This is a genomic window from Streptomyces coerulescens (assembly GCF_042657965.1).
Classification (GTDB): Bacteria; Actinomycetota; Actinomycetes; order Streptomycetales; family Streptomycetaceae; genus Streptomyces; species Streptomyces coerulescens.
In genome coordinates, this window is record NZ_JBHSKM010000044.1 from 1 (window position 1) to 230686 (window position 230686).

Consider the following 230686-nt stretch of genomic DNA (forward strand, 5'->3'; position numbering starts at 1 on the left):
CCCCGCCCAACCCAGCCGCACACCAGCACCACCGCCACAACCCACCACGACACGCAACGGCACCGCCCAGTCCCCCGGGCCCGGCCCCGGCCCCGGCCCCGGCAGTGAACCAAAACCTCCGACGGCCCCGGGGAAAACCCCGACCGCGACCACCGGCACCACAGCGACGCCCGGCCACCGCGCCGGCCGCCGTCCCCGATGCGCGTCAGACGCAGCCGCAGTACCCCGTGCCGCCGCCGGCAGGCACGGCGCCTGTCCTCGCAGGTCCGGCAGGTCCGGCAGGTCCGATCAGCTCGTGTCCCTCCACAGTTGCTCGGGCTCGTCGCTGTCACAGGCGGCCACAAAGACGAGTTCCCCCATGAATGCCTGCAAGGAGACCGCCAGGCAGCCGCCGACCGCGGTGTTCTGCCGGCTCTGGCCCGCCGCGGTGGCAGCCTCAAAGCGCCAGCGGTCGCTGCCGACACCGCAGGACGAGAGAAATGCCGGGTAGTCGTTGTCCGAGGCCGTCATGCAGAACCCGCTTGCACAATTGACCAGCTGGAAAGCGCCGGGCCCGACCGACCGCACGGTCCAGGCGTGACTGTGGCCGACGCTGCACGGACCGAAACCGGGACCGGTGCCATCACCGCAGACCCACCGGCGGGCGGAGACGTCCTGCAGCCGTGAGGACGGGCCCCGGCAAGAGCACGGTGGACTCGGACGTCACAGGCAACTCCGGCCCGGACACGCTCACCGTGGCGGCCGCTGACCGCGGAGGCCTCACCGGCGAGGCGCCGGCAGGACGAGCGACCGCGTCCGATGCCGCTCGCGAAGGCGACACTGACGCCGACGGCGCTCACGGGGCCCCGAGGCCGACGGTGCCAGCGCATGCCCTCCCTGGAGGGCCTTGGCAAGGCCAGCGACCAGATCACCGCGCAGAGCGTGCCTCCGGTCGAGAGCCCTACTCGCCGAGCTGAACGCGGCCTCGCGTTCAGGACTGGTCCCGCTGAGTCGTCGACCTCCCGCACCCGCTCCGTCATTCAAGCTGTCTCCGGTCTCCTTCAGCCGTGACCGGTGTCGATGACACAGAAGCGGTTGCCCTCGGGGTCGGCGAGCACGACAAAGTCGGCGTTATCCGGATAAAGGTCCCAGTCGACGCGCTGGGCCCCCAGGGACACCAGCCGCTCGACTTCGGCAGCTTGGTCGGCCGCATCCCCGGCATACAGGTCCAGATGGATCCGCGGATGTTCCTGGACCGGTGTCTCGCTGAGACCGAGAGCCAGTTGCACCCCCGTCCGTTCCGCCGGCACCAGAACCACCCAGTCGTCTTCCATCTCCTCGCGCGGAACGTATCCCAGGGCCTCCATCCAGAATGCGGCCGCACGCGGCACATCCGAGACACCCAGCACCACAGAACCAACTCTCAGCATGCGCCGATTCTGACGGACAACAGCGAGCCGTCGACACCGGCCATGTCCCCAACGCGAGGCGGACGTTGCCTGATACGACACGTCGCCGTCCTGGACGACGCGGACGCAGCCACACTCCTGCCACCCAGAGCACTTCCTGCCTCGTCGAGAGCGCAACAGACCTGCCGATCTCGGCATCGCCAGAAATCCCGATGCGGCCGCGTGATGCCGGCGCGGCAAGTTCAGGGAAGGCAGGTTCGCCAAATCGGCTGAACACATCGATCCATGTGCCGACGAGGTGAAGTCCGGGCCGCTGCTGCGGGTGGTCGGCACCCTGGTCACCAACCAGTTCAGTACCGCGGTTTTTCCGAACGGACTCGGCAAGTCCGACGTGTTGAACTGCGGCTTACGTCGTGAGTATGTGTGTCACGTAGGCGCTTCAAGGTTCCTGCACGAGGCCGAAAGTATGGATGGCATCCTACGGGCACTGATCGTTCCCTGATGCGAGGTGCGTCCACGACCACGGCAGCGCATGTTCCAAGCCTGCAGCTGAGCGTTGATCGGTTCGCGTGTTCGCTCGGTGTTCCGTCGCAGCTGCTGCAGCTTCATCCGAGGAAGAGAGGTAACCCGGGCAACTGTGCACCATCCCGTGAGTTTCCCTGAGCCCTACTGAGTCCCCAACCTCGTGGCCGGGTCTTTCTCCTTCGGGCTCTCTGCAGCTTTGTGACGTGACGTCGGGATGTTTGAAGCGTTCGAGCTTCCTACGACCGATCCGCAGTCGGCCCGAAGGCCAGGAGGCTCGGGTTGGCGGCCCTGGCGGTCGTACGGGATCTACGTGAGCGCCGGGCGTCGCCGGCCAATGTCGACTGAGGAGTTGGAGCAGCTAGACCCTGGCCATCTGATTGGTCTTATCAAGCTCTTACTGCTTGCCGACACGCGCGCCTCCTGGTGCGCCGTCATTGCCCCCGTGCGGGACCGGTGTGGCTTTGCCTCTCGCAGTGATGGTCACGTATTGGACAGGAAGTATCTCTGAAAGCAGCGACAACGGTTGGAAAGAGGCGCGGCCTATGTTCATGGCAGGCCACCATGTAGAGCGGGTCGAGGGCTGGGGCGGCGGCTTCGAGCGGCAAACGCCGGTCACCGTGGCAGAGCTGACGCAAGCCGGCGTCACTGGCCTCGCGGCAGGCAGGAACCATGTCCTGGCCGTGTTGGCGAACGGCACCGTCAAAGCCTTGGGAAACAACGAGCTCGGCCAACTCGGCGACGGCACCGACATTGGCCATGCCACCCCAGGTACAGTACGGACTTTGACAGGCGCAACGGCGGTCGCCGGCGGCTGTGAGTTCAGCCTCGCGCTGCTTTCCGACGGCACTGTCAAAGCCTGGGGCGCCAACTTCTTCGGTGAGCTCGGCGACGGCACGAATAACCAGAGCAGCACCCCGGTGACCGTCACCGGTCTCACCGGCGTCCGCGCCATCGCAGCAGGCTGCAATCACAGCCTCGCGCTGCTGTCTGACGGAACTGTCAAAGCCTGGGGCAACAACGTCTACGGTTCGCTCGGCGACGGCACCAACAACAACAGCAGCACCCCGGTCACGGTCACCGGTCTCACCGGTGTCCGCGCCATCGCAGCAGGCGGCAGTCACAGCCTTGCCGTGCTCTTTGACGGCACCGTCACAGCCTGGGGCAGCAATTTCTTCGGCGAGCTGGGCGACGGCACTGCCAACCACAGCAACACCCCGGTCACGGTCACCGGTCTCACCGGCGTCCGGGCTGTCGCAGGCGGTGGCGAGTACAGCCTCGCGCTGCTGTCCGGCGGCACCGTCAAAGCCTGGGGCAACAACGGGGACGGCCAGCTCGGTGACGGCACCAACAACCAAAGCGGTATTCCGGTCCCCGTCACCGGACTTACCGGCGTCCGCGCCATCACCGCAGGCTTCAGTCTCAGCCTCGCCGTAAGTGGCGGCTCTCTCAATGCCTGGGGAGCTGACCACGGCAACGTTCCCATCAATGTGGTCACCGGCCTCAGCAACATCACCATCATCGCCGCCCACAGCGGCTCCAATCTCAGCCTCGCGGCGGCCTGAGTACCTCACCGGCACCGGTCCTGGAAGGGCGTGCGCCGTTCTGATGCGCCGTGATTGCACCTGTGCGGGACCAGTGTGCGGTTACCCCCAGTAGTGGTCGCCTAAATGGATAGCACCGTCAGTCAAGAAGTAGCGGCAACAGTCGGAAGGAGGAGTGGCCTATGCCCATCACAGGCCCCCAGACACAGCGTGTCGAGGCATGGGGCGGCGGATTCGGACGGCAAACTCCGGTTACCGTGGCAGAGCTGACGCAAGCCCGCGTCACCGGCCTCGCCTCAGGCGTCGACCACATCCTGGCCCTGCTCGGGAACGGCACCGTCAAAGCCCTGGGTAACAACGAGCTCGGCCAACTCGGCGACGGCACCAACGTCGGCCATATCACAGCAGGTACGGTACGAACCCTGACAGACGTAGCGGGCGTCGCCGGTGGCGCCGGGTACAGCCTCGCGCTGCTGTCCGACGGCACCGTCAAAACCTGGGGCAGCAACTTCGCCGGCCAGCTCGGCGATGGCACCAACAACAACAGCAGCACCCCGGTGACCGTCACCGGTCTCGCCGGCGTCCGCGCCATCGCAGGCGGCGGCGAATTCAGTCTCGCGCTCCTGTCCGACGGCACCGTCAAAGCCTGGGGGTTCAACAACGCCGGACAGCTTGGGGATGGCACGAATAACCAGAGCAGCACCCCGGTCAGCGTCACCGGTCTCACCGGCGTCCGAGCCGTCGCAGGCGGCGGCGAGCACAGCCTCGCGCTCCTGTCCGACGGCACCGTCAAAACCTGGGGCAACAACTTCGCCGGCCAGCTCGGCGACGGCACCAACAACAACAGCAGCACCCCGGTCAGCGTCACCGGTCTCACCGGCGTCCGCGCCATCGCAGCAGGCTTCAGTCACAACCTTGCCGTGAGCGGGGGCTCCCTTGATGCCTGGGGCGACAACGGATTCGGCCAGCTCGGCGACGGCAGTACGAACAACAGCAGCCTTCCCATCACCGTGGTCACCGGCCTCAGCAACATCACCATCATCGCCGCCCACAGCACGGGAAATCTCAGCCTCGCGGCGGCTTGAGTACCGCACTGACACGACCTACCGGGAGAGGGCGGTCGGCTGGCACAGGACCGGGAGCCAGGGACTGTCTGACGCATCAATCCGGCGACCGACCCATCGGACATGCCCTAGGCCGTGTTCGAGATATTGATCAAAGTCGCGAAGCGATCATGGAATGCCTCGGGGTGATCTGACGAGCAGCCAATGGCACTGGCTGGACCCGCTGTTGCCGTCACGTTGCCGTCACGTTGCCGTCAAGGGCGCCTTCCCTGCGCCTCTCAGGTCGGGGGGAGCACTGACGCGCCAGCCTTGGCGACGATCTCCTGCAGAGCCGCGACGTGCTGGTCGAAGGCTGCCCGGCCGACGCTGGTGAGCCTCGCCGACGTGCGCGGCCGCTTTCCGACGAAACCCTTACGGATCTCGATGTAGCCGGCGCCCTCAAGCGTCGTGAGCTGTTTCGACAGGGCGGAGTCCGACAGGCCGGCGGTGTCGCGCAGGAACTGGAAGTCCGCCCACTCGGTGGCCGCGAGCAGGGAGACGAGCGAGAGCCGGGTGGGTGCGTGGATCAGCTCGTCGAACTTGGGCGTGATCACCGTCGGCTCCCGGACCGGTTCGCGAGCATGAGGCCCTGACGGTACCGCGTGAACATCGGTCCACCGACCACAAGGATCACGGCGGTGATCGAGGCACCAATGATCGCGGCGTACGAAACACCGGACGCCTTCAGGATGAGCGTGGCCGCCAGCGATACGCCGACGATGACCGCCGCGAAGGCCAGGTCCGCGGCCACGATACGGGGGCCGAACAGATTGTTGCGCGGCTGGGCGCTACGGACCGAGCGGAACGCCACCAACCCGACGGTGGTAAGCACACCGGCCACGAACAAGGCGGTGGCCATCCCCTGGACGAGACCACCTCGGGTGGTGTCGACGACCGCTGCGAACGCGACCATCAGGAAGGCGATGGCCCCCCAGAACCAGCGGGGAAGGCCGGCCATCCGGATGATCTGCTCCTGCCGCTGGTCGATCTCGGTGAGCGCGCGTGCGGCCTCCGCCGGCCGTACCTGGTCAGCCATTTGCCCTCCTCGCAGCACTTTCCTGCAAGGAAAGTAGCAGGGGGTTTCCCAAGCGGCAAGTACTTTCCCGACAGCGCATCGCTGCCCTCAGGTCGAGCACGAACACGCGTCCCACCCGGTATGGCACTACGATCACTCCATCGTCGGCCGCGAACAACATGCCCCCGGCCGCCGGCTCAGCGGCGTCATAGCCGATGACCTCACCGAGATCCACCCATCGCTCCCCGCCGAGCGCAGCGAGAACGGCGTCACAGAACGCGGCGCAGGCGGCTACACACTCTGAGCCCGGCCGTGTGAGGTGGGCTCACAACGCCTTGCCTGTCAGAGTGAGTTGGACGGTGGCCTCGCAGCGGACGGCCAGCTCATCGAACCGCGTCGCGACGCCGCAGGCGTGTTTCAGCAGGCCGATCCGGCACTCGATTTTGTGCCTGCGCCTGTACAACTACGTCCGCCGGGCCGTCGGCAGCTACCACCATCAGGTCGGCACCTGCCGGATGGGACAGGACTCGCTGTCCGTCGTCGACCCCGAGCTGCGGGTGTACGGGGTACAGGGGCTGCGCGTCGCGGACGCCTCCATCATGCCGTCGGTACCCTCCGGCAACACCAACGCCCCTTCGATCATGATCGGCGAGAAGGCCTGCGACCTCATCCTCGCCGCTACCTGACACCGGCACCCGCACAAGCACCGGGTCAGCCGGGCGCAGCGCTTGCCCACCTCCACACCTCCGGGGAGGTCAGCAACCCCAGCAGCCTCCCCCGCCGGCCGGTCAGCCAAGCCGTCGTCCCGGCAGCGGGCGCCGGCACACAATGTCGACCCCGCTCTGAATCTCGCCCCTAACCCTGTGAGCGGGTCCGCGTTGGTCTGATCGCGCAGGTGATCTCCGCTGAACGTCGTGAGCTGGTCGAGGTGTTCACTGGGCTTCGCCCCCGCCAGTTCCAGCGGCGCGTCCGTCCGGTTCGCAGGGTGGATGGACAGTCATGGGATACGGCCCGGCCTGGGCGTCCATGGTCGTTGCCTCTCCGGGACCGAATTGCTGTCGGTGGCGATGTGCTGCCACATCGACCTGTCCATGCGGCAGCCCGCGCCGTCGTTCGCGGTTACTGAATGACACCGCTGGATGACACGCGTGCCCGGCGGAACCCCAGAAGCGCCGCGCGGAAGTCCGCCGTCGCTCGCGGATCGGACAGCGAGCGGCCGGTGAGTTCCTCGATGCGGCGCATCCGGTAGCGGACGGTGTTGGGGTGGACGAACAGGCTCCGCGCCGCGTCGGTGGCGGAGCCGGCGGCGGCGTACCAGTGCTCCAGGGTTTCCAGGAGACGGGCACGTTCCGCGGCCGGGAGGCCGAGCAGGGGCTGGAGAACCACCTCCACCAGGTGCGCCGCCTCGGCAGGGGCCGCGGCGACGACCATCGCCAGCGGGTCGTCGTCGAACCGCGCGACACCGGGGCCGGCGCCCTGCAGTCCTGCCAGAGCCAGACGGGCGAAGCGCAGAGCCTGGGGTGTGTCACGCAGCGAGTGAAAGCACGGGCTGATGCCTACGCGGGCGCCCGCCCGGCGCAGGATGCGCAGACAACTGCTCTCCACCGCCGCCGTGGGCACGGCGGCCAGGCCGATCTGCTGGTCGGGCAGCAGCCGCCAGGCGAAGTGGACCTGGGCCTGACGCAGGGCCGCCTCCGACCCGGCCAGCGGCTCCTCGCCCGGAGCGTCGGCCACCGCAGCGGCGACGACGTAGGGGCCGCGGTCGGGCAGGCCCAGCTCTCGGGCGGCCTCCCACAGCGTGCGGTCGGCGATGACGCCGGTGAACAGCGCTTCCACCAGTGCCGAGCGGCGTGCCTGGCGCCGCGAGGTCAGCTCGGACGTCGTCTCCCGATAGGCCGCCGCCACCGCCTCCGCGTAACTGCCGAAGAGGGCCCAGATCTCCGCGGACTGGGACACCAGCTGGGCGTCGGAGACCTCGGGATGGGTGCGTGCCTCGGCGAGGATCTCCGTCCACACGAGTTCGAATCCGATCCGGTACGCGTGCAGGGTGTCCGCCAGCGGCACGCCCTGCTCGGCGCGCAGGCGCCCGGTCTCCCGGGCCGGGCTCGGGTCCCGCACACCCACGCGGCCGAGCTGGTTCAGGAGCAGGTCCGCGTTGGCGGTGCACGAGCTGCGTAGTGAGTCGAACGGGATCAGCGACTCGCTCTGGTAGGCGTCGACGTCCGAGCGGATGCGGTGCGCCATCCGCTCGCCCAGTTCCGGCAGCCTCGCATGCAGCGCCGAGACCACCCCTGAGAGGTCCATTCCCGCAGCGTAACGCCCTTGCCTTGTTCCCGGGAACAATCCGGGACGGCAGACGCTGTCATACCGCACATAGGCCGTCGCCACGGACATCTGCACGATGTCGTCAACGTGAACAGCGGATTTCGACGGCGACTTTCGTGGAGGCGGTCATGGCCAATCTGGCGGAATTCCTGGTGGAGACGGCACGGCGGCAGCCGGAACGCCCCGCGCTGCGGCTTGGGAGCCAGGTCACCAGTTACGCCGAGCTCGACGAGCGCAGTGCCCGTGCCGCCGCGCTGCTGCGGGCCGAGGGCGTACGACCGGGAGACCGGGTCGCTCTGATGCTGCCCAACGTTCCCGAGTTCGTCGTCCTGTACTACGGCGTGCTGCGTGCCGGAGCGGTCGTCGTGCCGGTGAACCCGCTGCTGAAGACCCGGGAGACCGAGTACCACCTGCGCGACTCCGGCGCTTTGATGCTCTTCGAGTGGCACCAGGCGCCGGGCGAGGGCGCGCAGGGCGCGGCCGCCGCCGGAGTGCGGCACATGGCCGTCGAAACCGCCGCCTTCGCGGGACTGCTGGCCGCTCATGAGCCGCTGCCCGAGGTGAGTGAGCCGGACGGCGAGGACGTGGCCGTGCTGCTGTACACCTCCGGCACGACAGGCCGCCCGAAGGGTGCCACGCTCACCCACACCGGGCTGCGGCACAACACCGAGGTCAACGCGGTTCATGTGCAGCAGATGACGGCGGACGACGTGGTCGTGGGCTGTCTGCCGCTGTTCCACATCTTCGGCCAGATCTGCACGATGAGCGTGACCGTCCGCGCAGGCGCTTCGCTCACGCTGATCCCCCGCTTCGACCCACAGAGCGTGTTGGATGCCATCGCCCGCGACCGGGCGACGATCTTCGAGGGCGTACCCACCATGTACGCGGCCCTCCTCCAGCACCCGTCGGAGGCCGATGTGTCGACGCTGCGGATGTGCGTCTCCGGCGGAGCCTCGCTGCCGGTGGAGGTCCTGCACGGCTTCGAGCGTCGCTTCGGCTGCGTGGTGCTGGAGGGCTTCGGCATGTCCGAGACCAGTCCGGTGGTCACCTTCAACCACCCCGACCGGCCGCGCAAGGCAGGGTCCATCGGCACCCCGATCAAGGACGTTCAGGTGCGGCTCCTCGACGACAAGGGCCAGGATGTGGCTCCCGGGGAGATCGGCGAGCTGGCCGTCCGCGGGCCGAACGTGATGAAGGGCTACTGGAATCGCCCTGAGGAGACGGCGGCCACCATCCCGGACGGCTGGCTGCGCAGCGGTGACCTCGCGCGCCAGGACGAGGACGGCTACCTGTACATCGTCGACCGCAAGAAGGACATGATCATCCGCGGTGGCTACAACGTGTACCCGCGCGAGATCGAGGAGGTGCTCCACGAGCACCCGGCCGTCGCCCTGGCCGCGGTGGTGGGCGTGGCCGACACTCACCTGGGCGAGGAGATCGCGGCCGCCGTCGTGCTGCGCCCCGGCGCCGCGGCCACGCCCGACGAGCTCCGGCAGTTCGTCAAGGAGCGCGTGGCAGCGTACAAGTACCCGCGCGAGGTGTGGCTCGTGGACACCCTGCCGACCGGCCCCAGCGGCAAGATCCTCAAAAGGGAGATCAGCGCGCCGGCGGGGTGAGGTCGTCGTGCGGCGTCAGCGCCGCGCAGAACGCCGCCTGAGACCAACAAGGCCTGAAACCAACGAGATCGGCCGCTACGAAGCGGTTGCGGCGTCGTCTGTGAAGCACGCGTACCGGGACCTCACTTCCTTCCGGCTGCGCTCACCTTGACGCCCACACCGGTCAGGCGTTCCGTCATCTCCTTGGACACTTGGGCGGCCGTGCCCCGGAAGTCGATCCGAGGTGTCTGCTCACACCGGCCTCGTCCTCCTGATGCGCCATGGTGTCCAGTTGGGAATGCGCGCCGTCGACTCCCAGCATCACCACTTCCAGGACGATTTCGTTGAGGATTCCCGCGGTCAACGGTCCAACTGGCGCGGCAGCCGAACGTCGGGCAGGTGCCGGCACGGGCAGGGGAGCTCGGGCGCCGAGGCACGACGTGCTGCGGGGCAGCAGGAACTCGTGAGGGATCCCACAAGCGGGTCGATTTGTGGCGCCCGGACACCAAGAGCGCTATCTTCGAAGGCAGAACGACCGGTCTTCCTACTTCTTGGGAGACGGTCTATCGGACCTGCCTGCTGAGCTGCCTCCCGGTGGAGACAGACCAGTACGCCGCCGGTGCACCTCGAAGAGAGATCAAGAGTTCCGTGAAACCAAAGAGTCCCCCGGCCCGGCCGGGGCGCCGTACAGAGTCGCTGTTTACTGCCGCTCGAGGGGGTCAGCCTCCCGACCGGATCAGCCGGACAGCCTCCAGCAGGGTCTTGTGGGCGGCCGTCGAGTCGTCCAGATAGCCAGCGGCCATCGCGCCGTCGTACAGCATCAGCAGCGCGCCGGCGGCCGACTCCGGGTCGGCGTGGCCGAGCCGGGTGAGCAGGTCCTGGAAGAGGGAGCGGGTCCAGTCCCGGTGAGTTGTCACCAGGCCCCGGACCGGATGGTCGGCGTCGGGGTACTCAGCGGCGGCGTTCATGAACGGCGATCCGCGGAAGCCGCGCTCGCGGGCGTGCTCGGCGATCGCCTCGAAGATCAGGTCGATCGCCTCCGCGGGCGGGTGCCCGGCGGCCAGCGGTTCGGCCACCCCCTTGTAGTAGGCGTCCTTGGTCAGCAGATAGGCCACGACCAGGTCGTCCTTGGAGGCGAAGTGCCGGTAGAAGGTCGCCTTCGTCACGCCTGCTTCGGCGATCAGCCGTTCCACGCCGATCGCGCGCACACCCTCGTAATAGAACAGCCGCGACGCCGCCCGGACCAGACGTTCTCGAGGGGGCAGGTCTGCCTCGATCGTGCTCTCCTGGCGCTCGGCGTTGGTCGTCTTCCGCCCAGTAGTACTCACTTCCCCATTCTGCCCTTGGCCCGGCCCTGAGTGGCCACCACCCCCACAAGGCCCGCCAGGGCTGACACCTCCCCGCAATCCATTTGCGGCCCGCAGCGACGTGGCCGTTCACCGAAAGGCCCTAAGCATGACTCGTCGTCTCGAAGGAACCGTCGCCCTGGTCACCGGGGCTTCCAGCGGCATCGGCCATGCCACCGCCCTGGAGCTCGCCGGCGAGGGCGCCTCCGTGGCCTTGGTCGGCAGGCGAGAGGACCGGCTCACCAGCCTCGCCACGGAAATCACGGGCGCCGGCGGAAAGGCCCTGGTCGTACCCGCCGACATCACCACCGAACAAACCGCCGCGGAGGCGGTCGAGCGGACCGTCGAGGGCATGGGCCGATTGGACGTCCTGGTCAACAACGCCGGTCTCATGCTGCTCGGGCCCACCCCCGGCGCGGACCTCAACGACTGGCGGCGCATGATCGACATCAACCTCATGGGACTTATGTACACCGCCCACGCCGCCGTCCCTCACCTGGTGAAGGCCGCCGCCGAAGAGCCGCGTCAGGTCGCCGACCTCGTCAACATCAGCTCCCTCAGCGGCCGTACCGCCTACCCCATGATGGCCGTATACAGCGCCAGCAAGTTCGGCGTGAATGCGTTCAGCGAGTCGCTGCGCCAGGAACTGGCGCGCCAGCACGTCCGTGTGTCCGTCATCGAGCCGGGCAGCGTCGACACCGAACTGCGCACACACAACCCGGAAGTCGTCCAGCAGGCAATCACCGCCGGCCTGGGTGACATCGAGCGCCTCCAGAGCCAGGACATCGCCGACACCGTCGGCTACATCGTCACCCGCCCCCGGCACGTGGCCGTCGGTGAACTGCTCGTACGCCCCACCGAGCAGGTCTGACCACCAGTCCTGAGAACAACTCCGGTATACACAAGGAGTCGTGATGGCGGTACGCGTTTCTGTCGCAGCGGCCAACACCATCGTCCGTGTCTGCCTGCTGCTCGCCACCGCCATCGCGCTCGGAGACGGCCTGCAACTACTGGCGCAGGGAGGCCCGGCGGACGCGGACAACGTGCACCGCTTCCTGGCAGGCGTCTATCTCGGCTGGGCTCCCCTGTTCTTCTGGACTGCGGCGACCATCCGCCGGCAGGGAGTGCTCGTCCACTTCCTGGCGGTCCCGATCTTCCTCGGGGGCATAGGCCGGCTGATCTCCTTCGCCCAGAACGGCATCCCCAACCCGGCGGGAGTCTTCCTCGCCTCCGCCCTCCTGGAATTCAGCCTCTCGATCGTCATCGTCCGGGCGCATGCCACGGCACTCAGATCCAGACGTGTGGCGGCGGCTGCCTGAGGCACCAGTCGTGGGCGGGCAGGCCGTTATCGCACATCACGTCGAGGGGGCCGCGTTGCCGGGCCAGCTCACAGGACACCCGAGGCCCTCGGAGGCGGACTCCGGCCGATCCCCATGGCAAGCAGTTCGCCAGGTCAGTCAAGGAACTCGCAGACGACGAGGCCGAGTTGTCGGCGTCCCTGCCCAGCGCTGATGCCTCTACGGACCGGCGACTTCGTCGAGTCCGCCTTCACCACCGTCCATCTGCGGGCGAAGATCGCTCGCCCTCGCGGGCATCCCCGGCCGGCGCAGCAGACAGTGCTCGACAGTTCGGCGGAGCGGCACCCGCGCTGCGCGGATCAGTGTGGGAAGACGACGGTCAGCAGGCGGAAGAGTTCGGCGCGTTCCTCGTCGGACAGCTGGTCCAGGCCCGTCTGCGTCTGCTCCATCCGCTCGCGGATGGTGTCGATCGCCTTCTGTCCCGTCTCGGTGAGGGCGACGTTCTTCACGCGGCGGTCGGTGGCGCTGACCTCGCGGTGGACCAGGTCACGCTTCTCGAGCCGGTCGATGATCCCGGTCATGTTCGACGCATCACAGGCGAGGGTCTGCGCGAGCGACCGCATGGAGGCGGGCGCACGGCGCAGCACCGTGAGGGTCTTCGCCTGACTGGAGGTGAGGCCCATGTCGGCGGCGGCTGTCGTGAAGTCGGCGTAGTGCGTACTGACCGAATGGGCGAGGAGCTCCATGAGCTGCGGCTTGGACGGGATGGCGGACATGCGTCGAGGGTACCGCGAAAAGCTTGAACCTCCCAACCTTTGACATCCACCAGCTCTTATTGTTTGATGGCCATTGTTTGATGACCTCAAGCATCGAGTACCTCAATGGTTTGACTCATCGACCATCGATGCATCCCTCCTTCGGGCACCCTTCCACCGGAAAGAAGACCGTGAAGTCCTCCCTCGCCACCGCGCCGGATCGCCGCACCGGCAGCCTCGGCCTCGTCCTGGTCCTGGGCCTCGCCGCCATGGTCGTGTCGATGATGCAGACCCTCGTCGTCCCGATCCTCGGCATCATCCAGAACGACCTCGGCGCCACCACCGCCCAGGTCAGCTGGGTCACGACCGCCACGCTGCTGTCGGCCGCGGTCTTTACCCCGCTGCTGGGCCGCCTCGGTGACCAGCACGGCACGAAGCCGACCCTGCTCGGCGTACTGGTGGTGATGGTCGCCGGATCCGTGCTCGCCGCGACCACGAGTTCGATGCTGTGGCTCATCGTGGCCCGCGTGATGCAGGGCGCCGCCACCGCGATCTTCCCGCTCGCGCTGTCCGTGCTGCGCCAAGAGCTCGCACCCGCGCGGCTGCCCGGCGCCATGGCCCTGGTCAGCGGAACGCTCGGGTTCGGAAGCGGCCTCGCCCTGGTGAGCGCCGGACTCCTCTCGCAGGGTGCCAACCCCGACTACCACCAGGTCTTCTGGCTCGCCGCGGCACTGGCCACCGCCGCCCTGATCGCAGTCGCCCTCGTCGTCCCCGCGCCCCGTACGCGGACGGGCGGACGCACCGACTGGCTCGGCGCCGCCGGCCTCGCCCTGCTGCTCGTGCTGCTCCTGCTGCCCATCTCGCAGGGCCACACCTGGGGCTGGACCTCGGCCCGCACACTCGGCCTCTTCGCGGCCGCGGTCGTCATGACCGTCATCTGGGTTCTCGTGGAGCGCAGGGTCCGCGACCCGCTGGTCGACATGAAGATGTTCGTCCACCGGCCGGTGCTGTTCACCAACCTCGCCGGACTGCTCGTCGGGTTCGCCATGTTCGCGCAGTTCATCGGCGTCTCCTATCTCGTCCAGACACCCGCTGAGATCGCCGGCTACGGCTTCGGCGCCTCCGTCCTGCGTGCCTCCGTTCTCTACCTGCTGCCCTCCGCCCTCGTCTCGCTGGTCGCCGCCCAGCTGGGAGGCGTGCTGGTACGACGCATCGGCGCCCGTCTCACCCTCGCCGCCGGCGCCGCCTTCGGCGTCATCGGCTTCGCCTGGCTGACCCTCGCCCACGACACCACCGCGTCGGTCATCCTGGCCGGCATGGTCGTCGGTGTCGCGATCAGCTTCGGCTACGCCGCAATGCCCGCACTGATCGTGACAAGCGTCCCGCACCACCAGACCGGCATCGCCAACGGCATCAACTCCATCTCCCGCTCCACCGGCAGCGCGATCGGCAGCGCGGTCGTCACCTCGCTGCTCGCCTCCAAGACGCTCGACAACCTGCCCGCAGGCGTCCCCGCCCTGCCCGCCGAGAGCCAGTACACCCTGAGCTTCGCTCTGGCCGGTATGGCGTTCCTGCTGGTCATCGGTGTGGCCATGGTCGGCCTGGCGGTCCGCCGCAGGTCCCCCTCGTCGGCCACCGGCACGCTCGCCGCGTCCAGCGATGACGGGGCCACTCCCTCCGCGTCGAGCGACGCCGAGACCATGCCCGACCGTACGGCCGTCACCGCCTGACCGCGCCACCTCCACGGGCCGCGACCCTCCTTCCCCCGAACCGCGAGGCCTTCCGTGCCGACCGGCTTCCCCCGCACCGCCCCACCGCCGCACCCAACGGGACCCGACTGTGACTGACACCAAGGCAGCCTTCACCCTCGACGACACCTTCACCGCCACCGAAGCCACCGCGCTGGTGAACCGGCTGCGCGCCACCTTCCGCACCGGCCGCACCAAGCCCCTGGCCTGGCGCCGACACCAGCTGACCCGCCTGCGCGACCTCCTCACCGACAACCGTGCGGCGATAGCCGACGCCCTCTACGCGGACCTGCGCAAGAACCGTGCCGAGGCCGACGCCATGGAGATCAACACCACGATCGTCGAGATCGACGACTACCTGGAGCACCTGGAGGAGTGGACCGCCCCGCGGCCCGCCCCCGTGACGGTGCCCGGAGTCCCTGGCAGCACCGCCCGCACCGTCTTCGACCCCCTGGGTGTCGTCCTGGTCATCTCGGCGTGGAACTACCCGGTCAATCTGCTGCTCGTGCCCGTCGCGGGCGCGCTCGCCGCCGGGAACGCGGTCGTCATCAAGCCGGCCGACTACGCCGCCCGCACCTCGGCACTGCTGGCCGAGCTGCTGCCCGCGTACCTCGACACCGACGCCACCGCGGTCGTCGAGGGCGGCGCGCCGGAGACCACCGTGCTCCTTGAGCAGCACTTCGACCACATCTTCTACACCGGCAACGGCACGGTGGGCCGCATCGTGATGACCGCCGCCGCGAAGACCCTCACCCCCGTCGTCCTCGAACTCGGCGGCAAGTCGCCCGTGTTCGTGGACCGGGACGCCGACATCGCCACGGTCGCGCAGCGCCTGGCGGCCACGAAGTTCGCCAACGCCGGACAGACCTGCGTCGCCCCCGACTACGTCCTGACCGACCCGGACACCGCGACCGAGCTGCAGGCCGCCCTGGTCGTCGCGCTCAAGGGGCTGTTCGGTGCGGACCCTCAGACCTCCGATGCCTACGGACGGATCATCAACGAGCGGCACTTCGACCGGCTGTCCGCACTGCTGGACTCCGGCCGTACGGTCACCGGCGGGCAGACCGACCGCGCGGACACGTACATCGCCCCCACCGTGCTGGCCGACGTCCGGCCCGACGAGCCCGTGATGCAGGAGGAGATCTTCGGCCCCATCCTGCCGATCCTTCCCGTCGCGGACCTGGACGAGGCCATCGCCTTCATCAACGACCGCGACAAGCCCCTCGCCCTGTACGCCTTCACCGAGAACAACTCCACCAAGCGCCGCCTCGCCGCCGAGACCTCCTCGGGCGGCCTCAACTTCGGCCTGCCCATGCACCACCTCGCCGTACCGACCCTGCCCTTCGGCGGCGTCGGCGAAAGCGGCATGGGTCGCTACCACGGCCGCTATTCCATGGAGACATTCAGCCACCACAAGGCCGTCCTCGACGTCCCGCTGAGCTGAACCGTCCCCGCACCCGGCGGGCGGTACTCATCCCACCCCGCAACGTCACGGGCGCCCCGCTGTCCGCCCCCGTACTCCAAAGAAAGCACCCCCATGCGCGAACCGGCCTCGAAGTACGCCGCCCACATACCCGACGACTTCGAACACAAGGGCAAGGAGCACAAACGCATCACGGACGACACGCTGGCGCGGCTCGGCGCCGGCAAGTACATGCTCATCACCAGCTACCGCAAGAACGGCACCCCGGTCGCCACCCCGGTGTGGGTGGTCCGCGACGGCGACACGCTGGGCGTGCGGACGCCCGCCGACTCCTGGAAGGTCAAGCGGATCCGGGCACGCGGCGACATCCTCGTCGGCCCCTGCGACCTGCGTGGCAACCCGACGGGCGAACAGGTACCGGCCACCGCCGAAATCACCGACGAGACAACCGGCGCCCGCTACCGCAAACTCATCGGCCGCAAGTACGGCATCCTCGGCCGCCTCATGATCCTCCAGAGCCGGCTCCAGGGAAGGGACAGCACGCTGGGCATCCGCGTGCGGCTCACCGCATAACAGGAAGACGCACCGTCAGCTCCCGCATCAGGGGCCACTTGTCGGATGGCCTTCCTGAATGCCATCAGGCGGCCACGGCACACAACAGCGAGCGATCAAAGGGGGGGGTCGGATCATGGAGACAGCACAGAGTCAGCAGCAGGCGGCATCCGACACCTTCACCGCCTTCGCCCGTTTCGTACTCTTCGGCGGCGGAGTCGGGCTCGCCTCCAGCTTCGCCGTGGCGGCTCTCGCCTCCTGGATCCACTGGGGCCTGGCCAATGCTCTGATCACCGCGGTTTCGACGCTTCTCGCCACCGAGTTGCATGCCCGCTTCACTTTCGTCGCAGGCAGGCGCGCGACCTGGCGCCAGCATGTGCAATCGGCCGGGTCGGCGGCGGCCGCGTACGCGGTGACCTCCGTGGCGATGCTTGTCCTGCGGCAGTTGGCGTCGGCACCGGGATTGGTGCTCGAGCAGGTCGTCTACCTGTCCGCCTCCGCACTCGCCGGTGTCGCGCGCTTCGCGGTGCTGCGCCTCATTGTCTTCGCGCGGAGCCGCTCGCAGGTCGCGGCCGCTGTCCGCGCCACCCGTCCCGTGTACGCGACCGCGGAACCCGTCGGCCCCGTGGCGCTGGGCCACGCCGCCTGACCCGTCCGTCGGGGGCCCGCCGCGCGCAACGGGCAGCCTCGCCGTGCACCGGCGTCCACATCACGCGCCCAGCGGCGGAGCCGTCAGATCAAGGCAACCCTGGCCCAGCCCATGGACGACAGGTCACCTCGTCCCGTCACTGCTGGACTTCGCCGCCGACACCCCCGCCTTCGCCGGGTAACTCGCAGCCGACCAACGCGAGGCGGTGCGACAACTTCCTCACCTGAGCGCCCGCCTGTCCTGGCGCTTTCCGGAGCGGACTGTCTGCCCGTCTGTTCACCGGCACCCATCACCACGACCATCTTCGCTTCGAAGGCCACGTCCCCTTCGCTGAACCACCACCCCATACGGCACCGGCCCGGGGCTGGCAGCCAGGACCGGCTCCCGCGACCGGCCGCGACCCCGGGCCCAAGGAGTTGGCCGCCGCCTACCGCCAACCGCACAAGGCCGCCAGAACTGGTGAGCTCCCCACCGGGCAGGCCCGCTCCCTCAGGGCTTCGGCGTAGCCGGGTGGCGTCCGATTTGCACCGAGCGAGGTCCACCTCGACCAGATCAAGACCGTTCATGCGGACGCTATGCCGTGGCAAGGGGCTGAGTCGTGCCGCCACCGTGCGCAACCGCCGCCAGCCCTCCGTTCCAGCCCTTGCCTAACCTATCGAATTTCGATAGGTTCCCATCGCAACTCAATTGAAGGATGGGACATGGGAAAGCTGACAGTGCGTGCGCTGCGCGCCGTGCTCGTGGTGGTGCTCGCCGGCACCCTGTTCGTACAGGCCGGGATGATGTGGGCGTTGGTCAGCGGGAACGACCCGGAGGACGGCTCGCTCCCGCTGACCCCGCTGCGCGTGATCACGATCCTGGGCATGGTGTCGGTCCAGGTCGCCCTGGTCTGCGTATGGCGGCTGGTGGCGATGGTGCGACGCGGAACCGTGTTCTCCCACGCCGCCTTCCGGTACGTGGACGCCGTGATCGGCGCGATCGTGGCGGCTGCTCTCCTGTGGTTCGCGGTCACGGGCATCAATGCGCCGGGCCAGCGCGAAGACCCCGGCGTGACCGTCATCATGGGCGGGGTCGGCGTGGCCATCCTGGGGGTCGCCCTCATCGTGCTCGTGCTGCGGATGCTGCTCGCGCAGGCCGTCGCGCGCGACGTCGAAGCTTCCCAGATGCAGGCCGAGCTGGACGAGGTGATCTGATGCCGATCGCCGTCGACATCGACGTGATGCTCGCCAGGCGGAAGATGTCCGTGGGCGAGCTCGCGGACCGGGTAGGGATCACACCCGCCAACCTCGCGGTACTCAAGAACGGCCGCGCCAAGGCCGTACGGTTCACGACCCTCGCCGCGCTCTGCGAGGTACTCAAGTGCCAGCCGGGAGACCTCCTGCGCTGGGAGGCCGAGGACGCCGCAGGCGGATGACATGCCCTCGGGCAGGCGTGAAGCCTCACAGAGGATGTCAAAGCGTTTGGTACACCCGAACGATCACAGGCGGGTGCTCGTGGGATTCCGGGCAGCGGTAGATCTGCAACTGTTCGTCTCCCAGGTCGATCCTGGTCGGGTCCCCCACTGGTGGGTAGCATCGCCGGTCATCAGCATCGGCGTCCTCGACCGGGCGCCAACCGCCTTCGTTGTCCCCGTTCCATTCACTGAGCCCAACAGTGAACAGGGGCTCGGTCAGCGCGCCGCACTCGCAGCGCGGCGGGTCGGCACGGTCGCGGTCATCCGATGAGACAACGCCCCAGCCGCCGATCTTCCAGCCCGGAGCCACCGCGAACTCGGTGTAGTGGTGGCCCGTTTCCTCCTGCCATGCGTGGACGCGGGCGCCCACGGCAGGGGGCAGCTGGTTGAGGTCCGGATACTCGGTCACCTGTTCCGGATGCAGGACGCAGGGGGCGGGCCAATAGTCCTCCAGCTCGATCACGGTCGGCTCCGGCGCCGACGAAAGTCTCACGGTCACTTCGTCAGCACGGCGCCAGCGCACGTGAATGGCCGGGATGTCGCCCTCGTGGTCGATGAACGGGCACCACAAGATCTGCAGCAGGTCCGCGCCATCGGGGGCAGGCAGGCCGGGGACGTCCCGGGCGTAGAGCTGTGCCACAGGCAAGAGCGGCACTGGATCCGTATAAGGGCTGTCGATCTTCTTCGGATTGGACCGGTCATGGATCGCCTGTTCCTCGGGCGTGCTCGGTTCGTCCTCCGGCCGTGACCATCGGGCGACCGTGGCGTGATGTGCGGCACGCACCGCCTCCAGTTCCACCACCTCGTACACCTCGTGCGATCGCGTGCAGGTCGGCCACGGCTCGTCCCGCGGCCACAGCAGCGGGCCACCCACCGAACTGTCCTCGACCTCGGGTGAACCCGACCGTGGATGCAGCCGAGTGACGTTCCTTGACATCGTGGCCAACTCCGGGAACACCGCGGTCAGATCCAAAGGGCGCGGCGGCGTCGTACGCGTCATCCGTTCTCCTCTCACATGCCCTGTGCGGACCATGGAAGCACTCGGCACTGACAGACCACTCCCTGGCCGGGGAGAGGAGCCTGCTCCGCGCGAGGTGGTGTCACCTGAATTCCCCGCGTATGAGCCGTCCTGGACGGCTCGCCAGTGCTTGACCGGGAGGGTTCGCCGGGTCGGCGGTCGTGGCGGTTGGTCGTTCCGGAGACGTCCCTCCGACTGTGTGTGCGAGCTACTGGCCGCGGCGGCTCCGCGTTCGATATGCGCGTACGGCTGCTGCAGCGGTCGTTGCCGTGACGGCAGCAACCCCGGCTGTCGTCGCCCATCGGGCGGCGCGCGAGGGCTCGACCGGCCGCCGGGCCAGGCGTTCGGGCTGGTGGGCGGGGAGGGCTCCGTCGAGGCCGAGCGCGAGTGCTTCGGCCAGGTGCAGGGCTCGGCGTCCCGTGTCGCCGTGTTCGATCTGGGTACGGCAGCTGAAGCCGTCGGCGAGGACCACGTTGCCGGGAGCGGCCTCCCGGACGGCGGGCAGGACGCCCAGTTCCCCCACGGTCATGGAGACCTCGTGATGGCCGCGTTCGAACCCGAAGTTGCCTGCGAGACCGCAGCAGCCCTCGTCGAGGATGTCGGCATCGAGATGGGCGCGGCGCATCAGTTCACGGTCGGCCTCGTCCTTCATGATGGCGTGCTGGTGGCAGTGGGTCTGCACGGTGGCGCGACGCGACAGCGCAGGCGGTTGCCAGCCGTCAGGGGCATGGTGGACCAAGTGCTCGGCGAGGGTGCGGAACTGCCCGGCGAGGCGTTGCACGTCCTGGTCGGCGGGCATCAGTTCCGGTGCGTCGGCGCGGAACACCGCCGTACAGGACGGTTCGAGGCCGATGACCGGGGTGCCCGCCTCCAGGTAGTGGCGCAGGACATCGAGTGTGCGGCGCAGGACCTTTCTCGCGACGGTGAGCTGGCCGGTGGAGATCCATGTCAGGCCGCAGCACACCGGCTCGGTCGGCACTGCGACCCGGAAGCCGGCGTCTTCGAGGACACGGACGGCGGAGGTCGCGACGGACGGGTGGAAGTACGTACTGAAGGTGTCGGGCCACAGCACGACGGTCCGCTCGTCGGCCGGATCCGCTGCGTCGGAGCCGCGGGCCTGCCACCACTGGAGGAAGGACTCTTCGGCCAACACCGGTGCCTGGCGGGCGCCGTCCACGCCGGCCAGCCACTTGCCGGCCCGGGCCAGGCCCGGGGCCCGCAGCGCGTTGTTGACGAGCGCCGGGGCGAAGCGCGACAGCCTCGCCCACAGGGGCAGCCATCCCATGGAGTAGTGGGCAGCAGGCCGTGGCCGGCCGGCGTAGTGGTGGGCGAGGAACTCCGCCTTGTAGGTCGCCATGTCGACACCCGTGGGGCAGTCCGACTTGCACCCCTTGCACGCCAGACACAGATCGAGCGCGTCCCGCACCTCGGTCGAGCGCCATCCGCCCGTGACCGGCGAGTCGCCGTGGCCGCCGAGCATCTCGAACAGCAGCCGGGCACGCCCACGCGTGGAGTGCTCCTCCTCCCGCGTGGCACGGTACGACGGGCACATCACGCCGCCCTCGTGGCTGCGGCAGTTGCCGATCCCCACGCAGCGCAGCACGGCACGGGTGAAGGAATGGTCGTCCTGCGGATATCCGAAGTGCGTGTCGGAGTCGCCTGGGCGCCAAGCGGCTCCCAGGCGCAGTTGCCCGTCGACCGGGTTCGGGGCCACGACCTTGCCGGGATTCATCCGATCACCGGGATCGAACAGCGCTTTCACCTCACCGAACGCAGCCATGAGCCGATCACCGAACATGCGGGTCAGCAACTCGCCGCGTGACTGGCCGTCCCCGTGCTCGCCCGAGAGGGATCCCCCGTACGAGGCCACCAGGTCGGCGGCCCTCTCCACGAAGCGGCGGAAGTCGGCCACGCCTTCGGCGCTCTTCAGGTCGAACGGGATCCGGGTGTGCACACATCCCTGCCCGAAGTGCCCGTACAGCGAGGGATGGTCGTAGTCGAACTCCGCGAACAGGTTCTTCAGGTCGCGCAGGTAGTCACCCAGGCGCTCGGGCGGGACGGCGGAGTCCTCCCAGCCCTCCCAGGTCTCCCGGTCGTCGGGCGGGCGCGCGGTGACACCGAGTCCGGCCTCGCGCGCCTTGAGCATCTTCTCCTCACGCTCGGGGTCGTCGGAGAAGGAAACCGTGGTGTCCTTCTCGCTGCGCCCCACCGAGCGCAGCAGTGCATGGGCCTGCTCGTCGACGTCCTCCTGGCTGTCGCCGGCGAACTGCACCATCAGCCAGCTGTCGCCCTCCGGGAGCATGTTGAGAGAGTCGAGATAGGCACCCTCCTCGCGCATCAGCTGCGCCATCCGACCGTCGATGGCCTCCAGTTGGCTGGGCGAGCAGTGTTCGAGCAGGCGCGGAACGTCGTCGGCCGCACGGCAGATGTCGTCGTAACCGAGAGCCAGGAGGGACAGGCGGGGCGGCACGGGCACGAGGTCGAGCTCGGCGTGCAGCACCGTCACCAGCGTGCCCTCACTGCCCACGAGGGCGCGGGCCACGTCGAAGCCGTTCTCCGGCAACAGTGAGTCCAGGTTGTAGCCGGAGACCCTGCGCGGGATCTTCGGATAGCCGCGCCGCACGTCCGCCAGATATTCGGTGATGACGCGGTCCAGCCCGGCGTAGATCTCGGCGCGCCGGCCGCCCTCCGCGACGATCCGGGCAGCCTCGTCCTTCGACGTCGGACCCACCCACATCCGGGTCCCGTCGTAGGTGAGGACCTCGAGGCGGCGCACGTTGTCGACGGTCTTGCCGTACGCCTGTGCGGAGGCCCCGCACGAGTTGTTGCCGATCATGCCGCCCAGCGCGCAGTGACTGTGGGTGGACGGCTTCGGACCGAACTGCAGCCGGGAAGGAGCGAGCTGCCGGTTGAGCTCGTCCAGCACGATCCCCGGCTCCACGACACAGGTCCGCGCCTCCGCGTCCACGGACAGCAGCGCGTGGCAGTACTTGGTCCAGTCGATCACGACGGCGGCATTGGTTGCCTGGCCCGCCAGGCTCGTGCCCCCGCCCCGGGACACCACGGGCGCGTCGAAGCGAGCGCACACCCGAACCGTGTCCACGCCTGCCTCCACGCTGCGCGGGACGACGACACCGATGGGCACCTGCCGGTAATTGGAGCCGTCCGTGGAGTACGCCCCCCGGCTGCCCGCATCGAAGCGGACCTCACCATCGACGGCATCGCGCAGCGCGGCTTCCAGGGCCACCACATCGACGGCCGTCGTCCGTCCCTCGGGCGAGTCGGAAGCGGCGTGTCGTGATGACGGAATCATGGGCAGAGCGTTTCAGCAGGTAGCTGCGGACAGGCAACAGCATCAGAAGCAGTCGCATTCAGAATGCACACTTCGATCAATCCCCAGTCGTGACGGCAGACCCTCGGCGAGCGGAGCGTCTCCACGCGTACCCACATCACGGCGGTCGATCCAGCCCTCGCCACCTCGCGCCGACCACCGCCACGGCCACAGGCGCGCGGACGAGGTCAGAGCGCCTCCGTCCCGGCACCTGCTCGCCGGTCCCCATGGGCGCGCTTCCCGTCAGTTACCTCAGGTAACGCCTGCCCGCGCCCACCCCGCACGTACCGGGCCGTGCTGGGTACCCGGAAGCGGAACGGCCCCGCAGGGTTGCAGCCCAAAGGAGAAGACGTGATGGGCCATAACCGGAGGGGGCCGACCGACCAACGTGGTCAAGCGCTGTCAAGCACTTCAAGTTCATGATCACCCATGGTCCGGGAGTGAGCCATGCCGGAGTTGCCCGATGTCGAGGGTTTCCGTGAGGTGCTGAACGGATGCGGCAGTGGCCGGTGCGTCCAGCGGGTCGAGGTGCGCGACACGGGCGTACTACGCGGAGTCAGTGCCCAGCGCCTGCGCCGGGAGGTGGAGGGGCGGCGGCTCGGCCGGCCGTGGCGTCACGGGAAGTTGCTGATCGTCCCGGTGGCTGACGGTCCCGTCCTCATCTGGCACTTCGGCATGACGGGCGAACTGGTCTGCGCACGCGCGGACGAACCGCCGGTCGCCCATGACCGTGTCGTCCTGACCCTCGATGACGAACGCCAGCTGCGTTACCGCGACCAGCGTAAGCTCCAGGGCATACGGCTGGCCGCAGATCAAGACGCACTGGCGCGGCTGCTGGACCGGCTCGGTCCTGACGCCCTGGAGATGACCCGCGAGGACTTCCTGGACCTGCTCGCCGAGCGGCGGGGCGCGGTCAAGGGCGTGCTGATGGATCAGTCCCTCATCGCCGGCCTCGGCAATCTGCTCAGCGACGAGATCCTCTGGCGGGCCCGAGTCGCGCCCCGGCGACCGGCGAGGGCCCTTGAGGCCGCAGAGGCGCGGCATGTCTTCACGGCGATGCGCGGCGTGCTCGCCACGTCCACCCGCGCCGGATGCGTACCGCCGAGGCGAACCTGGCTCACTGGTCATCGCGACGACCGCGAACCGGCTTGCCCGCGCTGCGACCGAGAGTTGCGGGCACGCCGCGTCGCCGGTCGGCGCACGGTCTGGTGCGAGCACTGCCAGCACTGATCGCATGGAGAAGTCGCTGGTGACCGTCCGTTCGGTCGATCGGATCGGCCCCGAGCCCGCGGGCCGTCAGACTCCTCAAAGAGTCTTTGGCCGGGGGGCGCGTTTCATTCAGCCGGGTGAGGGAGGACCGGGGCGCGCCAGCCGCCAGTACGTCACCTTCGCCGACTTCGCCGTCGACGTCCCGGAGAACTGGCAGTCGGAGTACCTGCAGCTCTTCCTGTACGTGGGCGTGACCGTCCGGCTGCTGCAACGAGGCTTCCTGGAGTCCGAAGAACTGCACAAGGCAGGCACGGAATCCGACGAAGAGCACCTGGTCGGCGAGTACGCCAAGGAGGACTCACCCAAGTGGGCCAAGGTCGGCGGCTGGCGACTGGCGATCTATTCGCACTCCCTCCTCATGGGCATGGGCACGGTCTTCCTGCTGTCCTGGCTGGTCCAGTCGATCACGGGAGTCGCCGCCTACAACGAACAGCGGCTGCGGCAGCTTCAGGCCCCACTGAACTGAGGCGACTACTCGGTGCGGCAGACGTCTGGAACCCCACCCTGCAGAACTGGCAGTCCGAGCTGTTGACCGTCGCCTCGATGCCCGTGCTGTCGGTCTACCTGCCCCAACGAGGCTCCCCGGAGTCCAAGCCCGTGGGATCAGCCCACGGCGCCACGGGCGTGGAGGGCTGAGCAACCTCAGCGATCCGCCAACAAGCAATCCTGCGGCTGAAATCCACCGAGGCCGGCATGCGAACAGGCCAGGGAGGCGAGCCTGGCCTCGCCGCGCAGGCGCCGACGACGCGGTGATCCGCGACGCTTCCCGCCCCCATCCGCAGGCCGGCGTCATCGAATGGACTCCCGCATCCCGGAGTACGGTTCACGCCATGAATCCTGGCGATCTTGCGTCAACACTCGTTGTCTTCTTGGAAGACCGGCACGGAAAGGCGCTGGTGAGGCTTCCGAACGGATCCAAGACCAGCCTGCCCCACGAGTGCCTTGACCTCGTTGAAGTCGCGGAGAATCTGCCCGATCACGTCTCTCGTGACGATCTCGCCTCAGGGCCGGTTCGCGAGCGACACCGGCGGCCCGCTTCCTCCCTCAGTGATCCGCTGCTCAGCACTCTGGCGGCGGCCATGGCGCATCTTGTGGCAGCAGTGGACACCAGCACGGACGAGGAAGCCTCACCGGACGCGGCGTCCAGATGGTTCGAGTACCCGGCATCCCTCTTTCACCGTCTCGGTGCGCAGGATCGGCATCGCCTCGCAGACCTCTTTCGCGACGCGGCCCGGAAGGAACCCGAGGGAACCTGGCGCGACGCCCTGCTGGAGCTCCCGGAGGCGTTCGGCCTCGACGAGGACGAGAGCTGAGCACCAAGGATCCGACTCGCACACGAGCGCATTACGGCACCCAAGGCACGGCTCACAGCATTCAGGCCATTTCGCACCCCGGGCACCTCGGCCACACCCGCGCCCGACGGATAGCACGAAAGACCCCTCACCTCCACGGCCTTGGAGGCCGGTCAATCAATCAAGCCAGTAATTCAACGAGCAATTTGGTCCGAATTGAAGCGATGAGGGTTGTTCATTCTTGTCCGCCCTGAAACGGAGGCATTAGGACGGGTACTTCGAAGCCTTCAGCACCGCAAGGAGAAGGGAGACACACCATGCGACCGATGGCACGCTGGGCAATGTCAGGAGCTTTGCTCACCGCAGCCGTGGCGGGACCCCTGAGTACGCCCGCCCACAGCGCCCCGGCATCGCTGTACGCCCCCTCGGCCCTGGTCTTCACCACGGGCCACGGCGAGAAGGCCGTCACCACGACGCCGGAGCGCGCGGTGACACTGAACTGTGCCTACACCACCTCGGGAACTCACCCCGACCCGCGGCAAGCCTGTGCGGAACTGGACCGCGTGAACGGGGACCTCGGACGCCTGGCCACCCTCCGCGGAAATGATTCGGGGCGGCCCTGCACGAAGGAGTACCGGCCCGTGGTCGTCACCATCCAAGGCGTATGGCGAGGCACGCGCGTGAACTACGAGCACACATTCGCCAATTCCTGCATCAAGGAAACCCAAGGAGCATCGGCGTTCGCCTTCTGAACCATCACGGCTCAGTAGGCCTCTGGCCGGTGGGACCTGGTGGTCGCGCGCACATCGCCAGGCCTGATCTCGACTCAGGTCACGGAACGGACCACAAGGTCCCCCGCTCCAGGCCCAACAGCGGGCGCCTCGGATTCAATTCAGAGGCGCCCCGTTGACGTGGGAGTTCACCGGCCGGATCAACCGCGCCATCATGCAAGCGCACCTGTGGACGCCCTCGCCTTCTCCGCATCGTGCGGCGAAGCACCTTCGGCAGTCGTCCGCCAGTACATCGAGCCGCAAAAAACGTCCGCTCGAGAATGCACGTCAGAGCAGTCTTGAGATGCGTTCATCCCCGGCGAGAACGCCGGGGCCTTCTGCAAGGAACCCGGTAAATGACGCAGCGAACAGGCATCCTGAGCAGTCCCCAGCCTTCACAGCCGGCATTATGCGGGAGGCGAAGGCTCGCTCATGCCCAGCCAGGACGACGGTGCCGCGGCACGGCCGACTTGCATTGCCGCTCGTTGAGCGAGTCCATGCACGGCACTAGGGCGGTATCGCGTCGTGATCAATTTGCGGGATGTGCCTTCGTGGCACGGTCCGGTCCGATAGGCGGTCTTACGTGACGCGAGTGCAACTGACCGATCCGGATTGGGAGTTCATCGAGCCGTACCTGCCGATCGGCGAGTACGGCTTGTACCCCGAGCGACTGCGACAGCAGTTCGAGGGCGTGATCTGGCGGTTCAAGACGGGCGGGCAGTGGCGGGAGATGCCAACGGTGTTCGGCGCCTGGTCGACCGTCCACAACCGCTTCCGGCAGTGGCGTGACGCCGGAGTCTTCGAGGCCCTGCTGGAGGGCCTGATCACGGAAGCCGCGAAGCGGGGTGAGGCGGACCTGTCCCTGGTCAGCATCGACTCCACCACCGCCCGAGCCCACCACGACGCGGCCGGGATGCACCTCGACGAGGACGTCGTCACCGCCCTGGAGAAGGTACGGGTACGCGGGCCCGTCGGCCGAACCCGCGTCCGGCCGGGCGCGGTCGCCGGGGACAAGGCGTACTCGTCCCGCGGAAACCACGCCCACCTGCGCAAACGCCGTATCAAGGCGGTCATCCCGGAGAAGAAGGACCAGGCCGCCAACCGGAAGAAGAAGGGCTCCAGAGGTGGCCGACCCGTCAGCCACGACGCCGATCTCTACAAGGAGCGGAACACCGTCGAACTCCTGATCAACAAGCTCAGAGCATGGCGAGGCATCGCCACCCGATACGACAAGACTCCCGACAGCTACCTCGCCGGTCTCCACCTGCGTGCCTCGATGATCTGGATCAAGGACCTCACCAGGCCCACTCGCTGATCACGACTCGGTATGCCCCTGGGTGACTCGCTGAGGTGCCGGACGCGCCAAGGGCGGGCAGGAGTTGGTCAACGGTCAACCAGCCGTGGACGCGGGGCTTCACCCGTGGATTCCGCGTCGGTGTCGTCGGTGCCGACCGGGCCGCGGGGAAGCAGCCGGTCCAGCCACTTCGGCAGCCACCAGTTGGTCCGGTCGAGGAGTGTCATGGTCGCCGGTACCAGCACCATGCGTACGACCGTGGCGTCGATGAAGATCGCGGTGGCCAGGCCGAGCCCGAACATCTTGGTGGAGGGGTCGTCGGCGACGGCGAAGGACAGGAAGACCGCCACCATGATGAGGGCGGCCGAGGTGATGATCCGGGCGGTGCGCGAGACGCCCTCGACGATCGCCGTGCCGTTGTCGCCGGTGCGCAGGTACTCCTCGCGTACGCGGGAGAGGAGGAGCACCTCGTAGTCCATCGACAGGCCGAACAGGATGGCGAAGAGGAACATCGGGATGAACGAGACGATCGGAACCGTCGCTTCCAGCCCGATGAGTGCGCCTCCCCAGCCCCACTGGAAGACCGCGACCATGATGCCGTAGGCCGCGCCGATGCTCAGCAGATTCAGCAGTACCGCCTTGAGCGGTACGAGTATCGAGCGGAAGACCAGCATCAGCAGCAGGAACGACATCGCCAGCACGGCGGCGACGAACACCGGCAGGCGTTGGCTGGTGCGTTGGCCCACATCGGACAGGCTCGCGGCGGCGCCGCCGACGTGGGCCCTGGCCGGGCCGTGCCCGATCGCCGTGGGCAGCACGTCCGTGCGAAGCCGGGCGATGGTGTCGGCCGTGGCCTTGTCCTGAGGGCTGGTGGTCGGGAACACCACGAGGGTCGCGACGCCGGTGGCCCGGTCGATGTGCGTCGGCGCCACGGATGCGACGCCCGGATCCGCCGCGACCGCCCCGACGAGTCGGTCCACCACTCCCGGATCACCGGAGGGGTCCGCGGCGATGACGAGGGGACCGTTGATGCCCGGGCCGAACCCCTCGGCGACGAGGTCGTAGGCCCGGCGCTCGGTACGGCTCTGCGGCAGTGAGCCGTCGTCGGGCAGGCCGACGCGCAGGCCGAGCACGGGCAGCGTCGCCATCAGCAGCAGCCCCGCCGCGCCGACCGCGTAGGGCACCGGGTGCCGGCTGACGTGCCCGATCCAGCGCCGCCACCCGGCGGCGTGGGCGGCGCCTGCCGCCGGGTCCCGCCGCCGTGCGAGTCGGCCCGGCTTCCTGGTCTGCAGAGCCCGGCCGATCCGGCCGGCCCGGGCCAGGCGCGGGCCCGCCGCGCCGAGGAAGGCCGGCAGCAGCGTCACCGACGCGAGCACCATGATCAGGACGACGATCGAGACGGCAACCCCGCCGACCGTCATGAACGGCACGTTCGCGACCGCCAGGCCGAGGATCGACACGACGACGGTGCCGCCGGCGAAGACCACCGGCCGCCCCGCCGTTGCCACCGCTCGTCCGGCCGCCTCGTGCGGATCGAGCCCGCGCGCAAGGTACTCCCGGTGCCTGGCGAGCACGAACAGCGCGTAGTCGATGCCCACTCCGAGCCCGACCATGCTGCCCAGGACCGGTGCGAAGGTGGGGACCTCTGTCACCCCCGCCAGTAGCGTCATCGTGGCGACCCCGACGGTCAGCCCGAAGACCGCCATGCCGATCGGCAGCGCGGCGGCGACGAGCGAACCGAACGCCAGGAACAGGATCGCGGCCGCGGCGAGGAGGCCGATCAGCTCACTCACGCCGCCGTCGGCGTCGGAGAAGGCGTAGAAAAGGTTCCCGCCCATCTCGATGCGCAGCGGCAGTTCGGCGCGCAGCCGGTCGCCGAGATCGACGAGGGCGTCGAGGTCCTCGGCCGACAGTCGGCTCTGGTCGGGGTACTGCACCCGGACGACCGCGATCCGTCCGTCGGCCGAGACAAGTCCGCCGCGCACGGCGGTGTCCCGGCCTGCGTCGAGTGCCAGCGCCGGGTCGCTCGTGCCGAGCACGTGCGGCAGCCGCTTCACCTCGGTCTGCAACCGCGTGAGAGCGGTGCGCGCGCTGTCGTCGAAGAACGTCGCACCGTCGTCGAGGGGGGTGACGACCACTTGGGCGGTCATCCCCTCCTGGCCGGTGCCTGCTCGCTCGATCAGTTCCGCGGCCCGTCGGGAGTCCAGTCCGGGAGCGGTCATCGAGTCCGCGGTACGACCGCCGAAGGCTACGGCGGCGAGGACGACGAGCGTGGCGGCGATCAGCCATGCCGCGATCACCCGCCAAGGATGGCGGGCGGCGCTTGCGCCCAGGCGCAACAGGGCTTTCGAGAGCATCGGGTCCTCCAACCACCTCGTCGGCCGTCCTTGTACGGCCGCCGATGCGCAAGGCTCGTCGCCACGGCGCTCCGTGGCATCGGCCCGCGGGCCGCGGATCCGTCGGCCCCGGGGTGGAGTGACGACCCATCCTTTCGGCCGATGCGCGACACGCCGCGGTCCTTAGGCTGAGAACCGTGCTCCGAGACGACCTGCGAACCCTGTGGACCGAACCCGGGCCGCCCGACGCGCCCGCCCGGGTGCGGCGGGACTGGGCGCTGCTCGCCGCGGGCTTGGCCGGTGTGACGCTGGAGGCCGCCCTGCGGGAGAACGTCGTGTGGCGGCCGGTGGCGGTGGTGTTCGCCGTATGGCTGTGCCTGCTGCTCCTGTGGCGCCGGACCCGCCCGCTGGCGATGGTGACGCTGGCGTTCGGCTCGGTGACCCTGCTTCAGGTGGCCTCGCTCGTCGCCGCACAGCGCGAGTCCGTCGGCCTGTACACCGGCGCGGTCGTGCTCGTGCTGGTGTACGCGCTGCCCCGGTGGGGATCGGGACGCGAGATCGTGCTGGGCGGCGCGGTGATCCTCGCGGTCGGCGTGCTGTGTGTCGTCGCGGACGAGACCCCCGTCGTCGAAAAGGTCGTGGGCCTCGTCTTCCTGCTGCTGCCCGGCGTGGTCGGGGCTGCCGTGCGGTTCTGGGTGACCGCTCGCGAGCGGCAGTTGGAGCAGGTACGCTCCCGCGAGCGCGAGCAGCTCGCCCGGGAACTGCACGACACGGTGGCCCACCACGTGTCGGCCATGGTGATCATCGCCCAGGCGGGCGGGGTGCTCGCGGGCGCCGACCCGTCGGCCGCCGTCAAGGCGCTGGAGGGGGTCGAGGAGGAAGGGGCGCGCACGCTGGAGGAGATGCGCGCCATGGTCGCCGCGCTGCGCGACCGCGGGGTCGGTGCCGAGCTGGCGCCCCCTGCCGGAGTTGCGGATCTGGAGCGCCTGGTGCGCACCCCGGGTGGTCGCCTCAGGGTCGACCTGGGGCTCGAAGGCGAACTGGACGCGCTGCCCCCGGCCGTGGACGCGGCCGTCTACCGGATCGTGCAGGAGTCGGTGACCAACGCGCTGCGCCATGCCGTCGACGCGACCGAGCTCGTCGTTCGGGTCGCCGCGGAACGGCACACGGTACGGGTGAGCGTGCGCGACAACGGCCGGCGCACCGGCCGGGGTCGCGACGGATACGGACTTACCGGACTGCGCGAGCGCGCGACCCTGCTCGGCGGCACACTACGAGTCGGCCCGGGTACTGACCGGGGCTGGCATGTCGAAGCCGAACTGCCGCGAGCGAGGAGCGCGAGCGATGTCCATTCGCGTCCTCGTCGCTGACGACCAGACGATCATCCGCACCGGCTTGCGGATCATGCTGAACGCCCAGCCCGGCATCGAGGTGGTCGGCGAGGCCGCCGACGGACACGAAGCGGTACGTCTGGCCCGCGAACTACGCCCCGACGTCTGCCTGTTCGACATCCGTATGCCCGCACTCGACGGGCTCGAGGCCACCCGGCTGGTCGCCGGCCCGGGCGTCGCCGACCCGCTGGCCGTGGTCGTCATCACCACGTTCGACCTCGACGAGTACGTCTACGGCTCACTGCGTGCCGGCGCCCGCGGATTCCTCCTCAAGGACACGGGACCGGACCTTCTGGCGCAGGCCGTACGGTCGGCGTCCGACGGTGAGGCGCTCATCGCGCCCAGCGTCACCGTCCGTCTGCTCCAGGCATTCGCGGACCTGCCCGCCGGCCGGCCCGTGGCCCAGCCGGTCTCCCCCGTCACCGCCCGCGAGGAGCAGGTGCTCCTCGCCGTCGCTCGCGGGCTGACCAACACCGAGATCGCCGATGCACTGCACATCAGCCTCAGCACGGTGAAGACGCATCTGGCCAGCCTGATGGCCAAACTCGGCGCCCGCAACCGGGTCGAGATCGCGATGTGGGCCTACGAAACGCGCCGCATCCTCCCCGGAACCTGAGTCGGGTGCCGGGCCATGTCCCATGAGTCCCCGCCCGGACATCAGTGCACCGGTCGGCTCACGTCGGCTCCACGTGCCTCACCCGCCCCAGAGCGTGACGTACCAGGAGGCCGGAACCGGGACGGTGAGACACCCGATACGAGAAGACTCCCGACAGCTACCTCGCCAGTCTCCACCTGCGCGCCTCGATGATCTGGATCGAAGACCTCACCAGGACCACCCGTTGAGCACGACTCGATACGCGTCCTAGCGGCACCACCGCGACCACGGCCGCCAGCGACCTGATCAGTGCTGGCGCGGGTCTTTCAGGGCTGGCGCATACGCGGGTTCTACGTGTCGTGGGTCACCTGAGTTCGACGGAGTAGTTGCCTCCGTCGAAGGTCCATCCGTCGGTGCCTTCGCCGATGTCCTGCACGATGACGTCATCGATGAAGTGGTCCTCGAAGTCGACATCGGTGAGGTCGCCGGCCAGCCAGAGTGCCTCGATGGCGCCCCAGTCGCCTTGTCCGCCGTCGATCCGCAGGGGCGCGGCGGCGCGTGTTCCGCGTTCGCGTCGGTCGCTGCCGGTGGTGACCCAGCCGCTGATCTCGAAGTCGCCGTCCTTGAAACGGTCGGGGATCGGGTCGGCGGGGACGATGGCGACGTTCTCGTAGGCGGTGTGGATGAGGTCGCGGTAGCTGCGGCGGATGTTGTATTCGGCATCGGACAGCCAGTTGAGCAGCGTTTTGACGGTCACGTCGAGGCCGGCTTCTTCCAGGGCCTGGTATCCGCGGTGGGTTCCGGTGAGTTGGCTGAGCTGGGCGTGCCAGTGCTTGGCGTGGTACGTCGACAGCCGGTGGCGCGGGGTCACCTGGGTGCGCAGGAGGTCGTTGAGGGCGGCGCCGAGGGATCCTCCGTGGCCGGTGGGCCCGGCCATCAGTCGTCACCCTCGGGAATCATCTCGCCGGGCTGGATGAACTTGGCCTTGACCTCACCGAAGCCGGTCCCGATCCGGTACGTGGCGGGCGGTGTGTCGTCGGGTGTCCAGAAGACGGCCGCGTCGACGTTGCGCAGGGCGATGAGCGTGTGGCCTTCCTGGACCGCCTTGAAGGCCGTGGTCCAGTGACGGACGGAGGCCTCGGCGACCATGCTCATACGCCAGTCCGGCCGCCAGAACGGGGACTTCTGCTCCTCGCGCTTGGGCCACAGCAGGCGCAGCGCGATCGACAGCCGGGTCTTGTAGGCCTTGTAGGGCGCGCCGCCGGCCTGCACGAGTTCGATACGTGCCTGGCGGGCGGCGGCGTAGAAGGGCTTGAACAGGGACTCGTTGGCCTTCCCGGTCCAGGAGTCGTGGATGGCCGGCATCGCGGCGAGGTGGCCGTCGCGGACGAGCCTCTCCAACTGCTTGATGTGCGGGGTGGTGACCCACACGCGGCCGTGTTCGTCGGGCCGGTCGATGATCCGGCCCAGCGGGTGCGGCATGTCCGTGCGGGTCCACTCCGGGATGTCGATGAGGTAGATTCCGGCGCCGGCCTTGTCGAACGCGGCGAGGGGCCCGGTGTGCAGCAGCTTGTTCGGGGCCAGGGGGACGGCCGAACACGCGGACGGGTAGCTGCCGTTGCGGTCGATCAGGCACAGCAGCCCGTCACCGAAGGCGGCGGGGACAGCGAGCTGATCGCGGCGGACCCGCTTTCCGTTCTCCCGGATGTAGGGCACCCGGGTGCTGGTGGCCTCGGGATGGACCCAGCGCGGTTCGCCGTCCATGCGCTCACTGATCAGCGGCCACGGACCGCTCTCCCGGTCCTCGATGCGGATGACCTTGATCGGGTGCATCTTCGAGCGGGCGACCGCGTCCTTGAGGAGCTTCAACGCGGGGAACGGTGCACTGTCCGGCTCGTCCTCCTCATCCCCCGGCTGAATCTCCTGCTCTCGTTCGTCATCGCCCTCGTCGTCCGGGACGTGCGCGCTGTCCGCGGCGGGCGGGACGGCGGCAGGCTGCCCGGGGGCGCCGGCGGACACGGTGGTGTTGTAGGCGTTCAGGGCGGCGGCGAGGCGGCGTCCTTCGGCATCGTCAGGTAGCGGCTGTGGCGCCGCGGCCGTCTGGGTCAGGGACGGCCTGAGGTCGGCCAGGGCTTCCTGGTCCCCGTTGGCCAGGGCGGCGCGCAGCGCGGCCAGCACATGCGTGAGGGAGGCCGGCAGCCCTTGTCGGGCGCCGGATGTGTAGGGAAGCGCGGCTTCGGCCAACTCGCGCTCCATGGCAGTGCCGAGACTCCGGGCGGAACCTTCGCTGCCCGTGGTGCCGACGGGGGCGGATCCGGCGTCGAGGAAGCGGGCGTGCAGCAGATCGGGGCGCAGGTACGCCGTGCCGATCGCGCCGAAGTCCCGCTCCGCGACGGTGACCTGGACCTTGGCAGGGTCGTCGGTCGGGGCGAGCGTCAGTGTGACGTCGGCGTCCAGGAGACCGAGGAAGGTGGGATCGGCGCTGTCCACGACGGCGAGGACCGGTACGTGCAGGGTGCGCGCGAGGGTCGCGAGGACCTGGGAGGCGCCGGGGAGTCGGTCCCCGGACAGCGGCAGGCGGGCGTTGTGGGCGGCCTGGAGCCGGTCGACGACGACGAGGGACAGGTCCTGGACGTGCGGGGCGGTCTCCGCGATGGCTTCGGCAGTCAGGTCACTGCCGTCGTCGATGAGGAGCACGGAGGCCTGCTGGCGGAGCCGCTCGGCGGCCTGCTGCTCGTGCTCGGTGAGGCGGCCCTGCTTCAGGCGGGGGTAGTCGCCGCCGGTCTCGGCGGCGAGGATCCGGCGGAAGATGTCGGCACGGTTCGGGCCCGACGCGGCGTACAGAACCTTCCGGCCGTCGACGAGCGCGGTCTTCCTGGCGGCGGCCAGTCCCAGCAGGCTTCCGCCCCCGGCCGGTGGCGCCGCGACGAGTGTCAGCAGGCCCGGCTGCAGCCCGCCTGTTGCCGCGTCGAGTCCTGGCAGCCCGAACGTGGGGCCGCCGGCCGGGCCGGAGGCGAGCACGGAACCGATGGTGTCGCCCAGCGTGGCGAGCATGCGCGGTGCGCTGCCGCGCCCCTGAGTGCCTTGGCTGTTCACCGCACCTCCTGCGGGCTCCGCACCGGCGGCTGCGGCCGGACCGGACGAATGGGATGCAGAGTGGGCGTCGACGGGCAGCAGCACCGCGACCGGTGTACGGCTCCGGCGCAGCACCTGCGGTTCGCCGTGCGCGGCCCGCGAGATCAGGTCACCGAAGTCCTTCTGCGCCGCACTGAGTGCATGGGAGGGGAAGGCGTCGGCCTGCCGGGCTGCCGGAAACCGGTCCAGTGGTGCCAGCAGTGCGCGATCCTCTCGCTTGTGGATCAGGGTCGTGACCCCGCCCTCCTCGGCGGCCTTCACCAGGGCGAAGAGCTCCTTACGGGCTTCGGTGGCGTTCATCGCGGCCTCGGGCGCCAGCTCCTGACCCTGACCCTGACTCACTCACCCTCCAAGTACGCTCCAACTCTCCATCAAGATAGCAGCGTCCACTCATTCACTTGGGCTAGCTCATACACTTTCCACTGCCAGTTCACTCACTGGCAGATGTCTCCAACACCCTAGAGAGCATGGACGGGATCATTCGGCCGACCGACAGCAATCTCGCGAACAGCACTGTCGCCTGAGGAGCTGGCATCGGCTCTCCCCGGTGGGCTCCGTTCTCCAGCCATGACTACCGGGACGGCATCGCGCCACACACGGACTGGTGACCCGGTGCTCCTCTGAGTGCCGTACGGGCCGATGGTGCCGGCCCGCTGTTGTATCCAGGGTCTTGCGCTGCCGCGCGGGCTGCGCCTCCGTCATGTTGATCACAGGCTCGACACATCAGCGACGACAGGAGATTCAAGCTCACCAAGACGCTGCACATTCCCACCGCGGACGGCCAGTCCGACGCTTTCGCCGCCTTCCCCGACGGTCCCGGGCGCCACCCGGGGGGCTGATGTACGCGGACGGGTTCGGGATCCGACCCGTGCTGCGGGAGATGGCCCTCGAACTGGCCGCGCACGGATACTACGTACTCGTCCCCAACCTCTTCCACCGGCACGGCCCGGCTCCGCTGACCGAGCTTCCCGAGCACATCGGAGTTGAGGTCCGACCCGCGATCTTCGCCAAGCTGATGCCCATGATCGAGGCGCACACACGTGTGGAGGCGGCCGGCCGGTGGCGCGTCCATGCCCCGCACGGTCTGTCGGACGTGTTCAACCTCGTCGTCCGGCCGAACCCAGTGCTCGCTCCACGGGCGGTCTATGAGACCAAGGCAGCACGGTGGCGCGAGCAATGGCCCGAGTTGATTGTTCTGAACTGGCCCTCCACGGGTGCCACGTCGGCCACATCCGTCGATTGATGTCGGCAGCGTAGGCGCCCCAGTCCCCTTGGGCAGTGCCAACTGGCGTAATACGAACCCGCTTTGGCCGCAGATCGATCCTCGACCGCACCGTGGACAGAATCGGCCCCAGCTGCGTCCGGACGTCGTCCCAGGCATCTGTCATCCACCACGCTTTCGCCCTTCATCCACCGGAGGGGCCATGTGGCCGACCCATGTTCACACCGCACGCTGCCACGCTGCATGGGCCCGCCAAGAAATGCATGCCGGGTTCGCGAGCAGTGCCGGTAAGTCCGCCGGTCGAATGGACGGCCCGGCCAACTCCGCTTTCAAAGGCGTCAACGCAAAGGAGATTTCCCATGGGTAAACGAAGGAAAAGCAATCTGATCGGCGGCACGATAGCCGTCGGTGCGCTCATTGGAGCGGTGGTCGTACCCACTGCTGTCATGGGATCCGCATCGGCCGGGACCACGGATGCCGCCGTTCCCTCGGTTTCCGCGTCGGCCTCGTCCTCAGCCATCCCCTCCGCACCACCGTCGGCGCTGCCTTCCGTTTCGGCATCGGCCACAGCCGGTGCCGGTACGCCTTCCTGCACGGGAGTGAGCGGAGGCGTGCAATGCGCCACGCCTGTCGGTTCGGACAATGTGCGCGTGGACCTTACCGAGTTGGTGTCGCGAGCGCACGACATCAACGCTTATGTCTCGCAGTCGACGCCGCTGGTCATCACCGCGTTCGGCGCCGACGGAGGCCAGGGGGCCAAGGGCGAGGGGCAGGCGACGGACGGCGGTAAGGGAGGCAAGGGCGGTACGGCCCAAACGGGCACCACGGTCTCGGCCTACACCTCCGCGCACGGCAGCCCGGATCTGTATTACTTCCTCGGGCGCCAAGGAGCGGCGAACACGGGCGCGGGAGGACTCGGTGGCTCCTCGACCATCGTCTCCTCGCAGAATCTCGACGCGGGTGCCGACGGCAGCGAGGGTCCGAAACCGTGTATCGACGGCTACGGCAACTGCACCTCCACGAACGTCCTCGCGCTGGCCGGTGGCGGTGGAGGCGGAGGCAGCGGCGCGAAGGGGGCCACCTACAACGGTGGGCACGGCGCGAACGGCGGTAAGGCCACGGCCACTGCCTCGAGCGGCGTTGCCGACGCCGGCGGCCATGTCGGGTCGAAGGGCGACGGCGGCGGTGGCGGCAGGGGAGGTGACGAAGGCGTCGGCGGTGACGGCGGAAGGCGCAGCGACGGAACCGACGCCGAGCGAGGCGGGAAAGGCAACGACGGCATCGGCGGGATGGGTGGCCCCGTCGTGTCCGACAGCGGCACCTCGGACCCCGGTTCCTGGGCCAACGCCGGCTCCATCGAATCGATCGGTTCCGGTGGTGAAGGCGGCCAGGGCATGTGGTCCGACATCCGCTACGTCGGTGGGGGCGGCGGAGGCGGCGGTGGCGGCTATGGCGGTGGCGGCGGCGGCGCCAGTGGCGGCACGAGTCATGAGGGTGGGGGTGGCGGCGGCGGGGGTTCCTACGCGGCCCAGGCAACGAGTCCGGCGACGCCGGTTTCAGATCCCGCGTCCACCAGCGGTGACGGGCAGGTCTACTTCACCTTTGTCACTCCCACCTGTGTCGAGGTGAGCGAAGGCGTTCAGTGCAGCATGCCCACCGCCAAAGGAAATGCGGCCGTGAACATCACCGATGCGGTGGCGCAGGCACGGCAGATGAATCCATCCGTCTCGGGGGCGACACCGATGGTCGTCACCGCCTTCGGTGCCGACGGAGGTCGGGGCTCCCAGGGCAGCGGTGACACCACGAAGGGAGGCAAGGGCGGCAACGGCGGTATGGCCCGGACGACCACCACTGTCTCCGAATACGTCTCGGACCACGGAACCCCCGGCCTCTTCTATTACGTCGGACACGAAGGCAAGGGCGGTACGGGCGTGGGCGGCCTCGGAGGTTCCTCCACCATCGTTTCTTCGGAGGCGTTGAAGAAGCCCGACGGCAGCATGGGTCCCAAGCCGTGTATCGAAGGCTATGGCCACTGCACTTCGACGAACGTCCTGGCTCTCGCCGGCGGCGGTGGCGGCGGCGGAGCCAGTGGGACGACCCACGACGGCGCGAACGGCGCGGGAGGCGGCGAGGCCGTGGCAACCTCGGACGCTGTCACCGGCAAGGGTGGCGGCGGCGGTTCGAAGACCAGCGGCGGAGGCGGCGGCAAGGCCGGCGACAAGGGCTTCGGCGGGGACGGTGGTAAGGGCGGCGGCGGAGCCGACTCCAAGCACGGCAAGAAGGGCAACGACGGAATCGGCGGGATGGGCGGCCCCGTACGCGCCAAGAACGGCGCCTCACCGTCCGTTCCGTGGGCCAACGTCGGAACCATCGAGTCGATCGACTCCGGTGGCAAGGGCGGCGAGGGCATGTGGGCCGGCAACGGCTACACCAACGGCGGGGGCGGCGGCGGTGGCGGCGGCTACGGCGGTGGCGGCGGCGGGGGTGGCGGCGGTACGAGCTTCTCCGGCGGCGGCGGAGGTGGCGGCGGTTCCTTCGCGGCCGAGGCGACCACTTCGGCAACGCTCTCCACGACGCTGAAGCCCAGCAGTCAGAACGGACAGGTCTACCTGACCTTCGTCGTCTCCTGACGAGGCGGCACGACACGAGTGCCGGCACAGGATCGCCGACCCGGTGCCGAACTCCGAGGAACCTGCTGTGAGAGTGGTGGCCGACCGCATCAGTGGCCGGCCACCACTTGCTGGATGGGTCAGCGCACACGGAAGACTGAGAGAACTGCGGCGTGGTCACTGGGGTAGAGGTTGTCGCGGTGCTGGGGCGCGGGCTCGGGGTTGCCCGGGGCGAGAGCGTCCGAGGTGAGCGCCGAGAGCCCGCCCTTGAAGTAGACGAAGTCGATCCGGTCCTGCGGTTCGGGTTCGCCGACGTGGTCGTCATAGCCGTAGCCGCCGGTGAACGTCGGATAGATCGGGGACCAGGTGTTGCCGGGCTCGCTGACCGGATCGGGGTTGGCCATCCGGAAGGAGTCCTTCAGCCCCGCTTTCGCGGGCAGGATCGACGTGGGCCAGGCCACCGACGTGGAACCGCAGCGTTTGGTCCTCGCCGTCCAGTCCAGGTGCGAGGGGGCGTTGAAGTCGCCGGTCAGCAGAACCGGGGTTCGCGAGGCGTGTTGGAGGTCGGGCTGCATTGCCGCGAGGACCGTCTTGATCTCCGCGGTGCGTCCCGAGGCGTCCTCACGCGCGATCAACTCCTTCTCGGTCAGGCGCCCGAAGCAGGCGTCGTAGGGACCGTACGGCTCGTAGAACAGATGGGTGCTCCAGACGACGAGGTCCTGCTTGTGGTGCTCGTCCAGACTGATCATGGTGCGCATCGCGAGCGCGCCCACCTCGGAGGGGACCTCCACCGGCCGCTGCGACAGGATCGGGTACCGGCTGAGGACGCCGAGTACCGAATCCTCGTCGCCATCCACGTCCTCGGTCTGCTGGTAGTACCAGCCCAGTGCTTCGGCGAGTTCCTTGGCGGTGTCGGCGTCACCTTCCTGGATGCCCACGACGTCGACGTCGTGGTCGAGAAGGAGTGCCAGCTGCTTGTCACGAGCGCCGTTCACCTCGCTGCCGCCGTAGGCCATGTTCCACGTCATCATCCGCAGATGCGGGACGAGTTGCGCGCCGGGCTTTCCGACATGGACCTCGGCGGTGGCCGTGGAGGTCTCCCCGTCCGCGTTCCGTGCCTCGATGGTGACCTTCTGTGGTGACGGACCGGCGTCGTCCTGGTGCGGGGTTCCGAAGAGCGAACCGTCCTTGCCGACCCTGACCCATCGGGGCCCGGAGACCTTGCGGAAGGCCAGGTCGTCGCCCGCGTGCCGGACCAGGCCGCCGACCGTCGCCCTGTAGGGGGCGAGCGCACGGGCGTTGCGCAGCGGGATGCTCGACGTCAGGAAGCGCAGTGGCTCGTCGGCCGTCACCCGGAACTTGACGGGCTCCGCCAGCAGGACGCTGTTCTCCTTCGCCCTGAAAGAGGCGCTGTAAGTGCCGGGAGCCAGGCCCTCGGTGGAGAGGGTGGCCGTGCCCACCTTGGCGCTCGGGGCCAGGGCACGCCTGACATCGGGGCCGCCGTCGCTTTCCAGGGCGACCCAGTTCTCGGGATCGGGGTGGTAGGTGAAATACGTCAGGGTGATCGGTTCACCGACCTCGACCCGTGACGAGGAGACAGTGAGTGTTCCATCCGGCTCGGGCTCGACCTCCGCCTCGGCGGAGACACCCGCCAGCGAGGTGGCGAGGGCGAGAGCAACACCGGCTCCCAATGCGATGACCGATCTTCGCATTCGTACTCCTTGCGTTCACATCCGGTGGGGGTCCCCGGACGTCAGGGGCTGTGCCGTGCGCACCACCCTGCACCCGGAGAGATCGGCCCACATGAGCAAGCGGTACTCACTTGGTCCATGTCCCGGCCCTGCCGCAGCCCTGGCTCACCGGGCGGACAGCCGGGCCCAGTGCGTGACCTCGCCTCCGGGATGAGGACGCGCACCACGGGAGTTGGCCAGTTCGTCGATGATGGTCAGCCCCCGGCCGTGTTCGCCCAGGCCGCGGCTGACGACTTCCGGGGCACAGCGATTGAGGGGACCGCCGTCGGTGATGCCCACCCACACACGGTGTCCGAAGACCTCCCGATGCAGGTGCAGATAGACGGGTGGCCGGGCGTGCAGGACGGCATTGGTGACGAGTTCGGAGACGACCAGCTGCACCCATCGCGCGGTCTCCCCGCCCATCCTCCACTCCCCCAGCACCATGTGCGTGATCTGCCGTGCCGCACCTGCAGACTCCAACCGGTGCTCCAGCGGCCAGGTTCCGTCGCCGGCCGGCGAACGATCGTGGGTGGTCACGAGCCAGCCCATGCCCTCGTCGAGGAGGCTCGCACGCACATCGGACTCCAGCCATCCCCTCAGATGTGCGCCGGTCCGGTAGAAGAACGAGACGACCCACCGCAGTTGGGCGTCCTTCTCGGGCTGGTAGAGCTCGGCTCCCCCGAAGCCGGGGAACTTCTCCTGTTCCTGAAGGAGCCGTTGCTGCCAGTACAGAAAGTCTTCCGTGCACTCCGGCCGCAGGTGGTGGGAGACGACCATGCTGCCGTGCTCCTGCCAGGGCGTACCGAGCCTGATCTCCAGCGTGGGCGGTTCCGCGAACAGGGACGTGCTCTCCGCCAGCACGGAGCGGCCCGGCCCTGACCTGAGCCAGGTGGTCAGCCGACCGAGGTTCGCGAAACGGTACGCGGTGACCCGCTCGCCGTCCGCCGCGTGCCCTGGGTGAACCTCCGCGCGCTCGGAGCCCTCGAACGTCGTGACGATCCGCCGGGTCCTGCTCCGCCATTGCCGGTACGCCCCTTCCCGTCCCCGGGGGACTCGCTGGGAGATGATCACCGTCGCACTGCCCTGGGCCAGGCCGTAGGCTGCCGAACCGTTCTCCATCATGGTCAACACCGTCTTTCGGTCTTTCTCTCACGCCAGTCCGAACTGCGGCATGAGGTAGGAGAGGAGAAACGCCGCGGAGGCCGCGTAGAGCGCCGGGGACACCTCCCGCCCACGGCCGGAGGCCAGCCGCAGCAGGCAGAAGGTGATGAAGCCGATGCCGATGCCGTTGGTGATCGAGTACGTGAACGGCATGAGCAGCATCGTCAGGAAGGCGGGGACGGCGATCGTACGGTCGTCCCAGTCGATGTCCCGTATGCCGCCGGCCAGGATCAGGGCGCCCACCGCGATCAGTGCCGGGGCTGCGGCCTGTGCGGGAACCATGGCCGCGAGCGGGGTGAGGAACAGGGTGCCCAGCAGAAGCAGGCCGGTGACGATGGAGGCGAGTCCCGTGCGGGCTCCTTCGGTGACGGCGGCGGCGGACTCCACGTAGCAGGTGTTGCCCGAGCAGGACGCGGCGCCACCGAGCGCGGTCGCGACACCGTCGGCCGTGAGTACCTTGTTGACGCCGGGAAGCCTGCCCTTGTCATCCAGGAGCTGGGCCTTCTCACCGATGCTGAGCACCGTGCCCATCGCGTCGAAGAAGCAGCTCAGCAGCACGGTGAAGACGAACAGCGCTCCGGTCAGCACACCGACTTCGCCGAACCCCCCGAACAGACTCATGCTGCCCAGCAGCCCGAAGTCCGGGCTCGCGAGGGGATTGCCCGGCCAGTGCGGAGCGGTCAGCCCCCATGCGGCGGGGCCGACCCCGGCGACGGTGTCGATCACGACCGCCAGGACGGTCGTCGCGAGCATGCTGATCAGTACGGCGCCGGGCACCTTGCGGATAATCAGGGTGAAGGTGAGCAGGGCCCCTGTGATGAACACCAGCGTCGGCCAGCCGGTCAGGTGACCGTCCGCCCCGAGCTGGAGCGGCACGATGGTGTGCGCGGCGTCCGGCACCCGGCTGACGAAGCCGGCGTCCACGAGCCCGATCAGCGCGATGAACAGGCCGATTCCAATGGCGATCGCCTTGCGCAGGCCGGTCGGCACGGCGTTCATCACCCGCTCACGCAGGCCGGTGGCGACCAGGATCATGATCGCGATGCCGGCGAGGACCACCATGCCCATGGCGTCCGGCCAGCTCATCCTCGGCGCCAGCTGGAGCGTGACGATGCTGGTGGCGCCGGCGCCCGCGCCCAGGGCGATCGGCATGTTGCCGATCACTCCCATCAGGAACGTGGTGAACGCGGCGGTGAGGGCGGTGGCGGTGGCCAGCTGGCCGACGTCGAGGCGGTGACCGTACGCGTCCACACCCGAACTGAGAATGATCGGATTCAGTACGACGACGTACACCATCGCGAAGAAGGTCGCCATGCCGCCGCGTACCTCGAACGAGACGCGGGATCCCCGCTCGGTAATCCGGAAATAGCGGTTGAGCACCCCGATGCCGACATGCGTGACGGTTGCCGATTCCCGAGGTGGTACCGGAATGGCCTTGATGGTTGTCGGGAGGGACATGGCGGGGTCCTTGCATGGGAAAACAGTCACACCAGTCCCGGGCGAACCGTGCCCGGGTCTGTGACGGGTTGACGACCATGCTGTCGCGCGTCGGGACCGGAAACCTGAGCAACCGATACTCAAGAGACATGGCTTCCGGTACCCGGCTCCGCCCCGGGCTGCCCGAGGGGCTACTCGCGGACGCCGTCGAAGACCTCCTCGGCCTCCGCTCCCAGATGTGGGCCGGCGAGCCAGCCGTCGTCGTCCAACGGGCCTATGGAGGTGTTGCTGACCAGCGCGGTCTTGCCGTCCGGTCGCCTGGTCAACCAGCCCCCGCCCGAGGAGCCCGCGGTCATGGTGCAGCCCACCTGGTGCATGGTGGGTGCCGCGGCGTCGAGTGACAGCCGCACCGGATCGTCCGAGCAGTGGTACTGCTCGTAGCCGTAGCCGTCGTAGGGAGCTGCCGCGGGGTAGCCGCGGGCGTCGACGCTGTCGATGTCCGCCGAGGTGGGGGCGTCGAACCAGACCGGCACCGAGGCGCCGATCGTCTCCTCGAGGGACTTCGAGGAGTCCGGGTCGGTGACCTCGACGACCGCGAAGTCATAGGGGTAGGCGGAGCTGGTCTGCGATGTCTCACCACCGCCGTCCATCCACTGCTGCGAGGTGGCCGCCTCGGTCGCCCACCATGTGCCGTAGGGGGCCAGCTGCTCCTCGGTGGCGCTCTGGAGTGCGGAGCCGGTCAGACCTGTGTCGTTGAAGGACGGCACGAAGATCACGTTGCGGTACCAGCCGCCCTCGGCGCCCGCGTGGACGCAGTGGCCGGCCGTCCAGACCAGGTTGCTTCTGCCAGGACGAGCCGGGTCGCTCACCACGGTCCCCGAGCAGACTGCCTGGCCGTCGGGCATGTCGAACAGGAGCTTGCCTGTGGCGGGTGAAGCGTCGTGGTACGGCGTGTCCAGCCTCTGTGCCTCAACCGGTGAGGGTTGCGGGTCGGTCGTGCCGTCGTCGTCCGGCGGGATCTCCGGCTTCTGCTCGTCGTCCGGCGTTCTGTCGGCGTCGCGCAGTCGGTCGGCGTCCCACAGATTGTCGATGAAGGGGTTGATGAAGTCGGCCGCTCCGCGGGGCCAGTGGTCCTCGTCCCAGTCCTTCCAGCCGCCGTTCCGCCACTCCTCCAACTCCTCGTCACTGGTCGGTCCCTGGCGACCACCGTCGCCGGCGCCCGCGGAGGGGCGGTCCTTCGCGTTGGACTCATCGGAGGGGGTGCAGGCCATGGTCAACACCAGGAGCAGTGCCGCGATGGCGGCCGTGACCACTGTCTTCCTCACCGAACACATCAGTTGCTTTCCTCCCGTGTCGTCGGTCCCGGGCGCCGCCAGGTCATGAAAAGTCCCTTGTCACTCAGGTGGATGCCTTGAGGAACAGCGGGGCGTGGTGATCCGTCAATGAGAGATTCGGTGCTTCGAGTACGGAACTCGGACCGAATTGACGCGCGGCGTCGACGGGGCCCGAAGAATGAACCGCAGGGCCGCCGCCTTTGTCAATACCCGGCACCCGAAAGTCTGTCGGGCCGGGACCGCGACAATGCCCTGTAAACGGCTGGGTAATGACACACCGTCAGTCGCCACGCGTTTCCCGGCATCCGTCCTCAGGAGTTGACAGGGCGTACCGGGTTCGTTCATTCTCGACGCCACCTCGCCGATTGCGATGCGGTGGACAGGACGACGGCTGCCCTGAATATGGGGAATTCCCACCGCATTCACAGCGCGGATCTTCAGGCGTACGCTTGAAAGAGGCTTCCTCTGGTAGCTGTGAGACATTCCACGGTGACCATCCGTGACAGCAGGCGTGGAGAGCGCCATGAGACCTCATTCACACGCATGGCGAATGCGTTACCGATGCCGCGTGAGGTGAATCGTGGATGTGACGGCACGGCGCTGGCCCCTGGTCGGACGAGAGAAGGAATTGCGTTCCTTCGCCGGCGTGTGGGCAGAGCCTTCGTACTCGGCCTTCGTCATATGTGGCCCCGCGGGAGTGGGAAAGACGCGCCTGGCGGAGGCGTGTCTGGAGAGCATCGCCCGTGAGGGCACCCGCGTGGGGCGGGCGACGGCCAGCAGAGCGGCGCGCGCTGTGCCGCTGGGCGCCATCGCGCATCTGCTGCCGTCAGGGGTCGACCTGTCGGACCCGGTGCAGGGATTCGCGGCGGTCACCCGCAAGCTCGCCGGCCCCGAGCAGAGGCAATCCGTGGTGCTGGTCGACGACTTGCACCTCCTGGACGAGACGTCCGCCGTGCTGCTGCGTCAGCTCATGGACGCCCGAGTCGTTCGCGTCATCACCACCGTCCGGACCGGTGAGGTGGTCGGCAACGCTGTCGACGCCCTCGTCAAGGGAGGCAACGCCTTCTCCGTGGAGCTCCGGGAGTTCCACAAGGACGAGGTCGAGCAGGTACTGGAAACCGTGCTGGGCAGCCGCGTTGGGCAGCGCACCCTGAACACGCTGTTCACCGCATCGGGAGGGAACGCGCTGTTTCTGCGCGAACTCGTTCACGGGGCCGTCGCGTCGGGGACGCTGGAATCCCATGGAGAGATCTGGGAGTTGACCAGCGAGCGCCTGCCCAGCACCTGGCAGCTGGCCGAACTGGTGAAACAGCGCCTTGCCACCGCGGCTCCGCAGGCCCGCCCCGTACTGGAACTGCTGGCGCTGTGCGGAACGGTGCCACTGGCCGACGCCGAGGCCACCGCCACCCCCGAGGTCGTGGCCGACCTGGAGGAGACCGGCCTGATCCGGGCGCTGAGCGAGGGACGACGGACCACCGTCGCGCTCGCTCATCCGCTGTACGGGGACGTCCTGCGCGACGCGCTTCCCACCATCCGCGGCCGGCTCCTGCTCAGGGCCCAGGCCGAACGGACGGAAACCCGGGGGGCCCGCCGCCGCGACGACGCCCTGCACATCGCCAACCTGCGGCTGGCCACGGGCGGTACGGCCGACCCTGCTCTCTTGTTGCAGGGTGCCACCCTCGCCAGGTACTCGGGCGACTACCAGCAGGCGGTCACCCTCCTGCGGGCCCTGCCCCACCACACGGCCCGCAGCCTGCTGCTGCTCGGCGCGTCGCTCTTCGAGAACGGCGAGCCCGACGACGCCGATGAAGTGCTGCGGCAGGCGGAGGCCCTGGCGCTCACCGACAAGGAAAGGCTGCAAGCGGTCTTCATTCGCAGCATGAACCTCAGCTGGACCTGCGGCGACGCCGTCGGCGCGCTCAGGCTCAACGATGCGGCCCGCGCCCGGCTGACCGGCCCGGACGAACAGCGCATGCTCAGGGTCAACGAAGGGTGTCTGCGCCTGATGTTGGGCGAGCCCACCCGCGGCCTGACGCTCCTCGACGATCTGGACGAGGCCCCCGCGCAGGCACCGAACCTCGGCATCTGGCTGATGGCCTCGCTGTTGCGCCCGCCGGTCCTGGCGGCCGTGGGACACAGCCGGACAGCGGTGAACGAGGCAAGGCGGGCGTACAACGTACGGTGTCGGCTCAACGACCCTGTCCCGCTGGTCCTTTTCCACCACGTGGCCTACCTCATCAGTCTGATCAGCGCGCTCAACCACGACGGCGACATCGCCGAAGCCCGCGAGCTCAGTCGGCGCGCCTGGGACGAGCTCAGCAGCAGCCGGGATCGGCCACTGCCCTGGATCCTGCTGCCGTACCAGCAGGCCGGCACCGAATGGCTGGCCGGGCACATCGGTGACGCCCGCCGCTGGTACGCCGAATCGGCGGCCCAGTGCCGGGCGTTCCAGAATCCACAGATGATGCGCCGGGTGCTGTCCGGTCTCGCCGCCACGGCCTCGATACAGGGGCATGTGAAGATCGCCGAGGACATGCAGCGCGAAGCGCTGTCCTACCCCGAGTCGTTTCCGCCCGGCCGGGAGGAGTACCTGGGTCAGGCGTGGCTCCTGGCCGCGCACGGGCGTCTGGCCGAGGCCAGGCACGTGCTGGCGGACGGCGCCCGTTCCGCCAGGGAGGACGGCTGGGTGTCCATCGAGGCACAGCTCCTCACCGACGTGGCCCGGCTCGGCGGGGCGGCCGAGGTGGTGCACCGCCTGGCGGAGCTCGCCGAACACTGCGAGGGGGCGCTGCCCCCGGTGCGTGCTCGCCTGGCCGCCGCTCTGGCCGACGACAAGCCCGACTACCTCCTTTCCGTCGCGGACGAACTGCGGAATCTCGGCATGGACCTGCTGGCCGCCGAAGCCGCGGTCACCGCGTCCGCGGCCCTGAGCCGGTCCGGTGACGAGCGTCGCGCGGCGGCAGCCGCCGGCCTCGCGTCCACCTTGGCCGCTCGCTGCCAGGGCGCGCGTACGCCGCTGCTGCGGGCCGCGGCGCCCACCGCGGTGCCGCTCACCGAACGGGAACGGGAAGTCGCCCTGCTCGCCGCCGACGGCCTGGCCAGCAAGGACATCGCGGCTGCCCTTCACCTCTCGACCCGTACCGTCAACAACCATCTCCAGCACGTGTACGCGAAGTTGGGCATCTCCTCTCGGCAGGAGCTGGCCGGTCACCTCCACTTCACCCCATGAACCCGAGGCAGGCCCCGGAACCCGCGAGCGACCCGGCCGTGGACCAGGCCCGCATGCCGGAATGGCGGCATGCGGGCCTGGTCCGCTCGGTTCGGTCACTGGCCGATGGCGGGGACCGTGGTCGCGGACGTGTCCGCCGAGTCCTCGCCGGTGTGCAGCTTCTCCCCTTCGATGTCGAGCTCGGGCAGGCGCCGTGCCAGCGGTCCCGGCAGCCACCATGCGGCATGCCCGGCCAGGAACAGCACGGCGGGCACCAGCGTCATGCGGACCAGGAAGGCGTCCAGCGTGACCCCCAGGGCCAGTGAGAAGGCGATCTGCTTGAGGATGATGTCGTCGGTGTAGGTGAAGGCGGCAAAGACCGCGATCATGATGAGGGCGGCGGCGGTGACCACGCGGGCGGCGTGGCGTGCCCCGGCGAACACACAACCGCGCGGATCGCCCGTGCGGACGTAGGTCTCGCGCATCCGGGACACGAGGAAGACCTCGTAGTCCATGGCGAGGCCGAAGAGCACGGCGATGAGAATGATGGGCAGGAAGCTGGCGACCGGTCCGGTGGCGTCCACTCCGAACAGGCCGCCCAGCCACCCCCACTGGAAGACCGCCACGACGACCCCGAAGGTCGCGGCGACGGAGAGCAGGAATCCGCCGGCCGCCTTGAGCGGCACGAGCAGGGAGCGGAAGACCAGGAGCAGCAGGACGAGGGACAGACCCACCACAACGGCGGCGAACGGCAGCAGCGCCGCACGCAGTTGCTCGGAGACGTCGACCTGGACGGCGGTCGTTCCGGTCACCTTGATCTTCGCGCCGGTGTCCTCCTGAAGAACGGAGGCGTTGTCCCGGATCGTGTTCACCAGTTCGGACGTCGCCTCGTCGGACGGCCCGCTGTCGGGAACGACCTGGATCAGCGCGGTCTCGGTCTCGGCGTTGACCTGCGGCGGCGAGACGGCGGCGACGCCGGGGTAGGACGAGACGGCCTTGGCGATCTGCTCGACGGCCTGCTCGGGCTCCTGACTGTCGGCGGTGTCGGTGAAGAGAATCAGGGGCCCGTTGACGCCGTCGCCCAGTGTGTCGCCGACCTGGTCGAACGCCTGGCGCTGTGTGGTCTCGGAGGGGGCAGAGCCGTTGTCGGGGAGCGCGAGGGTGAGGCGTGTGGCGGGGATCGCGGCGAGCCCGAGCACGGCGACCACGGCCAGGACGGTGAGCAGCGGTCTGCGGGCCGCTCGGCGGGCCCAGCGCTCTCCGAAGTTCGGTGCCCGCAGGCTTCTCGCCGTCATGGACCGGTCACGCAGGGCGGCCTTGGAGTCGGGTGCCGGCCGAAGACGCTCACCGGCCACGCCGAACAGTGCGGGCAGCAGGGTGGTCGCCACGGCGACGGCCACCGTCACCGCCCCGGCGGCGGCCAGGCCCATGACGGTGAGGAAGGGGATGTCGACGATGGCGAGGCCCACCAGCGCGATGATCACGGTGAGGCCGGCGAAGACCACCGCGCTGCCCGCGGTGCCGATCGCCCGGCCGACCGACTCGCGTACGGGGACTCCCTGGGCGAGTTGGCTGCGGTGCCGGCTGAGGATGAACAGGGCGTAGTCGATTCCCACGGCCAGGCCGATCATCGTGGCCAGGGTGACGGCGGTCTGCGAGATCGTGGCCGCGCCAGTCAGGGCCAGCATTCCGGTCACCCCCACACTCACCCCGGCGAGCGCGGTGAGCATCGGCATGCCGGCACAGAGCAGCGATCCGAAGGTGACCGCGAGGACCACCAGGGCGACGGTCAGTCCGATGATGTCGCCGGCGACGCTTTCACCACCACCGCCGCCGTTGAAGGCCACGCCTCCGACATGTGTGGTCAAGTCGGCCTTCTCGGCGGGGGCGGTGACTTCCTGGAGCTCCGTCAGCGTGTCGTCCTCGAGCTCGGTCCGGCTGACTGTGTAGAGGACCTGCGTCACCGCGGTGGAGCCGTCCTCAGAGACCAATCCGGATTCGCCGGGCGAGACCACGCCCGCGACCTGGGGTGCCGTCTGCGCCGCGTCGTCGACCTCTTTGATCGCGTCGGTGAAGCTCGCGTCGGTGATGCTCTTGCCGTCCGGGGCGACGTAGACGATCTGCGCGCTGGTGCCCGCGGCTGTGGGGAAGTCGCTCTTCATGGCGTCCAGTGCCTGCTGGGATTCCGAGCCTGGAATGGTGAATTCGTCATTCAGCTTGTCTTGGCCGCCGAATGCCGACATGCAAACGACGAAGACGGCCAAAAGGGCCAGCCAGAACAGGATGACGGTACGGCTGCGCCGATAAGCCAGGCAGCCGAGCCGGTACAAGAAAGTGGCCATCTGAAATCTCTCGTCTCCCTGGTTTGCCTCGTGGGATGTCAGGAAATGCGGGGCTGGTGCGCCTGTTTATCGGGGCCGGTCTCCGGGTGGGCGGATCGTCAGGAGCCGGACCCGAGTCACGATCCGCCAGACGCGCAGAAGTCCCACCATCGATCACTCCTTGGGAAGCCGAATCCGGGAATTCGCGGATTCGTTGGTCAGACGACGGGGGGCGGGACTTGGCGAGCACCGTCCAAGCCGCAAGTCCCGCCCCCTTACCGGCCTGGCACGTCTGTTGGGGGGAAGAGCGTGCCAGGCCGGACCCCGGCCCGTGTCAGGGAGGCCGGGGCGGCTCGGGATTTCTCGGTTGCGCGGACTTCTGCCGGGCCTCGCGTGTGGTTACCAGTGCGCGTTTCGCCGCACGCGGGCCGGCGGGGAGCACATCCCGAGCCGGGCGGTCCGGCATGTCCCTCGGCAGGGACTCCGAGAACCGCAGTCACCATGGTGGGGCGTGTCCGACCCGGCGGCGTGAGCAACCCGTGCTCAACTCAGGTTGCTTCGGGCATCCAAGTGGTGGTGGCACGGCAGCCGTTCCCGTGCCCGGCCGGGCACCCCGGCCTACTCCGCGCCGTCCGGTTCGGCGGACCAGCGCTGGGCGGCACTGTCGTCGACAAGGCCGAAGTACACCGCGTCCACACCCGAGTTGCCGTCCGGGGACGTCACCGCGTAGGCGGGGGCGATCGCGGGTCGGATACGGCGCGAGGAGTCCGTGAAGAACCGCAGCTCGATGCCGGCGTCGGAGGAACCACAGCGACGTATGCCGAGCCCTCGATCGACGCGTGCACGGGAGTCGAGGCAGTAGCCGGGGTCGGCCCGGTTGCGCAGGAGACCACTGGCGTCCAGCCACCATTGCTGGGTGTGGGTGGAGCGGCAGCCGGCGACGACGATGTCGGCACCCTGACGGACGGCCTCGTCCCGTACGTCGAGACAGAGGCCGGTCGCCGAGTTGGTCAGGTGGGTGTACTCGCCGATCGTGGCCGATGCGGACGCTGCCGGTGAACTGGCGCCGTCGACCGGGGACGACGGCGTATCGGTCACCCCGACCAGGAGGACCGCGAGGCAGGAGGCGGCGGCGAGGGTGCCGACCACGGCCACGGCGGCGAGCCTCGCACCGAACAGACGGAGGGCCGGAAACCGAGCCCAGTGCCGTTCGTTGCCGACTTCCGGGGAGACGGCTACCAAGATCACCGGCCCCCGCACGGGATCCGGAGGCGGGCCGGTATCGCTGACGGGTATGTACGCCGCGCCTTCCCAGCCGAGCAGTGCCTCGGCCAGCAGACGTCGCGGCCGCTGCCTCATCTCGACCAGGTCGCTCAGGGCGGCGACGCAAGGAGGGCATCGTGCGAGGTGGCTCTGGAGTTCCTCATTCGGTACAGCGTCCTGCGGCCCGGCGGCGGCAGCCTCCAGGAGAGAGCCGGAACGCCGGCATCCGCGGTCCTTCCGCCGTTCTCCGTGGACTTGCAGATACGACTCACGGTAGGACTCCATCGCCGCAGCTGTCAGGGACGGCACATCAGCGGGACGGCATTGTGCGTATCGCGCGACTCGTTCGTCGGAGTCCTCCTCGACCACGTGATGCCACAGGGCGCTCTGCGTGTCGAGCGGCAGCGCGGAGAAGGCCGTCACCAGGGGATGCGACTCCAGCGGCCAGCGTCGCGGAGGCTGTTCCGGTGGTTCTTCGGCCTCCTGCTGCGGCCATCCCGTGCTGTCGAGGAAGACCGCGTACGCGTCGGCCAGCCGTTCGCGGCGCTCCTGTGTCGCCCATGCCGCGGCCGACCGGTGCACCAGGACGAGGAGTCGAGGCCGCCAAGGTGCGTGCTGGACACCCTGGCGCATCTCCTGCCACGCCAGCGAGAAGGCGCCGGCGGCGAGTTGAGTGGCCGACACCTCGTCACGGGTGCACAGTCGGGCATAGCGCAGCACCGGGGGCAGGTGTCTGCGGCGCAGTTCCTTGAGCGCCAGAGGCGCGGACGGACCCCTGACTCGCAGGTGGTCGGCGAGTTCCGCGTCGGACAGGTGCCCAAACGTGCGGGGTGCCGGGGGCACGGGTGTTTCACCTGGCGCGGCGGCTGTGCCACAAGCCGCCTTCGGAGGGCGAGGAGCAAGGCCCAGCGCACACCGCGTGGGCGTCCACCACCTCCCTGACAAGGGTCAGCCGGTCGCCCGGCAGGCGTTCGACCCGGCCCTTGCCCTGATCGACATGCAGGTAGAGGAATTCGGCGACGGCGACCTCGTCGGCGACGCCGTCCACGAGTTCGTGTCGGACCAGCAGCCGCTTGGGATCCGCCCGGACGAGGTGGGTTCGGGCCGCCAGTTCTTCGCCGAGCAGGGCCTCCTTGTGGAAGTGGATGGTGGCCGCGACCGTATAGAGGGTCGATCCGGTCCGTTCCCGGTATGCGGATCCGAGCCCGAGTGCGTCGAGGAACACTTCCGACGCCTGGGCACACGCGGTCATGTAGCAGACGTCGTTCATGTGCCCGTTGTAGTCGATCCAGCCGGGCGGGACAGTGGTCCGGTACTGAGTGAACGGCACTTGGCGTGGGTCGTTCATGTGAGGTGGTCCGAGTGCGGGACGGTGTGCGGGCCCCACCGCCTTGCGTGCCGGTCCAGGAGCAGGGACAGCTCCACCAGAAAGTCGTCGCGCTCTTCCGTCAGTTGAGCGACGGAGCGTCCGGCGGCGGCCTGCTGCGCCCCGTCCGCCATTCTCTGTCGCAGGTCGTCGGTGAGTTCCGGCGCTTGCAGACGCGTCCACGGTTCGAGCAGGGCGGGGCCGAAGTGGTCGAGCATATGGGCCATCCCGCCGGTGCCGCCTGCCAGGTGGAAGGTCAGGCAGGGCCCCATCAGGGCCCAACGCAGACCGGGGCCCCGCGCGATGGAGATGTCGAGCTGATCCACGGTCGCCTCGCCCGCGGCGACCATGTGGAGAGCTTCGCGCCACAGGGCCTCTTGGAGCCGGTTGCCTATGAAGCCCGGCAGTTCCCGGTCCAGCACCAGCGACACCTTCCCTGCCTGCTGGTAGAAGGCGTCCGCCCAGGCGACAGCGGCCGGGTCGGTGTTCTTGCCTCCGACCACTTCGACCAGAGGGATGAGATATGGCGGGTTGAAGGGATGCCCGACCACGAAGCGTCCCGGTGTGCGGCAGCCGGACTGCATGTCGGACATGGCCAGGCCCGAGGTGCTGGAGGCGACGACGACACCCGGCGGAGCGGCTGTGTCGATCCTGGCGAGGATGTCGACCTTGGCGTCGAGTCGTTCGGGGGTGGACTCCTGAACGAAGCCGGCCTCGCCCACCGCTTCCACCAGTGTGCCGGTGAAGGTGAGCCGGTCGCGGTGCGCTCCGTCGGCGAGACCCAGTCGTTGCAGTGCCGGCCAGGCACGGTCGACCAGCGCCTCCAGCCGCTGCCGGGCGCCGGGGGCCGGATCGTACGCCCGGACGTCGTAGCCCATGCGCAGGAAGTGCGCCGCCCAGCCGCCGCCGATCACACCGGTGCCGACGATCCCGATGGTCGTCACGGCCTCCGGCGCCGGCGGCCGTGACGACGGCGGTGTGGCCCCGGTCATCAGAAGCCCACCTTGTCGAGGCCCTTCAGGCCCAGCAGGGCACGGGTTTCCTCAGCGGTGGCGACCTCGATCGACAGTTCCTGGAGGATACGGCGGACCTTGTGCACCTGGTCGGCGTTGGACGGGGCGAGCTGTCCTTTGCCGAGGTACAGGCCGTCCTCCAGGCCGACGCGGACGTGCCCTCCCATGACGGCGGCCACGGTCACCATGTCGAACTGGTGGCGTCCGGCCCCGAGTACCGACCACTGGTACGTGTTACCCAGCAGCCGGTCCGCGGTCTGCTTCATGTGGACCAGATGCTCCACCTCGGCACCGATCCCGCCCATGACTCCCATGACGGTCTGGAGGAAGACGGGCGGACGCACCAGGCCCCGCTCCAGGTAATGGGCGAGCGTGTGGAGGTGACCGACGTCGTAGGCCTCGTACTCGAATCGGGCACCGGTCTCCGGCCCGACCGTCCGCAGCATGTGCTCGATGTCCGCGTACGTACTGACGAACGGCTCGCGTCGGGTGCTTTCCAGGTACGGCTCCTCCCAGTCGAAGCGCCACGTTCCGCGGTACTTGTCGATCATGGGGAAGCCGCCGTAGTTCATGGTGCCGAGGTTGAGCGTGCACAGCTCGGGCCTGGCCACCTCGATGACGCGCAGCCGGTCCTCGACGGTCATGCCCGTGCCGCCTCCGGTCGTGATGCTCACGACGGCGTCGGTGGCGGCTTTGATGGGCTTGAGGTACTCCAGGAACACGGCGGGGTCGGACGTGGGCCGGCCGTCTCTGGGATCGCGGGCGTGCAGATGGATGACCGAGGCCCCGGCCTCGGCGGCGGTAACCGACTGGTTGACCACGTCCTCGATGGTGAACGGCAGGGAGGGGGACATGGTGGGCGTGTGCCCCGACCCCGTTACGGCGCAGGTGATGATGGCTTTGCGCATCGCCGACATGACGCGGCTCCTATCCGGATTTCATAATGCGAGCATGCGTCGCACAATATGAAAGTGGAGGAGGGGGCACGCCCTGTCAAGGGTCCGCGGGCGGGCAGGGGCCTACAGGTCCGTCAGGGCCTACAGGTCCCTCAGCGCCGCAGCGATGTCCTCGGCCGCGTCATGGGCCAGTGCCCCGAGGTCGGGGAAGCGTTCTTGTGACACCCGGTCCTGCGGTCCCCAGATGCTCATCACGGCGAAGGGCCGGCCGCGCCCGTCGAGGACCGGTGCGGAGACTCCGTAGAGGTTGCGCTCCAACTCCCCCACGCAGACGCTGAATCCGCGGGTGCGGACCTCGGCCAGCTCGCTCTTCAGCCGGGCGCGATCGGTGATGGTGGTGTCGGTGTACGCGACGAGTCGCTCGGCGATCAGCGCTTGCGCCTCCGCTTCGGGCAGCCAGGCGAGCAGGGCCTTGCCGGTGGAGGTGGCGTGCAGCGGCACCTGACGGCCGAGCCACTTGGCGCTGAGGACCACCGGTGGCGTCACTTCGTCGATGTACGTCAGTCCGAGCCGCTGGACGACGGCGAGACTGGCCGTCTCCCCCGTCTGCTCGCTGGCCTTCTCCAGGATGCCGTGAGCCCGGCGCACCAGGCCGTCGAAGCCGGCGGCGGAAGCCATCCGCGCCATCGCGAACCCGATGGAGTAGCGGTTGCTGCGCGGGTCGCGGTCGACAAGGGCATGCGCCTCCAGGGTGAACAACAACCGCCACGCGGTGGCACGGTTCAGACCGCAGCGGTCGGCCAGGACGGTTGCGGACTCACCCGCGGGAGAGCTGTCGGCGACCGCCTGCAGCAGCGCGATCGCCCGTTCCAGAGCCTGCACGCGGCCGGAACCGGCCGGCTGGTCACCCTCGGTCTCGGCGCCTTGCGGGTTTTTGCCGTGCGCCTTGGAGGTGTTCATGTCCCCTGTCTCCCCTGCTCCGGTGCGGAGGTCCTTGCGGCGACCACGGCGCCAGCGGTCCTGAGACCACCGAGGCCGACCCGCCGCGGACCTTGACCCGTGTGACGGTCCTCCCTATCTTCTCACTAACCGAACGGGCATCGCACATAGTGAGCAACCGTCAGCGGGTCGCGACCCGCCTTCCGGCCCCTTGCGGGCCACATGCGAGAAAGACACCCCCTGATGCACAGGATGCCGAACCCTCCCGACCAACCGTCGAAGTCGGGCACGCGTGCCGGCCAGGACGGCCAAGGAGCGGTGGATGCGCCGCTCTGCCTGCACACCACCACCGTGCGGCCGAGCTGGACGGACTACAACGACCACCTCAGTGAATACGCCTACCTGCTGGTGTTCGGGGACAGCTCGGACGTCTTCTTCCGTCGTATGGGCGTGGAGGAGCGCTACCGCGCCCAAGGTCATTCGCTCTACACCGCCGAAACCCATCTGCACCATCGCCGGGAGGCGTACTCCGGCGACCCGCTCCTGCTCACCATCCAGGTCCTGGGCCTGGACGACAAACGCCTGCACCTGTTCCACACCATGCATCACAGCCGCAGTGGCGACATTCTGGCCACCGCCGAGCAGCTGCTGCTTCACGTGGACACGCGTGCCCGCCGGGTGGCGCCTTTCCCCGCACCACTGCTGACGCGACTGACGGCGGTGCGGGACGCCCACGCGCATCTCGATGTGCCCGACGGCGTCGGGCACGTCATGGCGATCCCCTCTCACGACGCCACCGGATGAGAAGAGCCCAGACTGTTATACCGACTGCGAAAGCGCCGGCACGCGGCCGCCCGTCCGAGGCTCCGCACGCCGGCGTTCGCCGGCCGGAGCCGTATTTCCCGAACTCAACCGCCATCCACCGCGCGCCGGAAGGCTGAGCAACACGGCCCCCTCAACGCTGAGCAACCATTGCTCAGCGGGGGTTGACCTCGGCTTCCGTCATGGACGACGGGCTTGACGTCATGGAAGCCGCGGGGTTCCCTGCAACCAGTCGTCCGGCCGGCGACCCGCGCCGAAGCTACCGGCTGCGGGGGAAGTCCGAACGGTCCAGACCCACTTCGCGGGCCGCCGCCACGCGGGCGTGCTCCAGGAACCGGCGAGCGGAGAGCTTGGAGGTATTGAGTGTGTAGCGCACGGCGAGTCCGTCCAGCAGAGCATCCAGCCGCTCCGCCGCGGCGCCCGGATCGTCGCAGGAGAAGAGGCCCTCGGCGACACCCTCCCCGATCAGCCGCTCGATGACCGCGACCCAGGCGCCGTCGAGCTCGCGGATGATGGACCGCAGTGACTGCTCGCGCAGCGCACCGGCCCAGGCGTCCAGCCAGAGCATCCACGTCTGATCCGACCGTGTGCGCGGCACGTAGTGACGCAGAACGCGATCGAGGCGCGCGATCACGGTGCCGGGGCCGTCCGCGATCACCCTCAGCTGCCGAGCCTCCGCCTCCGCGGTCACCCTGAGCATCTCGGTCAGCAGTTCACTGAGATTGTCGAAGTGGTAGTGGACCAGGCCGGGGCTGACATCGGCCTCCTTGGCCACATCAGCAACCCGCGTGCTGGACCAGCCACGCTGGATCACCACTTTGCGCGTCGCTTCCAGCAGTTCGGCCCGGCGCTGAGCCAGCTGTGCCGCGCGTTCCGACGTTCCTGCCCGGCCTGACCGGGCCCCCTCTTCTGTCACGCCACCGGACTTTACCGGAAGGTAACGGCTGACCACACCTGCCTTCGACAAATTGATCGCCCAGTCAGTCGAAGGCACTGGGTTCAGCGTTCTCAGCCACGGACCGGCAGTCCCTCTACCCGCACCTTCTCCCAACCGATGACCAGTGTTGTCATCAAGATTGACTGAATGGCCAGTCAGAATATTCCCTAAACGGCACGCCGCACCTAGACTCCCTCCATGAAGCGCACAGCCTCCAGACCGCCGGACCGCGCCGGAGGCGTGGTCGAACTGATCGGTCTACACAAAGCGTTCGGAGATCGAACCGTCGTCGACGGGATCGACCTGCGCATACCGGGCGGCGAGTTCTTCTCCCTGCTCGGCCCCTCGGGTTGCGGGAAGACCACCACGCTCCGGATGCTCGCCGGCTTCGACGACCCCACCGGCGGGACCATCCTCATCGACCAGCAGGACATGGCCGGCATTCCCGCCCATCGTCGTCCCACCAACACCGTCTTCCAGAGCTACGCGCTCTTCCCGCACCTCACCGTCGCGGAGAACGTCGCCTACGGCCTGCGGTGGCATCGACGGGGTGGCCGGGACGACTCCACCGGCAAGGTCTCGTCGGCCGAGCGCGAGCGGAGGGTGCGCGAAGCGCTGGATCTGGTCGAGCTGGCGCCGTACGCGGCCGGCCGTGTCCAGCAGCTCTCCGGCGGGCAGCAGCAGCGTGTGGCCCTGGCCCGCGCTCTGGTGCTGCGCCCGTCGGTACTGCTGCTCGACGAGCCCTTGGGCGCCCTGGACGCCAGGCTCCGCAAGAACCTGCGGGAAGAGCTGCTGCGCCTGCAGCGCACGGTCGGCACCACCTTCGTCTTCGTCACACACGACCAGGAGGAAGCCCTGGAGATGTCCGACCGCATCGCGGTCATGGACCAGGGCAGGGTCGTCCAGTGCGGGACCCCTCGTGAGGTCTACGAATCCCCGCAGTCCGAGTTCGTCGCCGACTTCCTCGGGGTGGCCAATCTGCTCGACGGTCATCTGCTGGAGCGCAGCCGCGGCAGCCGGGGCCCCTCCGAAGTGCGCATCGGTGATTTCACCGTGCCGGCGACCTGCGCTGCGGACACTGCTCCGGGGCCGGTGCGCGTCGTGGTCCGGCCCGAGCGGATCCGGCTGGAACCGCGGGGCAAGAAGGGCGTCCCGGTCCACACGCTGCCGTGTGTCGTGGACCGGCTGGTCTACGTCGGTGCGACCACACAGGTCATGGCGCGGCTACCGCACGGCCCCGCGCTGCGGGTACTGGTGGTCAACGACAGCGACCGTGATCTTCTGACCCCCGGAACACCCGCCCTGGTCAGCTGTGCGCCCGAGGCGATCCGGATCCTGTCCAAGGACACCTGAACAGCTCCGGTACACCAAGAGCCGTCGCACACGCCGTTCAGGGCGGGCCGCCCCACCGGGGCGGCCCGCCCTGAACGGCCCTGTCGTCTACGGCAGGGTGAGCGCGCGCAGTGACGCGCCGTCCTGCCGGCGCCGCAGTACCAGCCAGGCCAGCAACAGCGCCAGGCTTGACGCGGCGAGCAGCAACGCGGCCAGAGCATTGAGCGCGGGGGTGGGCGAGGTCCGTACTGCGCTGTAGAGCTTGATCGGAACGGTGGTGGAGGAAGCGTCCGAGGACAGGAAGTGGCTGATGACGAAGTCGTCCATGGATGCCGCGAAGACGACCAGGGCGGAGCCGATGACGGCGGGTGTCAGCTGTGGCAGCAGCACCGTGCGCAGGGCCTGAAGTGGCGTGGCGCCCAAGTCGCGGGCCGCGGCCTCCAGGTGACGGCCTGTGGAGGCCAGCCGTCCTCTGACGATCACGAGGACATAGGCGATGGAGAACGTGACATGGCCGAGCAACTGCGCGGTCGGCCCGAGCGGAATGAAGCCATAGAGGTTGCTGAAGACCAGGTAGAGGGCGCTGCCCATGATGATCTCCGGCGTGGCCAGCGGGAGCAGCATGAGGCCGTTGGCCAGACCGCTGCCGCGGCCTTTCCACCGCGTGAGCCCCAGGCCGAGAGCGATGCCGATCGGCGTGGTCACCAGCGTCGTCAGCAGAGCCAGCCGCAGGCTGTTGGTCAGAGCCAGGCGCAAGGAGGCGTCGTGCAGGACCGAGGCGGTCCGGTCGGAGACGTACCAGCGCAGTGAAAAGCCCTGCCAGACACTGCGGGAGCGCCCCGCGTTGAAGGAGAACTGCACGGTGATCAGGACAGGCAGCAACGACCACACGACATAGCCCCAGGTGATCGACGCCAACACCACCGGGCGCCGGCGTCGGACCTTCGCGGCGGGAAGCGGGCGGCCGGCAGGGCGGATGCCGGGATCCGCGTCGCCCGCCACGGATGAACGAGGGGTGGTCACGACGCCTCCTGGGTCTCGCGGCGACTGGTGCGCAGGTAGTAGGCCATGAGGACCATGAGCAGCAGTGACAGCACCAGCACCAGCGCCGCACCGAGATGCTTCTGCGGTCCGCCCAGCAGGTACAGGTCGATCTGATTGCCGATCATGGTGGTCTCCGGCGAGCCGGACACCAGGGTGTTGGTGTAGTAGTCGCCGAGCATGGGCAGCGCGGTGATCACCGATGCGGTGAGCAGGCCGGCACGGCTCAGCGGCAGCGTCACCCGCCAGAAAGTGCGGGCGGTTCCCATCCCCAGATCGCGGGATGCCTCGATGAGCCGCGGGTCGATCTGGTCGAGCGTGGCGAACAGGGGCACGATGTAGAACGGAAGGTAGCCGTAGGCCAGTGCGACGATCACGGTGTACGGATTGCCGGACAGCCACTGCACCGGAGCGCCGATCACTCCGATGGCCTCCAGGGCCCGGTTGACGTATCCCTCGTCCTGGAGCAGGGCGAGCCACGCCATCATCCGGGTGAGGTAGTTGATCCACCACGGGGCGAGGATCAGACCAAGCAGCAGCCCGCGGCGACGGCCGGCGAGGCGGGCGACGTAGTAGGCGACCGGGTAGCCGACCAGCGTGCACAGCGCGAGTGCGGCGCCCACGTAGACCAGTGTGCGGACGAACACCGCCGTCAGATCCCCGCCCATGCTGCGTACGAGCACCTCGTGAAAGGTCGTGAACTGCCAGCGCAGTGGGTTCCAGGACGGTACGGGCTCCCCGAACAGCGGGTCCGTCGCCCCGAAGGCCACACAGACGATCGCGTAGAACGGCACCGCGAAGAAGACGAGGGTCCACGCGATGCCGGGGAAGGCCAAGACGCGCCAGAGCCCGTCCCGGTCCGCCTCGCGCCGCTTGCCGTTCGGGTCGCTGCCCGGGGCATCGGGGGCGGCGGTGGCCGGTTCCACGGTTCCGTGCTCCTCGACGCTGGTCACGCGCCCGCCTTGAACGTCGCCCATGCGTCCTGCCATCGCGACTCACCCGGCGGAGTCAGTACGAGGAGCTGCTGGCCCTTCTCGAAGTCCTCGGCGGTGACGATGGCCGACCTCAGATGCTCCGGTACCAGGCCCTCGGCGACCATGCGTCGCGGAGTGAACGCCTTCTGGGCGGGCTGGTACCCGATCCATTCCATGTTCCGCAACGCCACCTCGGTGTCGAGGAGGTAGTTGAGGAAGTGGTGGGCGAGCACCGGGTGCCGGGCCGACGCGGGTATCGCCATCGTGTCGCTGCCCACCACGCCCTGGGCGCCGCCGGGGTACCAGTAGCCGATGACGTCGGCGGAGACGCCCTTGGGCAGGTAGCTCGGGGAGGCGATCATGTCGCCGTTCCACGCCTGGTGCACGGTCGCCGTGCCGTCGGTGATGAACTGGGACGCTTGGTTGCCCACCTTCACGCGAACGGCGCGGAGCATGTCGCTGAGACCGTCCGCGGCGGCCTGGATGGTGGCCGCGTCGTCGGTGTTGACGTCGGCCTGCCCGTCGCGGAGCATCACCATGCCCAGCGCCTCGCGGTAGTCGTCGATGACGTAGACCTTGCCGCGGTGGGAGCTGTCCCAGAACAGGTCGTAGGGATCGGCGGGAAGTTGGGAGATCCGGTCGGTGCGGTATCCGATCCCGGTGCTGTACACGTTGTAGGGAACGGTGTAGCGCGACCCCTGGTCGTAGAACGGGTCCTGGAGCGCGGGCAGGGCGTTCTTCAGGTTCCCCAGGTAGGAATGGTTCAGTGGCTGCACCAACCGGCCGGCGACGGCTCGGCTGATGATGTCGGGGGTCGGGAAGACCACGTCGTAGTCGGCGCTGCCCGACCGCAGCTTGCTCAGGGCTTCGGTCATGGTGTTGAAGGTCGTGATCTCCACCGTGACCCCGTAGTCCTTGCCGAACCTCCGGACGACCTCGGGTGACACGTAGTCGGCGTAGTTCAGCACCTTGAGGGTGCCGGACTCCGGACGGAGTCCGTCCTTCACCGGCTCCAGGCCGGCGAAAGTCGGCAGGGTGACGGGATGGTCGGGTCTCGCCAGAGAAACGGAAGTGCCGGGGCTGTTCTTGTCCGGGCCACCGCAGGCGGGGATGCCGAACGCACCTAGGGCCAGCAGCCCCGCACCGCGCAACATGGCGCGGCGACCGGTGTCGGCGGTGCGTTCACGAGGGTGGAAAGTCATGGAACCTCCTGCGCTGTGACTCTCGGGCCTTGAGTACGTCGATCCCTCCCCCGGACGGCCCTCGAGTGGTTCAAGTGCTTGCCAGATTGACTGGTCGTCCAGTTAGTCTGTCGACGTAGCTCATTCGCCACAAGGGCTGTACACAAGTTCGCCGGTTCAGGACAGCCCCCGCACCGTGGCCCGCCGATCCGCTGTCGCCGGTGCACTCCCCGGACGACGGCATCCCTCAGCGCCGAGCCATCCGGCTCGGCGGAAATGGATGACCCCTTCATGGACGCCAACCTCCGGATCCCATCTCCCCGCCCAACTCACGACGACGACCTGGCACGACTCGACGAGCTGATCCTCGCCGCGGAAGCGGCCTTCATGGCACGCACTGGCGCCTCTCAGAGGTTGCGCGCACAAGGCGCGGACGTACTGTCCGGCGGCGTCGCCTCCAGCTGGCAGGCAACGATCCCGGGCACGGTGTGGGTCGATCACGGCGCCGGCTCCCGGCTCGTGGACGCCGACGGCACCGAGTACGTCGACCTGCACGGCGGATTCGGTGTCGGGCTGGTCGGACATGCCCACCCGGCGATCGTGGACGCGGTGTCCGCCCGGGTACGCCGGGGTACTCACTTCGGGCAGCCGGTCCAGGACGCGATCAGTGTCGCGCGGGCACTGGCCGAGCGCTTCGGCCTGCCGTTGTGGCGCTTCAACAACTCCGGCACCGAATCGACCATGGACGCAGTTCACTTGCTGCGGGTCGCCACCGGACGGCCCAAGATCATCAAGGTCGAGGGCACGTACCACGGCCATCACGACAGTGTGCAGGTCTCGGTCTACCCCTCCCCCGAGCAGGCCGGCACCCCCCAACGTCCCAGATCCGTGCCGGCCGCGGGGGCGGCCGTACCGCAGGACCTGGTCCGCCTCACGGTCGTCGTCCCCTACGGCGACCTCGGCGCGGTCGAGCGGGCCCTGCATGAGCACCGCGGCGAGATCGCGGGCATGATCATCGAGCCGATCATGATGAACATCGGTCTGATCGCCCCACCTGACGGGTACTTGCGTGGACTCAGCGACCTGCTGCACGCCCACGGGGCCTGGCTCGCGTTCGACGAGGTCAAGACCGGACTTGCCGTGGCGCCCGGCGGCGCAACGCAGCTCTTCGGAGTCACTCCTGACCTGGTATGTCTGGCCAAAGCCCTCGGCGGTGGCCTGCCGTGCGGGGCCATAGGCGGTGTCCCGGAGCTGATGAACCTCATCAGCGACGGCATCTACGAACAGGTCGGCACCTTCAACGGCAACCCCCTGACCATGGCGGCCGCCCGCGCCGTGCTGGAGGACGTGCTCGACGCCGCGGCATACAAACACTTCGCGACGCTGCGCGGCATCATGGTGGCGGGCGTACAGAGGATCCAGCGGCGCTACCAGCTGCCCGGCCAGGTGCGCGGCTACGGGGCCAAGGGCGCCGTCATCTTCACGGATCGGCTCGACAACTACCGTGACTTCGTGGCCTACCCCGACCAGTGGGGTCATGCCCATTGGCTCTACCAGCTCAACAACCAGGTGTTCCTGCCGCCCTGGGGCAAATGCGAGCAGTGGACCGTCTCGGTCCAGCACACCGAACAGGACGTGCTCGGTTTCCTGAGCAACCTCGAGCGGCTCGCCGCCGACCTGCGCCGTGCCGACGCGGGGGTCAACTCGTGACTGCCCGGGCCAACGACCCCCTGATCTCCGTGGACGCCCTGATCGACGGCCAGTTGCGTCCCGGGAACGCGGGCACCCGCACCGCCAACGTCCTGGACGCGGCCCTTGACCCGTCGACCGGGGAACCGATCGCTTCGGTTCCTCGCACCACGCCCGGTTCGCTCGATCTCGCGGTGGCCTCGGCCCAGCGGGCATTCACCGGCTGGCGCGCGGTCACACCCGCCGAACGGGCTGCCGCGCTGCTGAGCCTGGCAGACGCCTTGGAGCAGGACATCGAGACGTTCATCTGGCTGGAGTCCCGAAACGCCGGCAAGCCGATCGCGGCCACTCCCGGCGAGATCGACTACGCCATCGACAACCTGCGGTTCCTCGCGGGCGCCGCCCGTGTCCTGACGGCGCAGGCCGCCGGGGAGTACGTGTCCGAGGCGACCTCCTTTCTGCGCCGCGAACCTGTCGGCGTGGTCGGGGCCGTGGCGCCCTGGAACTACCCGCTGATGATGGCGGTCTGGAAACTGGGCCCCGCCCTGGCCGCCGGCTGCACTGTGGTGCTCAAGCCGTCCGAACTCACACCGCTGTCGACACTGTGGCTGGCCCGGCTCGCCCACGACGTGCTTCCTCCGGGCGTACTCAACGTCGTGACCGGCGACGGCTCGGTGGGAAACACCCTCATCTCCCATCCCGGCGTGGACATGGTGTCGCTGACCGGCTCGGTGGAAACGGGTCGGCGGGTGGCGGCGGCCGCTGCTCCCACTCTGAAGCGACTGCATCTGGAACTGGGCGGCAAGGCGCCGGTGGTGGTCTTCGACGACGCGGACGTGACCGCGCTCGCCGAGAACCTGCGCGTGACGGCGTACGGCAACGCCGGCCAGGACTGCACCGCCGCGTGCCGGGTGATAGCCACGCCCCGGGTACACGATCAGGTGCTGGAGGCTCTCGCCGAGGTGGCGGCGTCCGTGACGACCGGTCCGACCGACGAACCGAGCACCGAACTCGGGCCTCTGATCAGCGCCGCGCACCGGGAACGGGTCGCCCGCCTGGTCGAGCGGGCCAGGCATGTGGGGGCACGGATCGTCACTGGAGGGGGCGCCCCTGATCTTCCCGGCTTCTACTACCTGCCCACTGTCGTGGCGGGTCCGACCCAGTCCTCCGAGATCGTCCAACGGGAGGTCTTCGGTCCGGTGGTGACCGTGCAGCGGGCGAGTTCCGACGAGGAGGCGCTGGCCATGGCGGCGGACACTCCCTACGGACTGGCGGCCAGTGTGTGGACCGCCGATGTCGGCCGGGCGCTGAGTGCCACGGCGAATCTGCGGTTCGGCGCGGTGTGGGTGAACGACCACATCAGCAGCGCCTCGGAGATGCCGCACGGCGGCTTCAAACAGTCCGGTTACGGCAAGGACATGTCGACCGCCAGCCTTGACCACTACACGGAACCACGACACGTCATGATCCGTTGGTGACGCAGGATTCGACCAGGTCTAGCCTCGTTCGGTCGAGGCGATCGGCAAGGTGATGCGGACACAGGTGCCGTGGGGGTGGTTGGGGCCAACGGTGAACGTGCCGTTGGCGCCCTCGATCCGCATGCGCTGGGAGATCAGACCGATATGGCCCTCCGCGGCCCTCCTCTCGAGGTCTGCAGGCTCCATCCCCGCTCCGTCGTCGGCCACGCACAGCTCCACCCTCCTCGGCCCGACCGGCGTCAGGGCCACCCAGGCATGGCGTGCGTGGGCGTGCTTCACCACGTTGGTGAGCAGTTCACGGGCAGCGGAGTAGAGCAGGCGATCGGCGGGGCCGGCACTGTCGAGCCCGCACAGGACCGTCACCTTCAGTCCACTGCGGGAGGCGATCTGTTCGCCGAGCGTGTCGAGACCGCCGGCGAGTCCTGATGACTGCAACACCTCCGAGTGCAGGTCCTTGACCAGACGACGAAGTTGAGCCGTCACCTGGGCCAGCAGTTCGTCGGCGTTGTCCAGCGCCGTGTCCCCGCTCTGGGCCACGGCCTCCTCCATCTCGTGTCGGGCGGCGAGAACGTTCTGAAGGGCGCCGTCGTGCAAGGTCTCCGCGAGTTCGTTGCGCTCCCGCTCCTCTGCGGACATCACCTCGTTCAGGAGCCGGGACCGCTGCTGAAGGAGCGTGCCGATGAGCTGAAGTCTCGACTTCTGGAGAACGGAGATCCGCACGGCTGCGGCCGTCATCACCAGGATGAACACAGAGGTGATCCACGACCTGTCCCAGTAAGGATCAGCGCCCCGGCGCACAACGATGATGCCGGTGAACGCCAGTGCCGAGAGCAGACCGCCGATGGCGGTGGTCCGGGGAGGCAGGAAGGGGGCACCGAAGAGTGGGATGAGCAGAAACAGGTTGCTGGCAAGGGGCGAGGACCAGGTGTCGTCGGCCAAGTCGCCGCAGATGACCAGCAAGACGGTGATCGTGGCCAGGTCGACAGCGAGTGGAAGCCAGGCCACGCGTATCAGCAGTCGTCTACTCAGTGGCGCGACCAGAAGCGCGGCACTCCACGCCGTATAACTCCAGACGATCGCCCTCGCGAGTCCCACATTGGTGGTCGGCGGGTAGACGGTGAGTTCTATGTGCAACGCCAGCGCGACGACAATCCGCAGAAGCGCCTGCACGCGCAGGGCACGGTGCCAGTGCGACGTGGCGGTGGATGCCGAGGCGGTGGACCGGACTTCTACCGGCTGGTCAGGCAAGGGAGTTGAGTACGACTGGCGCAGTCGGCTGTCCGGATCGTCACTGTCACCGATCCCGTAGACACCCATGTGTCGTTTCCTTACGTAAGCGCAGGGCAGTTGTCGACCACCGCTGTGGCCCATGTGTCGCCCGCAATCATGTCCAGCGCCAATTCTGCTCCATCGGAACGATGTACCGCTCGGGATTCATCCCCTCTGTCGGCCAATCAGTGGACACCGATCCGGGTCGCAGACCGTGATCGTGGCAAGAGCAGGGCAGTGCAACGCAGACGATCCGATCGCGCGAAGTCCGCCGACAGGTCATTCCCCGCAAGTTGAGTACAGGCGATCCCTGCAAGAGAGGTGGGTCACATGGCGGATGAGGCATCGAGGGTTTCCGTGATCGTCGTCGAGGACCACCCGGTGTACCGCGAGGGAATCGTGCGCGGCCTGGCTCTCAGTGGCCGGGTGGAGGTGGTTGCGGAAGCATCCACCGGACGCCAGGCACTGCAGGAGATTCGGAAGAGACATCCCCGAGTGGCCCTCATCGACTACCGATTGCCCGACCTCGATGGAATTGCTGTCCTGCACTCCATCGTCAGAGACGCGATCCCCACCCGGGTGATCATCCTGTCGGCCACGGCGGACAGTTCCGTCGTCTTCCGGGCGGTTCAGGAAGGAGCGGCGGGATATGTACCAAAGGATGCTCGCCGACAGGAGATCGTCGACGCCGTACTCAAAGTCGCCGCAGGTCATGTGGTCATCGCGGCGGAACTGACCGGAGCGCTGGCTGACGAGATCCGGATACGCGGCCCACAAGAGTCACCGATACTGACGGCACGCGAACGTCAAGTACTGGAGGCTTTCTCCCGGGGCCTCAGTATCCGGCAGACCGCGTCCGAGTTGTTTCTTGCAGTGAGCACCGTGAAGACACATACGCAGCGGATGTACGAGAAGTTGCAGGTGTCGGACCGGGCTGCCGCAGTGGCCGAGGCCATGCGGCGAGGGCTCCTTGAATAGGAGGCGGTGGGCGCGGGTGCCTCTGCGGCGCCGTCAACTCATCATCTCTGGACCGGGGCACAGTGGGGACAATTTTCATGCAGATTAATTTCCCCGGCTCATCCTCTTTCCTATCCAGGACTGATATCCAGCACAGAACTATGGGAGGTGCCATCATCAACACCCACAGAATACGACGAGCGATCGTTGTAACCGGTTCGATCGCGACATGTTTCTCCCTCGCCGCACTGGCCACACCCGCCATAGCGCTTCAGGGAGTCGGAATGCCCTCGTCTCCAGATTGCGCGGAGGGCTACACCGGCCCCGACCCGGCGGATCCTGCCGGCCCCAAGTACAACCCTGACCAACTACCCCCCGGTTTCACCAGCCTGGACAATCTCATCAAGGACGCCTACCTCTACAAGGGACTCAAACACCGCCGAACCGCCCACAACACGCGCAAGGTCGATGTCGACACCTCAGACATGAAGATCAGTGATCTCAGCTCTTCATGGGACATGGACAAGCTCGAAACGAGCGCGTCCACAGAGGTCATCAGCAACAACCAGCTACACAACGGATCGGACGACACCCAAGTCCTGAGCACATCTGCTTTCAGCAGTACCTACATCGACTCCGAAACCGTGCAGGTGGGTGTCGGCATATCCGACACCGCCACCGTCAATGTGACTGTGGCCCCGGCGAACGTCGGTGTGGGAAGCACGGCGGCCAGAACCATGACCGTCACCAAGTCCCGGAGCTGCACGCAGACGCATCAGACGACGTACACCGCCCCATCGTCGAACATAAGCGTGCCGCCGCACTCGCAGAAGACGGTGCGAGCGACCTTCACGCGAGGCACGTATCAAGGCGTGCTCAACTATCACGCCGCAATCACGGGAACATACGAGATCAGTGGGACATCCAAGAAAACCGGCCCCAGCTGCTCCAACAACTGCTTCACCAAGCAATGGAAGGACAGGGGCGATGTCATAGATCTGCTCCACGGTGCGATGCACGAAGGATTCAAGCTGCCCGACGGATGGACGGTCGAAGAGAACGGACCGCTCACCATCGACGGTTCAGCCACGGTCCAGGGAACCACGCGGACCACCAACTACTCTCTCGAGGTCGGCGCCGACGAGCCCTACACGGGATCGAGCGTCACGGTCACCCACTGAGCCTGGAGAGAGCGGCAGACAGGCCGTGCCGCTCCGAGTCTGGTCGGAGCGACACGGTCCTGTTGATACACCGTCACTGAAGATCTGAACTGGTCCTAGTGGCGCCGCCGTCACCAGGCCGCCGCACGCCGCTGTCACTACAGCCGCCGCACCCGAAGTCACGCACCACCGGGACCAACCGTGCCTTCACCAACCCCGATGACTTGAACACTGCAGTCCGACGCGGCATACGCCAACTCCAGTACCGCCATAACGTCCTCGACGGCTGCCTCACCGGCACTGGACTCATCCCGCTCCACCAGGAGGACACCACGCCTGAAGGCAGCAGTCCGGAGCTACCTGCGGTTACTCAGATGTGCCGCATCCAGATATTGGGCTCTACGTAGGTTCCCTGATCAGCGGAACGGTCGAGCCGTAGCAAGCTCAGCCCTTCAGGGATGACGTAGTCACCCGTTTCGGGGAACACCATGCCGGTCCATCGCTCCCATTCGGCGATCGTGCCGGTCATGGTTTGCGACTCGGGAGCAGCCGCGAGGATACGGGCGCCAAGACGCTGGTGCGTCCGGATCCATGGGTCGAGTGCCAAACCGTCCTCGCGGGCCCACCTCATGAAAGCCTCAATGGACGTCAGTGGGTAGCGGGCCTTCAGCGTCGGGCGGACCGGTGCGATGACACGTGGCCACCCTGCGTCCTCGGCGAGCTGACGTAGTGCTTTGAGCATCTCCCCGGCCAGGCCGCGTCCCTTGAGCGATGGGGTGACGATCGCCCCGCAGATCACCAGGGTGTCGGGGTGGACGCCTTGTTCTCGGCCCTCCACGGCGCAGATGGTGGCCTGGGTGTAACCAGTGGGGAGTGTCTCCGTTCGTCCATCCCAGCGGATCGGTATACCCCAGCCGGTCGCGACAGGCACGCCGCGCTCGTCCACCAGCGTGAGGTTGAGGTCGGCGAACCACTCCCTGATCCTGCCGATGTACTGCTTGGCCAGCCGATCGGCTGTGATGAACTCCGGGAAGCCCTCACCGAAGAGCTCCTGCATCTGCTCATCAGGCCACGTACGTGCGTCTGTTCGCACGACGATCAATGTCACCAGCCCGTTTATAGCGCACGGCCCATAGACCAGGCGAGGAGGTTCTCCCCCGCGACTTTTGTCGAGCCGCGTGACCTCAGACCGTCGGGATCACGAGCCGTCAGTCGTCACGACACCATGCTTTGAAGGTCAGTGGCTGGGGCAGTCACGAGACAATCGATGCCACTTTCGTGGGCTCTGGCTTGTAGTTTGTCGTCATCGCGGGAGGATGGAGCGTGCTGTTTTCGAAGGGTCTGGATCGGCTGCCCCTTCTCAGCTCAGTTGCTCGGCCAGTCCGACGATGATGCCCTCCGGGCCGCGGAGGTAGCAGAGCAGATAGCTGTCCTCGAACCGGGCGATCTCTCCGACGAGTTCGGCGCCGTGAGGGCGGAGGCGCGCAACGGTGTCCTCGAGGTCGTCGACGGCGAACATCACGCGGTGCGTGCCCAGAATGTTGTGCGGCCGGTTGCGCGGCCCGGCGCTGATCGCCGCCGGGCTGCGGTACTTCGCCAACTCGAGCCGGCTGAGACCGTCCGGGGTCCTGACCATCGCGATGTCACATCGGACGCCGTCGAGTCCGGTGCACTGGTCGGCGACGGGGCCCTCGACCTCCGTCCTGCCCTCCAGTTCCATACCTAGCTCCACGAAGAACGCGATGGCGGCATCCATGTCCTCGACGACGATGCCGACGTTGTCCATCCGCTGAATGGCCATGCTGGTTTCTCCCTCGTCCTCGTGCGGCCGGCGGTGGCCGCTGATGTCCCTGGGACGGAGCCGGTGGCACGTTCTCGACATCCGCAGACCGCCGAACGCGGACGTTATGCTCCGCCCATGTCCGAGTCCGTCCCTGATCCTCGTCTGCAGTCTCTGATCGACAAGCTCCGGCCGGGCCCCGTGAGGAAGGTGACGATCGCGGGGTTCGACGGATCAGACGTTCTTGTTCTCCTCGGGGAGTCGGGCGACGAGGGCTGCGAAGTCGGCCGCATTCCCCGCCACGAGGTGTCGATCCGCCGCGCCGACCACCCGTCCGAGGTATTCGAAGTCGGTCAGCAGATCGAAGCCGAGGAGATCGGACGCTGGCGAGGACAGCTCAATCTCTCGGCCCGTGCCTGCGAGAACCCAGAACTACGCGCTTTCCTGCTGGCCATTCAGCCTGGACAGATCGTCTCCGGGGCCGTGTCGGGCGTTCACAACTTCGGAGTCTTCGTCCATCTCGATGGCGAGCCCGACGGGCTCTGCACCGGGTTCATCCGCGTGCCCGACCTGACCTGGTCCTGGATCGATCATCCCTCAGATGTGGTCGAGGTCGGCCAACGGATCACCGGTGAGGTGATCACGTCTGAGACGCGTGATGGCCAGGTCACCATCTCCTTGAAGGCTCTCCTGGAAGACCCCCTAGTACGGTCCGCCGATCAAACGGGTCAGGTCTTCGAGGGGACTGTAACGAAGATCGTCCCGTTCGGCGTGTTCGTGCGGATCGACCCCGGCGTGGTGGGACTCCTGCACGTCTCCGAGATGACGGACTCGCCGGTCGAAAGCCCGAAGCAGTTCTTGACGGAGGGCGACCAGATCACGGTGCGCGTTGCGGAAGTCGACCTTGAGCGACGCCGCGTCAGGCTCTGCGCCCACGGCTCCTGAGTCCGGGCCGCCGGGTTGCAGTAGGGCGAGATCACGGCGGCGGTGGCGGTGGCAGTGACGCTGGTCGCGATCGCGCTGATCGCGCTGACCTTGGCCCGGACCTTGCCCTGCCCTTGCCCTTGATCGCATCCGCCTTTCTGCGCGCCGGACGCATACTCACAGCACCCACCGGGAGAATTTCCCATATCGGGCATATCGACCACAGTCGCGGGCACTCGACGGCGAGGTGCAAGTAAGGGCGGATGCCCACATCCGCACCGCCTCTCGTCGAAGGCAGGTCATCCCATGGCGAAGAAACCAGGCACATCGGAGCCGCCCCACGGTCAGGGCCCGAGCCGTCATCGGGGCACCGGGCAGCACGGCTGGGCCACCGACGTGGACGAGACCCGTCAGCAGGACAACCCGAGCGCCGAGCGCTCGTTCCGCACCGCCGAGTACGGCGGCGGAAAGGGGCCGGGCCGGACGAAATCCAAGGAGGAGACAAAGTCCGTACCGGGCGACACGGCCAAGAGCAGCACCAGGCGGGGCGAGGAGTACGCCGGTGGGGACGAGGAAGGTCGGCGGGACAAGGGACGCCGGGGCCGCTCCCAGCGCCCCAGCGGCACCAAGGACGCCTCCGCGGTGACTGGCGTCGACCCCCAGGACCCACCGTCCCGGCGCCGCCCGGGATAGGCCCCCGAGTCCGGTCGTCGCCGTGAACCCGGCGACGACCGGCAGTGACGGCCAGTGTCGAGACCTGCACTGAGCTGCCCGCTACCGCAGGCAGCTCCGAGTCCCCGAGCCACACCGCCTATCCGTACGAACCGGTTACACGGAATCCAGCCCGCTTCCCTGCTCATGACCGTGCGGAAGCCCAGGTCACCCTCCGTCGACGCAAGCGCTACGAGCAGGGCGTACACCAGCGGCGTCAAGGCCCTGGGCACCGCCCTGGCAACAGAGCGCCACCGTTGGCAAGCGCGTCAGCGATATGCCGAGGCCAGGGGTGCCATTGCCGCGCTCCGATTCCGACCGGCCGTCTGCAGGTGCGGTCCCGACGGCCGGGAGGCACGCTGGGACGCGGGGTCGGGCTGCGCCCCAGGGCGAGTGCAGTACCGGACCTCGGAGGTGGTCTCCGTGGCGCACAGTGATCCCGTCGGACGGGTCGACGAGGCCGCTGCGGCGATGCTGGAGGCGCTGTTCACCCAGTCACCGATCGGGCTCCACCTTTTTGACACGAACCTGCGGGTCTTGCGCGTCAACACCGCCACTCCTTTCATGCGGAATGTATCCCCGCACGAGTTGCGGGGGCGCCGCGTCCGTGACGTCTACCGGCTCGTCGACGAAGACGCGGAAGCTCTCCTGCGAGAAGTGCTCGACACCGGAATCCCCGTTCTGCGACACATGGCACGCGTTCATGTCGAAGAAGGTGAGCCGCAGGAGCGGACCTTCGAGGTCAACGCACTGCGCCTGGAGGATCCGCAGGGGAAGGTGCTCGGGGTGGCGGTCACCGCGGTCGACGTCACCGAACGGGAGCGAGCACACGCCCGCACGAAACTCCTCGAGGCCGTGCGAGGGAACGTAGGACGCACCATGGATCCGGCCGTGACCGGCGAGGAACTCGCCGCGACGCTGGTCCCCGCGTTCGCCGACATCGCGATTGTGGAGGTCGTGGACTCCGTGATCCGCGGCGACGACCCACCACTGGCCCCGCTACCCACGGGCACCCTCGTCATGCGCACCGCTTTCCGCAGTGCCCGCCCACGGCCACCTCAGGCCCACCCGGTGGGAGAGGTCCGCCGCCTTGCCGGCCCGACCCCCTTCACGCAGGCCCTGGCGGATTTGAAGCCCAGAGTGGAACGGCTGCCTACGGCCACTCCCTGGCTCCCCGCCGATCCCGCACTGGCCGAGGCGATCCAGTCGTCGGGAGCCCATTCCCTCCTCGTGGTTCCCCTGACACTGCGCGATGCCGCTCTCGGTATCGTGAGCCTGTATCGAACGGACCACTCGCCGCCGTTCGACGAGAACGACCGCACGCTCGCGGTCGAACTGGCCACGCACACCGCACTGTGCATCGACAACGCGCGGCGCTACACACACGAGCACACGATCGCCGCCACGGTCCAACGCCGACTGCTGCCCCGCCGCCCGGAGGCGCACGCGTGGCTGGAGACCGCATACCTCTCCCTCACCGGCGCCGATCCCGGCGCCTGGTACGACACCACCGCCCTGGCCAGTGCCCGGACAGCCATCGTCATCGGCAAGGTGTCCGGCCGCGGTCTGAACGCGGCCGCGGCCATGGGACAGCTGCGCACCGCCGTACGTTCCTTGTCCGCATTCGAGCTCACACCCGACGAGCTGCTCGCCCGCCTGCACGACACTGCGGACCGGCTTGCCGCCGAACGGGCTCATCTCCCGCTCGGCGATCCGCTGCGCCACGAAGAACTCACAGCCGACTGCGCCTACGCGGTCCACGATCCCCTGACCGGCCTGTGCACCATGGCGACGGCCGGCCACCTGGCCCCCCTCATCGTGCGCCCGGACGGAACTCTCTCCGCCACCGCACCGGCCGGGCCGAGACTGGGGAGTTCGGACGGCGCACCCTTCGCAGCCGTCGAGATCGACGCACCGGCCGGCAGCGTCCTGGTTTTCGCCAGCGATCCGCTCCTCACGTCCTATCTGGCCGAATCCCCCGGTCCGCTGGCTGCGCCGGCCGCCTACGCCGACCGTCCGCTGCAGGACCTCTGCGACGCCCTCGTCTACGCGTTCCCGGCGGGCATGGGCGTACATGATGCCGCGGTGATCGTCGCGCGTGCCCGGCCCTTCCCGTCCGACCGGTTCGCCGCTTGGCCGCTCGACCCGGACCCGGCGGCCGTTGCCGACGCTCGGCGCCGCACCCGAAGACAACTCGCCGCATGGAACGTCGACGACGAGACCGCGTACGACACCCAGCTCATCGTCAGTGAACTCGTGACCAATGCCATCCGATACGGAAACCCACCACTCGAACTCCGCCTCATCCACGACCGCACCCTGACCTGCGAGATGCGGGACGCCGGCTCGGCCGTCCCGCACCTGCGCCACGCCGCCACGGTCGACGAGGGCGGGCGCGGTCTGTTCATCACCGCGCAGCTGGCACAGGCGTGGGGCACTCGCTTCACGGCTCCGGCGAAGACCATCTGGGCCGAGCAGACGCTCTTCGACTGACCACTCGTCATGACGCCGATCAGGCGAATCTCCGCATGGGCGCCGTCGAGTGCCGACATCAGCCCACTACGCTGCGACGAGACGCTCCCCAGCGGTACCGTGCCACTGGCGGCTGGGGTGTGACGGGCAGCGGCTCGAAGACGGTTCACGAGGTCTGACTCCGCCCCAGGTCGGCCGCCATGCAGGTATTGCCAGCTTTCACGGCGTTGCCCTCACACCACATCCCGTGGATTCGCGACGCCTGGAGCCCGCGGGAGTTCGGTGACCACGTGGCACGAAGGGAGCTGGGCGGTGCCTGAGGATCCGCTGCGCAGTCAGCGCCTCCGCTTTGTGAACCACCAGGGCGACGCGCTGCGCCTGGGAATGAACTGGACCGAGGAAGACCTGGGCAAGCCTCAGGTGCTGGTCGAGAGCGCGTATGGCATGGGACATCCCGGCAGGTTCCACTTTCGGCCGCTGATCGAGGAGGTCAGCAACGGCGTCTTCGAAGCCGGCGGCAAACCCGGTGTCTTCACGGTCAGCGACATCTGCGACGGCGTCATCCAAGCCACCGAGGGCATGAGCTATTCGCTCATCTCACGCGACATCATGGCGGCGATGGTGGAAATCCATGCGCTGGGCCACCCCCACGACGCCATGGTCCTTATTTCCGGCAACGACAAGTCGGTCCCCGCGCATCTGGTGGCCATTGCTCGCTGTGGCCTGCCCGCCATTCACCTGCCCGGCGGTACTCAGCTCAATGCGCCCGATTACGTGACGTCGAATCGGATGTGGCCGATGGGTACTGCTGTCGAGCGGGGGGGAGATGCCGCGTGAGGACCTTGAGTCCGCGCAGCGCGGGGCCTGCCCGACGTGCGGGGCCTGCCAGTTCATGGGCAGTGCCAGTACCGGCCAGGTGCTGATGGAAGCACTGGGGCTTGCCCTGCCCGGCTCGGCGCTGGCCCCCGCCCCGCTCACGAAGCTGCTGCGCTATGCCCGGGCGACCGGCAAGCAGATCCTGAGGTTGATCGCTGACGGCATCACCCCCGATCGCATCCTGACGCGCGAGGCGTTCGAGAACGCCATCATCGTGCACGCCGCGATCGGCGGGTCGACCAACGCGCTGCTCCATCTTCCGGCTGCCGCCAGGGAACTGGAGATGGAGGTCACGATCGATGATTTCGACCGCATTCATCGTCAGGTACCGGTGCTGGCCAACGTGAAGACCACCGGACGGTACCCCGTGGAATACCTCTGGTATGCGGGTGGCGTCCCGGCCGTGATGCTGGAACTGCGCGACATGCTTCACCTGGACTGTCTGACCGTCACCGGCAGGACGCTGGGCGAAAACCTGGAGGAACTCGAGAACAGCCGGTACTTCGACGAACGGTACGGATACCTGAAGAACGTCAATGTCGCCAAAGAGGAGATCATCCGACCGCGGCAGGACCCGTTCGCCGCCGACGGCGGGGTCGCCGTGCTGCGAGGCAATTTGGCGCCTGAAGGCGCGATGGTCAAGGCGTTCTCCGTCCCCGAGGAAATGCATGTCCACGTCGGTCCGGCACGGGTCTTCGATTTCGAGCCACCCGCGATCGCCGCCCTCACCAGACGCGAAGTGGCTCCCGGTGAGGTGGTGGTGATCCGCTACGAAGGCCCGCGCGCCAACGGCATGCCGGAGATGTATTTCGCCTCGACGATCATCTCGAACGACCGCACGCTCAACGCCACCACCGCCCTGGTCACCGACGGACGCTACTCAGGTGCCATGGAAGGCCCTTGCATCGGGCATGTGGCACCGGAGGCGATCGAAGGCGGCCCGATCGCCCTCATCGAGGAGGGCGATCTGATCGAAATCAACATCCCCGAGCGCCGGCTGGCCATTGTGGGCGTGAAAGGAGGACGCCTCCCCGAATATCAGGTGGAGGCAGAGCTGGCCGAACGCCGCCGTCACTGGACTCCACAGCCCCCGCGCCACGACAAGGGAATCCTGGCACTGTACGCGAGGGTGGCCCGTGGCTCTTCGGATGGTGCGTCCATCACCTAGGGAGAGACACATGCGGCAGAACCGGAAACGCACGGTGGTCATCACGGACTACGACTTCGACGACATCGAGATCGAGCGGGCGATCACCGAAGGCGCGGGCTTCGAGCTGATCGGGGCGCAATGCAAGTCGGAGGACGATGTCATCGCCGTCGCCCGGGGCGCCGACGCGGTCATCGCGCAGTACGCGCACGTGGGTGCCAGAGCGATCGACGCGTTCGAACACTGCCGGGTCATCGCCCGCTACGGCACAGGGGTCGACATCGTGGACGTGGACGCGGCCAGCCGCCGCGACATCCTGGTGACGAACGTCCCCAACGATCGGTGCGAGAACGAGGTCGCCGACCACGCCATAGCCTTGACGCTGGCCATGGCGCGAAAACCACGCGACTACGACAACGCCACCCGGGCCGGGGTCTGGCACTGGCAGTCCGGTGCGCCGATGCATCGCCTGCGGGATAGCACGCTGGGTCTGCTGTCCTTCGGCGCGATCGCCCGGGCGATCGCGGTCCGGGCCGCCGGATTCGGTATGAGCATCCTTGCGCATGACCCGTATATGCAGGACGCGGACATCGTGGCTCAGGGTGCTACGCCGGTGTCGTTCGACGCACTCATCGAGCAGGCGGACTACGTGGTGATCCAGGCGCCTCTCACGCCACAGACAGAAGACCTGATCGGAGAGGCCGAGTTGCGGAGGATGAAGCCGGGCGCCGTGCTCATCACTACCGCGCGCGGCCCCATCGTCAATGACGCGGCCCTCTACCGGGCGCTGAGCGAAGGGTGGATTGCCGGCGCCGGGCTGGACGACATCGCCGAGGAACCGGCCAAACAGCGCGATTGGAAACCCGTAAATGCCCTGTTCGGCCTGGACAATGTGATCATTACGCCCCATGCGGCGTATTACTCCGAGGAGGCAATGCGCACAGTGCGCGACTTCGCCGCCGGGGAAGTCGTACGCGTGCTGACCGGTAAACCTGCGCGGTCGCCGGTGAACACCGTCGCGTCGGCACGCGGATCGGATTGATCCGGGCGGGAGCCAGGGCGGCGGTGCTCGCCCCTCTCCTGGCTCGGCCTCGCCGGCGCAGGGCTCACCAACCGCGTGTGGCCGCCGACGTCACCGCGCGGCTTGCGTGGAGAGCGGGGTACAAGACCTGCCCAGGCAGGATGAGTAGCGGAGGACGAAGTGGACTGGGGACAGTTCGCGCAGCAGATGGCCTCGATGGCGCGGGATCTTCTGGCGCAGGATTCGGTGGCGGCCACGCTGGAGCGGATCACCGCTTCCGCCACCGAGTTGGTGGAAGGCTGCGACGCGGCCGGCATCCTCGTGCTGCACGACAGCAAGGTGGAAACGCTTGCTCCCACCCACCAGCTGGTCATCGACAGTGACCAGCTGCAACAGCGCCTCGGCGAAGGTCCATGTTTCGATGCAGCCCATACCGCGGAAGGTGAACGCGTCTTCCGCATCGCCGACCTCACCGGCTTGCAGCAGCGCTGGCCCGCCTACGCCCCGCAGGCCCACGCCCTCGGCGTGGGCAGCATGATGGGCTTCCTGCTCTTCACCGACGACGAAGACCTCGGCGCTCTCAACCTCTACTCCCGCGAGCCCGGCGCCTTCACCGAAGCCAGCGAGCTGGCCGGCTGGCTGCTGGCCTCCCACGCGGCGGTCGCCTTCTCCAGCGCCCGCACCCACGCCCAGATGGAACGGGCCGTCGCCACCCGGCACCTCATCGGCGAAGCCATGGGCATCCTCATGGGCAGCCGTCACCTCACTGAGGAGCAGGCCTTCGACGTGCTGCGCCGCTACTCTCAGGAGAACAACATCAAGCTCCGCGAGGTCGCCCGCCTGGTCTGCGAACAAGGCAGCCTCTCGTAGCCCCCGTCGGGCGGCTCCCCCAGCACGTTGGCTGAACCAGAGAAGCCTGAGCCGAGCCAGTCCCCAGGGGAACGCTCCTGCACCCGGCTTGCCCTCCAAGTGCCCCACCCCGCCGCCCTCACACCTGCACGGTCGGACCAATCGCCCGCACTGGTCCTCTGGGAGGCGTGTCAGGGCGTCGGGGCCCCCATCCGTACCCCGCGAGGCCCCGCGGCCCCTGCCGACGGGACCACTGCCCGACTCACCGCACAAGAGCCCGGAAACATGCCGCCGGTGGGTGGTCAGGGTTCGATGAGGCCGACGCGGATGGCGTAGCGGGTGAGTTCCAGGCGGTCCTTGAGGCCGAGTTTCTGGAGCAGGTTGGCGCGGTGGCGTTCGACGGTCTTGGGGCTGATGACGAGGAGTTCGCCGATCTCCTGGGAGGTGTGGGCCTTCGGCGACGAGTTTGAGGATCTCTTCCTCGCGGTCGGTGATGGCCCGTGCGGGTGGCGCGTGTCCGTCCTGGGGGCGGTCGAGGTAGTTGCGGATGAGGGCGTTGACGGCACCGGGGTAGATGAAGGGTTCGTCGCGCATGGTGGCACGACAGGCTTCGACGAGGTCACGGTCGGCGACGGACTTCAGGACGTAGCCGGAGGCGCCGGCGGCCAGGGCCTCGAAGAAGTACTGCTCGTTGTCGTACATCGTCAGGATGAGGATGTGCAGTTCCGGCTGGGTGCGGAAGAGTTCGCGGGCGGCCTGGAGGCCGGTCATGCGGGGCATGGAGATGTCGAGGACGGCGAGGTCGGGCGCGTGTGCGCGGGCGGCTTGGACGGCTTCGGCGCCGTCTCCCGCTTCGGCGACCACGGCGAGGTCGGGTTCGCTGTCGAGGATGAGGCGGACTCCGCGGCGGACCAGGTGGTGGTCGTCGGCCAGCAGGATGCGGGTGGGGGACACCTCGGGCATGGTCAGTGGCTCCGGTGGCGGGTAGGGACGGTCAGGCGGACCTGGGTGCCGCCGTCGGGTGCGGGACCGAGGGTGAGATGGGCGCCGATGAGCAGGGCGCGTTCACGCATGCCACGGATGCCGGCTCCCTCGGTGGAGCCGTCGATGCCGCGGCCGTTGTCGCGTACGCGTAGCTCCACGGCGTCCGGGGTGTGTTCCAGGGTGAGGTCGACGCGGGTCGCGTCGGCGTGGCGGGCGGTGTTGGTCAGGCTTTCCTGCGCGACGCGATAGAGGACGAGCTCGGTGTTGGTCCCCAGGGGTGGCAGGTCGGACGCGACGTGCCGGCGTACGGACAGGGAGGGGCTGGTGAACTCGCTGGAGAGAGATTTGAGGGCGCTGGTCAGGCCGAGTTCTTCGAGGACACCGGGGCGCAGACGGCGGGCAATGCGGCGGATCTCGTCGAGGCTGGCCCGGGTGGTCTCCTGCACTTCGTGCAGATTGATCGGCGGCACGGTGCTGCTGGCCAGCATCGCCGCCGCGCGCACCGCCCACCGCATCGGCCTGCCCAGCCTGTTGCTGTTCCTCGCGGTCGGCGTCCTCGCCGGCGAGGACGAGCTCGGTCTTGAATTCGACGACGCCCAGCTCGCCCAGGCGCTGGGCACCGCCGCGCTGGGGGTCATCCTCGTCGAGGGCGGCCTGACCACTCAGTGGAGCGACATCCGGCGCTTGTTGGCCCCCGCAAGTGTGCTCGCCACCGCGGGTGTGGCCGTCTCGGTCGTGGTGACCGCTGCCGGCGCGCACTGGCTGCAGGGCATGGACTGGCACTTGGCACTGCTGCTCGGCGCCATCGTCTCCTCCACCGACGCCGCCGCTGTCTTCGCCGTCCTGCGCGCACTGCCGCTGCCCCAAAACTGACCGGTCTGGTGGAGGCAGAATCCGGCTTCAACGACGCACCCACCATCATCCTCGTCCTCGCCTTCTCCACCACCCACCTGCCCGGCTCCGCACCGCTCTTGGGCAACCTGCTCTACCAACTCGCCGTCGGTGGGACGCTGGGGGTGCTGATCGGCCGACTGGGCGTCGCCGCCCTACGCCACATCGCGCTGCCCGCCACCGGCCTGTACCCACTGGCCACAGTCGGCTTCGGCATCATTGCCTTCGCCGCCGCAGGAGCCGTCAACGCCAGCGGCATCATCGCCGCCTACCTCGCCGGCCTCGTCCTGGGCAATGCGAAACTGCCCCACCGCGCAGCGACCCGCTCCTTCGCCGAAAACACCGGCTGGCTCGCCCAGATCGGCCTGTTCGTCATGCTCGGCCTGCTCGTCGACCCCAGCGAACTGCCCTCCGCGATTCTCCCGGCCCTCATCGTGGGCCTGGTCCTGCTGCTGGCTGCCCGACCGGTGTCGGTCCTGGCATGCCTACTGCCCTTCCGTATCCCCTGGCGCGAGCAGGCGTTCATCTCCTGGGCCGGGCTGCGCGGCGCGGTACCGATCGTGCTGGCCACCTTTCCCATCGTCGCGGGGGTCACCGGCGCCCGCGACGTACTCAACGTCGTGTTCGTCCTCGTGGTCCTCTTCACCCTCATCCAGGGCCCCACACTGCCCACCGTCGCCCGCCGCCTGGGCCTGACTCGCCCAGGCGCGCTGCGTGAGATCCAGGTCGAGACCGCGCCCCTTGAAGTACTGGATGCCGACCTGCTCACCGTCGCCATCCCACCCGGCTCCCGGCTGCATGGCGTCGCCGTCTTCGAGTTGCGCCTGCCGCCGCCGACCGTCATCACCCTGATCGTCCGCGACGACGCCACCCTCGTCCCCCACCGCGACACCGTGCTGCGCGTTGGCGACGAACTTCTGCTGGTCACCACGCCCCACACCCGCGAAGCCGCGGAGCGGCGGCTGCGCGCGGTCGGCCGCCGCGGCAAACTCGCCCGCTGGCTCGGCGAACGCGGCGCCCCCGGGCCTGAACGAACTACCGCAGCACAGACCGAATGACATCGGCCTCCACGGGACCGTGCCCCGCACCGGGACACCCGCTCCTATCTCACGCCTTCACGCGGGAAACCCCGGAGAAGATACTCAGAGATCTTGTGGTGGTGTGGGGCCGATCGGGCTGAGAAGCCTGCGGCGATCGTTCCGACGGCCTCGATGACGGACATCAACATGTAGAGGCCAAGGGCAGCGGCCGGAGAGCTGTAGCCGTCGGCGGTGCCGTCGAGCCTGAAGTGGGTCGCCACCTCGTCTAGGAACAAGTCCTGGAGCAGCAAGAATGCCATGCCGGTGGCCAATGACCCGCCCACGTACGCGCGGCCACCCAGCCGACGCGGCGGACGAGGCCTACCGACGCCTCTCGGTTCGACGCCATGGACTTCGGTCCCTTCCGTGAATCCACCACTGAAGTCTTTGGCATTGCGGTGGAACAGTTCCGGCATTCGGTGATCTTCGTACCCGGGCTGCTGCAACTCACCGACAGCTGCAACTACTTGGCATAATCACTCCGCGTCAGCCGCGCGGCGGTGATGGGGGCCGCCCCTCGGGGTGGGCGGTGGTGCCTCGGCGAGAATGGCGAGATGGACCATCGCTTCGTTGGCATCCCAGAGTTGAGGGACGTCCCGCTGCCTGGGCCTTCTCTTGTGGCGTCGAGAGGATCGTCCTGGCCGCGTCGGAGGAGGAAGCACTGGCCTTGAAGCGGGGCAGTCTGGGCTGGCTGGCTCTCAAGGACGGTGCTCCGGCGCCAGGCTTCGACGCGGTCAACTCACCCGGTCTGATCAGGTCGTCCGATCTGGCCGGTCGCACGGTGGTGCAGAAGACGACGGCAGGAACGGTGGGGGCGCTAGCCGTGGCGAACGCGCCCCTGGTGCTGTGCGCGAGCTTCGTGGTGGCCGGCGCGACGGCGCGGTTCCTTCAGACCAGGGGTTCAGGTCCGGTGACGTTCGTTGTCACCGGCGAGGACGGCCGGGCCGCTGAGGACCTCGCCTGCGCCGAATACATCGGCCGACATGTCGCGGGCTGCGCTGTGCAGGCGGCCCCGTATCTCAACCGGGCGAGGACTTCCCGGGCAGCCGCCGACTTCACGCGGATACCAGGGAGTGCATCAAGACGATGTCGATCTGTGCCTGGAGGTCGACAGGTTCTCCTTCGCGATGGTGGCTCGCCAGGAAGACTCTTTGACGGTGCTGCGTCCCGTTGCAGTGCCTGACAATTCAGCAGCCCCCTGGTGACCTGCTGGATTGCGGGTCATCCAGCTTTGGCCAGCGCCTGGGCTCGGGCTCGGGCTCGGGTACTGGCGAGGCGGTAGAAGTCCGTGCCTGCCTCGATGATGGTGCCGTTCACCGGGAGCCAGTCGACGATCGCCACGCGGAGCCTGGATCGTTGTACTGGCGGATCTTCCTTCTCAACGCGGCGGTGTTCGTCGCCGCGATTCTGCTGCTCCTGGAGCCGGTCACCGTCTCCACGCCGGTCCTGCTCGGCGAGGCGCTGGTCCTGCTCGCCGGGCTGGTGGTGATGCTGATCGCGAACGCCGTCCTGCTGAGGATCGGACTGGCACCGCTGGCCCGCCTGACCCGGGCCATGGCGACCGCCGATCTCCTCAGACCCGGCAGCCGTGCGACGGTCACCAGCCCCGGCGAGATCACCGAACTGACGAGGACCTTCAACGCCATGCTCGCCCGACTGCAGTCCGAACGGGCCACAAGCTCCGGCAGAGCTCTGTCCACGCAGGAGGCCGAGCGCCACCGCCTCGCGCAGGAGCTGCATGACGAGGTGGGCCAGACCCTCACCGCCGTCCTGCTCCAGCTCAAGCACGCGGCCGACCGCGCACCGCAGGCCGTGCGGGCCGATCTCCACCAGGCGCAGGAGACCACCCGCGCCGGTCTGGACGAGATTCGCCGCATCGCCCGCCGGCTGCGTCCGGGTGTGCTGGAGGAACTGGGTCCGCACAGTGCCCTGCGGGCCCTGACGACCGAGTTCACGACGTCCCGTCTGAGTGCGACGACCCACATCACGCCGGGCCTGCCGCCCCTCGACTCCGCCACCGAGCTCGTGCTCTACCGCATCGCCCAGGAGGGACTCACCAACACCGCACGCCACGACCGCGCCACGCGCGTCGAAGTCCACCGGCGCCCCGTCCCGACGGCGGTGGGAGCCTGCTGGTCCGTGACGATGGCCAGGGCAGCGGGGCAGCGCCCGAAGGCGCCTGCATCAGCGGCATGCGTGAACGTGCCCTCCTCACTGGAGCCGACCTCACCATCGGCCCGGGTCCGCAGGGCGGAACCGACATCCGCCTGCACGCGACGGGCAGCACAGCCGACCCCCGCCCACAGGAGAACGCGCGATGACCGCACCGGCTCGCATCCTGCTCGCCGACGACCACGTCCTCGTCCGTCGTGGTGTTCGCCTCATCCTCGATGCCGAACCGGACCTGATCGTGGTCGCCGAGGCCTCCGGCGGCGCGGAAGCCGTGACCCAAGCCCTCGGCAACGACATCGTTGGCCATCCTCGACATCGCCATGGCCCGCCAGACCGGCCTGCAGGCCGCGCGTGAGCTCTCCTGTGTCCGACCCGAACTGCGTACCTTGATGCTGACGATGTACGACAACGAGCAGTTCTTCTTCGAAGCGCTCAAGGCCGGAGCGTCGGGCTACGTCCCGAAATCCGTCGCCGACCGCGACCTCGTGGAAGCCTGCCGGGCCGCTCTGCGCGACGAACCCTTCATCTACCCGGGCGCCGAGTCCGCCCTGATCCGCACCTACCTCGACCACACCCGCGCCGACGACCGGCTTCCCACCCGGCCCATCACCGAACGGGAAGAGGAAGTCCTCAAACTCAAACTCGTCGCCGAGGGCCACTCCTCCAAGGAAATCGCCCTACTCCTCGTGATCAACGTCAAGACGGTCGAATGACACCGCGCCAACCTGCTCCAGAAACTCGGACTGCGCGACCGCCTGGAGCTCACCCGATACGCCATCCGCGTCGGCCTGATCGAGCCCTAAGGCCTGTCCGGCGGATCATTTGACCGCCTCGCCCTTGGAGCATTGTTCTGGCCATGGGGCGGGGCGATCTGACCAATGACGAGTGGGCGCGACTCGCGCTTCATTTACCCAAGGCTGGCCGCCGGGGCGGTCGCTGGCGGGATCACCGGACCGTGATCAACGGGATACTGTTCCGTGCCCGCACCGGCGTCCCGTGGCGGGATCTTCCAGCCCGCTTCGGAAGCTGGAAGACGGTCTATGAGCGCCACCGCCGCTGGTCGGCCGACGGCACCTGGGACCGGATCCTGCAGGCCATCCATGCCGAGGCCGACGCCGAGAGGCTAATCGACTGGAGCATGGTCAGCGTGGACTCGACCTCGTGCCGAGCTCACCAGCACGCGGCAGGGGCACCACACGAAGCGCCACGGATCCCGAAGGGGCGATCGTCTCCTCGCCAGCACCGACCCGACGAAGGACTTGACCGTTCCCGCGGCGGCCTCACCTGCAAGATCCATCTTGCTGGGGAAGGCGGCTGTCGCCCGCTAGCCTTGCTGATCACTCCAGGCCAGTGGGGTGACAGCCCCCAGTTGATACCCGTCCTGGAACGCATCCGGATCAAGCGCCCTGATGGCGGTCGCCCCGGACACGTCCGGACCACCTCGGCGGCGACAAGGCGTACAGCTCTCGCCGAAATCGGCACTACCTGCGCAGACGTCAGATCAAACACACCATCCCTGAGCCGAGGGACCAGCGTGCCAACCGTCGACGTCGCCGCAGCAACGGCGGTCGTCCCGCCGGGTTCGACAAGCAGTTGTACAAGCGGCGCAATGAAGTCGAGCGCACGATCAACCGGCTTAAGAATTCCCGGGCCGTAGCTACGCGCTACGACAAACGCGCCTACGTCTTCCACGGCACCGTAACCGTGGTTTCGATCCGCCTGTGGCTACGGACGTGATCAGCTGGCATCCACGGGAACGGCCACGGAGGCATCCCGGTCTGCCTGGCAGGCGTGCTCAGCATCGCGACCAAGCTTCCCGGGGCAGGAAGTGGGGGAGGTCATCCAGGGCCTCACGGGGGACGAACACCGGCCGCGTGAGGAGGTGATCGCCTGCGCGCTGCACATCCAGAACGACACCCAGTGAGTCCGACCCGGGGACTCCCGCATCCATGTATGAGAGCTCCGAATACGGCTCGCGGGCTTCGGCGCGGTCGAGCATCCACTGCTCCAGAGTGGAGGGGACCTGGCCGACCAAGGCCACGCCCTCCACGAAGACCTGAGGCCCTCGCAGAGCATCGATCACGACGCCGGCCAGCCGTTCCTCCCGGTAGTAGAGCGTCAGACCGAGCTCTCGGTACTCGCCCTCCTCAACGACCTCGACAGTCTCGTTTACACGACGGCTAAGCCTGTGCCGCTGAGCTTCCGTTGTGACACCGCTCAGTGCCTCCGATACCTCATGGGGCCTCACACCGAACGTCAGCGGCCCCACACTCACAAATGGATCCAGAGTCCATTGCTGCCGTTCGTCATCCGCCAGCACATGCCACCACTTGAACATAGCCAAGGAGGCTACGGCAGCGTCACGCGGTCATCGGCTGCAAGATCCGCCGGACAGGCCTTAGGCCCAGTGCCGGCCGCCCGGCCACATCCCGCAGGAGCACTCCGCGCATGCTGATCCCGCTCGATATGGGTGTCACCACGGATGGACACCAGCGGCGTCCAGCGTCACGCTGTTCCGCAGAGGCACGTCGTCGTCGACGGCAAACCAGCGACACTTGGGGGGCCTTGGAACCCCGCATCTGGTCTCGGAAGATCAGCAACCTGTCCCACGAGGATCGCCGGCGGAGAAGCACTCAGCAATCAAGAGCTACGACCGCAGCGTCTGTCCCAGTCGGCGTCCGCAGAGGTAGCTTTGTGGAGAAAGCCCTTTCGAGGAGGGTGATTCCATGCCGTGGTTCGTCTGGCTGCTTGCCGCCGGAGCGCTGGGTGTCGCGGAGTTCTTCACTTTCACACTGGTCTTCGGATTGCTGGCGGGCGCTGCGTTGGTTGCCGCAGTAGTCGCTGGTTTGGGCATCGGCCTTCTCGGCCAGCTCGTGGCCGTCGGAGTGGCGGCGGCAGCGGGTCTCGTCATCATCCGCCCCATCGCGCTGCGGCATATGACACAGGAACCGATCACACGCGACGGGACCGATGCGCTGATCGGCAAACGAGCCGAAGTCATGCAGGAGGTAACCGCGACCCGCGGCCTGATCAGGCTCTACGGCGAGGAATGGTCCGCCCGCGCTTTCGACGAGAGCCTTGTGATCCCGGTGGGAGCGTCGGTCGATGTGATGGAGATCGAAGGCGCCACGGCCATCGTCTACCCCCGCGAACTCCTTCCGTGAACGGCTGAACACATAGCAACGGAGGCACTGTGGATCCAGTTGTCATCCCCATTCTCGTGGCGGCCATTGTCGTCGTCTTCGTCTTTGCCTCCGCAGTGCGGATCGTGCCGCAGGCTCGCCGCTACAACATCGAGCGGTTCGGCCGATATCGTCGGACGCTGCAGCCCGGCCTGAACCTGGTCGTGCCGGTGGCAGACCGCGTCAACACCAAACTCGACGTGCGCGAGCAGGTCTACTCGTCCGACCCCAGGCCGGTGATTACCGAGGACAACCTCGTGGTGAATATCGACACCGTCCTCTACTACCAGATCACGGACCCGCGGGCGGCGGCCTACGAGGTCGCCGACTACCTGCAGGCGATCGATCAGCTCACCGTGACCACGCTGCGGAACGTCATCGGCAGCATGGACCTGGAGGAGACACTCACCTCGCGAGAGGAGATCAACTCCCGGCTCCGCGCCGTCCTCGACGATGCCACCGGCAAGTGGGGCATCCGGGTCAACCGCGTCGAGATCAAGGCCATCGATCCACCGCACACCATCAAGGAAGCGATGGAGAAGCAGATGCGGGCCGAGCGAGACAAGCGCGCGGCCATCCTGCACGCCGAAGGAGAGAGGCAAGCCAAGATCCTCACCGCGGAAGGCACCAAACAGAAGGACATCCTGGAGGCACAGGGCACGCAACAAGCCATGATCTTGCGGGCTGACGGCGAGGCAAAGGCGGTCGAACTCGTCTTCCAGGCCGTCCATCGCAACAACGCCGACCCGAAAGTCCTGGCCTACAAGTACCTTGAGACGCTCCCGCACCTGGCGAGCAGCGACAACAACACGTTCTGGGTGATCCCAGGGGAGCTGACCGAGGCAGTCCGGACGGTCACCCGTGCATTCGGCGATCAGTCGACGGCGGGCCCTCCCCAACCTGCTCAATCCGAGACAACAGTCTCCGCCGACGCCGACGACTCGCCGCACGAAAGCCCGATTCCGGAGCTCGATGCCGGCTCGACGGTTTCACTCGACGCTGCGACAGCTGCCGACGAGGCCGAGAAGCAGGCCGCAGCCGCGGTGAGCGACGCCAAAGCGGAGGCCGAGGCTGCGATGTCGCCCCAGACGCCGCACCGCGAGCAGACGACCGGCGATTGACCCCACCCTCAACTGTCCCCAGATGTGCCGCTCGAACCGCCGAGTTGACCTCGAAGTACAGCGCACGGGTGACCAACAACCTGGAGCGCCATGGCAAGAAGCAAGCGCGCATCAACGGCGATGGGGTGAAGTCATAAGGGCCACGCTCACGCTTGGCCAGGAGTCAGCCAGCGCACCGGCGTCACCTTGCGCCGAGTCGCAATCTACGGCTGGAGTACTTAGTACTCCAGCAGCGTTCGCTATCTGGCCTGGTCAGAGGCATCGTCGGGAGTGTAGTTGGCTGCTGGCATGTCAGGGGCGGTCTTGCCGGACCGCCCCTCCAACGAATGACATCGTCGTTGGTAGTGACAGTGCCAGGCCACGGCCTGACGCCTTCGCCGCCAGTGTGACCATCTCAGCGCAAGGATGCGAAGTGGCGTGCGGGGCCGGCGTGCGGGGCCAGTTGCCAGGAGCCGGCGGACCTCTGCCACGGTGAGCGGAACCAGGGTGGAACCGTTTCTGCATCCCCCTTTGCAGCCGCCTGTGCCGCCGTGACCGCGAGAAAGGCATGCGCGAGCTTGGCAGGGTGATGTGCCTCATCCAGCCGACGTAGCGGCGGACTTCGTACTGGTCCAGGCCGCACTCGTTCTTCGCGGCCTGGAAGCATCCCTCGATCGCCCACCGGCGCCCGGCAATGCGCACGAGCCGGTCGACGTCGGCGCCCACTGGCGCGTATGCGAGGTAGTAGGCGATCTAATCGGGTCTACTGGTACTGCGCCGGGCCAGCGCCCAGCGGTGATGGGTCGGCCGCTCACCGTCGAAGTCCTCGATCACCGGGAGCTGGACGGCCGCCCAGTCATAGACGCGCGGGCCCTTGGCGCCGTCGCCGCACGAACGTTGCTCCCATGCCTCATCCGGCGCCTGGCTGAAGAGGTGGTCGATGCGTCCGAAGTGGGGCACCGGCTGGGACTTCGGGACGCGAGCACGTAGCCGACCGCGGCTTCTTCCAGCGTCCGGCGAAAGTGCCACTCCTGGCCGTAGGCGGCATCCGCGGTCACCCAGGAGATCGGCCAGCGGGGAGGCGAGTGCGCGCAGCACCATTGCCCTGGCCAGTTCTGGTTTGGTGGCGAAGGCCCGTTCGTCGGGGATCTTGGCGGCGCGGCAGCGTTCGCGGTCGACCGTCCAGGACTTGGGCAGATACAACTCGCGGTCCACCAGGGCGCGTGCGCGGATGGTGGCGTAGGCAGCGAAGACGCCGATATGGCAGTTCTCGGTGCGGCGGGCGGTGCCGGAGTACTGGCGCTGCCCGCCCGCGGAGGTGGCGCCCTTCTTGATGAAGCCGGTGTCGTCGAGGATAAGGACTCCGTCGGCCTCGCCGACCTTGTCGGCGACGTATGTCTGAAGGTCGTCGCGGACGTCGTCGGCGTTCCAGGTGGCCCGGTTGAGTAGCCGTTGCAGGCCGTCGGGGGTGCGGTGGCCTGCGTGTTCGGCCAGTTGCCAGCCGTTATTGCGGCCGACCGGGCCGAGCAGGGCGCGGACGTAGTCACGCAGGCGGCGTCGCAGGTCGGCCCGGCCGAAACGGTGGCCGATACGCAGGAAGAGGTCGTCGAGTTCACGGTCCCAGGTCGCGTCGGCAAGGTCGTCGATCACGCGTGGAGGCTGCCCTCACTACCGCGCAGACAGCTCTCGATGTCATTCGTTGGAGGGGCGGTCCGGCAAGACCGCCCCTGACATGCCAGCAGCCAACTACACTCCCGACGATGCCTCTGACCAGGCCAGATAGCGAAACGTCGAGGCCATCGCGTGGAAGTACCGCACCTGTTCGCCCTGGCGCGATCTGCCCGAAGAGCTCGGCTCTTTCAAGACCGCGCACAAACGGCTGCTGCGGTGGGCGGTCGACGGGACGTGGGAGAAGATCTTCGTCGCCGTCCTGGCAACGGCGGACGCCGACGACGACATCGGCTGGACCGCCTCGGTGGACTCCACCGTCTGCCGGGCCCACCAGCACGCTGCCGGGGCCCGCAAAGGGTGAGTCAGTCCGCGGTGAGCCCGCCGACCACGCGTTGGGCCGTTCCCGAGGCAGCCTGAGCACCAAGGTCCACTTGGCCTGCGACACCCATGCCCGTCCTCTGGCGATCACGGTCACCGCCGGACAGGCAGGTGACGCCCCCTCGTTCACCGCCGTGATGACCGCGCTCCGCGTTCCTCGCACCGGGCGCGGACGCCCTCGCACCAGACCGGACGTAGTGATCGCGGACCGGGCGTACTCTTCCCGAGCGATCCGGTCCCACCTGCGCGAACGGCACATCCGGGCGGTCATCCCGCAGCCCGTGGACCAGGCCCGCAACCGGCGCCAACGAGGCTCACGGGGCGGCCGGCCACCGGGCTTCGACGCTGATGCCTACAAGCAGAGGAACGCCGTCGAGCGGTGCATCAACCGTCTCAAGCAGTGGCGCGGCCTGGCCATGCGTACCGACAAACTCGCCATCGCCTACCAGGCCGCACTCCACCTCGCGGCCATCCTCTTCTGGGCCCGTAGATGACCAAGGAGACAGAACCTAGCCGTGCAGCGGAACACCGAGCGCGCGGCCTCCTGGTCCGAGCCGGTCCGCCGCATCGCGCAGCCCTCCAGGCGCGCGCCCGGCGTCAACTATCACCGGCTCTCGCCCGACGAACACGCATGGATCTTCGACGAGCTGATCGCCCCGTCGTACCTGACCCGCATCGTGTCGGCGCGCACTGGCGAGAGCGTGGCGGGGTGCGGCCGACGATGGCGACGTGCGCTCAGGTTCCAGCGTGGATGAAGAGGTCGGACAATCGCTCGGCGGTGCTGGCCGGCCTGGATACCCTGCGGCGCGGGCCAAGCGGTCCGCACCTGGCGACCGCTCCGATGTTGCGGACGGACACGGTGACCGCCCACGATCGCACAGAAGTACGCCCTTCCGGGGCGGCCCTTCTGAGTCTGAAGGCCTCGTTCACAGCCATGCGTTGATGGCTGCGACGAGGACGGTTGCCTCGTAGCGGACATCAACGGGTCACGCCCCGCTGACCTTGCTGAAAGCGAGGACTACCGAGAGGCAGCCCAGCGGAAACGCCCCGGCTATGAGTACCAGCTTGCCGTTACGGCGGCGGTGTCCGCGCACGGCCAGCCAGACGCCAACAAGGGCTACGGCGGCGATTACTACTCCCGCTAGGCGTGGCAGGGCGAGCGGGAAGAGGCCGACGACGAACATCAGCGCGTTGATCACGGCGACGGTGATCGTGATGTTGAACCGCCTGTGTTCGTCCGTGCGTGCGGCGGTGTCATCGCCCATATCGTTCATCAGCATCGTGACAAACTACCAATGCGGTACCGCCCGACCGATGTCCTTATCGTTCCGGCGCATCGTGATCCGTGCCATCACTTCGGAGAATCCGCACCCAAGGGGCACGGTCCTGCACCCGGCCGGCGACGCACGCTTCATCGTGGCTGAATTCGCCGACGGGAGAGGTCAGGAGAGGGAGGCGCCCAGCAGCACCCCGGCCAGCGCCCCCAGGCCACCACCACGTCCCACCGCGCAGCCCCATCCGCAACCAGCCCGCCCCCCAGGTCCGCGCTTCCCCCAACCGGTGCTCCGACCGCAGTGGGAGCACCTTTTCGCGTCAGGAGCCGACCTCCTGGCGACGGCTGGGCCGTCGGACCTGCCCGATCACATCTGCCCGCGGATTTGGGGGCGAGCAAAGCCAACCCGATGAAACGGAGTTTCGTTTCTCCGGTATGACCTTTCCACCCACGAAAGCGGCGCCCCAAGGAAACCGCTGATCACGCCCGCGGGAGCGGGGCTATCAACGGCACATGGTCAACGCAGTCCTGCGCGGCCTCGCTGCCGCCGGCCACGCCGCGGAGACCCTGCCGCTGTCCGACGCCATCGCCGGCCTCCCCGTGGCCACCCGCCATCTGTAGGAGCCACAGCCGCACCTACATCCTGAAGAGGTATTACCGAGGACCCGCGTTTTACACCCTTCGTTGTGGCACGAGCACGTGGGGCTGGAAGCACATCAAAGTGCGCCATGGCTGGAACACTACGATGGACCGAAAGATCGATGCGGCCATCTGGTCCGGCAACCCCAATGGCCGCGGCGGTTACTCCACATACACAAAGAATCAGTGCCCGCGAGTGGAGAAGTTCCGCGCTATCCTCGGCACCCCGGGCCGGGAACAACGACCTTCTGACGGCGTACACGGTCGATCAGCCGGCCGTCGCCGGCGCTGCCGCCTGCTAGACGCTGTGTTGGGGCACGGGGCAAGGTGAAAGGGTGGTTGATCCCTGTGGAGGAGCGGACGCCAGCCGAGCAGGCCCTGAGCCGCTCGTACGACACCTCTGACGGACTGCGTTTCGACGTCATCGCATTGTCGGTGGAGCACCATCCCGACCGCAGTGCGACGCTGACGTACTGGCTGACTGTGGGCCGTCATGGCCATCCGGATGAACGCTGGACGGTGACCCTGCCCTGGAACGACAAGTCATGGGCGGACGTCCTCACCTCACCTGCTCCCCTTGCTGACCGGCTGCGGCGGCTTGTCCACCTCGTCCATGCCCATCTGGAAGAGTGGTGGCACACGAAGGGACACAATCGGCAGTCGGCGAAGATGGGACGGCGACTTTCCTGACCTCTCGCGGCGTCCTCGGCCCGCCAGCGCCACGATGGCAGCCCCGGCAGTGCCTTTCCCCGCAAAGCCGACGTACGTCCCTGGAGGGCAGTGCGCGGCAGGATCTCCGGCTCCTCAAGCTGCCCCGCCGGACGCAACCGATCGGTTTGTGGGTGGACTACGAGTCCACCAGGTACGTCTTCTCCCCCACCATCAGTGGTGCGTCTGCGGGCCCCTTGATGTACGGGCCGCGCCAGATCACTCGGTGTTCCTGACGGCTGGGATACCACTGCCTCACCTTGTGCATACGCACCGGCCACCGGTGGTGGTACACCCGCTTCACCTCCCGCGCCGGATCCGACGGACGGGGAGTGGGCGCAGCTAGCCGGATGACGCGCACATCGGGATCTGGCAGCATCGAGCCGTCACGACCACCCGCCGTCGGGCGCATACCGGAAGTGCCCCGCGATGGGCTGGCGTCGGTGACGCCCTGGGCGATGAGCCGCCAGAAGGCGAACATGTAGCGGCCGACGAAGTCGTCGTACGGGTCGTCCACGCGGCCGCCACCCCACTCCCCGTCTCGGGGACCGGATCGGAGCGCCACTCGGAGGCACGCATCGCCCCGCATGCCGTACATGCCGTCCGGCATCAGAGGCGGCAGGGGGCTTCCGGAAGCTCGCGCCAGGGAGACCGCCATCCGCCATTCGGCTGGCTGCACCGGCCCATCGCGGTCCATGAACGTCGTCACTTGCACACCGGAGTACTGGGCCGTCGGCAGGATCTGGTGCTGGGTGATGAACTGCCAGCCGAATGCCTTCGTGTCCGACAGGGAGCCGGTGCGGTTGACGATCACGACCGGGTCGGGCAGAACCAGCAGACCGGCGGGTGCGAGGATGTCCCGGTCGCGGTCCAGCGTGCTGAGGTCGGCTAGTTCCAGGGTGGCGGCTGCGGCCATGACCGCGGCATGCGCGGCTGGGGAGATGATGAGGACCTCCGCCTGACGCAGCAGTTTCCGTATCTGCCGTAACTGCCAGGCGGCAGCCTGGGGCCACGGCGGCCGACACCCCTCTTGCCCAGCGTCATCGACAACGCCGCATCCCGCTCCAAGCCCTCCGGCCGTTCGGCCACGTGCGCAAGGTCGCTGTGAAGCAGCACAGCGTGCAGCTCGGCAACGACGAGTTGCCAGTCAGATACCGCTGCACCGCGACCGGTACCTGCTGGCCGTCCGAGGCGAGCATGGTGGAGCCGTTCGGCGGAACGACGACCTCGAGCTCCACCGCCCCCGCGGCGACTGGTGGAGCCGCCGCAAGCTCGATCAGATCCACGGCGCCCTCGTGCGCCAATGTCCCGAGCTGCTCCTCCACCGGGTCGGCGGCTGGGATCTCGATCTCCGGGCTGGGGGTGTTGGGCCGGAACCGCTCGATCGGCCGGGCCATGTCCAAGGCCTGGTGGGGGGCGTTAATGGTTGTAGCTGCCCACCCATTCATCGATGGCTTCCTTGGCGGCCTAAAAGGACGCGAACGGTGCGACGTGGTCGAGGAACTCTCGGCGCAGCGTTTTGTGAAACCGTTCGATCTTCCCGGTGGTGGTCGGAGACCGCGGCTTGGTGAGCCGGGCGGTGATGCCGTTCTGCCGGCAGATCCGTTCGAACATCACCTCCACCGGCAGTGGCTTGGCGAAGCGGCCGGTGAACTGCTTGCCGTGGTCCGTGAGAACCTCGGACGGGACCCCGTAGCGGCGCATCGCGGAGACGAAGGCTTCGCAGACCGCGCGACCGCTGGGAACCGTCACTAGCGTGGAGATCACCACGAACCGGGAGTGGTCGTCGATCCCGGTGACCAACTTGCACTCCCGGCCGTCGGCCAGGAACACGCCACCGACCAGGTCCATCTGCCACAAGTGCATCGGGGCGGCCCGGTGCCAGCATTTGAACTGCCGCTTGTGTTCCTGCTCTTGAGAGGTCATCAGCCCGTTGCGCACCAGGATTCGGTGCACGGTCGCTTGCGAGGGCAGCGGGGTGACACCGCGTCGGTCCATCTCATACCGCAGCCGACGGGCACCCCACCGGGGATGCCGACGACGCAGCTGGCAGACCAGGGCCTCAACATCGGCGGAGGTCCGCCCGGGCTGTGGTGCGGGCGGCGCGAGCGATCCAGAAGCCCGGTCATGCCTCCTGCTCGAACCGCGTCCTCCAGGTGCGCAAGGACTGCCGCGAGGTCCCGTAGCGGGCGGCGACCTCGCCGATCGGCGAGCCCTCCAGAACCTCCGGACTCCTCAGTACCGGTACTCCTGAAGCTCGGCCGGCTCCATGCCACACCCCCGGTCCCACCACCACTCTGTGCCGCAATGTACGAGGTGAGGCGGGCAAGGATGTGCTGAGACCGGAACAGACCGACATCACGAAAACGATCAAGCATCTACCGAACACAAACGGTCAAGGAAGTACTGAGCCGTTACAAGCCACTCTAGGCCGTCGACGAAGGCCTCACCGGACGGGGCGTCCCACCGGGCACCATCCGCGCCGCCCGCACCTACACCGGCACGGGAACTCGAGGTACATCGTGCTCGTGTGGAACGTCAGTCGTACCGCCGGCACGGGCGACCTCCGTTTCAACTGGGAAGAAGACACCGGCTGGTCCTTCGCCCTGCTCGGGATCAGCCCCTCGATCCCCCCACCCAGCCGCTCAAGGCGCTGCACCGGGTCTTCGCGTCCCCGGGCGACGATGCCGAGGTGGCCGACCACCTCGTGCGCCACGGGCGTACGCCCACCGGCGAGTACGTGCGGAATGGGTCCAGGCAGCACACGTGCGGGCCACGAACGACAGGTTCGCGCCACCGTGAACGCGCCGGGCGGCTTCTGGACGAGCGCTGGGTGAACAGCTCGGGGCGCTTGCCATGACAGCGCTCGGGCATCCCGCTCGCCACTTTCCGTGACCGTCGACTGGGCTGATGCCGCTCGCTCAGCCGAAGAAGCCCACGATCCGGGCGATCCGGTTGTCCGCGGTGAACTCTACGAAGTCGAGTCCGGGCAGTTCCCGGCCGTAGTTCACGCCTGCGGCGACGATGGAGTCAGGTGCGGTCATCAGCCAGCTGAACCTGCCGACGCCGTGGTGGGTGTCGAGGCCGCTGGTGGGGCGGAGGGTGAAGCCGGGATAGCGTTCCGCCGTGCCGAGGACGAGCCGGACCATGCCTTCGACGCCCACGATTGTGTCGGTCATCGTGTCGGTGTAGGTGCTGTCCTTGGTCCAGCACCGGGCGAAAGAGGCCCTGATGGTCTCGGCACCATTCCCGCTCCACGCCGCCGCGTAGTCGGCGATCGCCTGCTGTCGCTCCATGTCCACTCCTGACTAGTCATGTCTTGAATAGGCTGGACGCTAGGCTGCCATCGAGACCTAGTCAAGACTGGACTAGGATGATGCTCATGTCAGTCGGCGGTTACCTCGTACTGGGCCTCCTGCTGGACGGTCCCGCTTCGGGCTACGAGCTCGGCACGCGGGCGTCCAGGGCGGTGGCCTACTTCTGGCCGATCACGCGGTCGCACATCTATACCGAGCTGCCCAAACTGGTGGATCGCGGACACGCCACGGTGCAGCACGTCGTCCAGGAGGCGGTGCCCGACAAGCGGGTCTACACCGCAACCGACGCCGGCCTGCACGCCTTCCGAGGCTGGCTGGACGGCTTCAACACGGTCTCCGAACGCGCCCGTCAGCCCTTGCAGATCCAGATGCATTTCGCCCAGCACACAAGCGCCGAGCACCTGCTCGGACAGCTCGATCAGTGGGAAGCGGAACTGCGTAACACCCTCGTGCTGTGCCAGGAACTCCTCGCCGAGTACGCGGACCACACCGGCCGCAGCCTGACAGCACGGTTCGCGATCAACCGCGCCGAGGCCGACCTCGCGTGGATCGATGAGGCCCGCGCGGCACTGACCTGACCCCGTCAAGATTCGGGGCCCCCGGCCTGTGGCGGGCCAGGGCAGGGGCCAGGCCATCAGGACGTGATCGGCGCATACGCTCTGGCCGGACCACCACACGAGTGAAGGCTTGCCGCACAGGACGCCGTGCGTCCACTCCTGCTGGCCGGTGGGTTGGCAACTCGTCTCCCGACTTGCCAGCCAGGTCATCTGCGGGCGGGTTGGGTCAGAGTTCCCGGGCCGGTCTCTGGGCCAGAAACTGCCACCATGCGTCAAGGCAATCGGCTGGTGTGCTTGCGGCAGGTGTCACCGTGCGCGTCTGGCACTGGGGGCACAGTTCATGGTGCCCCTGGTCCGTGATCACGGTGCCCCATCCTCGGCATACGTTGCAGCCGCGGGCCAGGGCCGGGTCGGCACGAGGAACGAGCCTGGGATTGGGTTCTCCTGAGCGGGCCATCGTGGCGTCCTCCTCAGCGAAGCCAGAACGGGATGCGGCTTACCGGTACCTCGTCCGCGTTGTCCTCCCAGGCATCACACCGCCGGCCCGCAGCGCGACCCGAGTGCCCCGCATAGGTCCCCTCACGCGTGAAGCCCTGGTACGCCGCCACTCCCCCGCGCTGCTCATTCGGCGCTGCGCCTTGTCACCGCGGCCGAGATTCATGACGGCTGGAAGGTGATCGCTGTGCCGTGCTGCCGCCAGGTCCTCGTGAGGTCTACGCCCATGCCGTCGGCGTCACCGGCGGGGCAAGGAAGGCGCCGACGCTCCCCTCACTCAGTCGTGGAGGGGGTGGTGCCGTTGCATAGCTGCGACCATCTGCTGGCGGGCGACAAAGAGTGCCATGTCCAGCTGGCGGGTGCCGGTGATCACACAGAGCGTGTAGGTGGCGTCTTCGAGCCGGCGAGCGGTGTCCGCGCTGGGATGGGCAGCCAGGCGGCGGCTGAGCGTTTCGCATCGTTCGATCAGGTCCCGCAGGAGCGAGGGGTGCGCCGTGATCATGGTGCCTCCCTACCTTCAGCCCCGAGTGGACTGTCCTTCGCCCATACGGTCGCAGCCGGCGGATCCCTCCGCATCCTGATCAGGCATGCTCCGCACTCTGAGCTGGGGTTTTACCTTCGGATACCGCGCGCGGGCCCGCCGTGGGGTCGCGCTGGCATGGTCCGACCGGGTTCATCAGGCCCGGGGCATCCCGGGAACAGCCCTCGCCGACGGCAGGCGTGCGGCACGATATACCGTGGCACCCGGGACCGTGTCGGCGGCCGCAGGGTAACCCTGTTCTCGGTGCTGTTGGCCCGGCACACTCACGCCCGCCCCATCGGCGCCGGCCGTCACGTATAGGGGAGGCGCCCGCCGACGTGTTGGCCCATTCCGTGCAGCTGATCATCGATACGAAGACCGGACCACACGGGCAGGCGACCGCAACGGCTGGAGGCGGCTTAAGGGCAGAACCTCTGCATGCCGAGGGTGATTGGGAGGGCCAGTGTGACCGTCCAGCCTCTGTTGCTCACCGGAGCCCGCCTCCCGCTGGGGCGCATGCGGGCCCCGGCCTCCGCCCCTGCGGCGGTGCAATGGCATCGGTAGCGGTGCCCCAAAAGCACCGCCGGGACGAACCCCGCCCGAGGGCATCACACCGGGGGGAGGACGCGTGTCCCCGCGCGGGGATGGCCGTCGTTGAGTATCGGCCCCAGGCGGCGGCCGTTCTCTGAGCCTCCCAGGTGTGCTTCCTGTAGAGGTCCTTGGATCCGGACGACTTCAGTCGGGCTCCATGTGTCTGGCTACTCAGGTTCCGGTGGAGCCTCGGGGAGCTGGGTAAGACTGTTGCGGTCGAGGGCGTCTTCGAGTTCGGCGCGGATCTCGTAGGGAATCTCCCCGGTGCGCCCCCAGAGCACGACCAGTTCGGCGACGTGGCGCAGCTTGATGTTGGTGTGCTGGGAGACCTCCCGCAGCACGGTCCAGCCCTGGTCCGGCGTGACACGGCCCATGGCGACCATCATCCCGATGGCCTGGTCCACCACCGCGTGCGAGACGACGGCCTGCTTGAGCTGCTGTACCTCTTCCTCCAGCTCAAAGACCCGGTCCGCTCCGCGATCGTCTTCTCCGTCCTTGTGCACGTCACCATTCTGCGCGGACGGCATGGACGCACACCAGCGTGGCGCGTGGGAAGACACGCGACGCTCAGACCCCGCCGTCGTGTGTGTGCTCCTGGCCCGCGGGCCAGGAGCACACACCAGGGCTGCGCTTCCGAACCCCGCTCCCGCGAGAGTGGCCGCCGGCGGAAGGGGCCTGCTCTCTGAGAACGACGAAGGACGCAGTGGGCCAGTGCTGCGCCGTTTCGCTCTACGCCTGCCGCAGCCCCTTCAAGCGCGGCCGCGTAAGCGTCCCTGATCAGCCCCCTCGACCAGAGGCTGCCACAAGATCGAAACGGCCTGACTGTCCTCGCGTGGCACGCCTGCGGCACGGTCGTCATCGTCTGTACCTGACTGGCACTCGGGGCACAGTTCATGGTGCCCCTGGTCTGTGATCACGCTTCCCCACCCTCGGCAGACGGTGCAGCCGCGGGCCAGAACCGGGTCCGCGCGAGGAACGGGCCTGGAGGCGAATTTTCCTGAGCAGGCCATCATGGCGGCCCCCTGAGCGAAGAATGGACAGAATGCAGTTGGCCGGTGCCCCGTTTCGCGTCGACCTCCCGGGCGTCACACCGCCGCCCGCAGTGCCACCCGAGTGCCCCGCGTATGCCCGTCTCACGCGCGAAGCCCGTCCGGCCCTGAGGGCACGCTTCGAACACGGAGATCGAGGTTAGGCGGCGCTCTTCTTGCCGCTGCGTCCGGTCCGGGTGAGGGCGTCGACCAGTTCGTCCCGGCTCATCTTGGAGCGGCCCGTGATGTTCTTCTCGCTGGCTCGTCCGTACAGCTCGGACTTGCTCAGCTGCCGCAGCTCGCTCCTGCCACTGCGGCTGTGCTCCGCCTTGGCGGAGGACTTTGTGTTGCCGGCCTGCTTGGCCGGAGCCGTGCGTGGGGGCTTGCTCTGCCACGTCTTCCGTTTCCTGCCGCGGGGACGTGGTCAAGACTGCTCTTCAGCACCAACAGCAGATCGAGGACGTTAGTGGCCTGCGGGGCCTCTTCGGCGAGCGCGACCTCCTAGCCCTCGGCCTTCGCCTTCACCAGGTCCCGGACCCCGTCCTGGTAGGTGTCGCGGTAGCGGCCGGGTCCCAGGGCCCTCACTGATGTCGATGGTCTGGGAGCGTCCCGGGCGATCTCGTCCACTTCGTCGGGCTCGACGACGATGTCCTTGCCCGCGGCTCCGTTGCCGGTGCCTTCGTTGACGCGCCGGTTGCGGATCCGGTCGGCGGTGCCGCGCTGGAGCTGGTGGAAGTGGGCGGTTTGGTCCTCAGTGGCAGTGAACAGGCCGACCGGAACGCTGACCATGCCGAAGGTGATCACGCCGGCCAGGACGCGCGTGCCATGACCGACCACTCCCAAGGTCCAGGAAGCAGCGCAAGGCGCACGCCGGGCTCGCACCGGGTCACGGACAGAGCCACACAGACCAGTGCGGGCAACAGAGCCACACAGACCAGTGCGGGCATGTGCGTGGTCCGGCGAGGGAACCCAGGTCAGTGGTGGAGTAGAGGGAGGAACGTGGGCGGCGCACGAGCGACGAGTGCGCCGCCCACGCCACCCCTCACCTTGATCCTCATCAAGCCTCGCCGCGGACCGTCGCCGGCATCGGGACGACGTAGGCCGCTCCTGCGCAGGCAGCAACCTTCGGTCTGGCGGCTTGCAGCAGGGGTACTCGCGAGGCCATGCCGTTGAGCGTGGCGGATGTGGGCTCGAGTACGGTCCGGCTGGTGGTGGCGGATGCGCAGCGCGGGACGGGGGGCCTCTGCCGGTGCACAAGGTCTTTCCCACGCCGCCCATCTGGAAGACCTCGACGTGCCTGACGCTACCTTCGGCTGCCCTGACCTGAGCACGTTCTGCCGCCTGGATGAGCTCGGACCGGTCGTGGTCGGCCAGCGTCTGGAGCCCGATCGCGCGGTCCCGGCTTGCCGGGTCCTGGAGGCCGATGACGGCACCGACGGCTCATGCCGACGCTATGGGTGTGCAGGAACCTCACCAACTGCATTGCCCGGTCCCTACTCGAGACAGGCGGATTCAGACCCGACTACACCCTGAGGTACCGGCGCGGATCGGCGTCGGCTGCCCGACCAGAGACAGCGATGCGCCGAGGCAGGCGGAGGCCTGACCTTGTGCCAGGATTCGCAGCGGACTTCTTCGCGTACCCGCTCAGATCGGTCCACGACGCACCTGATAGCGCAGATGAAGCACCCGGTTGCCCTGAAGCACCATGTCAGGGTCCTCCAACAGGTGCTGCGCGTGGACCGACCCGAAGTAGCGCTTGCCGGACCCGAACACCACGGGTACGACGTCCATGCGCACCTCGTCGACCAGACCCGCGGCAAGCACCTGGCCACCGACGTCGCCGGCGGCGACCTCGACCACGCGGTCACCGGCAAGCTCCTGCGCCTTGGCCATGGCGGCCTCCACACCGTCGACGAAGTGGAACGGCGCCTCGGGGTCCCAGCCCTCGGGCGCCGGCCGGTGCGTCACGACGACCACATGGTCGATCCCGCTCGGAGGCTTTCCGTCCCAGCCGTCCGTCAGGTCGAAGACGTGGCGGCCGGCGACCGTCACCCCGATCTGGTCCCAGTACGGCCGGGTGTAGTCGTAGGACACTTGCGACACCTTCACCACGCCGCTCTCGTCCAGCGGCACGTCACCGCTGGACAGCCAGTCGAACAGGGGTCCGGGCTGGTCGTTCTCGTCCGCGACGAAGCCGTCCACCGACACCGAGCTGTACATGACCACCTTGCCCACGAGGCTCTCCTCTGCTTCGGGTGCCCCCAAATTAGCCTGTCGTGAGCTGCCGCTCTTGTAAGAAATCAACCGGCCGGCAGCGGCCAGCCGTCCATCACGTGGCCGGGATGTTCGCGCAGGAACCGCCGCCGGAGGTCGACGTACCGGGTCGGCGTCAGCCATGGTGATCACGCAGCCGTCGACGTAGTCGGTCATCTCGATGTCGGTGGCGCCGCGGATGCGGAACGGCGCCCCAAGGTTCACGATGAGCAGCGCCGATCCCGGACGAGCGCCCGGCCGCGGACGATTGCGTGGGTTACGCGTGCCGTGTGAGCGATGGAGGATTCTCGGCCCTCCAGTGTCGCCCAGTCACTGTTCCTGTCGACTGACCGAGAGGCGGGAGTACACCTTCCCTCAGAGCCGGAAGGACATCCCGGGCACTGGCCCTGCATCACTGTGCCTATCTCCGTACCCTGCACGCCCTGACGCATCGTGCGCTCAAGGAATCTCTTCGAGCAGGTGGATCAGCGCGTGGAGTTGTGGGCTCAGCTCGTCCTCATCCAGTCCGTCCGGCATGGGGGGCGCGGTTTCCGCCTTGGTGAAACTGAAGTTCTCGTTGGCGGCCCTCCAGGCGATGGCCGGCGCGCGGACGTCGCCTGCGGCCAAGTCGTCGCGCAGGGGCAGGAGTTCTTCCAGCCACAGGCTCGGGTCGTAGTAGAGGTAGGAGCCCGCTCCGTCCGACTCCTCGCGGTGGAGTTCCAGCACGAGGTCGTCTCCGGCGCTTGTGGTCCTTACGGCCCATCCATGTCTGGCCTGGTAGGGGGCGATTGCGTCGGCGAGTGTGGCCGGCAGGCGCAGCCACAGTGTTCGCGAGCCGTTCTGGTCGAAGTGAAGCCCGGCGTCGAAGTACTGGGCGACGATTTCGTCGGCCCGCGTGCCGATCGGATGCTCGCTGATGTCGGACCACTCGTCGAGGACGAGGCAATCTGAGGTGACGTCCGCCCAGGGCAGTTCGGCGCGCAGCTCAAGCATCTGCCGTTCGGTCAAGTGACGTCCCAGGGTGCGGAACTCGTAGTACCAGTGCAGGTCTCCCTGGCGAAGTTTCTTGTCGCTGGGGACTTCGTTCAGCTGGGGCAGGGGGACCTGGCTGCGCAGGCGGTCGCGGTACCACTGCCAATCCATGATTGTCCGAGCGACGAAGCGGGCGTCCAGGTGGGTGTTGATGCCTTGTTCGATGTCGCATCCCAGGTCCCGTTCCGCCTCGTCGTGGGCGTGTGGGCGATCACCGTAGGCGTGTTTCAGGTACCAGCCGAGGAATGCGGTGCGCCGTGCGGCCTGTTCCTCGCCGTCTGCCCGCCCGATCTGAGCGTGGACCGCCCTCAGCAGCCGGGCGGGGTCGGTGTGCTCGGTCCGCATCCGTGCGAGCTGCACCCGGAAGAGCTGTACGAGGGCGCCGATGTCTCGGTCGACCTCGGCCCGGTCCTGGTAGCTGTCGGTCGGGCTTGCCAGCCGCGCCAGTGCCGCGGACGTCAGCTCGACCATGACCCTGGTGCAGGATGCGGAGCGCAGTGGGATCTCGTGCAACGTCCGCCCGTGGGCCGGCCCGCTGCCGGCCTCGGGGTGTTCCAGGAACAGCACTCTTCCCGCCTGCTCATCCAGCCAGAGCCTATGCCGAAGTCCCCCATGGGCCTCGTGCGCCGCAGCGATCTTGTCGAGTTCGCGTGCGCTGGGATTCTCGTCTCGCACACGCTGCTCAAGGCCGTCAGCGTCGCCGACAGTGCCGGTGGGAGTGGGTGGATGCTGGTGCTGCTGGCTCATGGATGGCGTCACCTCTCACAGATCGTTGCCCGTGTAGGAGAGGTTGAAGCTCTTGTTGGTCAGGGGGAAGTCGGGGACGATCGCGTCGGCCAACGCCACCGGCAGTGCGGGCCAGTTGAAGAAGGACGGGTCGACCGGCTTGACCCGGGCGAGGGTGCTGTCCGGGGTGAGTTCGACGCGGGTGGCGATGGTGCCACGCCATCCCTCGACCAGACCCACACCTGTACCCGGACCGGTGCCGGGCGAGGGTGAGGGTGCCAGGGCGGTGCCCAGCGCGTCGAGTTCACCGGTGTGGTGCTCGATCAGGGCGAACGAGGTCTCGATCTCCTCGGTGCGGACCAGGAAGCGGGCCAGGACATCGCCGCTGTCGTGGATGGGTACGCCGGGGTGCCGGCCGTGTCCTGTGAAGGAGTGCGCGTGCGCGATGCGCGCGTCGTTGGCCAGTCCGCTGGCGCGGGCGACGTAGCCGAGGCAGCCGATCTCCTGGGCGGCGTCGGCTGTCAGGACCGCGGTGCCGGTGAAGCGGTCGCGGACCGTGGAGTGGCCGAGCGGACGGCCGCCGCGAAGGCCGCGGAGGCGTACGCCCGCCGGGCAGGCGCCCAGTTGGCCGTCGACCGCCAGGCCGTCCCATCCGCCGCCCCCTGGTCCCTCGCCCCTGGTCCCTCGCCCCCGCTCACCTACTCACCTACTCACCTGCGAGACGCCCCCGTCGTCGACCGCCTCGCACCGCCGTCATCAAATGGCGCAGCCATCGCGGCCGCCGCGCCGACGGGAATCAGCGTGGTCGCCGCCTTCCTACGCAACGTCTCCTGCGTCGGGGACTGGCTCAACTCCCGCGGCTACGGCATGGCGCGGCGACCCGTCGCGGTGATCGCCGCAGGCGAGCAGTGGCCGGACGGGAGTCTGCGCCTCACTGTGGAAGACCTGCTCGGCGCGGGAGCCGTGATCTCCGAGCTGTGCGCCGAGTGCGCAGCCCCACTCTCCGCGGAGGCGGCCGCTGCGAAGGCCGGCTACGAGGGCACCGCCGACGTCCCCCACGCAATCGCCACCAGCGCATCCGGCCGCCATCCGGCCGAGACGGGATTCGTCGAGGACGTCGTGATTGCCGCCCACGAGGACGTCTGCCCCTTCGTGCCGGTCCGCGACGGCGACAGTGCCTTCATCCCCGGCTGATCACACCGCAGCACGGCCGGCACGATGGTCGCGATCCTCCCGGCCGGCCGTGCCAGCCACCTGGGCCCGGGAGTCGTACACCCTCAACACCCATCAGGACCACCGGAGCCAGTATGCGCGTGAGCGGTCCGCGGAGCTGATCGGCGAGACGATCGCAGCCTTCGACAGCTCCTCGCCGGTCATGGTGACCGACGACTTCAGCTTCGCAGCCCAGCACAACCCGGTCTACGACGCGATACTGGTCGCCGGACTCGTGGACACCTGGGAGGCGGCGAGTTCGCGCAGTCCGCTGTACGCGACCCCCATCAACGGCCTCGGGCCGCCGGAGCCCGACGGCCGGCGCATTGACCGTTGGAGCCAACGCTTGCGAGTGACCAGGCGGCCGCGTGGTCGAACGTGTCGTCGTCGCTGGTCCGCACGCCGACGGGGCGCCGAGACATGCGGGGCGCGGCCCCACCTCGTTCGCGTTGAACTCCGCCGCTTGGACCGCCCGGCGACCGAGCCGGGAACAGGCGGTCGGGCCGACACGGTTGCATCGACCGAGGGACCGGCGCCGCACGGGCGGGGAACACGGGGACCGCGAGGTCGTCCGCCCCACCAGGATTCGGGTCCCCAAGATCGCGGTGCGCCCGCCCGCGCACCCGGACCGAGACGTATTTCTGCAGGAGGACTGTTCCATGACTGACCGGCCCTTGACGCTCATGGCCGTACACGCCCACCCGGACGACGAGGCCACCGGAACCGGAGGGGTCCTCGCGCGGTATGCGGCGGAGGGCATCCGCACGGTTCTCGTGACGTGTACCGACGGCGGTTGCGGTGACGGACCGGGGGGTGTCAAGCCGGGCGATCCCGGCCATGATCCGGCGGCGGTCGCCTTGATGCGCCGTCAGGAACTTGAGGCGAGCTGTGGCGTCCTGAAGGTCACCGATCTGGAGATGCTGGACTATGCCGACTCCGGGATGATGGGCTGGCCGAGCAACGACGCCCCCGGATCCTTCTGGCAGACGCCCGTGCGGGAAGGCGCGGCCCGGCTCGCGGAACTCATGCGGCACTACCGACCTGATGTGGTCGTCACCTACGACGAGAACGGCTTCTACGGTCACCCCGACCACATCCAGGCCCACCGCATCACGATGGCGGCACTGGAGATGACCGCGCTGACACCGAAGGTGTACTGGACCACGATGCCCCGCTCAGGGATGCAGCGGTTCGGCGAGATCATGCGCGAGTTCGGTGAGGACATGCCGGAGCCGGATCCTGCCGAGGCCGCGGCACTGGCCGAGATCGGCCTCCCCGACGATGAGATCACCACATGGGTGGACACCACGGCCTTCAGCGGTCAGAAGTTCGACGCGTTGGCCGCGCACGCCAGTCAGGGCGAGAACATCTTCTTCCTCAAGATGGGCAAGGAGAGGTTCGGCGAGCTGATGGGCATGGAGACCTTCGTACGTGTCCAGGACGCCACCGGCGCGGCCATACCCGAGGACGATCTCTTCGCCGGACTGCGCTGATCCGCCGTCCGACCGGCCGCGAAGGCGCCCCGGCCGCAGGGCGTGATCGAGCGGGTCACACACCGAGGAAGCGACACGAACTCGAGGCTCTGGTGTCGGCGTCCGACATGCCATGAGGCAACGGACGAAGCAGCAGGTCACGAGGGGTCGCCGAAACCTCGGGGCGGCTGTGCACCAGCCGGCCGCGGCTCATCGAGGAGGGGCGAGACCCCTCCGCGACGAGCCGTGGCCTGGGCGACAGGGCCTACTGGCTGATGTCGGCCTGACGGTCCGGCCTCACTTCAGGTGCCGGCCGAAGAACCGGTTCCCGTCCCCTCCACCTCGAACCACGGGTGCCGGCGACCTGCCGGGCTTCCTCACGCTGGGCGCAGGGCACGTAACCCCCCGGCGAAGAAGCCGGCGCCCCTGACGCCTGGCTCGAGCACCGCCAGCCGAATGCCGACGGCGCTCCGCCCCGAGTGCCCGACCGGGCCGCCGAGCTCCAGCAGCGAATGGAGGGCGTACAGAGTGGTCCGAGCGGTCCTTTCCCGGGCCCGGCCATACGAACGGCCTATGCAGACTCGTGCAGAGCCCCGCCTCTGTCGATGATGGATGGGATCCAACCAGCCAGGCGTGAAGGATGACGGGATGCTGCGAGACGATCACGGCCGTGGCCACCGAGCCGTCGTTGCCACACTTGGCTTCGCCCTGTCAGCGGTTGTCCTCACGGGGTGCGGAGACGAGGACACAGGCTCCTCTCCCACGCCGACAACCAGCAGCCCGAACACTGCGTCGTTCTCAGGGTTGCCACCGTCGGCGCTGGCTTCCCGGGCGGCTTCCGCGATTGCTTCCGCTCATGCTTCGGCGTCGGCGGCAGCCTCCTCGGCATCTGCCCGCGCTTCCGAGTTCGAGGCATCCGTCGAAGCCGAGGCTGCCCGTGCCAGTGCGGCCGCTGAAGAGGCGCTCAAGGATGTCCAGGGGCGCGGCAACGCGGTGTCCGAGGTCGGTATGAAGGGTCTGCCCAGGAACGAGACAAGCGGGCTGCTCGCCGTGCTGGTCACGATCACCAACAAGACCAGTGACAAGGCCTCGTATGCCGTGCAGATCGATTTCGAGGATTCGTCCGGCAAGGTCGTCGAGACGAGATTCGTCGGCGCTGAGAACCTCGAACCGGGTGAGCAGGAACAGCCCATCGCCTTCAGCCGGCAGCCTGCGGACGCAACTCTCACGCCCGTTCTCGCCAAGGCCCAGCGCTACTGACGTCACGGCTGGAACCGCGAACTGGGCGTGATGGCCTGGTGGTTGTGGGACCGGACACGTCTCCGTCCAGTCCCGCCGCGGTGGAGACGGCTGCCGGGCAGGCGCCGCGAGGCCGCGCGGGCCTACACCCTTCATCGGCGTACTGGCCGACAACTTCGCGATACCTGTCCCCAACGCCCACTGCCCACTGCCCCGACTTCACGACCCCCGACGGTGAGCTCGACTGGCGCCGCCAGCTGGGCTTCGCCTTCGACCTCATCGACGCCCAGTCCACCGGCAGCGTCGCAGCCCGCCTCGTGGAACCGATCCTCAGCTCCGGCGGCATCATCGAACCGCCTCCCGGGTACTCGCGGCCCTGCAGCGCAAGTGCTGCGAGCGCGGCATGCTCCTGATCCTCGACGAACCCTGAGCGGCCTGCGCCGCACCGGCACCTGGCATCGTTGCACCGACCGCCGAGATCTTCCACAGCCTCTGGAGCTGTCGCCCGCCGCCTCTGTTACTCCTCGTCGGAGGTCGTCGGGCGCGTTCGGCCCGGCTCCGGCAGAGCACCCTGTTGGGCACGGATGTGCAGGATGTCTCCGATGAACAGGTCGTACACCAGCACTCCGATCACCCCACCGACAAAGGGCCCGACGATCGGGATCCACCAGTAGCCGCTGAACGCCCCTGACAAGCTGCCTGGGAACGCCAGGTCCTTCCACCCGGCCATCCAGGTGAGCAGGCGCGGACCGAAGTCGCGAGCCGGGTTGATGGCGTATCCCGCGTTCGCCCCGTAGGACATGCCGATGGCGGCCACCACGAAGCCGATCACCAGAGGACCGAGGTTGGCCTTCACCGCCGTATTGCGCAGGTCGATGACAGCGACGACCAGCATGACCAGGAACGCAGTGCCGACGATCTGGTCGACCAACGGGCCCCAGATGCCGCCTTGGAAATACGGTGCCGGGAAGGTGGCGAAGATCGAGAACGAGGCGAGGGTGTGACCACCCGTCTTGGGCCCTTTCATGGCGTCGTCGAACGCGTTGATGGCGTCGTGGTACACGGCGTAGACCAGTGCCGCTCCGGCGAGAGCCCCTGCTACCTGTGACACCCAGTACGGGAGAACCTTGGGCCAGGGGAATTTACGGCGTACCGCGAACGCGAGGGTGACGGCCGGGTTGATGTGCGCGCCGCTGACCCCGCCGGCCACGTAAATACCGAAGACCACGGCCATCGCCCAGCCCCAGGTGATCAGCAGCCAGTCCCCGGTTCCGAGGAAAAACGTGGTGGGCCCTGCGGTGCGACCCGAGCCGGGCAGCGCCGCGACCGCCATGGCCACTACGCCGCAACCGAAGGAGATCAGGACGAAAGTGCCCAGGAACTCCGCCAGGCATTCGCCCCACAGTCCCCCGCGCCGTCTCAGCCGAGAGGGCTTCACCAGAGGCGAGATCTCCACGGCCATGTGATCCTCCCACGCATTCGTTCAATCGTGTTCATCGTGGCTGCCCGGTCGTGAGGTGGTGCGCCGTAGTGGAAGGCTGTCAAGGCTTCGGCTTAACGAGGGCGCCACGATCGAGCGTCTCCATATGCGTACCGCGTCATCCCGGCTACGGCGAGTCGGGAGCGTCCATTGAGAGATGAATACACACTCCTGAGAAGACACTCATCGCCATGGTTCCTGTGCGGGATCCAATCGCTGCATCAAAATGGCGCAAGCCGAACGGAGCTCATTTCGCACATCGCTGCGGTGCTGTATTCGTGTGAAGCGGGCTCATCTTGATGAGAGAGGCGTGATCCCATGCCTTTAGGCCTCTTGCTCCGTCAACTGTGCGGGGTGCTTCACTCTCGGTATTCTGCTGGGGATCCTTATCGGCCGTGATCTGCCAGCCTCGTATTACGTGCTGCTCGGCGGGACCATCACAAATTTCAGGGTTGTCAGTCTCCAGCTGCTGGAACTGACACGGAGTCGGTTGGCGCGGAATTGTCGTACACCTCATACTCCTGCACGCCTCACAGAGGCATCAGACCCTCGCGCGGTCCGGCAGCCGGGCCGGGCCCGCGTCCAGTTCGATGGTCAGTCCCGTAGTGGTGACGTCGAGTGAGGTGGCCTTCAGTCCCAGGGGGTAGGCCGCGTCGTTACGGTTCGTCAGCCCGTCCTGGAGCCGGTCGACGAGCCGAGTCGGCGCCGGGCTGCCGAGGATCTCGACGTCCGCCACGTGCAGGGTGACCTGTCCGTCCTCGAGGCGCGGTTGGAGAGTGGCCTGCCCGAGTCCGCCCCGGCCCAGGGCGAGCGTGACCGTGTCGGCCTGATCGTCCAGGTGTACGGCTGTGACGGGGAGTCGGCCGTCGGGCGTGGTGGCCACGCCCCGCAGTGAGGCCGCGGGAACCTTGACGTCGGCGTGGGTGCGGGCGACGGTGCCGGAACGGTCGGCGTCCAGTCGTAGGTTCTCCAGGCGGGCACGGACGGAGACGCCGGGAATCCGGCCTAGGGTGGCTTGGTCATTGCTGATCGTCACGGCATCGATGTGCCGGTCGAACAGCGTGAGCAGTGCCGGACCGCCATCGATGTCGACGGTGCTGCCCTTGCCGAGGGCTCTCCCGGCGACGGCGGACAGACGGCTGTGGAGCAGTGTGCGGGCGGCGACTTCGGCGACAGTGGCGGTGAGCAGGACGGCCGTGAGCGCGACGGACGTGACGGCAGCGGTGCGGTGCCTTGTGAAGACGGAGCGGATCATCGGCGCTCCCCCGATGCGGCCTGGACAGGGACCGTATCCACGTCTGGAGATGCGGTGGGCGTCGGCCTCGGCGTCGGGCCTTCGGGATCCAGGTGCGGCAGGAGTCGGTCCAGCCGGCGCGGCAGCCACCAGTTGGCGCGCCCGAGCAGGTACATGGTGGAGGGGACCAGGACGAGCCTGACGACGGTGGCGTCGATGACCACGCTGACGCCGAGGCCCAGGGCGAGCATCTTGATGACCACGTTGGTGGAGAGCAGGAAGGCCAGGAAGACGCTGGTCATGATGAGTGCGGCACAGGTGATGACGCGGGCGGTGCCGGCCAGTCCGGTGGCCACGCTGAGGTGATTGTCCTTCGTGTGCAGCCATGCCTCGCGGATGCGCGAGAGCAGGAAGACCTCGTAGTCCATGGACAGCCCGAAGACGATCGCGAACATCATCATGGGCACGTACGACTCCACCGGGACGGGTTCGTCGACGCCGAACAGGCCGCCTCCCCAGCCCCATTGGAAGACCGCGACGACGACGCCGTACGCCGCGCCTATGGAGAGCAGGTTGAGCAGAGCGGCCTTGAGGGCGACGAGGAGGCTGCGGAAGACGGTGAGCAGGAGCAGGAAGGACGCCGCGACGACGACCGTGACGATGACCGGCAGACGGTCCACGACCACGTCGCGGAAGGCGAGTTGGGCCGCGGTGACACCGGTGACGTAGCCCTCGGCATCCGCAGCGGAGAGTGCGTCGGGGAGGGTGTCCTCCTCCAGGCGGTGCATGAGGTCCGAGGTGGCTTCCTCCTGGGGGCCGGTGTCGGGTGTCACCGTGGCGATGAGCAGGGCGCCGTCGTCGCTGGTGACGGGTGTGGTGACGTGGGCGACTCCCGGGGTCGACGTCAGAGCGTCGTGCAGCGAATCGGAGAGCGCCGAGGGCGCGGTGCGCTTGTCCCCGAGGTGGGCCACGATCGTGAACTGACCGTTGGTGCCGGGTCCGAAGCCGTCGGCGACCAGGTCGTAGGCGCGTCGGTCGGTGTAGTCGGTGGGGTTGGCGCCGCTGTCGACGTGGCCCAGGCGCATGGATGCGGCGGGGATGGCGAGCATCGCCAGGACAAGGCTGCCGGCGGCGAGGAAGAGCCAGGGTCGGCGGCCCACCGTGGCGGCCCAGCGGTGCCAGGTGTCGGCTGTGCCGCTGGGTTCGTCGACCGGGGTTCGCACCCGCCAGTGGTCGATGCGGCGGCCGGTGACGCCCAGGAGGGCCGGGGAGAGGGTGAGGGCGGCGACTGCGGCGACCAGGACGGTCAGGCCCGCGGCGAGACCGAGGGTGCCGATGAAGGTCACGCCGGATGCGTACAGTCCCCCGAGGGCGAGGGCGACGGTGGCTGCCGCGACGATCACCGCGCGGCCGCTGGTGGCCATCGCCCGCCCTGCGGCCTCGACAGGGTCGTCGAGGTCGCGCAGGAGCCGTCGGTGACGGGTGATCAGGAAGAGCGCGTAGTCCACGCCGACACCCAGGCCCATCATGGTGGCCAGCGTGGGCGCGGCGTTGCCGAAGGTGAACGCGGCTGCCAGGAGTCCGAGCAGTGCCATGCCCGACAGAAGTCCGACGACGGCGGTCAGCAGCGGCAGCCCGGCGGCGGCAAGGCTGCCGAAGCCGGCCAGCAGCACCACCACGGCGGTGGCGAGTCCGATCCCCTCGGACAGCCGGTCCTCGGCCTTCGGGCGGGCCAATTGGCCCAGGGGGCCGCTGTATTCGACCTGGACGCCGTCGGCCCGCAGACCGCGCACGGCGTCGTCGATGCCTTGCAGGTAGGAGGTCTCGAAGCGGGACGGGTTCTCGGTGAAGCGGACCGTCATGATGCCGGTGGTGCCGTCGGCGGAGACCGCGCCCGGTGTGCTCAGCGGATCGGCCACCGAGATCACCTCGGGCAGCTCCTTCAGCCCGGCCGCCGCGGTGCCGACGGCGTCCCGGTGCGGGTACAGGGACCCGGTGTCCGCGTGCAGCACGATCTGGGAGGCGATGCCGCGCACGGTGTCGGATCCGTGCGCGTCGAGCAGGTCGGCTCCGGTCTGTACGGCGGTGCCGGGAAGGGCGAAGTCGTCGTCGTAGCTGCCGCCCCAGGCTCGGTCGGCGCCGAGGGCGGTCAGCAGCACCAGCAGCCAGGCGGCGATCACCCACCACGGCCGTCGTGCGCACCAGCGGCCTAGCCGGTGAAGTCGGCCGACATCTGCGGGTGTTTCGCGGTGATCGGGTTGCTGGGACGTTTCCGGGGCGTTGGTCATGCCGTCGTTCCTGATCGGGCCCTCGTCGGGCAGGCGGGGTCGGCGATGCGGTGAGCAGGGTCATGCGTGGGACTCAGTCCCGCTGCCAGAAGTCGGCGCGCCGCTCCGCCCAGCGCTGCACCTGCCGGCCGTACGCGCCGGAGAGCGCCTTGTCGCGGATCTCCGTCCGCTGCTCGGTCCGCTCCTCCCCGCTGAGCCCGCGCAGTTCCTTGATGTCGTCCTGGAGTTGTCCGGGCAGCGCCTGGAAACGCCGCTGGGCCTGCTCGGCCCGGAGCTTCGCCCGGGGGCCGTAGCGCCCGTCCAGTGCGTCCTGCCAGATTTTCGTCGCCGCCTCCTGCCGCTGCGCGGGCTCCAGGGTGCGAAGCCTGCGCAGGTCTGCGCGGAGGTCTTCGGGCAGGCGAACGGGCAGGTGTCGCGGGTCGGTGGCGACGACGCCCACCGTGTCGGCGTCGGCCAGGCTGACCGCCGAGGCGCTCGGTGCCGTCGAGGGTCCGGACGACGATGTCGTCCACACGATTCCGGTGACAGTGGCGGCCGTGACGGCCAGTACTGCGGTCCCGGTCCGGCGGGACACGGCGCTGCGGATGCGGTTCACGGGGTCCTCCCCTTGCTCGATCTCGGACCACAGCCTCGCCGCGGCGTGCGAGCCGGGCGTTCGGCGAATGTTCGGGGCGTGTAAGGGCCGGTCGTCAGGGCGCTCGCGTGGAGCGGAGCTGGCTAGCATCGGGGGTGAGCTGCGAGGAGAGGCACATGGCGGAGAGCAAGGGGCTCGTCCTGGTCGTGGAGGACGAGCGGAACATCGCCGACCTCCAGCGGCGCTATCTGAGCCGGGAGGGATTCGGTGTCCATGTCGAGACCACCGGTGACGCCGCCCTGGCCGCCATCCGTCGCATGCGCCCGGCGGCGGTCGTGCTGGACATCGCGCTGCCCGGTATGGACGGCATGGAGGTCTGCCGTCGGCTGCGCGAGGAGGGCGACTGGACTCCCGTCCTGTTCGTGACGGCGCGGGACGAGGTGACCGACCGGGTTCTGGGGCTGGAACTGGGCGGCGACGACTATCTGACGAAGCCGTTCTCCCCGCAGGAGCTGGTCGCCCGGGTCAAGAGCCTGCTGCGGCGGGCCGCCGGTCCGCTGCACGACCCGGTGCGCAGGACCGGCCGCCTCACGCTGGACACCGGCCGCCGGACCCTGCACGTCGACGACCGGCCGGTGGAGCTGACGACCACCGAGTTCAACCTGCTCGCTTTCCTGATGCACCATCCCGGCCAGGTCTTCACCCGCGAGCAACTGCTCGCCCAGGTCTGGGGGTACGCCGGCTACCGGGACACCCGGGTCATGGACGTGTACGTCTCGCAGCTGCGCGCCAAGCTCGGTGACGCCAGCCCCCTGCGCACCGTCCGCGGGGTCGGCTACAGCGTCTCCGACGCCGGCCGATGAGCGCCGTGGACGGTCGTGGCTCGCTGACCAGGAGCATCGTCCTGCTCACCAGCGCCGTGGCCGCGGTCGCCGTACTGCTGACCGGGCTGTTCGCCTGGCGCACGATCCGCACCAACGCCGAGGCGCAGGAACGTGACCAGCTCGCCCGGCAGGCGGAGATCCTCGCCCGCACCCCTCCCCTGGCCTCCTGGATGCTCGACCGGCAGCAACGCATCGCGGGACCCGACGGCATCGGGCTCGCCCTCGTCCGGCCCTCGGGCGAGATCGACGGTCCGGCGGCCGCCGTCGTCGGCGCCGCAAGCCGTGACGCGCTGCTCTCCGGGGACAAGGTGTCCACAACCGCCCGCCTCGACGGCGGCGAAGTACTGGTCGAGGGAGCGCCGACCCCCACCGGCGGCGGGCTCGTGCTCACCCAGCCGATGAGGGCCGTCGACCAGGCCACCGCCCGTATGCGCGGCAGCCTCGTCCTCCCCCTGATCCTGGGCCTGACCGGCGCCGCCCTCGCGGGTGCGCTGCTGGCCCGGCGCCTGGCGCGTCCACTGGTGAACGCCGCACGAACCGCGCACCGGCTGTCGGAGGGCGCCCGCGGAGTGACGGTTCCCGCCGAAGGCCCGGCCGAGGTGGCGGAACTGGCCGGTGCGCTCAACACCCTGGACACGGCGCTGACCCACAGTGAAAGCCGCCAGCGCGACTCCCTTCTCTCCGTCTCCCACGAGATCCGCACCCCGCTGACCACGGCACGCGGTTACGCCGAGGCTCTCGCCGACGAAGTGATCACCGGCGAGGAAGTGCCCGAGGCCGGCCGTATCCTGCGCACCGAGATCGAGCGCCTCGAACACTTCGTCGGCGATCTGCTCGCCCTGGCGCGTCTGGAGGCCGACGACTTCCGCCTCGACATCGCCGAGGTCGACCTCGACGCTCTGGTGGAGGAGGCCGCGAGAGCCTGGGCCACACGCTGTGCCGGGCACGATGTCGACTTCCGTGTCGAACGTCCGGGGCGCCCGCTGCTGATCTCCACCGACGGCTTTCGCGTTCGTCAACTCATCGACGGCCTCGCCGAGAACGCGCTGCGCGTCACACCGGCGGGCCGGCCCGTCGTCCTGAGCCTGCGAGCGGCCGGTACCGGCGGGCTGCTGGAGGTCCGCGACGGCGGCCCCGGCCTCTCCGACGACGACATCGAAGTCGCCTTCGTACGCGGCGCCCTCGCCGACCGCTACCGAGGCGTCCGTCCCGTCGGCAGCGGCCTCGGGCTGGCCATCGCCCACCGCCTGGCCGGCCGGCTCGGCGGCACCATCACCGCGCGAGGACGCGCGCCCGAAGGCGGCGCCTGGTTCACCGTCCGGCTGCCCTCGCACTCCGCTGCTCTTAACACGCCCCTGACAAACCCCTGACGCAGACGTTGCCGCACCCGGCCAGGCTCCTGCCAGAACCGTGCGGAGGAGGAGCCGGATGAAGGGGAGCCGGATGAAGATGAAGAGGCTGTTAGGGACAAGGTCTCGGCGCCGCGTCGCCGCCGTCAGGGCACGGAGCATGCCCCAGCGTCTGCGCCAGGACCTCGACCAGGCTCTGGCCTTGAGGGACGACGCTGCCCGGCGAGCGGCCGTCGACCGGGTCGTCCAGGGGATCACCGCAGGTACCTACGGGCCGGCCTTCCAACGGCAGACGGAGAGCGTGGCGGCGCGCCATCGCGCCCCGTCCGACCTCGCCCACGGCACGGCCGCTTGCCGACTTCGGATGAACGACATCGGCTTCGAGCATTGAGGTTGCCGCGACACCTGTCGAGGATGCGGCGCCTTGGATGGCGCACCTGCCCGGCGGGTCAGGCGTTCTGGACCTGCTGAGCGCGGGCGGCGGCCGTCGAGGCCAACTGTTCGAACTCCCTGGACCAGCCCGAGTCGTCGGGCACCGGCTGGTATTCCAGCTCGACGAGGACGGTACCCACGCGGAGCAGGGCGACGGCTGTCGTCTCATCGAGATCGATGTGTAGTGAGTGATCGCGGTGCGCTGGTCACCGAGCTCCGGGAGGGAGATCTCCCTCGCCTTGTTGTTGGCGACGCCCGACCGGGTTTCCTCGAAACCCTTCGCGCTCAGCGCCGCACTGGGGCAGGACCACACCGTGAATTCGGCATGGACCCTCCGCGTGCTTCCGTCGTTCCAGTTGTTCGTGCCGAAGCGCGCCTGGGCTCCGGAGCACCCGTTGTCCTCGTCCTTGCCGGCCGCGAGGGACCCGGATCTCTCCCAGCCGGACGGCATGCTCGTCGGGTCCGGAACAACCCGCTTGACCTCGCTGACGTTCAGGGCCCGTACGGCATGCCGAGCGCTGTCGTCCTGCGACGACTCCGGGGAGTCGTCGGTCACGATCAGGTTGATGCCCCCGTACACGACCAGCACGACCAGGGCCAGCAACAGAGCGGCCACCAAGGCGATGACGGCCTGCCCACCCCTGGTGTTGTTGATGGTGAGCGGGCCGAGGGCGATGGAGCCGCGCGATACCGGACTTCCGGTGATCAGCAAACTGCCCGTGGCGTTGGTTCCCGGTGCCGTCAGGTGCAGTTGCAGCTCACGCCGCAGAGCCGGGTCCGCCTCGATCTCCTCCTGGAGCACGGACCGGGCCGAGTCCTGCGCGGCAGGGTCCGCCGGGGCGTGATTCAGTGTGTCAAGGCCGCCCGTCCCCGCTCCGTCGAGGCCAGCCGGGTGCGTAGGACCTCGGCGGCCGCGGTTCCGGCGCTCTGGCCGCCCGCCGCTCCGGTCGCCGTCGCCGTCATGACCGCGACGGCCATCGCCGCCAATTCGGACGTCTCCATGTGCTCCCCGATTCCGATGCACAGCACCCTCCGATGCTCCGCGCCCGGATTTCAGTTTTGCCATGCACGCGACATTCAGCCCTGGCGCCCGGGCAACTTCCAAGGCGTGAACCAGCCACGCCCCACCGCTCACAGCTGCAGCCTGGCCGTACGGAGTTCGACCTCGGGCACCTTCATCGAGCTCCGCCAAAAGCATTGACAACGATGTCAAGACCGTGATCTAGTCCGCTTTCATCCGGCCAGATGCCGCAAGGCCCTCGCACCTGCCGCGGAGCGAACACGGCCCCCGCGCCCGCCACTTGGAGATCACCTCTCACGCCCCCAGCACATGACGGCTGAGGAACAGGAGACAGGAGTCCCATTCCATGCACAGACCCCTGCAACGCATACGTACCCGCGCATCAACCGTGCTCGCCGCACTGCTCGTCGCCGGCGCCGCTCTGAGTCCGGCGCCCGCTGTCGCCCAGGACTCCGCGGCCGGCGGCCAACTCACCTCCCTGGTCAACCCGTTCATCGGCACGCAGAACTTCGGCAACACCTTTCCCGGCGCGAGTGCCCCCTTCGGCATGGTCCAGGTCAGCCCGGACACCGGCGGCCAGGGCGGCTACGACTACCAGCAGGACAAGATCCATGGATTCAGCCAGACCCACCTCTCCGGCGTCGGCTGCTCCGTCATGGGCGAACTGCCGCTCATGCCGACGACCGGAGCCATCGACAGCGTCAACCCGGATGACTACCGCTCGGCCTACTCGCACGACGACGAGGACGCCGAACCCGGCTACTACCGCGTCGGGTTGAAGACGTACGGCATCGACGCCGAGCTGACCGCCACACCGCGTACGGGATGGCAGCGCTACACCTTCCCCTCGACCGACCGCGCCAACGTCCTGTTCAACACGGGCAAGGCCAACCAGAAGGTGTACGGCTCGGAGGTCCATGTCGTCGGCGACCGTACGGTCGAGGGCCGTGTCGAGGCGGGCAACTTCTGCGCGGGCAAGGACCGGCACACCGTCTACTTCACGGCGACCTTCGACCGGCCCTTCGCCTCGCACGGCACCTGGCGGGGCAACACGCCCTCCCCCGGTGAGCGCGACGCGGCCGGCGAGGGCGGCAACGGCGCCTGGGTGACCTTCGACGCCGCCGCCGACCGCGACGTCGTCGTCAAAGTGGGGCTCTCCTACACGGGCGTCGAGGGCGCCCGCAAGAATCTCAAGGCGGAGACGGACGACTCGTACGACTTCGACGCCACCCGCGCCGCACTGCACGCGACCTGGGAGCGGCAGCTCGACGCCGTCCGGATCGGCGGCGGTCCGGAGCAGCGACAGCGCGCTTTCTACACGGCCCTCTACCACGCGCAGTTGCACCCGAACCTCGCCGGGGACGTCGACGGCCGGTACGCGGGCTTCGACGGGAAGACGCATCTGGCGTCGGGGTTCACGCCGTATCAGAACCTGTCGCTGTGGGACACCCACCGGCCGCAGAACCAGCTGCTGCAGATGCTGCAACCGAAGGTCGCCCGTGATGTCGCGTTGTCGGTCGTCGCGATCGGACGGGACGGCGGCTGGCTGCCCCGCTGGTCGCTGGCCAACAGCGAGACCAACATCATGACCGGCGACCCGGTCACTCCCTTCCTGGTGGAGGCGTGGTCCAAGGGCCTGCTCGCGGGCTACGAGAAGGAGGCGTACGCGCTCCTGCGGAAGAACGCACTCAGCACGCCGCCGGACGACTCCCCCTACAACGGCCGTGCGGGGGTGGCCGCGTACCAGGAGCGCGGCTACATCCCCAGCGGGCTGGAGCCGGGGAAGGACTGCGCGGACAAGGGCGGGGACAACGACTGCCGCCATCCCGCCTCGGCGACCCTGGAGTACGCGGCGGCGGACGCGTCCCTTGCACTGATGGCCAAGGCCCTTGGGCACAGCGCTGACGCCCGTGTCTTCGCGGCACGCGGCCAGTGGTACCGCAACCTGTGGGATTCCTCCATCAAGCAGTTCCGGCCGCGCACGACCGACGGCACCTGGCTGACGCCCTACGACCCCGTCGAAGCGGGGCACCAGTTCCATGAGGGCGGCGCCCACCAGTACCAGTGGCTGGTGCCCCAGGACCCGGCCGGGCTCGTCTCCCTGATGGGCGGCAAGCGGGAGACCGAGAGGCGGCTCGACGCGTTCTTCGCCTACGACAAACTCCTCGCGGACCCTGCCAGGACCGCTCGCGAGGACTGGATCTCAGCCCCGTACGACTACTACGGCAAGCCCACCTACAACCCGAACAACGAGCCCGATCTCCACGCCCCGTACCTGTACATGTGGGCCGGCGCACCGGCCAAGGCCGCCACTGTGGTCCGTGCCGCGATGACGCTCTTCACGGACGGGCCCGACGGCATGACCGGCAACGACGACCTGGGCACCATGTCGGCCTGGTACGTCTTCTCCTCCCTGGGCCTGTACCCGACGACGAACGGTGGCGACTTCCTCGCCGTCTCCAGCCCGCAGTTCCCCTCCGCCGTCATCCGCATCGGCGCATACGGCGACCAGCAGGGCGGCACCCTGACCGTCAAGGCACCTGGTACGAGCGACGCCCAACGCTACGTGCGGCAGGCGAAGTTCGGCGGGAAGGATCTGCGGGCCACGTGGCTTGACTGGGACGCGGTCGCCAAGGGGGGAAAGCTCGCCTTCGAGATGGCCGACGAGCCCTCGGCGTGGGGTACGGGCAAGGGCGCCGAGCCGCCGTCGGTGAACCGCGCGGCAGCCGACTCCCGCCGCCACCTGGACGCCTCGCTGCGCACCGGCTCCGACGTTCTGCCGACGGCTGACAGCGCACAGAGTGTCCGTCTGCAGATGGACGTGCTGGGCCAGTCCCCCGGCACGCTGCGGGTGAACATGGCGGCGAAGGCCCCCAGTGGCTGGACCGCGAAAGTCTCGGAACCCTTCACGCTCGCCTCCCACCGGCTCCCCGTCCAGCGGACCGCGGCGGTGGAGGTGAGCGTGCCGGCCGGCACCCCGCCGGGGACGTACTCCGTCCGGATCACGGCGAGCGCGAAGGGGGTGAAGCCCGTGGAGCGCCTCGCGACCATCGAGGTGCGCGCGGCGGCCCACTGCGCGGCTGACGCCGGTGACGAGTGCGCCGTCGACCTGGACAAGGAGGTGAACCGCGACGGAACCGCGACTGTCGCGGCGTCCGGCGAGGGCGACTTCGATGGATCGGGATGGAGCTTCGACGGTGATCTGCTGCCCGCGGCGGGTCCGGTCGTCTGGGACGGCGTGACGTACGACGCCCCCGATCCGTCCGGAACGGCCCTCAACTTCGTCGAGACCCGCGGCCAGGCCATGCTGCTGCCGGCCGGGTCGTACGGCGCGCTGCGCCTGGTCGCCGTGGCCCACCACGGTCCGGTGACCACTGCGCTCACCGTCCGCTACACCGACGGAAGCACCAGCGAGGTTCCGGTGACCGTCGGCGACTGGGCGGGAGCGACACCGCAGGGCAGTTCCGTGGTGCTGGACATGCCGCACCGGATCAAACGCGGGCAGGGCGTGGACGGCCCGCCGGTGCGTCTGTTCAGCGCGTCAGCGAACCTCGACGCGTCCAAGACGGTGCGTTCTGTCGGTCTGCAGAACGATCCTCGGGTGCAGATCTACGCGATCACTCTCCGGTAGGACTCCGCACGTCGCCTGTCCGTCGGCCCCGGCCATCCCGTAGGGCCGGGGCCTGCGCTCCTTGTCGCGATCAGGTCCTGCGTTTATGCGGCTGGGATGAGTTCGGCGCGGCCGAACAGTAGCGAGTAGCCGGAGGGGAGTTGGCGCAGGATGCGGGTGAGGAGGTCGGGGCCGGCCAGGTCTGCGACGGCACCGAGGACGGAGCCGGTGTCCCAGCGGGTGGGGCCCATGGGGGCGCCGGTGCGGGAGGCGAGGTCCTGGACGAAGCCCCAGCCGGTCAGCGGTTGGAGGTCGGGGATCTGAGCGGTGAGGATGCGTGCGGCTTCGACGGGCAGGCGGCCGGCGAGTTCGACGCGTTCGTCGCCCGTCAGCTGGCGTCCGAGTCCCGCGAGGACCAGATGGACGGCTTCCTCGGCTCTCTCCCGGGTGGGGTAGGCACCTTCGTAACGGACCTTCTCCAGCATCTGCTCGTAGGTCATGACGGGCGGGTGCTGGAGCGGTGCACGCCGGTCGGACATCACTGGTGTAGCTGCCTTTCTTCTTCTGTGGTGGTGGCGCCCGCGGGGCGCGCGGACGCCGGGGTGGTCAGGTGGGCTGGGGGCGGCCGAAGAGCAGGTCGTAGCCCGCGGGGAGCTGGAGCAGGATCTGCCCCAGCAGGTCCTCGCCGGCCGCGTCGGCGACCGTGCTGAGGACGGCGCTGACGTCCCAGGCGGCGGTCTGTTCGGTGGCTCCCTCGATCCAGGCCGCCGTCGCCCGCACGAACCGCTCCGGTGACAGCGGTTCGGCGCTTTGCAGAGGGTTGAGCAGGATCAGGGCGAAGCCTTCCGGCAAGCGCGCCGCCAACTGGGCGCGCACCTCGCCGACCAGGTGCGCGCCCAGCAGTGCGAGCACCACGCGGGCCGCGCGTTCCGCTTCCCGCCGACTGCCGTACTCGCCGCGTTCTGTCACCTGGTCGAGGAACGCTTCCCATCGCACCGTCATGTCGGCCGCCACCCTTCGATCAGTCCCGGTGGTGCGGAGGACGGGGTGAGGGGGAGATCAGGTGCCCGTCCTCCGCCGCTGTTGGGCCCGCAGCGCCCGGTTCAGCCGGAGATCTCCTTGCGGTCGGATCCTGCGCCGATGGCGATCTTGCGGGGCTTGGCGCGTTCGGCGATCGGGATGCGCAGGGTGAGCACTCCGGCGTCGTAGTCGGCCTCGATGTGCTCGGTGTCCAGGGTGTCGGCCAGCACGATCTGGCGGGAGAAGACGCCCAGCGGCCGCTCGGAGAGTTCCATCTGCACGTTGTCGGACTTCGCCAGGGGGCGGCGCTCGGCCTTGACGGTCAGCATGTTGCGTTCGACGTCGATGTCGATCGCCTCCGCGCTGACGCCGGGGAGGTCGAAGGCCACGACGTACTCGTCGCCCTCGCGGTAGGCATCCATCGCCATCGCGGCCGGCTTCGACCAGGTGCCCGGCCCCATCAGCTGCTGAGCCAGCCGGTCGAGTTCACGGAAGGGATCGGTGCGCATCAACATCACGAAACACCTCCAGCAGGTTCGGGCAGTTGCTGCCAATGCGCTTCACTGAAACCGTTGTAACATGTCATCCAATGGATGACAAACAGGATGTCGTCGGACGGATGACAGCCGACGACCCGAGGGAGGTGCCCATGACCGCAGCCGACCAGCCCGCCTCTTCCACCGCCTCTTCCCGTGCCGACGCCCACAGCCCGGCCTCGTTCCTCGCCGCCGCGGCGGCCCTGCACGCCATAGACGATGCCCTGCGCACCGCCCGGCACGAGACTCCTGACGCCCCCGCCACGAGCGACGTCGGCCCGGAGCAGGCCCTGGCCTCCCTCCTGCTGCTGCGGCAGGTCCGCGAACAGCTCGCCGACTGGGAAACCGGCCTGATCGAAACGGCCCGTCACGCCGGAGCCAGCTGGGCCGACCTCGCCCACCCCCTCGGTGTGGCCAGCCGCCAGGCAGCCGAACGCCGCTACCTGCGAGGCCGCCCCGGCCCCCCAGGGACCACCGGCGAACAACGCGTCCAGGCCACCCGCGAACGCCGCGCCGCCGACCGCACCATCGCCCTGTGGGCCCGCCGCAACGCCGCCGACCTGCGCCGTATCGCCGGCCAGATCACCGCGCTCACCGACCTCCCCACCGCCGCCGCCCTTCCACTCAGCCGGCTCCACACGGCCCTCGCCCACGACGACCCCGCCGCCCTCATCCACCCGCTGAACGCCGCCCGCCCTCACCTGACCACCCACCACCCCGACCTCGCCGCCCGACTCGACACCCTCACGAACTCCGCCACGACGCCAGTCGCCCTCGACTGACCGACAGCCGGCAAACGGGCGGGCGGGACCGGCTACGCCGGCCAGAGTCAGTTCAGGCTGGGCCGATCGCGCGGGGCTCCGATCCGGCTCGCCCAATCGACCGGGTCCGACCGGCCGGCCATCCCAGTTCATGGCCGTACCGCACGGGATGCCGCTCGCGGTGATTCGCACCGGTAACGCGCACGTTTACCGGAACTGCTGTCGTGGCTGACACGCCGGCGGGGTGTCAAGGCATCAGCTCGGCCCATCGAGTGGCGCCAGTCTCGTGCCCGACGGTGCCGTGGCGGCTCGCCAGGGCGGCAACGATGTGCATGCCGCGACCGTGTTCCTCCATCGGGTCGGTCCGCGGTGGCTGGTGGAGCCGCGGACCGCCGTCCGTGACCTCGATACGGAGAACGGCGCAGGGAGCACAGCGGATCCGAAGGGCTGCCGGCGGGAGGGCATGGGTGACAGCGTTGGTGACGAGTTCGGAGATGACGAGCAGGGCGTCCTCGCGCATCGATGGCGGTACGTGCAGGCGTGCGAGGAAGTCGCACACGGTGTGGCGTATCCGGCTCACGTCTTGGGAACCCGCGCACCTGAGGGCGAGATGGCCGTCTTCTGCGCCATGGGTGCCGGCTCCTGGCCGGCTGCGCTCGGGCCGGCGGGGCTCGATGTCCAGGGCGCCTGGGTCCGCTGCGAGCAGTTGTACCGGCCCGGTGGGTTCGGGGAGTGCCTCAGTAGTCATGGCAACCTCGCGTTGTCCGCGGATGCGCCGAGCGATGCGTCGGCTTCACTGGTAATAACCAGATATGACCAGCTTGACCCTGCGTGCGTGGGGTGTCAATGAAATCCGGCCAGGATCTCTTGTCGTCTGCGCTTGTGGATCAGCGGTCCGTGGGCCGGTTCCTTGCCCGGAAGGACCGGCGATGTTCCTTCTGGATTTGCTGCAGCGGGTCGCCGTCGAGTTCCCAGGGCCAACTGGTCGCGACTGCCGAGATCGCCTCGAAGACCGGCCATGCCTCGCTCGGGCGCGTGGCATGCATCAGCACGTAGGCGAGGAGGTTGAGGTCGGCGAATGCCGCTGCATGCCTGAGGAAACCCGGCTGTGTCCAGGTCTTGAGGGCTTGGTCGACCAGCGCGATCTCCTGCGGCTGGCTCCAGTGCCGGCGCGCGGTCAACGCCGGGATCCCGCCCGCCGTCAGGACCCGGCGGTACCGCTCCAGGGAGGCGGCGAGGCCTAGCGCCGTCACGGGGCACCCCAAAGGCGCGGCGACCGTGACGGAGTCGAGGAATCGCACGGTCAGGGCGTTGGAGCCGCATTCTTCCGGAGAGACGTAGTGCAGCATCTGCCAGTGCGCTTCCCGATTCCAGCGGTCCCGTGCCTTGACCGCTTCCCACACCGGCTGCACAGCCTTCCCTGGTGCTCTCTGCATCCGCTGGCAGCTGAGCAGGGCGACCCAGGGGGCAGGGTCCGCCGGCACGAGCTCCGCCGCGCGTCGACACAGGCTTACGGTGCCCTCGACGTCGAGGGCGGCTCCGCTCGAGCGGGCCCGGTGGATGTCGGCGTACACCTGAAGGAGCAGGGCGTCGGCGTTGGTGTGGTCCCGTTTTCGCCACTGCCCGGCGAGGACGGAGGCTTCGGGCATGGCACTGAGCACGAGCAGTCGGTGCAAGCGCCGGTCCCAGTCGTGGCCGGGGTCACGCAGTGCCTGCTCCATGGGGTAGGTGAGGGCGCCACGGTCGTTGGCTTCGGCGAGGTTGTTGCCCTGGGCGGCGATCTGGGCCGCAAGATGCGTGATGGTGCGGGCCAGTTGGCCGTCGTCCAGTGCCGGGCTCAGCCGACGGGGCGGCCGTGGACGTCGTCTTCGGGGCCACATGGTCACCTGCTCCTCCAGTCCGGTCGGGTGGTGCGGCAGCGGGGCCGGATGGCCGCTGCCGCACGGCGGTACTCCGGCGGGGCATGGGCCGAGGGGAACGCCTCACCACACGGCTCAGCTCCCCCGGGCCGGGGCCGCCCCGATGGCTGTCGCGGCGTACAGTGCCGCTCCGAGCAGCCCGGCGTCCGCACCGAGGGGGGAGATCTCGACGGCGGGCGCGGTCCGCCAGGCCAGTCCGCGTCGCAGGCTCCGGCGGACAGGTGTCGTGAGGCAGGATCCGGCCGCCGTCATTCCGCCTGCCAGGACGATGCGTTGGTGATCGAGCAGGAGGGTCGAGGTGACCAGCGCCCGGCCCAGGGCATCTGTCGCTTCGGCCCAGATACGACCGGCATGGGGATCGGTGTCCAGGCGTGCGCTGATGTCGGCGGCGGTGTCCGCACGGTTGCCGGTCCGGCGGTAGCGGCGCACCACAGCGCCGGCTGCGGCGTATGCCTCGACGCATCCGCGCTGGCCGCAGGCGCACAGTTCACCATCGGCGTGGACAGGGATGTGACCGAACTCCCCGGCAATGCCGCTCCCGCCTCGTATCAGACGGCCGTCACTGACGATGCCTGCGGCCAGGCCGGTTCCGAGCACGACCACGAGGAGGTCGCTCACGTCGGTGCCGAGCCCGAGCTGCCGCTCGGCCACGCAGGCAGCCCTCACGTCGTGCTCGAGCACAACGGGCAGGTGGACGGCGTCAGCCACGGCCGCGGCGAGGGGCGTGTCGCGCAAGCCGAGGTTGGCGGCGTAGCGGATGACTCCGGTCTCGGTGTCGACCAGCCCGGGCGCGCAGAGGCCGACGGCCCGCACGCCGGGACGGATGAGTGCCGTCGCAGCCTGCACGACTGCGGCGACGACGGCGTCCTGTCCTTTCGAGGACGGCGTGGGGAGGCGCAGGGTTTCGGCGGCGATCCCGTGGGCTTCGTAGCGGGCTGCTTTGATCGTGGTGCCGCCGAGGTCGACGGCGACCACGTGTGCGGGGCGTGTCATCAGTACCTTTGGCCGACGGGCTTGTGGCGTGCGATGCAGCGGTAATAGGCCTTCTGTGCCAGCCGTGAAGCCGCCAGTTCGTCCACCACGACGGTGACGTGGGGGTGCAGTTGGAGGACCGAGGCAGGGCAAGCCGCCGTCACCGGGCCTTCCACGGCGGCCGTCACCGCGCCGGCCTTGTGCGGGCCGGTGGCGATCAGTACCAGGTGGGATGCCTGGCCGATCGTGGCGAGCCCTTGCGTGATGACGTGGCGGGGAACATCGGCGATGCCGCCGAAGAAACGTGCGTGCTCACGGCGGGTGTCGTCGGTGAGGGTCTTGAGCCGGGTACGGGAGGCCAGCGAAGAGCCCGGTTCATTGAAGCCGATGTGGCCGTTGACGCCGATGTCCAGCAACTGGAGGCCGACCGGCCCCGCCTCGGTCAGGCGCTGCTCGATGCGGCGGGCTTCGGCCGCGGGGTCGGGTGCCGTGCCCGAGGGCAGGTGGAGCCGTGCGGGGTCGAGGTCGACATGATCGGTCAGCTCGCGCCGAATCTCCTGCGCGAGGGCTTGCGGATCCAAGGCCGGAAGTCCCACGTACTCGTCGAGCAGGAAAGCGTCGACGCCGCTGAAGCTGAGGCCCTCGTGGCGGTGGCGGCGGGCGAGGTCGCGGTAGACCTGAAGGAGCGAGGAGCCGGTGGCCAGTCCAAGCGTGGTCACGCCGTCGGCCAGCGCCTGCTGGACGATGCCGGCGGCCGTGCGGCCGGCCGCATAGGCGTCGGGGCGGATCACCACCTCCATCTCACCGTCCCTCCCGGTCGTGGGCGGCCTTGTGGAATGCGTCGCTCATCTCCCGTGCGGTGGCACGTGCGATGGCAGGTGTGGGGGCGTCGAGTGCGGCGTCCGCCAGGCTGCGGCAGTGCTGGAGTGTGAGCTGGGCCAGCGCGTCGCGGACGGCGGCGACAGCCGGGGCGGCCATGGAAAGGCTGCTCACTCCCAGGCCGACCAGGACGGGGGCCAGCAGCGGGTCCGCGGCCGCTTCTCCGCACACACCCACTGGGCGCTCCAGCGCCGCGCCGGCGCGGCACACGCCGGCGACGAGGGTGAGCAGGGCGTGCTGCCAGGGGTCCAGGAAACGGCCGAGGGTGCGGGAGGTGCGGTCGGCGGCCAGGGTGTACTGGGAGAGGTCGTTGGTGCCGATGCTGGCGAAGTCGACGTGCTGGAGCAGGCGGTCGGCGTCGAGGGCAGCAGAGGGTACTTCGATCATGATCCCGACAGACTGCACGCCGAAGCCGCGGGCGAGGTCGGCAAACTGGGCGGCTTCCTCGGCGGTGGAGACCATCGGTGCCATGACCCTCATCTGCGCGCCGGTACGGCGTTGGGCCGTGACGAGCGCCTGAAGCTGGGTCACCAGGATGTCGGGACAGTGTGCGGCCGTACGCAGTCCCCGGATCCCGAGGGCGGGGTTGTCCTCCGAGGGCAGAGACAGGAACGGCAGGGGTTTGTCGGAGCCCGCGTCCAGAGTGCGCACCGTCACCGGGCGCCCGTCGAAGGCGGCGAACACTTGCGAGTACGCCTGGATCTGTTCCTCGAGCGTGGGAGGTTCACGGCGGTCCAGGAAGAGAAATTCGGTGCGGAACAGTCCCACGCCTTCGTTGTCGGACTGCGCTGCTCGGGCGACGTCCGCGAGGGTGCCGACGTTGGCCGAGAGCGTCACCGCGTGCTGGTCGGCCGTACGGCCGGGTCCCTTGGCCCGCGGTTGCCTGCGCTCGAGCGCGGCCTCGACGGCCCGTTGCCGGCGGTGGGCCGAGGGGTGCGGCTCGACGGTGCCGGCCTCTCCGTCGAGGAGGAGGAGCGTGCCGTTCGGCAGGGTCGCGGCTTGGGGGCATCCGACCACGGCGGGCAGGCCGAGGCTGCGGGCGAGAATGGCGGTGTGGCCGGTCGGGCCGCCCTTTTCGGTGAGCAGACCCATCACATCGCGTCCCGCCAGTTGCGCGGTGTCGGCCGGGGACAGGTCCTCGGCAGCGAGGATGAACGGATGTCCGGGCCGGGGGATGCCAGGCATGGGCACGTCCAGCAGGAGCGCGACGGCCCGGTTGCGGATGTCGCGCAGGTCGGCCGCGCGTTCGGCCATGTAGCCGCCGGTTTCCTCGAGTTGGGCGCAGTAGGCGTCGATCGCGAGGGAGAGGCTGTGAGCAGTGGGCGTGCCCTGACCGATGTGGTCCGCGGCGGCTTGAACGAGAGCGGGGTCGCGGGCCATGGTGGCGCCCGCCTCGAGGATCTCGCCTGCGGTTTTGTCGGTCGCGATGGTGCTCAGCTGTTCTGCCACCTCGGTGAGCGCTTCACGGACGCGCTGTACTTCGCGAGCGGGGTCGGCCCCCGGTTCTTCCCCGGGGTCGGTGACGGCAGGCGGCGTCATGCGGACCATGGGTGCGCATGCCAGTCCGGGGCTGACGCCGTAGCCGGTCATCGTGACGAAAGCAGGGCTCACGCGTCGAGCTCCTTGCCCAGCAGGTCGGCCAATTCGTCCAGGACGGCCTCGGCCTGTTCGCCCTCTGCGGTCAGGGTGACCTGGTCGCCGTGACGGGCGGCGAGCGTCAGGACGCCCAGCACGCTGTCGGCGGGCACCGGAAGCTTGCCCTCGATGGCGATCGTGACCGGCAGGGGCGCCCGGGAGGCGGCCTGGACGAAGGTGGCGGCCGGCCGTGCGTGCAGGCCACTGCGGAAGCCGATGGAGACGACGCGCTGCGCCATGGATATGGGTTCCTTTCGAAGGGGTCGGGTGTGGTCCGCAGCCGGTCAGGCCACGGATTGCGGTCGGAGGTCCTGATCGGTCTCCGGGTTGTCCTGGGTGTCGTCCTCTCGGCCGGGGGTGCGCAGGTTCCAACGGCGGATGACGAAGCGGAACAGCACGTAGTAGAGGACGGCGTAGCCCAGGCCGATGGGGATCAGCAGGAGAGGGTCGGTGGCCTTGCCCCAGTTGAGGGCGTAGTCGATGAGTCCGGAGGAGAAGGTGAACCCGTGGTGGATATCGAGGGCGTTGACCAGGGCGAGCGAGGTTCCCGTCAGCACGGCGTGGGCCAGGTACAAGGGCCAGGCGACGAAGAGGAAGGCGAACTCGATCGGTTCGGTGATGCCGGTGAGGAAGCTGGTGAGTCCGGCGGTGAGCATGATCCCGCCGACGGCCTTGCGGTGCTCGGGGCGGGCCTCGCGCCAGATGGCCAGGGCGGCGGCGGGAAGGGCGAACATCATGATCGGGAAGAACCCGGTCATGAAGATGCCCGCCTCGGGATCGCCGGCGAAGAACCTGTTGAGGTCGCCGTGGGCGCCCTGATAGTCGCCGATGATGAACCACACGACGGAGTTGAGGATGTGGTGCAGGCCGAGCGGGATGAGCAGCTTGTTCGCGGTGCCGTAGATGCCGCCGCCGATGATGCTGTTCTCGTCGACGGCCTCGCCGACCGAGGTGAGGCCGCTGTTGAACAGGGGGTAGATCAGGCTCATCAGGACCCCGACCACCAGTGCGGTGACGGCGGTCAGGATGGGTACGAGTCGACGGCCGCTGAAGAAGCCGAGATAGGGCGGTAGCACGGTGCGGTAGAACCGCTGCCAGAGCATGGCGGCGAGCAGACCGATGACGATTCCGCCGAGGACCCCGAAGTTGACGACGGCCTGCTCGCCCGCCAGGTCCTTCTTGCCCTCCAGGACGACCGGGGACATCGCGGTGAAGACACCGTCGAGGACGAGGTAGCCCACTACCGCCGCCAGTGCTGTGGAGCCGTCCGCCTTCTTGGCGAACCCGATCGCGATGCCGACGGCGAAGATCAGCGGCAGGTGTGTGAACAGGGCTCCGCCGGCGGCGGAGATCACGTGGGCGGTGTCCTTCAGGGCGGAGAACCTGCCCAGGACATCGTCCTGCCCCAGTCGGAGCAGCAGACCCGCGGCGGGCAGTGTGGCGATCGGCAGCATCAGGCTGCGGCCGAGTTTCTGCAGGCCGGCCAGGCCCGGACGGCGGCCTGTGGATGTGGACGTGGATGTGTCGGTGCTCATGGCGGACCTCGAAGGGTGAGCGGAGGCAGGGGCGCGGAGAACCGGGGAATGCAGCAGCGCGGGCTACTGGACCAGCCGATCCCCGCTGGTACTGTCTGGTCATGACCAGTTGCCCCACAGAATGGCCCCGAAGTCAGGGCATGTCAATGCCCCGGAAACAGCAGAAGTCGAGCCCGACACACCGAGGCCATGACCCATCCCCGGCGGGTATGGGCGAACCCGACGTGGATGGCAAGCACCTGCATGCTGCATACTGGTAATAACCAGCCAGGAGGCGTGACCGAGCCTCCTGGGAATCGAGAGTGGGGTCGCAGTGACTGCACAGCGGATCGCCGGCAAGGGCATGCTGCCCAAACACGCGCAGCTGCGCGCGATCCTCGTGGACATGTGCACCAACCAGCTCTCCCCCGGCGACGCACTGCCCAGCGAGCGGAAACTGTGCATCGATCACGGAGTCAGCCGGGTGACGGTGCGCGAAGCCCTGGGCCAGCTCGTGGCGGAGGGCCTGGCCGTGCGGGTGCACGGGCGCGGCACCTTCGTCGCCGAACGGACCCACCGCTCAGAACTGGGCCTGGCCTCCTTCCATGAGGACATGCGCCGGCTCGGCCTGGAGCCGGGCACCGTGGTGCTCTCCATCAACAAGGAGCTCCCGACGCCGGCCGCCGCCACCGCCCTGGGGATGACCGAGGGGCAGCAGGCCTGGCACGTCCGGCGGCTCCGGCTGGCCGACGGGACCCCCATCTCCGTCGAGGACGCCTGGTACGACGCACAGCTCCTGCCCGACATGGACTCGGTCGACTTCACGGCGTCCGTCTACGACACCCTCGACTCCCGATTCGGATATCCCGTCGACCGCGCGGAGCAGACCGTCGGAGCCGGCCCGGCGTCCACAGAGACAGCCGCACTGCTGGGCATCCCCAAGGGCACTGCCGTCATGTACTTCGACCGCATCGCCTACAGCGGCGAGCAGCCCGTCGAGCACGCATACTCCTGGTTCCGCGCCGACCGCTACCAGCTGCACATGACGCTCACCGACCACTGACCCTTCCGCGTGCGCCGATACGGCCCAAGGCCCCCTCACCTGAGCACACGGAACGACAACATCCCCTGACCCCCAGAACTAGCCAGGGCACCCACGGTCGCGTTTGTCGGATACGCCAGCGCCTACCTCGCGACTGGCATCGCCTTCGCCGCAAGGGTGCAGGGCGCATGGTGAGCGGTGAGCCCAGAGAGCAGGTCGGGACCCCCCCCGGCCGGGCCCGCAACCACTCGCCGATCACATAGCCCGTTCAGGGCCACGCAACACCCAAATTATTGACATGTCCATGCCTCATTTGCCACCAGATCCGCCACCCGCTATCTTCTGGTCACTACTGGTCATAACCAGTAGTGAAAATCAAAGGCTCCGGTGTCCTACGAGGCGCCGGTCGGCACGCTCATCCATCGAGAGGCACACATGTCCGCAAAAGCGCGGTTGATCATCGAAGGGCTCGGCGGTGCCGGGAACATCGCCGACATCGAGGCCTGCATCACCAGGCTTCGCACCGAGGTGAACGACACGGACACCGTCGACGTCAGCGCCCTCAAGAAGGCAGGGGCTCTTGGAGTCCTCGTCTCAGCCGGTGTCGTACAGGTGGTCGTGGGCCCGGAGGCGGACTCCCTGGCCGAGGACATCAAGGAGCTGCTGTGAGGCTCGCGGTCCATGCCCCGCTGTCCGGGACCCTCGCAGCGCTCGGCAAGGTCCCGGACCCTGTCTTCGCCGCTCAGATGGTGGGCTCGGGAATGGCCGTGGAGCCCCCCGGCGATGCGGGGCCCATCGATGTCGCAGCCCCTGTCACCGGCCAGGTGGCCACGGTGCGCCCACACGCCTTCGTCATCCGCACCGGCGGCGGCGCGGCCGTCCTGGTACACCTGGGCATCGACACCGTTCGGCTGAACGGGGACGGATTCCGCACCCATGTCACCGAAGGGGAACAGGTCGAGGTCGGCCAGAATGTGATCACGTTCGACCCCGGCGCGGTTCGCGCGCGCGGTCTGTCCGCGATCTGTCCCGTCGTCGTCCTCGACAGCGCGCCCGGTTCCGCGCAGGCGCCGTCGGTCACCGGACCGGTGCGGGCCGGGGCGCTGATGTTCAGCTGGGCGGCGTCGTGATGTCCACCGGCCGCGGCTTTCCGCACCAGCGGGGCGCATACGGTTCGCCCACCCGGGACCGGTGCGAGGCGGTCCTGCTGGACCTGGACGGAACCCTCGTCCTCAGCGAAGAGGTCCACCGCCTCGCCTGGCAGGCGTTCTTCGACACCTGGGGCGTCACAGTGACCGACGCCGACTACGAGCAGCACTACATGGGGCGACGGCCCAGCGACGTCATCACCGGCGTTCCCGGACCCTGGACAGGCACCGACGCCGCAGCCGTGCTGTCCACGATGACCGCCTTCACCCTGGAACACGCCGGCAGCGTCAAGGTCGTGCCCGGCGCGGCGGCGCTCATCCAGCAGATACGCGTGAAATACCCCGTGGCCGTCATCACCAGCGCCGGCGCCCCGTGGGCACAGCACCTCCTCGACAAGGTCCTGGGTATACGGCACCTGGTCGACGTGGTCGTCACTTCCGAGGACACCACCACGGGCAAGCCCTCCCCCGAAGGCTATCTGAAGGCCTGCGCGGCCCTGCGCGCGCGGCCCGAACACTGCCTGGCCTTCGAGGACTCGCCCTCCGGCGTCCGCGCCCTGGTCGCCGCAGGCGTGCGGGACATCGTCGGCGTCACCACCACCACCGACGCGGCGGACCTCACCCGCGCCGGAGCGTGCTGGACCGTTCCCGACCTCACCTCCGCCCGCGTGCGCAGCATCCGTAGTGCCCTCCGAACACGCGGTGCGGCAGGAAGAAGCAACGATGAGGAGAACCGAGCATGAGCAGTCTCGATGTGGCCGTGATCGGTGCCGGGTTCATCGCCCGCACGCACGTGCCGGCCTGGATCGCCCTCGGGGCGCGCATCCGCATCTTCTCCACTGACGGCCAAGCCGCCCTGCTCGCCGAGGAGTTCGGCCTCACCGAGGCAGCTTCCCTCGAGGAGGCCCTTGACGGGGCGGCAGTCGCCGATCTCTGCACCCCCACGACCACCCACCACGACATCGCCCTGGCCGCGTTCGAGGCTGGGGCCCACGTCCTGTGCGAGAAACCGCTCGCCCTGACACCCCAGAACGCCCAGCACATGGCCGACGCCGCCGAGGAAGCAGGACGCCTGCTCTACCCCGGACATGTCGTGCGGTTCTTTCCCGCCTACACGCGCCTCTTTGACGCCGTCACCTCCGGGGCGCTCGGGCGCGTGGCAGTGGCTCGCTTCACCCGCGCCGGCCGCTATCCCACATGGAGCAACTGGTTCGCCGACCCCGCCCTGTCCGGAGGCATCGTCACCGACCAGATGCTCCACGACATCGATATCGCCCGGTGGCTCTTCGGCGACGTCGTCAGCATCCACGCCACCCAGCGCGGCAATCCCACCGCCCCCGACGGGCCCGTGGCCGCCGGAGGCGCCACCCTCACCCACGAATCCGGCGTGATCTCGCAGGTCCTGGGCATATGGGGCCCGCCTGCCACCCCGTTCCGCTACACCTTCCACATCGCCGGCTCCGACGGCACCCTCACCCACGACTCGCTCGCCCACCCCTCGCTGCGCGCGAGTGGCCACCCCGCCGCACAGGGCGACGGTGTACCGACGGGTGACTTCGGTGAAGACCCGTTCGCCACGCAGATACGCGAGTTCGCGGCCGCGTTCCAGGGCGGCCCCCCGCCCCGGGTCAGCGCCCACGACGGCGTCGCAGCCGTCCGTATCGCCGCAGCAGCGCGGCAATCCGCGGCCACCGGCCTCGCCGTCGCGATCGACGACACGTACCCGCACCCGCTCGTGGAGGAAAACCACCGATGAAGGTCGCCGTCCTGTCCCTCGCCCATGTCCACGCAGCGACGTACCTGCGACTGCTGCGCGACCGCTCCGACATCGAACTCATCACCGCAGACCCCGACGCCGACCCCGAAGACCCCTCACGTGGCAAGGCGCTCGCCGACGCGTTGGGCGTCTCCTACCGCTCCAGCTATGAAGCAGCCCTCGCCGAACAGCCTCGTGCCGTCATCATCACCAGTGAGAACACACGCCACCGGCCGCTCGTCGAAATGGCGGCAGCGGCAGGCGCTCACATCCTGTGCGAGAAGCCCCTGGCCACCACGGAGCCCGACGCCCTGGCCATGATCGAAGCCTGCGAAAAGGCCCACGTCAGTCTCATGACCGCCTACCCCGTACGCTTCCACCCGGCCTTCGCCTCCCTGCGGCACAGCCTCACGGACGGCTCACTCGGCCGGCTTCTGAGCGTCCACGGCGTCAACAACTCCTCCCCGCCCGCGCTGGAACGCTCCTGGTTCGCCGACCCCGTACTCTCCGGAGGCGGCGCGGTCATGGACCACACCGTCCACATCGCCGATCTCCTCGACGTCCTCCTCGACGGCGAACAGCCCACACACGTCTACGCGGTCGCCAACGACCACCTCTCCCCCGCCCACGACGAGGCCGTGCAAGGCGTCGAGAGCGCCGGCCTGATCACGATGACCTATCCGGGTGGCCTGGTCGCCACCATCGACTGCAGTTGGAGCCACCCCGCCACCCACCCCACCTGGGGCGGGCTGAGTCTCACTTGCGTCACCGAACGCGCCCAGGTCGAGTTCGACGCCTTCCCACCCCTCCTCACCGGCTACGACACCACCCATTCCACACCCCGTTGGGAACCCACCGCCGTCGATCTCGACGCCGCCATGCTCAACAGCTTCCTCACCGCCGCCCGCACCGGCCAACGCGCCCACCCCGACGGATACGCAGGTCTGCGCACCCTGCGCATCGTCCTCGCCGCCTACGAATCCCTCGTCACCGGGCAACCCTCGGCTATCCCGAAAACAGCCTGATTGGAGAGAGACAGGTGGGCCGGCGAGTTCATCAGCGGCGTTCGGCGTGCGGCCGGCTGGAGCACACCAGAATGCCTGCTGGTGTCTTTGTTGCGTGGTGACGGACAGCTTGCCAGTGTCGATGTGTGGCTACTGCCGAGGTCCCTACCGCTTGCGGCTCGCGACATGTTCGTTGATGGCACCCAAGCGCAACGGGACTTCATTGATAGTGCCTAGGACGGTGGAACCGGGAGCAGGTCCATGGTCTGCCAGCCTTCGCCGGGGACGGTGGCCATGAGTATCTTCGGGGTTTCGACCAGTGCTTGCGGCCACTCCCGCTGGATCTTCGGAATGAGCGGCGAGGTGAGGTGGTCCGCGACTCCGGCCTCCTGGTGGCCTTCCAGCAGGAAGTACACGCAAGGGTCGTCGACGCTGCGTGCCCACCAGAACCAGGCGTTGTGCTCCTCACTCCTGGTGGCCTCGGTGAATTCCTCGACGAGGGCGGGCCAGCGTTCGGTCCACTCCGGCCGGACGTGAAAACGGATGGCGATCGTCAGCATGTTGCTCCTTCGGTCATTCCTCAGACGAACCATGTGCTGAGCCAGTCGGCCAGCAGGGCCGGGTCACCGGCGGCGGCGAGATAGGCGTCGGGCCGGATCAGCAGCAGGCCTGGGCGCGCGGCCAGGTCAGCGGAGATCTGCGCGTCGTGGCCGCGCAACTGGGGCTGGTCGGCGGCGACCTGGATGTGCCGGACGGCGAGGACGCCTTGCCACGGGCGCAGTTGTGCTGGGAGCGTGCGCAGGTCGTTGTCGGGATCGGTGCTGACCAGCGTGAGCCTGCCCAGGTCGAGAAGCTCGTAGAGGCGGGTCACAGTCCCCGACTGATAGGTGCTTACGAGGATCACGTCGGCGTCCGGCACGCGGTCTCCGGCACGCAGCCGGCCGTGCCCCCCGCCGCCGTGGGCGAGGGGGCCACCACGGTAACTGGCGCCGACCTGACTGAGCCGCATGGTCGCCTTGTTCTGTACGCGGTCGGTGCTCAGCGCGGCGGGGGCGACGCGGGTGATCAGGCCGTGGACGAGAGAACTGGTGGAGTTGAATGCCTTGGTGGCGGTCTCGGTTGTCCGGACCAGCTTGCTGATCAGTGGGAGCCGGTCACTCTGGTACGTGTCCAGCAGTGCGTGCCTGGCCTGCCCCGCACGTACCAGTGCCAGCTTCCAGCACAGATTGATCATGTCCTGGATTCCGGTGTTCATGCCCTGTCCGCCTGCGGGGCTGTGCACATGGGCTGCGTCACCCCCGAGGAACACGTTGCCGACACGCAGGGTCGACAGGTGACGGCTGTTGATGAAGAACCGGGAGCTCCAGCTCATGTCGGACACGTGGGCGGGCACGGGCATGACGTGGTCGCAGACGCGTTGCAGGTCGTGCAGGGCGGGTGTGTCGGCGTCGCCGGCCTCGGCGTACGGGTCGGTGGCCATGAGGCGGAAGCGGCTCTTGCCCATGGGGAAGACCGCGAGGAACCCGTCGGTGGCCAGGAAGATCGACATCTCGTCCTCGGGGATGTCGCTGTCGAGGTGCAGGTCGGCCAGCAGGTAGCGCTGGGTCAGTGAGGAACCCTCGAACGGCAGCCCGAGTCTGCGTCGCACACTGCTGTGCGCGCCCTCCGCGCTGATGAGGTACTCCGCGTCGAGGTCCTCTTCCGCTCCTTGAGCGCCCTTCAGCACTGCGCGGACTCCCGCCTTGGGGTCGGAGTCGTCCTGGGTGAAGGAGACGAGCTCGGTCCCCCATTCGACTTCTCCACCTTGCCGACGCAGTCGCTCGGCCAGCAGCCGCTCGGTCTGCGACTGGGGCAGCAGCAGGAGGGAGTTCAGGCGGCCGGGTATGTGCTGGAAACGGACCGTGGCCAGCTTCCTGCCCCGGCCGTAGATCGACGTCCCGCCGGCCAGTTGCCCTGCGCGCACCATCTGCTCGCCCACGCCACGCGGCTCCAGCAGTTCGATCGTGCGGGCCTGCACGGCAAGGGCCTTGGAAGTGTCGGACGGACCGGGAGATCGATCGACGATCCGGACGGGCACGCCGAGCCGGGACAGTTCGACAGCCGCGGTCAGACCGGTGGGGCCCGCCCCGACAACCAGAACGGGACGAACGCTGCTCGCCTGCTTCATCGCTGGCTCCCAACCCATAAGTCAACAATCGGTGACTTCGACGCTAGCGAGGGACCATCGGCAAGTCAACAGGTGGTGACTTAGATGCCAGCGGGCTCTGTCGACAAGTCAACGATCATTGACTTATGCTCGTCGCATGGCTCGACGTCCCCGCAACCCCGATGCCACGCGAGCCGATCTCCTCGCCGCTGCGCGGACCCACTTCGCGACCCACGGCTACGAGCGCACGACGATGCGCGCCGTCGCCGCCGACGTCGGTGTCGACCCGGCTCTGGCCATTCGCTACTTCGGCAGCAAGGAAGGCCTGTTCGCCGCAGCGGCCGAGTTCCACGTGCCCCTGCCCGATCTCACGTCCGTGCCGCCTGATGCGTTGGCCGCGCTGCTGCTGCCGCACTTCTTCGCCGTCTGGGAGCAGGACAAAACCTTCCTGGCGCTCCTGCGTGCCGCCGCCACAAATCCGACCGCCGCGGCCAAGATGCGCGAGGTGTTCGTCACCCAGGTCGCGCCGGCCCTGTCATCGGCCACCCGAGACCACGGCGCCGAACGCGCCGCGCTCTTGGGAGCATTCGTCATCGGCCTCGCGACCAGCCGTTACATCCTGGCCACGCCCGGCATCGCCGACATGAGTCATGAAGACCTCGCCCGCTGGACCGCGCCGGTCATACGGCAGATCCTGGCCGGTCAACCCGACTGAGGCGACTGACTCGACCGAGCAGACCCGACCCACCCGACCGACCCTCGACCGATCCGACCACTGTCACCCGGAATGCCCTCCGGGCTCCTCGGAGTGCTCCAGGAGGCGTTCGGCCTGGCCCGGCGCCGCACTCCAGGGATCCGTGGACCGCGACTGCGCAGGTCCGGACGTCGGGTCGCCATGCCTCCCCGGGCCGGTGTCGGTCTGACGTAGCCGTGCCAGAAGCCTCGGCATGACACGTCGGTAGGCGGCTGGATTGACCGGGTTGATCCAGTGGGAGGCCCGGACGAACCGGCTGATGTTCAGGTCCAGGTCGTCCAGGATCTCGTCGACGTTGTGCATCGAGAACGGGATGATCTTCGTTCCGCGGCAGTGATGCGTGTCGGTCGCGACGTCCATGAACGCGAGTTGATCGACCACTGCCCTGCGACGTGCCTCCGTCGCCGGAAGCGGCAGTTGGCCGGCGAGGTCGGCGGCGATCCAGACGGCGGCCATCTCGGCGTTGAGGGGGCTGAAGAACGACGAGTTGTAGCCGTTGAAGTACAGCCCCGGGACGTCGAGTGGGAGGACCTGGCGGTAGAGCATGAAGTTGCCGCGTTCGTCGAGCAGCCGCTGTTCGATGTCGGGGTCGAGGAACGGCACCGCCTGGGTGAATCCGGTGGCACAGACCACGAGGTCGGCGGGCAGTACGCGGCCGTCCGCGAGTTCCGCCCGGGGGCGGCCGTCCTGGGCGAGGAGCCTGACGATGGTCTGGTCGCGGTGCACGGTGATGGAGCCGTCGGCGACGCCTTCGTAGAATCCCTCCGTGCCCAGGCCGATGGCGCCTTTGACGATGTCCTCCATCCTGCCCCTGGGAACCAGTCCGGCCTGTTCGAGCCCGTACTGCCGGACGGCGACCGACCCAATGGAGTTGATCATGCGGCGTCGCAGCCCGTCGCCGGGGCCGTGCAGGAACTTCTCGACGCCGCGCAGGACCCGGTAACGGAACAGCGCCTCGCCCAGCCGGGTCAGCAGCAGGAGCTTGAAGTTCAGGACTCCGGCGATTCTGCGCGGCACCTTCCACAGCATCTGCCGGGCGATGACGTCCGTGCTGACCGCCACCTGGCTGATCGGTACGGCCACGTCGCAGGCGGACTTGCCGTATCCGACGACCAGTGCGTGCTTGCCACGGGCCTCCTCGGCATCGTGGAACTCCGTGCCCGCGCACAGCCGGCCGCCGGCCGCGGTGAACTCCTCCAGGCCCGGGAAGTGCGGCAGGGCCGGTTCGCAGAACACCCCGTTGGCGACCACCAGTCGGTCGAAGAGCATGGTCCTCTCAGCCGACAGCGACAGCGACAGCGGCGATGGCTCCGGGGACGAGGACGAGGACAAGGACGTGTCACGGACGGTGACCGCCCAACAGCCGTCCGCAGGCCGGGCCTTGACCACTTCAGTGTTCAGCCTCAGATGTTCGTCGAGGCCGAACTCCGTTGCGTAGGCGGCGAAGTAGCGCTGTACCTGCTCCCCGTTGGGCCACTCGGGATAGTCCGCGGGCATCGGGAAGTCAGACAGGGAGTACTGCGCCTTCGGGCTCTGCGTCGAGACACCCGGATAGCGGCGGGTGCGGCTCCATACCCCGCCGACGTCGGGGGTTCTGTCGAAGACGACCACATCGTGGCCCAGCTGCTTGAGCACCTTGGCGGTACTCAGCCCGGCGACTCCGGCGCCGATGATCCCAATCCTCACGCGACTCTCCTCTGTGGCTCAGGGGCTGCTCGCCTGCCGGCACTGCTGCCGTGCCGTGCGGCGGCGCACATCGAAAGGCATGCGCACGACGGCGCGACGTCGACTCGCAGGCTTGCCCGACGGATGCCGAGCGCTCCGGTCGGGCGTATCTCCGCCTGCCACAAACCCGTTCAGACGGGCGGTGGGGCCAGCGCGGGTGAGATGTCCATGTGAACGCGATAGTCGATGATCTTTGGGGCTCCGGCGCCGGAATCGGGCGCGAGCCCGATGACGGTCACGCACGGCATGGCCACCGTGCCGTCCTCAAGCGCCACTTCGATGGTGAAGCGGCAGAAGAGCTGGTCGCCGAACTGGGCGATCTGGTCGATGTGGTGGCGGACCGGCGGAATCGAGGCCACCGCGCCTGCCGTGGCGGCGACGATCGCGGCGCGGCCGTGTACGGGAGCGCTGTTGCCGAAGCGGTAGTAGGCCGTGTCCGTGAAGTAGGAGCCGAAGCGCTCGAATTCGTGGGCGTCGACGGCGGCGCACATGTCGCGCACCATCTTGTCCCTGTCCGCTGCTGCGGCGCCCGTCCGCGTGCCCGTCACGAGGGCCTCTCTCCCTTGTCCAGGAGGGACAGGCCGTGCTTCTTCATGACCTCCGCGACCTTGGCCATGTCCCGTGGGCCGGGAGGGAGCGCGCTGAGATCCCGGTAGTAGTTCTCGAGGCCGGAGGGAGAGACCACGGCGATGACCCGTCCCTCGGCCTCGCCCTCGTTGTAGAACATGTGGGGCACACCGCGGGGCATCAGCAGGACCGAACCGGGAGACAGGCGGTGCACCTGCCCGGCCAGTTCGACGGTGACCTGGCCGGCGACGCAGACGAACAGTTCGTCCTCGCGGCTGTGGATGTGGGTGGGCGGGCCGCCCAGGCCGGGCGGGACGACGTACTCGAACAGCGAGTAGGCCCCCTTGGTGTCCTGGCCGGTGAGTTTGACGTAGATGCCCAGGCCGATGGCCCCGACGTTGTCGCCGTCTCCGGGCGCGAGGACCCCCTGCTGTGGGCGCTGCTCGTCCTCGGCCTGCTGTTGGTCCACGTACATGACCACCCTCCTTCACGACCGTCATACGGCCGCCGGCTCTCGGCGCCGCTCGTCTCGGGCTCGTCCGGGCCCAGGAGCGGATCGATGTGGCGCCAGTATGTGTGCCGTCACGCCACGGGAGCAGCGGTGCGTCCCACTGGTCGGGACCCGAGTTGTGCGGGCACCTGAGCAGGCCGACGACGGTCGGTGACTGGCAGGCCGACAACGGCTGGTGATGACCTTTGACGTACTCCCCGCCCTAAAGGGCGGGGATTCCGGCCTGGGTCGTCTGACCCTTCCGGTGGCTTCCTGCTTCAACGCGCTGTGCCGGGACTTTCGCCCTGGTCTTACCTGCGCTCTGCGAGGCGTTTAGCCTGTCCGCCCGCCCGGCGGCCAGGATGTTGCGTGCGGCGTTGATGTCGCGGTCGTGGGCGGTCCCGCACTCCTGACAGGTCCACTCACGGACGTGCAGGGACTTGGGGCCGTCCTTGATCCCGCAGGCCGAGCAGACCTGAGAGGTCGGCTCGAACCGGCCGATCTTCCCGAAGTACCGGCCGTGCTTGGCAGCCTTGTACTCCAGCATCGCGACGAACTGCGACCAACCTGCATCGTGTACGGACTTCGCCAGACGGGTGCGGGCCAGGCCCTTGACTGCCAGGTTTTCCACGTAGATCGCTTGGTTGTCGCGGGTCAGATCCGTGGAGAGCTTGTGCAGCCAGTCGCGGCGCCGGTCCGCCACGCGGGCGTGCTGGCGTGCGACCTTGGCCCGCGCCTTGGCGCGGTTGTTGCTGCCCTTGGCCTTGCGGCTCAAGGTCTTCTGCATCTTCTTGAGTTTTTTCTCGGCCCGGCGCAGGAAGCGGGGGCTGTCCACCTTGGTTCCGTCGGCGAGCACCGCGAAGTGGCCTAGGCCGAGGTCGATGCCGGTCTCGGTGTCCATCTCGGGCAGTACGTCGGGGTTGGTGTCCACGACGAAGCTCATGAAGTACCGGCCCGAGGAGTCTTTGATCAAGGTCATGGAGGTCGGGGCGGCAGGGACGGCGCGGGACCACTTCACGCGGACGTTGCCGACCTTGGCCACGTACACCGTGCCGTTGCCCTGGAGGGAGAACGCGTTGGTGTTGAAGCGGATCGACTGCCGGGTGTCCTTCTTCGACTTGAAGCGAGGCGGCCCCATCTTGGGGCGCTTTCCCTTGAGGCCGTCGAAGAAGTTTTTGTATGCGGTGTCCAGGTCCCGAAGGGACTGCTGGAGGGGCACGGCGGACACGTCGGCGAGCCAGCCCCGTTCCTCGGTGCGCTTGGCCTGGGTGATGTGCAGCTTGGACAGCTCCGCCGACCTTACGAACGGCAGCCCGGCCTCGTACGCCTCTTTCCTGGCGCGCAGGCAGTCGTTCCACACCACGCGGGCGCACCCGAACGCCTGGGCCAGCGCACGGCGCTGAGTGGCGTCCGGGTACACCCGGTAGGAGTAGCGAAGCTGCATAGCTTGATCATAGTACGGTTGGTCTATGGCTACAAACGATGACTTCCGCCGTGGCAGACATGTGGTCTCGGCGATGCATGTCCACTTGGTCTTTGTGACGAAGTACCGACGCGGGGTGTTCAACGACGAGATGCTGACGCGTCTCGAAGAGATCATGCGGAAGGTGTGCGAGGACTTCGAATCGGAGCTGAAGGAGTTCAACGGCGAACGCGATCACGTGCACCTCCTGGTGCACTTCCCGCCCAAGGTCGCCGTCTCCAAGCTGGTCAACAGTCTCAAGGGCGTATCCGCCCGGTTGATCCGCCAGGAGTTCACAGGGCGCATCAACCGGGCGATCATGCACGGCCACCTGTGGTCGCCCTCGTACTTCGCAGCATCCTGCGGCGGAGCACCACTGGCGATCATCCGCCAGTACATTGAGCAGCAGAAACGCCCGCTGTGATCTGCGGGTCAGAGCAGTCCTGAGATGCATTCATCCCCGGCCGAAGGCCGGGGCTTTCTGCAGGAGTCTCGGTAAGTGGTCAGCGGCGCGTGCAGTACGCGCGGGTTGCTGCGGCCGCGGCGAGCCGTACCGCCGGTCCCGCCCGGTCCGCCCGCACCAGCGCGGTCGGGCCCGTGATGGACAGCGCCGCGGCGACCTCGCCCAGGGGGCCGAAGATCGGGGCCGCGACGCAGCTGATCCCGATGTTGCCCTCTTCCCGGTCGACCGCCCAGCCGCGGTGCGGAATCGCCGCCAGCTCGCGTTTGAGGCCCACCACGGTGGTGATCGTGCGTGGTGTCCGGGCCTCCATGCCGGCTTCGACGACTTCGTCGACGACCTCGGGCGCGGAGTAGGCGAGAATCGCGCGGCCCAGCCCGGAGCAGTGCGCCGGGATGAAGCCCCCGACCTGGGAGAGCATCGGCATCGGACGATGTCCGGTGATCTTCTCCACCACCAGCACCTGGGTGCCGTCCAGAATGCCCAGCTGGACGGTCAGCTTGGTGGCGCCGTAGAGATCCTGCAGGAACGGCAGCGCCGCTTCGCGCAGTTCGAGCCGCACCGGCGCCAGGCCGGACAGTTCGAAGAGCCGGTTTCCGATGCGGTAGTACTCCCCCGGCTTGTCCAGCCACCCCAGCCGGATCATCGTCTCCGCCGTGCGGTGGGTGGTCGAACGCGGCAGCCCGCACCGGCGGACCAGGGCACCGAGGGTCAGCTCCCGGTGTGTGGCGTCGAAGGCGCCGAGGATCGCGGCGGCCCGGTCCAGCCCGCCGGACCGGGACACACGATTTCCGGAGCCCTGGTGCCCTCCGCCGTTCGGATCTTTATCCGGGGCCGAGTCCTGCCTGGTGGGACTCACCGTTGGCTCCTCGCAGTCACTTGGCTCACGCTACACCTACCCGACGACAGTCAAGCCGGCCCCAGCGCGCCCCACGGCGGCGGGACGACACATGATCTGGAGGTTGTCATCGTGATGCGAACCGCGTTGGTCGGAGGCGGCGCCACCGGAATCGGCCGCGCAGTCGCCGAGGACCTGGCGCGCGGCGGGCACCGGGTGGTGATCACCGGCCGCCGCGCCGAGGCCCTCGAGACCGCGGCTCAGGAACTGCGGGCGGCCACCGGGGCGCCGGTGCACTGGCTGGTCAACGACATGTCCGCCCCCGATACCGCGGCGCAACTGCTCGGCGAGATCGGGTCTGAGTACGGCCCGCTCGATGTGCTGGTGCTCAACTCCGGAGGCCCCGCGCCCGGCGCTGTTCTCGCTGTCGACGACGCCCAGTGGCAGTCCGCGTTCGAACTCCTGCTCCTCGGCCCGCTGCGGCTCGCCCGCCTGGTGCTTCCGGCCATGGCGCAGCGCGGCTTCGGCCGTGTGGTCTTCGTGACGTCGACCGCCGTGCGGCAACCACAGCCCGGTCTGGCCACCTCGGTGGTGCTGCGCTCGGCCGTCACCGCTGCGGCCAAACTGCTCTCCCACGAGTTCGCGGCCGACGGGGTCACCGTCAACTGTGTGGCCCCCGGTGCCACCGCGACCGACCGGCGGGCCCAGATCCTCACCGCGCGGGCCGCGGCCACCGGGCGTGCCTACGCCGATGTGGTGGCCGAGGACAGCGCCGCCGTCCCGGCCGGCCGGCCCGCCGAGCCCACTGAGATCGCCGCCGCGGTCGCCTTCCTCGCCTCATCCGCGGCGAGTTACGTCAACGGCACCGTCCTGACCGTCGACGGTGGACGAACGGAGACCATCTGATGTCCAGTTCCGGCCCCGACTTCACCATGCCCGACTTCCTCGCCACCGTGTCCGCCGCCGTGCCCGCCGGCTCCCTGCGCCCGCTGGTCGTGCGCGCGGGCGAACTGGAGCCGCTGCCCGCCGACCAGATCCACAATCCCACCCAGCTGTCCATCGCCGGGCGTCTGCCCACCGCGACGTTCGAGATCTTCCGGCAGACGATCCCGGCCGGCGAGAGCTCGGACATGCAACGCCATCACCACGAGACCGTGCACTACGTCATCTCCGGCAGCGGACACAGCGAAGTCGAGGACGAAGCCGTGCACTGGTCCACCGGAGACTTCGTCTACACCCCGCCGTGGACCTGGCACCGCCACTACAACGACTCCGGCGCAGCGCCGGTGGAGTTCCTGACCATCGAGAACTCCCGGCTGCTCAACCTGCTCGGGGTCGGCCGGCGCCAGAGCGCCGGCCTGTCCACCATCGACGCGGCGCGCGCCCGCTTCTCCCAGGAGGATCTGTGACATCCGAGACCGACACGCCGCCCCCCGTACGCCCGCACAGCGACGCCCGACAGAGCGGTCAGCTGCCCGAACACATCAGCGTCTGGGCGGAGTTGGCCGATCTCGATCACGAACTGGGCCATATCGACGTGGACGTGGCCGGACACACCGTACGCACCCGGGTGCTCCGCGCCGGCAGCGGGCCCGACCTCATCCTGCTGCACGGCACGGGTGGCCACCTGGAGGCCTACGCACGTGACTTGGCCGGCCTGGCGGCCGACTTCCGCGTCACCGCGTACGACATGGTGGGGCATGGCTGGTCGGACCTGCCGGACACGCCGTACACCATCGACGTCCTCACCGCTCACCTGATCGGCGTGATGAACGAGCTCGGCATCCCCCGGGCGCATCTGTCCGGGGAATCGCTCGGCGGCTGGGTCGCCGCCTGGGCCGCCGCCCACCACCCCGCGCGGGTCGACCGACTGGTGCTCAACACCCCGGGGAACATCGCCAACAAGCCCGAAGTGATGGCACGTCTGCGTGAGAGCACGATGGCCGCCGTCCGAAACGCCGACGATCAGACGGTACGCCGCCGGGTGGAGTTCCTCTTCCACCACAAGGAGATGGTCACCGACGAACTCGTCGACCTCCGACGCGCCGTCTACACCCGGCCCGGCTTCATCCGGGCCATCACCAACACCCTGGTCCTCCAGGACCCCGAGGTCCGCAAGGACTACGCCTGGGACCCTGCCTGGGTCGGCCGGATCACCGCGCCCACCCTGCTGCTGTGGACCGACCACGACCCCACCGGCGGCCTCGACGAGGCCGAGACCCTGCTCGGCTGGCTGCGCGACGCGCGCCTGCACGTCATCACCGACGCCGGCCACTGGCCCCAATGGGAGAAGGTCACCGCGTTCCTGGCCGCCCACCACGACTTCCTCATCCTGCGCAAGGACCCCGTATGAGCGAAATCATCGGCTTTCTGGGTATGTCCCACTCCCCCTTCGCCACCTTGCTCCCGCCGAATCGGCCGACCGCACCCGGCGGGGTCTTCCTCTCCGACGTGGCGCGCGTGCGACGCGCGGTAGCGGCGATGTCGCCGGATGCCGTCGTAGTGATCGGGCCGGATCATTTCCACGCCAACTTCTACGATGTGATGCCGCCGTTCTCGATCAGTGTCGACGCGGCGGTCGGCTTCGGCGACTACGGCAGCACCCCGGGGCCGCTCCCGGTGTGCGCGGAGCTTGCCTGGCCGATCCGCGAGGGCCTGGACGACGCGGGCTTCGACCTGTCGTTCTCGTACTCGCTCACCGTCGACCACGGCATCGTGCAGAGCTATGAGATGGCCACGGGCGGGACCGAGACCCCCCTCGTGCCCATCGTCGTCAACACCGCCGCACCACCGCTGCCCAGTCTGGAGCGCTGCGCCGCGCTGGGCGAGGCCTTGGGAGCAGCCATCCGCGCTGCGGACTTTCCCGGCCGGGTCCTGGTACTGGCAAGCGGAGGGCTGTCGCACTGGCTGCCCTCCAACGACCCCCGTGACCCTGCCGTCAGCGGCGACAAACGCACGGCCCTGATCCATGGCCGACGCGACCCCCACGCCTTCGCCGAGGCCAGGGAGCCCCGCGTGCGCGCCATGGGCGGGGACCCGACGGCACGCGTGAACGACGCATGGGACACCTGGTTCCTCAAGCAGCTCGGCATCCCCGACCTCGACCCTGTCCTCGCCATGGGGCACGACGGGCTGGAGGCCAGTGCCGGCAGCGGTGGCCACGAGATCCGCTGCTGGCTGATCGGCCATGCTGCCGTCGGACTGCCCCTCGTGTGGACCTCCTACGAGCGGGTCCCAGAGTGGATCACCGGCATGGGCATCGGCACGACCTTCGCAGTGTGAACCCGGCCGCCCATCGGACGGATGGTCAGTCCCGTTCAGCTTCCAAAGGCATGTGCCAGTCCATGCGACGCATCTTGCCAATGAGTGAACAGAACCCTACAGTCCGGCGGCAAGCGGAGCATGGGATCGCTCCCACGCCCCTTCATTCATCCAAGCAATGGAGCCGCGATGTCCCCCACACCTCGCAGGCCGAGCCGCAGACGCATCCTCGGTGCCGCACTCGCCGTGCCGCCCGCACTGTTGCTGGGTGCGCCCACCGCACGGGCCGATTCCTGGGGTTCTCCCGTCACGGTCAATTCCTGGAACAAGATCAATGGAAGGTGGACGGCCAACAACGAACTGCAGACCTACACGCCGGACTGCGTGTGGTACGAGGGCAGCACTCTGGTGATCAAGGCGTACAACGCCGGGGGCGGGCTCTACTACTCGGGCCGCGTGGAGTCGACGGCGCTGTACGGGTACGGCACATACCGCTTCACCGCGAACATGCCCAACGGGCAGGGACTGCTACCAGCAGTATGGGCGGCGTACCTGAACCCGTGGCTACCGGAGTTCGACGCCGCTGAAATCGTGGGGCAGAACCCGAACGTCGTCCACCAGACGTCTCACGACGTCAACAACGTCCAGCAGCAGTTCTCGAGGACGAACTCCTCCGGCTGGACGAACACGTACCACACGTACTCGTTCAGCTGGTTCCCGGACCACATCGACTTCGCCGTGGACGGCACCATCACGGGCACCACCTGGTACAGCACGCCTGCCGGGACGGGCATGCACTTCATCGCCAACATCGCGGTCGGCGGTGACTGGCCGGGCAACCCCGACTCCTCCACCTGGGCCACCGCCGACGGGGCCCGCTACCTCAAGATCTCCTCCATCACCCACACGCCCTACTACCCCTGACGCAAGCCCGCCGAAGCCTCCTTGGGGTGGGGTGGGCTCACGATTCCCTTCTGCCGCTGTCCACGGCCTGCCGGGGCAGCCAGATCCGGCCCGCCACGCGGTCCGGGTGCCAGGCGCCGACCGGGCCGTACGCCACGTACTGGCGCACTGCGTCGTGGAGCCGGTAGAGGAGCCGGCCGTCGGCGGCCGGTCCGACCGCGTGCACCATCTGACGGTCAATCAGTTCGTCGAGGAGGTCAGCCGCCAGTCCTCGCGACGGTGTCACGAGGGTCACCATGTCGTCGACACCGAAGTCGCCGTCCACCGTCCTCAACCGCTGTAACGCGGCCATGACCGGGGCGGGCAGCGAGCTGTAGTAGGCCGCCACACTGGCCTCCAGCGACAGATCGCCGATGTGCAGGAAGCGGAGCCGGTCCTGCTCGTTCGTCAGCCGGTCCGCCAGATCACGCAGTGACCGGTGCGGTCGTGCCGCCAGCCACAGCCCGGCGATGTGCAGGGCCAGGGGCAGCCCCCCGCAGAACCGCAGCACACTCGACGCGGCCGATCGCTCCGCGGCCGTGCGCGCGGGTCCGAGCAGGTCCTCCAGGACCTGGAGGGCGTCCCCGTCGCCGAGGACGCCGATGTGCCGGCGGAACTGGGCGGTGAGGGCGGGGAGTTCGCGGCGCGCGGCCACCAGTACGGCGCTGCGGGAGCCGTCCACCAGCAGTGGCCGTATCTGCGCCTCGCTGCCGGCGTTGTCCAGGACGACGAGGACGCGCCTCCTGCTCAGCGCGTCCCGCAGCCGGGCAGCCGCTTCCTCCGGATGGCCCGCCGCCGCCCCGGCACCGAGGGAGCGCAGTACGCGGGGGACGATCTCGTCCGGCGTCAGCGGCGTGGAGGACGCTCCCGGGTGGAGATCCACGAAGACCTGTCCGTCCGGGAACCGGTCGCGCACGCCGTGCGCCGCCTCGAGGACCAGCGCGGTCTTCCCCGCACCGGCAGGCCCGACGACGACCGCGGGCCGTCCGGTGTCGCCGTGCTCCGTGGCGGACAGATGCGCCCTGAGGGAGTCGACGTGAGTCGTCCGGCCGACGAGGTGGTGGCGGGGCGCGGCGGGGAGTTCGGCGGGGACGAGACCGGGTGGCGGCCGGTGCTGTTCGGCGCCCGGTCTGCGCATCAGCCGCCCGACCTCGTCCGGGGGCAGCCCGAGGGCCTTGGCGATCAGCAGCAGTGACTGCTTGCGGGGGCGGGAGGTGTGGCCGGTCTCGAGGTTGCGGATGGCCCGCACGCTCACCCCGGACCGTTCCGCGAGGTCCTCCTGGGTCAGGCAGGCCGCCTCACGTGCGGTGACCAGGGCGTCCGCGAGCGTCGTCGACATCGATGTCTGGGTCACGGGAGGCAGGCCTCCGTTCCCGGGGCGGTGGCCGGTGGGCGGCCGGCTATCCAGGGGCGGCCTGCCCCTTCCGGATTGTCGGCGGCTGGTGGTCGGTCGGCTTCGGCCGGCGTCGGGGCGGCTTCGGCCGGCGTCGGCGCGGCTTCGGTTCGGCTGGTGAGAACACCCTGTCGTGTCACGACTTTCCCAGGGTTGGCGGGGCGGGACTGGCCCTCAGGGGCTCGGCCGTGGGGGCCGGCCTGTGGTCCAGCGTTCTGCATGCGGTCACGGCCGCCGTACCGGGGCGGGCCGTGTCGGGGGCCGGGGTCGCGCGATCAGCGGGCGGCAGCGTGCAGGGTCGCCGTGAACGTGGGGGGCGCGAGGAACGAGGGAGAACGGTCGGGACCGGACGGGGACTCAGTCGGGCGTCCGGTCCGCCATGGGCATCAAGGTCACTACGAACTTGTAGCGCGAGCCGCGGTACACGGAGCGGACCCACTCCACCGGTCTGCCCTCGGTGTCGTGGGAGTGCCGGGACAGCAGCATCATCGGAAGGCCCACGTCCGTCGCGAGCAGCCTGGCCTCGTACGGGGTCGCGAGTGAGGTCTCGATGCCTTCCTCGGCCTCCGACAGGCGCACGCCGTACACCTCGGCGAGTGCCGTGTACAAAGATCTGTATCTGGCCAGCGACTCGCGCAGGTCGGGGAAGCGCCGTGCGGACAGGTGGGTGGTCTCGATGGCCATGGGCTCGCCACCGGCCAGCCGCAGCCGCTCGATGCGCACCACCCGCTCACCGACATCGATGTCGAGCAGGCGTGAGAGCTCCTTGTCGGCCTCGATGTGACGCATGTCCAGGACGCGCGAGGCGGGTTCGAGTCCCTGGGCCTGCATGTCCTCGGTGTGGGAGGTGAGTTGGAGGATGCGGTAGAGCTTCGGTCGTGCAATGAACGTGCCTTTTCCGTGGATCCGGTCCAGTCGGCCTTCGCCGACGAGTTCCTGGAGCGCCAGCCGGACGGTGGTGCGCGAGGTGTCGAGCTGGACGGCGAGTAATCGCTCGGCGGGCATGCGCGAACCCGGCGTCAGCGACTCCGCGATCTCGAGGACCCGCTGTTTCACGCGGTAGTACTTCGGCACCCGTGCGACGCCCCCGGGCAGTCCGGCGTCGTACGGGACGATGCTCACGTCGGTGGTCATAACCTGCCTTCCGGGCGCACTCGCAGGTGTTTCGTTATAGCCCCCAACTCGCCTTTGGTCTAGTCCAACTTGGGGGACGGCGTGTCGCGGGGCGGAAGCGGTTGCGCAACCTCCCGGGAGTGGCCGTGTCGACCTTCTGGGCCACCTCGGCGCTCCAAAAAGTCTAGACCAATCTCCTTGTTGAGCCACGGCGTTCAGCCCCGTCCGGCGTGGCGGCAGACCGCACCGTGCGTGCAACACAGGGTCTGCGGGCGACACTTGCGCGACCGTCCGTCGAGCGGCCGGCAACAGGCAACTCGCAGGCAGTTCGCGGCAACTTCGCCGGGTTGCGATTGACATCGCGAATTGGTCCAGTCCACTTTGAAGGAACCTCAGTTCGATCAGTGACGGCCTGGAGTTCCCCTCGGCCACTGAGGACTCGAGCCTTGGAGTGATCGCATGCCGACATCCGACCCCTACCTGTACCGCGCCCCGACCCGGCGCCCCTACTTCAGCGCCGACGGCGAGAGCTACCTCGCCCAGACGCCGCTGAGAGAGATGGAGATCGAGAAGTCACGGCCCCTGCGCGTGCTGTCGGAACAGGACTTCGCCTTCTGGCAGACGTACGGCTACGTCGTGGTGCGCAACGCCGTCTCGCCGGGCGCGGCAAAGAGCCTGTACGAGTTCGCCTGGGAGTTCCAGGGCCTTGACCCCGACCGGCCCGAAACCTGGTACGAGGAACGCGAGTTCCGCTCGGACCTCGACCGCGATCTGCACGTCTACGGCTTCGTCGAGGCGTACCACCACCAGCTGCTGTGGGACAACCGGCAGACGCAGCGGGTCTACGACGCCTTCGCCGACGTGTGGGGCTGCGAGGAGCTGTGGGTCACGCTCGACCGGCTGAACCTCAATCCGCCCAACCGCGGCAGCCGTTCGCGTTCCCTCATCGCGCCGACCGACGAGGGCTTCGACATCGAGCTGCACTGGGACGTCGACACCACGCTGGGCGTGCTGCCGCAGCGGGTGCAGGGCATCCTGGCACTCAACGACACCCAGCCCGAACTCGGCGGGTTCCAGTGCGCACCCGAGTTGTTCCGGCAGTTCGAACAGTGGCGGATCACGCAGCCGGCCGACCGGGATCCGATCAGGCCCGCGATCGACCGCACAGAGTTCCCTGTGGTGCGCCCCGACCTGCAGGCCGGTGACCTGCTGATCTTCAACGGACTGCTGGCCCATGGGGTCGCGCCCAACGTCTCCGAGCACGGGGTGCGTGCCGTGCAGTACCTGTCGATGATGCCGGCGCTGGAGGAGCACGGGGAACTGCGCCGCTCCCGCGTCGAGTCCTGGCGCACGCTCAGCACACCCGACTGGAACGGCACGCTGCTGGGGGACGCCGTACGGCACGAGTCGCTGCGCTACGGCCCCGCCACGCTCGACGGCCTCGGCAGGAAACTCCTGGGACTCGACTCCTGGAGCGAACGAGAGAGCGCCAAGTGAACCGACAGACCAGCACCGACCGGATCTGCCTGGCCCTGCCCACCAACAGGGCGTGCTCGGACGCCATCGTGGGCATCGGCCAGGAGGCCGCGTACGCGGCCCGCACCTTCGGCACCGAGGTGCACCTGCTCATCCTCGACTCCTGCGACGCGACCACGCGGGCCGAGCACGCCCGCGTCGTGGCCGGCCTGCCCGCCACCCGGAACGTGATCGTCCACCACCTCGACGAGGCACGCCAGCGGGACTTCCTGCGTCGCACGATCCAGCGCTCCGACGTCGCCGTGCCGCACCGCCTGCTCGGCCTGATGCTGCCGGCCGAACTCTCCTACGGCGCCTGCACCAACCGCGCCTTTCTGATCGCCAGTGCGCTCGGCTGCCGGTCCGTGCACCGCAGGGACTCGGACTGCACCTACCAGGTGCTGGACGGTGAACAGGTCTTCCCCATCCACCACGAGCTGTCCTCGCTCGGCAAGCCCGCCTCCGAGGCATCGGCCGCCGTGACCGAGACCGTCCTCGCCGCCGGCCACGGCCACCGGACGGTGTCCATGGTCGGGGCCTCCTTCATCGGCGAACCATCCGTGGACATCGCCGAGATCGAGCAGCTCGACGGGGGCGTCTACCACGACGTCGTCAGCCTGTGGGCGCCCGCCGACTGGTCCGACGAGCAGAAGGAACAGCTGGTCGAGGAGTCCTTCAAGGGCGCCGGAACCACCCCCTTCACCGCGGACCACGCCACCCTGACGCTGGTCGACCCCATGCGGGTCGACATGAGCAACATCGCCTTCGACCACGACGTGTACGAGCGGGTGCCGCTGCCACCGGCGACCGACACCATCGGCAGCGACTACTTCCTCATCCACCTCGTGCACGACGCAGCGCTGCCCGGCGTGCTGCACAACCGCCACATCGAGAACTTCTACACGCCCTTCCGGCGCACCGACGCGGGCTTTCGCGCCTACCAGATGCGGTTCGTGAAGTTCCTGCTGTCGATGCTCTACTTCAACGACGTCTACGAGCGGATGGGCGCGGCCGGTGCCGCACTGCTGGACGAGCGGGACCACGTCCGCGGCGACGTCATCTCCGGCTTCCTCCGCGACAGCGCCGCTCTGGACCGCACGGAGAACATCTGGCGCCTGGACCGGGTCAGCACCTCGTACCGCAAACTGGGCGGCCGCTACGCCACGTTCGCCGACCGGATGGACGCCCGCCGGGACCAACTGCTGGACGAGGCACGTCGGGACACGGAGGACTTCGCGCTCCTGATCGACGCCTGGCCCGCGCTGGTGCGCGCCGCCCGGGAGACCGGCCTCGGGAGTGCGGAGGCGTGAGCGTGGACCTGGGCACGCGACTGACCTCCGCCCTGGCCGACGCGGCATCGGACTGTGTCGTCTTCGATCTCACCGGGGTCGGGAACCAGTACGACCACCTCGTGCGGGAACTGCCCGGCGTCATCGTCCGGTTCGCGATGAAGGCGTGCCCGGTCGACGAGGTGCTGACCTGCCTCGCCGACCGGGGCGCCGGCTTCGACGCGGCGAGCCCCGCGGAGATCGAACAGGCGCTGCGGCTGGGCGTACCCGCGGACCGTATCCACTACGGCAACACCGTGAAGTCCGACGCGAGTATCGCCGAGGCGCACCGGCTCGGTGTGCGGACCTTCGCCACGGACAGCGTGCAGGACGTGGCGGCCGTCGCCACGCACGCCCCCGGCGCCCGCGTGTACTGCCGCCTCGCCACCAGCGGGGAAGGCGCCCTGTGGGGACTGAGCCGCAAGTTCGGCTGCTCCCAGGACGACGCCGTCGGTGTGCTGACCGCGGCCCGGGCCGCCGGACTGACTCCGGCGGGGCTCTCGGTACACGTCGGCTCGCAGCAGATGACGTACGAGGCATGGCGCCAGGCCGTCGACCAACTCGCCGACACCATGGTGGCGTTGCGCGAGAAGGGGATCGTGCTCGACCACGTCAACCTCGGCGGCGGACTGCCCGCGCTCGGCTACCTCGACCGGCACGGCCGCAGGCTGGAGCCGCCCCTGGACAAGATGTTCGCCGTTCTGCGCGAGGGCATGGACGAGCTGCGGCATCTCAACGCGGCGCCTCTCGACTTCGTCATGGAGCCCGGCCGCCATCTGGTCGCCGACCACGGCGCGATCCGAGCGCACGTCTACCGGCTCACCGAGCGGCGGCAGCCCGACGGCGAGCTCGTGCACTGGCTGTACCTGAGCTGCGGAAAGTTCAACGGCCTGTACGAGATGGACGAGCTCTGTCACCGGCTCGTCTTCCCCGGCCACTTCGACGGCGAGTACGTCGCCGCCGTCGTGGCCGGTCCGACGTGCGACAGCGACGACGCCTACGGGACCGCGCACCGGTTCGTGCCCAAGGCGCTGGCGTCCGGAGACCCGGTCTGGGTCCTGTCCGCCGGCGCCTACGCCACCAGCTACATGACACAGGGCTTCAACGGCTTCGGACCGCTTCCGCACAGGACGGTACATGACGGGATCGGGCGTGCGGGGGCGGCGGCGTGAGCGCGCGGACGCCCGGCCGCGACGAGCGCATCCGTCCCGTGCACGACGGTGACTGGCCGGGCATTGCCGCCCTGGAGGCGGCGGCCTACGCGGGCAGTTCCCTGACCGAGGGCCGGGCGGCGCTGGAGTCGAAGGGACGCGCTTCGCCCGACACCTGCTTCGTGCTGGACATCGACGGGCACGTGGCCGGATACCTGCTCTCGCTGCCGTACCCGATGTTCCGCTACCCGGCGCTGGCCCGCTCCGACGAGACGGCGTACGACTCGCGCAACCTTCACCTGCACGACATCGTCGTCGCACACGAGCAGCGGGGCAGAGGCTGGGGCGGCGGTCTGCTGGCCCGGCTGACGGCTGCCGCGCGACCGCGGTTCGAGCACATCTCGCTCGTCGCCGTCGACGGCATGGCCTCCTTCTGGGCCGCGCACGGCTACCGGGCCCACCCGCGGGTCCGGCTCCCGGAGAGCTACGGCGACAACGCCGTGTACATGTCTATCGCGGTGCCCGGCAGCGGTACCAGCGCTTCGAAGGAGGTGGCCCGGTTCCCGTGCCTCGTGTCCTAGACGACTTCAGACGTACGCAGTTGGCGATCGCGGCGCTGTTCTGTTTCCTCGGGTTCCAGTACGCCACCTGGATCTCCCGCATTCCCGCCCTCAAGACGCGGCTCGACCTGAGCGCCGGGGAGGTGGGCCTGCTGCTCATGGTCACCGGGGCGGGCGCGGCGGCTTCCTTCCCGCTCGTCACGTTTCTGATGAAGCGCCTCGGCGCGCGCCGCCTCGCCCTGCTGTCCGGGCTGGGCCTGGTGGCGATCCTTCTCGCGCTGTCCGTCGCTCCCAACTACCCCGTGACGCTGGTGATCCTCTGCGCGGACGGCGTGGCGGTCGGCTGCCTGAACGTGGCGATGAACGCACAGGGCGCCGCCCTCGAAGCGGCCCACGGACGTACGGCGATGACGCAGCTGCACGCCACCTTCAGCGCCGGTTCGTTCCTCGCCGCCCTGGTGTCGTCCGGCGTGACCGCGCTGACCTCCGGCATCGTCACCCACTTCGCCGCCGCGTCAGCCGTACTCCTGGTGCTCCTCGCCTGCGCGCGCCCACGCCTGCTCCCCTACGACGCCCCTGCGAACGAGCCGGCCGAGCAGGGGGAGGGCAAGCGCCGCCGCAGGATGGCCAGGCCGACACGCGTGATGCTCTGGCTCGGCTGCACCATGGTGTTCGCCGAGGTCGTCGAGGGCTCCATGAACGACTGGTCCGCGCTCTACCTCAAGGACGTCGCCGGCGCATCGGCGCAGGTCGCCCCGCTGGGCATCGCGGTCATCTCGGTCGTGATGGTCCTCGCGCGCCTCTTCGGTGACGGCTGGCGCAGCCGCTGGGGCGACGCCGTCGTCGTCCGCGTCGGCAGCGCCGTGGCCGGCATCGGACTGGCCCTGGCACTGTTGGCCGGAGGCGTGGTGCCCGCGCTCCTCGGCTTCGCGTGCGTGGGGCTGGGCGTGGCCGCCGTGACGCCGTGCCTCTACGTCGCCGCCGCGGCCGAAGGCCCAGAGGCCCTCTCCCTGGTCGCCGCCACGGGCACCACCGGCCTCCTCGTCGGCCCCGCGCTGATCGGCTTCGTCGCCGAAGTCAGCGACCTGACCTGGGGCATGGCGGTCGTGGCGGCCTCGGCCGTCATCGTCTCCCTGTGCACGACCCGCCTCCACTGGTCTGCCCCCACGAAGGCCTCGTCCGAAGCGAGCATGGAGACGGAGGCGGTCGAGAAGGGGGCCATGTGACCGTCTTACCGGGGCCGGCAGGGCTCCGCCAGTGCGCACTGGCGGAGTCTCCGCTTCAGCGATGCATGACATTCACGTTGACGCCTCGGGTCTGGGCCGCAACGGGGAGCAGGGAGGTGAGGAGGGTTGTGGGCTCGACTCCCAGTTCGACCTGCAGCAAGCGCGCATAGGTCCGGTACTGGCGTACCGCCTCCGAAAGGTTCCCTTCTTCGATGTGAGCCTCGATCAGCACGCGCTGCGCCGATTCCCGAAGCGGATCAGCCGCCACTGCGCGCAGCCCCGCCTCAATGGCGGATGCGTGCTCTCCGGCCTCGGTGAACCGCTGGCACAACTTCTCCAGCGCGTGGAGACGAAACTGCCGGTACCTCTCACGTTCGACCACCACCCACTCATCCAGGGAGTCGGGCAGGAGGTCGTGGCTCAGAAAGTCGAGGAGCCCGTCATGGACCTGCAGATCAGTGCCCAGCTGGCGGGTCCGGCGGACCGACTCATGCAGATCCACTTCCACCGACGGAGACAGCCGCAGATGTGAGTCGGCGCACGCGATCATGGCCGGCGCCGCCCGTCGCACCTGCCAGAGAGTGGTACGCAGCGCGGCACCCGATCTGTCGTCGGTGAGATCCGCCCACAACCGAGTGGCGACCGCCCAACGGTGTTGTGGCCTCTCCTTGACAGCGAGGAAGACCAGCAGACGCTGCGCGGTCACCGGCAGTCGCAGCCGTCGACCGTGATTGCTGAGTTCGAAGTTCGGCAGTAGGCGAAGACGGACGCCACGCGCCTCACCGGCGCGGGAGATCGTTTGCGGACTCTGCACCATTATCCCCCCTTTACTCACGCCCATGATGGCCGACCCCGGCAACCCATGCGCCGAATTCCCTCAAGTGGATGAGCGCACTTCGTCTCTTGACCGAAAGCCCCCACACAGCGCCGCTTCAGTCGTCTGACCAGTACGTTGTCACGCCGTCAGCACCTCGCCGACGCTTGCGAAGACACGGCTGTGACGCCGAGCGCTATGTCACCTGCCACGCGGAGTACAACGGCAACGAGACAGCGGAGGGGCACCCTGCGGCCATGGCGGGTTTCGGTGGTGTCAGCGCGGTCAGCAAGAGTCTCCAGCGTGTGCTCGACATGGCGTTCACGGGCAGGCAGCCGATCCCGGGCGCGACCACCAAGGCCGTTCTGGTCCGCACCCAGGACTTCGACCTGTCCCAGCACTCGCTCATCCAGCCTCCGGCCCTGTCCCTGCTGCTCTACCGGGTGGACTTCGACAAAACCATGCGTGCCAGCTGGTCCGCACGCGGAGCGGAGGAGGGTCGCTCCTATCTACCCCTCAACCTGCACTACCTGCTCACGGCCTGGGCGACCAACGCCGAGCACGAGCACCGCATCCTGGGCCGCACCCTTCAGATTCTGGAGAACGTCTCCGTGCTCTCGGGCCCACTGCTCGATCCCTCCGGACAGTGGCAGCCCGACGAGGGAGTGCAACTGGTGCTGGAGGACGTGTCCACCGACGACCTCATGCGTACCTTCGAGGCGCTGACAACGGACTTCCGGCTCTCCCTCCCCTACCTCGCGCGAGTCGTGGTCGTCGCGGGCCCGGACGACACACCTCCGACGGACACGCTCAGCGTCGTCACGGGGACACGGCTGTGAGCCGCCCGGCCACCGGCAGCCAGGGTCCGTTCCTCGCGGCAGCCCCACTTTCCCGTACCCACCGGCTTGCCCTCGGCCTCGAGGTGATCGACGCGCTGCGTGACGAGCCGGCCGACGTCCGTGTCGCGGTGGAGAACCAGCCCCCGCCCCACCGCGTGCCCGCTCTCACCAGCCTGGCCTCGACGGTGTTGTACGACCCGGGCATTCAGCTGCCGCACCTGCCACGCGGACGCCGAGCGGGCAGGTTCCGGCTGCTGTTCGACGAACGGACCGCACCGCCGGTACATCTCCGCGTCTACGACACCGCGCGCCGCTACGTGCCGCGCCGACTGGAGGTGCCGTTCGCACCGCTCGCCACCGTGCTGGCCGAGGAGAGATCGGGAGCACGGCCCGCGTCCAGGGCCCGGCGGATCGCCCTGTTCGCCGGCGCCGCGTACGGCCCCCAGGGCAACGCGACGGGACTGCGGGGGCGTGTGGAGGACGCAGACGGTGTGCCGGTGCGCTGGGCCCGGGTCACCGCACGGCACCCCCGCCAGGGCGACGTGCTCGGACGCGCACACGGAGACGACAGAGGTGAGTTCCTGCTGGTGCTCGGGGCCCCGCCGGAGTTGGCGACGCCCCGTGACTTCACCGTCCAGGTACTCCTCGACTTCGCAGCCACGACCCGGCCCGGCGGCTCCGCCGGAACGGACACGGATCCGCTGGCCGGTCTGCCGCTCGAACGTCTGCCCCCGACCGGGAGTCCGGACAGCGTCTCCGACGGCACCGGGCTGCCTCCCACGTACTCGGTCCGCGTCACGGTTGCCGCCTCGCTGCGGCTGGGCCGGCTCGTGAGTCCCGACGCCCCGTTCACTCTCCCCGAGCCCGAGTGAGGAATCATGCCCGAGTATCTGGCACCCGGTGTCTTCGTCGAAGAGGTCAGCTTCCGCGCGAAGTCCATCGAAGGGGTTCCGACGAGCACCACCGGTTTCGTCGGCGTGACCCGCTACGGACCGGTGTGGTACCCGGGCGGGCCCACCTCGACCGAACCGCGTCTCGTCACCAGCTTCGTCGAGTTCGAACGCATCTACGGCAAGCTGGAGCCGCTGGCCGACGGGCAGCCGGTCTATGTGGCCCACGCGGCCCGAGCGTTCTTCCTCAACGGCGGCCAGCGGCTGTACGTATCCCGTGTCTACGCCCCCAAGGACGGCACCGGTGTGGCCGGACGTGACGTGGTCGTCCACAACGCGGACGGAAGTACGGCGACCGTGCGGTGGCAGGCCCGCTGGCCCGGGGCCATGGGCAACGTCCGCGTCGAAGTGCGCCCGGTCCGGAGCCGCAATGTGGCCATGCCGGCTCCGGTCGGCCACCCGGCAACGCTGCGCGCCAACCTGGCCCGCCAAGGCGCCCTCGTCGAGGTGGTGCCGGCCGGGGCCGGCCAACCGGACCGGAAGACCCCTCTGCAGGCCGACAGTCTGCGCACCGTCGAGATCGACACAGCCGGCCGGCAGGCCTTCGTCGGGCAGGACGGGACGAAGGACACGCTCACCGCGACAGACCTGCTCTTCCTCATCGAGTTCGAGGTGGTCGTCCTGGTCGGCCCGGACCGCACCGATCGGATCGGCGGCCTCGGCTGCCATCCCGCCCATCGCCGGTGGATCGGCAAGATCCTGCACAAGGACGACCCGGAGGACGACTCCAGCGTGATCTGCCTCGACGCGCAGGATGTGAACAACCCGGTCGGCCTGGCTGTGGCACTGACGAACGGCAAGGACTCCAACGGCGTCGTCCGTGGGCTGTTCGAGCTCGAGAACGGCACGGACGGGCAGACGCCGAAAGGCAGTGAACTCCTGGGCAGAGAGGCGGACATCGACAGGGCCGACATGAAGGCCACCGGCCTGGAGGCGCTGGGTGACATCGACGACATCGCGATCGTCGCGCTGCCCGACGCCGCCTCGCTGGGTACGGAGCAGCACAAGGCCGCGGTCGACGCGTTGATCGCCCATGTGGAACAGCCCGGCGCCTACCGCATCGCGATCGTGGACGGGCCGTCCAACGCGTCCCTGAACGAAATCCGTGCCTTCCGCGGCCAGTTCGACTCGCACCGCGCTGCCCTGTACCACCCGTGGATCGAGACGCTCGACCCGAACGAGAGCCCCGAACAAGGGGCGCCACCGGCCAAGTTGCTCCTTCCGCCCTCGGGCTTCGTCGCAGGGGTGTACGCCCGGTCGGACATCTCGCGCGGTGTGCACAAGGCCCCCGCGAACGAAGTGGTGTACGGACTGACCCGGTTCGAGGCCAACATCAACACGCGTCGGCAACAGGTGCTCAACCCGGAGGGAATCAACGCGCTGCGCTTCTTCACCGGACGCGGCAACCGGGTCTGGGGGGCACGCACGCTCAGCAGCGACCCGGAGTGGAAGTACGTCAACGTTCGGCGGTTCTTCATCTTCCTCGAGCACTCCATCGACAAGGCCACGCAATGGGCGGTGTTCGAACCGAACAGTCCCGACCTGTGGCAGAAGGTGGTACGCACCGTCGAGGACTTTCTCGACCTGCAGTGGCGCAACGGCGCCCTGCTGGGCGCGACCCGCGCTCAGGCGTACTTCGTGCGGTGCGACCGCACCACCATGACGCAGAACGACCTCGACAACGGCCGGTTGATCTGCCTGATCGGGATCGCTCCGGTCCGGCCTGCCGAATTCGTCATCTTCCGCATCGGTCAGTGGACGGCCGACGCCCGGTCCTGACCGGCGCGACGCTGAAAGGAGCCCGTGGTGGTCACACGCAGCAATCCGTACGGAGCGTTCAATTTTCAGGTCGAGTTCGATGCACCGCCCACCGGCGGCGATCCCATCACGGCCGGCTTCTCCGATGTCTCCGGGCTGGGAAACGAGATCAACTTCTCGGACTACCGGGAGGGCATCGACCCCGACAACGTCGTACGAAAAGTTCCCAACACCAACAAGACGGACGAGGTCACGCTCAAGCGTGGTCTCATCGGCTCGACCGAGGTCTTCGCCTGGTTCAAGGAGGTGCGCGACGGCGTCTACGCCCCGCGCCGGGTGACCATCACCGTTCTCGACGAGGCACGAACCAAGGTGCTCGCCCTCCAACTGCGCAACGCCCAGCCGAAGAAGTGGGTCGGCCCCACGCTCGCGGCCAAGGGAGGCGGCGAGGTCGCGATGGAGGAGCTGCACCTGGTCCACGAAGGCATCGAGTACGTGAGCCTGTGAGATGACGCCACCCGCTCCCACCGAGCTCTTCGGTCCGCAGTCGGCGGCACTCGGTCCGCCCGGGGTGTACCTCGCCCCGGACGTGACCGCCGTGCCGCGGCCCGGCGTGCGGATGGACGTCTGCGCCTTCGTGGGTGTGGCGCCCCGCGGTCCCGCCTGGGAAGGGGTGGACGACCACGCCCTGGCCGATCCACTTCTGTTCGAGGGCCGGGCACGTTCGTCGGCCGTGCCCGTCGAGGACTGGGCCGAGTACGAGGAACTGTTCGGCGGATACGACGGTCCGGGTCTGCTCCCTCACGCGGTCGCCGCCTTCTTCGCCCAAGGCGGCCGTCGGGCGTACGTCGTCCGTGTCGTACCCCGCAGTCCGGCTCCGGACCTGACGAGTCCCGAGCCGCCGGCGCGCGCCGTGCTGAAGTTCGCCGACCGGGTACGGGACGACGCCGGCGGTCGGCTGCGGCTCCAGGCCCGCAACGAGGGCACGTGGGGCAACCTTCTCACCGCGACGCTGCGGTTCCGTACGACGCCGCTGCCGGTTCCCGAACTGGAGGGGCGGATGCTGGTGCTCGCCCCCGGCGCGAGCGTGCCAGTGGGCACACTGCTGCGGCTGCGCTCGTCGGATGGTGCGGACGAACTGCGGGTGGTCACCGGCCTCACCCGGCGACACGCACGGCACGGCGGCGGCTGGGAGCGGCTGGCGGCCCTGGACGCACCGGTGACCGGCCCGCTGGAACGCGCCGAGGAGGTCACCGGTGACCTGGACGTGATCGACGGCGATCCCGCACGCACCCGCGCCGAACGGTTCACCGGGCTCGGGCTAACGGCCGAACACCCGCGGTGGCTGGGAGCAGTGCTCTCGGCCGACTCACGGCTCGTCGAACCGGTGGGGGTTCCGCGAGCCGCACTGCCGGCGGACGCTCGGCTCGCTCCCGCCGAAGCCGAGCTCGCCGGGCACGGCAGCGACCGGTACCACCTCATCGGCGCGGAGGACTTCTTCGGCGCCGACGCCTCGGACCCGCAGGCTCCGCCGGCCGGCCTGGACGCCCTGCGTGACCTGCCCGACTGCGCGAGCGTCGTCGTACCCGATCTGTACACACCGGCCGAACGGCCTGCGACCGTGGATGTGAGCGTGCCGGTCACGTTCGCGGGCGCTGCTTTCGCCCCGTGTGTGCCGCCCCCCGGCACCCGGCGACCGACCCCGCAACCGCGTACGGAGCTGCCCGGACTACGGCTGGATCCCGCACTCCGTGCGGACCGGGCGGAGATCGTCGCCCGGCAGCGCCGCGTGGTGGCGTTCGCCGAGCGGGAGGGCATGGTGGCGCTGCTTGACGTACCGCCCGGACTGAGCGCGAAGGGCGTGCTTGACTGGCGCGCGGCCTTCGACTCCTCCTGCGCGGCCGCCTACCACGGCTGGCTGCGCGTGCCCGACCCCGTGGCGGACCGGCTCGTCACCGTGCCGCCCGCGCCGTACGCGGCGGGCGTGATCGCGGCGGTGGAGCGCACCCGGGGGCTGCCGTTCGGTCCGGCACAAGTGGTGCTCACCGATGTGGTCGACGTGGCGGAGGGCCCGGGTCGCAGGGGTGGGACGGAAGGGCAGGCCCTGCGCGCGCTGCACCAGGCCGGCATCAACGTGTGCGTCCTGGGCCGGGACGGGGTGCGCATCACCGCGGCGCGGACCCTCGCCCGTGACCCGGCCTGGAGTCAGCTCACCGCGCGGCGTGTGGTGAGCCATCTGGAGCGCACGCTGCACCAGCAGTTGGCCTGGGTCGTGTTCGAACCGAACGGCGCCCTGCTGCGTGACCGGCTGCGACTCGCGGTGGAGAACATGCTGCTCGACCTGTTCACCGCCGGGGCGTTCGCCGGTGGCGGCCCCTCCGACTCTTTCTTCGTCCGAGTGCCCGCCGTGGGCACTCCCGCCGGACCCGCGTCCGCGGAAGCCGATCTGATCTGCGAGATCGGAGTGGCGCCCAGCACCCCCTTGGAATTCCTCCTCGTCAGGCTGCTGCGCACGGACGACGGCATGCTGCGAACGGAAGGTGGCCCATGACCGACGGCGGACACCTCGCCACCACATACCGGTTCCGAGTGACGTTCAGCCTCACCGGTTCGGACGATCCGGACCCCGGCGCACCCACGCAGTTGGGCACCGGCGGCTTCCAGGAGTGCATGGGGCTGGAGTCCGAGATGGAGGTGAGCGAGTACCCCGAGGGCGGCCGGAACGACGGGGTGATCCAGCGTGTCGGCCGGATGAAGGTGGCCAAGCTGGTCCTCAAGCGCGGGATGGTCGTCGACGGCACCGGCAAGGTCGTACCGGAACTGTGGACGTGGATCGCCGAGGTGACTTCGGGAGTCCGCCCCGTGCGGCGCTACGACGGACTGGTCCAACTGCTGGACGCGGGGCAGCAGTCCGTGGCCGTGTGGTCGTTCCGCCGCGCGCTGCCCGCCAAGGTGGTGGGCCCGCAGCTCAACGCTCGCACGGGTGAGGTGGCCATCGAGGAACTCACCCTCGCCCACGAGGGCCTGCGGATGGTGACCCCGTGACCGCACCACTGGCGAAGGCCACCCTGCAGGAGGTCGGCACGCGTCCGCCCGCCAAGCCGCGCAAGCCGGTCACCGTCCAGTTCAACCCGACCTCGCTGCGCCTGCAGATGGCCAACAACGTCGACATGAAGAAGGCGTTCGGGAAGCGGCCGGTCGTCCAGTACGACGGCACCTCCTCGTCCACGCTCTCGTTCGATCTGATCTACGACACCAGCGATGTGGGCACCACGCAGAAGCCGGTCGACGTACGGATGCATACCAAGGAGGTCGAGCGGTTCCTGCTCCCGGCCAAGGGCACGAAGTCGGTGCCGCCCCTGGTGCGGTTCTGCTACGGGACGTTCCAGCTGGTCGGCGTGATGAGCGCGCTCAACGAGGACTACGACCTGTTCTCCGCGAACGGGGTGCCGCTGCGCGCCAAATTGGCCGTGACGATCAAAGAGCAACTGCCGGAGTACGAGGCGGGACGGGTGGGTCCGGCGTCCAACACCGGTGCCGGCGCCCGCGACGGTCAGGGTCTGCTCCCCCCGGGAGGGGTGACTCCGTCGGGCCAGGACCGCACCGGGAGTGTGGTGGCGGGCGAGAGCGCCCCTGAGTTCGCCGGCCGGATGGGACTCGATCCGGCGAGCTGGAAGGACCTCGATCTGGGGGGCCAGGATCCGCTCAGCCTCTCCGCGGGCGCGACCGTCGACTTCTCGGCGTCGCTCTCGGCCGGGCCCGGCCTGGCCGCCGGGATCACCGCCGGGGTCACGGTGGGAACGACGGCCGGGGACCCGTCGGCCGGTCGCCGGGAGCCGGATCCACGGGCGGTGACGTCGGCGGGCGGCCTGCAGAACACGCTCACCCAGCAGGCGGCCGTGCGCGCCGCCGCCGCGGCCGACGCGCAGCGCGCCGGGTTCGGCGCACCGGAGGCGGCCCGGACTCAGGCCGCGGTGCCCCGCGAGGCCGACCGGCGTGAGCTGACCTTCGGCACCGGAGTACCACTCAAGTCACAGGTGCGGCCCTCCGCAACCGGCTCCGGCGACGTGCCGGTCACCGCCGACCCGACCGTCCCTCCGTGGCTCGCTCTCGGCGTCCCGCGAGCCACGGCGAAGCGGCCCGCGCGAGGGTGCGCGTGTCATGCCGGTGGATGCCGCTGCATCGGAGGACCGACATGACCCTGCGCATCGGAGAGATCAGCAACGAGGTGGCGGTGGACGGCCCCGTTCCGGCCGCGGACCGGGCGTCCGGGCACCCGGGGATCCGCCGGCCCGACTGGGTCGAGCGGGACCGGTTCCGTCAACGGGCCGAGGCCTGTGCCCGGGACGCCGCCCGCACCGCCGAGGAGGCACGGCATGGCTGAGGGACTCACCGCCTGCGATCCCGTCTTCACCGTCGCCGGCCGACGGGTGCCGGACCTCGCCCGCGACTGCCTGGCGCTGACCGTCGAGGAGTCCACCGCGGGGCTGCGTACCCTCACCGCGCAGTTCCTCGCCGTCGCACCACGTCGACGGCCGAACGACGACGTGGTGGAGTATCTGGACGGCCGGACCCTGTCGTTCGGCAGCGAGCTCGCCGCGTCCCTGGGTGCGCCCGGTGATGAACACGTGGTCTTCGCCGGGTCCGTGTCGGCACTGGAGGTCACCTTCGACGAGGGCGACACCCCGTACGTCACGGTGTTCGCCGAGGACGCCCTGATGTCCCTGCGGATGACCCGGCGGTCGCGAACCTACCGCCAAGTGGGCGACGCCGACCTGGCACGGCGGATCGCCGCCGACCACGGGCTGACCGCCGAAGCCGACGCGCCCGGGCCGACCTATCCGCTCGTCCATCAGGTCAACGAGTCCGACCTGGCGTTCCTGCGCAAGCGCGCGGAGCTGATCGGGGCCGAGGTGTGGGCGACGGGCCGGACCCTGCACTTCGCCACCCGGGACCGGCGCCCCGGGCCCCGGCTTCGGCTGGCACAGGGCCGAGAGCTGCTGACCGTCACCGTTCGCGCCGATCTCGCCCATCAGCGCAGTGCGGTGCGGGTCTCCGGCTACGACGCACGCGGCCGGGACGCGATCACATCGCAAGCCGACCAGGCGGTCGTCACCGCGGAGGTCACCGGCGGGCGGATCGGCCCGGAGGTTCTGCTGAGAGCCGTGGGGCCGAGGGCGGACCAACGCACCCGCATGGTCCCGCTGGCCGAGGCCGAGGGTCTCGCCTGGGCCCGTGCCGGGATGCAGTCGCGGGCCCGACGCTTCGTCACCGCGATCGCGACGAGCTGCGGCACTCCCGAGCTGACGGTCGGCAGCAGGCTCACGCTGAGCGGGGTCGGCGGGCCGTTCGACGGCGACGGCTACTACACGACGCGGGTGCGTCACGCGTTCCGGCGCGGCGCCGGAGGGCTGCGCAGCCATTTCGAAGCGGAACGACCGACCGTCAACGCGGAGGGCAGCCGGTGAACGACGGGTTGTACGGACTGTATCCGGGGCTGGTGACGGACATCGTCGACCCCGAACGGCTCGGCCGGGTGGAGGTGCGGCTGCCTTCGCTCTCGTCGAGCACCGACGAACTGCGGGTCAGGGCGACCTTGCTCACCCCGTACGCCGATGACGACCAGGGTTTCGTCGCCTACCCGGCGGTCGGCACGCAGGTGGTGGTCGGCTTCGAGGCGGGCGACGCCGGCCGCGCCTATGTCGTGGGCTCCTGCTGGAACGGCAAGGAGACGGCGCCGGTCGAGGCCACCCGTCCGAACAACAAGCGGATGCTGAAGTCACGGGCCGGCAGCGTGCTGGAGTTCGACGACACCGAGGGGGCGCCGAGGCTCACGGTGCGGACGGAGTCCGGGCACACACTGGTGCTGGACGGTGGGTCCCGGGAGGTGCGGCTGACCCATGGCGACGGATTCGGTGTCACCCTCACAGCGGCCGGCCAGGTTCGGATCACTTCGAACGCGCCGGTGGACATCACGGCGCCCACGGTGAACGTGCACGCCGCGACCGCCACATTCGACGGCGCGGTCGTCTGTTCCACCCTGCACACGACAGCGGTCGTGTCCCCGTCGTACACGCCCGGTGCCGGGAACGTGTGGTGAGCCGCCGATGACGACGCACCTTCCCCCGCCGCACGACTGGCTGCTCACCGCGCCTTGGTGGCACTGGCCCCGCCAGGAGGTCCGGCCGGAGCAGAGCCGGCCCGCGCTGCAGAAGTACGCGACGCCCGGCCTGGTCGACGAGTTCCTCACCGATCCCCAGCGCCGCCTCGTCTTCGACGAGACCGCGGACCGAGGTCCGGGGCCGTCGCCGGCCGCGCGTTTCGTCCCCACGGTGGGCACGCCCTTGCGCAAGCTGTATCTCGCCACCCACCACCGTCACTACTTGGTCGCGGTCGAACTGCACTGCGACCGGCCGGGGTTGCCCAGCCCGCGCCGTGACGACGTGTGCGAAGCCGGCTTCGTGGTCCGGCGCCGCCGAGCCTCGGTACCGGCCGCGGCGAGTACGGAAGCGCGGACGATGCTGCGCGACCTGGCGCTGGCCCGCTCCCGGCTCGCCACGGTGGAGAAGCGGCTGGCCCAGGCTGTGCGGGCACGCCGGGGTGGCCTTTCCCGCGCCCATGTCCTGACCGAGCAGCAGGCCGCCGCTCAGCAGAAGGTGACCGCGCTGCAGAGCACGCTGCACGAGTGGGCCGAAGCAGTGGGAGTCGATCGCGATCTGCAGGGATGGCGGCCGCTTTCGGTCGACGCCCGAGGAGACATCGTCCCGCTGCCGGAACGGCCGTGCCCGGGACTGCGGCCGCTGCCCGGACTGGGACGGTGGGAGGAAGTCGGCGAACTGCCGTCGGAGCTCACCGAGGCGGTGTTCCCCCTCCATCCGCTGGTGCCGGACCCGGCGGACACCGGACACGACGCGACCGGACGGACCCTGTACTTCGGTGTCGTGCCCACCGGCACGCTCGACCTCGAACTGCTCTCCACGGCGGACGGACCGGCCTTACCGTCCGCCGAACCGCGTGCCGACCGGGCGCCCCGCTTCGACGACGCCTCGGTCTATGAGATCCGCTGCTTCGTGCGCAGGCACGATCCCGCCTGCCCGCGCAGACACGGGGAACGGGACTGTCATGGCCGGCTGACCTGGAGCGAACCGAGCGAACCCTTCCGACTGGCCGGGCAGTTGGACCCGCGCGGCACCGCGCACCGACCGGTGACGGTTCGGCTGCCGAACGAGCAGGAGTTGCGGGCCGCGGCGGGCCTGGGCGCCGCCGGCGGCATCAGGATCGGCACACCGCCGGACGTGCGTTTCGACAGGGCCCCGGGCCAGGGCTACCAGATCTGTTCCTTCTCGATCCCGCTGATCACCATCGTCGCCTCGTTCGTGCTACGGCTGTTTCTGCCGATCGTCGTATTCGTCCTGCAGCTGTGGTTTCTGCTCGCGCTCAGGATCTGTCTTCCGCCGAGCTTGTCCGTCGACGCGGCCCTCCAGGCCGAACTCGCCGCCAAACCGCCGGACTTCGAGGCCGATGCTGCCTTCGACGCCTCCATCAAGGGACGGGTCGACCCTGTCTTCGCGGCCTTCGCCACGGAGGTCGCGGCCGCGGCCGAAGGCGCGGGGCTCGACCCGCCCGACACGAATTCCTTCACCGGCGGTCTCAAGGGCCAGCCGCCGCCCGATCGGTTCCGTACGGCCCGTTCCGTGATCGGCGGCGTCCACTCTCTCGCCGCTCCCAAGGACGACCTGCGGTACGAGGCGCGCGTCGAACGGGCGGAGGTGTTCGCCGTATGAACAGGTTCCACGACGACCGGTTCGGCCGCGGCTGGGCGCTGCCCCTCGCGCCGTCGGGTCCCCGCGGAGCACTCGTCTTCACCGGCGGTGCGGAACTGGTGCGGCAGGCGATCCGCGTCATTCTCGTGACCGAGCCCGGTGAACGCCTCATGCGCCCCGATTTCGGCTGCGGACTGCGCCAGTTCCTGACGCTCCCCAACACCCCCGGCACCCGGGCGGCGATCGGCCGCGCAGTGGAGGAGTCGCTGGCGGCCTGGGAGCCGCGCATCACCGTACGCGCCGTGGATGTCCGGCCCGGCGACGACCCGTCACTGGCGGTCGTCACCGTGTCGTACACCTATGTCCGCGACGGAAGCACCGACGATCTACGGCTCGCCGTGCCGGTCGGCACGGCCCGGACAACGGGGGTGTGACCGTGCCGATTCCCGTGCCCGCTCTCGACGACCGTTCCTTCGACGACCTGCGCACCGAGTTGCTGGAGCGGATCGCGGTCTACACACCGGAGTGGACCGACCGCAATCCGAGCGACCCCGGCGTCACTCTGCTGGAACTCGTGGCGTTCCTGGGCGAGAAGCTGCTGTACCGGTTCAACCAGATCCCCGATGCGACCCGGGCATGGCTGTTGAGGCTGCTGCGCGTACCGCTGTTGCCCGCTCAGCCCGCACGCGGTCTGGTCTCCTTCACTCCGCAACTCAGGACGCCGGACGGGGGCCCCGATGCCGTCGGGCTCCGCGCCTCGACCGTGGTGGGCGCGGGTGCGGTGCGCTTCGAGACCGAACAGGACGTCACGGCTCTGCCCGTGCGGGTGCTCGCCGTGGCGAAGATCGCCGCCCCGGCGCCGGTGGATCCGGATCTGATGGCCGCGGCCGAAGCGGCACTCGACGCCCACGGCGCCACGGACGACCACGAACCCGTCTTTTACCACGCCGAGTTCCTCGCCGAGGACCCGACCGTGCCGGGGGCACCGCCCCTTCAGCTGCCGAAGGCGGTCGACGGCACGCTGTGGCTGGCCGTGTTCGCCGGTGATCCGAAAGATGCCGAGGCGCTGCGGGCAGGCCCGCTGCTCGCCGGGGCGCAGCTCAGTGTCGGGGTGGCCCTCGATCCGCAGTTGCCCGGCATGTTCGCCGTGGACGCCTGTCCCGGCGCAGATCCCCCGCTGGACGGTGTTCCTCCGCAGTTGGAGTGGCAGATCTCCGGCAGTGTGCCGGGGGACGACGGCGAGCCGGTGTACCGCGCGCTGGAACTCACCGCGGACTCCACGGGCGGCCTGCGCCGCGACGGCGTCGTGCGGCTGCGGCTCCCCCGGAGCCTCGAGGACGTCGGCGTGCCCCTGCCCGACACCGGGGACGCGGCGGGTGTCGGCCTGTTCCCACCGGCTCTGGAGGGCCTTGAGGGCCTGTTGTTCTGGCTGCGTGCCTTCCCGCCCGCCGACGCTCCGGGGATCCCGGCCCTGCGGTGGGTGGGTGCGAACGCCGCCGAAGTGGTCCAGGCGGTGACCGCACAGCCGGAGTTCCTCGGCGCCGGTACGGGAATGCCCGGACAGCGCTACGCCTTCGCCCATCGTCCCGTGCAGTCCGAGCGGCCCGCCGTGGTGGTCGAGGTGGAGGAGAACAGCGTCTGGCAGCCGTGGACCCGGGTGGAGTCGTTCGCCGGCAGCGGCCCCGAGGACCGGCACTGGACGCTGGACCCGGATGCCGGGGAGTGCGCCTTCGGCGACACGGTCCGCGGCCGGGCACCACAGCTCGGCGAGCGGATCCGCGTGCTCCGCTATCGGTACGGGGGCGGTGTACAGGGCAATGTGCCCGCGAAGGGCCTCAATCTCCTGCTCGGCGGAGAGCCCGCCAAGGTGAGCAATCCGCTGGCCACCGGCGGAGGATGCGCGGCGGAGACTCTCGAGGCGGCCATGGACCGGATCCCCGGCGAGTTCCGCCGGCACGACCGTGCCGTGACGGCGTCGGACTTCACCGAGCTGGCGGCCCTCACACCGGGCGGGGAGGTCGGACGCGCGGAATGCCTGCCGCTCTTCCACCCGCCGTCCAAGGCCCTGGACGCGGCGGGAGTGGTCACGGTCGTGGTCTGGCCCCGCGAGGATCCGGACCGCCCGCAGGCACCGACCCCCGAACGTGGCCTGCTGCGGCGGGTCTGCGCCCACCTGGACAGCCGCAGGCTGGTGACCACCGAGCTGTACGTGGTGCCTCCGGAGTACCGCAAGGTGGCGGTGTCGGCGGGACTCTCGGTGAAGTCCGGCTACAGCGCCGACGCCGTGCGGCACTGGGTGGAACTGGTCCTGCGTCAGTACCTGTCACCGCTACCGCCGTACGGTCCCGAGGGCACCGGCTGGCCGCTGGGACGCCGCGTGCACGGGCCGGAGCTGGAGGCGGCCGCTCTCCAGGTGGAGGGAGTCGAGTATCTGACCGGCCTGGAGGTGGCCGGGGTGGCCGCGGACGGCTCCTGGGCGCCGGGACCGGTCGACCTGCATCCGTGGCAGGTCGTCGAACTGACGTCGGTCACCGTGGTCGCGGGCGGCACTCCGCCCCCTGCCGGTGCTCAGCCGCAACCGCCCGCGCCTGGCGGCACTCCGCTACCGGTGCCGGTCCCGAGCGAGGTGTGCTGATGGACACGGGCGGGTTCGCCGCCATCGCGACCGTGGCGCAATGGCTGCGCTGTGCCCACTCGGGGACGGCGCTGTCGGCCGACGAGCGTGCCGTGACGTCGGCATGGGAGGAACCGGCCGGTCGCCCGGGGAGCGACGCCTCGGCCGGGCCCGCGGGGCTGGCCGTGGGCCCGGGCCGCACGGCGTTACATGCCGTGCCGGAGGAGGGGCGGATCGTCCGGCTCCCGTGGCGCCCCGAGGGACGGCTCACCGCACCACGGGCCGAGGGCGGCCTGGGGGACGGCCCGTTCGAGGACCTGCTGGAAGTCACGCCGGCGCCCGGCACGCCGTCCGGCGAGTTCGCCATGGCGCCCGGAGCGGCGCGACGGCAGATGCGGGCCGTGTCCCTCGCAATGGATGCGTACGACCGGATGACCGTGCTCGACGCCACCGACGGCTCCGTCCTTGTGATCGATCTCGCCGACCGGCGTACGGTGCGCCGGTTCCGTCCGCCCGGCACGCCAGTCGATCTCGCCCCGCACGAGGGCGGAGTGCTGATCGCGTGTGCGGAACCGGACGCCCCGCTGTGGCGCCTGAACGCGTGGGACGCCGGCCCGCGCCCGTTCCCCGTGCCGGCCGGCCCGCGCGAGGCGCTGCCCGCCGGTGCGGTGCCGTCCCGGGTCGCGGTCGGTCCGGGCAGCGAGGTGTGGCTGCTGTGGCGGGACACGGACGGTGACGGCTGGGCCGTGCCTGTCGCCGACGAGCGTACGAGCCGTGCGATCGGGCCGGTGCCCAGTGCCCGGGATCTGGAGTTGGACGGCACGTCAGCGGTGATCGTGGCGAGTGGGCCTGGCGCCGACCTGCGCCGCTTCGCGTTCTTGGGCACCGGGCGCACCACGGAGCAGCCGCTGCGGGCCCCCGGCTACGACGGGCGTGGGCTGACCCGCACGCCGGACGGGCGTATCGGCTACTGGAACGGAAAGGGCGTACGGATCGCGTTCGCGGCGCCGGCGCGCTACCGGACCGCCGGCCGGATCGACACCTTCGCGCTGGACAGTGGCGTCCACGGGCAGCGCTGGGGACGGTTGTTCGTCGACGCCTGCCTGCCGCCCGGCACATCGCTGGCGGTCGGGTGCCTCACGGCGGACGCCCTTCCGACCGACGAGGGAGTGGCGACGCTGTCGCGCACTCCACCCGCCAACGTCGAGCCGGACCTCCCGGCGTCACCGCCGGGTCCCCCCTTGGCGCCCTTCGACTCCGCGGAGTTGCTCTTCGAGGGCGAAGGGGCGGAGTTCGGCTCCTTGTACCGGCGTGGCCCGCGCGAGGTGCCGTGGACCCGGCGGTCCGCGACCGACAGGTACGCCACGTACGAGACAGTGGTGAACGCCCCGCCCGGCCGGTACCTGTGGCTGCGGCTGCGACTGACCGGCACGCCTACGGTGGCACCGCGCGTGCGCGCGCTGCGGGTGGAACGGTCCGGGCACGGGTTGCTGGACCGGCTGCCGGATTTGTACTCCGCCGAGCCGCGCGCCGCCGCCTTCCTCGACCGTTATCTCGCGCTGCTGGGCGGGCCCCTCGCCGACCTCGACGCTCGCGCCGCCGAACGGCACCTCGTACTGGATCCGGCAGCCGCGCCTGCGGAGTTGCTCCCCTGGCTTGCGTCGCTGGTCGGGCTCACCCTGGACGGGCGGTGGCCAGAGGTAGCACGCCGGACCCTGCTCGCCGAGGCGGTCGAACTGTTCCGGGCGCGGGGAACGGTCGCGGGACTGACCCGCATGCTGGAGATCTACCTCGGGGTGCGTCCCACCCTGGTGGAGCGCTTCCGGTTCCGCGGACTCGGTGCCGCCGCTGGGGCGGGGGCCTTTGCCACCGAGGGATCGTTCGACGCCCACGCACACCGCTTCTCGGTGGTCGTGCCCGGCACACTGTCGGAGGAACAGCTCGAAACGGTACGGCACTTGGTCGACGTACACCGCCCGGCGCACACCCTGGTGGAGGTGTGCACGGCCGACCGGGGCGCCCGGGTCGGCGTGGGTTGGCATCTCGGGCTCACCTCCGTGGTCGGCAGGGACAGCGGCTTCCGTCAGCTGGCCGTCGGTGGCGCCCTCGGCCCGGGAGCGGTGCTCGGTCGGCCGACGGGCGGCACGGCCGTCGGCGAAGGCCGGATCGGCGCGGACCTGAGGGTGGCGCCATGACGGATGCGGTGATCGACCGGTTCGCGGTGCGCTGGCAGCTCCCGGCCGCGCAGTCGCACGAGGACGCCGAGGCGCTGCTCGAGGCGCTGTTGGACGAGGCCCTTGCCGAGGCGCTGGCCGGGGTGGTGACGGCGGACGAGCAGGTGGCGATCGCCTCGGTGCGGGTACCGCCGGTGCGGGTGAGCATCGGCCACACCGACGAAGCGGCGCGTGCGTGGGCCGCGCAGGTCGCGTCCGCTGTCGCCGGGCAGCTGGCCGCGGGCGGACCGGGTGTGGTGCGCCATGCGAATCGTCCCGCCGCTCTGCTGGACCTCGTCCTGCGCGCATGCGCGGGGGACACTTCGCGGCTGTGGGCGTGGCGCCGGCTCGGGCTGTGGCCCGACGACGCCCGAGACGCGAGCGAGACCGATCCCGCCCGAGCCGTGTTCGGCGCGCTCATGGGGCAACCGACGGCGGTGGCGCCGGTACTCGCTGCGGCCGCACGGCGCGGCGCCCTCACTCGCCTCGTCGCTCTCCTCGGACCCGGCCACCTGCGGCAGCTGGCGGCAACGTCGTGGCAGTCACTGGGAGGGGCGGAGGACGTGTCCGCCACCGTTGCACCCGCGCCGCGCCGCCTTGCCTCGGCCGACCCGGCCGACGCCGCACCAGCCTCGGCGGCGCCTTTCCTGCCAGCCGGAGTGCAAGGCAGACTGCCGCCACCCGGCTATGCGCTCGCGCTCCTGTCGGGATCGCCGTACGACGACATGATCCGGTCCGCGTCGGATGCGCGGCTGCGTACCGCCCTCACCGCGCTCGCCCTGGCAGACGCGGTTCCGGGTCGGGTGGCCGTGCACGGCGCGGCACTTCTGCGCTCGGCCCTGTCCGAGGGCGTCGCCGCATCTCGTCGACCGCCCACCGCTGTCCGGGGGGACGATGATGAACGGTCACCGTGGGCTGCGCAGTCGCGCGGACGCGAGAGCTCTTCGACTGCCGCGCCGGCCCTCCTGGGGGAATGCGACCGACATACGGCCCGCGAGGTCGCGGCACCGCTGGTCCATCCCGTGACGGCGAACGCCGGATTGCTGTTCTGCCTCCATCTGGCCACGCCGCTGCGTTGCCTGGCGGGCTCGTACGAGCCCGATGGCAGCGGCACGCGCTGGGCGATGCACCTGCTCGGCAGGGAGCTGCTGAGGCGGTCCGCACCGCGGCTCGGCGAGCCTGCCGTGAACGACCCGGCTCTACTCGCGTTCTGCGGACTCCCGCCGTCGGTCCGGCCTCCCGCCGCTCCGGCGAACGTCGACCCGGCCGAGGCACGCCACGCCACGGCCCGCCTCGCCGACCTCACTGTCCGGGAACTGCGCGACCGGCTGGCCGGGCGCGCACCGGCACGGCAGCCACAGACGGCACTGCTCGCCCAAGTCCTGCACCGCCGCGGCGAGATCGCCGCCTTCCCCGGCTGGTTGGAGGTGCGGCTCGACCTGGACGACGTCTCGGTCGATCTGCGCGCGGCCGGGCTCGACCTCGATCCCGGCTGGTTGCCGGCCCTCGGCTGCATCGTGAGGTTCCGCTATGTCTGACACCACGCTCGTCGCTCCGGCCGAGCCACGTACCGCCGCATCGTCGCGGCTGCACCACGGTGTGCTGGAACTCGCCGGGCGGATCGGTGAAGTTCTGGGCACCGGTCACGAGGCGCACGGTTTCCTCACCGCCCTCGCCGCCCGAGCCGTACCTGACGCCCCAGGTGCCGGGGGGCATCCGGTCGACCGGATCGCGGAGGGATTGCGGCTCACCGCGGCCGAGGTCGACCTGCTGCTGCTCGCGGGACTCGCCGAGGAACACGAAGGCCTGTCCAGCGTGCTGCGCGACCTGCATCCGGTACGGGCGCCTGCGGCGACCACCGGACTGGCGGCCGTCCTCTGTGAGGCGGGTGCGCTGCCCGGTGCGCCGGACGATCCGGTACAGGGGCGTCTGTGGTTGCGCGGGCTGCTGCTCAACGGTCCGCTGGTGATGTCCGGCGCGCTGCGTGCCCAGGGAGCCGGACCGTTCTGGGAGCGTTCGCTGTGCCTGATCGAAGGGTTGTGGGACGCCCTGCACGGAGCTCCTGGGTGGCCCGCGGACGCCCGCAGGACGGACCCGGCACTGATCGGCGTCGCACCGCCCGGCCTGCGTGCCGAGGAACCGGCGGTGGCCGCCGTCCTCCGTGCCGTCTCGCGGGGAGTCCCGGCCACCGCGGTCCTCCGTTCCGGCGACCCGGGCGACGCCGCCCTGCGGCTGGCCACGCTGCTCACTGCCACGGGACGTGAACCGGCCGTCCTGGACGTGCCCGTGCTGGACGGCCCGGCGGCGCGTGCGATCGGCCTGGTGGCGATGGCCCACGGGGTCACACCCGTGCTGGTGGTTCGGGAACTCGCGGACGGTGTCGGCGCGCTGGACGGCGTCCCGGCCCCGGCCGTCCTCGCGCCCCCGCGCGGCGCCGCCGTCGGTTCCAGCGACCGGCCGCTTCTGATCCTGGACGTGCCGCGGTCGAGCCGTGACTCCCGCCGCACCCTGTGGGACCGGCTCCTGCCCGGTCTGCCCGACGCCGCCGAGACGGTGCCGAGCACCCTCGGCGCCGCGAGCGCACAGGAGTTGGCCCGCAACGTCTCCGCAGCCGCTCTCATCCGCGGCACACCCCTGAGCTCCGCCGACCTGCGGTCAGCGGTCGCCGACCACGAGGACGACCGCATCCCGCCCGGCGTCGTACGGCTGCGCCCCGGCGCGGGGTGGGACGAGCTCGTCCTGCCGTCCGACCGGACGGAGCAGTTGCGGGCGGCGGTGGCGCAGGTACGGGCACAGCACGTCGTCCTCGACCGCTGGGGTTTCCTGCCCGGACGGCCGGGACGGCGCGGCGTGCGACTGCTGTTCTGCGGCCCGCCCGGGACCGGCAAGACGCTCGCCGCCGAGGTGTTGGCCAACGAGGTGGGCCGCGACCTGCTCGTCGTCGACGTGTCCCGGATGGTCTCGAAGTGGATCGGCGAGACGGAGAAGAATCTCAGCGAGGCGTTCGACGCTGCCGAGCGCGGAGACGCGGTCCTGTTCTTCGACGAGGCGGACGCGCTGTTCGGGCGGCGCACGGAAGTGGGCGACGCCCGAGACCGGTACGCGAACCTGGAGACGGCCTATCTGCTGTCCCGACTCTCGTGGTTCGACGGCCTGGCGGTGCTGGCCACGAACCTGCGCCAGAACATCGACCAGGCCTTCGCGCGCCGACTGGAGTTCATCGTTTCGTTCGATCTCCCGGACGCGGTCGAACGGCAGGAACTCTGGCGACGTCACCTCCCCTCCGGCGCGCCCCTCGACCCCGGCGTCGACCTGGAGCAGCTCGCCGCCCTGTATCCCCTCTCAGGAGCTCTCATCCGCAACGCCGCGGTGGCCGCCGCGTATCTCGCCGCGGACGCGGACGCCGTCATCGGCCCGGAGCACCTCGCCGTGGCCGTGCGACGCGAGTACGCCAAGTCCGGCCAGGCCTATCCGGGCGATCCGCCCGGTGACCACGAACCGCAGCCCGCCTGGACCGATGTATCCACAGCCAAGGAGTCGCCGTGTCCGTGACGACATCTCTCACCCAGTTCGCGGCCGACGACGTCGCACGGGCGACCGACGCCGTCAAGGCGCTGACGGCTGAACTGGCCACCGGCGATGCGGAACTGGCGGTCCGTCGCAAAGCGTCGGAGGACGCGGCCGCCGAGCTCGCCCGACTGATCGCCGAGGAGGCTGCCATCCGCCGCAGTCTCGGCGTCGCACCGCTGCCGGCCGACGCCGAAGCGCTGGTGAAGCAGCTCACGACCACGTTGGTGCGTCGACAGCACGCGGTCGCCCTGGCGGCCGCAACCGCGGACGCTCTCGGCACCGAGGAGCGCCACCGCGCCATCCTGGCCAAGTCGCTGGACGGCGCCAGAAGGGCAGTGACGGCCGCCGAAGCAACCAAGACCCAGGTGGACATCGACGAGGGACGCGTCGAACAGTGGACGGCCACCGTCGGGACCCGGCCCGTGACCGACGCCCTCACCGGTGCCGGGGCCGCGCTGGCCTCCCCGCCGTACAACGAGGCAATGGACAGGCTCGCCGCCTTGCTCGGCCCCTCCGTCGTCGAGGGGCTTCGCCGACGCGCGACCGAGGCCGGGAACCGGGATGCCGCGGTGTACGAGCGGCTGGCCCGCGCCCGCGATGCCCTGACCGCCTCGACCGAGCGCCCTTCCGGTGCCCTGCTGAAGGCTCGGCACTCCTATGCGGCAGAGGTCGCGAAGCTGCGGGCCGTCGCCGAGGGAGCATCCGTCCGGTTCGCGGTTGCGATGCGGGATCTCGCAGCCGTCAGGGACATGGACTCCCCGACGCATGAGGAGCAGGAAAGCATGAAGGGCCTGCACAAGGGTGTCGAGGCGGCGCTCCCCGCCGAGAAGGCCGTGTGGGAGTGCGCCGAGCATCTACGCCGGGCCGAGGAGGAACTCGACCACGCGATGCTGGCCTCCCTCCACAGCGTCCCCTCCCCCGACACGGGTACCGGTCCGACTCTCGACGACCTGCGCAAGAAGGTCGAGAAGGCCAGGCTCGAACTGAACGAGGCGCAGCAGGCTCTCGCCGCGCACCAGGCAACGTTGGACGCATGGGAGGCGGCGGTGCCGGAGGCACTGAAGGAGCAGGTGCTTCTCTTCCTGGCCGCGGAAGCCACTCTCCAGGAGCTGAAGGATGTGCGCGTGAGCGAGCGGATCGAGTCGGTCACCAACGCACGCGACGGGCTGGTCAGCGAGCTGACCAGGGCCGTGAAAGCGGAGGCCGCCGCCCGACAACTGGCCGACGAGGTCGCCTCCCGCACCGGGGACGCCGACGCCTGGCGCGCGGTCGCCGCCGCACGTCGCGCCGCGCTGGTTCGCGGGGAGGCATGAAGCCGATGCAAGGTGAACACAGCGCGACGCTTCCGCCCCCCGACCCGTTCACGTCCCTCGCGGCCCACTTCGGGATGCTCCTCGGGGTCGCGGACCTCGAGGCGGTTGTCGGCCACGCCTGGGCGAAGATGCGGCTGCACAATGCCTGGCTGCACGGGGGCGGCGTGGTGTGGGGATTCGGCATCAGCCTCGACGGCCCGCGCCGCGAGGTGAAGATCGCCCCCGGTCTGGCGCTCGACGACCTCGGCCGTGAGCTCCATCTGCCCGTGCTGAGCTGCCTCGACCTCGCCAAATGGTTCGAGGAGAACGAGGAGAAGGTAAAGACTCGTCCGACTACGGATGGTGTCGCCTTCGACGCCCACGTCTTGGCCCGGTTCCGCGCGTGCCTGGACCGGCCGGTGCCGGCGCTCACCTCACCGTGTGACAGTGCGGGTGCGCAGACCACGTACTCCAGGCTGCGGGAGACGTGCGAGCTTCTCCTGGTCCCCGGCCGGTCCACGCCCCGCCGGGACCGGAGCCCGCGACTGCGGCGACTACTCGGACTGCCGGGCACAGGTGACGCCGTGACAGACGCGGCGATAGCCGAGGACGTCGACGGTCTGCTGGACAAGGTGAAGGCCGCGGCCGACGCCGACCGGCCGCGGCTGTGGCTGGAGGCGGTACGGAAGTGCGCCGCCCTGGACACCGTGGACCGCCGGCCCGCGGACGCGGACGGCTCGGGACTGCTGCCCGGCGGCGAACCGGGCGGCGTCATCCTCGGTGACCTGGTCGATCTGAGACTGATCACCGTCGGCGGCACCACGACCGCAGGCTGCGACTTGATCGATGTCGCCACGCGAACCTCCCAAGTGGACACCGTGACTCTGGTCGAGCTGGCCTCGGCCGCCTCTCTGCCTCGAGGAGGTGCCTGACGATGACGGATCTGCTGCCCGGTGTGCCCGGCGACGTCGTCCTCACCCAGCAGGCCGACGGCTATGCGGTGATCCCCGTACCCACCCCGCTCACCCGGCTCAACTTCTTCGACGGCCGGGTGTTGCGCGGTGACGACCTGACGGTGGAACAGAACGCCCAGCGCTCCCTGTCCTTCGCGCTCGGCCGCGCCGGCGGACCCGGCGTGGCCCACGGCCTCGATGTCGAGCTGTCCGGGGAGCGCCTCACACTGTCTCCCGGGCTGGCGGTCGACCCCGAGGGACGGCTGCTGCTGCTTCCCTCCCCCGTGACCGCGACGGTCGACGACGTGCTCGACGCCACCCGGGGAGCGACATCCGGCGCCGAACCCGCGTCGTCCGGCGCCGCTTCGTTCGCCCCCTGCGAGACGCTCTCGCCGGCCCCGGTGGCCGAAGTGGCCGCGGGCAGCACGCTCTATCTGCTGACCGCTTCCAGGGGAGAGGGCCTGTGCGGCCACGCGGAGGTCTACGGGGCGCCCTGCGAGCAGGCCTGTGGGACGACTACCGGCCGCCCGTACCGGATCGACGGGGTGCTGCTGCGGTTGCGTCCACTGCGTCTGGACAGCCCTCTGCCGGGCTCCGCTTCGGTGCTGCTCGACGACCGACACCTGCGATCACGGGTCGCCGCCGCGTACTTCGCCGATGAGCGGACCGCGGCGGGCCCAAGGATGTCGGCCGCCCTCCTTGCCTCCGGGACCTGGTGTCGTGGAGCCCCAGGGGCAACAGGGAGCGAAGTGCCCCTCGCTGTACTGGCCCGGTCCGGAGGGACCACACTCTTCGCGGATGCCTGGACCGTGCGGCGGGAGCTGCTGGACACCCCAGCACGTGGCTTCGGCGACAGCCGGATGTCGATGCGCGCCAGGAACGTCTTCGCGGCCCAGATCGCGCAGTTCCAGTGCCAACTCGCCGGGCTGCTCGGCGCGGGACTGCCGAAGTCCCCGGCCGACCGGCTCCTGGTGGACGCCGGCGTGGTGGAACTACCCCCCGCGGGATACCTCCCCGTCGACCCGGCCGGTGATCTGATCCAGCAGGTCGGCTCGTTGCTGGGCCCCGGAGTCGACCTGCGTTTCGTCCGCGTGCCCGCGGACCACGTCCCGCACGAGGTCGAGGAGGTCCAGCACCGGAACCGGATTTCGTTGCTCGCCGGGATCGACGATCCATCCGCCCGGCCCGAGCTCGACGTACTGGTGCCGGACGGGCGGGACTCCGGCGCTCCCATCGGGATCGGGCGCGGTGCCCGGGTCCACGCCCACTGGCTCGCGCGGGAGGGAGAACTGGAGTTCAGGGGCGTGGGTCGGTGGGCGGCACGGACGTCCGGCTTCGCCCTCACAGCAGCGGGATTCTGCGCCGTCTCCACCGAGTCCGATGGGGTGGAGTTCGTCTCATCGATGGCTTCAGGCCGGCCCGACCTGCCCTCACGAACGGACAAGAAGCTCTGGATCAGTACCCTTCGTCGGATCGCTGACGAGGCCGGACGGTTCGCCGCCGAGGCCGCCGGTCAGCACAGACTCTATGCGGCAGCCGAGTTCGCCGCGCAGGAGGCCAAGCCGATCGTCGTGCGCGGCCGTCTCTCGTGCGACCGCGACCTGTGGGAACTGCCTCGGGGCGAGAGCGCGTTCGTCGCCGGGCAGCTCGACTTGTTCGCTCCGTATCGGATCGGACCGGACGACGAGCCGTCGAACGGCCCTGCGGCCGCCATGTTCGAGATCCTCGGGAGAGTGGAGGCGTACCGGGGAACCTCGGATTCCGGGACCACCACCAGGAGGTTCAGGGTGCGGTTCCAGCTCAGCGTCGATCAAGGGGATGGACGTGGTCCGACCCCGATGTCCGTAACGGATCTCGATGCCGCGGTGGCCCTCGTGGAACAGCCGGGCGAGCGGCTGTTCACGATCCGTCCCAACGTCGGAATCATCGGCACGCATGCGTCGAAAGCCGCACGCGATGGTGTGATGCTGCGGCTGAAGGACGACGGGACAGTGATCCTCTCACTGCCCGACGATCGGCTGCGCGCCACGCTCACCGCGGATCGGGACGCCCTCGGCCCGAACAGTCCGCACCGGGTGCTCGGCGAGCAGTCACTGGGCGTCCTGCGCGGTGCCCACACCGCGGACGGCGAGTTCTACGACGGGGCCCGCGCGGACCTGTTCGGCTCCGCGCGGGACGAGTACGGCGCCGCGGTGATCATCGCGACCCATGACTGGGTGGCGTTCCGGCGTCGCCGTGTGGACCGGCCGTCGTCGGCACAGCCGCCGACCCGGAGCGTCGTGGTCTGGGTGGCAGCGGCGAACGACCCGCGTACGGCCGCCAGTTGGGCGGCGCGGTTGCGCAGGGGGTCCGCCGACGAACTCCCCTGGCAGCGGGTGCGGTCGGTGCTGTTCGAGCTCGACACGGCGAAACTCCGCTCCGACCCCGAGGAGTTGCGCCGCGGTTACGCCGCCACCCAGGCGCCGCCGCTGGTCCATGCCGTCGGGCTGGGAGGGCTCGGTCCACTGCCCGCAGGTCGGGACCGAGCCCTGGCCATCGCCGCAGCGCTCCGGCCGACCGCCGACCTCGACCCACGAGCCGACGTATTCCATGTGCCGGCCCTGCCGGCCGGGCTCCTCGAACCGGACTCGGACGGCAGCGTCCTCCTCATCGCGTGTCACCCGGCCCCCACTAAGGCCGGGCTCATCCAAGTGGTGGGGCTCGACGGCGACTACGACAGCGCGGCCCTCGAAGCCGCCCTTCAACACCGGGACCTCCGCCTGGTCGACGAGAAGGCCGAGGTGCTCGGCACACTTGTGACCCAAGCCGACGGACACCTCGATCAGCAGTCCTACGACACGGCCCTCGCCGCCACCAACCGGGCAGTGACGAGCCGAGGTGTCCTGCGCTCCACACCGGTGTTGTGGATCGATCCGGAATGGGAGGAATCCGCTCCCGAGGCGGCCAGGCTGATCACCCCGGCGGCGAAGAAGTTCGTCTCGGACGTCCGAGGCCATTACGGCCCGCAACTCGCCCTCGGCGACGACCGCGTCATCGGCGTCGCGGTGGCGTCGCAGACGCGGCAGGCCCTGCTGATCGTGCACCACAGGGCTGAGCTCGGGTGACCGGGTGAACGCCGCGGCCGACGCCGAGCGCCGCGCGGAGTCCGCCGCACCGGCGGCCCGCGTGCGCACGGCACGGGACGTTCCCGCCGCGTCCGCCGCGGGCGGCGGTCCCGTACCGGAGGAGCCTGTCCGGCACACCGCATTGGGCGATCTCGCGGTCCGTGCGAAGGCGGTGGTGGGGGCGGGCGGCCACCCGCTGGAACGAGAGGCGGACAGAGCGGCGAACCGAGTGCTGCGGCTTCCTGTCCCGGCTGACACCGGGCCCGGTCGCCGGGCGATCGACGGCCCGCCGGTCCTGAGGCCGGCCACAGCAGTAAAGGACACAGCCGCCGACGCGGCGGCCCCAGAGACGGCGTCCGCTGCGCGCGAAGCGGAGACGGAGGGCGACACCCGCGCGACCGGAGACGGGGGCCGAGCGGTTCCGGCGGGCGTGCAGGCGCTGTTGGACGCGAGTCGGGGCCGGCCGCTGCCGACCGAGACGCTGGCGTATTTCGAGTCGGCCTTTCGCCATGACTTCTCCGCCGTTCTGATCCACGACGACGAGGCCGCGCACGCGGCGGCGACCGCTCTCGGGGCACTCGCGTTCACCCGCGGCAACGACATCTACCTGTCCGCGGGCAGCCATGCACCGACGAGCGCGGCCGGCCGACGGCTGCTGGCTCACGAGTTGGCACACGTCATACAGCACGGAAGCGGAATCAGGCTCAAGCCTGGGCCGAAGGCTGCGACGAAGACCGCGACGACCGCCGCCAAGGGGCGGGTGAGCACCAGCGGCAAGCGCCAAGTGGAGTTCTTCTCGCTGCCCGTACCGAAGTTCAAGAAGAACGCTCTGGTCAAGCTGCTGGGCAAGGACCATACCCTCACCATGAAGAAGTGGGACGGCAGCGAGCGCACCGACACCCAGGGCGAAGCCTGGAAAAAGCTTGTCACCACGCCGGTGCACACCGCCGTGTCGCAGCGGCTCAAGGCCTTGGCCCGGCCACCCGGTGAGACGGGGCCCGTCCACTATCTCCGGCACAAGGCCAGCAGCTCACCGCTCTACTTGATCGGCACCGAGGCCGACATCGCCGAGCGCCTCGTCCGACCGCCCTGGGACAAGGACGGCCGCCCGAAGAGCTTCGACATCGACCACAAACTGGAGCTCCAACTCGGCGGCACCGACACGACCCCGGAGAAGAATCTGTGGCTGCTGGAGTCCAGCGCGAACCGGGACGCGGGCCGCAGCATCGCCTTCGCCATCAGGAACACCCTTCAGGAGGTGCTGGACGAGTCCGCGCAGTACCTCAAGGAAAAGCCGCCGAGCTACCGCAAGGTCCGGCAGAGCTACGACGTGGTCGTGCAGGTGGGACATCTGGTCCCGACCCGTGGGGGCCAGGGTGAACCGAACGTGTTCTGGGAAGCCGACGAGATGACGGCCGCAGAATTGACCAAGCCGCTGGAGCGGGTCCCCGCGAAGACGGCGAAACAACTGGCGGGCACTGATGGCGAGTTGATGATCTTCTCCACCAAGTCCGGCGGAGCGGTGCATCGCGTCAAGCCGGGCACGCAGGAAAACTGGAAGAAGAAGGGGATCTTCGAGGTCCGCACCGTCCGGTGGGATCCGGCGGGCGCCCACACCGGTGCGACGGGTCAGGAGGTCGGCCTGGTCACCGGCACGGCGCTCGAGGGCAATGGGGTAACCTCGGAGGGGGAGTTCAAGTTCCCGCTGCGAGGCATCCAGGGCGTCGGCTACGGCGGGTACGTCGACACCGGCCGATATCGTCTGGTGGCCAAGATGTTCAGCCCTGTCGAGATGGACAGCCTCGACTTCGACGTGGTGAACGGATTCGTCGGCCGGGGCCGGATCCTGCCGAACCTGCCTCTGCTCGCAGGGAAGGCCGACATCGGCATCGTGATGGACGAGCGCGGCGTGGGCGTGTCCGCGCTCCTCACGTCGGACAGCTTCAACCTCCCTGGCCCGTTCCGGGTCACAGGCGGTCACATCCTGCTCGCCGCGCAATACCCAGCGGGCCTGTCCGCCACCGGCCGGCTCAACTTCGAACTGGAGAAACTCGCCAAGGGCTGGTTCGAGGCCACGCTCGAAACGGGCCGGCCCTTCGGCGTGAGCGGAGAACTCGATTTCGACTCCGACCTCTTCACCCGCGCACGCCTCGGCGTCGGCTACCGCGACGGGAAGTGGGCGGTCACGGGCGAACTCGGCATCGGCGAGGGCAAGGTCACCGGAATCAAACAGGCGGCGGCGAAGGTCGCCGTCGACGGCGAGAAGATCCTCGCGAGCGGCACGTTCGAGTCCTCGCTGCGCGGACTTCAGGGCGGCAGGCTGGGATTCGCGTACGACCCGACGACGGGGACGACCATCGAGGGTGAGCTGACCCTCGGCCGATTGCCCGGCATCAGCGGCGGCGTGGTCAAGGCGAAGGTTGCCCAGCGCAAGGACGGCCGGGGATGGAGCGTCGCGGGCGAGATCACCGCGCAGCCCGCGATCCCCGGAGTGACTGGCTCTGTCACCGGTCGCTATGACGACGGCGCCTTCCTCGCCGAAGCGGCTCTCGGCTACCAACGTGGCCTGTTGAGTGGTCAGCTCCGGCTCGGCCTCACCAACCAACCCGTCGGCCCGGACGGTAGGCCGGCCGGCCCTCCGCAGCCGAACCTGCTGTCGGTCCACGGCGGCGGAGAGCTGTCGCTCAAACTGACGCCGTGGCTGATCGGAACAGCTCGGGTCGTCGTCAGACCCAACGGCACGATCGCCGTCGCCGGACGCATCGGCCTGCCTGACGCGTTCGAGCTGTTTGCCCGGCGGGAACTGAACCGTCGCCTGTTCTCGCTGGGCATCGACATTCCGATCGTGGGTGTCGCCGTCGCCGGCCAACGGATCGGGATATTCGCGACCATCCGCGGTGGGCTCGACCTCGTCGCCGGAATCGGTCCCGGACAGTTGCACGGCACCGGGCTGGAAATCCGCTACGACCCCGATCGAGAGGACGCCACTCAAGTCGAGGGCGACACTCGCCTTCTCATCCCTGCCGATGCGGGACTGCGACTGTTCGTCCAGGGCGGTATCGGCGCCGGCATCCCTATCGTGAGCGCGACCGCAGGGATCGAGCTCGCCGGACAGCTCGGACTGTCCGGGCAGCTGACAGCCGGTGTTCGTCTGCTGTGGACCCGATCGCGAGGTCTGCTCCTGGACGCCGAGGCAGCGCTGAGGGTCCAGCCGACCTTCCGTTTCACCGCCGACGCGTTCGTCCTGGTTACCGCAGATCTGGTGATCAGTACCGTGGAGCTCTATCAGAAACGCTGGAATCTCGCCGCATTCGACTACGGATCGAACCTGGCCTTCGGCGTCGTACTTCCCCTGCATGCGGAGGCGGGAAGAATCGATTTCAGCTTCGACAGAATGCGATTCGAGTACCCGAGCATCGATCCGGCCGAGCTGGCACGAGGGGTTCTCCGACGCGTAATCGACGGGTGAATCATCCCGTCGCCAGGACGTGTCCCCGATCGCCGGGTGAGGGGTGATGCGCTCCTGGCCGGTGGCTTCTGCCATACGACCCCGGCCGCCTCGATGGCCAGTCCCACGGTCGTCGGCAGCACTGTCAGAGCACTCGCCGCCCCCCAAGTACGTGAGCTGCAGTAGCGGCCGACGCACGGACAACGCCGACCTGGTCGATCAGCTCGGGCCAGGAACCATCCCGAGCCGGCCTTTGGCCATGGCCGACGTCGCGCGTGATGCGCGCCCCGCGACGCCACGCGGTTCTGCTCGCTCCATGGACGGAAAGCCACGCGAGAACATTGGATCGCCGCTCACCTGTCGCCGAATCAGCTCACTAAGCTTGGACCATCGCCGTGGCCGGCTGAGGAGGACGAACATCGTGCTGAGTTCCGTGGCTTTCCCCTGCGCGAGAGACGGGCTGGCCGCGACCCTGCAGAGCGGGCTTCTGGGCGGCCACGGCGGGGCCGGTGCGTGGTCGCTGGCACTGCGCAATATCCGCGACGGCGACGAACAGCTCATGGTGGAGACGCACGAGGGCTTGCATCACGAACTCCAGGCGTCCACCGGATACGGGCTCATCGCGGCGATGGCGCTGCTGCTGTCCAAACGCGGATTCAGGCCACTGGTGCTTCCCGAGCTGTTCGATGTCATGGTGGAAGGTTCGCGGCGGACGCACGAGGTGTTCGCCACCACCCTGTCGGCGTCACTGGCGGGTGTCCGGCAGGCCCGGTCCATGCTGGACGGCAACACGACCTACCTCGGATATCTGGCGCGAGGTCTGGGGCCGGCCGGCGCCGATGCGATCCCGTGGCACCTCCGGGAGACGGCATCGGCCGGGCTGGTGCCGCCGGTACGGCTCTGTCTCTGGGATCCTGGGCCCGAGTTCGGCAGAACTGTGTGGTCCGACGCGTCGTGGTGGGAAGATGGCTGCCTGATCGTGCATGAGGGGGCGTCAGGTGGGCCGGAATGGGCGTTGGTTGCTGGTCGTCGCGGGATCGTTGGCCATATTCGGGCTGTGCGTGCTGTTGGGGGATCTGCTGCTGCCGTGGGATCAGGCGACGCGGATCGGGACGGGGGCCGGAGCCGGCGCCGTAATCGCCGGGGTTCTCGGTGCTTGGGCGTCGTCGCTGATTGGATCCTCCAGCCCCTCAACGGCGCCGGCCGCGGGCGGGCCCACAGCGTCGGGTGAGAGGGCGGTGGCGACGCAGGACAATTCCGGGGTCATCATCACCGGGGACAACGGCACCGTTCAGCGATGACTGATCCGCAGACGCCACCCGCCTCGGGAGGCCGGTCCGCTGCCGCAGGCAACAGTTCAGGAGTGATCGCCACAGGTGATCGGACCCGGATTGAGCAGCGGACCCTAGTCCTCCCCCCTGACGCTCTGAAGGCAGCCATTCATGACGAGGAAATCGCCCGGCTGAGTAACCTGCCTGCACCCGACAGTCGGGTGTTCAAGGGCCGCGACGACGCCCTCGCCGTCCTGAGGGAGTTGCCGTCGGCGGGGACCGGGATCGTGGCGCAGAGCGTGCGCGGCATGGGCGGCATTGGCAAGAGCACTCTCGTCCTGCACCACGCCCACACCTATCTGGCAGCCGGACATGGGCCTGTGTGGTGGATCGAGGCATCGTCTTCCGCCGCCGTAACGGCCGGACTCGCCTCCCTGGCCACGGCGCTGAATCCGGTGCATGCCGCGCTGCCGCTGGACGAGGCCGCTGCCTGGGCCGTGACGTGGCTGCAAGGCCGCACCGGATGGCTACTGATCTTCGACAACGCCGAAGAACCCGCCGACCTGCGTCCCTACCTCGGCCGTTTGAGCACAGGCCAGGTGTTGGTCACCACACGCCGTGACCTTCCCTGGCAGGACCTCGGCACGCCCGTGCGGCTGGAGACCCTCACCCCCGAGACCGCACTCGCTGTCCTCCAGGAAATCACCGAACGTCACAGCGACTCGGATGCCGCAGCTCTGGCCGAACTCACCAATGAACTGGGGCACCTCCCTCTGGCCTTGCAGCAGGCCGGTGCATATCTTGCTCAGACCCGTACCAGCGCGTCCAACTACCTTGCGCAGCTGCGCGCCGATCCTGCTGGGGTCCTTGCTGCCACCGCGCCCGGTGATCCGCACCAGCGCACCATCGCCCAGCTGTGGAGCGTCACCCTGAGCGCTCTGAACAGCGCCGATCCCCACGCTGTAGACCTGCTGAGAGTTCTGGCCTACAGCGCACCCGAGCCCCTCCCCCGCCGTGTCCTGGCCAACGCCCTGCACACACATCAGGCCGTCGACCATGCCTTGGGGGTACTCGCTGCGTACAGCATGATCACTCTCACCGACGCCACAGTCACAGTCCACCGCCTCGTACAGGCCGTGCTCCGCATCACCACGCCAAAGCCCATTGCGCCGCCACAGCCCGGAGCCATCCGGCGACTCCTACGCCGCTCCAGGCCTACTCCGCCACCTCACCCGAGTGAATCCGCTCTGAAGCTGCTGCATGAGGCCATGCCTTCTAGCAGCCCGGACGACGTAGAGGGTTGGCCGGAATGGCAGAGACTGCTACCGCATTTGCAGACTGTTGGCCGGCACCAAGGCGGCACGAGGTTGGTGTCGCAACTTGCAACCGTGCTGGGCCAAGCCGGGTTCTACTTGTTGGCCCGAGGGCAGGCAGACCAAGCCCTGCCGTTGGACAAGCGGGCTTTGGAGATCACCGAGGCTGCGCTTGGCCCTGACCACCCCGACACCGCGCTCCGCCTGAGCAGCCTGGGCAGGACGCTCAGTGACTTGGGTCGTTATGCGGAGGCGCTGCCGCTGGAAGCGCGGGCGTTGCAGATCGCGGAGGTCGCGCTCGGCCCCGACCACCCCACCACCGCCAGCCGCCTGAATAACTTGGCCTCTACCTTCAGCGATCTGGGGCGTCATGCGGAGGCACTGCCGTTGGCTCAGCGAGCGCTGGAGATCACCGAGGGCGCCCTCGGCCCCGACCACCCCGACACCGCCCTGCGCCTGGGCAACCTGGGCAGGACCCTCAGCGCCCTGGGGCGTGATGCGGAGGCGCTGCTGCTGGAAGAGCGGGCGTTGCAGATCTCCGAGGCCGCGCTCGGCCCCGACCACCCCGACACCGCCCTCCGTCTGAGCAACCTGGCCTCCACCCTCAGCGCCCTGGGGCGTCATGCGGAGGCACTGCCGTTGGCTCAGCGGGCGTTGCAGATCACCGAGGCCGCGCTCGGCCCCGACCACCCCGACACCGCCGTCCGCCTCGGCAACCTGGGCAGGACCCTCAGCGCCCTGGGGAGTCATGCGGAGGCACTGCCGCTGGACGAGCGGGCGTTGCAGATCTCCGAGGCCACGCTCGGCCCCGACCACCCCGACACCGCCCTCCGCCTGGGCAACCTCGCCTCCACCCTCAACGCCCTGGAACGTCATGCGGAGGCATTCCCGCTGGAAGAGCGGGCGTTGCAGATCGCGGAGGCCGCGCTCGGCCCCGACCACCCCACCACCGCCAACCGCCTGGGCAACCTGGCCTTCACCCTCAGCGCCCTGGGGCGTGATGCGGAGGCACTGCCGCTGGAAGAGCGGGCGTTGCAGATCTCCGAGGCCACGCTCGGCCCCGACCACCCCGACACCGCCCTGCGCCTGGGCAACCTGGGCAGGACGCTCAGCGCCCTGGGGAGTCATGCGGAGGCACTGTCACTGGAAGAGCGGGCGTTGCAGATCTCCGAAGCCACGCTCGGCCCCGACCACCCCGACACCGCCCTCCGCCTCGGCAACCTCGCCTCCACCCTCAACGCCCTGGAACGTCATGCGGAGGCACTGCCGTTGGCTCGGCGGGCGTTGCAGATCGCGGAGGCCGCGCTCGGCCCCGACTACGCCGAGACCACTGTCCGCCTGAACGACCCCACCCCTATCCGCGCGCCATTGGAAGACACGACACGGGACGAACCGTAGCCAGACCAACCGGGCTCAGGGATGTGAAAGAAGCGAGGGCGGAACGGCTGGTTTCACCAAGGTGCTGTGCGCGGTATCGCGCGACGCCGCGGCAGTTGCTCAACCATGCCCAAGCCGGAGCAGCGAGCTTTGATACTCCAAGGCGCCGTATTACCCAGGTGCCTACCACCCTCACGATCTTCTACCCTGTGCCGGGCGGCTGAGCAGGGGGATCGCGGATGAGCATGTACTTCAACATCGGTGACGAGACGCTGTGGAACCCGTCGAACGGTGCCGGCCGCCTCTTCCTACGGCAGGTCGAGGTCTTCGAGGCCGAGCTCGAGCTGGCCTCGGGAATCGGGCAGGGCAAGTATTGGGGCGACCCGGACACGCTCGAGGTCGATCCGGCCGTGTACGCGGAGTTCACACGCGGCCTGGTCGCCTGGCACTGCCGGACGGGGCACTCCGTGATCCTCGCGCTCTCCGAGGGTTTCGTGGCGACAGCGGTCGCGCTCGCGCGGCGTGCGGGAATCGAGGTGGAGATGCCCGAACCGGGATCCGGCCGGGGGTGTGGTGGCGTCCAGCGCGAGGTGCAGGTTCCCGGCAATCCCCGGACCGCGTCAGCCACGATCGTCACCGCGCTGGAAACCCGGGCGCGTGAGATGGACCGTGGGATGGCCCACTGAGCCGGGGCCGGTTGCCTGAGGTGCGGCCGGTGGTACGGGCAGCGAAACGGGCGCATCGAAGGCGGCATTCGGGCCCCGTCCACGCCCGATCAACTCTGCGCCGCTCTCGACTTTGGCTTGAAATTGCTTCCCTGCCCCACTGCTTCACGGTCGCCCACGTCCGCCTCCCCGTCGCGGGTGAGAACGCCTGCCGCATCGGGAGGGGCCCGCCGCTCCCTGCCGCCCCCAGCCCTCAGGATGAGGTCCTCAACGTCGCCCAGACAACGTTGCCACTCGTCAGTCTGGACCGGTCGACACCCCAGTTGCCCGCGATCGCCTGCACGAGGAACAGTCCGCGGCCGCTCTCCTCCTCGGGGCCCGGCTCGCACGGGGGCAAGCTGGTGGCGTGGCCGTGGTCGTGGACTTCCAGTCGCAGACAGGCGTTTGCGACGAGGCCTATACCGCACAGGATCCGTGCGCTGGGTGTGTGGCGTACGGCATTGGTGACCAGCTCGGACACGAGCAGCACGGCGTCGGCGCACAGGTCGACGGGCAGCCGCCAGGCGGTCAGGCCCTTGCTCACGAAGCCTCGGGCGATTCTCACACTGGTGCGTTGGGCGGGGAGTTCGAGCCAGCGGGAGCGCTCCGGATCGGCGATGTCCAGGAGCTGTGGGGAGTGGGTCGTGTGGGGGGACACGGTGGTGGCCTTCCATCGGTGAGCGTACGCAGTGGGGTGACGGGAAGGTGAGCAACGGGCCGATCGGATAGGGGTGTTCCGGGCGGCGCGTCGAGACTCGAACGCCCTGTACGCCCCAACTCGCGTGGTGGCAGGGCCTGTTGGCCCGCGACGCGTGGACGATCGCCAGGTTCGTTCACTCAACTCACTATGCTCGCAGCGGAGTTCATGCTGCAAGGCTCTGCCTGATAATTTCAGCAAGCCCGTTTCGGTCTGGTGACATCAGCAAGTACCTGTCAGACTGCGACCGGTGACAGATCCTCAGGAGGTTCGGGTGTGAGTGAGGTCCGTTCGAGTACGGGCGCCAGCGCACCCACGGTGCTGCGCATGATCCTCGGCCGGCGGCTGCTCGACATGCGTGAGGACGCGGGCATGTCGCTGGACGACGCGGCGAAGGCGCTGCGTGTGACGCCCCTGACCATCCGCCGCCTGGAGAAGGCGGAGGTCAGCCTCAAGCCCCTCTACGTCGAGAAGCTGCTGCAGACCTACGGAGCCGGGCAGCAGGAGGTCGACGAGTTCGTCGGTCTCGCCGAGCAGGCGAACGAACCGGGCTGGTGGCACGCGTACCGCGACGTCGTGCCCTCCTGGTTCAGCGCGTACGTCAGTCTGGAGACCGGCGCCAAGACGCTGCGCACCTACGAACCCCACTACGTCACGGGGCTGCTGCAGACCCATGGGTACGCCGGCGCGGTCCTGCGAGGCGGCTTCCCCAACGACTCTCCGGAGGACCTGGAGCGCAGAGTGGATCTGCGTCTGCGCCGACAGAACCTGCTGGAGGGAGCCGACGCCCCCACGCTATGGGTGGTGATGGAGGAAGCGGTGCTGCACCGGGTGGTCGGCGGCGCCGAGGTGATGCGCGAGCAGATCGATCGCCTCCTGGAGGTCTCGGAGCTGAGTCATGTGAGCGTGGACATCGTGCCGTTCACCGCGGGGGCCCATGTGGGGGCGTGCGCGCCGTTCACCTACTTCCGTTTCGAGGAGCCGGAGCTGCCCGACGTCGTCTACTCCGAGATCCTGTCCGCCTCCATGTACCTGGACCAGCGCTCCGATGTCGTCGCCCACCTCGAGGCGCACAACCGGATGTCGCTGCTCACCTCGTCGGCGACCAGCAGGAGCCTCTTGAACCGCATGCGTAAGGAGTATTCATGACCGTCACCGACGACCCTTTCTCCTTCTACAACGGCATGCCCGCCTCCGACCTCGGTGACCAGGGCTGGGAGAGCCCGTGGAGCGGTCCCAACGGGGGCCAGTGCGTACAGACGAAGCAGCTCGCCGACGGCCGTATCGCCTTGCGGCAGTCGACCGATCCGAACGGCCCCGCACTGATCTACACCCCGCAGGAGATCGCCGCGTTCGTCGCCGGCGTCAAGAAGGGGATGGCCGATCATCTGACGGCCTGCTGAGCCAGGACCCGAGTGGGAAGGACGCCGGCCGAACCTGGCCACGACCCGCCCGGCAGGACGAAGACACCACTGAAGGGAAGAGAATGAGCACCCCCCACGCCGCGCGGGACATCGACACCAGCAGGCCGCACTCCGCTCGCATGTACGACTACTACCTCGGCGGCAAGGACCACTTCGAGGTCGACAGGAAGGCCGCCGAGACCGTCGCCGCCGCCTATCCCGGGATCTTCGTGTGCGCCCGCGAGAACCGGGCCTTCATGCACCGGGCCACCCGGGTCCTCGCCACCGAGCACGGCATCCGGCAGTGGCTCGACATCGGCACCGGCATCCCCACCGAACCGAACCTGCACCAGGTCGCGCAGAACGCGGTTCCCGACGCCCGCGTGGTCTACGCGGACAACGACCCCCTCGTCCTGAAGTACGCCGAGCGCCTCATGCGCAGCACACCCCAGGGGCGCACCACGTACATCGAGGCGGACGTCAACGACGCCCAGACCCTCATCAATTCCCCCGAGCTGGCCGACGTCCTGGACATGACCAAGCCCGTGGCCCTGTCCCTGAACGCCCTGATGCACTTCGTCACGGACGCGCAGGACCCGTACGGCATCGTCGGCAACCTGCTCGACGTCCTGCCCTCGGGCAGCGCCCTGGCGCTGAGCCACTGCACACCGGACTTCGATCCCGAGACCTGGCAGAAGGTCACCGACATCTACAACGGCGCCGGCACGCCCGTGCAGTTCCGTTCCCAGAAGGATGTGGCCCGCTTCTTCGACGGACTCGACCTGCTGGAACCCGGCGTCACCGTCGGTCACCGCTGGCGCCCCGAGGACACCGCCGGGACGGATTCCGTGACAGACGCGCAGGTCAGCCTGTGGACCGGCGTGGGCATCAAGCCGTAACCGGGAGGGCAGCACCGGGCAGGTCAGGGCGAGTCGCTGATCTGCGTGCGGATGCCGGGGCGGTAGCCGAGGCGGCGTGAGGCCTCCTCGCCCGCCTCGATGACCAGCGGCGCGAGCTGGGCGACATCGGCCGGGGTCAGACGCTGGGTCGGTGCTCCGATGCCGACCGCCGCGACCAGCTCGCCGCTGCTGCCGAAGACCGGTGCGCTGATCGATGCGGCGCCGAGATCGCGCTCCTCGAACGACGCGGAGAATCCGCTGCGGCGGATTTCCTCCAGCTGCCGGTCCAGCAGGTCGATGTCCACGACCGTGCGGGCCGTGTGCCGGGTGAGTCCGTGGCTGACGGCGGCCCGCACCTGCTGCCCAGCTTCGCCTTGCTCCTGCTCGCCCTGCTGATGATCGCCACCGGCGCCATCGCGGACGCCGCGGACCTGCACAACCGGGTGCTCGGCTTCCTCCCCAACCCGGTCGTCGCCCTTCTCGCCGGTCTGATCGACACCGTGGTGATCGGCCGTATCCGCATGGGACAGAAGCGCGTCGAGGACGCCATCGCCCGCGGCTTCAAGGACAGCGGGCAGATCCTCATCCTCACCGTGGTCGGCGGATCACTGGCCGCCGTCGCGGCCGGCGGACTCGGCGACATCCTGCAGAGCTACTTCGGCGCCCACTCCTTCGCGCCCCTGCTCCTGGTCTGGGCGATTCGCCGCGGTCCTGCACATCGCGGTCGGCTCCGTCACCATCTCTGCCATCACCGCAGCCGCCATCCTCGCGCCGCTCGCTCCCAGCCGGAGCATCGACCCCGTGCTCATCTCTCTCGCCGCCGTCACCGGCGGGGTCCTCCGAGGATGCTTCGGCCTTCAGGCCGGGGAGGAATCGGACTCCTGCGGAGCAGGGCAGGAAAAGCTGAATCGCCGTCAGGGCGATTCAGTGTCTGCCACGGTCCTGCGGCGCCCGGCCTCAAGCCGGTGCAGGATCTCGGAGTTGAGGGACCGCCGGGCGGACTTGGACTGAGCCACCAGCCACGCGTGGAGGTCTTCGGGGAGCCTGAGCGTGATGCGTACTTCTTGATCCATGCACCCAATCGTAGTGGTAGCGTGGTGGCATGACGACACTACGGGTAGCGGAGGATGCCGGGCACGCCCGGTGGACGTTTCGCCTGCGTGTGTCGTCCACCGCCTTCGCCGCGCTGATGGGCGAGTGGGACCGGTGCCGATGGCTCTGGAACGAGTGCTGCGCGAAGTCCAAGCAGACGCACCTGTGGAACAAGCACCGGCCCGAAAGCGCGGACAGGCGGACTTGTGGTCCGGCCCAGCTCGACAAGATGCTGACCGAAGCCCGCACCCGCACCGTATGGCTGCGCGAAGGCTCGTCGGTGCCGCAGCAGCAGCTCATCCGGGACTTCGGCAAATCCCGCGCTAAGGCCCAGAAGGACATCAAGGAGCATCTGCCGATGCGGCAGCGGGCCGGGATGCCCAAGTGGAAGAAGAAGCGCGAAGCCCTGCCGAGCCTCAGCTACACGAAGCGCGGCTTCCGCCTCAAGGACAGGAAGCTGCACCTCGCAGGCGGGATTGCCCTGACTCCTGTGTGGTCGCGGGAACTTCCGGCCGACCCGTCCAGTGTGCGCGTCTACCAGGACAGTCTCGGGCATTGGTACGCCTCGTTCGTGGTCCCTGCCGAAGTCCAGCCGCTGCCGGAGACCGGCCGTGTGATCGGCATCGACTGGGGCGTGAAGGAGACCGCGACCACCACGTCCGACGCCCACGACCTCCCGCACGTCGGGCACGGGAAAAAGGCCCAGGCCAGGCTGTCGCGGTACGACCGGATGATGGCCCGCCGCAAACCCGCCAAGGGGCAGACCGGCTCGAAGGGCTACCGGGAGGCGAAGAAGTGGCGGGCGAAGACCTACGCGAAGATCGCCCGGCAGCGTCAGGACACCGGCCGCAAATGGGCCAAAAAGGTCGTGACCGACCACGACGCCATAGCGATGGAGGACTTCCGCCCGAAGTTCCTCGCGAAGTCGACGATGGCCCGCAAGGCCGCTGACGCGGCGATCGGCGCCACCAAACGGGCTCTGACCGAGATGGCCCGCAAGCACGGCCGGATCGTGCACCTTGTGCACCCGGCCCACACCACGATGGACTGCGCGCACTGCGGAGCGAGAGCCAAGCACGCCCTGCCGCTGTCAGAACGAACGTATACGTGCACCGCATGCGAAGTCTCCTCCCCCAGGGACAAGAACTCCGCCCGCGTGATGCTCGTCCGGGCAGGTCTGAACCCGGCTAGTGCTGATCGCGGAAGACCAGGTGGGGCGCTGCCCCATCTGGCAGCGTGAGCTAGAAATCCCCAAACAGCCCTGGAGGGTGAGGATTCCCCTCCCCTTCAGGGAGGGGAGCATTCAATGGCCGGTGTGAAGCGCGGCAGTGATCAGCGCTCTTCGCGTCGGCCGCGGATGCTCAGTGCGATGACCGAGACGAGGAACCAGAAGGCGCCGAAGGCCGAGTAGCCGGCGACGGTGGACAGGCCGCTCGTCGCCGAGGCGGACGTGGCGGCGATGGTGGCACCGGCGAGGACGGACTGCCCGCCGCTGATGACCATGGGCCACTGGGCGCCGACGGTGCGTCGGCGCCGGATCGCCACGACGAGCTGGATGGCTCCGGACAGCAGTGCCCAGACACCGAACACGAGAAGGGTCGTACCGATGGTGGAGAAGACGGCGACGATCATCCCGGCGGTGGCGGTGAGGCCCAGACCGATGTTGACGGTACTGACGCGGTTGGTGGCGCCGGGGCCAGCCAGCCGGCGCTCCAGGAGCGTGGCGATGACGTCCCACAGGGGGTAGACGACGAGGAGCACGGCAGCGATCACTGTGGGCTCGTCCGTCGACACCAGCCTGGCGGACGTGGCGAAGACCAGCGCCACCCAGATCAGGGAGAAGGCGACCCGGATCAGATAGAGCGTACGGAGCCCGGAGGGCGTCGTCGTGGCCGTGGTCGAAGCTGTCGAAGTTACGGTGGTCTGAGTCATCGGGTGTCCCGTTGTGATCGTGACGGTGTGAGACGGTCGCCTCGATCACGAGTCTCAGCGGCCTGGCCAGAGGCCGCGTACTTCGAACGAAGTACTTCCGCCCTCCGCTTCGACGGGAAGGGGCTCCATCGCTCACCACAGGGTGGTACAGCCTCGCCGTCTACCACATTCGAAGTACACGGCCGCCGCACGCGTGAACGAGAATCAGCACATGGTCAAGGCGCAGAACAGTCAGGACGGGCCCGTGGCACCGCTGTGGGTCCGCCGGCCGGAGGTGCCCCACCGCATCGCCTACGCGGTCGCCGCGCTGGCGTTCACCGGTCAGATCGTGGCCGCGGTACTGAGGGGCTCGGACTGGCCGACGGCCCTCTCCGTGCTCCTCGCCGGCGGCGGCGTCGCCCTGTCGTGGTGGAGGCCGTGGGCGGGGCTGGTCGTGACGAGCGCGGCGTCCTTCGCCGTCACCGCGGTGGGGCACGACCCCCTGTCGGTGTGGATGATGGCCGTGCTCGTGCTGTTCTCCGTCACACTCAGGGGAAAACAGCCGCTGGTCGGAACCGGCATCGTGGCGGCGTTCTTCCTGGGCGCGTTCATGACGGTCGGAGGATTCCGCGGCGGCGCGGTCGTCGGAGCCGCCGCCCTCTTCTCGGCCGTGGCGGGAGGTGCGACGGGGGCCGCACTCCGTATCCACCGTGAGCACTGGTGGACCCTGGAGGAACGGGCTGAGAGCGCCATCGCGACGCGCGAGATCGAAGCCACCCGACGCGTGACCGAGGAACGGCTGCGCATCGCCCGCGACCTCCACGACGTCATCGGTCACCAGGTCGCGATGCTCAGCCTGCACCTCGGTGCCGCGGAGATCGGGCTGCCCGAAGGCGCCGAGTCCTCCCGGGAGGCCCTCGTCTCCGCCAGGTCCAGCGCCCGCACCGTCGTCGTCGAGACGCAGCGCATCCTCGCGCTGCTCCGCCTCGGGGACGACGTCTCCGGCGACGAGGCACTCCGACCGACCCCGGCGCTCAGCGGTCTGGAAGGACTGGTCGCCTCTTTCGAGAGCATCGGCCTGGACGTCCGCCCCTCGATCTCCATCCCTGAGGGTTTCGTGGAGCCCAGCGTCGGCGTGACGGTCTACCGGGTCGTTCAAGAAGCACTCACGAATGCCTACCGGCACGGAGAGGGGGCGGCGACGGTGGACGTGCGCGAGCGCGACGGCAGGATCTGCGTCACCGTGGAGAACCCCGTCAGTCCTTCACCTCGCGGCTTCGACGCCGGCAGCGGACTCGGGCTCGTGGGGATGCGCGAACGGGTCGAGTCCTCCAGCGGGCGGCTGACGATCGACAGTCACGGCGGGCGGTTCCGGGTCCATGCGGAGTTCAGCCCACTGGGAGCGGTCGTACGATGACGCGGATTCTGATCGTCGACGACCAGGACGAGATCAGGGCCGGGATCAAGGCGATGCTCCGGCTCGACCCCGGCCTGGTCGTCGTGGGTGATCTCTCCGACGGACTCCAGGTCGTCCCCTTCCTCCGGGACCACCCCGTCGACCTGGTCCTGATGGACATCCGGATGCCCGGCATCGACGGCGTCGAAGCCACTCGTCGGATCCGCGCAGAGCATCCACCCGAGAGGACCCGGGTGATCGTGCTGACCACGTTCGACCAGGACGACATCGTGCTCGCCGCACTGCGCGCGGGCGCCAACGGCTTCCTCAGCAAGACCGTGAGTCCTGCTGAACTCGTCGCCGGGATCACCGAGGTCGTCGGTGGTGGCGGTGCGCTGTCGGCCGCCGCGACGGCCGCGCTCATCGGCCACATGACCGACAGCCCGCCTCCGGTGATCGACCGGGAGCTGCTACGACGCTTCGACGCCCTGACGCCCAGGGAGCGCGACGTGGTCGTTCTCGTCGCGAGCGGTCTCGGCAACGACGAGATCGCGGCGCAGATGTCCGTGTCACCGTTCACCGTGAAGACGCATGCGGTGCGCGCGATGACGAAGGTCGGCGCACGCGATCGCGCACAGCTCGTCTCGTTCACCTTCCGGGCGGGCCTCTATCCCTGAGTCGGCGCGACTCGCTACGCCGCCTCGATACGGAAGACGCTGCCGCCGATGGCAAGCACATACAGTTCGCCGTTGCCGCCCTGTGCGAAGGAGATGACCTCGCCGCCGTTGACTCCGAGGTCGTGCACGGCGGTCACCTTGCCGTTCTTCAACTGCAGGGAACGGACGGTGCCGTCGCAGTAGTCGCTGTACACGTACTGGCCCTTGAGGTCCGGGATCGCCTTGCCCCGGTAGACGTAGCCGCCGGTCACCGAGCAGCCGAAGTTGGTGCGGTCGTACTCATGGATCGGCGGCACGTGGTTCGCGGGTTCCGTGCCGCCGCGGAAGGGGTGGGTGCCCTCCATCTGGTTCCAGCCGTAGTTCTCCCCGCCCTTGCTGCCGGCCGGGGCCCAGTCGATCTCCTCCCAGTCGTTCTGGCCGACGTCACCGATCAGCAGGTCGCCCGTGCCCGCGTCGAAGGAGAACCGCCACGGGTTGCGCAGCCCGTACGCCCAGATTTCGTCCCTGGCGTTCGGGTCGTTCACGAAGGGGTTGTCCTTCGGGATCGCGTACGGCTTGCCGCCCCTCGGGTCGATCCGCAGGAGCTTGCCGAGCAGCGTGCCGAGGTTCTGCCCGTTGCCGTGCGGGTCTCCGCCCGAACCGCCGTCGCCGAGCGCGATGTAGAGATAGCCGTCCGGGCCGATCTTGATGTCGCCACCGTTGTGGTTCGGATAGGGCTGCGTCTGTGTGAGGACCGTACGGCGGGTCTGCGGCTGGATCTTCCCGTACCGTACGGCGAACTCGTCCACGGTGCTGGTGCCTTCAAGGTTGGTGAACGAGATGTAGAAGTGCGCGAACTTCTTGTCGAACGCGATGCCCAGCAGCCCGCGTTCGCCGTCGGTCGTGGTCTCGGCGGATATGTCGAGAACCGGGTTGCCGAGGCCCTTGCCGTCCAGGACCCGTACGGTGCCCGCGCGTTCGGCGATCCAGAGCTTTCCGCCAGGGCCGGCGGCTCCGGCCGTCGGGTTCTTGGCCGTGGCCACGTTCTTGAGGGTGATCTTCGCCGCCTTCCGTGCGGCGGCCTGCTCATCGGCCGACGCCGCGGTCAGCGCGAGGGAGGCGACGAGACAGATCGTGCCGATGATCGCCGAGCTTCTGGTGCGAACTCTCACCGTGTTCCTCCTGGAAGCGGTGAATCAGGTCGCGCGGCTGCCGGGCTCGTCGTGCGGTGCCACTGGCGCCGACACGCAACCTGGTGCGGGTGGGGGGAGAGAGAACGGTGTGCTGTTGGCCGGCTACGGATGAGGATACTGGGACACAGCCGCTTGGTATAGACCAACTGTCCGAGAAGCGCAGCCAACAACGGGGAAGACTACGGGCGTTCATCGAAGTCGACGCGTATGTCAGACGCGGGTGGAGTACTGGTCCAGGAGAGCGCGCAGCCGGTCGACGTCGTCGGCCGTGCTCAACCCACGCTTGGGCAGAACCTCAAGACACAGGATGTTGGGGTCCCGGCTCAACAGGACGAAATGGCCACGCGTCTCCCGGTAGCCCTGCAGGACCGACCACTTCTGGATGAGCGTGCTGTGGTCACTGCTGGTGGTCATTCCGGCCGCGGACACGACTGTGCGGTACTCCCCCTGCCATCCGACGATCCGCTGCACCTGGGCGGCCTGCAACCGCGGATAGCCACCCACGACGAGGACCACGAACACGAACAGAACGGTGGAGACCACGTCGGCGCTGCCCCGGCCTATCGTGCCCAGCAGCCACTGCCCCACCCACAGTGCGAGGAACACGCTCCGCAGCACCAACCCCCACCGCTTGATGCGCTGCCGAGCCCGCAGACCCACCAACGTGTCGGCGGGCAGCGGACGGTACACCAACTGCACCGCCGCCTCGTCCACGACGTCAGCGGCGCCGTCCGTGCTGTGGTCGGCGCTTTCCCGGCCTCCGGCCATGATCCCTCCCCGATGAGACAACCCGCGGATCCTACCGGCCCCCCAACTGCCAGAACGCGCCACCGCCAAGACGAAGCGGGCTCCGGCCGAGCACGCCGCACACCGGACACTCCCGATCCACCATGCGCCGGATCACCCGCGCGGGCGTCTGTCCCGCTGCGGTCGGCCAGAGCGACAGGGCGCTCGGCACGCGCACGTCAGGGCTTCGTCGGCCGGCCCGGCTCCCGCGCGCCCTCGGCGGATCGGTGTGCCGCCGCCGACAGCAGGGCGAACGCCACGGCGAAACCGAGCATGGTGAACACGCCCCTCGGCCAGAAGATGTGGCTGTCGACGAACGACCAGCAGGCGACGAACAGGAGCGCGGCGCCCGGCAGTACCCGCACACCATGCCGCCGCCAGAGCACCGCACAGGAAGCCAGCGAGGCCACGGCCAACCCGTACACCCCGATCCGGCCCAGCTCGTCGCCGGTGACGAACAGCCGACCGGCCGCTCCATGCACCCCGTTGTCCACCACGACCCCGGCGGATATGCCGGCCACCGCATCGAGGCCCGAGTAGTACGCGGCGAAGCACAGACATCCGGCCCAGGAGAGCACCGTCAAAGCTCCCTCCCCATCGCGGCGCGGCCGGCCCCACAAGGGCACCACCAATCCGAGCACGAGGAGCGGGAAAACGGGCAGCAGGACCACGTGCAGTTGGGCCCAGTGGTCTGCCGTCCTCGGCGTCAGATGTCGCGGGTGCATCCAACCAGCCGCTGCCAACAGCAGCGGAGCGGCCGTCACCAGGACCATCACGCGCACGGTACGCAGGGATCGCATCGCCTCAAGTTAGGCGCACACCTCCGGCCGTGGCCCGCCCCTCGGCCCCGCGTCAGCATTCCGTAAGACGTGACCGACAACTCCGTACCGCCGACGCGGCCGAGTTCTTACGTAGGCATGACATGACGCCGAAGACGCGGCCTCACGCCCAACCCACCCGCAACTCTGGCCACCCCAGACCGTCGGCACATCTGCCGCCCAGCACCAGGAGGAATCTCATGCGACACAACGCCCGCAAGCGTTCGAAGACAACACATCGCGTCATCGCCGCCACGGCAGGTCTCGCGCTCGGAGCGGGCGGGCTGATCGCGGTCAACGTGTATGCCTCCGCCCACGAGAGCGCAAACAACAACTCGACCAAACGCGCTCCCCAACGGCAAGCCGATCCGGCGGGCGGGGCCAGCACGATCAGCTGCCCGGATGTCGGCGCCAAGCTGACCTCGGTCCCCGGCCCGGCCAGGGCGCAGGTCGCCAAGGAACTCGCGCTGCTCGACAAGCAGGTGGCCGAGGCATACCAGCGTCTGCAAAGTTCGGCCATGGCCGTCCAGCGGGACGGCACCTTCGCCGCCAACGCAATCATGGCTCCGCTGAAGGACAAGCGCGTGGCGACCATCGACCGGATCACTGTCGCGATCGGCCGGTCGGGCACCAGGCCGCAGGGCCTTGAATCCCTCGCCACCTGCACACTGCGCGCCACCGACGCCCAAGCGCCGGGGCAGGAGCAGGGCCAAGGGCAGGACGAGACCGCCGGCCAGGGCGGCAACGGCCCCGTAGCCGCCGACTTCGTGGACATCACCACGGTCCGGCCCAATGTGAGGAGCCCTCGCAAGCAGCGCGGCGCTTCCGTCGGCCTCTTCACGACCCGGTGCGGCGTCAACGAGAACAAGCTCTACAACTCCGACAACATCATCGTCGCACCCGGCGTCGACAACGGCGCGCACCACACGCACGACTACGTCGGCAATCAGGACAACGACGCCTTCACCACCAACGAGGAGTTCGCCGCCGCCGCGACCAGCTGCCGCAACCAGGGCGACAAGTCGACGTACTACTGGCCGGTGCTCCGTCTGCAGGACGGCACGCAGGAGTTCGACGCCCAGCAGCTCGGCGGCGGCGCCGAGGGCAACACGGGCACGATCCTCACCGCCTCCAAGGTGACCCTGAACTTCGTCGGCAGCCCGCGCGGCAAGGTCGTGGCGATGCCCAAGTTCCTGCGGATCATCACCGGTGACGCCAAGGCATTCACCAACGGGACCGCCAACGCGAACGCATCGTGGAGCTGCACGGGCTACGAGAACCGGCAGCTGACGGACAAGTACCCGGTCTGCCCGGAAGGCAGCAGCCTGGTCCGTACGTCCAAGTTCCAGAGCTGCTGGGACGGCCGGAGCACCGACAGTGCCAACCACCGCTCACATGTCGCGTTCGCGGACCCCAGGACCGGTGCCTGCCCGAGCGGCATGAAGGCCATCCCGCAGCTGGTCCAGCGACTGCTTTACGACGTGGACGCACCCAGCCTCGACGACAACGGGCAGTCCAGCCCCTTCTACGCAGTGGACGGTTTCCCCGAGCAGATGCACAAGCCGATCACGGACCACGGCGACTTCATCAACGTCTTCGACGAGCGCCTGATGAACCGCATGGTCCAGTGCATCAACACCGGCCGCGTCTGCCGATGACCCCCTGGCCCGATGGACGACCTCGCTGACGCGGGGAAGGTGCGGGTGTTCGCCGGCCCAGGCACCCCGGTCAGTGCGGTGGCGGGGCCGGTTCCAGGGCGTTGCCGACGGTGCAGCCGCCCTCTCCGGGCATCCGCTGCATGTGGGGCGGTACCCACACCTCGGTGGCGCCGGGGCTCACGCGGGCGAGAAGGCAGTCCTGCGGGTCGAAGCCGTTGCCCCGCACCGACAGGAGAACGCCGACCCGGCCGCTCTCCGCCTTCACCTCGGTTCGGATCACCGGATCCAGGTCCAGGGCGGCGAGCGTACGGCGCACATCGGCCTCGTCCACCCGGCCGCCCTCCGGCACCCGGGGAAGTTTCGCGCGGAGCTCCTCGTACGGCAGCCGGGGCGGTTCGGGTGGCGGGGCGAAGGTCAGCGGACGGCCGTCCGGGCAGTCCACGTCGCGGGGATCCTCGCCCCAGTCCGACTTGGGCGACACCCGCACGGCGAAACAGCGCCGCACGGTGACCCGCTGAGGGTCGAGCCATCCGTTGTAAGCCGAGCCGGACGTGCGCACGAGGACGTCGATGCCGTCCCCGTCGTGGGTCGCGGTACCGGTCAGCCGCAGTACCTCCACCCCGTCGATGCCGGAAGCGGCGCGGCCGACTTCCTCCGCCGTGCGCGGACGCTGGCTGTAGAGCCGCTGCCCCGCCGTCCTCGCCGCCTCCCGTGCGGCGTCCGTCGCCTCATCCTCGGAGGACTGCACCACGCCGCAGCCGGCGGTGAACAGCAACAGTGGGGCGAGGAGCAGCAGTCGACGCATGCGTCCACCCTTCCGGCGTGGCGTGGCACGGGCTACCGCTCGCGTACTCAGACCGGCGTAGGTGATCGTACTCAGGCGGTGCGGCGGTGAGAGTTGGGTGCACCCGCTGACACTCCGGGGCGCGCGTACCCCTCGCTCTTCAGGCCCACGCGCCCGACAGCCGCCGCGTCACAACGGTGCTGAGCGTGCGTATGCCGTGCGCCGAGCCCGGGTCGATACCCGTGAGTTCAGCGACCCTGCGCAGGCGGTAGTCCAGGGTGCGCGGGTGGACGTTGAGGGACGCTGCCGCCGCACCGCGGTTCATGTCGTGGCGGTAGTAGGCGTCGAGCGTGGTCATGAGGTCCGGGCCCGGTTCGAGGCTCCGGGCCACCGTGTGGAGCCAGGCGTCGATGAACGGCACGTCCGCGACCGCGAGTTCGACGAAGACGTCCGCCATGACGTACGGCCGTATGCGGCGGGACGGCTTTCCCAGCGGGGCCGATTTGCTGATCCGGCGGGCGCGTTCGAGGGCGGCGGGCAGTTCGTCGAGCGGGGCGGTGGCGGTGCCGGCGGCGCAGGGGCGGCCGAGGGTCTCGGCGAAGTCCCCGACGAGGTCCGCGACGGCGTCGGGGGCGGAAGGCAGCCGTATCGCCTCGTCGGTACACGGAACGACGGCGATCAGCTCGCCGCCCCTCGTACCGCTCTCCGGATACCAGACGACCGGCACCCGGTGCATCTTCACCAGCGTTTCGATCTCGACGTCCAGGTCATGGTGGCCCAACGGGCTGTCCGGCACGCGGATCACCGTGACGGCGCAGAACTCCGGAAGTTCCAGATCCAGTGCGGCGGCGAGGTCCGCGGCCATGGGGTCGCCGGTCACCAGCGACCTGGCCAGCAGGGCGATCTGTTCGACGTACGGCAGACGACGACGCAGCACCGTCACGAATCCCTGTCGGTAGGCGACGATCCCGCGGTCTCCCTGCGGGGCGAACCAGGTCATCACTTGCATGAGTTCCTCGACATCGCCGCTGCGCAGGCTCTCGGCCGCCTCCTGGATGTCACGCAGCATCAGCGTGGTGTGCAACTGCAGTATCTGCTGCCGCGAATCCGAGGACATTCCGGCGTCGGCCCGCACCTCGCCGATGGCCGCGATGCAGCGGAGGTCGCCGTCGGTCAGCTCGCTGTTGTCCGGAGACAGTTCGATCGTGCGGCGCCGCAGCCACACCGAGTATTCCATCGTCTCGGCCTTGGCCCGGGGCCTGGTTTCCCACGAACGGAACTCCGGAATCTCGCGCAGATACGTCTCGACCTCCCGGCAGGCGTTGGTCGGCGCCTGCCGGGCCAGTTCGGCGAAGAGGCTCCCCATGGACGGGAGCCTGCCACCGCAGGTGAGCGGGTCGACAGACGAAATCCGGACGCGATTTGTCACTTCGCGTGAATCGACGACTCTTGCGCCACCCGGGTATTTGTCATGGTGCGCAAAGTTCCGGGATCCAGGCAGGGTTGGGTCCCGATCCGGTTGTGGAGCTGCCGTGAAGGCGGCTAAACAGGAGTCGTCAAAGCGCCGAAATTCGCATGCGCAGAGATCCGCATCGCGGGTGCAATTTTCCTCGATGACATTCGATCGAACGGGAGGGGAACATGATGAAAGCAGGAATCAGAAAGAGACTTGCGGCGGCCGCCGCGGTCCTGTCCGTTTCCGCGGCATTGCTGGTGAGCGCGCCCGGCACCGGTTCGGCCGCCGCGGCCACGCCCAGCCTGCGCGCCTTCGGGATCACCGGCGACGGCACCCTGATGGCCACCTTCACCACCGACCGGCCGAACGTGCTCGACTGGGTCCGGGTCATCACCGGTCTCAGCGGCGACACCAAGCTGCTCGCCCTCGACCACCGCGTCCAGGACGGCCTGCTGTACGGCCTCGGCGACAAGGGCGGCATCTACACGATCAAGACGCCGCCGCAGACCTCCGACGTGGTGGTCACCAAGGTCTCCCAGCTCCAGGTCGCGCTGTACGGCACCAACTTCGGCTTCGACTTCAACCCGGCGGCCGACCGGCTCCGGGTGGTCAGCGACAACGGGCAGAACCTGCGGCACAACCTCAATGACCACACCACGGTCGAGGACACAACCCTCACCACCCCGCCGGCCACCGGGCCGACGCGGGGCGTCACCGCGTCCGGCTACACGAACAACGACCTGGCCGCCGCCACCGGGACGCTCCTGTACGGCATCGACACCAAGACGGACAACCTCGTCCTCCAGGCGCCGGCCAACAACGGCACGCTGACCACGGTCGGCTCGCTCGGCTTCGACGCGCAGCCCAACGCGGGCCTCGACATCTTCAGCTACTTGACCAACGGCAAGACGACGTCGGTCGCCGCGTTCGCCTCGCTCACCCCGTACGGCGCAAGCACCCCGACGCTTTACAGCATCAACCTCGTCACCGGCGAGCCGACTCCGATCCTCCAGTTCCCGCTGAACATCACGTCCCTGGCGGTCACCCTCACGGGAAGCTGACCCTCACGGACTCGCACGGCGGCCCGCCGGACATCCATGTGCCCGGCGGGCCGTCATGGTGTTGCCGGATGGTCCATCGGGAGAGGCCCCCCGTGAGCCGGTCGTCCCGATCTCCATCGAGGCGTCCGGAACCACCTTTGCTACGGATTAGGGAGAATCTCGCAACCTCAACGGCCATGAGGCGGCGCCGGGTCAGCGAGCAGCAGTCGCTTTCATGAGCGCTTGTTGCCCGCTTCTTGAGCAAACGATGACAGCGGGCAGAAAGGGGCATCCGAGCTGGTCTGCTGCATGCATGAACAGCAACCACAGGTCCCGATTCCCGTATCGGCGTACGTACCGTCGCCCCTCCCAGTACACCCTGAACACGGCGGCTACAGCCCTCGCGCTGGGTATCGCCTTGGTTGGGTGCAGTGGTCAGGGCACCGGCGTCCGGACGGAGGGACAGAGCGAGTCGACGAACGAGATGACGAGCACCGGTACGAAGGTGCTGTGGGTGGGCGACTCCATCGCCGGCGCCGAGGCCCCGGCCCTGGGTGCGGCCCTCAAAGCGAGCGGCGTGGACTTCAAGGACGCTTCGTCCGATGGCGGGGGCACGATCGTCGCCGGCAGCGAGAAGATCACGAAGATGATCGCTGCCGACACGTGGAAGCAACTGACCAAGAACATCGAGTCGTTCCAGCCCACCGTGATCGTCTACCAGATCACCACGTACGACTGGGGAAGCCAGGATCAGCAGCGCGCCGCCTACGAGAAGCTCGTCAAGACGGCCGAGGACGCCGGGGCCAGGACAGTGTTCGTTCCGGCTCCCCCCATCAAGATCGACGACTTCTACAAGAAGCACGCGTCGCAGATGCGTACCGCTCCCCAGGTCGTCGACGCGGTCGCCAAGAACAGTGGCGGTGCGGCGGTCTTCCTCGACGCCTCGCACGTGTGGGGCACCGACGCGTCGGCAAAGAAGGCTCAGCGCGCATCCGACGGGATCCACAACTGCCAGCAGGGGGCGGCCGCCTTTGCCGCCTGGTTCACCACGGAGCTCGGCAAGCAGCAGGGCTTCACGCCCGCAGCCGTGGACACATGGGCCGAGGGCTCGTGGACCAGTGATGACCGGTACGCCAACCTCAAGTGCGACAGCTGAGGGAACAGTACATGTTCATGCCTGAGCGTCGTACGCACGTAGCCGCCCTCGACGGGCTGCGCGGGTTCGCGGTCGGGGCCGTCCTGCTCTTCCACGCCGGGCATCTGCGCGGAGGCTTCCTCGGCGTCGACCTGTTCTTCGTGCTGTCCGGGTTCCTGATCACCGGGCTGCTGCTCGGCGAGGCGGGGCGCGGCCGGATCGCCCTGGCCGCGTTCTGGGGCCGCCGTGCCCGTCGCCTGCTGCCCGCCCTGGTCTGCGTGGTGGTCGTGACCGTGTCGGCGACATGGGCCTGGGGCACCTCGGCCCAACTGCGGTTCGCGCTCGACGACATGCCGTGGGTCGGGGCCCAGGCCGTCAACTGGCACTACATCACCCAGGTCATCTGCACGGCTGCCAACGCCGACGTACCCGGCGGCAAGCAACCCCCCGACGTGGACGTGCGAATCCAGGAGGCGGGCTACTCGACGGCATGGACCATGCGGTGCAACGCGGCAGGCAATGTCGTTCCCGTGCCGACCCGTTGACGCCAGAGCGTGCCGCGCGCCGCTCCTCCGATCAACTGGTCGCATGCGGCCCGGGTCCTGCGGAGGTCGCCTCGGCCGAGTCCTTCCACCGGCCGGCCGGCTCTTCATGGATCAGCCAGGTCGAGCAGTGGTTCGGCCTGCTGACTGACAAGCTCATCCGCCGCGACGTCCGGATCTCCGCGAAGGCGCTGGAGGACGAGATCGGGACTCTGCCGCCCACCAACCTGATCGGCCGTCACACGAGGCGCTTGCGTCGCCAGCCGAACAGGAACACCGTCATGGCGACCGTCAGGGCCAGCAGGATCGACGCGCCCAGCCACTGCATGCCGGACATCTGGGAGATCGGGAGGTAGTCCACCGACCAGCCGACGACATCGGCCTGCTTCAGGCAGAACTCTTGCGCCTGCTCGGTCTGCTCCGAACGGCAGGTGCTCCAGCCGAGGAGGTCGCCGCTGCCGGTGATGTAGGAGCTGTCGAGCTGGTAGGCGGCGTCGGGCAGTGTCGGGAACGAGTTCTCCGCGACGACGCCTTTGCCGGTGATGACGGTGACCACGTCGCCGAGGCTCAGCCGGAAGTAGGCCCAGACGAGCTGGACGCAGAGGGCGAACCCGAGGTGACCACCATGGCGGCCAGGGTGCGGCGGAGCACGAGGCCGATCGCCACGCCGCCGACCACGGTGAAGAGGCTCAGCGCGACAGGCACCGGGCCCGTGTTGTCGAAGGCGCTGCCCTCGGCCCAGAACGCGACCGTGTTCTGAGCCCTTACCGGATTCCACCACCGTGGGTGCGCCGTTTGTCAACGCAGGCTCGGCGCGGGGCAGCACCCCGTCAACCAGACGAGCGGTTCCGAAGTGCCGTATGGCCGAGGGGGGTTGTCGGACCTGCACGCTACGTTGAGCGCATGACCTACGTTGAGAGCAAGGCGGAGCGCATCGGGCCGCAGCAGTTCCACGAGACCGCCGGCGTGGAGGACTGGCGTGTCGTGGGCGAGGGGGCGTGTGCGTACTTCCGCACCGGGTCGTTCGCGGTCGGCGCCCGGTTCGTGCAGGCGATCAGTGAGATGCCGCAGGCTGGGGACGATCACCCGGATATCGACGTGAGGCAGGAGGGTGTGATCGTACGGCTGATCACGGTCACAGACGACTACTACGGGCTGACCGAGCGGCACGTCGAACTGGCCCGGCAGATCTCGGAGGTGGCCCGCACGCTGGACATACCGGCAGACCCGTCCGCCGTGCAGACCGTCCAGGTCACCATCGACGCCCTCACAGGATCCGATGTGGTGGCGTTCTGGCGTGCCCTGCTCGGCTACCAGGACCGCGCGAACAGCGACGAGGACCTGATAGACCCGCGCCGCCGCGGGGCACCGTTCTACTTTCAGCAGATGGACGCACCGCGCCCGCAGCGCAACCGGGTCCACGTCGACGTGTGGGTGCCGTACGACCAGGCCGAGGCCCGGATAGCCGCAGCGCTCGCGGCCGGTGGACCTGGTGAACGACGCCGACGCGCCGTCGAACTGGGTACTGGCCGACCCCGAGGGGAACGAGGCGTGCGTCGGCGTGGCCGGCCCGCTCGGGCCGGCCACCGACCGACCGTGAATGTCACGGCCCGACGAGACCGTGTCGCCGGTTGGGCCGAGACACGGCTCCATTACCGCCAGTTACCGTCAGTGATCGAACTCGGTCAGTGACCGTAGGACGGAGTACCGGTCTTACGGTTGTGCCAGATCGCGGCGGCCATCGCGATGACCCACTGGGCGACCCGGACGGCGACATCCTCGAAGGTGCGTCCGCCGTCCTGTTCGAGACCCCAACGGCCCCTTCAGCGGTGTCGTTCGCCGACTCGATCAACTGTCGCACCGACTTCAACAGGCCCTCACCTGGACCGCCTCCCCCCGTAACCATGACCACTCGCGACCGCGAAGATCGACGAGTGGGAAGTGCTGGCTCCGGCGTCGTAGGAGACCTCCACCTCCAGGGACCTCGGGTTCTTGGCGGCCGGGCCCTCGATGGAGGGCGGGACCGTGCTGCGGCTTCCCGAGGCGGCCGTGCTGGTGGCGGTGAACGTCGGATGGCAGCGGACGGTGGAGAGGGGCAGGAGGGTGGAGGTGTCGAGGGCTTGCGATGTGTTCCGAGATGAAGGTCTGGGCCGCGGTCAAATGGCTGGTGGTGCCGGCCACAGTGGCCGTGCGGGTCATGTCCGTGCCATTTCACCCTCACAACGCCTGGCGCTGTGCGACTGAGGAGCCGAAGTGCTGCTTCAGCAGGGCGAGTTCGCTCATCTGTGTGGCGTGCCGATAGTCGGTGGGGAAGCGGTCGGGCAGGTGGTAGCGGAGGTTGTAGGTGGTGCTGCCCTTCTGCCACAGACCGTTGAGCTGCATGCTGAGCTTCCCTGGCCCGGCGGCCGGCCCCAGGGTCACGGTCCGCTGATTCGTCACCGAGCCCCAGAACACGGTTGTGTTGTGCGCGTCGCGCTCGGTCTCCACGCCCAGGCTGAGGCAGCTGTCCGGCTTCTTACCGCATCCGGCGCGCTGATCTCGACCACCTCGGCCGAGCGGGCGTCGAATGTGACCGTCGTGTCCTCGGTGATCGAGGGCCTCGGCCGGACGAGCACCGAAGTGTCCTTGGCGTGGGCTTCCGCGTCGGCCACGACCGTGTCGATGACGTATTCATCGCGCGGGACCCGCAACTTGAGGCCTCCTCCGGCGCCCCCCCCCCCGCGAGGAACTGCCGACCGCCGCCACCCTCGCCGCACAGTTGGTACCCACCGCCTGACCCGACCGGGGCCGGGCCTTCCGGTCCAGAGGAACTGCGGGTTACGGGTGGGAGGGCGGCGGTGCGCGGGCGACGACCTGCGCCGCGCCGGTCCATGAGCGGACTCCGGTGCGGGCGCAGGCAAGTGGGTACCGGCAGCTGCCGTGGGTCTGCCGAGTCCGAGTGCCGCAGGTGCCGCACCGGGGGCGGCCGGCGAGACAGCCCGTGAGTGCAGGTCCACGCACCACAGGGACAGGGTGACGAACGGGTCCAGCGGTCCGCGTGATGTCTGCATGGCCGATGAAGCCCAGGACCTGCATGTCTTGGGCCGTGTCGGTGGTGTCCCCCGCCGTGCGCACAATGGCGACTGCCCGTGCGCACGGTGGAGAGCCGCGCCGACCGCACCACCATAGCTTTCCGCCGAAGCGACAACGGAGTGAAGGGCGTGGAGCGATGTCACAGCCGACACGTGTGGAGCACGACTATCTCGTGGTGGGCGCCGGATCGGCGGGCAGTGTGATCGCCCGGCGGCTGCTGGACGCCGGGCACTCGGTGCATGTGGTGGAGGCCGGATCGAAGGACGACGACGAGCGCGTGCACAGTCCACAGGGGTGGCCGCTGCTTCTCCAGTCCCCTCTGGACTGGGCGCTCATGACCGTGCCTCAGCGGCACGCGGACAACCGGTCCTTGTACTGGCCCCGCGGCAAGGTCCTGGGCGGCTCCAGTTCGCTGAACGGCATGATCTACATCCGTGGTCACCGCAGCGACTACGACGCCTGGGCCCATACGGGCTGTCCGGGCTGGGACTGGGACAGCGTGCTGCCGCTGTTCAAACGGTCCGAGGACCACGTCGACGGCGAGAGCGCCTGGCACGGCAAGGGCGGACCGCTGCCGGTCGGCCGGATCACCGAGCCGCATCCCACCGCAGCCGCGTTCGTGGAGGCCGCTCTCGCGCTCGGGCACGAGCACACCGAGGATTTCAACGGCGAACGGATGGTCGGTGTCGGCTTCAATCACGCCACGATCCGTGACGGCCGGCGGATGAGCGCCTGGCAGAGCTTCGTCGCCCCGCTGCTCGGCAACCCGGCACTGACCGTCACCACGGGAGCCCATGTGCACCGGGTGCTGATGGAGGACGGCCGGGCCGTCGGCGTCGAGTACGCGGTCGGCGGCGCACTCCACCGGGCGTACGCCTCGGCCGAGGTCGTGCTCAGCGGCGGCGTCATCGGCTCGGCGCAGACGCTGCTGCTCTCCGGCATCGGCCCCGCGCGGCACCTGCGCGAGGTCGGCGTCGAGGTGACCGTGGACCTGCCGGGCGTCGGCGAGAACCTGCACGACCACCTGCTGGTCAGCAACGTGTACGAGGCTTCCCGGCCGCTGCCGCCCGGGAAGGCCAACCTGCTGGAGAGCCAGCTGTTCGCCTCCACCGACGCCCGCCGACCGGGCCCCGATCTGCAGCCGCTCTTCCTCCACCTGGTCTACCCGGCGGAGTCCTATCCGGTGCCGGAACACGGCTACACCATCGCCCCCGGCATCGTTCGGCCGCTTTCACGCGGCACACTGCGGCTCGCGTCGGCCGACCCGGAGGCGGCGCCGCTGCTCGACCCGAACGTACTCTCCGAACGGTACGACCTCGAAGCGCTGGTCGACGCCGTGGAGCTCTGCCGCGAGATCGGCGGCCAGGCCGCTTTCGATACCTGGCGCAAGGCGGAGGTGGCCCCGGGGCCCGAGGCGCGTACGCGCGACGACCTGCGCGCCTACGTCCGCCGGGCCGTCGGCACCTACCACCATCAGGTCGGCACCTGCCGGATGGGACAGGACTCGCTCTCCGTCGTCGACCCCGAGCTGCGGGTGTACGGGGTCCAGGGGCTGCGCGTCGCGGACGCCTCCGTCATGCCGTCGGTACCCTCCGGCAACACCAACGCCCCTTCGATCATGATCGGCGAGAAGGCCTCCGACCTCATCCTTGCCGCTTCCTGACACCGGCACACGCGCGGGTACCGGGTGAGCCGGGTGCAGCGCTTGCCCACCTCCACACATGCGGGGAGGTCAGCGATGCGGGCGGCTTGTTCTGCCGGCCTCCTTGCGGATCTCCGCCGCGCTCCGGCCGAACTCCGCACGCAGGGAACGGCTGAGATGTGTGGCGTCCGGGAGGCCCCAGGCCGCGGCGACGACCGACACGCTACGGTCCGCCAGGGCCGGATCGGCCAGGTCGCGACGGATCCGCTCGAGCCGCCGGCGGCGGATCCAGGAGGCCGGCGTCACGCCACGCCGCTGCAGGATCTTGTGCAGGTAGCGCACCGAGATGTGGTGGGCGCGCGCCACCGATTCGGGGGACAGGCCGGGATCGGACAAGCGGCTGAGGCAGTGGGAGAGGATGCGCTCGGCGAGCTGATCCGCGGGGCTGAGCGCGACCGGTGGCTCCGCAAGAGCCGCCAGCACCAGCGAAACCAGCGCCTCGGCCAGGTGCGCGCCTCCGCCCGCGCTGCATGCATCCAGATCGCTTGCGACGTCGCGCAGCAGCGTGGCCGCCAGGCGTCCGCTGCCGCTGCTGGTCGGCACCGGCGACGCCGTACGAGCAGCGACCGGACGGCTGTGGGGACCCAGCAATGTGCGCGGAATGCCGAGCACGACGATGTCGAACGGATCCCAGAAGCGCAGTTCGTACGGCCGTGTCGTCTCGTAGACGACGAGGTCGCCCGGGCCCGGCAGGCATTGGCGCCCGTCCTGTTCGACGCCCGCGCGGCCACGGCTGTACAGCGCGACCTTCACCAGTTCCTGGTCTCCAGAGCCAATGAGGGCGCTGGTGCGTTGCACCGTGCACGGGCCACCGCTGATCCTGGTGACCAGCACCTCGCCCGGCTTCGCGCTGCGCAGTGCGGCGGCCGGGCCGGTGGCGTCGGTGGGTTTGTGGGGGCGGATGCGCAGCGGGGCGAACGCGTCGGACGCGACCTGCTGGAATCGCTCGGACTGCTCAGGGATGTCGGGGACCGTGGTGATGGGCTGCCTCCTTCGCCGTGTTCTCGTCGACCGGTGAAGAGGCGTCCGGCGCAGGGCTGAAGCCGGGGGCCGGCACGTTCTCGACCCGCGAGCCTGACGGCACGTTGGTGGAACACCGAAACCCCGCGCACGAAGGGACAGGCTGCCGCGGCCGCCTCGACGGTGTGGCCGACAACCCCCGCTACGAAGCCGGTCACGGCGGGGTTCTCCGCCCAACGGCCCGTTGCACAACCGTGACTTCCTGCGGTACCGGCGCAGCCGCCGCACCAGCGACTCGGCCGCCCCGGCGGAGCGAGACGCGGTTGCAGAGACTCGGAAACACCCTGCGCCGCCGTACGGAAGGGAAGAATTCGAGGTCCTGCCGGGCAGAGTCCGGCGCGGCCGGGACGGACTGCCGCGTAGGCGCTCCTAGCGTCCTTGCCGGGGTAGGGCGCGCGCGTTGCCGGATCACCCGCAGACCACCTGAGCGCACGGCGTCATGCTGCCGCGCCGACCCGGAGGAAAGACACGGGCACTGTTCCCGAACGCCGGGCCCACAGCCGGACCATCACGGCCGGCCCGTACTGGCCGACCGGCCGCGGTGGCAAGGACGTATCACGTCTTGCCGCGGCCCAGAACAAGAGTGGAGCAGACGTACATGGAACGGACCACGTCCGCAGCCGGGGGAAGCGAACCGGCGGCCTCGTCCGGCGCCGCCGAAGAGCTGCAGGAGGCGTCGGCCGCACGATCGGCCGGGCCTGGGGAGAACGAAGCACTCTGGGAGCGGCCGCTGCCCTGGAATGCGGACCGCGGCGGTGGTCCCGAATCCGTCACCCGGGAGGAACCGGCCCCGCAAACCCCGCAGGACCCGACCGCCCCTCGGGCCTTGGGACAGCGTGATACGGGCGGGGAGCTCGGTGTCCTCCCGGCACAGGGGCCTGTGGGCGAGCGCCAGGAAGCCGGACCAGGACGGCTGTTCACGATGCTGCGCGGGGCCGTCGTCTCGAGGAACGACGGCGGACCCGCGCAACCGGAACAGGGCCCGGCGCTGCGCGGCGGACCAGCAGAAGGCGAGCCGGAGCGGGCCGCGCGCATCTCCGGAGCCGTCGTCGCCGCCTGTGTCCTGGTGGTCCTCTCGGTGACCGCCGTGTCGTTCCTGGCGTTCCCCGACGACAGCAACACGCAGGCCGGCCCCTCCGTTTCCGTGAACCCGGCCAGGACATCAGCCGGAGAGTCCGCGTCCGAGGAGACTCCGAGCGGGTCACCGACCGCCACGAACACCCCCAAGCCCACCAAGTCCCGGCCCTCCCAGGCGAGCGGCCGCAGCGGGAATCCGACCGTGCCAGCCGGAACGGCCTCCTCCCGGCCCCGGGCAGAGCCCGGCACCACCTCCTCCCACGCGATCGAGGCGGCGCCAGGAACCACGACCGCAGCGACAGCTGAGCCGGGTCCGTCCAGCACCGGGTCCCCGGCCGCAGCCGGACGCATGATCGTCGGCTTCGCATCGTCGCGATGCATTGAGGTGACCGCGCACGACGGGACGGACGGCTCCCCGCTGCGGCTGTGGAGCTGTGGCGGCGACGCATGGCAGAAGTGGGTGTTCCGGCCGGACGGCAGCGTCCGGTCCATGGGCCTGTGCATGGACCTCGCGAACGCCACGACCGCGAACGGCAGCGGCATCCAGCTGGCCCGGTGCAACGGCGGATGGGCCCAGCAGTTCCACCTCACCGGCGCGGACGATCTGGTCAACCGTGCGACCGGAAAGTGTGTCGACGTCACCGGTGCCGCCACCGGCAACGGAGCACGACTGCAGCTGTGGGACTGCGCAGGCACCTCCAACCAGAAGTGGCGCTTGCGCTGAGGCGGCATCGGGCCGACGTCCGCAAGACCGAGACCGCGCGTTGTCGCGAATGATCCGTAGGAACGAAGGGCTGACGGCAGTGGGACAACCGGGTGTGCGCCGCGTGGTGCGGCTGGCTGAGGCGGGCTACGCCGGGGACTGGGTCGCCTTTTGGGATGTGGCCCTGGAGGCGCACGCCGCGGGCAGCGGTTTGCGCGGCTCGGTCTGGGGTGAGGTGCTGGACGCCGCCCAGCGGATGCCGCGCGAGGTGCGGGAAGGCGTGGCCCTCCCCGCCTCGGCCCGCTTCCAGCAACTCAAGGACGATGTCGCGGCGCAGCGTGCGCTGCTGGTCCTGCTCGCAGTGATCTCACCCGGACTGCCGGACGACCCCCTGGTGCCGGAGCGGCGGGCGATTCTGGCATCGGCCGGCCGCCGGTTCGAGGCCGACCTGGACGACGCCACCCTGGCGCAGGCCGAACTCGCCGCCGGGCGCGAGCTCACGGCACCGGCCGTCGCCGCGATCCGGCGGTCCTCGGTCCTGCCGCACGCCCCTCACAGCACGGTCGCTCTGGGACGGGAGCTGCCCGAGCCCGTACTGAATGTCGGGGAACCCTGGGCAGAACAAGTACTCGCGGACCTGCCAGGACTCGGCGCGGGCTGGACCCACCTCCTGCGCCACGCACTGAGCTCGACATCGGCGGCCACTCCCCCAGCTCGCTGGGAGAAGGAGGGCCGGGCCTTGCTCGACGCGCTGTCCCCTCAGCCGTGCGGGACCCACGACGGGGCAGAGATCAGCCGGCGCATCATCTCCTGGCTGGCTCTGGTCGGCCGTCCTCGCACCATCCCGCTGGAACCCGGCATCCACAGAGAGCAGTTCAACGAGGTCGTCGACCCGTACAACGCCCCGGCGGTCCGCGGCCTGGTCCGGCTGCTGACGTACCTGCCCCCGCGCCCCGAGACTGCCGCCTCACTGAGCACCTTGACCGAGGTGTTCCTGCGCGGGGCGGGGCGTGTCGGCCCAGGCGATCTCAAGATCGCCAACCTGTGCATCAGAGCGCTGTCGCGTATGGGCGACGAGACGGCATCGACCGAACCGGCCCGGCTCGCCGCCTCCGTCACCCACCGGGGCGCCCGGAAACTCCTCCAGAGCGTTGTCCCGTGCACCGTTACGGCTGAGATGCCACCCGAACGTGAGGCTCCCCGGAGCCTGCCGCGGACGGACGACACCTTGCTGATCCGCACAGACCTCTCCGACCACGCAGCCTGGCAGACCCTCCACACGGCGATCACCACTCCAGGCGACGACGACTTCCTCGCGAATGTTCACATCGTGGACGATCCCGCCTACCGCGATCTGACCACTGAACAGGTCGTCTCGCTGGCCCTGGCCCCTGCCGGAGCCTTCCTGGTGATCGTGGCGGACAGGATCGCCGTCGCGACACCCAGAGATGCCCTTGCTCGCCGTCCACCGGCCCTACGAGGACGAACCGGAGGAGGGGTATGACGAACTGCGCGTCATAGCCGAAGAGCTCTGGTCGATCGAGAACAACATCTCCCTCGCCAACATGGACTGGGAGGAGTTCGTCGATGCCGCCGATGACGACGGTGTCTTCCGTGGTTTCTGATCCCGGGCGACAGCCGTGTGGGACCGGCACCCCAAGTACCCGCCCGCATCGTGCCGTTGTCCAGTCAGCCGCGCACGGTGATTAGCACCAGACCGCGGTTCTCCGGGGCGTTGTGTGCGTTGTCCGTTCCCTCTGGCAAGTCCTGTCCCCGACTCTCCGACCGGATGTCGAAGGAACTCGCCGTGAGGATGGATCCCAGGTCGGCCAAATGTCTGCCGAGCTGCTCGGAGAAGCGTTCGGCAACGGCTCTCGCGCGTTGCTTACCGGCCTCCAACGCCTGTCCGAAGTGCGGTTGGCCCGACATGGTGCCGCTGCCGTAGCCGGTGACCGTCACCCTCCGCAGCAACCCGTCCCCCATCACCATACGAGCTACGTCGAGGGCGATCCTGTCGATTTCGGCGACCTGCTGGGGACGTTCCGCCGCGGTCTCGCCCTCACCGAACGACACGCTTCCGATGAACACCGAGTCGGGGCCTGGTCGTTCGCTCTGCCGGGGCAGTGACGTGTCACCGGAGGGAAGCGTGGCGTGCGACGCGTCAACGGTGTTCGGGGGCGCCGACGAACCACTGCCGGTACTCCGCCCCGGCTCCGCGGTCGGTACGCCGGATGTGTCGGGGCCTGGCGTGGTCCCGAGGGCCGTTGCCGAGACTGTGGGTGGGGCGGAGGCGGTTTCGGGCTGCGCGGGCGCGGGCTCGGTCACCTCCCGATCGGACGACTTCGCGTCGTCCGTCGCGTCGTGCGGCGACTCGTCCGGCCCCGCCAGGTCCATGTCCGGGTTCTGCCCGAAAAGCCGCGGCAACGCCGTCTCGAGCCCGCCCAGCAGCTTGCCGTCCTTGCCGAGCGGCAACATGCCGAACATGCCGCGCGGTGCTTTCACTTCGAGCGTGCGCTGCGGCCCCTGGAAGACCACCGCCAGGTCGAACATGTAGTAGCGATATGAGCGCTTGACCTTGCCGGTCCTCGGGTTCTCGTCGTTGTCGGCGTCCTTGTGCGCGTAGCCGCCGCTTCGTATGACGCCCCCGGAGAGCGCGGCGCTGGGGTGGATAGTCGGATCGGTGCCGGCACCACTCACGGTCCGGGCACCGAGGCCGGCTGAGAATCCGCTCGACCGGCTCTCGGAGTACGTCGTGGACGGATCGTCCTTGGAGAACGCGGCCACGTCGTACTCGAAGCCCTGCGGCGGACCCACCACCCAGGCCGCGTCCAGGCGGAAGCCGACCGTGACCGGCCGGCCGTCCACCCTCACCTGGTACGAGTGCCCCAGCAGCGCGGCGATGTTGGCCTTGACCATGCCCGTACCGGTGGAATCGGCGTACGCCGGGCCCGCGGTGGTCCTGAAGTCGACACCCTGCACTTTCCAGGCCTCGGGGGCGTGCAGGTCGGGATCCTTCCTGGCCGTCGAGGCGGCCAGGGCCGCCCAGCGCTCCACCGCGGACGCGGCCGGGACGGCCAGCGGGTGCAGACGGCCGCGCAGTTCGGCCGGGAGTTGGGGCTCGGGCCGGTGCTTGACCCAGCGCGGCTCTTGGCCGTACTCCCGGCTGATGGGCGATACGGGCCGGTCACCGGCGAGTCCGGTCAGGTGTGAGGGAACGAGGATGCGTGCGTCGCCCTCTGCCTGGTGGCCGCCCTCGAACCAGGTGAGCGGGCCCCAGGTGTTGAGTATCTCGGCCATGCGCTCGCGTGAGTCGACCTGGTGCGCCATGCCCAGCAGCGCGTGGTAGACCCCGGTCCCCGGCAGTTGCAGAACCCGGGGCAGCTCTCTCGTACGGCCCAGCTCCACCCTGAAGACCACTTCGTGGTTGAACTCCTCCAGCGTGTCCTGCGGGTCCGCGTCGTAGATCTCCGATTCGGAGTTCGCGTCGGACACGTTTCGGCTGCTGGTGTTCCGGTAACCGGCGTTGGCCTCGACAGCGCCCCGGCCGCTCCCGACCCGGCCGTGGATGTCCAGGCCCCGCGAGCCCGACGTGCCCACGTCCTGCCTGGTGTTCTTCGTGGCCGCCACCGCGACATTGAGCTTTGTGTCGGAGCGCGACCGCTGATCGTGCGCCGGCTTCAGCTCCTCCGCGCGGACCCGTACCCAGACGTACGACACCGTGCCCGCGGTTGCGGGCACCGGGATCCAGGCCCACACACCGGTGCCCATCAGCAACGGCATCTGATTTTCCAACGCCTCCGAGCTGAAGAGCTGGTGCAGCGTGCGACGGAACCGGTCCGGGCGCGGTGAGTCGTCCGGCAGCCCCGGACCATGGGTGCGGAGGACCTTGTGCTCCTGAAGGCGGGCGGTGATCGTGTCCATGACCTGGTCCGCGCGCAGCCTTTCGACCCGGCCGATGCCGGCCGCGATGGCGGAGCCGAGGTAATCGCGGTCAGATCGGACGGGCCGCGCTTCAGCAAGTGCGGTTCCGGCCGTCTCCTCCGCCGGTGGCGCTTCAGCAGGCGCTGATGGGGCTGCCTCGTCCGTCGGTCGCGCTTCAGCAGGCGCTGATGCGGCTGCCTCGTCCGCAGGCGCCCCGGTGGAGACGGGAGCGGACTCCCGCCCCGTATTCGGCATCACGTCCGGCAGGACCCGTTGCGGTACGAGCAGTTGGAGGCCGTCCTCCACGCTGAGGCAGCGCTTCACCGCCTTCTCCCTGCCGCCACTCCACCGCCACATGGTCAACTCGAAGACCGGCAGCGACTTCACTTCGTGCGGCGAGGTCTTGTAGATGGCCTTGTTCCTGCTGAGATGTCCGGGCTCCTCGCGCTCGGAGCGGCTCCAGCCCTTGGAGAGATGGCCCCGGCCCTGCAGGTACAGATTGCGGCCGGCCTCGCCTACCGCGGACTTCTGGTCCGCTGTCGGGCCGTCCGTCCCACCCGGACCGTGCTTCCCGCCCGTCACGGTGGCATGGCCGCCGATCGTGCCGATGACGCCGAGCTCCTTGGTGCTTGCCTGGACCAGGCCCTGGGATGTGGTCGCCTCCTTGGTGTCGACCACATCCACGCCGACCGGGGTCTCGCCCAGGTTTTCCGGCTCGTACGACCGCAGCCGCAGCCGGAAGCCCTGCTTCCAGTGCATGCGGTTGGGCAGTTCGCCCTCGTGCCCGAACCGGCCGACCATGGCGTTGAAGGCCGACTCCAGTAGGGCCGGGTCCTTGAGATCGTGGATCTCGTCCGGCCACAGCTCGGGGTCCTCCGCCCATTCCTTCGGCAGGCCGTTGAGTTCCGCATACAACTCGGCGGCCATGGTGGTCAGTTCGGGCATCGGCAGGAAGGCGGGGACGACGCCCGCGGTGCCGCCCTTTCCGAAGTCGAGGTGGGGGCCGGCCGGCCATGTGCGCGTCTGCTTCGCGGTGCCGACCCGGGTGGTCTGCTCGGTGGTGACCGGCGTCCGGGGGACGAACGCATGCGGTACGACGACCTGCGCCACCATCTCCTGCGGCCTGTCCAGCCACCAGGTCTTCGTCTTCCTCGGTCGCGGCTTGCGCAGCACATTCCGCCCCTCGCCGCGGGGCTCCGGGACGGCTTTCCGCCGTTGCGGCTTGCGCAGCACCTCCTTCCAGTCTCCGTGTGCTTCCAGAGCAGTGAGCTTCAGCTCGTAGGTGATGTTGTAGAGATGCTCGTCGGTGCCCGCCTTCGGCTTGCTCCGGCGGCTCCACTTGTTACCGCCCACGAACGAGATGTCCTTGCCCCGGGTGTACTCGGCGGACACGCCGACTCCGCCGAGATGCAGGGAGAACCATCTGCCGATCCTGGCCCGCAGACCGAAGCCGAGGTTGCCGCGTATGCCCCAGCGGTTGCCCCGGTGACCGAGAACACCGCCGCCGGCGCCGACGACCGACTCCATCTCCATCGTGGTGCTCATGTCGCCCGGCAGCCGTTCCCCCAAGTGGCCGCGGACGGACAGCCGGTAGGGCTGGTTCCCGGCCCAGACGGTCCGCCGGATGCCGCCCATCACCCGTCCCAGATGCTGCTCCAGGGCAGGCCGGCTGAAGACGGTCGCCAGCTCCTTCTCCACTGTGGTCCAGTCCTCGACCTTGTCACCGTGTCGGGTGACGTCCTGCTTGAGCGCGGCGAGGAAGTGGTCCTGGACCAGCTCGGCCCCCGGCAGGGCGAGTGTGATCGCGAAGCCGCTGCCCTTGCGGGACGCCAGCGCGAGCGGCTCCTTCGAGTGCGGCGACGGCGGCTCCTTGGCCGATGAGGGCGGCCGCTGTTCGTTCTGTACCAGAGGGGTGCCCGACTCACGCAGCAGCGCCCTGACATGGGGATGGGTCTCCACCGGCCCGGGCAGCAGCCGTGGGCGTGCGGCCTGCGCGTCAGGGTTCGACATCGGGAGGAACTCCGGTGTGTGCACCTTGCCCAGCACCCGCTGCTCGAAGTCGGCGGCCTCCTCGCGGCCACGCCACATGGTGCCCAGCTCCGACCTGGCCGTGGAGCTCACCTCGCCGATGCGCGGGTGGGTGGGCGAGGTGATCGACACCGACATGCCGAGCCCGGCCGCGTAGGTGATTTGCGGCTCACCGGACTTGAACTCGGTGTGGCGGGTGGTGGTGGAGGACAGCGAGTACCCGGCGCTGCGTGTGGAGGTCCCTGTGATGCCGACGTCGGGGAAGCGGCCCGTCACCGCGGCTCCCCTGCCGCTGTGCGACAGTCCGCTCATCAAGGTGCCCAGGGAGAGGGCAGTGCCCGAACTTCCGTCTTTTGCAGCGGTGTTGTTGGTGGCGATTCCTTGCAGGCCGCGGCTGGGACCCGGTTCGGAGAGCCCCAGGAACTGCAGGCCTTCGATTCCGGCCTTGATGACGAAGGAGGCCCTGAACGGCTTGTATCTGCCCGGGATCGGTGCCTCGATCGGCCCGGTCGTCAGCCCGTTGGTCAGCACCCAGCGGCTGTGCCGGCGCAGGTGGTTCTCGTCCAGCCACGGCTCCAGCTGGGTCATCACGTCCCGCACCGTCACGGCGGGCAGATCGCCGGCCAGCAGCCTCTTGTGCAGGTCCTTGATCAACGGGACGGTGTCGATGGCGTTGAGGTACTGCGGGTTACGTACGGGCCGCTGCTTCTCGCCGTCGGCCTCCTGCCCCCTGCCCGTACCGTCCGGCAGCGCGCCCACGTGCGCGCTGCCGGCCGACAGCGCGGGCGGAAAGACGACGCCGAGCCGGCGCTCTACGACTGCCGCGTTCTTCAGTTCCTCGCCGTCCACGAACACGCGGAACCGGAGGGCGGCGTCGGCCGCCGAGAAATCCTTCCACTCCGGATGTGTGCGATGCACGGTCTTGACCGTGCGCTCCGCGCTCCGGCTCTGGGTGTCCGAGGCGGTCATGGTGACCTGCGGGAGATACGTCACGGCGCTCGCTTGTGCCACGCTCAGCTGGACGGCGGTCTGCGCAACGACGGACACGGTGGAGGTGGTGGTCTTCGACCCCGTACGGGTCGTGGACTGGGTGCCCACACGGTTTTCACGGTCGCCTTCCGGAGTCCAGCCGGGCGGTGCGGGAACCTTGGCGGATGCGATGCCCTTCTCCGGGACCGCGGAGCCGGTGTCGGTTCCTGTGTCCGAGCCGGATGCGGTACCGGCGTCTGTGGCCGGTGCCGCGCTCCGGACGTGCGGTCGTACACCGGTCAGCACCGGCTTCAGCCAGACCAGCCGCTTGCCGACGACCAGCATCTGGCCCTTGGCCAGCACGTCCTTCCAGTCGTCGGGGTTCGTGGAGAGGAGGATCTTCGTCAGGGCCGGGATCACCGCGTCATGGATGGCCGGATCCTCGATGTGCGAGGCGACAATCTTGGCCCATGCCGCCGCACGGCGCTCCGTCCACTCCGGCACATGCCCGACCTCGGTGTCGCCGAGCGCGCCGTGGTCCACGTACCAGGGGTGACCGCCGACGGTCTGCGGGAACCCCGAGGCGTCCTTCGCCGGGAGCGCCTTTGCCGGGGGCGGCGGACCTGGTGAAGGCTCGGAGTGGGCGGGGGTATCCGGCGCCGCGGTGACTGCGACGGCGGAGTAGTGATCGGTGCCGTTGTAGTGGACGTACACCGGGCCGGGGGCGCCCTCGGCCAAGTGCTGGTCCCGGGCACCGTCCTGGACCACCACCACGTCCAGGCCGATGCTCCGGGCGACCGCGGGCAGTGCCCGGTCGAAGAACGGGGTTCCCCACATCCGTACGTCGCGGATCGCCCGCTCGACGAGGTCGGCGGTCGTCGTGGCCCCGATGAACTCGGACAGGGGCGGGGCCGTCCGCGCCCAGCGCGGGTAGGCGGTCTCCAGGAGTCGCTGCCACCACCACCGCGCTGCGACACCGTCGCCGCGCAACTTCTCGGACAGCCGGGTGCGCAGGTGATCGCCGTGCTGCGAGCCCGATGGCAGCGGCACGCCCAGAACCTGACGCAGCGTTGCGGTGTCCAGGTCTCCCAGGAGGACCTCCAGCGGATCCATCCGCATGGGCTGCTCGTCCCGCAGGCCGGATCCGGCGAACCAGTCCGCCGCGTGAGCCCTGAGCTGACCGACCGTCATGAACGAGACGTCGGACTCCGGACGCTCACGAGCGGCGCTCGCCAGCAGCGAGGTGAAGAAGCAGTCACCGTCGCCGGCCACCTGCAGCACGTCCAGCCCGGGTCGGCCGTCGGCCGCGACGAGCTGCCGGGTCACCGCGCGGTTCGCGGTGGCTTCGGGCGATCTGCCGGTGCCACGGTCCTGCCCAGGGAGCGGATGTGACCGGTCGCGGACGACCGGTTCCGAGCGGGACGCGTCGCCGGTGGTGGCCAGGTCATCGGCGCCCCGTGCCGGTCCGCCGGCGCCCGGATCACCGGCGGTTATCGAGCCGTTGGAGGCGTCGTTCTCCTCCATGCCCTGGGCCGCGGGCTTCGCGGACTGTGCGCTGGACCCGTCGGCGTCAGTGAATGACACGGTCTGCGGATCATCCTGCACGATCCGGGTCAGGTCGTTCAGGATGCGGCCTGCGCTGAAGTCACCGTCCTGCTGCCCGAAGGCGGCGATCTTGTCGGCGAGCTTGCTCGCCAGTCCCGGGAGCAACGGCGCCGCGGTGTCCGGTTCATCGAACGGCTCGCGGTATTTCAGGACGTCCCATTCTTCCACCAGATTCCTGTACTGCTGCTCGCCGAACGGTCCGCCCATGTCCAGGAAGTGGTACTGCGAAGCCTTCATGAGCTCACCGAACGTCGAGTTGATGTGCTTGTCCGCCTCGCTCTCCGGTTCCGGGCCGGTGTAGGTGCCGTCCTTCTGGCGCAGGTACAGGTCCTCGTAACCGCTCCACGGGTAATGGGCGAGGCCGCTGACGGACAGGTCGGTGAAAGGGCCGCGGCTACGGTCGTCCAGCTTGAGTCCGCTGATCCAGGTGCCGCCGTCCTTCAGAAGCCCGCCGATCACAGGGGCGATTGCCCGGTCGCTCTCATGTGCCCAGGTGTCGAGCCACGAGTCCTTGTCCATCACCAGGTCGAACTGTGCTTCGGGATGGGCTTCGCAGAACTCGTCATACGTCTCCGCGTGGTAGTCGATGGAGAGCATGCTCCGCCCGTCGGTGCCGTCGACAGTCAGCCTGGTCACCCTGCCCGGCACAATCTCGGTCGTCGTGATGGTGTAGCCATCCATCACATAGGAGCCGAGGTTGTCCCGCATCACACTGACCACGGTTTCGAGGTGAGCGCTGCGTGTCTCGGCGTTCAGATTGCGAGTATCCACGCCGACGAACACCATCCTGCGAGCGGACGTGGTGAACAGCGGGTGCTCGACGTCCGAGTTCGCGCCGAGGTAGAGCAGCGAATCGCCCTGCAGCGCAGCCCCCGACGTGGTGAGCTTGTTCAGCGCGACCAGGGTGCCGGGCTTGAACGACATATTTTGGCCGACCACCCACTGCCCGAGAACCCGGTCGTTCACCCAGGGTCTGTGCTCGCCAATCCAGTTGGTGACCTCCGCCGTCTTGTCCGCGCCATAGAACAGGTAGCCGATGGTCTCGGCGTCGACCTCGTGTCGCTCGACGGCGATCTCGAGTCTGCGCTTTTCCCCCTCCGACAGCTCGCGAACCTCAGCGGTCACCGGCTGATCGGCCAGGGACGGCTCGTTCACCTGGTCGGCCGAGGACTCCTGCTCTGCGGTGCTCGTCTCGCTCTCGGTGACGGACTCCGGTATCGGGTTCAGGCGCCCCTCTGGGGCGGCCCAGGGGGTCTTCGGCTCCGCCCCTCCGATCTCCCGGACCATCCGGCTCACCGTGCTCGCGGTCTCCGTTCCCTCCCGGCCGTCTTCACGGCCCTGGCCTGTGTCCGTGGAGTGCCGCGACGGGCCTGCGAAGGATGTATGCCCGGGCAGCTCAACCTTCCACGTGCGGTTTCCTGTCGTTGTGACGGTGATCCGCGCCGGATCAGCCGGGTTCTCGGGATCAAACTCCGACTCCACCCGGTGGACCATTTCCTCACTGGTCCAGAACGGCCCGCTGTTCGCATTGAACCTGCCGCCCTGCTTGAGGCGGACCTTCCAGCGGAACTTAACCTCGTAAGAGCTGAGCCAGTAGCCCTTGGTCAGCTTCGCGGTGCCCGAGAATCCGGGCCAGTCCTTGAAGGAGATACTCCCGGGAGAGATGTCGATGTTTTCGTTGTTGTAGTTCGGTTTGAAGGGGCCGTCTACTTGCCATCTCCTCTTGCTCTTCTTGGGAACGTAGTTCGCCGCCGCCAGGACCTGAATGTTCTCGTCGGTGACTTCCTGCCAGAAATCGTACGCGTCCGCCGCGGACGTCGTCATCCCGTCCGCCCGCCGCAGCGTCGCCGTCTGCCGGAAGCCAATTTCCTGCGCTTTACCGAGTTCCTGCTGTTTGGGGCCAACGTAAGTGGATTTGAACTCGAGGGTGGGATTTCCGACCTCCTCCGCCGTTCCCTTACTCCTCGACAAACCGGCCTTTCCGCTGCGCGTGGCCCTGGTCGCCTGCTGCCCCTTTTCGACGCGCTGCTGCTGCTGCGGCGGGCTCTCGCCCCGCTCGAAGTCGGCCTCCTCCCGGGTCCGCTTCGAGCGCCCCCCTGGGGCGGCCCAGGGAATCTTCGGCTGACCGGAAGGGCTCACCTGGGCTTGTGCGAACGACTGTTCACGATGTCCCGGGTCCATGTGGCCCTCGGTCACGGTCGCCGTGACAGGCGGTGTCGTCTCGGGCTTGGCCTGCTGGGGCAGCAGGAGTTCGTAGCCCGTGTCGGTGAGGCGGAGGCCGTCGTCTTCCCCCTGCACCAGGTTCGCGCTCTTCAGGGCCTTGTACGCCTTGTCGAAGGCGTTCCGGCCGAGCCCGACGGCCCTTTGTGTCTGGCTGCCGTCCTTGGAGTTGGCAAGCTCGCGGAACCCGCCGGAGTTGGCAAGCACCCGGACCATCTGCAGCATGTTGGGGGTGGCCTTCGGCAGCGTTCGCTGCAGCTTGGCCTCCAAGTGTGGCGGCAGCTTCTGCGTCGGGGCTTCCACTGGGGAAGCGGTGGTGCCCTGCGCCGCCGGGGTACCGGACCCCGCCGTATCGGTCGCGGCGGGCCTGGGCTCCGGCTTCGGAGCGCGCAGCCGCGTTGTGATGTCGCCCAGAAGTTTCCTGCGCTCGTCGAGCAGGGCCTGCGCCGGCTCCAGCTCCTTGCGGTCGCCTCTCGCGGAGGCGTGGAACTCCAGCGTCAGGTCGACCGACTGCTGCGCGTGCAGCTGTGCCTTCCTGAGGTGATAGCCGACGGACTTGTTCTGCCCGGCGGCGATGGCGTTGTCCGCCTGGCGCACCCGGTCGGACGCCTCGTCGAACTGCTTGCCCGCGGCCCGTGCAACCGGGTCGACCGTGCCGTCGGGCCGGTATCGCCCGTCGCCGTGCTCGTTGACGACCTTGACCGGCATCGGCCACCCGGTACCGACCTTGCTCCCGACCGGACTGATGGGCAGCCCGGAGCCGAACTTCGCTTCGGGGCGGTAGAGCTTGGAGACGATCGAGCCCAGTGCCTGAGGGTTGTCGAGGTCGCCGGCGAGCCTGAAGACGTCGGTCTTGAAGTCGCCGCCGATCCGGGCGACTTCGCGCATCACCGACAGGGCGAGTGCCTCCCGGACATGCTCGCCGTGGAAGACCTCCTGCTCGAAGGAGACTTTCCGGACGCTGCCGTCGGCGTACTCGTACGTCCAGCGGGCACGCTTGCCCACCTCGTCGAACCCTTCGTCGTACGTGGCGCTGCGCACCGTCTTGTCGTTGAAGTCCAGCCGCCGCATCGTCTGGCGGTCCAGCGGGTGCAGCTGGTCGTGCAGCGAGACCCAACCCCCCTGCTCCTCCAGCACCTTGGCGTCGAAGATCAGCGTGGTGGGGCCATAGCGGGAGGCCATCGCCTGGTCACCGACCTCCATACGGAAGAAGACGAAGTCGTCGTTGCCCAGGTTCGAGGTGTTCTTCACCGAGCTCTTGCCGGAGGCGAGGAACTTCACTCCCCGGCGCTCCAGGTCGCCCTGGGAGGACATCACGCCGCTGTTGGCGATGGCGTGGTAGGCGGGGGTCGCGTGCTTGATGCGGTACGGCAGATCCGCCAGCCGGTCCCGCAGGGCTTCGAACGCCTCTTGTTCCGCGCGGGACATGCCGTCCAGGAGCGTGCGGACCTCGTTGCGCAGATCCTTGATGTTCTCCTCGGACAGCTTGCGTACGAAGGTGATCTGCTCGGCCCGCGACATCTTGTCGAAATCCGCGAATGCGGCTTTCCACTGGCCCTCCTCGCCGGGGAGGGCCGCCTTCCACTGCTGTCCGGTGGGCACCTCGGCGAACGCCTTGTCGGTGCGATAGCGCCGTACGAGACCGGCGAGTCGGCGAACATCGGCCACGGACTCCTCAATGCCCCTGAAGCCCCTGAGCACGATGGGAGTGCCGGGTTCCGCCACCTGGGCGGCCTGGTCGACCCGTTCGGCCAGTTGCCGGGCGACGGCGGCGACCGGGGTGTGCTGATTGCGCAGCGTGTACGTGCCGCCGTACTGGGCGGCGTCTGTGACGAAGCCCTGCAGGGCCGCGTTGAGCTCGTCGGCGGACCGGGTGAGGTCGCCCGCCAGGCTGCGGAGGTCCGCCGGGGTCTTCTCCCCCGTCTTCGCCAGGTCCTCGAGTTGCTGGGCGCGGCGTTGCAGTGCGAGTGACCGGTTCTCGATCTCCTTGCCCGTCCAGATGACCTGGTCCGGACGGTCTGGACCATTGAGCAGTCCGCGGGCGTCGGCGTCCAGCTTCCGAGCGTGGTTCTGCAGCGTCCGGGCCCGTTCGATGTCGCCGGAGCCTGCGAACTGGTCGACGTACTGGTTCAGTTCGCGCTGGGACAGGTGGCCGGTGGTGACGTCGCGGTCCAGGGCGTCGTCCAGCGCGGTGGCGGACTCCTTGACCCGCAGCTCGGCCGCATCCATCTCGGCCCGCGCCTTCGTGCGGGCCTCGACGGACTTGCCCACCTGGGACCCGCCGGCCTCCAGCCGCTGGAGGTCGCGGCGCGCCTGGGTGTGTTCGGCCAGGGCCTCGTCCAGCCGCTTGGGCGGCGCGGCGGAGGATGTCGTCTCCGCCGTGTCGTGAGCGGTCGGCGTGGCCGGCTCAGTGGGCGGGGGCTCCGTGGCAGCAGTCCGGACGGGGGTCGGCGAACCGGACGTCTCGGTGGACGGCGGACCGGTCAGGGCTGCTGCGCCGGAACTGGAACCGCCGGAAGAGGCCTGGCGGTTCACGGACGCGGTCGAACCGCCGGACGCCGACGGTTCGCTCGCCGACGCGGTGCGGACAGGGGCCTGGGAGTTCGCCGCAGTCGGAGCCGTCTGGGCGCCGCTGCCGGGGTGGGGACGGGCGCTGGTGGAAGGGCTCTCTGCACCTCCTGGCCCGGGACCCGTCGCGGTCACCGGCCGGGACGGCGTCGGCGTGGCCGACTCAGTACGCGGGGGCTCGGTGGCACCGCTCCGGACGGGAGCCGGCGAAGCGGACGTCTCGGTGGACGGCCGGCCGAGCGCACTGGCGGAGTCGGATGGGAATCCGCCAGAACCGGTCGTGCGATTCGCGGTTGCGGTCGGGCCGCCGGTCGTCGGCCCCGCGTTCGCCGACACGGTGCCGCCTTCGCGACCAGGGGCCTGGAGGGTCATCGCGGACGGAGCCGTCTGCGCGCCGACGGCGGGCGGACGGGCGTTCGTCTCCGTCGACACCGGGTGGGCGGCACCCGAACCCGAGGGACTCGCATGCGCGCCCGGACTGGAGTTCGCGCCCGGACTCGCACCCGTGCTCGTCTGTACACGCGATGCGGACGGTGATGGGGACGATGATGTCCCGCCCGTCCGGTCGGTGGTCGTCGCGCCGGTCTCGGTCGAGGAACCGGACGTCATGAAGGCCCTGCCGGAGGTCCCCGAAGCCTGGCCCGCACTCTGGCGGGAGGTATCGGTGAGAGTGGTCGTGAAGCCCGGCAGGCCGCTGCTGTGCCCCGAGTCGACGGTGGCCGGGGTGCTGTCGGTGGCCTCGTGAGCGGCTGGAGTCCCACCCGTACCGATGGCACGGCTGTCGCCCGTGCCGCCCGACTCGTCCTGGCTCACCTGTTGGTCCCCGGGCGGGGGTTCGGCGGTCAATGCGGTCGGCGGGGGCAGCCCTTCGCCGGGGGTCACATCGGACACGTCGAACTCGGGCGTGTCCGGCAGGTCCACGTGGATCGGGTCCACCTGTGTCGTCCCGCCCTGGCCGAACCGCCGCCTGCCGCCTCCTTCGAAGGCGCCCAGGGCCCCTGCCGTGACGGCGGCGCCGTAGGCCTGCTCACCACCGAAGGCAGCCAGCGTGATCCCGGCCGTGACGATCCCGGTGGCGCCCCCGAGGACGAGCTTGCCCCCCAGGTTGTTGGCGACATTCGGGACCAGCACGCTTGCGCCGCCGAAGAAGACGCCGCCGACGGCGCCGCCGATCGCGCCCGACGCGGCTGCCGAACCGGTGTTCTCCCAGCTCCACTCGGTGCGGTCCCCCATCAGGATCTGGAGGGTCTGAACGGCGACATCCAGTCCGACGTTCGCACCGACGCCGATCGCGATCGCGATGAGCAGCTGCCGGAGGATCATCTGGATCGCGACGCGCGCCGACGTGACGAGGGCGGGAATGACCTCGGGCGCGAAGAAGGCCCAGTGAGCGATCTGCGCCGCGAGCAGGACGAGTTGCAGAAGGGTCATGTACTTGGCGTACTCGATCTGCAGGGCGGTGTTGCTACCGAGCGTCCCCAGTTGCCCGGCGGACTCTGCCAGGTGCGGGAGACTGCTCTCCAACTGCGAGACGAAGCCGCGGAACTCCTCGGCGACCTGACCGCCCACGCTCGCCAGGACACCCCCGGCGGACGAGCCGATCTGCTCGCTGATGCCCCTGAGCTCGCGGGCGGCCTCATTCCAAGCCGCGCCCAGGTCGCGCAGCTTGTCCTCGTCACCCTTGGGCCAGGACTCGCCGACCGCCAGGTAGGCGACCCAGCCGAGTTCGGGGGGCATCTCGATGCTCATGCGGTGCCGTTCGTGTCCGTCCTGTCGTTTCCCTTCCGCAGCGCCGCTCGTCAGTGGCGGGAGGGCCGGGTCGTCCCGGTGTTCGAGGGCTCGGCGGCGGTGGTGATGCTGTGCGCGGCCTCGACGTTCTGGTCCTCGGTGCGCTGGAAACCTTCGGCCATGGTCTGGATGCCGTCGACCGTGCTGTCCAGCACTTCGCCGGTGACGGCGATGCCCCGGATCAGCCGGCGGCTGGGATCGGCGTACTGCTCGAGGAACTGCCTGCCGTTCTCGTCGTCGCCCCAGCACGGGCCCAGTCCGCTGAGCCGCCCTTCGAGCGCGGTGCCGACGGACCGGATCTTCGCCGCCATTTCCCGGACGTATGGCGCGGTCTGCTGCAGACCGTCCGTGTCAACGAAAAAGTCGCCGTCAGCCATGGGAGCCCGCCCGGAAACCGTGGTCGAGGTAGTCCCGCACGTGATCCGGCATCTCCGGGTCGACGGGCAGGATTGCATCCGGATCGAGCCGCCCCTGAAGCAGGTCTGCCACCGCCACCCCGGGCGGCAGCTGGGCCGACACCACCGCGCCGGCTTCCTCAAACGCCTGTGCCCTGGCCTGCTGGATGGTCGTGAGCAGGACGTCGGCGAACTCCTTCGCCGCCATCCTTCGGTAGGCGGCGGTCGGGAACTCGACGGCCGTGACCTCGCCCTGGGCGCTGACAGTGACCTTGACCGCCTGGCGGGGGGCGGTGGCGGTCGCGGTCGTTTCGTTGATCCGGCGCCGGGTCTCGGCGGCTTCCTCGCGCTGCGTGCGGTACAGCTTCAGCAAGTCTTCTATCTGCTGGTCGTAGGGGGTGGCGGACATGCGGACTCCCTTCCTTTTCCTGGCGGTTCATCGGCCTCAGTACGCCGGGCCGGACTGGCTCGGCACGGTTCCCCAGGCGCTCTCGTCCTGGACCAGCAGGTTCGCGATACGGCCGGCCGGATCCTCCTCCGCCGCCTCCGCGGTCTCCTCCTGCTCACCCTCTTCCGGCTCCTCGAGCTCCTCCGGTTCGCCGTCTCCACAGCCCAGCAGCTCCGGGACGACGGTGCTCCCGACGCCCGCAGTACCGGTGCCCGAGTGGGCGGGCTGCCAGGTGGACCGCTGTTCGTCCTCGTCCTCGTCGTCGCCCGTCTCCCCGGCCCGGCGCCCGTGCTCGTCGGGCAGTGCCCACAGCAGCGGTACGAAGGCGCCCGCGCCGGTCTCCCATGTGGAGATGTCCTCCTCCCCGTCGTCTGCGTCGGGCACCGGGAGTACGGCGACGTGATCGTCCGGCAGCGGGCCGGTGCCCTCCTCCGCTCCGGCCGACGGCGGGGCCGCAGCCGCGGATCGCTCCCCGCGCCGGGCATCGGGTGCCGGGACAGCGGCGTGCGGCGCAACGGGTGCCATCGGGACGGGCAGCCCGTCGGACCCGATGACGGGCCCGGTCAGCACCGCCTCGTCCGGCGCCGCGCTGGTCGCCGACACCTGATCGGTGCCGGACTGTTGCGCCTCGCCGGACCAGGGCTCGGCGGTCGGCTCCAGCAGTGCGCACGCCTCCGTTCGTTCGCCCGCGTCCCTGGCGCCCGCGGCGGCGCCCGTGCCGACCTGTCCGGGCATGTACGGCACCCCGGTCAGACCGAGCCCCGCCTCGCCGGGCGCCGCGCCGGCCGTCGAACCGACCTCGTCGTCCGCGGCATCGTCCGCGGCCCAGGGCTCGGCGCTCGGGTCGAGCAGCCCGGAGGCTTCGGTGCGTTCGTCGGTGGCGTTCCCGGCGCCGCTCGCCGGCCCCATACCACCCATGCCGGGCAGATACGGCATGCCGAGGC

The 230686-nt window shown here is 69.0% G+C and carries 187 protein-coding genes and 17 pseudogenes (1 of these 204 cut by a window edge); 115 read left to right on the forward strand and 89 right to left on the reverse strand.

What is annotated here, in order from left to right; all coding sequences use genetic code 11:
• Window positions 1-288: 288 nt before the first annotated feature.
• Together ACFPQ9_RS37425 and ACFPQ9_RS37430 are read right to left on the reverse strand one after the other, a co-directional pair.
• The gene (locus ACFPQ9_RS37425) at window positions 289-660 is read right to left on the reverse strand and encodes a ricin-type beta-trefoil lectin domain protein (protein ID WP_380864392.1); all 372 of its coding nucleotides are present in this window, start codon (window positions 658-660) and stop codon (window positions 289-291) included.
• A gap of 380 nt (window positions 661-1040) precedes the next feature.
• Complete coding sequence (locus ACFPQ9_RS37430; RefSeq protein ID WP_380863381.1) at window positions 1041-1409, reverse strand: VOC family protein; 369 nt, start codon at window positions 1407-1409, stop codon at window positions 1041-1043.
• Window positions 1410-2389: 980 nt separating this feature from the next.
• On the opposite strand from ACFPQ9_RS37430, the gene ACFPQ9_RS37435 reads away from it, so the two are divergent.
• Together ACFPQ9_RS37435 and ACFPQ9_RS37440 are read left to right on the forward strand one after the other, a co-directional pair.
• Window positions 2390-3475 (forward strand): RCC1 domain-containing protein, encoded by a 1086-nt coding sequence (locus ACFPQ9_RS37435; protein WP_380864394.1) that lies wholly within the window; start codon window positions 2390-2392, stop codon window positions 3473-3475.
• A 161-nt stretch (window positions 3476-3636) separates the two neighbouring features.
• Complete coding sequence (locus tag ACFPQ9_RS37440; protein WP_465269602.1) at window positions 3637-4539, forward strand: RCC1 domain-containing protein; 903 nt, start codon at window positions 3637-3639, stop codon at window positions 4537-4539.
• Window positions 4540-4796: 257 nt separating this feature from the next.
• On the opposite strand, the gene ACFPQ9_RS37445 is transcribed toward ACFPQ9_RS37440, so the two are convergent.
• Window positions 4797-5111, reverse strand: a complete 315-nt coding sequence (locus ACFPQ9_RS37445) for a winged helix-turn-helix domain-containing protein (protein ID WP_380863385.1) — start codon at window positions 5109-5111, stop codon at window positions 4797-4799.
• On the reverse strand, window positions 5108-5593 hold the full coding sequence (locus ACFPQ9_RS37450) for a hypothetical protein (protein WP_380863387.1): 486 nt from the start codon (window positions 5591-5593) through the stop codon (window positions 5108-5110). Before ACFPQ9_RS37450 ends, ACFPQ9_RS37445 begins: the two co-directional genes overlap by 4 nt.
• A 194-nt stretch (window positions 5594-5787) precedes the next feature.
• On the opposite strand from ACFPQ9_RS37450, the gene ACFPQ9_RS37455 reads away from it, so the two are divergent.
• On the forward strand, window positions 5788-6258 hold the full coding sequence (locus tag ACFPQ9_RS37455) for a GMC oxidoreductase (protein ID WP_380863389.1): 471 nt from the start codon (window positions 5788-5790) through the stop codon (window positions 6256-6258).
• Window positions 6259-6691: 433 nt separating this feature from the next.
• On the opposite strand, the gene ACFPQ9_RS37460 is transcribed toward ACFPQ9_RS37455, so the two are convergent.
• Window positions 6692-7861 (reverse strand): PucR family transcriptional regulator, encoded by a 1170-nt coding sequence (locus ACFPQ9_RS37460; protein ID WP_380864395.1) that lies wholly within the window; start codon window positions 7859-7861, stop codon window positions 6692-6694.
• Between the two features lie 164 nt (window positions 7862-8025).
• On the opposite strand from ACFPQ9_RS37460, the gene ACFPQ9_RS37465 reads away from it, so the two are divergent.
• Window positions 8026-9513 (forward strand): long-chain-fatty-acid--CoA ligase, encoded by a 1488-nt coding sequence (locus ACFPQ9_RS37465; protein WP_380863392.1) that lies wholly within the window; start codon window positions 8026-8028, stop codon window positions 9511-9513.
• 698 nt (window positions 9514-10211) lie between these two features.
• Here the strand turns inward: ACFPQ9_RS37465 and ACFPQ9_RS37470 are convergent.
• Entirely contained in the window at window positions 10212-10820 is a 609-nt protein-coding gene (locus tag ACFPQ9_RS37470; protein ID WP_380863394.1) for a TetR/AcrR family transcriptional regulator, read from the reverse strand.
• Between the two features lie 127 nt (window positions 10821-10947).
• Between ACFPQ9_RS37470 and ACFPQ9_RS37475 the strand changes: the two genes are divergently transcribed.
• Both ACFPQ9_RS37475 and ACFPQ9_RS37480 read left to right on the forward strand, forming a co-directional pair.
• The gene (locus ACFPQ9_RS37475; RefSeq protein WP_380863396.1) at window positions 10948-11709 is read left to right on the forward strand and encodes an SDR family NAD(P)-dependent oxidoreductase; all 762 of its coding nucleotides are present in this window, start codon (window positions 10948-10950) and stop codon (window positions 11707-11709) included.
• Window positions 11710-11752: 43 nt separating this feature from the next.
• The gene (locus tag ACFPQ9_RS37480) at window positions 11753-12157 is read left to right on the forward strand and encodes a DUF4345 family protein (RefSeq protein WP_380863398.1); all 405 of its coding nucleotides are present in this window, start codon (window positions 11753-11755) and stop codon (window positions 12155-12157) included.
• A 338-nt stretch (window positions 12158-12495) separates the two neighbouring features.
• Here ACFPQ9_RS37480 and ACFPQ9_RS37485 read toward each other — a convergent pair whose 3' ends face one another.
• Window positions 12496-12912 (reverse strand): MarR family winged helix-turn-helix transcriptional regulator, encoded by a 417-nt coding sequence (locus ACFPQ9_RS37485; RefSeq protein ID WP_380863400.1) that lies wholly within the window; start codon window positions 12910-12912, stop codon window positions 12496-12498.
• 128 nt (window positions 12913-13040) lie between these two features.
• Between ACFPQ9_RS37485 and ACFPQ9_RS37490 the strand changes: the two genes are divergently transcribed.
• From ACFPQ9_RS37490 to ACFPQ9_RS37515, 6 genes are all read left to right on the forward strand, one after another.
• Window positions 13041-14621, forward strand: coding sequence for an MFS transporter (locus tag ACFPQ9_RS37490; protein WP_380863402.1), 1581 nt, complete (start codon window positions 13041-13043; stop codon window positions 14619-14621).
• 172 nt (window positions 14622-14793) lie between these two features.
• Window positions 14794-16083 carry an aldehyde dehydrogenase family protein gene (locus ACFPQ9_RS37495; RefSeq protein WP_380864396.1) on the forward strand — a complete coding sequence of 430 codons (1290 nt, stop codon included), beginning with the start codon at window positions 14794-14796 and terminating at the stop codon, window positions 16081-16083.
• Between the two features lie 168 nt (window positions 16084-16251).
• The gene (locus ACFPQ9_RS37500) at window positions 16252-16635 is read left to right on the forward strand and encodes a PPOX class F420-dependent oxidoreductase (protein WP_380864397.1); all 384 of its coding nucleotides are present in this window, start codon (window positions 16252-16254) and stop codon (window positions 16633-16635) included.
• A 115-nt stretch (window positions 16636-16750) separates the two neighbouring features.
• Window positions 16751-17263, forward strand: a complete 513-nt coding sequence (locus ACFPQ9_RS37505; RefSeq protein WP_380863404.1) for a GtrA domain-containing protein — start codon at window positions 16751-16753, stop codon at window positions 17261-17263.
• A gap of 701 nt (window positions 17264-17964) precedes the next feature.
• Window positions 17965-18456 (forward strand): DUF2975 domain-containing protein, encoded by a 492-nt coding sequence (locus tag ACFPQ9_RS37510; protein ID WP_380863406.1) that lies wholly within the window; start codon window positions 17965-17967, stop codon window positions 18454-18456.
• A complete protein-coding gene (locus tag ACFPQ9_RS37515; RefSeq protein WP_370021954.1) occupies window positions 18456-18677 on the forward strand; it encodes a helix-turn-helix domain-containing protein in 222 nt (73 codons plus the stop codon). Before ACFPQ9_RS37510 ends, ACFPQ9_RS37515 begins: the two co-directional genes overlap by 1 nt.
• A gap of 37 nt (window positions 18678-18714) precedes the next feature.
• Here ACFPQ9_RS37515 and ACFPQ9_RS37520 read toward each other — a convergent pair whose 3' ends face one another.
• Both ACFPQ9_RS37520 and ACFPQ9_RS37525 read right to left on the reverse strand, forming a co-directional pair.
• Window positions 18715-19716: a hypothetical protein gene (locus ACFPQ9_RS37520; protein WP_380863408.1), complete on the reverse strand. Its 1002-nt coding sequence runs from the start codon at window positions 19714-19716 to the stop codon at window positions 18715-18717.
• Window positions 19717-19942: 226 nt separating this feature from the next.
• Window positions 19943-23047, reverse strand: coding sequence for an FAD-binding and (Fe-S)-binding domain-containing protein (locus ACFPQ9_RS37525; protein WP_380863410.1), 3105 nt, complete (start codon window positions 23045-23047; stop codon window positions 19943-19945).
• A gap of 465 nt (window positions 23048-23512) precedes the next feature.
• Between ACFPQ9_RS37525 and ACFPQ9_RS37530 the strand changes: the two genes are divergently transcribed.
• The 5 genes and pseudogenes from ACFPQ9_RS37530 (at window position 23513) to ACFPQ9_RS37550 (ending at window position 27711) form a co-directional block, all read left to right on the forward strand.
• Complete coding sequence (locus tag ACFPQ9_RS37530; RefSeq protein WP_380863412.1) at window positions 23513-24295, forward strand: Fpg/Nei family DNA glycosylase; 783 nt, start codon at window positions 23513-23515, stop codon at window positions 24293-24295.
• A gap of 4 nt (window positions 24296-24299) precedes the next feature.
• Window positions 24300-24970: pseudogene (locus ACFPQ9_RS37535) on the forward strand (DUF6766 family protein).
• A 194-nt stretch (window positions 24971-25164) separates the two neighbouring features.
• Window positions 25165-25647 (forward strand): hypothetical protein, encoded by a 483-nt coding sequence (locus ACFPQ9_RS37540; protein WP_380863414.1) that lies wholly within the window; start codon window positions 25165-25167, stop codon window positions 25645-25647.
• 296 nt (window positions 25648-25943) lie between these two features.
• The gene (locus ACFPQ9_RS37545; protein WP_380863416.1) at window positions 25944-26378 is read left to right on the forward strand and encodes a subtilase-type protease inhibitor; all 435 of its coding nucleotides are present in this window, start codon (window positions 25944-25946) and stop codon (window positions 26376-26378) included.
• Window positions 26379-26979: 601 nt separating this feature from the next.
• Window positions 26980-27711, forward strand: coding sequence for a transposase (locus tag ACFPQ9_RS37550; RefSeq protein WP_380863418.1), 732 nt, complete (start codon window positions 26980-26982; stop codon window positions 27709-27711).
• Between the two features lie 68 nt (window positions 27712-27779).
• Here the strand turns inward: ACFPQ9_RS37550 and ACFPQ9_RS37555 are convergent, their stop codons facing one another.
• The gene (locus ACFPQ9_RS37555; protein WP_380863420.1) at window positions 27780-30047 is read right to left on the reverse strand and encodes an MMPL family transporter; all 2268 of its coding nucleotides are present in this window, start codon (window positions 30045-30047) and stop codon (window positions 27780-27782) included.
• A 176-nt stretch (window positions 30048-30223) separates the two neighbouring features.
• Here ACFPQ9_RS37555 and ACFPQ9_RS37560 point away from each other — a divergent pair, with 176 nt between their 5' ends.
• Both ACFPQ9_RS37560 and ACFPQ9_RS37565 read left to right on the forward strand, forming a co-directional pair.
• A complete protein-coding gene (locus tag ACFPQ9_RS37560; protein ID WP_380863422.1) occupies window positions 30224-31396 on the forward strand; it encodes a sensor histidine kinase in 1173 nt (390 codons plus the stop codon).
• On the forward strand, window positions 31371-32033 hold the full coding sequence (locus ACFPQ9_RS37565) for a response regulator (protein ID WP_380863424.1): 663 nt from the start codon (window positions 31371-31373) through the stop codon (window positions 32031-32033). Before ACFPQ9_RS37560 ends, ACFPQ9_RS37565 begins: the two co-directional genes overlap by 26 nt.
• Before the next feature lie 343 nt (window positions 32034-32376).
• On the opposite strand, the gene ACFPQ9_RS37570 is transcribed toward ACFPQ9_RS37565, so the two are convergent.
• Window positions 32377-32949 carry a hypothetical protein gene (locus ACFPQ9_RS37570; RefSeq protein ID WP_380863426.1) on the reverse strand — a complete coding sequence of 191 codons (573 nt, stop codon included), beginning with the start codon at window positions 32947-32949 and terminating at the stop codon, window positions 32377-32379.
• Window positions 32949-35489 carry a DnaB-like helicase C-terminal domain-containing protein gene (locus tag ACFPQ9_RS37575; RefSeq protein WP_380863428.1) on the reverse strand — a complete coding sequence of 847 codons (2541 nt, stop codon included), beginning with the start codon at window positions 35487-35489 and terminating at the stop codon, window positions 32949-32951. Before ACFPQ9_RS37575 ends, ACFPQ9_RS37570 begins: the two co-directional genes overlap by 1 nt.
• 380 nt (window positions 35490-35869) lie before the next feature.
• On the opposite strand from ACFPQ9_RS37575, the pseudogene ACFPQ9_RS37580 reads away from it, so the two are divergent.
• From ACFPQ9_RS37580 to ACFPQ9_RS37590, 3 genes and pseudogenes are all read left to right on the forward strand, one after another.
• A pseudogene (locus ACFPQ9_RS37580) lies at window positions 35870-36186 on the forward strand (dienelactone hydrolase family protein); the annotation flags it as partial.
• Window positions 36187-36390, forward strand: a pseudogene (locus ACFPQ9_RS37585) (nucleotidyltransferase family protein); the annotation flags it as partial. It lies immediately after the preceding pseudogene.
• A 194-nt stretch (window positions 36391-36584) separates the two neighbouring features.
• Window positions 36585-38999 carry a hypothetical protein gene (locus tag ACFPQ9_RS37590; RefSeq protein WP_380863430.1) on the forward strand — a complete coding sequence of 805 codons (2415 nt, stop codon included), beginning with the start codon at window positions 36585-36587 and terminating at the stop codon, window positions 38997-38999.
• 119 nt (window positions 39000-39118) lie between these two features.
• Here the strand turns inward: ACFPQ9_RS37590 and ACFPQ9_RS37595 are convergent, their stop codons facing one another.
• The 4 genes from ACFPQ9_RS37595 to ACFPQ9_RS37610 all read right to left on the reverse strand — a co-directional run bounded on the left by ACFPQ9_RS37595 (window position 39119) and on the right by ACFPQ9_RS37610 (window position 44643).
• Window positions 39119-40690, reverse strand: coding sequence for an endonuclease/exonuclease/phosphatase family protein (locus tag ACFPQ9_RS37595; protein WP_380863432.1), 1572 nt, complete (start codon window positions 40688-40690; stop codon window positions 39119-39121).
• Between the two features lie 144 nt (window positions 40691-40834).
• A complete protein-coding gene (locus ACFPQ9_RS37600; RefSeq protein WP_380863434.1) occupies window positions 40835-41833 on the reverse strand; it encodes an ATP-binding protein in 999 nt (332 codons plus the stop codon).
• Window positions 41834-41860: 27 nt separating this feature from the next.
• The gene (locus ACFPQ9_RS37605; RefSeq protein WP_380863436.1) at window positions 41861-43330 is read right to left on the reverse strand and encodes an NCS2 family permease; all 1470 of its coding nucleotides are present in this window, start codon (window positions 43328-43330) and stop codon (window positions 41861-41863) included.
• 170 nt (window positions 43331-43500) lie between these two features.
• Window positions 43501-44643 (reverse strand): trypsin-like serine peptidase, encoded by a 1143-nt coding sequence (locus tag ACFPQ9_RS37610; RefSeq protein WP_380863438.1) that lies wholly within the window; start codon window positions 44641-44643, stop codon window positions 43501-43503.
• A 646-nt stretch (window positions 44644-45289) separates the two neighbouring features.
• Here ACFPQ9_RS37610 and ACFPQ9_RS37615 point away from each other — a divergent pair.
• Window positions 45290-47872: a helix-turn-helix transcriptional regulator gene (locus ACFPQ9_RS37615; RefSeq protein WP_380864399.1), complete on the forward strand. Its 2583-nt coding sequence runs from the start codon at window positions 45290-45292 to the stop codon at window positions 47870-47872.
• A gap of 95 nt (window positions 47873-47967) precedes the next feature.
• On the opposite strand, the gene ACFPQ9_RS37620 is transcribed toward ACFPQ9_RS37615, so the two are convergent.
• The 6 genes from ACFPQ9_RS37620 to ACFPQ9_RS37645 form a co-directional block, all read right to left on the reverse strand.
• Window positions 47968-50193, reverse strand: coding sequence for an MMPL family transporter (locus ACFPQ9_RS37620; RefSeq protein ID WP_380863440.1), 2226 nt, complete (start codon window positions 50191-50193; stop codon window positions 47968-47970).
• A 597-nt stretch (window positions 50194-50790) separates the two neighbouring features.
• Entirely contained in the window at window positions 50791-52278 is a 1488-nt protein-coding gene (locus tag ACFPQ9_RS37625) for a ricin-type beta-trefoil lectin domain protein (protein ID WP_380863442.1), read from the reverse strand.
• 7 nt (window positions 52279-52285) lie between these two features.
• Entirely contained in the window at window positions 52286-52765 is a 480-nt protein-coding gene (locus tag ACFPQ9_RS37630) for a thioesterase family protein (protein ID WP_380863444.1), read from the reverse strand.
• Between the two features lie 14 nt (window positions 52766-52779).
• A complete protein-coding gene (locus tag ACFPQ9_RS37635) occupies window positions 52780-53793 on the reverse strand; it encodes a 3-hydroxyacyl-CoA dehydrogenase NAD-binding domain-containing protein (RefSeq protein ID WP_380863446.1) in 1014 nt (337 codons plus the stop codon).
• Complete coding sequence (gene kce, locus ACFPQ9_RS37640; RefSeq protein WP_380863448.1) at window positions 53793-54731, reverse strand: 3,5-dioxohexanoate:acetyl-CoA acetone transferase; 939 nt, start codon at window positions 54729-54731, stop codon at window positions 53793-53795. Before kce ends, ACFPQ9_RS37635 begins: the two co-directional genes overlap by 1 nt.
• 120 nt (window positions 54732-54851) lie before the next feature.
• Window positions 54852-55670 (reverse strand): IclR family transcriptional regulator, encoded by an 819-nt coding sequence (locus tag ACFPQ9_RS37645; protein ID WP_380863450.1) that lies wholly within the window; start codon window positions 55668-55670, stop codon window positions 54852-54854.
• Window positions 55671-55967: 297 nt separating this feature from the next.
• On the opposite strand from ACFPQ9_RS37645, the gene ACFPQ9_RS37650 reads away from it, so the two are divergent.
• Window positions 55968-56453, forward strand: coding sequence for a thioesterase family protein (locus tag ACFPQ9_RS37650; protein WP_380863452.1), 486 nt, complete (start codon window positions 55968-55970; stop codon window positions 56451-56453).
• Between the two features lie 277 nt (window positions 56454-56730).
• Here ACFPQ9_RS37650 and ACFPQ9_RS37655 read toward each other — a convergent pair whose 3' ends face one another.
• Window positions 56731-57387 carry a TetR/AcrR family transcriptional regulator gene (locus ACFPQ9_RS37655; protein WP_380863454.1) on the reverse strand — a complete coding sequence of 219 codons (657 nt, stop codon included), beginning with the start codon at window positions 57385-57387 and terminating at the stop codon, window positions 56731-56733.
• Between the two features lie 219 nt (window positions 57388-57606).
• Between ACFPQ9_RS37655 and ACFPQ9_RS37660 the strand changes: the two genes are divergently transcribed.
• On the forward strand, window positions 57607-58761 hold the full coding sequence (locus ACFPQ9_RS37660; RefSeq protein ID WP_380863456.1) for an ABC transporter ATP-binding protein: 1155 nt from the start codon (window positions 57607-57609) through the stop codon (window positions 58759-58761).
• An 87-nt stretch (window positions 58762-58848) separates the two neighbouring features.
• Here ACFPQ9_RS37660 and ACFPQ9_RS37665 read toward each other — a convergent pair whose 3' ends face one another.
• The 3 genes from ACFPQ9_RS37665 to ACFPQ9_RS37675 are packed head-to-tail and all read right to left on the reverse strand — an operon-like array spanning window position 58849 to window position 61957.
• Complete coding sequence (locus ACFPQ9_RS37665) at window positions 58849-59763, reverse strand: ABC transporter permease (RefSeq protein ID WP_380863458.1); 915 nt, start codon at window positions 59761-59763, stop codon at window positions 58849-58851.
• Window positions 59760-60734, reverse strand: coding sequence for an ABC transporter permease (locus tag ACFPQ9_RS37670; RefSeq protein WP_380863460.1), 975 nt, complete (start codon window positions 60732-60734; stop codon window positions 59760-59762). Before ACFPQ9_RS37670 ends, ACFPQ9_RS37665 begins: the two co-directional genes overlap by 4 nt.
• Window positions 60731-61957: a polyamine ABC transporter substrate-binding protein gene (locus ACFPQ9_RS37675; protein ID WP_380863463.1), complete on the reverse strand. Its 1227-nt coding sequence runs from the start codon at window positions 61955-61957 to the stop codon at window positions 60731-60733. The genes ACFPQ9_RS37670 and ACFPQ9_RS37675 overlap by 4 nt, the downstream gene beginning before the upstream one ends.
• Before the next feature lie 270 nt (window positions 61958-62227).
• Between ACFPQ9_RS37675 and ACFPQ9_RS37680 the strand changes: the two genes are divergently transcribed.
• Complete coding sequence (locus ACFPQ9_RS37680) at window positions 62228-63646, forward strand: aspartate aminotransferase family protein (RefSeq protein WP_380863465.1); 1419 nt, start codon at window positions 62228-62230, stop codon at window positions 63644-63646.
• Window positions 63643-65103: an aminobutyraldehyde dehydrogenase gene (locus ACFPQ9_RS37685; protein WP_380863467.1), complete on the forward strand. Its 1461-nt coding sequence runs from the start codon at window positions 63643-63645 to the stop codon at window positions 65101-65103. The genes ACFPQ9_RS37680 and ACFPQ9_RS37685 overlap by 4 nt, the downstream gene beginning before the upstream one ends.
• A gap of 18 nt (window positions 65104-65121) precedes the next feature.
• Here the strand turns inward: ACFPQ9_RS37685 and ACFPQ9_RS37690 are convergent, their stop codons facing one another.
• Complete coding sequence (locus ACFPQ9_RS37690) at window positions 65122-66420, reverse strand: sensor histidine kinase (protein WP_380863469.1); 1299 nt, start codon at window positions 66418-66420, stop codon at window positions 65122-65124.
• A 282-nt stretch (window positions 66421-66702) separates the two neighbouring features.
• Between ACFPQ9_RS37690 and ACFPQ9_RS37695 the strand changes: the two genes are divergently transcribed.
• Window positions 66703-67350 carry a response regulator transcription factor gene (locus tag ACFPQ9_RS37695; RefSeq protein WP_380863471.1) on the forward strand — a complete coding sequence of 216 codons (648 nt, stop codon included), beginning with the start codon at window positions 66703-66705 and terminating at the stop codon, window positions 67348-67350.
• A gap of 77 nt (window positions 67351-67427) precedes the next feature.
• Entirely contained in the window at window positions 67428-68510 is a 1083-nt protein-coding gene (locus tag ACFPQ9_RS37700) for an ETX/MTX2 family pore-forming toxin (RefSeq protein ID WP_380863473.1), read from the forward strand.
• 349 nt (window positions 68511-68859) lie between these two features.
• On the opposite strand, the gene ACFPQ9_RS37710 is transcribed toward ACFPQ9_RS37700, so the two are convergent.
• Entirely contained in the window at window positions 68860-69597 is a 738-nt protein-coding gene (locus ACFPQ9_RS37710; RefSeq protein WP_380863475.1) for a GNAT family N-acetyltransferase, read from the reverse strand.
• A gap of 252 nt (window positions 69598-69849) precedes the next feature.
• Complete coding sequence (locus ACFPQ9_RS37715; RefSeq protein ID WP_380863477.1) at window positions 69850-70290, reverse strand: VOC family protein; 441 nt, start codon at window positions 70288-70290, stop codon at window positions 69850-69852.
• Between the two features lie 117 nt (window positions 70291-70407).
• On the opposite strand from ACFPQ9_RS37715, the gene ACFPQ9_RS37720 reads away from it, so the two are divergent.
• From ACFPQ9_RS37720 to ACFPQ9_RS37750, 7 genes are all read left to right on the forward strand, one after another.
• Window positions 70408-71214 (forward strand): S1 RNA-binding domain-containing protein, encoded by an 807-nt coding sequence (locus ACFPQ9_RS37720; RefSeq protein ID WP_380863479.1) that lies wholly within the window; start codon window positions 70408-70410, stop codon window positions 71212-71214.
• A 285-nt stretch (window positions 71215-71499) separates the two neighbouring features.
• Window positions 71500-71886, forward strand: a complete 387-nt coding sequence (locus ACFPQ9_RS37725; RefSeq protein WP_380863480.1) for a hypothetical protein — start codon at window positions 71500-71502, stop codon at window positions 71884-71886.
• A 441-nt stretch (window positions 71887-72327) separates the two neighbouring features.
• Window positions 72328-74397 carry a SpoIIE family protein phosphatase gene (locus tag ACFPQ9_RS37730; RefSeq protein WP_380863481.1) on the forward strand — a complete coding sequence of 690 codons (2070 nt, stop codon included), beginning with the start codon at window positions 72328-72330 and terminating at the stop codon, window positions 74395-74397.
• Between the two features lie 291 nt (window positions 74398-74688).
• Complete coding sequence (locus ACFPQ9_RS37735) at window positions 74689-75213, forward strand: dihydroxy-acid dehydratase domain-containing protein (RefSeq protein ID WP_380863482.1); 525 nt, start codon at window positions 74689-74691, stop codon at window positions 75211-75213.
• Window positions 75203-76420 carry a dihydroxy-acid dehydratase domain-containing protein gene (locus ACFPQ9_RS37740; RefSeq protein WP_380863483.1) on the forward strand — a complete coding sequence of 406 codons (1218 nt, stop codon included), beginning with the start codon at window positions 75203-75205 and terminating at the stop codon, window positions 76418-76420. Before ACFPQ9_RS37735 ends, ACFPQ9_RS37740 begins: the two co-directional genes overlap by 11 nt.
• A gap of 10 nt (window positions 76421-76430) precedes the next feature.
• Window positions 76431-77441, forward strand: coding sequence for a C-terminal binding protein (locus ACFPQ9_RS37745; RefSeq protein WP_380863484.1), 1011 nt, complete (start codon window positions 76431-76433; stop codon window positions 77439-77441).
• Window positions 77442-77600: 159 nt separating this feature from the next.
• Window positions 77601-78290 carry a GAF and ANTAR domain-containing protein gene (locus ACFPQ9_RS37750; protein WP_380863485.1) on the forward strand — a complete coding sequence of 230 codons (690 nt, stop codon included), beginning with the start codon at window positions 77601-77603 and terminating at the stop codon, window positions 78288-78290.
• A gap of 281 nt (window positions 78291-78571) precedes the next feature.
• On the opposite strand, the pseudogene ACFPQ9_RS37755 reads toward ACFPQ9_RS37750, so the two are convergent.
• Both ACFPQ9_RS37755 and ACFPQ9_RS37760 read right to left on the reverse strand, forming a co-directional pair.
• Window positions 78572-79232: pseudogene (locus tag ACFPQ9_RS37755) on the reverse strand (response regulator).
• Window positions 79233-79234: 2 nt separating this feature from the next.
• Window positions 79235-79708 (reverse strand): annotated as a pseudogene (locus ACFPQ9_RS37760) (sensor histidine kinase); the annotation flags it as partial.
• Between ACFPQ9_RS37760 and ACFPQ9_RS37765 the strand changes: the two are divergent.
• Window positions 79656-81202 (forward strand): annotated as a pseudogene (locus tag ACFPQ9_RS37765) (potassium/proton antiporter). The pseudogenes ACFPQ9_RS37760 and ACFPQ9_RS37765 overlap by 53 nt on opposite strands.
• Window positions 81203-81246: 44 nt before the next feature.
• On the opposite strand, the gene ACFPQ9_RS37770 reads toward ACFPQ9_RS37765, so the two are convergent.
• On the reverse strand, window positions 81247-81639 hold the full coding sequence (locus ACFPQ9_RS37770) for a hypothetical protein (RefSeq protein WP_380863486.1): 393 nt from the start codon (window positions 81637-81639) through the stop codon (window positions 81247-81249).
• Window positions 81640-81777: 138 nt separating this feature from the next.
• Here ACFPQ9_RS37770 and ACFPQ9_RS37775 point away from each other — a divergent pair.
• A pseudogene (locus tag ACFPQ9_RS37775) lies at window positions 81778-82428 on the forward strand (2-phosphosulfolactate phosphatase).
• A 16-nt stretch (window positions 82429-82444) separates the two neighbouring features.
• Here the strand turns inward: ACFPQ9_RS37775 and ACFPQ9_RS37780 are convergent.
• Window positions 82445-82573, reverse strand: a pseudogene (locus tag ACFPQ9_RS37780) (IS21-like element helper ATPase IstB); the annotation flags it as partial.
• 204 nt (window positions 82574-82777) lie between these two features.
• On the opposite strand from ACFPQ9_RS37780, the pseudogene ACFPQ9_RS44725 reads away from it, so the two are divergent.
• The 3 genes and pseudogenes from ACFPQ9_RS44725 to ACFPQ9_RS37795 form a co-directional block, all read left to right on the forward strand.
• Window positions 82778-83068: pseudogene (locus ACFPQ9_RS44725) on the forward strand (HAMP domain-containing protein); the annotation flags it as partial.
• 472 nt (window positions 83069-83540) lie between these two features.
• Window positions 83541-84198, forward strand: a pseudogene (locus ACFPQ9_RS37790) (response regulator).
• Between the two features lie 53 nt (window positions 84199-84251).
• A protein-coding gene (locus ACFPQ9_RS37795; RefSeq protein ID WP_380863488.1) for an IS5 family transposase occupies window positions 84252-85132 on the forward strand; the annotation gives its coding sequence in 2 pieces (ribosomal slippage) (window positions 84252-84813 and window positions 84813-85132; 882 coding nt in all).
• 58 nt (window positions 85133-85190) lie between these two features.
• Here ACFPQ9_RS37795 and ACFPQ9_RS37800 read toward each other — a convergent pair.
• Window positions 85191-85739, reverse strand: coding sequence for a hypothetical protein (locus tag ACFPQ9_RS37800; RefSeq protein WP_380863490.1), 549 nt, complete (start codon window positions 85737-85739; stop codon window positions 85191-85193).
• A gap of 382 nt (window positions 85740-86121) precedes the next feature.
• On the opposite strand from ACFPQ9_RS37800, the gene ACFPQ9_RS37805 reads away from it, so the two are divergent.
• Together ACFPQ9_RS37805 and ACFPQ9_RS37810 are read left to right on the forward strand one after the other, a co-directional pair.
• Entirely contained in the window at window positions 86122-86559 is a 438-nt protein-coding gene (locus tag ACFPQ9_RS37805) for an NfeD family protein (protein WP_380863492.1), read from the forward strand.
• A 29-nt stretch (window positions 86560-86588) separates the two neighbouring features.
• The gene (locus ACFPQ9_RS37810) at window positions 86589-87698 is read left to right on the forward strand and encodes an SPFH domain-containing protein (RefSeq protein WP_380863494.1); all 1110 of its coding nucleotides are present in this window, start codon (window positions 86589-86591) and stop codon (window positions 87696-87698) included.
• Between the two features lie 732 nt (window positions 87699-88430).
• Here the strand turns inward: ACFPQ9_RS37810 and ACFPQ9_RS37815 are convergent.
• Entirely contained in the window at window positions 88431-89327 is an 897-nt protein-coding gene (locus ACFPQ9_RS37815; RefSeq protein WP_380863496.1) for an IS701 family transposase, read from the reverse strand.
• A 133-nt stretch (window positions 89328-89460) separates the two neighbouring features.
• On the opposite strand from ACFPQ9_RS37815, the pseudogene ACFPQ9_RS37820 reads away from it, so the two are divergent.
• Together ACFPQ9_RS37820 and ACFPQ9_RS37825 are read left to right on the forward strand one after the other, a co-directional pair.
• A pseudogene (locus ACFPQ9_RS37820) lies at window positions 89461-90220 on the forward strand (IS5 family transposase); the annotation flags it as partial.
• 21 nt (window positions 90221-90241) lie between these two features.
• Window positions 90242-90481, forward strand: a complete 240-nt coding sequence (locus ACFPQ9_RS37825) for a hypothetical protein (protein ID WP_380863498.1) — start codon at window positions 90242-90244, stop codon at window positions 90479-90481.
• 231 nt (window positions 90482-90712) lie between these two features.
• Here ACFPQ9_RS37825 and ACFPQ9_RS37830 read toward each other — a convergent pair whose 3' ends face one another.
• Window positions 90713-91006, reverse strand: a complete 294-nt coding sequence (locus ACFPQ9_RS37830) for a hypothetical protein (protein WP_380863500.1) — start codon at window positions 91004-91006, stop codon at window positions 90713-90715.
• A 971-nt stretch (window positions 91007-91977) separates the two neighbouring features.
• On the opposite strand from ACFPQ9_RS37830, the gene ACFPQ9_RS37835 reads away from it, so the two are divergent.
• Window positions 91978-92328 carry a hypothetical protein gene (locus ACFPQ9_RS37835; RefSeq protein ID WP_380863502.1) on the forward strand — a complete coding sequence of 117 codons (351 nt, stop codon included), beginning with the start codon at window positions 91978-91980 and terminating at the stop codon, window positions 92326-92328.
• A 157-nt stretch (window positions 92329-92485) separates the two neighbouring features.
• Here the strand turns inward: ACFPQ9_RS37835 and ACFPQ9_RS37840 are convergent, their stop codons facing one another.
• The 3 genes and pseudogenes from ACFPQ9_RS37840 to ACFPQ9_RS37865 all read right to left on the reverse strand — a co-directional run bounded on the left by ACFPQ9_RS37840 (window position 92486) and on the right by ACFPQ9_RS37865 (window position 95642).
• Entirely contained in the window at window positions 92486-93262 is a 777-nt protein-coding gene (locus tag ACFPQ9_RS37840) for a hypothetical protein (RefSeq protein WP_380863504.1), read from the reverse strand.
• A gap of 397 nt (window positions 93263-93659) precedes the next feature.
• Window positions 93660-94573 (reverse strand): annotated as a pseudogene (locus ACFPQ9_RS44655) (IS481 family transposase); the annotation flags it as partial.
• Window positions 94574-95267: 694 nt separating this feature from the next.
• Window positions 95268-95642 (reverse strand): hypothetical protein, encoded by a 375-nt coding sequence (locus ACFPQ9_RS37865; protein ID WP_380863512.1) that lies wholly within the window; start codon window positions 95640-95642, stop codon window positions 95268-95270.
• An 86-nt stretch (window positions 95643-95728) separates the two neighbouring features.
• Between ACFPQ9_RS37865 and ACFPQ9_RS37870 the strand changes: the two genes are divergently transcribed.
• Window positions 95729-96241, forward strand: coding sequence for a PadR family transcriptional regulator (locus tag ACFPQ9_RS37870; RefSeq protein WP_380863514.1), 513 nt, complete (start codon window positions 95729-95731; stop codon window positions 96239-96241).
• 751 nt (window positions 96242-96992) lie between these two features.
• Here ACFPQ9_RS37870 and ACFPQ9_RS37875 read toward each other — a convergent pair.
• The 3 genes from ACFPQ9_RS37875 to ACFPQ9_RS37885 all read right to left on the reverse strand — a co-directional run bounded on the left by ACFPQ9_RS37875 (window position 96993) and on the right by ACFPQ9_RS37885 (window position 99691).
• Window positions 96993-97217 (reverse strand): DUF5133 domain-containing protein, encoded by a 225-nt coding sequence (locus ACFPQ9_RS37875; protein ID WP_380863516.1) that lies wholly within the window; start codon window positions 97215-97217, stop codon window positions 96993-96995.
• 776 nt (window positions 97218-97993) lie between these two features.
• Complete coding sequence (locus ACFPQ9_RS37880; protein ID WP_380863518.1) at window positions 97994-98329, reverse strand: ANTAR domain-containing protein; 336 nt, start codon at window positions 98327-98329, stop codon at window positions 97994-97996.
• A gap of 1026 nt (window positions 98330-99355) precedes the next feature.
• Window positions 99356-99691 (reverse strand): Ku protein, encoded by a 336-nt coding sequence (locus ACFPQ9_RS37885; protein WP_380863520.1) that lies wholly within the window; start codon window positions 99689-99691, stop codon window positions 99356-99358.
• 456 nt (window positions 99692-100147) lie between these two features.
• Between ACFPQ9_RS37885 and ACFPQ9_RS37890 the strand changes: the two are divergent.
• Window positions 100148-100321 (forward strand): annotated as a pseudogene (locus ACFPQ9_RS37890) (ISL3 family transposase); the annotation flags it as partial.
• 177 nt (window positions 100322-100498) lie between these two features.
• Here the strand turns inward: ACFPQ9_RS37890 and ACFPQ9_RS37895 are convergent.
• The 4 genes and pseudogenes from ACFPQ9_RS37895 to ACFPQ9_RS37910 all read right to left on the reverse strand — a co-directional run.
• The gene (locus ACFPQ9_RS37895) at window positions 100499-101089 is read right to left on the reverse strand and encodes a dihydrofolate reductase family protein (protein WP_380863522.1); all 591 of its coding nucleotides are present in this window, start codon (window positions 101087-101089) and stop codon (window positions 100499-100501) included.
• Between the two features lie 477 nt (window positions 101090-101566).
• Window positions 101567-102886, reverse strand: a complete 1320-nt coding sequence (locus ACFPQ9_RS37900) for a hypothetical protein (protein ID WP_380863524.1) — start codon at window positions 102884-102886, stop codon at window positions 101567-101569.
• 15 nt (window positions 102887-102901) lie between these two features.
• Window positions 102902-103105 carry a hypothetical protein gene (locus tag ACFPQ9_RS37905; protein WP_380863526.1) on the reverse strand — a complete coding sequence of 68 codons (204 nt, stop codon included), beginning with the start codon at window positions 103103-103105 and terminating at the stop codon, window positions 102902-102904.
• A gap of 117 nt (window positions 103106-103222) precedes the next feature.
• Window positions 103223-103366: pseudogene (locus tag ACFPQ9_RS37910) on the reverse strand (hypothetical protein); the annotation flags it as partial.
• Here ACFPQ9_RS37910 and ACFPQ9_RS37915 point away from each other — a divergent pair.
• A complete protein-coding gene (locus tag ACFPQ9_RS37915) occupies window positions 103304-104059 on the forward strand; it encodes a 2-phosphosulfolactate phosphatase (RefSeq protein WP_380863528.1) in 756 nt (251 codons plus the stop codon). The pseudogene ACFPQ9_RS37910 and the gene ACFPQ9_RS37915 overlap by 63 nt on opposite strands.
• Window positions 104060-104736: 677 nt before the next feature.
• Window positions 104737-105570, forward strand: coding sequence for a PIG-L family deacetylase (locus tag ACFPQ9_RS37920; protein WP_380863530.1), 834 nt, complete (start codon window positions 104737-104739; stop codon window positions 105568-105570).
• Window positions 105571-105846: 276 nt separating this feature from the next.
• Here the strand turns inward: ACFPQ9_RS37920 and ACFPQ9_RS37925 are convergent.
• A pseudogene (locus ACFPQ9_RS37925) lies at window positions 105847-106085 on the reverse strand (alpha/beta hydrolase); the annotation flags it as partial.
• 112 nt (window positions 106086-106197) lie between these two features.
• On the opposite strand from ACFPQ9_RS37925, the gene ACFPQ9_RS37930 reads away from it, so the two are divergent.
• Window positions 106198-106809 carry a hypothetical protein gene (locus ACFPQ9_RS37930; RefSeq protein ID WP_380863532.1) on the forward strand — a complete coding sequence of 204 codons (612 nt, stop codon included), beginning with the start codon at window positions 106198-106200 and terminating at the stop codon, window positions 106807-106809.
• A 496-nt stretch (window positions 106810-107305) separates the two neighbouring features.
• On the opposite strand, the gene ACFPQ9_RS37935 is transcribed toward ACFPQ9_RS37930, so the two are convergent.
• From ACFPQ9_RS37935 to ACFPQ9_RS37950, 4 genes are all read right to left on the reverse strand, one after another.
• Window positions 107306-108250: an MIP/aquaporin family protein gene (locus ACFPQ9_RS37935; RefSeq protein ID WP_380863534.1), complete on the reverse strand. Its 945-nt coding sequence runs from the start codon at window positions 108248-108250 to the stop codon at window positions 107306-107308.
• A gap of 559 nt (window positions 108251-108809) precedes the next feature.
• Window positions 108810-109523 (reverse strand): LmeA family phospholipid-binding protein, encoded by a 714-nt coding sequence (locus ACFPQ9_RS37940; protein ID WP_380863536.1) that lies wholly within the window; start codon window positions 109521-109523, stop codon window positions 108810-108812.
• Window positions 109520-111790, reverse strand: coding sequence for an MMPL family transporter (locus ACFPQ9_RS37945; RefSeq protein ID WP_380863538.1), 2271 nt, complete (start codon window positions 111788-111790; stop codon window positions 109520-109522). Before ACFPQ9_RS37945 ends, ACFPQ9_RS37940 begins: the two co-directional genes overlap by 4 nt.
• Before the next feature lie 73 nt (window positions 111791-111863).
• Entirely contained in the window at window positions 111864-112385 is a 522-nt protein-coding gene (locus ACFPQ9_RS37950) for a hypothetical protein (RefSeq protein ID WP_380863540.1), read from the reverse strand.
• Between the two features lie 155 nt (window positions 112386-112540).
• On the opposite strand from ACFPQ9_RS37950, the gene ACFPQ9_RS37955 reads away from it, so the two are divergent.
• The 3 genes from ACFPQ9_RS37955 to ACFPQ9_RS37965 all read left to right on the forward strand — a co-directional run bounded on the left by ACFPQ9_RS37955 (window position 112541) and on the right by ACFPQ9_RS37965 (window position 114988).
• Window positions 112541-113227 (forward strand): response regulator transcription factor, encoded by a 687-nt coding sequence (locus tag ACFPQ9_RS37955; protein WP_380863542.1) that lies wholly within the window; start codon window positions 112541-112543, stop codon window positions 113225-113227.
• Window positions 113224-114618, forward strand: a complete 1395-nt coding sequence (locus tag ACFPQ9_RS37960) for a sensor histidine kinase (RefSeq protein ID WP_380863544.1) — start codon at window positions 113224-113226, stop codon at window positions 114616-114618. Before ACFPQ9_RS37955 ends, ACFPQ9_RS37960 begins: the two co-directional genes overlap by 4 nt.
• 139 nt (window positions 114619-114757) lie before the next feature.
• Entirely contained in the window at window positions 114758-114988 is a 231-nt protein-coding gene (locus ACFPQ9_RS37965; protein WP_380863546.1) for a hypothetical protein, read from the forward strand.
• A 58-nt stretch (window positions 114989-115046) separates the two neighbouring features.
• Here the strand turns inward: ACFPQ9_RS37965 and ACFPQ9_RS37970 are convergent, their stop codons facing one another.
• Window positions 115047-115169 carry a hypothetical protein gene (locus ACFPQ9_RS37970; protein ID WP_380863548.1) on the reverse strand — a complete coding sequence of 41 codons (123 nt, stop codon included), beginning with the start codon at window positions 115167-115169 and terminating at the stop codon, window positions 115047-115049.
• 706 nt (window positions 115170-115875) lie between these two features.
• Entirely contained in the window at window positions 115876-116031 is a 156-nt protein-coding gene (locus tag ACFPQ9_RS37975; protein ID WP_380863550.1) for a hypothetical protein, read from the reverse strand.
• A 365-nt stretch (window positions 116032-116396) separates the two neighbouring features.
• Here ACFPQ9_RS37975 and ACFPQ9_RS37980 point away from each other — a divergent pair, with 365 nt between their 5' ends.
• Complete coding sequence (locus ACFPQ9_RS37980) at window positions 116397-119681, forward strand: GH92 family glycosyl hydrolase (protein ID WP_380863552.1); 3285 nt, start codon at window positions 116397-116399, stop codon at window positions 119679-119681.
• A gap of 83 nt (window positions 119682-119764) precedes the next feature.
• Here ACFPQ9_RS37980 and ACFPQ9_RS37985 read toward each other — a convergent pair whose 3' ends face one another.
• From ACFPQ9_RS37985 to ACFPQ9_RS37995, 3 genes are all read right to left on the reverse strand, one after another.
• On the reverse strand, window positions 119765-120160 hold the full coding sequence (locus ACFPQ9_RS37985) for a DUF2267 domain-containing protein (RefSeq protein WP_380863554.1): 396 nt from the start codon (window positions 120158-120160) through the stop codon (window positions 119765-119767).
• A gap of 106 nt (window positions 120161-120266) precedes the next feature.
• Window positions 120267-120662, reverse strand: coding sequence for a DUF2267 domain-containing protein (locus ACFPQ9_RS37990; protein ID WP_380863556.1), 396 nt, complete (start codon window positions 120660-120662; stop codon window positions 120267-120269).
• A gap of 101 nt (window positions 120663-120763) precedes the next feature.
• On the reverse strand, window positions 120764-121195 hold the full coding sequence (locus tag ACFPQ9_RS37995; protein WP_380863558.1) for an Hsp20/alpha crystallin family protein: 432 nt from the start codon (window positions 121193-121195) through the stop codon (window positions 120764-120766).
• Window positions 121196-121329: 134 nt separating this feature from the next.
• Here ACFPQ9_RS37995 and ACFPQ9_RS38000 point away from each other — a divergent pair, with 134 nt between their 5' ends.
• Window positions 121330-121998, forward strand: coding sequence for a type III effector protein (locus ACFPQ9_RS38000; RefSeq protein ID WP_380863560.1), 669 nt, complete (start codon window positions 121330-121332; stop codon window positions 121996-121998).
• 226 nt (window positions 121999-122224) lie between these two features.
• Here the strand turns inward: ACFPQ9_RS38000 and ACFPQ9_RS38005 are convergent, their stop codons facing one another.
• From ACFPQ9_RS38005 to ACFPQ9_RS38035, 7 genes are all read right to left on the reverse strand, one after another.
• Complete coding sequence (locus ACFPQ9_RS38005; protein WP_380863562.1) at window positions 122225-122557, reverse strand: ATP-binding protein; 333 nt, start codon at window positions 122555-122557, stop codon at window positions 122225-122227.
• Between the two features lie 307 nt (window positions 122558-122864).
• Window positions 122865-123863 carry a hypothetical protein gene (locus ACFPQ9_RS38010; protein ID WP_380863564.1) on the reverse strand — a complete coding sequence of 333 codons (999 nt, stop codon included), beginning with the start codon at window positions 123861-123863 and terminating at the stop codon, window positions 122865-122867.
• Between the two features lie 108 nt (window positions 123864-123971).
• Entirely contained in the window at window positions 123972-124889 is a 918-nt protein-coding gene (locus tag ACFPQ9_RS38015) for an ROK family protein (RefSeq protein ID WP_380863566.1), read from the reverse strand.
• Complete coding sequence (locus ACFPQ9_RS38020) at window positions 124889-125668, reverse strand: glucosamine-6-phosphate deaminase (protein WP_380863568.1); 780 nt, start codon at window positions 125666-125668, stop codon at window positions 124889-124891. The genes ACFPQ9_RS38015 and ACFPQ9_RS38020 overlap by 1 nt, the downstream gene beginning before the upstream one ends.
• A 1-nt stretch (window position 125669) precedes the next feature.
• Window positions 125670-127358 (reverse strand): phosphoenolpyruvate--protein phosphotransferase, encoded by a 1689-nt coding sequence (gene ptsP, locus ACFPQ9_RS38025; protein ID WP_380863570.1) that lies wholly within the window; start codon window positions 127356-127358, stop codon window positions 125670-125672.
• Window positions 127355-127621, reverse strand: a complete 267-nt coding sequence (locus tag ACFPQ9_RS38030) for an HPr family phosphocarrier protein (protein ID WP_380863573.1) — start codon at window positions 127619-127621, stop codon at window positions 127355-127357. The genes ptsP and ACFPQ9_RS38030 overlap by 4 nt, the downstream gene beginning before the upstream one ends.
• Before the next feature lie 45 nt (window positions 127622-127666).
• Window positions 127667-128917 (reverse strand): PTS transporter subunit EIIC, encoded by a 1251-nt coding sequence (locus tag ACFPQ9_RS38035; protein ID WP_380863575.1) that lies wholly within the window; start codon window positions 128915-128917, stop codon window positions 127667-127669.
• Window positions 128918-129230: 313 nt separating this feature from the next.
• Here ACFPQ9_RS38035 and ACFPQ9_RS38040 point away from each other — a divergent pair, with 313 nt between their 5' ends.
• The 6 genes from ACFPQ9_RS38040 to ACFPQ9_RS38065 all read left to right on the forward strand — a co-directional run bounded on the left by ACFPQ9_RS38040 (window position 129231) and on the right by ACFPQ9_RS38065 (window position 133867).
• A complete protein-coding gene (locus ACFPQ9_RS38040) occupies window positions 129231-129959 on the forward strand; it encodes a GntR family transcriptional regulator (RefSeq protein ID WP_380863577.1) in 729 nt (242 codons plus the stop codon).
• A gap of 414 nt (window positions 129960-130373) precedes the next feature.
• Window positions 130374-130607 (forward strand): PTS sugar transporter subunit IIB, encoded by a 234-nt coding sequence (locus ACFPQ9_RS38045; protein ID WP_380863579.1) that lies wholly within the window; start codon window positions 130374-130376, stop codon window positions 130605-130607.
• Complete coding sequence (locus tag ACFPQ9_RS38050) at window positions 130604-131068, forward strand: PTS sugar transporter subunit IIA (protein WP_380863581.1); 465 nt, start codon at window positions 130604-130606, stop codon at window positions 131066-131068. The genes ACFPQ9_RS38045 and ACFPQ9_RS38050 overlap by 4 nt, the downstream gene beginning before the upstream one ends.
• Entirely contained in the window at window positions 131068-131829 is a 762-nt protein-coding gene (locus ACFPQ9_RS38055) for an HAD family hydrolase (protein WP_380863583.1), read from the forward strand. The genes ACFPQ9_RS38050 and ACFPQ9_RS38055 overlap by 1 nt, the downstream gene beginning before the upstream one ends.
• Complete coding sequence (locus ACFPQ9_RS38060; protein ID WP_380863585.1) at window positions 131826-132842, forward strand: Gfo/Idh/MocA family protein; 1017 nt, start codon at window positions 131826-131828, stop codon at window positions 132840-132842. The genes ACFPQ9_RS38055 and ACFPQ9_RS38060 overlap by 4 nt, the downstream gene beginning before the upstream one ends.
• Window positions 132839-133867 carry a Gfo/Idh/MocA family protein gene (locus tag ACFPQ9_RS38065; RefSeq protein WP_380863587.1) on the forward strand — a complete coding sequence of 343 codons (1029 nt, stop codon included), beginning with the start codon at window positions 132839-132841 and terminating at the stop codon, window positions 133865-133867. Before ACFPQ9_RS38060 ends, ACFPQ9_RS38065 begins: the two co-directional genes overlap by 4 nt.
• Window positions 133868-134079: 212 nt before the next feature.
• Here the strand turns inward: ACFPQ9_RS38065 and ACFPQ9_RS38070 are convergent, their stop codons facing one another.
• Window positions 134080-134406 carry a putative quinol monooxygenase gene (locus tag ACFPQ9_RS38070; RefSeq protein ID WP_380863589.1) on the reverse strand — a complete coding sequence of 109 codons (327 nt, stop codon included), beginning with the start codon at window positions 134404-134406 and terminating at the stop codon, window positions 134080-134082.
• Window positions 134407-134426: 20 nt separating this feature from the next.
• Window positions 134427-136013: an FAD-dependent monooxygenase gene (locus ACFPQ9_RS38075; RefSeq protein ID WP_380863591.1), complete on the reverse strand. Its 1587-nt coding sequence runs from the start codon at window positions 136011-136013 to the stop codon at window positions 134427-134429.
• A gap of 136 nt (window positions 136014-136149) precedes the next feature.
• Here ACFPQ9_RS38075 and ACFPQ9_RS38080 point away from each other — a divergent pair, with 136 nt between their 5' ends.
• Entirely contained in the window at window positions 136150-136707 is a 558-nt protein-coding gene (locus tag ACFPQ9_RS38080; RefSeq protein ID WP_380863593.1) for a TetR/AcrR family transcriptional regulator, read from the forward strand.
• Window positions 136708-136770: 63 nt separating this feature from the next.
• Here ACFPQ9_RS38080 and ACFPQ9_RS38085 read toward each other — a convergent pair whose 3' ends face one another.
• From ACFPQ9_RS38085 to ACFPQ9_RS38100, 4 genes are all read right to left on the reverse strand, one after another.
• Window positions 136771-138432: a flavin-containing monooxygenase gene (locus tag ACFPQ9_RS38085; protein WP_380863595.1), complete on the reverse strand. Its 1662-nt coding sequence runs from the start codon at window positions 138430-138432 to the stop codon at window positions 136771-136773.
• A 170-nt stretch (window positions 138433-138602) separates the two neighbouring features.
• Window positions 138603-139019, reverse strand: a complete 417-nt coding sequence (locus ACFPQ9_RS38090; protein ID WP_380863597.1) for a nuclear transport factor 2 family protein — start codon at window positions 139017-139019, stop codon at window positions 138603-138605.
• The gene (locus ACFPQ9_RS38095) at window positions 139016-139513 is read right to left on the reverse strand and encodes a cupin domain-containing protein (protein WP_380863599.1); all 498 of its coding nucleotides are present in this window, start codon (window positions 139511-139513) and stop codon (window positions 139016-139018) included. The genes ACFPQ9_RS38090 and ACFPQ9_RS38095 overlap by 4 nt, the downstream gene beginning before the upstream one ends.
• Before the next feature lie 238 nt (window positions 139514-139751).
• Entirely contained in the window at window positions 139752-140972 is a 1221-nt protein-coding gene (locus tag ACFPQ9_RS38100; RefSeq protein WP_380863601.1) for an RNA-guided endonuclease InsQ/TnpB family protein, read from the reverse strand.
• A 25-nt stretch (window positions 140973-140997) separates the two neighbouring features.
• Between ACFPQ9_RS38100 and tnpA the strand changes: the two genes are divergently transcribed.
• A complete protein-coding gene (gene tnpA, locus ACFPQ9_RS38105) occupies window positions 140998-141414 on the forward strand; it encodes an IS200/IS605 family transposase (protein WP_380863603.1) in 417 nt (138 codons plus the stop codon).
• Between the two features lie 79 nt (window positions 141415-141493).
• On the opposite strand, the gene ACFPQ9_RS38110 is transcribed toward tnpA, so the two are convergent.
• Entirely contained in the window at window positions 141494-142234 is a 741-nt protein-coding gene (locus tag ACFPQ9_RS38110) for an IclR family transcriptional regulator (protein ID WP_380863605.1), read from the reverse strand.
• A 189-nt stretch (window positions 142235-142423) separates the two neighbouring features.
• Here ACFPQ9_RS38110 and ACFPQ9_RS38115 point away from each other — a divergent pair, with 189 nt between their 5' ends.
• The 5 genes from ACFPQ9_RS38115 (at window position 142424) to ACFPQ9_RS38135 (ending at window position 146473) form a co-directional block, all read left to right on the forward strand.
• Complete coding sequence (locus tag ACFPQ9_RS38115; RefSeq protein WP_380863607.1) at window positions 142424-143194, forward strand: SDR family oxidoreductase; 771 nt, start codon at window positions 142424-142426, stop codon at window positions 143192-143194.
• Window positions 143194-143697 (forward strand): cupin domain-containing protein, encoded by a 504-nt coding sequence (locus tag ACFPQ9_RS38120; RefSeq protein WP_380863609.1) that lies wholly within the window; start codon window positions 143194-143196, stop codon window positions 143695-143697. Before ACFPQ9_RS38115 ends, ACFPQ9_RS38120 begins: the two co-directional genes overlap by 1 nt.
• Window positions 143694-144641, forward strand: a complete 948-nt coding sequence (locus ACFPQ9_RS38125; protein WP_380863611.1) for an alpha/beta fold hydrolase — start codon at window positions 143694-143696, stop codon at window positions 144639-144641. Before ACFPQ9_RS38120 ends, ACFPQ9_RS38125 begins: the two co-directional genes overlap by 4 nt.
• Window positions 144638-145570, forward strand: coding sequence for a DODA-type extradiol aromatic ring-opening family dioxygenase (locus tag ACFPQ9_RS38130; protein ID WP_380863613.1), 933 nt, complete (start codon window positions 144638-144640; stop codon window positions 145568-145570). The genes ACFPQ9_RS38125 and ACFPQ9_RS38130 overlap by 4 nt, the downstream gene beginning before the upstream one ends.
• A gap of 168 nt (window positions 145571-145738) precedes the next feature.
• Window positions 145739-146473: a glycoside hydrolase family 16 protein gene (locus tag ACFPQ9_RS38135; RefSeq protein ID WP_380863615.1), complete on the forward strand. Its 735-nt coding sequence runs from the start codon at window positions 145739-145741 to the stop codon at window positions 146471-146473.
• A gap of 37 nt (window positions 146474-146510) precedes the next feature.
• Here the strand turns inward: ACFPQ9_RS38135 and ACFPQ9_RS38140 are convergent, their stop codons facing one another.
• Both ACFPQ9_RS38140 and ACFPQ9_RS38145 read right to left on the reverse strand, forming a co-directional pair.
• Window positions 146511-147845: a helix-turn-helix domain-containing protein gene (locus tag ACFPQ9_RS38140; RefSeq protein WP_380863617.1), complete on the reverse strand. Its 1335-nt coding sequence runs from the start codon at window positions 147843-147845 to the stop codon at window positions 146511-146513.
• A gap of 396 nt (window positions 147846-148241) precedes the next feature.
• Entirely contained in the window at window positions 148242-149018 is a 777-nt protein-coding gene (locus tag ACFPQ9_RS38145) for a GntR family transcriptional regulator (RefSeq protein ID WP_380863619.1), read from the reverse strand.
• A gap of 438 nt (window positions 149019-149456) precedes the next feature.
• Between ACFPQ9_RS38145 and ACFPQ9_RS38150 the strand changes: the two genes are divergently transcribed.
• From ACFPQ9_RS38150 to ACFPQ9_RS38170, 5 genes are read left to right on the forward strand one after another with little or no spacing between them, the layout of a single operon-like run.
• Window positions 149457-150494, forward strand: coding sequence for a phytanoyl-CoA dioxygenase family protein (locus ACFPQ9_RS38150; RefSeq protein WP_380863621.1), 1038 nt, complete (start codon window positions 149457-149459; stop codon window positions 150492-150494).
• Window positions 150491-151822 (forward strand): DUF6271 family protein, encoded by a 1332-nt coding sequence (locus ACFPQ9_RS38155; protein ID WP_380863623.1) that lies wholly within the window; start codon window positions 150491-150493, stop codon window positions 151820-151822. Before ACFPQ9_RS38150 ends, ACFPQ9_RS38155 begins: the two co-directional genes overlap by 4 nt.
• Window positions 151819-153012, forward strand: a complete 1194-nt coding sequence (locus ACFPQ9_RS38160; protein ID WP_380863625.1) for a type III PLP-dependent enzyme — start codon at window positions 151819-151821, stop codon at window positions 153010-153012. The genes ACFPQ9_RS38155 and ACFPQ9_RS38160 overlap by 4 nt, the downstream gene beginning before the upstream one ends.
• Entirely contained in the window at window positions 153009-153572 is a 564-nt protein-coding gene (locus ACFPQ9_RS38165; protein WP_380863627.1) for a GNAT family N-acetyltransferase, read from the forward strand. Before ACFPQ9_RS38160 ends, ACFPQ9_RS38165 begins: the two co-directional genes overlap by 4 nt.
• Window positions 153557-154777 carry an MFS transporter gene (locus ACFPQ9_RS38170; protein ID WP_380863629.1) on the forward strand — a complete coding sequence of 407 codons (1221 nt, stop codon included), beginning with the start codon at window positions 153557-153559 and terminating at the stop codon, window positions 154775-154777. Before ACFPQ9_RS38165 ends, ACFPQ9_RS38170 begins: the two co-directional genes overlap by 16 nt.
• A gap of 55 nt (window positions 154778-154832) precedes the next feature.
• Here the strand turns inward: ACFPQ9_RS38170 and ACFPQ9_RS38175 are convergent, their stop codons facing one another.
• A complete protein-coding gene (locus tag ACFPQ9_RS38175; protein ID WP_380863631.1) occupies window positions 154833-155594 on the reverse strand; it encodes an AfsR/SARP family transcriptional regulator in 762 nt (253 codons plus the stop codon).
• Between the two features lie 254 nt (window positions 155595-155848).
• On the opposite strand from ACFPQ9_RS38175, the gene ACFPQ9_RS38180 reads away from it, so the two are divergent.
• From ACFPQ9_RS38180 to ACFPQ9_RS38290, 23 genes are all read left to right on the forward strand, one after another.
• Window positions 155849-156430 (forward strand): Pvc16 family protein, encoded by a 582-nt coding sequence (locus tag ACFPQ9_RS38180; RefSeq protein WP_380863633.1) that lies wholly within the window; start codon window positions 155849-155851, stop codon window positions 156428-156430.
• Window positions 156427-157302 carry a hypothetical protein gene (locus tag ACFPQ9_RS38185; RefSeq protein WP_380863635.1) on the forward strand — a complete coding sequence of 292 codons (876 nt, stop codon included), beginning with the start codon at window positions 156427-156429 and terminating at the stop codon, window positions 157300-157302. Before ACFPQ9_RS38180 ends, ACFPQ9_RS38185 begins: the two co-directional genes overlap by 4 nt.
• A 6-nt stretch (window positions 157303-157308) precedes the next feature.
• Entirely contained in the window at window positions 157309-159159 is a 1851-nt protein-coding gene (locus tag ACFPQ9_RS38190; protein ID WP_380863637.1) for a phage tail sheath family protein, read from the forward strand.
• 27 nt (window positions 159160-159186) lie between these two features.
• Window positions 159187-159645: a phage tail protein gene (locus ACFPQ9_RS38195; protein WP_380863639.1), complete on the forward strand. Its 459-nt coding sequence runs from the start codon at window positions 159187-159189 to the stop codon at window positions 159643-159645.
• A 1-nt stretch (window position 159646) separates the two neighbouring features.
• Window positions 159647-161689, forward strand: a complete 2043-nt coding sequence (locus ACFPQ9_RS38200) for a hypothetical protein (RefSeq protein WP_380863641.1) — start codon at window positions 159647-159649, stop codon at window positions 161687-161689.
• Window positions 161686-162183 carry a phage tail protein gene (locus ACFPQ9_RS38205; RefSeq protein ID WP_380863643.1) on the forward strand — a complete coding sequence of 166 codons (498 nt, stop codon included), beginning with the start codon at window positions 161686-161688 and terminating at the stop codon, window positions 162181-162183. Before ACFPQ9_RS38200 ends, ACFPQ9_RS38205 begins: the two co-directional genes overlap by 4 nt.
• Window positions 162180-163337, forward strand: a complete 1158-nt coding sequence (locus ACFPQ9_RS38210) for a CIS tube protein (protein WP_380863645.1) — start codon at window positions 162180-162182, stop codon at window positions 163335-163337. Before ACFPQ9_RS38205 ends, ACFPQ9_RS38210 begins: the two co-directional genes overlap by 4 nt.
• Window positions 163334-163522 (forward strand): hypothetical protein, encoded by a 189-nt coding sequence (locus ACFPQ9_RS38215; RefSeq protein ID WP_380863647.1) that lies wholly within the window; start codon window positions 163334-163336, stop codon window positions 163520-163522. The genes ACFPQ9_RS38210 and ACFPQ9_RS38215 overlap by 4 nt, the downstream gene beginning before the upstream one ends.
• Window positions 163515-164606 (forward strand): phage late control D family protein, encoded by a 1092-nt coding sequence (locus ACFPQ9_RS38220; protein ID WP_380863649.1) that lies wholly within the window; start codon window positions 163515-163517, stop codon window positions 164604-164606. Before ACFPQ9_RS38215 ends, ACFPQ9_RS38220 begins: the two co-directional genes overlap by 8 nt.
• Window positions 164603-165238, forward strand: coding sequence for a phage baseplate assembly protein V (locus ACFPQ9_RS38225; RefSeq protein WP_380863651.1), 636 nt, complete (start codon window positions 164603-164605; stop codon window positions 165236-165238). The genes ACFPQ9_RS38220 and ACFPQ9_RS38225 overlap by 4 nt, the downstream gene beginning before the upstream one ends.
• A gap of 7 nt (window positions 165239-165245) precedes the next feature.
• A complete protein-coding gene (locus tag ACFPQ9_RS38230) occupies window positions 165246-166922 on the forward strand; it encodes a hypothetical protein (protein WP_380863653.1) in 1677 nt (558 codons plus the stop codon).
• Window positions 166919-167335 (forward strand): GPW/gp25 family protein, encoded by a 417-nt coding sequence (locus ACFPQ9_RS38235; protein WP_380863655.1) that lies wholly within the window; start codon window positions 166919-166921, stop codon window positions 167333-167335. Before ACFPQ9_RS38230 ends, ACFPQ9_RS38235 begins: the two co-directional genes overlap by 4 nt.
• 2 nt (window positions 167336-167337) lie before the next feature.
• Entirely contained in the window at window positions 167338-169536 is a 2199-nt protein-coding gene (locus ACFPQ9_RS38240; protein WP_380863657.1) for a putative baseplate assembly protein, read from the forward strand.
• Complete coding sequence (locus ACFPQ9_RS38245; RefSeq protein ID WP_380863659.1) at window positions 169536-171710, forward strand: phage tail protein; 2175 nt, start codon at window positions 169536-169538, stop codon at window positions 171708-171710. The genes ACFPQ9_RS38240 and ACFPQ9_RS38245 overlap by 1 nt, the downstream gene beginning before the upstream one ends.
• The gene (locus ACFPQ9_RS38250) at window positions 171707-173266 is read left to right on the forward strand and encodes a hypothetical protein (protein WP_380863661.1); all 1560 of its coding nucleotides are present in this window, start codon (window positions 171707-171709) and stop codon (window positions 173264-173266) included. The genes ACFPQ9_RS38245 and ACFPQ9_RS38250 overlap by 4 nt, the downstream gene beginning before the upstream one ends.
• Entirely contained in the window at window positions 173259-175280 is a 2022-nt protein-coding gene (locus ACFPQ9_RS38255; protein WP_380863663.1) for an ATP-binding protein, read from the forward strand. The genes ACFPQ9_RS38250 and ACFPQ9_RS38255 overlap by 8 nt, the downstream gene beginning before the upstream one ends.
• The gene (locus ACFPQ9_RS38260; RefSeq protein WP_380863665.1) at window positions 175277-176611 is read left to right on the forward strand and encodes a hypothetical protein; all 1335 of its coding nucleotides are present in this window, start codon (window positions 175277-175279) and stop codon (window positions 176609-176611) included. Before ACFPQ9_RS38255 ends, ACFPQ9_RS38260 begins: the two co-directional genes overlap by 4 nt.
• The gene (locus tag ACFPQ9_RS38265) at window positions 176608-177522 is read left to right on the forward strand and encodes a hypothetical protein (RefSeq protein ID WP_380863667.1); all 915 of its coding nucleotides are present in this window, start codon (window positions 176608-176610) and stop codon (window positions 177520-177522) included. The genes ACFPQ9_RS38260 and ACFPQ9_RS38265 overlap by 4 nt, the downstream gene beginning before the upstream one ends.
• Window positions 177523-177524: 2 nt before the next feature.
• On the forward strand, window positions 177525-180647 hold the full coding sequence (locus tag ACFPQ9_RS38270; RefSeq protein WP_380863669.1) for a hypothetical protein: 3123 nt from the start codon (window positions 177525-177527) through the stop codon (window positions 180645-180647).
• A 4-nt stretch (window positions 180648-180651) separates the two neighbouring features.
• A complete protein-coding gene (locus tag ACFPQ9_RS38275) occupies window positions 180652-184116 on the forward strand; it encodes an eCIS core domain-containing protein (RefSeq protein WP_380863671.1) in 3465 nt (1154 codons plus the stop codon).
• Between the two features lie 400 nt (window positions 184117-184516).
• Window positions 184517-185326, forward strand: a complete 810-nt coding sequence (locus ACFPQ9_RS38280) for a hypothetical protein (RefSeq protein WP_380863673.1) — start codon at window positions 184517-184519, stop codon at window positions 185324-185326.
• Between the two features lie 66 nt (window positions 185327-185392).
• Window positions 185393-188077 carry a tetratricopeptide repeat protein gene (locus ACFPQ9_RS38285; RefSeq protein WP_380863675.1) on the forward strand — a complete coding sequence of 895 codons (2685 nt, stop codon included), beginning with the start codon at window positions 185393-185395 and terminating at the stop codon, window positions 188075-188077.
• Between the two features lie 218 nt (window positions 188078-188295).
• Complete coding sequence (locus ACFPQ9_RS38290) at window positions 188296-188742, forward strand: DUF6086 family protein (RefSeq protein WP_380863677.1); 447 nt, start codon at window positions 188296-188298, stop codon at window positions 188740-188742.
• 232 nt (window positions 188743-188974) lie between these two features.
• On the opposite strand, the gene ACFPQ9_RS38295 is transcribed toward ACFPQ9_RS38290, so the two are convergent.
• Window positions 188975-189418: an ATP-binding protein gene (locus tag ACFPQ9_RS38295; RefSeq protein ID WP_380863679.1), complete on the reverse strand. Its 444-nt coding sequence runs from the start codon at window positions 189416-189418 to the stop codon at window positions 188975-188977.
• 315 nt (window positions 189419-189733) lie between these two features.
• Between ACFPQ9_RS38295 and ACFPQ9_RS38300 the strand changes: the two genes are divergently transcribed.
• From ACFPQ9_RS38300 to ACFPQ9_RS38310, 3 genes are all read left to right on the forward strand, one after another.
• On the forward strand, window positions 189734-190606 hold the full coding sequence (locus ACFPQ9_RS38300; protein WP_380863681.1) for a helix-turn-helix domain-containing protein: 873 nt from the start codon (window positions 189734-189736) through the stop codon (window positions 190604-190606).
• Window positions 190603-190860 carry a DUF397 domain-containing protein gene (locus tag ACFPQ9_RS38305; protein WP_380863684.1) on the forward strand — a complete coding sequence of 86 codons (258 nt, stop codon included), beginning with the start codon at window positions 190603-190605 and terminating at the stop codon, window positions 190858-190860. Before ACFPQ9_RS38300 ends, ACFPQ9_RS38305 begins: the two co-directional genes overlap by 4 nt.
• A gap of 83 nt (window positions 190861-190943) precedes the next feature.
• Window positions 190944-191759, forward strand: coding sequence for an SAM-dependent methyltransferase (locus tag ACFPQ9_RS38310; RefSeq protein WP_380863687.1), 816 nt, complete (start codon window positions 190944-190946; stop codon window positions 191757-191759).
• Between the two features lie 23 nt (window positions 191760-191782).
• Here the strand turns inward: ACFPQ9_RS38310 and ACFPQ9_RS38315 are convergent, their stop codons facing one another.
• Window positions 191783-192115, reverse strand: coding sequence for an IclR family transcriptional regulator domain-containing protein (locus ACFPQ9_RS38315; protein WP_380863690.1), 333 nt, complete (start codon window positions 192113-192115; stop codon window positions 191783-191785).
• A gap of 39 nt (window positions 192116-192154) precedes the next feature.
• Between ACFPQ9_RS38315 and ACFPQ9_RS38320 the strand changes: the two are divergent.
• The 3 genes and pseudogenes from ACFPQ9_RS38320 to ACFPQ9_RS38330 all read left to right on the forward strand — a co-directional run.
• Window positions 192155-192397 (forward strand): annotated as a pseudogene (locus ACFPQ9_RS38320) (gluconate permease); the annotation flags it as partial.
• 109 nt (window positions 192398-192506) lie between these two features.
• Complete coding sequence (locus tag ACFPQ9_RS38325) at window positions 192507-192770, forward strand: hypothetical protein (RefSeq protein WP_380864400.1); 264 nt, start codon at window positions 192507-192509, stop codon at window positions 192768-192770.
• A gap of 91 nt (window positions 192771-192861) precedes the next feature.
• Window positions 192862-194091, forward strand: coding sequence for an RNA-guided endonuclease InsQ/TnpB family protein (locus ACFPQ9_RS38330; RefSeq protein ID WP_380863693.1), 1230 nt, complete (start codon window positions 192862-192864; stop codon window positions 194089-194091).
• A gap of 92 nt (window positions 194092-194183) precedes the next feature.
• Here the strand turns inward: ACFPQ9_RS38330 and ACFPQ9_RS38335 are convergent, their stop codons facing one another.
• Window positions 194184-194783, reverse strand: a complete 600-nt coding sequence (locus ACFPQ9_RS38335) for a DUF308 domain-containing protein (protein ID WP_380863696.1) — start codon at window positions 194781-194783, stop codon at window positions 194184-194186.
• A gap of 211 nt (window positions 194784-194994) precedes the next feature.
• Here ACFPQ9_RS38335 and ACFPQ9_RS38340 point away from each other — a divergent pair, with 211 nt between their 5' ends.
• Window positions 194995-196179, forward strand: a complete 1185-nt coding sequence (locus ACFPQ9_RS38340) for a sensor histidine kinase (RefSeq protein WP_380863698.1) — start codon at window positions 194995-194997, stop codon at window positions 196177-196179.
• Entirely contained in the window at window positions 196176-196835 is a 660-nt protein-coding gene (locus tag ACFPQ9_RS38345) for a response regulator transcription factor (RefSeq protein WP_380863701.1), read from the forward strand. The genes ACFPQ9_RS38340 and ACFPQ9_RS38345 overlap by 4 nt, the downstream gene beginning before the upstream one ends.
• Window positions 196836-196849: 14 nt before the next feature.
• Here the strand turns inward: ACFPQ9_RS38345 and ACFPQ9_RS38350 are convergent, their stop codons facing one another.
• The 3 genes from ACFPQ9_RS38350 to ACFPQ9_RS38360 form a co-directional block, all read right to left on the reverse strand.
• The gene (locus ACFPQ9_RS38350; RefSeq protein WP_380863704.1) at window positions 196850-197986 is read right to left on the reverse strand and encodes a PQQ-dependent sugar dehydrogenase; all 1137 of its coding nucleotides are present in this window, start codon (window positions 197984-197986) and stop codon (window positions 196850-196852) included.
• A 231-nt stretch (window positions 197987-198217) separates the two neighbouring features.
• On the reverse strand, window positions 198218-198775 hold the full coding sequence (locus tag ACFPQ9_RS38355) for a YcxB family protein (protein WP_380863706.1): 558 nt from the start codon (window positions 198773-198775) through the stop codon (window positions 198218-198220).
• Between the two features lie 197 nt (window positions 198776-198972).
• The gene (locus ACFPQ9_RS38360) at window positions 198973-199593 is read right to left on the reverse strand and encodes a hypothetical protein (protein WP_380863710.1); all 621 of its coding nucleotides are present in this window, start codon (window positions 199591-199593) and stop codon (window positions 198973-198975) included.
• 218 nt (window positions 199594-199811) lie between these two features.
• Between ACFPQ9_RS38360 and ACFPQ9_RS38365 the strand changes: the two genes are divergently transcribed.
• Window positions 199812-201269 (forward strand): DUF1996 domain-containing protein, encoded by a 1458-nt coding sequence (locus ACFPQ9_RS38365; RefSeq protein ID WP_380863712.1) that lies wholly within the window; start codon window positions 199812-199814, stop codon window positions 201267-201269.
• A gap of 70 nt (window positions 201270-201339) precedes the next feature.
• Here the strand turns inward: ACFPQ9_RS38365 and ACFPQ9_RS38370 are convergent, their stop codons facing one another.
• Complete coding sequence (locus ACFPQ9_RS38370) at window positions 201340-202074, reverse strand: translation initiation factor IF-2 (RefSeq protein ID WP_380863715.1); 735 nt, start codon at window positions 202072-202074, stop codon at window positions 201340-201342.
• Window positions 202075-202213: 139 nt separating this feature from the next.
• Complete coding sequence (locus ACFPQ9_RS38375) at window positions 202214-203419, reverse strand: PucR family transcriptional regulator (RefSeq protein ID WP_380863718.1); 1206 nt, start codon at window positions 203417-203419, stop codon at window positions 202214-202216.
• A gap of 278 nt (window positions 203420-203697) precedes the next feature.
• Here ACFPQ9_RS38375 and ACFPQ9_RS38380 point away from each other — a divergent pair, with 278 nt between their 5' ends.
• The 3 genes from ACFPQ9_RS38380 (at window position 203698) to ACFPQ9_RS38390 (ending at window position 206229) form a co-directional block, all read left to right on the forward strand.
• A complete protein-coding gene (locus tag ACFPQ9_RS38380; RefSeq protein WP_380864401.1) occupies window positions 203698-204570 on the forward strand; it encodes a DUF4394 domain-containing protein in 873 nt (290 codons plus the stop codon).
• Between the two features lie 292 nt (window positions 204571-204862).
• Window positions 204863-205705 carry an SGNH/GDSL hydrolase family protein gene (locus tag ACFPQ9_RS38385; RefSeq protein ID WP_380863721.1) on the forward strand — a complete coding sequence of 281 codons (843 nt, stop codon included), beginning with the start codon at window positions 204863-204865 and terminating at the stop codon, window positions 205703-205705.
• Between the two features lie 17 nt (window positions 205706-205722).
• On the forward strand, window positions 205723-206229 hold the full coding sequence (locus tag ACFPQ9_RS38390; protein ID WP_380863724.1) for an acyltransferase family protein: 507 nt from the start codon (window positions 205723-205725) through the stop codon (window positions 206227-206229).
• A gap of 235 nt (window positions 206230-206464) precedes the next feature.
• Here the strand turns inward: ACFPQ9_RS38390 and ACFPQ9_RS38395 are convergent, their stop codons facing one another.
• Complete coding sequence (locus tag ACFPQ9_RS38395) at window positions 206465-206782, reverse strand: hypothetical protein (protein ID WP_380863727.1); 318 nt, start codon at window positions 206780-206782, stop codon at window positions 206465-206467.
• Between the two features lie 347 nt (window positions 206783-207129).
• Between ACFPQ9_RS38395 and ACFPQ9_RS38400 the strand changes: the two genes are divergently transcribed.
• Complete coding sequence (locus tag ACFPQ9_RS38400; RefSeq protein ID WP_380863730.1) at window positions 207130-207918, forward strand: VOC family protein; 789 nt, start codon at window positions 207130-207132, stop codon at window positions 207916-207918.
• Here the strand turns inward: ACFPQ9_RS38400 and ACFPQ9_RS44730 are convergent.
• Both ACFPQ9_RS44730 and ACFPQ9_RS38405 read right to left on the reverse strand, forming a co-directional pair.
• Window positions 207895-208108 (reverse strand): annotated as a pseudogene (locus ACFPQ9_RS44730) (IS982 family transposase); the annotation flags it as partial. The gene ACFPQ9_RS38400 and the pseudogene ACFPQ9_RS44730 sit on opposite strands and share 24 nt — an antisense overlap.
• A 335-nt stretch (window positions 208109-208443) precedes the next feature.
• On the reverse strand, window positions 208444-208608 hold the full coding sequence (locus tag ACFPQ9_RS38405) for a hypothetical protein (RefSeq protein ID WP_380863733.1): 165 nt from the start codon (window positions 208606-208608) through the stop codon (window positions 208444-208446).
• Between the two features lie 826 nt (window positions 208609-209434).
• Between ACFPQ9_RS38405 and ACFPQ9_RS38410 the strand changes: the two genes are divergently transcribed.
• Window positions 209435-210961, forward strand: coding sequence for a GMC family oxidoreductase (locus ACFPQ9_RS38410; protein WP_380863735.1), 1527 nt, complete (start codon window positions 209435-209437; stop codon window positions 210959-210961).
• 69 nt (window positions 210962-211030) lie between these two features.
• On the opposite strand, the gene ACFPQ9_RS38415 is transcribed toward ACFPQ9_RS38410, so the two are convergent.
• Window positions 211031-211903 carry an AraC-like ligand-binding domain-containing protein gene (locus tag ACFPQ9_RS38415; RefSeq protein WP_380864402.1) on the reverse strand — a complete coding sequence of 291 codons (873 nt, stop codon included), beginning with the start codon at window positions 211901-211903 and terminating at the stop codon, window positions 211031-211033.
• Between ACFPQ9_RS38415 and ACFPQ9_RS38420 the strand changes: the two genes are divergently transcribed.
• The 4 genes from ACFPQ9_RS38420 to ACFPQ9_RS38435 all read left to right on the forward strand — a co-directional run bounded on the left by ACFPQ9_RS38420 (window position 211800) and on the right by ACFPQ9_RS38435 (window position 215425).
• Window positions 211800-212018 (forward strand): hypothetical protein, encoded by a 219-nt coding sequence (locus ACFPQ9_RS38420; RefSeq protein WP_380864426.1) that lies wholly within the window; start codon window positions 211800-211802, stop codon window positions 212016-212018. The genes ACFPQ9_RS38415 and ACFPQ9_RS38420 overlap by 104 nt on opposite strands.
• An 828-nt stretch (window positions 212019-212846) precedes the next feature.
• On the forward strand, window positions 212847-213821 hold the full coding sequence (locus tag ACFPQ9_RS38425; RefSeq protein ID WP_380863738.1) for a ricin-type beta-trefoil lectin domain protein: 975 nt from the start codon (window positions 212847-212849) through the stop codon (window positions 213819-213821).
• A 103-nt stretch (window positions 213822-213924) separates the two neighbouring features.
• On the forward strand, window positions 213925-215304 hold the full coding sequence (locus ACFPQ9_RS38430) for a DUF6924 domain-containing protein (protein ID WP_380863741.1): 1380 nt from the start codon (window positions 213925-213927) through the stop codon (window positions 215302-215304).
• A complete protein-coding gene (locus tag ACFPQ9_RS38435; protein WP_380863744.1) occupies window positions 215255-215425 on the forward strand; it encodes a DUF6924 domain-containing protein in 171 nt (56 codons plus the stop codon). Before ACFPQ9_RS38430 ends, ACFPQ9_RS38435 begins: the two co-directional genes overlap by 50 nt.
• Window positions 215426-215489: 64 nt before the next feature.
• On the opposite strand, the gene ACFPQ9_RS38440 is transcribed toward ACFPQ9_RS38435, so the two are convergent.
• The 4 genes in view from ACFPQ9_RS38440 to ACFPQ9_RS38455 are tightly spaced (at most 58 nt apart) and all read right to left on the reverse strand, a layout consistent with a single transcriptional unit that may run on beyond the window.
• Window positions 215490-228860 (reverse strand): WXG100-like domain-containing protein, encoded by a 13371-nt coding sequence (locus ACFPQ9_RS38440; protein WP_380863747.1) that lies wholly within the window; start codon window positions 228858-228860, stop codon window positions 215490-215492.
• 50 nt (window positions 228861-228910) lie between these two features.
• A complete protein-coding gene (locus ACFPQ9_RS38445; protein ID WP_380863749.1) occupies window positions 228911-229210 on the reverse strand; it encodes a hypothetical protein in 300 nt (99 codons plus the stop codon).
• A gap of 58 nt (window positions 229211-229268) precedes the next feature.
• Window positions 229269-229703 (reverse strand): YbaB/EbfC family nucleoid-associated protein, encoded by a 435-nt coding sequence (locus ACFPQ9_RS38450; protein WP_380863752.1) that lies wholly within the window; start codon window positions 229701-229703, stop codon window positions 229269-229271.
• Between the two features lie 36 nt (window positions 229704-229739).
• A protein-coding gene (locus tag ACFPQ9_RS38455) for a WXG100 family type VII secretion target (protein WP_380863755.1) crosses the window boundary here: on the reverse strand, window positions 229740-230686 show its final stretch. It continues 1534 nt past the right edge of the window; the window shows 947 of its 2481 coding nt (coding positions 1535-2481); its start codon lies off the right edge, out of view; the stop codon is at window positions 229740-229742.

Coding starts and splice junctions, on each gene's coding strand:
- ACFPQ9_RS37430 (WP_380863381.1), bottom strand. CDS start 1,409: ATGCTGAGAGTTGGTTCTGTGGTGCTGGGTGTCTCGGATGTGCCGCGT.
- ACFPQ9_RS37435 (WP_380864394.1), top strand. CDS start 2,390: ATGGTCACGTATTGGACAGGAAGTATCTCTGAAAGCAGCGACAACGGT.
- ACFPQ9_RS37440 (WP_465269602.1), top strand. CDS start 3,637: ATGCCCATCACAGGCCCCCAGACACAGCGTGTCGAGGCATGGGGCGGC.
- ACFPQ9_RS37450 (WP_380863387.1), bottom strand. CDS start 5,593: ATGGCTGACCAGGTACGGCCGGCGGAGGCCGCACGCGCGCTCACCGAG.
- ACFPQ9_RS37455 (WP_380863389.1), top strand. CDS start 5,788: ATGACCTCACCGAGATCCACCCATCGCTCCCCGCCGAGCGCAGCGAGA.
- ACFPQ9_RS37465 (WP_380863392.1), top strand. CDS start 8,026: ATGGCCAATCTGGCGGAATTCCTGGTGGAGACGGCACGGCGGCAGCCG.
- ACFPQ9_RS37475 (WP_380863396.1), top strand. CDS start 10,948: ATGACTCGTCGTCTCGAAGGAACCGTCGCCCTGGTCACCGGGGCTTCC.
- ACFPQ9_RS37480 (WP_380863398.1), top strand. CDS start 11,753: ATGGCGGTACGCGTTTCTGTCGCAGCGGCCAACACCATCGTCCGTGTC.
- ACFPQ9_RS37485 (WP_380863400.1), bottom strand. CDS start 12,912: ATGTCCGCCATCCCGTCCAAGCCGCAGCTCATGGAGCTCCTCGCCCAT.
- ACFPQ9_RS37490 (WP_380863402.1), top strand. CDS start 13,041: ATGCATCCCTCCTTCGGGCACCCTTCCACCGGAAAGAAGACCGTGAAG.
- ACFPQ9_RS37505 (WP_380863404.1), top strand. CDS start 16,751: ATGGAGACAGCACAGAGTCAGCAGCAGGCGGCATCCGACACCTTCACC.
- ACFPQ9_RS37510 (WP_380863406.1), top strand. CDS start 17,965: ATGGGAAAGCTGACAGTGCGTGCGCTGCGCGCCGTGCTCGTGGTGGTG.
- ACFPQ9_RS37515 (WP_370021954.1), top strand. CDS start 18,456: ATGCCGATCGCCGTCGACATCGACGTGATGCTCGCCAGGCGGAAGATG.
- ACFPQ9_RS37520 (WP_380863408.1), bottom strand. CDS start 19,716: ATGACGCGTACGACGCCGCCGCGCCCTTTGGATCTGACCGCGGTGTTC.
- ACFPQ9_RS37525 (WP_380863410.1), bottom strand. CDS start 23,047: ATGATTCCGTCATCACGACACGCCGCTTCCGACTCGCCCGAGGGACGG.
- ACFPQ9_RS37530 (WP_380863412.1), top strand. CDS start 23,513: ATGCCGGAGTTGCCCGATGTCGAGGGTTTCCGTGAGGTGCTGAACGGA.
- ACFPQ9_RS37540 (WP_380863414.1), top strand. CDS start 25,165: ATGAATCCTGGCGATCTTGCGTCAACACTCGTTGTCTTCTTGGAAGAC.
- ACFPQ9_RS37545 (WP_380863416.1), top strand. CDS start 25,944: ATGCGACCGATGGCACGCTGGGCAATGTCAGGAGCTTTGCTCACCGCA.
- ACFPQ9_RS37555 (WP_380863420.1), bottom strand. CDS start 30,047: ATGCTCTCGAAAGCCCTGTTGCGCCTGGGCGCAAGCGCCGCCCGCCAT.
- ACFPQ9_RS37565 (WP_380863424.1), top strand. CDS start 31,371: ATGTCCATTCGCGTCCTCGTCGCTGACGACCAGACGATCATCCGCACC.
- ACFPQ9_RS37570 (WP_380863426.1), bottom strand. CDS start 32,949: ATGGCCGGGCCCACCGGCCACGGAGGATCCCTCGGCGCCGCCCTCAAC.
- ACFPQ9_RS37590 (WP_380863430.1), top strand. CDS start 36,585: ATGTTCACACCGCACGCTGCCACGCTGCATGGGCCCGCCAAGAAATGC.
- ACFPQ9_RS37595 (WP_380863432.1), bottom strand. CDS start 40,690: ATGCGAAGATCGGTCATCGCATTGGGAGCCGGTGTTGCTCTCGCCCTC.
- ACFPQ9_RS37600 (WP_380863434.1), bottom strand. CDS start 41,833: ATGATGGAGAACGGTTCGGCAGCCTACGGCCTGGCCCAGGGCAGTGCG.
- ACFPQ9_RS37605 (WP_380863436.1), bottom strand. CDS start 43,330: ATGTCCCTCCCGACAACCATCAAGGCCATTCCGGTACCACCTCGGGAA.
- ACFPQ9_RS37610 (WP_380863438.1), bottom strand. CDS start 44,643: ATGTGTTCGGTGAGGAAGACAGTGGTCACGGCCGCCATCGCGGCACTG.
- ACFPQ9_RS37620 (WP_380863440.1), bottom strand. CDS start 50,193: ATGGCCACTTTCTTGTACCGGCTCGGCTGCCTGGCTTATCGGCGCAGC.
- ACFPQ9_RS37635 (WP_380863446.1), bottom strand. CDS start 53,793: ATGACCGGGGCCACACCGCCGTCGTCACGGCCGCCGGCGCCGGAGGCC.
- kce (WP_380863448.1), bottom strand. CDS start 54,731: ATGTCGGCGATGCGCAAAGCCATCATCACCTGCGCCGTAACGGGGTCG.
- ACFPQ9_RS37645 (WP_380863450.1), bottom strand. CDS start 55,670: ATGAACACCTCCAAGGCGCACGGCAAAAACCCGCAAGGCGCCGAGACC.
- ACFPQ9_RS37660 (WP_380863456.1), top strand. CDS start 57,607: ATGAAGCGCACAGCCTCCAGACCGCCGGACCGCGCCGGAGGCGTGGTC.
- ACFPQ9_RS37675 (WP_380863463.1), bottom strand. CDS start 61,957: ATGACTTTCCACCCTCGTGAACGCACCGCCGACACCGGTCGCCGCGCC.
- ACFPQ9_RS37680 (WP_380863465.1), top strand. CDS start 62,228: ATGGACGCCAACCTCCGGATCCCATCTCCCCGCCCAACTCACGACGAC.
- ACFPQ9_RS37690 (WP_380863469.1), bottom strand. CDS start 66,420: ATGGGTGTCTACGGGATCGGTGACAGTGACGATCCGGACAGCCGACTG.
- ACFPQ9_RS37695 (WP_380863471.1), top strand. CDS start 66,703: ATGGCGGATGAGGCATCGAGGGTTTCCGTGATCGTCGTCGAGGACCAC.
- ACFPQ9_RS37700 (WP_380863473.1), top strand. CDS start 67,428: ATGCAGATTAATTTCCCCGGCTCATCCTCTTTCCTATCCAGGACTGAT.
- ACFPQ9_RS37715 (WP_380863477.1), bottom strand. CDS start 70,290: ATGGCCATTCAGCGGATGGACAACGTCGGCATCGTCGTCGAGGACATG.
- ACFPQ9_RS37720 (WP_380863479.1), top strand. CDS start 70,408: ATGTCCGAGTCCGTCCCTGATCCTCGTCTGCAGTCTCTGATCGACAAG.
- ACFPQ9_RS37725 (WP_380863480.1), top strand. CDS start 71,500: ATGGCGAAGAAACCAGGCACATCGGAGCCGCCCCACGGTCAGGGCCCG.
- ACFPQ9_RS37740 (WP_380863483.1), top strand. CDS start 75,203: ATGCCGCGTGAGGACCTTGAGTCCGCGCAGCGCGGGGCCTGCCCGACG.
- ACFPQ9_RS37745 (WP_380863484.1), top strand. CDS start 76,431: ATGCGGCAGAACCGGAAACGCACGGTGGTCATCACGGACTACGACTTC.
- ACFPQ9_RS37770 (WP_380863486.1), bottom strand. CDS start 81,639: ATGCCGGAACTGTTCCACCGCAATGCCAAAGACTTCAGTGGTGGATTC.
- ACFPQ9_RS37805 (WP_380863492.1), top strand. CDS start 86,122: ATGCCGTGGTTCGTCTGGCTGCTTGCCGCCGGAGCGCTGGGTGTCGCG.
- ACFPQ9_RS37830 (WP_380863500.1), bottom strand. CDS start 91,006: ATGCTGATGAACGATATGGGCGATGACACCGCCGCACGCACGGACGAA.
- ACFPQ9_RS37840 (WP_380863504.1), bottom strand. CDS start 93,262: ATGGCCGCAGCCGCCACCCTGGAACTAGCCGACCTCAGCACGCTGGAC.
- ACFPQ9_RS37865 (WP_380863512.1), bottom strand. CDS start 95,642: ATGGAGCGACAGCAGGCGATCGCCGACTACGCGGCGGCGTGGAGCGGG.
- ACFPQ9_RS37870 (WP_380863514.1), top strand. CDS start 95,729: ATGTCAGTCGGCGGTTACCTCGTACTGGGCCTCCTGCTGGACGGTCCC.
- ACFPQ9_RS37875 (WP_380863516.1), bottom strand. CDS start 97,217: ATGATCACGGCGCACCCCTCGCTCCTGCGGGACCTGATCGAACGATGC.
- ACFPQ9_RS37900 (WP_380863524.1), bottom strand. CDS start 102,886: ATGAGCCAGCAGCACCAGCATCCACCCACTCCCACCGGCACTGTCGGC.
- ACFPQ9_RS37920 (WP_380863530.1), top strand. CDS start 104,737: ATGACTGACCGGCCCTTGACGCTCATGGCCGTACACGCCCACCCGGAC.
- ACFPQ9_RS37930 (WP_380863532.1), top strand. CDS start 106,198: ATGCTGCGAGACGATCACGGCCGTGGCCACCGAGCCGTCGTTGCCACA.
- ACFPQ9_RS37935 (WP_380863534.1), bottom strand. CDS start 108,250: ATGGCCGTGGAGATCTCGCCTCTGGTGAAGCCCTCTCGGCTGAGACGG.
- ACFPQ9_RS37940 (WP_380863536.1), bottom strand. CDS start 109,523: ATGATCCGCTCCGTCTTCACAAGGCACCGCACCGCTGCCGTCACGTCC.
- ACFPQ9_RS37945 (WP_380863538.1), bottom strand. CDS start 111,790: ATGACCAACGCCCCGGAAACGTCCCAGCAACCCGATCACCGCGAAACA.
- ACFPQ9_RS37955 (WP_380863542.1), top strand. CDS start 112,541: ATGGCGGAGAGCAAGGGGCTCGTCCTGGTCGTGGAGGACGAGCGGAAC.
- ACFPQ9_RS37960 (WP_380863544.1), top strand. CDS start 113,224: ATGAGCGCCGTGGACGGTCGTGGCTCGCTGACCAGGAGCATCGTCCTG.
- ACFPQ9_RS37965 (WP_380863546.1), top strand. CDS start 114,758: ATGCCCCAGCGTCTGCGCCAGGACCTCGACCAGGCTCTGGCCTTGAGG.
- ACFPQ9_RS37975 (WP_380863550.1), bottom strand. CDS start 116,031: ATGGAGACGTCCGAATTGGCGGCGATGGCCGTCGCGGTCATGACGGCG.
- ACFPQ9_RS37980 (WP_380863552.1), top strand. CDS start 116,397: ATGCACAGACCCCTGCAACGCATACGTACCCGCGCATCAACCGTGCTC.
- ACFPQ9_RS37985 (WP_380863554.1), bottom strand. CDS start 120,160: ATGACCTACGAGCAGATGCTGGAGAAGGTCCGTTACGAAGGTGCCTAC.
- ACFPQ9_RS37990 (WP_380863556.1), bottom strand. CDS start 120,662: ATGACGGTGCGATGGGAAGCGTTCCTCGACCAGGTGACAGAACGCGGC.
- ACFPQ9_RS37995 (WP_380863558.1), bottom strand. CDS start 121,195: ATGTTGATGCGCACCGATCCCTTCCGTGAACTCGACCGGCTGGCTCAG.
- ACFPQ9_RS38000 (WP_380863560.1), top strand. CDS start 121,330: ATGACCGCAGCCGACCAGCCCGCCTCTTCCACCGCCTCTTCCCGTGCC.
- ACFPQ9_RS38015 (WP_380863566.1), bottom strand. CDS start 124,889: ATGACACGCCCCGCACACGTGGTCGCCGTCGACCTCGGCGGCACCACG.
- ACFPQ9_RS38020 (WP_380863568.1), bottom strand. CDS start 125,668: ATGGAGGTGGTGATCCGCCCCGACGCCTATGCGGCCGGCCGCACGGCC.
- ACFPQ9_RS38030 (WP_380863573.1), bottom strand. CDS start 127,621: ATGGCGCAGCGCGTCGTCTCCATCGGCTTCCGCAGTGGCCTGCACGCA.
- ACFPQ9_RS38035 (WP_380863575.1), bottom strand. CDS start 128,917: ATGAGCACCGACACATCCACGTCCACATCCACAGGCCGCCGTCCGGGC.
- ACFPQ9_RS38045 (WP_380863579.1), top strand. CDS start 130,374: ATGTCCGCAAAAGCGCGGTTGATCATCGAAGGGCTCGGCGGTGCCGGG.
- ACFPQ9_RS38055 (WP_380863583.1), top strand. CDS start 131,068: ATGTCCACCGGCCGCGGCTTTCCGCACCAGCGGGGCGCATACGGTTCG.
- ACFPQ9_RS38060 (WP_380863585.1), top strand. CDS start 131,826: ATGAGCAGTCTCGATGTGGCCGTGATCGGTGCCGGGTTCATCGCCCGC.
- ACFPQ9_RS38065 (WP_380863587.1), top strand. CDS start 132,839: ATGAAGGTCGCCGTCCTGTCCCTCGCCCATGTCCACGCAGCGACGTAC.
- ACFPQ9_RS38070 (WP_380863589.1), bottom strand. CDS start 134,406: ATGCTGACGATCGCCATCCGTTTTCACGTCCGGCCGGAGTGGACCGAA.
- ACFPQ9_RS38075 (WP_380863591.1), bottom strand. CDS start 136,013: ATGAAGCAGGCGAGCAGCGTTCGTCCCGTTCTGGTTGTCGGGGCGGGC.
- ACFPQ9_RS38080 (WP_380863593.1), top strand. CDS start 136,150: ATGGCTCGACGTCCCCGCAACCCCGATGCCACGCGAGCCGATCTCCTC.
- ACFPQ9_RS38095 (WP_380863599.1), bottom strand. CDS start 139,513: ATGTACGTGGACCAACAGCAGGCCGAGGACGAGCAGCGCCCACAGCAG.
- ACFPQ9_RS38100 (WP_380863601.1), bottom strand. CDS start 140,972: ATGCAGCTTCGCTACTCCTACCGGGTGTACCCGGACGCCACTCAGCGC.
- tnpA (WP_380863603.1), top strand. CDS start 140,998: ATGGCTACAAACGATGACTTCCGCCGTGGCAGACATGTGGTCTCGGCG.
- ACFPQ9_RS38115 (WP_380863607.1), top strand. CDS start 142,424: ATGCGAACCGCGTTGGTCGGAGGCGGCGCCACCGGAATCGGCCGCGCA.
- ACFPQ9_RS38120 (WP_380863609.1), top strand. CDS start 143,194: ATGTCCAGTTCCGGCCCCGACTTCACCATGCCCGACTTCCTCGCCACC.
- ACFPQ9_RS38130 (WP_380863613.1), top strand. CDS start 144,638: ATGAGCGAAATCATCGGCTTTCTGGGTATGTCCCACTCCCCCTTCGCC.
- ACFPQ9_RS38135 (WP_380863615.1), top strand. CDS start 145,739: ATGTCCCCCACACCTCGCAGGCCGAGCCGCAGACGCATCCTCGGTGCC.
- ACFPQ9_RS38145 (WP_380863619.1), bottom strand. CDS start 149,018: ATGACCACCGACGTGAGCATCGTCCCGTACGACGCCGGACTGCCCGGG.
- ACFPQ9_RS38150 (WP_380863621.1), top strand. CDS start 149,457: ATGCCGACATCCGACCCCTACCTGTACCGCGCCCCGACCCGGCGCCCC.
- ACFPQ9_RS38175 (WP_380863631.1), bottom strand. CDS start 155,594: ATGGTGCAGAGTCCGCAAACGATCTCCCGCGCCGGTGAGGCGCGTGGC.
- ACFPQ9_RS38180 (WP_380863633.1), top strand. CDS start 155,849: ATGGCGGGTTTCGGTGGTGTCAGCGCGGTCAGCAAGAGTCTCCAGCGT.
- ACFPQ9_RS38190 (WP_380863637.1), top strand. CDS start 157,309: ATGCCCGAGTATCTGGCACCCGGTGTCTTCGTCGAAGAGGTCAGCTTC.
- ACFPQ9_RS38200 (WP_380863641.1), top strand. CDS start 159,647: ATGACGCCACCCGCTCCCACCGAGCTCTTCGGTCCGCAGTCGGCGGCA.
- ACFPQ9_RS38205 (WP_380863643.1), top strand. CDS start 161,686: ATGACCGACGGCGGACACCTCGCCACCACATACCGGTTCCGAGTGACG.
- ACFPQ9_RS38215 (WP_380863647.1), top strand. CDS start 163,334: ATGACCCTGCGCATCGGAGAGATCAGCAACGAGGTGGCGGTGGACGGC.
- ACFPQ9_RS38220 (WP_380863649.1), top strand. CDS start 163,515: ATGGCTGAGGGACTCACCGCCTGCGATCCCGTCTTCACCGTCGCCGGC.
- ACFPQ9_RS38230 (WP_380863653.1), top strand. CDS start 165,246: ATGACGACGCACCTTCCCCCGCCGCACGACTGGCTGCTCACCGCGCCT.
- ACFPQ9_RS38235 (WP_380863655.1), top strand. CDS start 166,919: ATGAACAGGTTCCACGACGACCGGTTCGGCCGCGGCTGGGCGCTGCCC.
- ACFPQ9_RS38245 (WP_380863659.1), top strand. CDS start 169,536: ATGGACACGGGCGGGTTCGCCGCCATCGCGACCGTGGCGCAATGGCTG.
- ACFPQ9_RS38250 (WP_380863661.1), top strand. CDS start 171,707: ATGACGGATGCGGTGATCGACCGGTTCGCGGTGCGCTGGCAGCTCCCG.
- ACFPQ9_RS38255 (WP_380863663.1), top strand. CDS start 173,259: ATGTCTGACACCACGCTCGTCGCTCCGGCCGAGCCACGTACCGCCGCA.
- ACFPQ9_RS38265 (WP_380863667.1), top strand. CDS start 176,608: ATGAAGCCGATGCAAGGTGAACACAGCGCGACGCTTCCGCCCCCCGAC.
- ACFPQ9_RS38270 (WP_380863669.1), top strand. CDS start 177,525: ATGACGGATCTGCTGCCCGGTGTGCCCGGCGACGTCGTCCTCACCCAG.
- ACFPQ9_RS38285 (WP_380863675.1), top strand. CDS start 185,393: ATGACTGATCCGCAGACGCCACCCGCCTCGGGAGGCCGGTCCGCTGCC.
- ACFPQ9_RS38290 (WP_380863677.1), top strand. CDS start 188,296: ATGAGCATGTACTTCAACATCGGTGACGAGACGCTGTGGAACCCGTCG.
- ACFPQ9_RS38305 (WP_380863684.1), top strand. CDS start 190,603: ATGACCGTCACCGACGACCCTTTCTCCTTCTACAACGGCATGCCCGCC.
- ACFPQ9_RS38310 (WP_380863687.1), top strand. CDS start 190,944: ATGAGCACCCCCCACGCCGCGCGGGACATCGACACCAGCAGGCCGCAC.
- ACFPQ9_RS38330 (WP_380863693.1), top strand. CDS start 192,862: ATGACGACACTACGGGTAGCGGAGGATGCCGGGCACGCCCGGTGGACG.
- ACFPQ9_RS38335 (WP_380863696.1), bottom strand. CDS start 194,783: ATGACTCAGACCACCGTAACTTCGACAGCTTCGACCACGGCCACGACG.
- ACFPQ9_RS38340 (WP_380863698.1), top strand. CDS start 194,995: ATGGTCAAGGCGCAGAACAGTCAGGACGGGCCCGTGGCACCGCTGTGG.
- ACFPQ9_RS38345 (WP_380863701.1), top strand. CDS start 196,176: ATGACGCGGATTCTGATCGTCGACGACCAGGACGAGATCAGGGCCGGG.
- ACFPQ9_RS38355 (WP_380863706.1), bottom strand. CDS start 198,775: ATGGCCGGAGGCCGGGAAAGCGCCGACCACAGCACGGACGGCGCCGCT.
- ACFPQ9_RS38360 (WP_380863710.1), bottom strand. CDS start 199,593: ATGCGATCCCTGCGTACCGTGCGCGTGATGGTCCTGGTGACGGCCGCT.
- ACFPQ9_RS38365 (WP_380863712.1), top strand. CDS start 199,812: ATGCGACACAACGCCCGCAAGCGTTCGAAGACAACACATCGCGTCATC.
- ACFPQ9_RS38370 (WP_380863715.1), bottom strand. CDS start 202,074: ATGCGTCGACTGCTGCTCCTCGCCCCACTGTTGCTGTTCACCGCCGGC.
- ACFPQ9_RS38375 (WP_380863718.1), bottom strand. CDS start 203,419: ATGGGGAGCCTCTTCGCCGAACTGGCCCGGCAGGCGCCGACCAACGCC.
- ACFPQ9_RS38380 (WP_380864401.1), top strand. CDS start 203,698: ATGAAAGCAGGAATCAGAAAGAGACTTGCGGCGGCCGCCGCGGTCCTG.
- ACFPQ9_RS38385 (WP_380863721.1), top strand. CDS start 204,863: ATGAACAGCAACCACAGGTCCCGATTCCCGTATCGGCGTACGTACCGT.
- ACFPQ9_RS38390 (WP_380863724.1), top strand. CDS start 205,723: ATGCCTGAGCGTCGTACGCACGTAGCCGCCCTCGACGGGCTGCGCGGG.
- ACFPQ9_RS38400 (WP_380863730.1), top strand. CDS start 207,130: ATGACCTACGTTGAGAGCAAGGCGGAGCGCATCGGGCCGCAGCAGTTC.
- ACFPQ9_RS38405 (WP_380863733.1), bottom strand. CDS start 208,608: ATGCAGCTCAACGGTCTGTGGCAGAAGGGCAGCACCACCTACAACCTC.
- ACFPQ9_RS38410 (WP_380863735.1), top strand. CDS start 209,435: ATGTCACAGCCGACACGTGTGGAGCACGACTATCTCGTGGTGGGCGCC.
- ACFPQ9_RS38440 (WP_380863747.1), bottom strand. CDS start 228,860: ATGAGCATCGAGATGCCCCCCGAACTCGGCTGGGTCGCCTACCTGGCG.
- ACFPQ9_RS38445 (WP_380863749.1), bottom strand. CDS start 229,210: ATGGCGGCGAAGATCCGGTCCGTCGGCACCGCGCTCGAAGGGCGGCTC.
- ACFPQ9_RS38450 (WP_380863752.1), bottom strand. CDS start 229,703: ATGTCCGCCACCCCCTACGACCAGCAGATAGAAGACTTGCTGAAGCTG.